This window comes from Arthrobacter sp. JUb119 (assembly GCF_024807995.1).
Taxonomy (GTDB): domain Bacteria; phylum Actinomycetota; class Actinomycetes; order Actinomycetales; family Micrococcaceae; genus Glutamicibacter.
In genome coordinates this window covers 745,493-976,178 of record NZ_JANUFE010000001.1, presented here as the reverse complement: position 1 = coordinate 976,178, position 230,686 = coordinate 745,493, and the positions used below count along the sequence as shown (strand labels likewise).

Genomic DNA, 230,686 nt, shown 5'->3' with positions numbered 1-230,686 from the left:
ATTGAGCTTGACCTTGCCTGCTTCTTCGTAGAGCAAGCGGTCAAGCATGGCACTGGGCATGTCCCTGAGCTTCATGTCCAGATCTGCTTGCGTGCCGGCAGTCAGCGTCTGCCACAGCCAGGAATCCGGGGCAAAGTTCGGCGCCTTGATGGCCCCCTCGTTCAGCGACTTGTCCCAATCCAGCAGCTCATCAAGGTCGATGCTCGCCTCGGTGCCGAAACCCTCGCAGACAGGGCACGCGCCCTGGCCGAGATTAAACGAGTACGCGCCAGCGCCGCCGGCGCTCGGAGTGGAATAACGCGAAAACAGAACGCGCAAGAGCGAGTAGGCGTCGGTCGCCGTGCCCACGGTAGAACGCGAATTAGCGCCCATGCGTTCCTGGTCGACCACGATGGCCGTGGAGAGATTTTCCAGCACTTCTACATCAGGCCGGGGCATCGAGGGCATGAAGCTCTGGATGAAGGTCGTATACGTTTCATTGATCAGGCGCTGGGACTCTGCAGCAATCGTGCCGAACACCAGGGAGGACTTGCCCGAACCGGAAACACCGGTAAACGCGGTAATGCGCCGTTTTGGAATATCGACGTCAACACCTCGCAAGTTGTTTTCCCGGGCTTGGCGTACTCGAATGGTGTCATGGCTATCGGCAGGGTGCTGGCTCATGCCCCAAGCCTACTGAGAAATGCTCCAACCGACACCTGCCGTAGGATAGCGGACTTGCAAACGCTGCCGATTCCGGTGGAGTATCGAACCCACAAGGAATCAGCGACCCCCTGCGAGAGCGGAGAAATCCATGCCGGACGCACCTAGGAAACTACTCAAGCTCAGTTCGGTGGCGGCGCTGGCCGGGTGCCTTGCGCTCGCCGGTTGCGGCGGCACTGCAGGTGGCACCGCAAGCCAGGAGCCGTCAACTACTGAAGCCACCCCAACGCAGTCCGCATCGCCAACGGCATCCTCTCCCGGGGATGCCGGGGAGTCGGAGCAATCCGGAACTGTCGGAGGCCAAGAGCTGGGCAAGCTCCCATCGAGCGCTACCGAGTACGCAGATGCCCTGGTCGTCGCTTGGGGCAATGGAAATGAAGCGCAGATGAAACAGCTGGCCACCGATCAGGTGGTCGCCTTGCTCACCGGGCATTCGGCGGCGGGCGGACCGAACTGGTCGCAAACTGGCAGCGATGCCGGAGCCGGTTCGGTCTTCGTGAGCTATGAAAATGCCGATGACGGATCCGTGCTCAACCTGCGCGTGCAAAGCCAGGTGGTTGGCCAGGGCCACGAACAAGGCGTGGTTGAAGCGAACTTCGAATAATCAATGAATCCAAGGTGAGGCGGGACTGCTTAATGGGGCAGATCCGCCTTGCTGCCGTTTAATCGACGAATATTCAGCTCCCGAACCCCCTCCGCACCAGGGATCGAACCTGATTGAGCGTGTTGCGATTTACGGTAGAGAATATTCGGCAGAAGGGCGTATTCTCGTAACACTCAATCCATTCACAGGATTTCGGTGTAACAAAAATTACGTCTATCATGATTGAGGCGTGCGCCACGACACACTTGTGGCCCGTCCAACAGTGCGCTCCGAGCCCGAACCGTTTAAAGGACATTCATGAAGCTGCTGAAATCTATCCCACTGCTTGGCTGGGTGGTCGTCGCCATTCTGCTGGGTATTCTGCTTGGCCCGGTCATGCCGGTCTGGTTGGGAAGCGTATTCCTGACCTACAACTCGATCTTCTCCGGATTCCTTGGCTTCGTCGTGCCTTTGATCATCTTCGGTTTGGTGGCACCGGCTATCGCTGAGCTCGGCAAAGGCGCCGGCAAGTGGTTGGGCATCACCGCAGCCATCGCCTACGCCTCCACCCTGTGCGCGGGCCTGCTCGCATACTTCGTGAGCCGTTGGCTATTCACCAAGTCGCTTTCCGGCGGTGGCGTCGAGGAAGTTGGCGGAGGCGAAGGATCCGGCTTTGAGCCGTACTTCTCCCTGGTCGGCAGCGCAGGCGAATCGGCAACAGAGATCGTGCTGGAACCGCTGATGGGCGTCATGACCGCACTGGTCCTGGCATTCATGCTGGGCTTGGGCCTGACCGCCTTCCGTTCCACCGTCATCTTCCGCGGGGCAGTGGAGTTCCGCAACATCATCGAGATGGTTATCCGCCGTGTGGTTGTTCCCGCATTGCCGCTGTTCATCTTCGGCATCTTCCTGGATCTGTCCGCTGCCGGTGACGCCGTCACCGTAGTGCAGAAGTTCCTCTTCGTTGCCGTGGTCTCCTTCGTGCTCACCCTGGTTGTCCTGCTGGTGCAGTACTCCATCGCTGGCGCGATGAACAAGCGCAACCCGCTGGCCGCCCTGTGGGGCATGCGCAATGCCTACTTCACCGCATTGGGTACCTCCTCCTCGGCCGCAACCATTCCAGTGACCTTGGAATCTGCGAAGAAGAACGGTGTTTCCGATGCGGTCGCCGGTTTCGTCATCCCGCTGTGCGCCACCATCCACCTGTCGGGCTCGATGGTCAAGATCACCTGCTTCTCCATCGCCGTGCTCCTGCTGACCGGTGGCGACGTTTCCTTCGGCGCCTACTTCCCGTTCATCCTGATGCTCGGCGTCATGATGGTTGCAGCTCCCGGCGTGCCTGGTGGCGCTATTGCGGCCGCTGCTGGCCTGCTCGCCCAGATGCTGGGCTTCGGCGAGGTCGAAGTCGGCCTGATGTTCGCAGCCTACATTGCCCTGGATAGCTTCGGCACCGCAACCAACGTGACCGGTGACGGCGCGCTGGCCATGATCATGCACAAGCTGACCCGTGGCAAGCTCGGCGCCCAGCCCCAGGATCCTGAGGACGAGGTCGTAGAGCTGGCCGATGGCACCGAAGCTGCGGACCACAAGCTGGCCTAAACGGCTTCCATCACTCGCATAGGCATCGATGCCCGGTACCAGACTCGCAGTGGTACCGGGCATCGATGTTTTGCTTTGCCCGCAAGGATCGGGGCGAAAGCGAAAACCCGCCCAGCAGGCGGACCGTGGCCGGTCCGTGTGCTGGGCGGGTTTGCTTTGCCGCAGTGGCAGCAGCGGTAGTACTAGATCCACATGGCCGGGTCGATGTACTCGGCCGGGTCTACAGCAGGCTTGCGTTCTTCAGGCCTGCGCGGACGGTTCTGTGCGGGGATTCCGGTGACGATCGAGCCTTCCGGAGCATCCTTGACGACCACGGCGTTCGCACCGATGGCGGAATCCGCGCCGATGACGATCGGGCCGAGCACCTTGGCTCCGGCACCGATGACCACGCGGTCACCGATGGTCGGGTGGCGCTTGACCTTGGCCAGTGAACGGCCGCCGAGGGTCACCCCGTGGTACAGCATGACGTCATCGCCGATTTCGGCAGTCTCGCCAATGACGATGCCCATGCCGTGGTCGATGAAGAAGCGGCGCCCAATGGTCGCGCCGGGATGGATCTCGATCCCGGTCAGGGCGCGGTTCGCCTGGGATAGCAAACGCGCTGGCCACTTCAGCGAGGGGTTCTGCCACATCTTGTGGGCCAACCGGTGCAGCCAGATCGCGTGCAGTCCGGAATACACGAAGAAGTTTTCCGGATCGCTTCGCGCTGCCGGATCGTGCTGGCGTGCGTTGGCCAAATCCTCACGCAGGCGGGAGAAAAAACTCATGAATACTACCTTAGGGGTTGCGGTTCGCTCGGGGACAATCCGCAGATGTCACACAGCAAATCGGCGCGAGTTGCACCGATACAGGTCTCTCTATAGACCCAACAGTGGCTCGCGCCGATTTATTCTGCTTCTGCAAATTGACTTAGCCGCGGATGTCGTCGAAGAGCAGGGTGGAGATGTAGCGCTCACCGAAGTCCGGGATGATCGCAACGATCTGCTTGCCGGCGTTCTCTTCACGCGCGGCGATCTGTACCGCACCCCAAACGGCTGCGCCAGCGGAGATGCCGCCGAGGATGCCTTCCTTGACGCCCAGCGCGCGAGCGGTCGATACCGAATCCTCGATGCTGGCATCCAGGACTTCGTCGTACAGCTCGGTGTCGAGCACCTCGGGGATGAAGTTCGCTCCCAGTCCCTGGATCTTGTGCGGGCCGGGCTTTCCGCCGTTGAGGATCGGGGAATCCTTGGGCTCAACGGCCACGATCTTCAGGTTTGGGTTCTTTTCCTTCAGGTAGCGGCCTGCACCGGTGATAGTGCCACCGGTACCGATGCCGGCAACCAGGACATCGATCTTGCCTTCGGTATCGGACCAGATCTCCGGACCGGTGGTCTCTGCGTGGACCTGCGGGTTGGCGGTGTTGGCGAACTGCTGCGCCCAGATAGCGTTCTCGGAAGTCGCAACAATCTCCTTGGCCTTTTCCACAGCCCCGCGCATGCCGTCGGCGCCCGGGGTCAGCACGATCTCGGCGCCGAAAGCGCGCAGCATCACACGGCGCTCGGTGGACATGGTTTCAGGCATGGTCAAGATGACCTTGTAGCCGCGGGCTGCACCGACCATCGCCAGTGCAATGCCGGTGTTGCCCGAAGTGCCCTCAACGATGGTGCCGCCTGGCTTCAATGCACCAGAGGCTTCGGCTGCATCAACGATGGCCACGCCGATGCGGTCCTTGACGGAGTTCGCCGGGTTGTAGAATTCCAGCTTCACAGCGATGTTCCCTGGCAGGCCCTCGCCGACGCGGTTCAGCTTCACCAGCGGGGTGTTGCCGACGACTTCGGTGACGTTGTTGTAGATCTTGCCCATCTTGTATGCAATCCTTACGTGACTCTATGCAGCCGCAGTTAGTTGCGGCGAAATAATTGCCGGAATCTGGCGTAACCGCCGGACACCTATGAGGTTCACAACTAACCCTAGTAGGCCAAAAGCGCGACTAGGCTTCGTTTAGCCATTGAGCGTAATATTTCCTGACTTTCGCGATCTTTGGATCGATAATCACGCGGCAATAGCCGACTTCCTGGTTTTCGGAGTAATAATCCTGATGGATTTGCTCGGCAGGATAGAAATCTTTGGACTCTTCGAGCGTAGTGACGATCGGATTGGGGTATACGCGCGAGAACTTCTCGATGGCGTCCTGGAAGAGATCGCGCTGCTGGTCATCGAGCGGGAACATCGCCGAGCGGTACTGCGTGCCCACATCGTAGCCCTGGCGGTTCAGCGTCGTCGGGTCGTGCACGGTAAAGAACATGTCCAAGATGACTTCGGCCGGAACCACTTGCGGGTCAAAGATCACGGCGACACCTTCGGCATGGCCAGTGGTGCCGCTGCAGACTTCGCGGTAGGCCGGATCCTTGGTGTGGCCACCGATGTATCCGGAAATCACGGCGTGGACGCCACGCGTTCGCTGGTACACGGCATCCAAGCACCAGAAGCAACCGCCGGCTAGTACGAAGGTGCTCAACTTGGTGTCCTGGACTTCCAGGAACGGGCTGAATTGATGAGGGGACTGAAGGCTGGGAATACTCACACAGTTCACAACGTTGCGGCGTTGCATTCTGTTCCATCCCCATACCCACCGCGTAGGGTGGTGGGTATGCAGAGCAAGGCAGATAACTCGCAAGACCTGGGGAAGAGCAGCGATTCCCTGGATGCCTCGACGCTCAAGCCCGTTACCGGAGAAACGCCTGAGCAACCGGTGGAAGACACCTCGGTTCCGCAGACCACCTTGGGTAACGTCCTTGAAGCAGCTGAGGAACTTTGGCCAAAATCATTGGCCGAAGATTGGGATGCCGTTGGCTTGGTGACCGGACGTACCAGCCAGCAGATTTCCAAGATCGTGATGGCTGTTGATCCAACGCTGGAGGTGATCGAGGATGCAATCGAGCGTGGGGCCGATCTGCTGATCACTCACCACCCATTGCTCCTGCGCGGAGTCACCCAGGTTGCCGCCACCAATTTCAAGGGCGAAGCCATTCACCGCCTGATCGAATCCGGAACCGCATTGCTTACGGCGCACACCAATGCCGACAGCGCCATCGGGGGAGTCAACGACGCCCTCGCCGATGCCTTCGGGCTGAAGGACTGCGTGCCGTTGATCGAGTCCAAGGATGGACTGCCAGAAGAAGGCTTGGGGCGGGTGGGCTTCTTGGAGAAGCCGATGAAGCTCGAGGATTTCGCTGAACGCGTTTACACCGTGCTCCCAGCGGTGGCTGGCGGTGTTCGTGTCGCCGGAGACCGTACAGGCATCATCCGGAAGGTCGCCCTTTGCGGCGGTGCCGGCGATTCCCTGTTTGACGCGGTGCGCTCGCACCAGGCCGATGTCTACGTGACTGCTGATCTGCGTCACCACCCGGCAAGCGAAGCACGCGAAGCTGCCAACGGCGGGTTCCCTTACCTGATCGATGTCTCCCACTTCGCTTCGGAATGGGTCTGGCTGTCGGCTGGTGCCCGCGCCCTGGGCAATGTGCTCAACGATCTTGGCCACACCGTGGAGATCGAGGTTTCCCAAGTGAATTCCGATCCATGGGACTTCGTGCTGACTCCGTAGTCAGTGAGTTCCATGCTGCATCATCTGGAAATATGGGTTGAGGATTTGGCAGCCAGTACAGCTTCCCTGGGCTGGCTGCTCACTCGCCTTGGCTATGTGGTGGATTCCCAATGGGCTGATGGCATCAGCTATGCCCGCGATGGATTCTATATAGTCCTGGAATCCGGACCGGATGCCAAAAGGCAGCGGCATGACCGCCTGGCTCCCGGGCTGAACCATTTGGCTTTCCATGCTGGAACCAGGCAGGCGGTGGAAACGTTGGCTGCCCAGGCGCTGGATCACGGGTTCACCCTGATGTTCCCGGAGCTGCACCCGTACGCCGGGGGACCAAAGCACTACGCGGCGTATTTGGAAGATGCTGCCGGTTTCGAGATTGAGCTAGTAGCGGCCCTGACACAAGCTGAAGCGTGAACCAGCAACCGGTGCGATCCAGGAAATACCCAATCCCGGATCGCACCGGTTGCTTTCTTCAGGGTGCTGGCAGCAGCCGGATAGATCTGCCGCGGCCTCCTCGCGCACTTTTGCGAGGTCCTAGCGCTCCGCCAGCTTCACCTCGGCCAGCGAATACTCGGCTTCAACTTCTCTGTGCCCGTTGCTGGCAGTTGCAAGCAACGAACCCTTGGTCAGTTTTCCTTCCGAGATTTCCAGGCTGGTTAGCAATCTGCTGATGGTTGCAGTCCTTGACTGCCCGGCCGCCAATTCGACGACGCTGAACCCCGGTCCTTCTAGATCGGTCAATCGCACGTTGCCTGTGTTGGTGACAGTCACCTCGAAGTTGACCCAAGCGCCGGCCCTCGAAGAGGAGTTCCCCGTACGGTCCGCTACTGCCGGCTCGGATACTTCAACGCTGAAGGCCGGTTGGCGATCCAGCAGATCTACTTCCTCGCCGGTAACGGTGTATTCATCCACAACGCTGGTGTATTCGCCGATGCGGCCTGAAGTCCAGCGGGTCTGCGGAACGAAATAACCGTCCGCTAGTTCCTGATCCGTCACCTCGTGGCGCGGGGTTGCGCAGGTGTAGGCCTTGTCAGCACCGAGGTTTGAGTAGCGGCAATTCCCTGCTGGACTGGATTCGCCTACCGGCTTGGCGGTAAACGGTGAGAAATTGCCTTCTGCGGGAACTACCCATTGATTGATATTGCCGATGTTGCTCACGCGGAAACTGTATGGCACCTTTTCACCCACCGCGTAGGGATCTGCTGCCAGGTCGCGGCTCGCATCGCCGCGCTGGCCGACTACCTCGATGCCGGTGACTTCTTGGCCGGCCACCTGAGCTGCGATGGTGGCCTGCGAAGTGCTTCCGGACGCACTCGTGAACTGCAGCTGCAATGATTGGGCGCCGAGCGCTGTCGCCGCAATGGTTATGGGCACGTTAACGGTGGTGCTCTGGCCCGGTGCAAGATCGGTGACCTGGGTAGCTGCCGCATTGAACAGGTTCGATGCACCGACGTCTATGGTTCCCGAAATGGTTTGGGCTTCCTGGTTGGTGATGGTGACCGGCACATCCACGGTCGTTCCAGCATCGGCTTTGAATGTGCTGGCTTGCATTGGGGCGCAAACGTAATTCAGCCACTCTTCATCAAAGGATGCGAATTGCATGCTGTCGGTATAGCCGGCCTCGTAGAACACACCGAACTTGCCCCCATCGAGCGCACCTGCCACCGAATAGGCAGACAACCCTCGGCGGATCGTGCGAAGCCCCGGCCAGGTCTTGCCGTCATCGCAGGAGATCCTCGCCGAGACGTTGGAGCGGGAGGCCTGCGAGTTGGCTCCGGTGTATAGCAGCTTCTTGGCCTGGCTGCTGTTGATTTCGGCATCGGGGAACATCTGCGTGATGTGGGCATTATTGGTGGGGTCAGGCAGGTTCCTGTCCTGAGTGACCGATGAATAGCTGTGGCCGCCATCGGACGAAATTGCGACCTTGCGGTAGCCGCCGCCGCTGTTATCGCGGGAGTTGAGCAGCAAGCGGCCATCAGAAAGCTCAACGACCTTGTTCTCGTCCATGGCTTTCCCGGTGAATTCGCCACGCTGCCAGGTAGCCCCGTGGTCATCCGAGTACACCGAATAGGCTTGGATAGCCCGCGATCCATCGGCTTGCATGACATCACCGGCATATTGCTGTACCAAGCGGCCGGCGTATTCACCGCGAGTGAGCTGGATTCCTTGGCCAGAGGTGGCAAAGGTGGAGCGGACCGCTCCGGGTACTGCGTGGTCGCCGGGCTTGACCACATCGGTGATCAACCGTGGCTTGCTCCAGGTAGCACCGTCATCAGTGGACTCGACCACCGCGGCGCTGATGACCTGGCGGTTCCCGTCATCGTGACCCCAGGTGCTGCCATGGAAACCTTGATCCTTTGAATAGACGAAGAAGGCGAATACCTTCCCCACCTCTTCATCCACCACGTAGCTTGGGTCGGAATAGCCGTATTTTCCTTCGTCAGCGGAGCCGGGGAAGCCGGCGGCGATGGTGGTCATCGCGCCCCATGTGGCACCGTTGTCGGTGCTCTTGCGTTGCACGATGCTGTTTGGATTCGGAGCGTCGGCGGCGCTGCCGGGGCGGGCATCCCAGGCAGCGATGATAACGCCATTGCCCAGATGGGCCATCGCCGGAATGCGGTAGAAGAAGTTCTGGGCAGTGCGGTCGGAACCCAGATTGATCTCGGAGAAGTTTCCGGGAGGTGCACCGGGATCAGCTTCGTCCAACGTGCTTGCCGCCAGCGCCCCGTGGGCGCTGATGACCGGGATGGCTAGGGAGATGGCGATGGCAGCCGCCAGGGTTTTTCCATGATGAAGCCTAGAGCGAATTCGCATGGGCTAGTTCCTCGCAGGTGAGTGGGATCCTGTAATCAGGAAGGACGTATGACGTAGGATGTCATACGTGAAGCCTAAGTGAACTGCATCACATTTGGAAGGGGTCTGCATGGAATAACGAAGCCCGGGGTGCTGCGAGGCCGGCGGTTGCAGTCAGGATTCTTCGCGTGGCAACGCCGGAGGGGTAGTGGACTGCAAATCCTGATTGGGCTATTTGGCGGTGGTGAACTGGTGGTCTTCCGGCAGCAGGATGTTCAGCGCCAAGCCCTTCTTGTCTTGGACGAGGGACGCTTCCCACTTGGTCTGGACCAGTTCGAGCAATTCTCCAGGGTGTTCCGGTGCGACCGGTTGCTGGACCAGGAAACCGGCGACCTCTCCGCGGGTGTGCTTGGCAAAGTGCGAGACCACCTTCGGGATCCCATTGCGCATCTGGAAGACGTTGACCGCAACGGTGTTGCCATTGGCCGGCTTGTAGGCGGCCGCATAGGTGCTCGATCGCGCGTCAACGATCAGCTGGTCGCCGGCCACCGCATCCAGCACCGGAGCCAGGCGTTTCTTCCACCAGGTGGCCAGCTTGCCCAGCGGCTCGAGCTTGACCGACATGGATAAGCGGTAGGGCGGAATGCGATCGCCGAAACGCACGGCACCCCACAGGGCGGAGACCACGATGATGGATTCATCGGCGCGCCGCTGCGCTGCTTCATCCAGGCTTGCGTAGTCCAGGGCCTCGAAGAGCACGCCCGAGTAGATATCGTGCGCCTTGGCTGCGGGCTCGGTGTGCAGATTGATATTCCGCGCTACTTCCTCGGCCAGCGAGGCTCCGACTCCCAGCAGGTCCATGGCATCTTCGCGTGCTGAGACTTCAGCAAGGGCGTCAAGCACCAGGCGGCGTTCCCCGGAAAGCTCCGGAAAAGACAGGTCCTCGATTTCGAACGGAGAACCTTCGGCGTGGGCGGTCTTGCCTTCGGAAGGCGGCAACAGAATAAGCACGCGTTCCAGCTTATCGGAGTTCACCTGATCTTCTGCCCAGGGCATGTACCCGCAGAGCAGATCTGGCTAGGCTGAACCCACTACCCAGCAGCGCTTCACGCAGAGCAAGGACAGAGCATGCCCCAGCAGAACTCAAGAGCTAGCCAAACTGCCTCCGGGCAGCACTGCGACTTCGATGTGATCGTGATCGGCGCCGGGCCGGCCGGGGAGAACGCCGCCGACTATGCCACCCGGCAGGGCCTGAAGGCGGCCATCGTCGAATCCGAGCTGGTGGGCGGGGAATGCTCGTATTGGGCATGCATGCCTTCCAAGGCCCTGTTGCGCAGCGGCGATGCGCTGCGCGCGGCACGCCGGGTTCCCGGGGCCCGCGAAGCGGTGACTGGTGCGATGGATCCCGAGGCGGTGCTCGCGCGGAGGGACGCCTTCACCAGCAACTGGGATGATGCCGGGCAGGAACGGTGGCTGCGCTCGGCGGGCATCGAGTTGATCCGCGGCCGGGCGCGGCTTTCCGGGCGCGGCCTGGTGCAGGTGGCGGATCGCGAGTACTCGGCCCGGGCCGTAGTCCTGGCCACCGGATCCACTCCAGTTCTGCCTGGGATCGAGGGATTGGCTGAAGCCAGGCCGTGGGGCACCCGGGAGGCCACTGCGGCCAAGGCGATCCCGCCAAGGCTGGCCATCATCGGTGGCGGAGTTGCCGGGGTGGAGCTGGCATTCGCCTTCGCCTCCCTCGGATCCAAGGTCACCATCCTTGCCCGCGGGTCGCTGCTGGGCCGCGAAGAGCCGTTCGCCGGCGAGCTGGTGGCCCAGTCGCTGGCCGAGGCCGGGGTAGTGGTGCACCAGGACACCACTCCGTTGCAGGTCCACCGCGATGAGCACGGGATAGCCGGCCTCCAGCTGCCCGGAGGATCCCTCGTGGAAGCCGAGGAAGTGCTCGTCTCCACCGGGCGGCGGCCGGACATCGGGAACCTGGGACTCGAAGCACTCGGGGTGGACCCGTCCCGGCGGTTGCAGGTCGATGACACGATGCTCGTGGCGGGCGCCGACTGGCTCTACGCCGTGGGAGATGCCAGCGGGCGCAGTCCGCTGACCCACCAGGGCAAGTACCAGGCCAGGGCCGCGGGCGAGGCCATTGCCGCGAGGATCAATGGAACCGGGGTTCTCGATGCGCCCTGGGGCAGGCATGCGGCCACGGCGGACCACCATGCGGTGCCGCGCGTGGTCTTCAGCGATCCGCAGATCGCCGCGGTCGGACTCACCGAACGCCAGGCCCGCGACGCCGGTCTGCAGATTTCGGTTATCGAGCACGATCTGGGTGCGGTGGCCGGGGCGAGCCTGCACGCCGACGGGTATTCCGGGCTGGCCAAGCTGGTGATAGACCAGGCGCGTTCGGTGATCGTCGGCGCCACTTTCGCTGGCCAGGATGCCGCGGAACTGCTGCATGCGGCCACCATTGCGATCGTCGGCGAGGTCAGCCTGGACCGGCTGTGGCATGCGGTCCCCGCCTATCCGACGATCAGCGAAATCTGGTTGCGGTTGCTTGAGGCGCTGCGGTTCGGGTGAACCTGGCTGTGACCGAATCAGCGTTCGGAAGTGGTCTGCAGGCCGCGCCCAACGCATTAGACTGGTAGTGAATGGGATGGCCAGACGGTCGCGTGGCAAGCAATTGCCCCGAGGAACGTCCGGGCTCCGCAGAACAGGGTGGTGGGTAACGCCCACTCGGGGTAACCCGCAGGCTAGTGCCACAGAAAATAGACCGCCAGGTTTTCCTGGTAAGGGTGAAACGGTGGTGTAAGAGACCACCAGCACCCCAAGTGATTGGGGTGGCTAGGTAAACCCCACTCGGAGCAAGGTCAGACAGACTGCGTTATGAGGGCTGTTCGCCCCATGCAGTCGGGTGGACCGCTAGAGGCTGCCGGCAACGGCAGTCGTAGATAGATGACCGTCCCGCTTCGGCGCGACAAAACCCGGCGTATCGGCCATCCCATTCACACTCTTCCTTCCTGCGATTGCGCCGGCATCAGCCCTTAGTGCGCTGGTGAGATGATTCACAGTCCCCGATCCTCAGTTTTTCTGCGCACGGTCTAGAATGGATCATGTACTTACGAGGATGATCCTGTTACCTCGTGCCACCGCAAAAGCAATGGTGCTTCCCACGGTGCCAACCGACTTTATGGATCTGCGAGTCGGCTGAATTGGAAGGATTTTCTGTGACCCAGCAGTCTGTCGTTGCCCAGCAAGAATGGAGCGGGCGCGAAGAGCTCGCCGAGGCCATGATCCCACTGATCGGACGTCTGTACCGCAAGAACAATGTGGTGACCTCCGTCTACGGCCGCAAGCTGATCAACCAGTCCGCCATCGACATCATCAAGGCCCACCGCGTAGTGCGCCGCATCGATGGCGAAGAGCTCGACCTGAACGACACCAAGGCCATCCTGGATGCCATCGAGGCCCTGAACGTCGGTTCGGTAGCAGTTGACCTCGGCCGCGTGAACAAGAAGTTCAAGGAATCCGGTTCCGCTGATCTGAACGCTTTCCTGGCCGATGAATTGGGCGAGAAGGTTGGCCAGGCCGGCGCAACCGACGCTGAACCCCAGGACGTTGTCCTCTACGGCTTCGGCCGCATCGGACGCCTGCTGGCCCGCATCCTGATCGAGCGTGGCGGCTACGGCCTGCGCCTGCGCGCCATCGTGGTCCGCAAGGGCTCGGATGACGACATCGTCAAGCGCGCTTCGCTGCTGCGCCGCGACTCGGTGCACGGCCGCTTCGAAGGCTCGATCACGGTCGACGAGGAAAACAGCACGATCCTCGCCAACGGCACCCTGATCAAGGTCATCTACTCGAATGATCCGACCACCGTCGACTACACCGAGCACGGCATCGACAACGCCATCGTGGTGGACAACACCGGCCGCTGGCGCGATGAGGCCGGACTGTCCCAGCACCTGGCCGCCAAGGGCGTTTCCCGCGTGCTGCTGACCGCACCGGGCAAGGGCGATCTGAAGAACATCGTCCACGGCATCAACGATTCGTGGATCACCGCAGAAGACAAGATCGTCACCGCTGCCTCGTGCACCACCAATGCCATCACCCCAGTGCTCAAGGCCCTGAACGACAAGTTCGGTGTCACCCACGGGCACGTCGAGACCGTTCACTCGTTCACCAACGACCAGAACCTGATCGACAACTTCCACAAGGGCGAGCGCCGCGGCCGTTCGGCAGCGCTGAACATGGTGATCACCGAAACCGGTGCCGCCAAGGCAGTGGCCAAGGCCCTGCCGGAGTTCGAAGGCAAGCTGACCGGCAACGCGATCCGTGTACCGACCCCGGATGTCTCCATGGCGATCTTGAACTTGAACCTGGAGAACGGGACCACCAAGGAAGAGCTCAATGCCTACCTGCGTGAAACCTCGCTGACCTCCAGCCTGCACAAGCAGATCGACTACATCGATTCGCCTGAGGTTGTCTCCACCGACTTCGTCGGCTCGCGCCGCGCCGGCATCGTTGACGGCCTGGCCACTATCGTGTCCGGCAAGAACGCTGTCGTCTACGTTTGGTACGACAACGAGTTCGGCTACTCCTGCCAGGTTGTGCGCGTCATCGAATCGATGGCCGGCACCCACCCGGCTGCAGTGCCTGCAGTGAAGGCTGAAGCCGTCACCGCCTAGGACCTCGCTGCTTGCAGCTGAAGGGACCATCCCAACGCATTGCGCGCTGGGATGGTCCCTTTTGCTATTCCATCCGGGTGGCACGAAGCCCTCCAAAGGACCTTCCGGGTCCAGGGGGCCAACGAGAACCAGTACCTGGCCAGCACCTCTCCAGCAAAGTCCAGGCAGGTCTCGACCTTTGCGCGCATCCGGGCGTGGAGGTCCGCTTGAGCCTGCGCCGTCCCTGCGTCAACGGCGGCTGCAGGTGCGCCGCTTCGCGGGCATCTCTGGACCCCCGCACTGCTAGGCTTTAGGCCATCAAGCATTGGATCGAGGTTGGTTAATGGACAGTACCCGGACGCTGGCGGCGCGCATGGCGAGCCAGCTGCTACTGGAGCCGGCAGAATCCGTACTGCAGGCCGCAGAACACATGCTCGCGTTCCAGTCCCAGGACTTCGCTGCAGGACGCTACGCGCTGGCTCAGCGCTCCGCAGCGCAAGAATCCCGCCAGCAAGTCGATGCGCTCTTCAGCGAAGGCCGGCTCGTGCGGTCATGGACCATGCGGGGCACGCTGCATATCTGCTTGGCCGAAGATGCGCGCTGGATGACTCGCGCAACACTTGAACGCACCTTGCGCTCCTCGGCCACACGGATGCGGGGACTGCAGATCGGCACCCAGGACATTGACCAGGCAGCTGGCATCATCAGCGCGCATCTGCAGGAGCACGGGCAAGCCAGCCGCTCCGCGCTCTTCAAGGCACTGAACCAGAATGGAATGGAGACCGGCCAGCAGCGAGGACTGGTTATCCTGCAGGTCCTCGTCCTGGACGGGTTGATCTGCCAGGGGCCCATTCCACAAGACGCGAAACTCATCGCGCAGGACTTCGTGCTCGTGGATGAATGGATTGCAAGTCACCGGGAACCAGGAGATCCGTTGGCGCAACTCTTGCGCCGGTACCTGCACTCGCATGGGCCAGCTACCCTTCGCGACGCAGCCTGGTACACGGGACAGACGCTGACCACCATGAGAACCGCCGCAGAAGCACTCGGCGGCTTGCTGTCCAGCGCAGGAAGCGATGAGCGCGGGGAGGGCTACTGGGTCATCGCCGGCAGCCGCGCCCACCGGGAGCTTGAAGCGATGGAGCCCACCGGGCTGCCACTGCGCCTGCTCGGTCCCTTTGACGAGTACTACCTGGGCTACGCGAATCGCACGCTGGTAGCCGACGAGCAGATGGCTGCGCAGATCCTGCCCGGCAAGAACGGCATGTTCCTGCCCTTCTGGCTAGAACAAGGCAGGGCTTCGAAGCTCTGGAACGCAGAAACAGCGCCCACCGGCAAAATCGGTGCGGCGCTGCATCAGCGGTATCTGGACTTCAAGACTGCCCGGTAGGCGGCGGGAGGCCTAGTGGCCGAATGGATCCTCATCGGTACCCGGCAACCAGGTGTTGCCAGGCACGCCCCAACCCAGAGCCTTCTTGGCCTTCTTCCACTTCTTCTCCCAGCGTGGCTGCAACTTGTCCACGTAGAGGTAGCCGTCAAGGTGGTCGTACTCGTGCTGCATGATGCGCGCGAACCAGCCGTGCGCTTCGAAAGAGATCGGATTGCCGAACTCGTCGAAACCCTCCACCTTCGCATAGTCGGCACGCTGCAGCGGGTAGTTCAGCCCGGGCACGGACAAGCAGCCCTCGGAGTCGTCATCAGCATCCGCAGGAGCCTGCGACACCTTTGAAAGCGTCAGCTTGGGGTTGATCACTACGCCCCGCTCGGGAGCATCGTCCTGGTCCGCGAAGACGTAGGTGAACATGCGCAGGCCCAAACCGATCTGCGGAGCCGCCAGGCCCACGCCATGCGCTTCATCCATGGTGAGGTGCATATCGGCAACGAGCTCGCGCAAGGCGCCATCAAACTCGGTGACCTCCACCGCACGCTTGTGAAGTACAGGTTCTCCGTAAACAGTGATCTGCCGAATAGGCACGTGGTCGGTTCCTTTCAAAAGTGCTTAGAGTGCTCGTCCAATAGTTTCACGCATGATCTCGCTTGTGCCACCAAAGATGGTCAGCAAGCGGGAGGCAGTGAAGGACTGGGCAATCGGGTACTCCATGATGTAGCCATAGCCGCCATGCAGCTGCAATGCCTGATCGGAAAGCTTTTTAGCGCTCTCACTAGCCCAAAGCTTGACCTCGGCAGCCTCGGAAGGATCCAGCTCGCCGTCGTTGAATGCCAGGACGGCCCGGTCCACGAAGCTCTGGGTGACATGCGCCTCAGTCTTCAGGTTAGCCAGTTCGAAACGGGTGTTCTGGTACTCGGTCAGCGCCTGGCCAAAGGTAGAGCGGTTCTTCGCATGCTCCAGCGCCTGCTCGAAGGACGCGGTGCAGATCGCCGAGGCAGCCACGGCAATAGCCAGACGGGCCTGGGGAAGCTGCGCCTTGACATAGGCCAGGCCCTGTCCAGCCTCGCCAACAAGATCTGCAGCTGAGACGCGGACATCGTCGAAGAACAGCTCAGCGGTATCAGAAGCCCGCAGCCCAATCTTGTCGAAGGGGCTGCCGTTGGTGTACCCCTCGGAACGCTCGACCATGAACAGCGAGAATGACTGCTCGCCCGCACGTCCGCTCTCGCCATCGGTGCGCGCAAGCACCAGAGCGGCATCGCCAAACGCAGCATTGCCGATGAAAGTCTTCTGGCCGCTAATCAGCCAGTCATCCCCATCGCGGACCGCCTTGGTGCGCACCGCGCGCAGGTCAGACCCAGCGCCAGGCTCGGTAAACGCGCAGGAGGTAATGGTGGAGCCATCGACCATGCGTGGAAGCCACTTGGCCTTGAGCTCGGCAGAGCCGTAGGAGAGCAGGTACGGCAGCACCAGGTCGTCGTGCAGGTGGAAGGCCAAGGCTACGGACAGATGCCCCGAACGCACGAGCTGCTCATCAAGCACTACACGGAAGCGGTAATCATCGATGCCCATGCCACCGAACTGCTCAGGCACTGCAAGACCCAGCAGGCCGTTTTCACCGGCAGACTGCCACACCTCGCGGGGGATCTGATGATCCTTTTCCCACTGAGCGTATTTACCGGAAATCTCCCGGGCGTTGAATTCCGTAGCCAGTTCACGGAACTGCTCGTGGTCCTCTTCAAAGAGCGCGCGTTTCACAGGGGGAGTACCTTTCGGTGGATGGAACGAAGGCATAAAGCTCACTGGCTTGCCGAAGTACATCATCCATTATGGTTGCTCAGGCCAATTCGTGCCTATTCGCCAGGGCAAACAACGATTCAAGTCACTAGATAACGCAAAAAGTCTCGAAAAACACGGGGGTAGACCCCAAAACACAACGCATTCGAACATAGTTTCGAATCCGTGTTCCTAGCCACCGAAATATGACTTAACACCGCATCCGGGCAGCACTGCGCTCGCCGGTAGGTTCGAACTGCCTGTTCAATCGGTCCTGTCGGCGACGAATCTGCAATCGGCATCCGTGCGTGATGGCGTTGGCTTCACCGGAGACAGTGATACTTCGAATAGGGGCCTAGGGGAGGCAAGTGGCTCGTTATGCAGGGGCGGGCAGTGCCAATGATGCAGCACTGGACTGTCCCGCAGGTTGTGCGCATTCCTCAACGTGGAATCGACCCGGTTGTGACTGCTGGCAGGGTTGCGTGCGATCGCGTCGAGGCGCTCGTCGTGTGCCATGGAAGCGATCTTTTCAGCTTCGGCAGGGTCCTGGGCATCTGATGGTTCCATGCGATGGCCATGGCCGGCGGTGAATGCGGGTTGGCAGCTAGCGGCGCGATGCTGAACGCCGTGTCGGATTCGCTGGCGGGGACTGGCGGTGTGTGCCTCTGGATTCCAGGTGTTCGGTCTGGAATCAACGAGACCCGGTGCCTTGCCGATTGCGCTTCGAGGCGTCGGAAACGAGAAAAGACCTGGTTCGGAATTTTCATTCCGAACCAGGTCTTTCGATCTGGGGTGAGTAACGGGGTTTGAACCCGCGACCTTCTGGACCACAACCAGACGCTCTGCCGACTGAGCTATACCCACCATGTCTACTTCGTTACTAGTCAGAAGCTGTAGTGCTCATGATTTCGTACCGGGCAACGAGAAATACTATACACGTATCCAGGCCGGAAATACCAATTCGCATGGCGCCATCTCCGGGATTGTGACGGGATGCTCATTATTCATGGCCGTGGGGCTACTGCTCGCCGCTGAACTGCCTTATGAGATGAATCCCGTGCTGTGATCACGCCTTTGCCAGCAGTACCTGCGGAAATGCTTTGCTGCAGGTGCAGGGCCCGACGATGCTAGGCATCGAGGGTCGAAGCCGATATAGTTCGAGCCACCGTGAAGAATTGATGATGGGGGAATTCTTGGGCATTGACGATCTTCTGGAAGCCTTGAATGCTGGCCAGAGAATTACCGCCGGTTCGCCGCTGCATGCGCTCATGCATAGCACAAGCCAGGACGCGCTGCGCATTTGCGCGGAGCTGAACGACGGCTACCGCAGCCCAGGGCAAGTGCGGGATTTGCTGCGGCAGCTGACCGGAACGAACGTTGACGACTCGGTGGTGCTATTCCCGCCGTTCAACTCGGAGTTTGGCCGCAATATCGAACTGGGGAAAAACGTCTTCATCAATGCTGGCTGCAAATTCCAGGACCAAGGCGGCATCAGTATCGGGGATGAGTGCTTGATTGGGCACAACGTCGTTGTGGCAACACTTAATCACGATCTTGAACCTGCTCGGCGGGCGGATATGATTCCGGCTCCAGTGATCATTGGGCGCAACGTCTGGATTGGCGCGAACGCGACCATACTTTCCGGTGTCACGATCGGCGAGAACGCAGTTGTCGCTGCCGCCGCGGTCGTAACGAAAGACGTACCTGCCGGCGCTGTTGTGGTTGGCTCGCCAGCCAGGGTGGTGCGCACGGTCTAATTCTGCGGCTCGTCAGCTGAGCGGCGGCGTTGCCAGGCGTGCGGGTAAAGCAAAAGACTCGATCCGGAACTTTCGTTCTGGATCGAGTCTTTGTCCCTGGGGTGAGTAACGGGGTTTGAACCCGCGACCTTCTGGACCACAACCAGACGCTCTACCGACTGAGCTATACCCACCATGTTTGCTTCGTTACTAGTCAGAACGCTTTTGCGAACCAATTCCGTATCTGGCAACGAGAAATACTATACACACAATTCCGCGCTTGATGCCAATCGGAAGGCCCCTGGGGCACTGTGCAGTGCATCACCAATGCGCCGGGGCCTTCGTTTAGCGGTTAGCCGGCGCTTTCGGTGATCCCGGCGGCGATCTTCCTGGCCTCATCGGAGGTTGGTCCCGGCGCCGGCACCATGATGGCGTCGCGGTAGTAGCGAAGCTCGTTGATCGAATCCTGGATGTCGCCCAGTGCGCGATGGTTGCCGGTCTTGGCTGGAGCGCCGTAGTGCGCCTTCGGGAACCAGCGGCGGCTCAGCTCCTTCAAGGTCGACACGTCGATAATGCGGTAGTGCAGGTGCTCAATGACCTCGGGCATATCGCGTGCCAAGAAGTTCTTGTCGGTGCCCACCGAGTTGCCGCCCAGCAACGCCTTGTTCGGCTCCGGAACGTGCTTCTTGATGTAGTTGATCACCAGGCGCTGGGCTTCCTCCATGGAAATGCCGTTCTCCAGCTCGGGCAGCAGGCCGCTAACCACATGCATATTGCGAACGAAATCATCCATCTGCGCCAGAGCTGCCGGCTCGGGCTTGATGACTACCTGGATGCCCTCGTCGACGATCTCCAGATCGGAGTCGGTAATGAGCACTGCTACTTCGATCAATGCGTCGTTAACCAGATCCAAGCCGGTCATTTCGCAATCGATCCATACAATTTTTTCTGAGTTACTAGCCACGTAACCAATCTACACTTCAAGCAGCGCTGTGGGGGAGCGCACCCTCGTCGCACGGCGGAAGGACAGTGTTTCAACCGGCCTGGACGCGTGCTCGATGCTAAAATCGTCTGAGATTTCCGGCTGTTGAATTGCCTGCTTGCAAGGGCGCGGCACATGCGACGCTGGCTTAATTACTCTCGAACTCATGTCCGTTACAGCCCGAGGTGTCAGTGTGTCAGCCAGCAAGCCAGCAGCAGTGAGCTCCCCGCCCTACGCTGGAGTGAATAGGACCCTTCTCAGCGGCGTCATCGGTTCCTCCCTGATCCTTTTCGGATCCTTCGGTACCGGGTGGCTGGCCAGCGTATCCCCGCTGAACCGCGACCCGTTCTTCATCATGCTGCGCACCGAACCCGCCGGCGTGATCACCTGCGTGATCCTGCTGGCCCTGGGTTGCTGGGTCCTCTTCCGTTCCTGGTGGCGCCTGGGCCAGAAGCTCAAGGGCTGGGGCGAGGGTTCGCTGAAGGTGGTCCGCCGTGCGGTCTGGCTGTGGAGCATCCCGATGTTCGTCACGTTGCCGATCATGAGCCGGGACGTGTTCGCCTACATCGGCCAAGGCCGGCTGGTGGATGCCGGGCAGGATCCTTATGTTGACGGAATATCCTCGCTGAATAACTGGTTCCAGCTCGGTGCCGACACCATGTGGGCGCAGGACGGCACCCCCTACGGCCCGCTCTACCTGAGCATCGAATTCCTCGTGGTCAAGCTGACCGGCCCTTCGACCGACGCGGCGGTCCTGGCCTTCCGCGCCATTGCATTCATCGGCGTGCTGCTCTGCCTGCGCTACGTGCCCAAGCTTGCCGAACTGCACGGTGCCTCCGGGGCCAAAGCCGCCTGGATGACCGTGGCGAACCCGCTGTTCCTGGTGAACTTCGTGGCCAGTGCGCACAACGATGCCCTGATGACCGGCCTGTCGGTCTGGGCTGTCTACCTGGCATGCAAGCGCTACGGCTTCTGGGCCATCGTGGTGCTGGCGGCCTCGGTGGGGGTCAAACCGATTACCCTGGTACTGCTGCCGTTTATCGGCCTGCTCTGGGCAGGGCCTAATGCTGCCTGGCCGCGCCGCATCCTCTACTGGTTCTACACCGGCATGATCTTCCTGGCCCTGATGACCGTGGTTGGATGGCTCAATGGCTACTGGTTCGGTTGGCTGAAGGTCATGCTCTTCACCGGTACCGGATACTCCATCTTCTCCCCGGTAGGCATTGCGGTCATCGCGCTGAGCGGGCTGGTCTCCGCCATCGGGCTGTCCACCGAGTGGATCCTGCCCGCGGCCAAGCTCTTCGGCCGCCTGGTCGGCGTAGCCATCGCCTTTGTCTTGATCTTCCGCGGAAAGCACTCGCACCTGGTGCAGCGCATGGCCATCGCCTTCGCGGCGATTGTCGTGCTCTCCCCGGTGATCCAGCCGTGGTACCTCCTGTGGCTGCTGCCGTTCTTCGCCGCGACCGGCCTGCGCGATGACTGGCAGATGCTCTGGCTGCACCTGACCACCATCTTCTTCCTGGCCTACCAGGCCGCTGACCAGATCTTCGTCTGGCAGTTCCTGCAGGACTCCCTGGTGCCACGCGTCCAATTGATTTCCTGGGGCATCTCCATCGCCTGCGCCTTGTACCTTGTCTTCTTCGATCCGAAGACCAAGAACATCTGCGCTGATCTGCTCAGCTCGTCCAACTGGCTGAAGAAGAGCAAGAAAGCCTAGTGGCAGTGGAGGAGCCGAAGCTGGCACCGCAGCGCGCAAGCCTGCGGTCACTATCATGGCAAGGGCTCGCCGCCTCGGCCATGATCACCGTCGCCTCCTGGGGGATCGGCTGGTTCCCGCGCAACCAGCTGTCCCCGCTGGCACGCAGCGGCTTCTTCATAGAATTCCGAACCGAAGTGCCAGGTGTCATCAGCTGCATCGTGCTGATGGCCGTGGGAATTGTCTGGTTGACCCGAACCTGGATCCTGGCCCGGCCATGGGTCCAGGCTGCCGGCGAGATCACCGGGCGGGAACTGGCCCGCGTGCTGGCCATGTGGTCTGCTCCGCTGATGCTCAGCTTCCCGATCCTGAGCCGCGACGTCTACTCCTACCTGGCCCAGGGCCGCATGCTGCACGCCGGCAAATCCCCGTATGCCGAAGGCGTGTCCGCCCTTCCGGGCTGGTTCGATGGCGGATCCGACAGCCTGTGGGCGCAATCGCCCTCGCCCTATGGCCCGTTCTTCCTCGTGCTCGCCCGCATCATCTACTTCGCCTCCAACGGCATTCCCGAAATCGGCGTGGGCCTGCTGCGCGTCATTGCCGTGCTCGGTGTCTGGGGCTGCTATCACTTCACTGCGAAGCTGGCGCAGAAAATGGGGCAGAGCGCCAACTGGGCCAACTGGGCCATCGTGGGCAATCCGCTGTTCCTGCTGACCATGATCGGCGGCGTCCACAACGACGCGCTGATGATCGCAGGTGTCTTCAGCGCCTTCGCCTATGCCTACGACCGCCGTCCCATGGCCGCCACGATGGCGCTGGCCATAGCCGTGTCGGTCAAGCCGATCGTGCTGCTGGCGCTGCCTTTTATCGGCTTGGTCCTGCTGGGCAGGAGCCCGTCGATGCGCGAGAGGTGGAAAATCTGGGCCAAGGTCTCAGCACTCTCCCTGACCTGGCTGCTTTTGATCGGTGCGGTCACCAACCTCTGGTTCGGCTGGCTGCTTGCCATGTTCACCGCGGGAGATGCGGCGTTCCCGTACGCTCCCGTGGGACTGATCGGCTGGTCCCTGAGCAATCTCGCTGGCATATTCGGCGCCGATATCTCCTTGGTGAATGCCATCGTGGTGGGCGTCTTCCAGGTCATCGCGCTGGCCATTGTGGCGCGCCTGGCGCTGGCCAAGGACACCTCCAGCCCGGTGCGCCTAGCGGCGTGGGCGCTCTCGGCGGTGGTGCTGCTGGCTCCGATTATCCAGCCGTGGTACATCCTGTGGCTGATGGCGCTGTTCGCCATTTCGCACAAGGTGTCCTGGGGATCGGAAAAGCTGATGATCTATGCATCCAGCCTGATCCTGGTGGCGGTTTTCGTCGACCAGCTCTCCATCGAGCAGTGGCACTCGGCCTGGCTGATGAAGACCCTGGCTGGCGTGCTCGTAGCGGGCTTGTTCATCGGCCTCTTCACTGCCGATGCCAGAACCAGGCAAGTGCTGCGCGGGCCGAAAGCATAGCCAAGGTCACATTCTGCAGCCCAGCTTTCTCCCGGAAAATTCCGCTTAGATAGAAATATGCAAACAATGTTCTGGCCAGCGGCAATCGCCATTCTCGGCGGCGCCCTCTTCTTGGCGTCCGCCGGCGTTTTCCTGCTGGCCGTGCAATACCGCCGGCATGGACGGTTGTCCTGGCGCCGCACCATTACCACCGCAACCGCAGCCGTCTACGGATTCGGCCTGTTCAGCTACACCATGCTTCCGCTGCCGGCCACGCGCGACGAATTCTGCCGTCCCGGAGTGGCCATCCCGCAACTGGTGCCCGGCCGTTTCGTCGACGACTTCAGGCTGGCCATCGTGGAGCGCGGGCTGAGCGGCTTCGCCACCAGCTTCACCCTGTGGCAGGTGCTGTTCAACATCATCTTGTTCATGCCCCTGGGCATCTTGGCCGTGCGCTGGCTGCGCGGCAACATTTTCACCGGTGTCCTGCTCGGCTTCGCGGCCTCGCTGGCCATCGAGCTGACCCAGTACACCGCTATTTGGGGGTTGTACACCTGCGCCTACCGCGTGGCCGACGTCGATGACCTGATCACCAACACTGCCGGCGCGCTGCTGGGCGCGATGATCGCCTACCTGCCGATGTTCCGCTTCCTGTCCGGCCCGGTGGAAGCGGACGCGGCCAACGCGCCGGCCCTGCCGGTCACCCGCGCCCGCCGCGCACTGGCCAACATCTTCGATGCAGGCTTCACCTCGGCCGTGCTCTTCGTCATCGGCGCTGCCCTGGAACTGCTGGAGCGCTTGGGCGCTCCGGAGTTCGGCCAACAGTGGATGAACTTCTGGCTTCCGCTGCTCGTGGTCTTCTGCGTCTTCTGGCTGCCGAGCCTGGCGCCGGGACGGGCTACCCTCGGCCAGCGCTGCGCCTGGCTGATGCTCACCGACGGGCAGGGGCAACCGGCTCCGGCCGGCCGGGCCTTGCTGCGCAGCCTGCTCGGATTTGGCGGGATTAACTTCCTCTTCCAGATTTCCACCAGCATGGTCGACTTCACGCCCTACCCGCTGCTGAACATGCTCGTTGTGATCTATATCGCGATCAGCGCCTTCTACTTCATCTTCGAAGCAAAACACCGGGGACTGGCCGGAAAAATCAGCGGTACCGGTTTCATCGACCGTCGCGCCCTTTGAGCCAAGGCACCCCAGGACCGCAAGGCGCACGCTAAAATGGAACGCGGTGGCCTGCGCCTGGGGTGCGGTCCAGCAAACTCGCGTTTGAAGACATACCGATAATTCCCAAAAGTTAGGTCTGCTCAGCAGCATGGAAGATAACAAACCAGAGGTCCCGGCCGAACCGCACCGCGCCGTCCTAGGCACGGCCGTAGGCGCGACGGTCCTCATTGCCATCGGCGCATTCGTGCTCTCGTTCGCTGCATTGACCGACCTGGCCGAACGCTCGGGCATCAGCCCGCGGCTGGCCTGGATCTGGCCAATCATCATCGACGGCATGATCGTGGCCGCCACCGTGGCCATCGTGGCCCTGAACGGCTTCCATCGCAAGGCCATGATCTACCCGTGGTCGCTGCTGTTCTTCGGTGCGATCGTTTCCACCGCGGCGAACTCCACCCACGCAATCCTGACCGTGGACTCGATCGAAAACGGAGTGCCGCCGCTGGTTTCCGCGCTGGTTGCCGCGATGCCGCCAATCGTCTTGCTGGCCATCACCCACCTGACCGTGCACATGTACCAGAAGAAGTCCGAAGCCGCGAAGCTGCGCGCTGAGCTGGAATACAACGAAGAGCAGGAAAACGCCGAGAAGTACGGCGTCGCTTATGATGATGGCTACAACGCTGCGCTGACCGACACCAAGACCGCCGAGGAAGAACGCCTATCGGTCCTGGAACAGGATCACCAGGACGCGCTGGCCCGAGCCCGCGCCGAAGGCATCGCGGCAGGCCGATCGGACTCGAAGGTCACCCCGATCAAGCAGAACGCGCAGCCAGCCAAGGAAACCAAGCCTGCAGCGCAGAAGAAGACCGAGGACAAGGCGCCATTGTTCGACGACATGGCTAAGCGCCTTTCCCGCCCATAAGGGCCGTCGCCGCACCCGGCTGGCGCCAGGGCATGAGCATGAGGACAGCATTTTCAGGAACGCTTTAGCATCCAGGAGGCATCAATGATGGATCCGGCGCAGGGCCAGGCGAACGACGAGTTCTCCGAACAGATTGCGGCCGCCGTTGAGCAGTACAAGTCTGTGACCGGCGAACTCAATACCGTCATGTCGGCCATGAAGGCGAAGATCCGCCGGTTGTTCGCGAATTCCGAGGTGCAACCGCTGTTCATTACCGGCCGGGTGAAATCGCCGCAGTCCTTCGCGGCCAAGGCCTCGCGCCGGCTGCAGGAAAGTTCCGAGACCGCCCCGGTGCTGGAATTCCCCAACCCGCTGCGCGAAATCCACGACATGGTGGGCATCCGCATCATCGTGATGCTGCCCCATGAAATCCAGCAGGTGGCCAGCCTGATCAAGTCGCACCGCGACTCCTTCGACTGCCGCAGCGACCGGGAGAAGGACATCGGCTCGGTGGAGTCCGGCACCTACGGCTACTCCTCGCGCCACCTGCTGCTCAAGACCCGCAGCGAGCCGATCGTGCGCAAATTCCAGGAGGCCTTGGGCAAGCCGGTGGTAGCCAGCGGCAACTTCGTCTTCGAAGTGCAGATCCGCACCGTGCTGCAGCATGCCTGGTCCGAAATGGAGCACGACATCCGCTTCAAGCATCCCGGCGAGGCCGCCTGGAATCCGCAGATCGACCGCCACTTCACCGCCACCGCGGCGATGCTGGAAACCGTGGAGGACTACTTCACGGACATCGACGAGCTGTACCACCGCCTGAACGGCTACCACGACCAGCAGGGCGCCGGATCCGAGCCGTTGACCGGCGAGAAGATCGGCGAAATATGGCAGACGCTGTTGCCGCACGTGGACCGCAAGCGCGATGACGATTGGTCCTGGGCCGCCGAGCTGCTCGGCTCCCACGGCATCGACCAGACCTGGCAGCTGGCGCAGCTGCTGGATGCGAATGTGGTCACCGATGTGCGTGCGGCGCTGGACCACCGGTACTCGCCGGGCCCGGACCGCTTGCTGGACGACGTGCTGCTCTGGCGCTTCGGCAAGGACCACATCGACAAGACCAGCGGCGGGGACCTGCGCCGCGAAGCCTCCTTGCGCCGCCGCCTGATCCAGATGATGGATTACCGATCGCAACCCAGCGACAAGGAATAATTTCGATTCGAAGACCGGATTTCCACTGCGGTGGAAGTGCGGGCTTCGATTCTTTAGCCAGCTCAACCCCAAACTGTTAGTTTGTGCACGTTCCGCAGGCCACGGCGTGGTTGGCCGGTAGAATAGTCAAGTTGCCCAATTTGTGGGCCGCACAATTCTTGTACCCGCATGAAAGGGCCACACCATATGATTTCCGTAGCCAACCTTGAGCTACGCGTCGGCGCCCGCTTGCTGATGGACGAAGTGAACTTCCGCATCGACAAGGGCGACAAGATCGGACTGGTGGGACGCAACGGTGCCGGCAAGACGACGATGACCAAGGTCCTCGCCGGCGAGACCCAGCCAGCCTCGGGTGAGGTCACCTTCAAGGGCTCCATCGGCTACCTGCCGCAGGACCCCAAGACCCCTGACATGGAGCAGCTGGCGCGCAATCGCATCCTTGGCGCCCGCGGCCTGGACGTGGTGGTCACCAAGCTGGCCCAGAACCGCGAGGACATGGCCAGCGAGGACGCTGCCGTCTCCGCCAAGGCCATGCGCCAGTACGACCGGTTGGAAGCAGAATTCATCGCTGCCGGTGGCTACGCTGCCGAATCCGAAGCGGCCGCCATCTGCGCCAACCTGGATTTGCCGGACCGCATCCTGGACCAGCCGCTGCGCACCCTGTCCGGTGGACAGCGCCGCCGCGTCGAGCTGGCACGCATCCTCTACTCGGACGCCGAGACCCTGCTGCTCGATGAGCCGACCAACCACCTGGACGTCGACTCGATCATGTGGCTGCGCGACTTCATCAAGAACTACCCCGGCGGCGTGCTGATGATCAGCCACGATACCGGCCTGATGGAATCCACCGTGAACAAGGTGCTGAATCTCGACGCGAACCGCGGCGTGGTGGATGTCTACAACATGAACTGGAAGCGCTACAAGATCCAGCGCGAAACCGATGAGCGTGCCCGCAAGCGCGAGCGCGCCAACATCGAGAAGAAGGCTTCGGTCCTGCTGACCCAGGCGAACAAGATGAAGGCCCGCGCCTCCGGCGCCTCGGCGGCGCAGTCCATGCTCAAGCGCGTGGATCGCATGCTTTCCGGGCTGCAGGAAGAGCGTGCCTCCGACAAGGTCGCAGCCCTGCGCTTCCCGGATCCGGCTCCCTGCGGCAAGACCCCGCTCATGGCCGAAGGCCTGTCCAAGGCCTATGGCTCGCTGGAGATCTTCAACGATGTCTCGCTGGCCATCGACCGCGGCTCGAAGGTTGTCATCCTGGGCCTGAACGGTGCCGGCAAGACCACCTTGCTGCGCATGCTCGCCGGTGTCTCCGAACCCGATACCGGAAAGATCATTCCGGGCCACGGCCTGAAGATCGGCTACTTCGCCCAGGAGCATGACACCTTGGATCCGGAAGCCAGCGTGCTGGAGAACATGCGCCGCAACGCGCCTGACCACCTGAACGATGCCGACGTCCGCTCGATCCTCGGCTCGTTCCTGTTCGTCGGCGACGACGTGACCAAGCCGGCCGGCGTGCTCTCCGGCGGCGAGAAGACCCGTCTGGCCCTGGCCACCATCGTGGCTTCCAGCGCCAATGTGCTGCTGCTTGATGAGCCGACCAACAACCTCGACCCTGCCTCGCGCGCCGAGGTGCTGGGCGCGCTGTCCACCTTCCCGGGTGCCGTGGTCATGGTGTCCCACGATGAGGGCGCAGTGATGTCGTTGCAGCCTGAGCGCGTGGTCATCCTGCCTGATGGCGATGAGGACCTCTTCAACGAGGATTACCTGGAATTGGTTTCGCTGACTTAAATCCTGACAACGCGCAATAGCTCTCGTAGGCTTGGCAGATCACCATCTTCAAAGGGAGCTGCCAAGCCATGAGTGTTTTTGGACGCAAATTACCGCGGATCGCAGGCGCTGGGCTGCTGCTTGCCAGCGCGCTGGCCGGCTGCGCCGCACAGGTTTCCGATGAGATCAACGCCCAGTGGACGCTGCTGGACCCTGCCGGGGTGAATGCGTCGAGCACCAGCCTCGACCTCGGGGTCATGCGGCTTGCCTGTTCCTCCGGGGTGACCGGCGAGGTGACCTCCACCCAGGTGGAGCTGTCCAATGGCCAGATTGCCATCGGGATCGTGGTTGAACCGCTGGAAGGCGAAGCGCATGCCTGCCAGGGCAACGAGACCGCGCCCTACACGCTGGAACTGCAGGAGCCGGTGGGGGACCGCACCCTCATCGATGCCTCCTGCCTCGAAGGCGAGTGGCACAAGACTCCTGGGTGCAGCGACAGCGGGATCCGCTGGACGCCGCCGGCCAACGGCAGCTGAAAGAAAACTGCATTAAGCAGAGAACCGCGCGGCAACTGGAATATTCCAGCTGCCGCGCGGTTCCCTTGTTTCCCGCAGCTACTTCGGGAGGCCCCCTGGCGTGTGGTCGGCCTGGTCGAGCAGCGCATCCTCGATGGCTTCATCGGTCGGCGTGCCGTCACGGCGGAACTTCTTATCCGGCTTGGCGCGAATCTTGCGCACCTTGTGCAGCGGCTCGTCCAGGCCCAGCGCCTCGGCTTCGGCTTGCTCGGCGGCATCCTCGGCGTTCAGCTTCTTCTGCTGGCGAGCGGCATACCAGAAGCCGATGAAGGCCAGCACGCCAAAGATGTACCACTGGATCTCGTAGGAAAGATGCGGACCTTCATCCATATCCGGAGCGTCCAGCTGCAGTGGCGCAGTGGCCGGGGCCGGATCCTCTTCATACATCAGGCCGTAGGCGCCCTGGGCGATCTCGTAGTCCAGGAGCTTGGCGTAGTCTTCGAGCTGGATCGAAGCCAATTGGCCCTCCGGGGCGCCGCGGTCCAAGCGGATTTCCGATGGTTTCAAGCGCACATCCACAGTGACTTCTCCGGCAGGTGGCGCTGGAACAGCATCCGGGTGGCCGTCTTCCTGGTTGCCGATCGGCAGGTAGCCGCGGTTCACGACGACAGTTCCGCCCTCGTTGGTCCTGAACGGCACCAGCACCTCGTAGCCGGGGCTGCCGGCCTTGATGCGGTTGCGCACGATCATGGTATCCGCGGGCAGATATTGGCCTCTGAGCTGCGCGGTCATCCAGGTCTTGTCCTCGTCCAGGTCCTGGAAATTCTCCAGGGCCTGCGTGCCGGTGACCGGCTCTGCGAAGTAGTTGCGGTTGACCCGTTCGATGCCCTCGAGGACTTCGGCACGGCGGTCGGCTTGCCAATTGCCCAAGCCAATGCAGGCGGCGGCGAAGATCGCCACCAGAATGAGCCAGCCGACCCACCGGGTACTGGCCAGAAAACGATACATCTACTTGCTTTCTCCTTCATTGCCCGGCATCGGCAGCGTTTCCTTGTAGAGCAGGCGTTCCTTCAGATACGTTTCGAGCCAGTCGCGGTGCTCTTCGCAGGCCAGCCAGATTTTGCGCCGGTCCGGGGTGTGGATCTTCGGGTTATTCCACAGCAGCTGGTGGCTGGCGGCGTTGCGGCAGCCCTTTCGCGAGCACTGGATTTCGGCGGCGGCAGGGGAGCCGCCGAGCGAACCTAGCAGATCCACTAGTCCTCCTTGGGAGCAGTTGTTGGCTGTTGCACCGGTTCAGCTTCTTCGGCGAAGCTTCCGTCGATCACTTCTGGTTCCGGTGCCTGCTGCGCGGCCGGCGCGGTTTCGTCCGGTGCGGCGATAGCCTGGGCGCCGGGAGCCTTGTAGAACTCGGCGGGCGGTTCGCGTTTGGTCAGATCCGCACCGCCGTTGGCGATCACCACTGCGATATAGGGAAGGATAATTGCGCCCGCGAGCAAGACCCAGCGCAGCCAGCCATCGAAGAAGAAAGCGAGAACGAAGCAGATCAGGCGCACGGTCATGGAAATCGTGTATTTGCGCACACGTGAATCGCGCTCGGTGGTATGGGACTCGCGCGCTTCGGTAATGCGGTGAACTTCCGGTTGGCTGGAACCGTGATTCGTGGGCTGTGGGGACATGTAAAAGACTTCGCTTCGCAGTACGGGATCTGCTCCCATTGTCTCACCTGCGGCACGAAGAGTGTAATTTCTACGCGCTGTCGAAGCGGTAAAACTGGGTAGTAACTAATAGGATTGTTCACGGAGTAGCTACTTAACTAGGCAAAGTGCGCTTTTCGGCTGGCCCTTGGAGAGATTTACCATGCCAGGACAGCGAGCGCATGAACGGAGAAATACATTGACTACGGAACCAACCACTGGCCGCAGTGTCCTCGTGACCGGCGGCAACCGCGGCATCGGACTTGCTATTGCGCGCGCATTCGAAGCCAACGGCGACAAAGTGGCCATTACCTACCGCAGCGGCGAGGTTCCCGCCGGACTGCTCGGCGTCAAGGCCGATGTCACCGACGGCGAATCGATCGACGCGGCCTTCAAGGAAGTTGAAGCGGCCCACGGTCCGGTAGAAGTCCTCGTCGCCAATGCGGGGGTCACCAAGGACACCCTGCTGCTGCGCATGAGCGAAGACGACTTCACCTCGGTGATCGACACCAACCTCACCGGCGCCTTCCGCGTGATCAAGCGCGCGTCCAAGGGCATGATCCGGCTCAAGCGCGGCCGTGTCGTGCTGATTTCCTCGGTCGTCGGCCTTTACGGCTCGCCAGGGCAGATCAACTACGCGGCGTCCAAGGCCGGCCTGGTGGGCATCGCCCGCTCGCTGACCCGTGAACTGGGCTCACGCGGCATCACCGCCAACGTTGTGGCTCCGGGCTTCATCAACACCGAGATGACCGCTGTGCTGCCAGAGGACACCCAGAAGGAATACCTCTCCAGCATCCCGGCCAACCGGTTTGCTGAGCCTGAAGAGGTTGCCAACGTGGTCCGCTGGATCGCCAGCGACGAAGCAGGCTACATCTCCGGTGCCGTGATCCCGGTTGATGGCGGCCTGGGCATGGGCCACTAGAAGATTTAAGCAAGAAATCCAAAGGAGTACCACCATGAGTGAATTCAAAGGTGCCGTTGTAACCGGTTCCTCGCGCGGCATCGGTGCGGTGACCGCGCAGCTGCTGGCCGAGCAGGGCGTTGGCGTAGTGGTCAACTACCGCGCCAAGGCCCCGCGCGCCAACAAGATTGTTGCCGCTATTGAAGAAAAGGGCGGCAAGGCCGTTGCCGTGGGCGCCGACCTGACCACCGTTGAGGGTCCGCAGGCTCTGGTTGACGCGGCTGTTGAGAACTTCGGCTCGCTGGATGTCGTCGTGCTCAACGCTTCGGGCGGCATGGAAACCTCCATGGGCGAAAACTATGCGCTGCGCCTGAACCGCGACGCGCAGGTGGCCATGCTGGAAGCCGCGCTGCCCCAGCTGAGCGAGGGCGGCCGCGTGGTCTTCGTTACCAGCCACCAGGCGCACTTCATCAACGAAGTAACCACCATGGATGCCTACGACGCTGTGGCCAAGTCCAAGCGCGCCGGCGAAGATGCACTGCGCGAAATGATCCCGAAGCTGGCCGTGAAGAACATCACCTTCGTGGTGGTCTCCGGTGACATGATCGAAGGGACCATCACCGCAACCCTGCTCAACCGCATGGAGCCAGGTGCTATCGACGCCCGCCGCGAAGCTGCCGGCAAGCTGTACTCCGTCGAGGAGTTCGGCGCCGAGGTAGCCAAGATGGTCTTCGCCGACGTCGAGACCGGCCACACCGAGCTGGTTGGCGGCGCAGGCGACTTCCTGGAGCAGTCGGGCAAGTAAGCCCCCGCAGCAGCGCGCATCAGCTGGCGGCAGTTACCCCGTGCAGGGGTTCCGACCGCCAGCTTTTCCGTGCCTGGGGCAAAATGCGCAGGGTTAAGCGAAATCGCCGGGCACCTCCGAAAGGGAGGCGCCCGGCGATTTCGCTTGGATCAGTCCTTGGGCTTGTCGCCGCAGACGATCTTGTGCCATGGGCTGTAGGTCCAGCTCTTGGTTTCAGCTGGCAGCTTCTTGGATCCATCGAAGGCTTCCCGGTAGCGGGTGATATCGATGCTGAAGCCCTTCTTGCCACCAGATTCCGAGACGCACTTTTCGGCCGGGTTGTACTTGGTCTCGGGGTTGGTCTGGTTGTACTTGCCCGAGCTCTTCTGCGAGACATCCCAGTACTTGGTGGACCACAGGCGGGTATTGACCTTGTCGCCCGAAACCCAGGCCTGGATCATCACGCCGTAGGGGGTGTTGTTCTCCCAGATCATGTCGATCTGGCCTTCCCACAAGGTGGCTTCGCGTCCCGCGGGGTAGCGCTCGAACCAGCGCGAATGCGGCTTGTGGGTGATGTCGTCGTATCCGGCCAGGAAGCCGACGTTGTACATCTGGGTGGAGATCTGCGAGAGTCCGCCGCCTACGGCTTCGGTGCTGAAGCCGCTTTCCACGACCCCGGAGCTGTAATAGCCGTTGGCCACGGTGATCGGGCCCAAGGCCTGCAGCAGCGAGAAGCGTTCGCCGGGCTTGATGATATCGCCATTGACGCGCGCCGAACCGGCATGCAGGTTCTTGGTGCGTACGGTATCGGAAGCCGGGTAGGGAGTGGAGAAGGTGACGATCGGTTCCTTGATGCCGAGCTTCTTCGCATCTGCGGTGGTGAAGTCGGCTTCCTTCTCGGTCATCTCAACTTCGGCAGTGCGGTTCTTGGCAGCGGTGGCGGCCAGGACCTTGGCGCCCAGGCCCTTGGTCTCCAGCGAGATGCCCTTGGAGGACTTGATGATGGACGGCTTGCCGTCCTTCAAGACGATCTGCGCATCCTTGGCAGTGCTGGAAAGATCGGAATTCTTCGTCGCAGCCTTGTAGAGCTTCTCGTCATCCAATGCGATCGCTGGGGCGCCATCCTTGGGCGCGTACTTTGCCGCCGCGGCAATAGACGCGGCCGAGATGGACGCTTTCTTGTCATCCGATGCCAGGATGACCTCGTCCTTCAGCAGCGCCTTGACGTCCTTGTCGTAGAACGCCTGCAGGGCGTCGGCAGAGATTGCCGGCTTGCTGACCTCGGCAGGCAGGTCGATCGCCGCGCCGGCAATTTCCCATTCCTCGCTGATCAGTGTGGCGGCTTCTTCGGTCTTCAGCGCTACGCCGTCAACGGGCTTGGTCAGCTTCGAGGTGCCATCCTTGAAATCGATGGTTCCTTCGGCGACCTCGGCATTGGCCTTCTTGGCCAGCGCTTCAAGCTGCGCGCCCAGTTTTTCCTGATCTACGTCGACCGCTGGGGTGACGTGGAATTCGCCGGTGAGCCGCTCGTAGAGCTTGGCCGGGTTGATTTCGTAGGAAGTCAGTTCGTTGATGGTTTCATCAACGTTCAGTTCCAGGCCGGCCTTGGCCGGATCCAGGGTGTACTTTTCACCGTTGACGGTGACATCCATTGGCTTTTCAGCCAGGGGGAGTACCTCGCGTTCCAATTCGGCGCGAGCCTGGTCCTTGTTCATGGATCCGATGTTCACGCCCGCAATTGACGCGTTGGCTGGAACCTGGGAACTGACATAGGCGGCTCCGCCGAAATATGCTGCGGCTACGGCTGCAACACAAGAACCGGTAATGATCCAAGGCTTGGCCTTGCTCTTCGGCTTCTTCTTGTCTTGTGCGGAGTGCGTAGGCGTAGTTGAGGAACTGTCCGGGGAGGGGGTCTGCACTGGTCTGGTAGCTCTTTCGAAAGCGATAGGGGCTACGCGCGCGGCTAGGACTTATGCCGCCAGCCGTTAAACGCGTCAATAGAAATACTAACCGCTGGAACAACCGATCAAGTTACCGAAAGCCGCTATCGGCAGAATTGTTATGCAGTTGTTGGATTCCGCTAAGCCAAATCATTGAGTACTAGGTCGGCGATGACGTCCAGGCGCGAGAAGTCCAGGCGCACGTCCGCCTCATCGCGCAGGGCAGGCTTCGCATTGAAAGCGACGCCCAAACCCGCGGCAGCAACCATGGCCAGGTCATTGGCGCCATCACCGGCGGCGACGGTTGCCGTCATCGGGATCTGATGTTCCTCGGCCCAGGCGCGCAGCATCGTTTCCTTCATGCCGCGATCGACGATCTGGCCGTGAACGGTTCCGTCAAGAATTCCCTCGGAAATGCCCAAGGTGTTAGCCAGCGCATGGTCCAGGCCCAGATGGGCAGCCAACGGATCCAGGATCTGCTGGAACCCGCCGGAAACTACGCCGACCTTGTGCCCAGCAGCGTGGAACCGCTTGACCAGGGCTTCGGCGCCGTCCGAGAGGACAATGCGCTGGCCTACCTCGGCAAGGACAGTATCTGGCAGATCCTTCAAGGTAGCTACGCGCTGGATCAAGGACTGGGCGAAATCCAGTTCACCGCGCATCGCGGCTTCGGTCACCGCAGCCACTTCTTCTTCCCGTCCAGCGTGAGCGGCGAGCAGTTCGATGACTTCCTGCTTGATCAAGGTGGAATCGACATCCATCAGCAAGAGCAGCTGCGGAGCATCGACGAGTTCGGCCGGTACCACCGCTACGCACATGTCCGCGTATTCCAGTGCGCCGTCGGCGACCTGCGCATCGACGAATGCCGCAGCAGCCTGCTGCAGCTTCGCCTGATCGGCCTGTTCAAGGCGGAACTTGGCGACCAGCCGCTCTTCGCTGGCTTTGATCTGGCTCTCGTCCGCGGCGGGAATGAGCCCGGCGGCGGCCGCTTGCTGCAATACAGCGTTGAAGTCGGTGCGGGAGAAAGCGGGGCGGGATGCGAAAACCAATGATGAAGCCATGCAACCATTTTTCATTGCTTCGGTGTTTACGACCAAACATGACGTGTTGGCGCAAAGTCGCTGACCAGGCCTGGGGGAGCGAACTAGTATTGCCGTTGGACGCAATACAGGTCAATCCGGCGATCTCAGGCCCCGTTCGGCATTTCCAATTAGTGAAACAGGGGCGAAAAGTCTAATCTTGAATACCATGAGCGAAGTGCTAACTTTCAAAGATGTCAGCGTTGTACGCGGGCGAAAAGACCTGCTCAAGGACGTGTCCTGGGAAGTCAAAGAAGGACAGCGGTGGATTGTGATCGGCCCCAATGGCGCCGGCAAGTCGACCTTGATGAACATTGCGGCCACCCGGCTGCACCCAACCCGCGGTACCGCGGATATCCTTGGCGAACGTTTGGGCAAGGTGTCGGTCTTCGATCTGCGTCCGTTGATCGGCCTGAGCTCAGCCCTGGTTGCCAACTCCATTCCAGCCAACGAAACCGCGCTGAACGTAGTACTCACCGCGGCTTACGGCATGACCGGTCGCTGGCGCGAGAAGTACGAGAAGCTCGATGAGCGCCGTGCTTTCCATCTGCTGCACAACTGGGGCATGTCCACCTTCATGAACCAGCCTTTCGGCAAGCTTTCCGAAGGCGAGCGCAAGCGCGTGCTGATCGCCCGTGCCTTGATGACCGATCCCGAACTGCTGATCCTCGATGAGCCTGCAGCAGGCTTGGACCTTGCCGGGCGCGAAGACCTGGTTGGCAAGCTGGCGGAACTGGCAGCCGACGAGGATGCCCCGGCGCTGGTTCTGGTAACCCACCACCTTGAAGAGGTGCCAGCGGGATTCACCCACATCCTGATGATGCGCGACGGCGAAGTTGTCGCTGCCGGCGAGATCGAATCCACGCTGAACGAAGCGAACCTGGAAGCAACCTACGGCATGCCGCTGAGCCTGCGCCGTGAAGGTGGACGCTACTCTGCTTTCGCACGCAGCTAACAGCAATAACTAAAGGGGAAAATTCCACGTGATCGAATTTTGGCGCGAAGCCCTGGTCTTCATTGGTGGACTGTGGGCCGGAACTATCAACACCGTCGTCGGTTCGGGCACGTTGGTCACTTTCCCCATTCTCGTGGCGTTGGGCATGGCTCCGGTGAATGCCGTCGTCTCCAACGCCATGGGTCTGGTTGCTGGTGGCTTCTCCGGTGCCTGGGGGTACCGTCGAGAAGCTGCCAGCGTCAAGAAGACGCTGCTCAAACTCGTGCCGGTTTCACTGATCGGCGGGTTGATCGGTTCCTTGCTCCTCCTGAACCTGCCGGAGTCCGTCTTCGGCATCGTTGCGCCGGTGCTGCTGGTTTGCGCGCTGGTGCTGGTGATCTTCCAGCCCCGTCTTGCCAAGTGGGCGAAGACCCGGCAGGCCGCTTCCGGCGGCACCGACCCGGATGATGCCGATCGCGCCCAGATTCCAATGGTCCTCTACATCCTGGTGTTCATCATCGGTGTCTACGGCGGCTACTTCACCGCCGCGCAGGGAGTCCTGCTGATGGCGGTATTCGGCGTGTTCTTGCAAGCATCCCTGCAGCAGTCCAATGCAATCAAGGTCATCCTCTCCCTGATCGTGAATCTCGTGGCGGCCGCGATGTACCTGATCATTGCGCCGGAACGCATCAATTGGCTCGTCGTCCTGCTTATCGCTGTCGGCTCGCTGATCGGCGGATTTGCCGGCGCCAAGATTGGCCGCAAGCTCTCGCCTGGGCTGCTGCGCCTGGTCATCGTCATCCTGGGCCTGGTCGCCCTGGGCAACATGCTCTACAAGTTGGTGTAGCTTCGTGGCTGAAATTCTCAACCCTGAACGGATCCTGCCGGTCGCGGATCTGGCCGATTCCCGCCTCGACGAGTACCTCCGGCTCTCCGAAGCGAACCTGCGTATGCGCACTGACGTGGAAAACGGGCTCTACATTGCCGAGAGCACCAAAGTGGTGCAGCGTGCGATCAACGCGGGCCACGTGCCGCGCAGCTTCTTGCTCGCCGAAAAGCATCTGGACCAGCTAACCGAGGAGTTCAACCGTTTCCCAGACGCGCCGATTTTCATTGGGGATGATCGGCAGCTCCAGGATCTGGTCGGCTTCCACTTGCACCGCGGCGCCATGGCAGCGATGAATCGTCCCGAACCGCTGGATCTGGACGAAGTGCTTGAAGCCAGTTCGCGCGTCGCCATCTTGGAAGACATCGCCGACCATACTAACCTCGGCGCAATTATCCGTTCGGCTTCAGGGCTCGGCGTTGACGCCGTGCTGCTCACCCCCAAATGCGTGGACCCCTGGTACCGTCGCAGCGCCCGCGTCTCAATGGGGACGGTCTTCGACCTTCCTTGGGTACGCATGCTGTCGTGGCCAGAGGACATCCAGACCTTGAAGAGGCATGGCTACGAGATGCTCGCCATGGAACTGACCGAGGACGCGATCCCGCTAAACGAAGTAGAGATCAAGTCTGGCCAGAAGGTCGCCATGATCTTGGGCAACGAAGGCAGGGGAGTTACCGATGAAGCTCTGGCCGCCGTTGACCGGACCGTGATCATCTCTATGTACCGCGAAGTGGATTCCCTGAATGTTGGTGCCGCTAGCGCAATTGCATTCTGGCATTTGTGCTCCGCGCCACGCTAAGAAGGTTTCTGCCGCCGCCGCTTTTGCGATAGGATGGACTGTCTGTGCATTGAGGTCTCTTCATGGAGCCCTGAATGCGGGACACAATTTCCGAGTAAGTAGCTACTGGCAAAATCCAGTGGCCATAAACAAAAAAGGTGTATAGCTATGAAGGCTGATATCCATCCACAGTACGGCCCAGTTGTCTTCAACGACCTGGCATCCGGCGAGAAGATCCTGACCCGTTCGACCGCTAAGTCGGACAAGACCATCGAATGGGAAGATGGCAACACCTACCCAGTAATCGACGTCGAAATCTCGGCAGCTTCGCACCCGTTCTACACCGGCAAGCAGCGCATCATGGACACCGCTGGTCGTGTCGAGCGCTTCAACGCCCGCTTCAAGGGCTTCGGCGGCAAGAAGTAATACTTCGCCCCTAGCAAGCTTTCGCGGCGTGTTTCCAGTATTTGGAAACACGCCGCTGCTGCTTTAACAGCACACCTGTCCATCAGTGACTGAAAAATGTTTTCACGGAACCGTCTAAGAGGATTCGTTTTTCGCGCCACGATACGCATCGCGGCATCTTGGCAGTTTCCTGGATGCGCCAGTGACTGAAAAATATTGTCAGCAGCGTCCGCCCCAGCGTCTTCCGGCTCAATAGCCGTCGGGGCGGCAGGAGATGACTGAAAAATGCTCTCACTTAACTGACTAGGAGGATTCCTTTTTCGCGCCGTGATGCGCTAGTGGCATTTTGGTAGTCGTCTCGATGCGCCAGTGACTGAAAAATATTGTCAGCAGCGTTCGCCCCAGAGTCGTTCGGCGCAATAGCCGTCGGGGCAGCCGGGGATGACTGAAAAATATTTTCACGGAACTGTCGTAGAGGTCCCGTTTTTGGCACAGCGGTGCGCATCGGGCATTTTGGCAGTTGCCTGGAGGCGCCAGTGACTGAAAAATATTGTCAGGAGCGTTTGCCCAGAGCTTTTCGGTGCTATAGCCGTCGGGGTTTCCAGTGGCGGCTGAATAAGGATTCGCTGACTCGTCGAAGCAGACGTCTTGGCCGCACTGCTCCGAGCAACTGGCTCCATCGCCGTTGCGTGAATGGTGTTATTGGTGGTGTGGAGGTGCTGGTGACTGAAAAATTCTGTCACCCAAAAACCGGTCAATCGGGATAGCGTCCTCAGCCTGTTTCCTTCTGGCCGTCATCTGGCGGCGATTCAGGACCGGGATCCTCGTCTGGAATGTCGACGCGAGGCTTGAGCCCAAGTACCCTGCGTACTTCTGCCGTGAGTCGAATATGCGGCAAAGGAATGACCTTAGGGCGCTCTGGGCAATGATCATTTACATGATCGAATTGGTCCACACGCTTGACGCTTTCCGGAATAATGAGTGCGCTCAGCCCGTGTGGAGTCACCCACATCTTGGATCCGTCAGGACGCGGAACGACTTTCCAACCCAATGCATGCTTGAACATTTGATGCTGCTTGCACAGCAGATGCGTATTGTCCCTGGTCGTATGCCCTCCGTGAGCCCAGCCATTTATATGGTCAATCTCGGAGCGGTCAGCTGGACGGCGACAGCCGGGGAAGCAGCAATGCTCATCGCGGTGCCGTAACAGATCCTTGAGGCTCTGCGAGGGCCGGTAGCGCCTTCGCTCGACATCTATCGCGGCGCCAGTCCATGGGTCGGTCAGCACGCGCTGGAACGAAGGCGCATCCTTTGCCAACACCAATGCGACCCCCAGTGGGATGGGGCCGTAGCCTTCCAGGTCAGCCACGGTCCTTGTAGGATCCGCCAGCATTTCCACCGCGGGAATCGTGATGGATACCCGTGGCTTGAGGGGCGTGCCTTCCCGGTCCGGCCAGCCGTTGAGGATGATGTCTGCAAAGGCGTCCGCTTCTATTTGCTCCCGGGTGCGGGGATCCTGCGGATCGTTATGCTGATCAGCTAGCCACTTCACGGAGTTCTTGATGGAATGAATCACTGCGGCACTGTTGTAGTACTTGAGGGTGGACATGCCATTTTCGTTATCCCATAGCGTGAGCTTGCGATTCTTTTCAGACTTCTTGTGCCTTTGTTCGGCGGCCTCCGGGCACATCCTGTCATGGAACCGGCGTGCGCGTTGGTATATCGCGTCATCAGACGCAGTCTTCGCCATGGGCAACAGCACGCGTTGCATCTGCATGATTTGTTCGGGGAGCAAGTCCTGCGAATACTTCACGATGTCATGCGCTGCCTTGGGCGTGATCTCTCCTGCAGCCAAAGCCGTGAGGGTTTCCTTGCAGGCGTAGCGAAGACCCTTGGCATAGAACATCCGCTTGCCTACCATGCGAGGGGTCTCACGCAGCGCGACAGCCGCTTCTGCGATGAAGTTGGAGTTGATGACCTGGTCACTGCCGCGGTCAACGCCATAGTATTGCGCACTTTTCCGAGCCTCGCGTTCCTCCTCCTCGGTAGTGGTCCCCGCGGTGGCGATCATATCGGCAAATGATTCACTGACTTGTTCTACTGAATCGGCCAGCAGCACAGATGTCATTGCATCGAGGGTGCTCTGAATGCGTTGGATCTTCTTCAGCCGTTCGAGGGCGTCGTCGGGGCCATTGAGCGGGCCCGCGTCGTAGAGCTCATCTGCCAATTGCTTCAGCGGACCATGGAACAGGTGATGTTCGAGATGGTCGCTGAATAACGAATCCTTGTGGGATTCTGTGCGAGTGCCAGCTGGGGGCAACGGTAGACGATGTTCATCATCGTCGTCATGGATGAAATCGGGTATAGCCATAGTTAATTATCCTGCCGGCAACAGACAGTTTGGCCCGGAAATCCGCGGAATGTGGAAGTATTCTCGAATATTTATTCGATTGTTATCCGGCGTCGAATGTTGCCACTGCGAACCACCGAATCCGGGGGCGCGTGGATTCGACTAGTGGGCAGCCGGGGATAGAATGAAACCATGAAGCATCATGGTGAATACAAGGTAGTCGGTGGCAAATTAGTCGTTGTAGATCTGGATACTTCCGATGGCGTGATCACCGAAGTGTCATTGAATGGCGACTTCTTCCTGGAACCAGATGATGCACTCGATGACTTGAATGATGCGCTACGCGGTTTGCCAGCGGACGCCAGCCACAGCACCATACGCAATGCGGTAACCGACAATCTGCGTGAAGGCGCAGTGATGTTCGGTTTTGACGAAGACGCCATCGCGCGCGTCGTCCGCCGCGCGCTGGGACACGCCACCAAGTGGGAAGACCACGAGTGGGAAGTCCTGAGCCCGGAGATCATTCCAATCACCGAGCAAGTGGCGCTGGATGAGGTGCTGACCCGGCAAATCGCCAAGGGGACCCGCAAGCCGACCATCCGTTTCTGGGACTGGAGCGAAGGTGCCGTCGTGATCGGATCCTTCCAGTCGCTGAAGAACGAAGTGGACATGGAGCAAGCCGAAAAGCACGGCATCCAGGTGGTTCGCCGCATTTCCGGAGGCGGCGCGATGTTCATGGAAGCTGGCAACTGCATTACCTACTCGCTCTACGCTCCTGAATCCCTGGTGGACGGCATGAGCTTTGCCGATTCCTACCCGTACCTGGACGCCTGGGTCATGGAAGCGCTGGAAAGCATCGGCCTGGAAGCGTACTACAAGCCGCTGAACGACATCGCGACCCCTGCCGGCAAGATCGGCGGCGCAGCGCAAAAGCGCCTGGCCAACGGTGCGATGCTGCACCACGTCACGATGAGCTACGACATCGACGCGGAGAAGATGACCCAGGTGCTGCGCATTGGCCGGGAGAAGATCTCCGACAAGGGCATCACCTCAGCGGTCAAGCGTGTGGATCCGCTGAAGTCGCAGACAAAGCTGGATCGCATGGAGATCATCAACGTCATGATGGACACCTTCGCCAAGCGCACCGGGGCCAAGCCGGCGCAGCTGGATGCCGAATCCCGTCTGGCGGCGAAGGAATTGGCCGAGGCCAAATTCGCTACCGCGCAGTGGACCGCGCGGGTTCCGTAGCGAGCCAAGATCCAAGGGCCTGTTCTCGATCAAGTTCGAGGCCAGGCCCTTGTTTTGCTTGAGGCCATGGTTGCTGTGGCCCTGCCATCTCCGCTGGGCCGGCCGGGTTCGGCCGCAGGGCAGACCCGCACTGGAACCAGTTGCGCCACCGGCAACGGCCTGCGGCTCTTGGCCGGCCCGCTGCGTGGATGAGCAGCGGGCCGGCTTCGGAGGGCCAGCGCCTAGCGGCTGGTGCGGCTGTAGGCCTGGGCCTTCAGCGAGCGTTCCAGTTCTGCGCGTTCCTCAAGCAGGATGCGCTTGAGGGCGGCCGGTGCGCTCTCATGGCGTTCCAGCCAGCTGGTCGCGGTAGCCAGTGCATGGTTCTGCTCGATGGCGCCCTGGAGATCCTGGTGCCCTGGATACAGCCCCTCGATCACGCGCGTGGCGAATTCCATGCCCATGGTCTCGAAGACCGGCAGGATCGCGGCCCAGTAGCGTTCCTCGAACGATGCCAGCAGGGCGGAGGAACCCATGGTGAAGCCAAGTGCGGTGGCCGAGAGGGCATCGTTGGACAGCTCTCCGTGTTCATCGCGCGCCATCAGCACGGTGTCGAAAGCGGTGTCCTTGGCCTGCGGGTCCGGGCGCGCCGCCAGCGCGGTGCGAACCGAATTCTGCGCCACGCTGGTGGGGTTGGCCTTGGCCGCTTCGTGCATGGACGCCTCGGCGGCCTCGTCGAGCCGGCCGGAAGCGGCCAGCGCGATGTAGGAACCCCACAGCAGCTGCTCATCGACGGTGACCTGGTAGGCATTGGGCTGCTCGCCCAGGAAGGCGTCGAGCACCTCCGGAGCCACGCCGGCACGGGCCAGGCGAACCAGGGTGCGCGCGGTGGTGGTCTGCTGGTCTCCGCCGGCCTCGAACCGGGTGAGCCACCCGGTGAGGGTTGCGGCGGCCTTCTGGCGCAGCTCCGCGCGCAGCTCGGGGGCAACGTACTTGGAAATCGAGGTGGCCAACTGGTCGGTAAGCACCCCGAAGACGCCCGCGTCGGTGACGGCGTGCGCGTGATCGAGGATCGCCTGCACGTAGCTTTGCGCATCCAAGGTGGCCGAACGCACCGCATCCCACAGCGACGCCCAGCAGGTGGCGCGGGGCAGCGAGTCGCCCAGGCCCGAGAGGTGGCCGAGCAAGGTGGCACGCGAAACCGGGTCGAATTCGATCAGCGCATAGGTCTCATCGCCGTCGTTGGGCAGCAGCAGATCCGGGATCCGGCGTCCGACCAGGAAGTCCAGGGCCGCCGATTCGCCGGAGAGCTCCACGTCCACCGAGTCGGTGCGCACCAGCTGGCTCCCGTCCAGCTGGTAGGCGCCGACCGAAAGCACATGCGGGCGGGCGATCTTCTGCCCGGTGACCGGATCGGTGCCCGACTGGATCAGCGATGCCGCGGTGATGGTGCCGTCGGCATCGGTGGTGTACTCGACGTGCAGCTTCGGCACGCCGCTGGTCTTCAGCCAGGCATCCGCCCACTGGCCCATATCGCGGCCGCTGGCCGCTTCGAGCGCTTCGAGGAAGTCATCCAGCGAGGTATTGCCGTAGGCGTGCTTGCGGAAGTAGGCGCGGGCGGCGTCGCGGAAGGCCTCGGCGCCGACAAAGGCGGCCAGCTGCTTGAGCACGCTGGCGCCCTTGGCGTAGGTGATGCCATCGAAATTCTGGTCCGCGGCCAGCAGGTCAGGGATGTCGGCCACGATGGGGTGGGTGGTGGGCATCTGGTCGGCCACGTAGGCCCAGGCCTTGCGGCGCGCCGCGAAGGTGGTCCACGCGGTGGTGAAGTCGGTGGCTTCGTCGTTGGCCAGGGTGCCGATGTAGTCGGCGAAGGATTCCTTGAGCCACAGGTCATCCCACCACTTCATGGTGACCAGGTCGCCGAACCACATGTGCGCCATTTCGTGCATCAGGGTGTTGCCGCGCTGCTCGTACTGGCCTTCGGTGGCATGCGAGGTGAAGACGTAGCGTTCGGTGAAGGTAACCAGGCCCGGGTTTTCCATGGCGCCGAGGTTGTACTCCGGCACGAACGCCGAGTCGTACTTGCCCCACGGGTAGGGGTAGTCGAACAGCTGGTGGTAGTAGTCCAGGCCCTGGCTGGTCAGCTTGATGATCTCGTCGCCGTCGAAGTGCCCGGCCAGCGAGGCGCGGCAGGTGGCGGCCATCTCGATGCTCAGCTCTTCGCCGTCATCCAGCCGCTGGAGGTGCTCGCCGCGCACCACGTGGTACGGTCCGGCCAGCACCGCGGTGATGTAGCTGGAGATCGGGGGAGTCGGGGCGCAGGCCACGGTCTTGGTGCCGTCATCGTGCAGTACCTCATCGACGATCGGCTGGTTGCTGGCCAGATGCCAGGTTGCCGGGCCGGTGAGGGTGAAGCGGTAGCTGGTCTTCAGGTCGGGCTGCTCGAAGCAGGCGAAGACCCGGCGCGCCTCGGAAGGCTCGAACTGGGTGTAGAGGTAGGTTTGCCCATCCTGCGGATCCACGAAGCGGTGCAGCCCCTCGCCGGAGCGCGAGTAGATCGCCCGCCCGGTGATCTTCACGGTGTTCGGCACGTCGGTGCGCAGCTGGTCGAGGTAGATGCGTGCATCGAGCACTGCGGATTCCAGGTCGATCGCGGTGCCGTTGACCAGTACCTCGTCCACGGATTCGTGGATGAAGTCGATGAAGGCCGCCGAATCCTTGGAGCTGAAGTTCAGCGTGGTGATCGAGCTGAAGCTGGTGGCTGTGCGATCGGTGGCATTGGAAAGATCGAGCTGGACCTCGGCGAAGTGCCATTCGATATTCCGTGCGCGCCAGGCCGCTTCGTCGCGCCTGAGGTTTTCATTGGGTGCATAGCGTTGAAGTGTGTCCACCACCCCAGCTTAGCTGTGAAAGGAATGCTTTAGGGTTCTTTTTGCTAAACTTCCCGGCTCGCCAGCAGGGCGCGAATGCCGTGGAAGTGCTCGGAGATCAGCTGCCGGGCGGTTTCCACGTCCTTGGCGCGTACCGCGTCGAGGATATCGCGGTGGTCCTGGGCGGTCTTGGCCGGCTGGGTGATTTCCAGATCGGAGTCGATCGCATCGTAGATGGTGCGGTAGACATCCCAGAACACTCCGAGCAGGTTGGTCAGCAGCTGGTTGCCCAGCGGCTCGAAGAGGATGCGGTGGAAGGCCTTGTCCTGCTCGACGAAGGTCTCCTCGCGCGCCGCGTGCTGCTCCATCTGGCTTACGCACTGCTCCAAGGCCTCCAGGTGCTCGTCGGTGACCGCGCGGATGGCCAGGCCGATCAGGCCGGTTTCCAGTGCCTGGCGGACATCGACCAGCTCACTGGCCTCATGACCATGGTGGCGCAGCGACATCTGCCCGCGGAAGGCGAGGGAGTCATGCAGGGCGTTGAGGTTTTCCTGGGCCACGAACATGCCGAAACCGTGGCGGGTGTCGATGATGCCCAGGGCCTGGAGCACCTTGATCGCCTCGCGCAGGGAGTTGCGCCCCACACCCAGCTCGGCCATGAGTTCCTGCTCGGTGGGCAGCGGGTCCCCGGGCAGCAATCCGCGTTCCAGGATCAGCGCGGTGATGTCATTGGTCAGCGCGCGCAGGCGGGCACGGGCATCTGATCGGCGGGCTGGCATCGTGCTCAACGGATCCTGCTTTCCTCGGCGGGCGGAGAAGTTCATGTGACGCAGTTGACCATGCGGCGTGACGTCCACTACAGTCTAGACCATAGATCGGACATCCTACGTCCTACAACACTCACTCATTTTCCTGGAGGTGGCAAGAATGGCTTTGAACGAAGTAGCCAACAAGCCCTTTGCACGACGAGATTTCCTGAAGATCACCGGCATGGTTGGCGCTGCTGCGGCATTCTCGGCCAGCCTGGCCGCCTGCTCCCCAGGAGCCAGCGGTGGCGCGGGCAGCACCGCAGCTGCCGGCACGGGCACCATCGAGGCAGGCATTTCCTACGCCCTGTCCACCGGTTTCGACCCGATGACCTCCTCCGGCGCGACCCCGTTCGCCGCCAACATGCACATCTTCGAAGGCCTGGTGGACCTGCACCCGGCCACCCGCGAACCCTACCTGGCGCTGGCAGCGGCAGAACCGAAGCAGATTGACGACACCAGCTGGGAAATCACCCTGCGCGACGGGGCCACCTTCCACAACGGGGAAGCGGTCACCATCCAGGACGTCGTCTACTCCTTCGAGCGGGTGCTGGACACCGGCAACGCCTCGCTGTTCGCCCAGTTCATCCCCTTCATCAAGTCGGTGAAGGCCAAGGACGAGAAGACCGTGGCGTTCACGCTGAACTACGCCTTCCCGCTGTTCCCGACCCGCATCTCGGTGGTCAAGATCGTGCCGAAGGCCGTGGCTTCCAAGGACCAGGCCGCCTTCGACGCCGCACCGATCGGCACCGGCCCGTACAAGCTGGTCTCGGCCACCAAGGACGACAAGATCGTCTTCGAGAAGTTCGAGGACTACAACGGCAAGTACCCGGCGACCGCCAGCGGCATGACCTGGTTCCTGCTCTCCGACGCGGCCGCCCGCGTGACCGCCATGGAATCGGGCCGCGTGCAGGCCATCGAGGACGTTCCGTACCTCGACATGGACCGCCTGGCCTCGAAGGCCACGGTGAAGAGCGCCGATTCCTTCGGCCTGCTGTTCCTGATGTTCAACTGCGCCAAGAAGCCATTCGACAACGCCCTGGTCCGCCAGGCACTGCACTACGGCCTGGACACCGAGTCGATCATCAGCACCGCGTTGCTGGGCAACGCCAAGGCTGCCAGCTCCTATGTGCAAGAAAGCCACCCGCAGTACATCAAGGCGGACACGGTCTACGGCTACGACGAGGCGAAGGCCGCGGCGCTGCTGGCCGAAGCCGGCGTGGACAAGCTGGAATTCGAGCTGCTGACCACCGACACCTCGTGGGTCAAGGACATCGCCCCGCTGATCCTCGAATCCTGGAACAAGATCCCGGGCGTGAAGGTCACCATGAAGAACCTGCAGTCCGGCGCGCTGTACACCGACAACGTGGACAGCGGCACCTTCTCGGTGGTGGCCGCCCCGGGCGACCCATCGGTCTTCGGCAACGACCTGGACCTGCTGATGAGCTGGTTCTACCGAGGCGATGTCTGGCCGAAGAACCGCTTCCGCTGGAACGATACGTCCGAATACAAGGAGCTGCAGAAGCAGCTGGACGCGGCCATCCAGACCGATGATTCGAACAAGGCCATGGCGGCGTGGGGCAAGGCGATCAACATCGTCGCCGACCAGGCCCCGCTCTACCCGGTGCTGCATCGCCAGCTGCCATCGGCCTGGGACGAAAACGCGCTGGAAGGCTTCGCGCCGCTGCCAACCACCGGCATCTCCTTTGTCGGCGTGAACCGCAAGGCCTAGCCGGCCCCGGCCCCGCGCAGCAGGCCGGGAGGCACGGCACCCACGCCGTGCCTCCCGGCCCGCACAGCGCAATGACCTGCACACTTCGATACTCGACGGAGCTACTCCATGGGGAATTTCCTCAACCTGCTCTTACGCCGCCTGGCCGCGCTGCCGGTGATGGTCCTTGGCATCTCCGCCATGGTCTTCATCATCATGAAGCTGGCCCCGGGCGATGAAGCCACCTCCGCGCTGGGCGAGGGCGCCTCCGAGGCCGCCAAAGAGGCCTACCGCGAGGAACGCGGCCTGAACGACGCGCTGGTGGTCCAGTACATCAGCTTCATCGGCCGGCTCATCCGCCTGGACTTCGGCCTGACCACCCCGCCAGCCCAATCGGTCTCCCAGATGATCGCCGGCGCATTCCCGCTGACCTTGCAGCTGACCTTCCTGGGCGTGGTCATCGCCGTGGTCATCTCGCTGGCCTTCGGCCTGCTCGGTGCACTGTACCGCGATGGCTGGCCGGACCAGCTGGTCCGCATCTTCTCCATCGCGGCGATCGCCACCCCGTCCTTCTGGCTGGGCATCCTGCTCATCCAGTGGTTCGCCCTGGGTTCCAGCCCGCTGTTCCCCTCCGGAGGAGCGGCCCCCGAAGGATCGGGCCCGGGCACCTGGCTGCTGCATATGGCACTGCCGGCCCTGGCCCTGGCCATCCCGGTCTCCGCCTCGCTCACCCGCGTGGTGCGCACCTCGATGGTCGAGGAACTGGACCGCGACTACGTGCGCACCGCCATCGGCAACGGCGTGCCGCGCGGCGAAGTGATCTCCAAGAACGTGCTGCGCAACGCCCTGGTCACCCCGGTGACCGTGCTCGGGCTGCGCATCGGCTACCTGCTGGGCGGTGCGGTGGTCATCGAGATGATCTTCTCCCTGCCCGGCATGGGACAGCTGATCATGAACGGCATTACCAACAAGGACACCAACCTGGTCCAGGGCGTCACGCTGACCATCGCGATTACCTTCGTGCTCGTGAACATCATCGTCGACTTGCTCTACCTGCTGATCAACCCACGAATTAGGACGGTGTAGGGATGAGCATCATGGCCCCACGCAACAACCTCGTGAACCGCCTTTCCGATTCCGGTGCCCGCTTCAAGGCGCTGCCGGCAGGCTCCAAAATCGCCTTGGCCTTCCTGCTGGCCATTGCCGCGGTGGCCCTCTTCGCCCCGCTGATCGCCCCGCACGACCCGCTGGCTACCGGAATCCCGGCGCAGAAGCCGAGCGCCGAGCACTTCTTCGGCACCGACCGGCTGGGCCGCGACATCTACTCGCGCCTGCTCTTCGGCGCCCAAGCCTCGCTGCTGGTCGGTCTGGGGTCGGTAGCGCTGGCACTGGTCATGGGCGGGCTGCTCGGCGCGCTGGCCGCCACCAGCGCCAAATGGGCCAATGAGACGATCATGCGCATCATGGACATGGTGATGGCTTTCCCGGGCATTGCCCTGGCCGCCGCGCTGCTGGCTTCGCTGGGCAACACCTTGCCGGTGATCATCTTGTCCATCGCGATCATCTACACCCCGCAGATCGCCCGGGTGGTCCGTGCCAACGTGCTGGCCCAATGGGGCGAGGACTATGTGCGCGCCGAACGCGTGATCGGCGCCGGGCGCTTCTACATCCTGGGCACCCACGTGCTGCGCAACTGCGCGGCCCCGGTGATGGTCTTCGCCACCGTGATGGTGGCCGACGCGATCATCCTCGAAGCATCCCTGTCCTTCCTCGGTGCAGGCATCCAGGACCCGGCCCCGAGCTGGGGCAACGTGATCTCCTACGGCCGCACCCTGGTGCTCAACGGCGCGTGGTGGGCGACCACCTTCGCCGGCCTGGTGATCCTGCTGACCGTGCTGGCGCTGAACATGCTGGCCGAAGGCATGACCGATGCGCTGGTGAACACCAAGGGCTCGGCCAGGAAGCAGGCGAAGAAGAACGGCGAACCTGCGCTGGCCAAGGCCAAGGCGGCCGCGGACCCGCAGGCCGCCGAGCGGCTGCGCGGGGAACTGGACCTGCTGGCAGCGGCCGAGGCCCAGCGCACCGACCGCCTGGTGCTCGATACCTCCCAGGGCGCGCCGCGCACCATCCTGGAGGTCAAGAACCTGTCCATCCGCTTCCCGGAGCGCTACGGGGACACCCCGATCGTGCAGGATGTCTCCTTCGCGGTGCGCGAGGGCGAAACCATGGCGCTGGTGGGCGAATCCGGCTGCGGCAAGTCCATCACCTCGCTGGCCATCATGGGGCTGCTGCCGGGGAGCGCCCAGCTCTCCGGTTCCATCACCTTCGAGGGCCGGGAACTGCTGCCGGCCACCTCCGATGGCGGCACCCGGGCCGGGGACGACAAGGTCTACAAGGGCCTGCGCGGCGAGCAGATCGCGATGGTCTACCAGGACGCGCTGTCCAGCCTGAACCCCTCGATGCTCATCGGCGACCAGTTGCGCCAGCTCACCCGCCGCGGCGGACGCAAGACCCCCGAGGAATTGCTCGCCCTGGTCAAGCTGGACGCCAAGCGCACCCTGCGCTCCTACCCGCATGAGCTCTCCGGCGGCCAGCGCCAGCGCGTGCTGATCGCCATGGCCCTCTCGCGCAGCCCCAAGCTGGTGGTCTGCGACGAGCCGACCACCGCGCTGGATGTCACCGTGCAGAAGCAGGTGGTCGACCTGCTCAACGAGCTGCGCGAGCAGCTGGGCTTCGCGATGGTCTTCGTCTCCCACGACCTGGCACTGGTGGCCTCGCTGGCCCACCGGGTCACCGTGATGTACGCCGGCCAGGTGGTGGAGTCCGGTCCGATCAGCGAGGTGCTCTCTGACCCGCATCACGAATACACCCAGGGCCTGCTCGGCGCGGTGCTCTCCATCGAGTCGAAGGCGCAACGCCTGCACCAGATCCCGGGCACCGTCCCCAGCCCGTACGATTTCGCCGCCGGCGACCGCTTCGCCGAGCGTTCGCAGCGTGCCGGCGCCGACCCGGACCAGCACCTGTCCTTCGTCCCGGTGGACGCCGGCAGCGAGCACCGCTGGGCCAGCCACCAGGGCAATGGCAGCCACCTTCAAGGAGCCAGCAAATGAGCAACGCGATCATCGAGCTGCAGGATATCCACGTGCACCACAAGATCCGCGGCGGCAAGCTGTTCTCCCCGCGCCTGATCAAGGCCGTCAACGGGGTGGACTTCGCGGTGCGCCGCGGGCAGACCGTGGGCATCGTGGGCGAATCCGGTTGCGGCAAGTCCACCCTGGCCTCGGTGCTGGTGGGACTGCAGGAACCCACCAGCGGGCAGGTGCTGTTCAACGGCAAGCCGGTGGGCAAGCGCAACGCCGCAGGCCGCAAGGAGTTCGGGCGCAGCGTGGGCGTGGTCTTCCAGGACCCGGGCACCGCGCTGAATCCGCGCATGTCGATCATGGACACGCTCACCGACCCGCTGCGCGTGCATGGCATCGGCAGCGATGCTTCGCGCAAGGCCAAGGCGCTGGAACTGCTTGAGGTGGTGGGCCTGCCGGCTTCGGCGGCCTCGGCCCTGCCCAGCCAGGTCTCCGGCGGCCAGCGCCAGCGCGTGGCCATCGCCAGGGCGCTGGCCCTGGAACCTGCGGTGATCGTGGCCGATGAGCCCACCAGCGCGCTGGATGTCTCGGTGCGGGCGCAGGTGCTGAACCTGCTCACCGACCTGAAATCCGAGCTGAACCTGGGCATGGTGTTCATCTCCCACGATATCCAGACCGTGCGCTATGTTTCGGACACCATCTGCGTGATGAACTCCGGGCAAATCGTCGAGCGAGGCGATGCCGCACAGGTATTCGACGCGCCCACCAATGACTACACCCGCACCCTGTTGGGTGCTGCCCCGGCACTGCTGGAGCACTAACCAATCGCCGCAATTGCGGCACCTAGAGAAAGACCGAATCCCCGTGGCTTACACGAACAACCCGAAGTACTCCGGCGTCATCCCGCCGGTCATCACCCCGCGCACCGCCGATGGCGCCATTGACGCCGCCGGCCTGGACGCCGTGGTGGAACACCTGATCGACGGGGGAGTGGCCGGCCTGTTCGTGCTCGGTTCCTCCGGCGAGGTGCCTTACCTGGCCAATGCCGAACGCGACGCGGTACTCGCCCGGATCGTGGCCGCCAACGCTGGCCGCGTGCCGGTGCTGGTCGGTGCCAGCGAGCAGACCACCGCCCGCGTCATCGACGAGGGCCAGCGCCTGATCGCCCTGGGCGCCGACGCGCTGGTGGTCACCACCCCGTTCTATGCCATCTCCAACGGCCCGGAGATCGAAGCGCACTTCACCGCCATCCACGACACCCTGCAGGTCGACATCTTCGCCTACGACGTGCCGGTGCGCACCCACCACAAGCTGCCGCTGGATGTGGCCATCCGGCTGGCGCAGTCCGGCGCCATCGTGGGCGTGAAGGACTCCTCGGGCGACGACGTGTCCTTCCGCCAGCTGCTGCTGGCCACCAAGGACATCGAGGGCTTCTCGGTGTTCACCGGCCATGAGGTCGTCGTCGACGGGGCACTGCTGGGCGGAGCCCACGGCGTGGTCCCGGGCCTGGGCAACGTGGACCCAGCCGGCTACCGCCGCCTGTTCGAGAAGGCAGTGGCCGGCGACTGGGCCGGCGCCGCGGCCGAGCAGGACCGCCTGGCCCGCGTCTTCGACATCGTCTACACCCCCGATGCTTCCCGGGTGTCGCCAGGGGCTGCGGGCCTGGGCGCCTTCAAGACCGCCCTGGTGGAACTGGGCATCATCTCCAATAACGCCATGAGCGCCCCGATGGCGTCGCTGGATGCCTCCGAGGCCGCCTCGATCCGCGGGATCCTGGCCGAAACCGGCCTGCTGCCGGTGGCCGCCAAGTAGGCCCTGGCCCAGTGCAAGAACAACTAGCAGGCGCCGGCGAGGTGCTCGCCCTGGATCTGGGCGGCACCAAGATCGCCGGCGCCGTAGTGCGCCGCGATGGCACCATCACCGCGCGCAGCCAAGCACCCACACCGGCCCGCGAAGGCTCCGCCGCGATCATCGCGGCCATGGCCGGCGTGGTGCAGCAGCTGCGCGGTGCATGCTCGGCGCAGCCGGCCGGGTTGGGTATCGGCGCCGCCGGGGTCATCGACCCGGAAACCGCGAAGGTGGTATCGGCCACCGATACCCTGGCGGGCTGGGCCGGCACCGACATGGCAGCCGAACTGGGATGGCTCACCGGTTTAGCGGTGCGCGCGGTCAATGACGTGCACGCCCACGGTTTGGGCGAGGCCCGCTTCGGCGCAGGCCGGGGAACCGGCCAGATGATGCTGTTGGCCATCGGCACCGGAATCGGCGGAGCCTACCTGCACGGCGGCCAGCTGGTCACCGGCTTCCACCACGTGGCCGGGCATATGGGGCACATCGATTCGGCCTACGCCACCGGGCTGGAATGCTCCTGCGGACGCACCGGGCATGTGGAGGCGATCGCCGCCGGGCCCGCGATCCACCGGCACTACCAGCGCTTGGCCGGCAACCCGCAAGTGCGCGACACCCAGGCGGTGACCGCGCTGGCCGAAGCCGGCGACGCATTGGCCTATCGGGCATTGCATACCGGAGGCCTGGCCGCAGGCGCCGCCGCCGGATCGCTGGCCAACGTGCTGGACCCGCAGAAAATCGTCATTGCCGGCGGGATGGCCGGGGCGGGGAAGATCTGGTGGGAGGGTCTGCGCGAGGGCTTCGCCGCCAGCGCCATCGACCTGGTGCGGGGCACCGCGCTGGAACCTGCCCGTTTGGGAACCGATGCCGCCCTGATCGGGGCGGCCAGCCTATTCTGGCCACAAGACTAAGAGGAGAAAGACATGTTGCTTTCGGCAGCAGCACTGCAAGCCCTGCGCGGACGGCTGATCGTTTCGGCGCAAGCCTATCCGGGGGAGCCGATGCGCCACCCGCAGACCATGGCGCAGGTGGCTGCCTCGGCGGTGATCGGAGGCGCCGGCGCGGTGCGCGTGCAGGGCATCGCGGATATCCAATTCACTCGTTCGGCCGTCGAGGTGCCGGTCATCGGGCTGTTCAAGGACGGCCATGAGGGCGTGTTCATCACCCCCACCATCCACCACGCCTTGGCGGTGGCCAACGCCGGGGCGCACATCGTGGCCCTGGACGGCACCCGCCGCGAACGGCCCGACGGCAAGAGCCTGGAACAAACCATTAGCGCGGTCCACGAACGGTCTGCCGCCTTGGTAATGGCCGACTGCGGGTCGCTGGACGACGCGCTGGCTGCCGCGCAGGCCGGGGCCGATCTGATCGGCACCACGCTGGCCGGCTACACCGGGGAACGGGACAAGACCGAGGGGCCGGACCTTGAGCTGCTGGGGCAGATCGCAGCAGCGGGCCTGGAGCCGCCATTGATTGCCGAGGGCCGGATCCACACCCCGGCGCAGGCCAAAGCCGCGCTGGATGCCGGCGCGTTCGCCGTGGTGGTGGGCACCGCGATCACCCATCCGGCGAGCATTACCGGATGGTTCGACGCCGCCCTGCGAGGCTAGGCGTTTTCTTCGTGGCTGGTAACTGGCCTACGCTTAAGCGCAGAACCTAATTCCTGCAGATTCGGAGAATCACCCCGTGGACGTCTTTATCAAGGGCCCTTCCAAGCGCGATGTAGCCGGCATGAAAGCGGCCTTCGGCGAGGTGGAAGCCGGGGACGTGATCTCGGTGCTCTACAAGACCGCCCGCTTCGGCAACTTCCTGATCACCGGTGCCGCGCACGCCACGGTGCTCGACGACGTCATGGTCGGCGGGCTGAACGCGGCCGCTGCCAAGAAGAAAGCCAAAGACGCCGACGGCGGCGAAACCATGGCCCGCCAGCCTGATAAGGACGTGCGCTCATTCCCCGCAGTCTTCGAAGGCGAGTTCGCCCCGGAAGACGTTGAAGTTTCCGAGCTGTCCCACGGCGATTTGGTTGCCGCATCCTTCAGCCAGGAACCCTACGGTGATTTCGTGATTACCGGCGTGGTCACCGAGGCCGAAAATGATCGCGGCTACCTGATGGTCGGTCCGTGGATCCTGCAAACCGCCGACGGCGCGCCGCCGCGGTTGCTGTCGGTTCAGCGCGTGGCGGCCAACGGCACGCACGTGGCCCCGGTGCCTACGCGCCGCGGCCTGGTCGAGGTAGACGGACTGTAGCCAGCAAAGAGTTCAACAGGCCCCGGTGGATGAAATTATTTTTCATTCACCGGGGCCTGTGCCCTTATTTGGGTCGTTGGGGTGCAGCGAACTGATTATTGCTTTCAAAACCTACGAGGCGCGCGCATGATTATGACTAACTTAGCCAAGTGAATCGGCCCGTGTTTCGTGCCGCTTGTATCTTGGGCTGTCCAGACGGACTCAGGATGTGTCTTATTTGTCCTTCCTCATCGCTACGATCCGAATATGGATAAGTTTATGGACTCAATCGGGCAGCTGCGTTTGAGCCGGAAGTTCAACTGGTTTAACGCCACCGAGCTTGATGCCTTCTTGGAGGATGAAGTGGCTCCGGAGGAAATCTGGTGGGGCACCAGCCGGCATGACGAGCTGCATAAGCTCGAATCGGTGGCCCAGATCCCCTCAATATTGCGCATGGTGCGTGAATGGGGAGAAAACTATTCCTTTGAAAACAATCCGATGACCAAGTATGCCCAAGGCACCAAGCTTTCTGATGGGAACTACACTTTGGAGCTCGCTGTCGTTGGCCATCAGGCATGCAACATCAGGGTCGGCTACGGTGCCGACCCGGACTCTCTGTCGAGCCATCCTGATACGGACATGGAATTCGAAGGCCCACAATCCTTGAACATCGCCCAGGTCACCGAAGTGCTCGGCCAGTGGTTGCTAGGCCGAGGTCTTCCCGCCGGGTATGGCGGCAGCATCCATATCTACGGGTAGCCCACAACGCTGAAAACGGTACTGGGAAGCCTTCTGGCATCCTGAGTACGAGGACCATGCCGCGACGCTGGCAAATGCCTTGCCGGTCGAAAAGGAGTTGATGATCGCAGGCACTGTCCTCGACCAACGGACCTCGCAGCCCTACGAAGACCAGGTATGTTGGTTAGCTCTTCGCATTGGACCTAGCCGCGCAGCACCTGGCCGATGATCTCCACTCCCTGGCTGAAGGCTCCGGGATTCGGGCCGGCAAAGTTCAACCGCAAAAAGCGTCCGGTCGGCTCGGCAGGGAACCAGCTGTCGCCGGCCGCGATCGCTACACCGCGCAGCTCGCAGTCGCGCACCAGCTGTGCCGGATTAGCTGTATCGGGCAGCCGTACCCAGAGGTTCAGCCCGCCTCGGGGGATCTGTTCAACCTGGGCTTCGGGCAGATGCTGCGCCAAAGCATCCAGGACCAGGTCCCTGCGGGTTGCCAGCTGCTGGCGCACGGAGCGCAAATGGGTGCGCCACCCGGGTTGCGTGACCACATCCAATGCGACCGCTTGCAGCGGGCCGCTGACATACATCGATTGCGCTTGGTTGTCGGCCAGGATCCGTTCACGTGCCGGGCCCCTGGCAATTACCCCGGCCACGCGCACTGCAGGGGAAACGCTCTTGGTCAGGGATCGCAGATACACCACATGGCCGCTGTCATCACGGGCGGCGACCGGTGAAGAATCCACGTCGATCCCGAAATCCTTGGCCCAGTCATCTTCCACCAGGAACGCGCCGCGATGCTTCAGGATCTCCAGTACCCGCAGCGAAACCTCGGGCGACCAGCGGGCGCCGGTGGGGTTGGCGAAATTCGGGTGCGCGTAGAAAGCGCGAGCCCCGGTTTGCTCGAAAGCACGGTCCAATACCTCGGTGTCCGGACCGTGCGGCCCAGCGGGAATGGGGATGAGCTGCACGCCGACCTGCGCGGCAGCCAGGATGGCGCCCCAGTAGGTGGGGGATTCGATGAGCATCGGCTTTCCGGACCCAACCAGCGAGCGGAAGATCGACCCCAGTCCGCTTTGGCTGCCCGGGAGCACGACAACATCGCTGGCCGCCGGGGCGCTCAGTCCCGGCGCGGTGATCGCCCCGAGTTCGCTGGCGAACCAGCTTTGCAGCTCCGGCAATCCCGCGGCTTCGGTGCGCTGGAGCACGGCGTCGCTGCGTGCAACTCGGGCGAAGGCGCTGCGCACCAGGCGTTCAGGCAGCAGCTCGCGATCCGGGTATCCAGAATGCAAGGAGATGACGTCATTGGGTGTCGCCCGCTGGGCGGCGGCCAACTCCGGCAACGGGCGATGGACGACCCCCAGCGCGGCGGTTTGCCAGGCGTAGTCGTGCGCCCGGGCTACCGGTTGCTTGCGGATGAAGGTGCCGATACCGGGGCGTGACTCAACGACGCCTTGGCCGATGAGCGTGCGCAAAGCCTTTTGCACCGTGACCGGGCTGACTTCGTGTTCCGCCACCAGAGCACGCGTGGAGGGCAACTGGCTCCCGGCAGGGGCTGCCGCAATCCACTCTTGGAGTTTCGCAACCACACGCTCACTGCTACTGTTAAACATGAAGCTACATAGTACCGCTACTGTCAATAATCGACAACCGCTATCCACCCCGGGTGCCGGACTGCTCTGGGGGCTACTGGGCGTTCTCGCTTTCTCCTTCACCGTGCCCTTCACCCGCATCGCCGTAGAGCACGGCCACCTGCATCCGCTGTTTGCCGGTGCAGGGCGATCGGTGATCGCCGCAGCGCTAGCCATCGCCGCACTCTGGTTGACCGGCCAGAAATTTCCTACGCGGCCGCAATGCTGGCGGCTGCTTGTCGTCGCCGGGGGAGTCGTCGCCGGGTTTCCGCTGCTGACCTCTTTTGCAATGACCTCGGCTCCGGCCAGCCACGGTGCGGTAGTCATCGCCATCTTGCCTGCGGCGACGGCAGTTGCCGCAGTGCTGCGCACCAAGGAACGCCCGAGCACCAGGTTCTGGATTGCGGCAGCTGCCGGGGCACTGGCCGCCCTGGCTTTTGCGGCTGTGCAAGGTGGCGGGCTGGGCGGGCTGCACGGAGCAGACCTGCTGCTTTTCGGCGCCGTACTGGCTTGCGCTATCGGCTACGCGGAAGGCGGCCTGCTCTCGCGCGAGCTCGGCTCGTGGCAAACCATCTCCTGGGCGCTGGTTCTCGCATCTCCGGTGATGCTGACGCTCGCCACCGTCTCAGCGGTCCAGCACCCGCCCACGGCGACACCCGGCGAGTGGGCCGCCTTCGCCTATCTCGGTGTCGTGAGCATGTTCTTGGGCTTCATCGCGTGGTACCGGGGATTGGCCATCGGGCCGATGGCGCAGGTGAGCCAGGTGCAATTGGCGCAACCGGTGATGACCATCTGCTGGGCGGGCTTGCTGCTGCACGAATCCATCGGTTGGCCCACCGTTGTGGGCGGATGCGCGGTCATCCTCTGCGCACTGCTCGCCGTAAGATCGAGGAACCAGCGCATCATTAAGGAGAACGGATCATGAGCTTGGCAGCGAAGAATAACGCGGCGCTGGCAACTGCGTGGACCGGGCTCAGCGCCTTCCCGCTCACGCCCTTGCGCGATGACCGGCTCGACGAGCCGGCATTCATTGGCCTGGTGCAGCGGCTAGTGCGGGCCGAGGTGGATTCGATCACCGTGCTGGGCTCAACTGGCTCGTATATGTACCTGGATCGCGCCGAGCGCCGGCGCGTCATCGAGCTGGCCGTGCAGCATGCGGACCGGATCCCGGTGCTTGCTGGCGTGGGTGCGCTGCGCACTTCCCGCGTCCTGGAACATATTGGCGATGCCCGGGACGCCGGTGCCGTCGGCGTGCTGCTGGCCCCGGTGGGCTATCAGCAGCTGAATGACGATGAGGTCTTCGCTTTGTTCAAGGCGGCCAGTGAACACAGCGAGTTGCCGGTCATTGTCTACGACAATCCCCGGACCACCCACTTCGCCTTCAGCAACCGGCTCTACGGGCGTATCGCGCAGCTGCCCGGGATCGTGTCAATCAAGATTCCCGGGGTTCCGGCCGATCCGGTGCAGGCCAAGGAGCATGTGGCCGCAATTCGTGCGGTGCTGCCCGAACACGTGGGTATCGGCGTATCGGGCGACGCTTTAGGGGCAGCTGGCCTGATCGCAGGATGCAACGCGTGGTTTACCGCGGTGGGCGGAACCGTTCCGGCTCCGATGGTGGCAATAACCCGTGTCGTGCAGGCAGGAGACCCGCAAAAGGCGTTGGCGATCTCAGCGAGACTGGAGCCGCTGTGGGAGCTGATGGCACACTGCGGCGGGAGCCTTAGGGTCAGTGCCGCCATCGCCGAGCATTTCGGCTGGGTAGCTGAAGATTGTTTGCCGCTGCCGGTTCAGGCGGTGAGCCCGAAAGAGCGGGAGCTGGTAGCCAAGGTGGTGGACGAGCTTTCACTGGGGGCTGGCTAGTTTGCCGGTGCCAAAAGGCAGCGGCGATCTGGTTCGCCGCCGTCCCTCGGGGTAGGCTGTGGCGTACCTTCGAGCGAAAGCGAACCGATTCCCATGCCGCGACCCATTCGATTCGACCATGTAGGCATCACCGTTGCCGACCTCGAGATGGTGACCGGCTTCTTTGTCAGCCTGGGGCTGGAAGTGGAAGGCCGGGCGAACGGGCTTGAAGGCGAGTTCCTGGAGACCGTCTGCGCTGTGCCCGACTCGCGCACGAATATCGTGATGCTCAAGGCTCCCGGATCCAATGTGGGAATCGAGCTGTCGAGTTTCGAAAGACCAGCGCACCTGCCGGGAAACCGTGCGGCGATGGCCAATGAATTGGGACTGCGTTCGATCGCTTTCGAGCTCGATGACCTGCAGGCCACGGTGGATGACTTGAACCAGCACGGCTATCCGCTGATCGGCGGCATCGGACACTATGAAGGCGTGTGGAAAATGGCATACATTCGCGGACCTGAGGGGATCATTGTGGCGCTGGCCCAGCGCTTGAACGGTTAACCACCCGATGCCCGCACCCAGAATGCTTTGGGATACGGGCATCGGCGTGGCTACGGGTTAGCCCTTGGCTTTCTGCAGCGACTTTTCGCTGACCGGCGCGTCATCGCTGGCGCGCAGCTTGCGGAAGTACTCCATGGCCTCGTCCTGGCGCTCGGCTTCGACGCCCGAGGAGATGTCCGCGCGCAGGTGGTCCTGGGTGTAGGCGAAGGCCTCGACCAGGTCCTGTGCGTGCGGGCGCAGGCGGGCGAGCAGGCGGTTGAGGTAGCCGGGCAGGGTGCGGGCACGCTGCATGGAGAGCAAGCCGTGGGACAGGTACCAGCCCAGGTCGTCTTCGACCAGGCTCAGGGCGAAGACATCGCGCAGCCAGGTCAGCACCTCCTTGGTGGCAGCATCGCCGGTCTGCTCCAACGCGGCGGTGAACGCTTCCCAGCGCAAGAGCTGGCCGTGGTCGCGTGCCGCGGAGATCAGCAGGTCCTGGTTCTCGTTGAATGCCGCGGCGCCCTTGGCCTTGTCCTTGCCGGCAGCACGCAGGGCGCCGGCAACTTCGGCCACCTTGGTGTTGATGCGGTCGGTGAGCAGGGCACGCTGGTTCTCCGGGTCCTTGAAGAAGTTGGCGCTCTTGCGCTCATCGGAGATATCGGCGAAAGCCTGGCCGACGCTGCGCAGGCCCGAACGGTGCAGCGCAGTGGTGCCCACCTGCTTGGCCACGTACAGAGCCATCGCGCCGGTGTCCAGCTTGCGGAATTCGGCGGCGTAGTCGGTGAGCAGGCGCTTGCCCACCAGCTGCAGCAGCACGTTGTTATCGCCCTCGAAAGTCACGTAGACATCGAGGTCAGCGTAGAGCTGGGTGAAGCGATTCTTGGCGATGTACCCGGCGCCACCGCAGGCCTCGCGGGCCTCCTGCAAGGTGTCCAGCGCATCCCAGGTGCTCAGCGGCTTCAATGCAGCGGCCAGGGTTTCCAAATCCTGGCGGTCCGTGTCGGTGTCTTCGCGGCCGGAGAAGACCGCGTCGAACTTCTCCAGCAGCCCATCGTGGGCGAAGGAGGCAGCGTAGGTGCGGGCCAGGCGGGTGAGCAGCCGGCGCTGGTGGCGCTGGTAGTCCAGCAAGGTGGTTTCCTCGGTGTCCGAGGTGGAGTTGAACTGGCGGCGCTGGTTGCCGTAGGTGATCGCGATCTGCAGGGCGATCTTCGAGGCGTTGGTGGCGGCGCCGTCCAGCGAGACGCGGCCCTGGACCAGGGTGCCGAGCATGGTGAAGAAGCGGCGTCCCGGGGAGGGAATCGGCGAGGAATAGGTGCCGGTTTCATCCACGTTGCCGTAGCGGTTGAGCAGGTTGGTGCGCGGCACGCGGACGTTGGTGAAGTGCAGCCGGCCGTTATCGATGCCGTTCAGCCCGCCCTTCAGCCCGTCATCTTCGCCTCCGATGCCTTCAAGGAAGTTGCCTGCTTCATCGCGGATCGGCACGTAGAAGCAGTGCACGCCGTGGTTCACGCCCTTGGTGATCAGCTGCGCGAAGACGGTGGCGGCCTTGCCGTGCAGGGCGGCGTTGCCCAGGAATTCCTTCCAGGCGGCCTTGAACGGAGTATGGATGACGAACTCATCGGTGGCTTCGTCGTAGGTAGCGGTGGTGCCCACCGCGGCCACGTCGGAGCCGTGGCCGATTTCGGTCATGGCGAAGGCGCCGGGGGTGTCCAGGTTCATCGCGCCGGGCAGCCAGGCCTTGTGGTGCTCTTCGGTACCCAGGTGCAGGATCGCCCCGGCGAACAGGCCCCACTGCACACCGGCCTTGATCTGCAGCGACGGGTCGGCGGCGACCAGTTCCTCGAAGGCGGCGATGGAGCCGCCGTGGTCATTCTGTCCACCGAATTCAGTGGGAAAGGCGCGCTGGACGGCTTCCTGCTGCACCAGGATGCCCAGCTGGCCCAGAACGCGTTCGCGGTGCTCATCCATGCCCAGCAGCGGGTCGCGCTGCAGCTGCGGGTCCGCGGCGCGGGCGCGAGAGGCCTTGCGGATTTCGGCATAGGGGCCGAAGAGCTGTTCGGACAGGGCGTTGACGTTGATGCGGTTCTCGCTCATGACGTACCTTTCATTTCGGTGGTGAGTCGGGTTGGGAGTGCACCTGGGTGCTTTAGTTGGTTTTCGGGGTCCGGGTGGAGGCGATGCCATAGGCCAGCCAATTGGTCAGTTCCGCGGCCAGCGACGGCAATGCCGGCTTGTTGGCGGAATCCGGTTGGCGCAGCCACTGTTCGCCGGCCGCGCGGACCATGCCCAGCGCCGCGCGCGGCCACAACTCCAGGGTCGCGGAAGTGGCGCGCTGGTCATAGAGCTTGAGCAGGCGTTCGCTCATCAAGCTGGATGCCTCTTCGAAGAAGGTGCTCAGGGCGCCAGCGGATTCATCGTCGGCGCAGCGCGGGGCCGATGTCACGAAGAAGTACAGGTTCGGGCTGTTGGCTGCCAGCTCCAGGTAGGAGGAAACCATGGCGTGCAGGGCGCTGATTTCGTCTTCCTTGGCCAGGCCTGCGGCGATGACGCGTTCGCGGAAGTCGTTGATCACCATGGCGCTCAGTGCCTGGCGCAGGCCCTCCTTGTCGCCGAAGTACCGGTAGTACACCGGTTTGGAAGTTTTCGCGTGACTGGCGATGTCTTCCATGGAGACCTGCGGGCCGAGCTTGTGCACGGCCTTGCGCGCCAGCTTGAGCAGTTCTTCGTGGCGCGCGGTGCGATGCGCTTGCCAGCGAGCTGCCCGGCCGTCGGTCTCGCGGTCGATTTCCCCAGTGATCTTGTTCACGTAACTCACAGTATCATGTACTCTTGGTTACAGTAATACTTGTCACACCAGAATATTTGTAGGAGTTCAACGAACATGAGCCAGCCCTCTGTGCGCAATGCCGTGATCATCGGTGGCAACCGCATTCCCTTCGCCCGTTCCAATACCGCCTACGTCAATGCGTCCAACCAGGACATGTTCACTGCAGCACTCGAGGGCCTGGTCGCCCGCTTCGGCCTGCAGGGACAGCGCATCGGCGCCGTCGCCGGCGGCGCGGTGCTCAAGCATTCCAAGAACTTCAACCTGATCCGCGAATCGGTGCTCGGCTCCTCGCTGGATCACGCCACCCCTGCCTATGACGTGCAGATGGCTTGCGCCACCGGCATGGAAGCCATCGGCTCGCTGGCCAACAAGATCAAGCTGGGACAGCTCGATTCCGCCATCGGCGGCGGCGTGGACACCACCTCCGACGCGCCGATCGCCGTCTCGGATGCGCTGCGCGGCATCCTGATGGAGCTTTCCCGCGCCCGCAGCACCAAGGCCAAGCTCGCCGCGCTGGCCAAGCTGCGCCCAGGCCATCTGGCCCCCGCAGCCCCCGGCACCGGCGAACCGCGCACCGGCCTGTCCATGGGCGACCACCAGGCAATCACCACCAAGAAGTGGGGCATCACTCGCGAGGCCCAGGATGAACTGGCCCTGGCCAGCCACCAGAACCTGGCCGCCGCCTACGACCGCGGTTTCTTCAACGACCTGGTCACCCCGTTCAACGGCCTGTCCAAGGACAACAACCTGCGCGCCGACTCCACCATGGAAAAGCTGGGCAAGCTCAAGCCCGCCTTCGGCAAGAACCTGGGCGATGCGGCGACCATGACCGCCGGAAACTCCACCCCGCTGACCGACGGCGCCTCGGCCGTGCTGCTGGGCAGCGAAGACTACGCGCAAGCCAACGACCTGCCGATGCTGGCCAATTTCGTGGACTTCGAAGCGGCGGCAGTGGACTTCGTGCACGGTGCCGAGGGCCTGCTGATGGCTCCGGCCTACGCCACCGCCCGGATGCTGGAGCGCAACAACCTCACCTTGCAGGACTTCGATTTCTACGAGATCCACGAGGCCTTCGCGGGCACCGTGCTCTCGACGCTCAAGGCGTGGGAGGACGAGGAATTCTGCCGCGAGAAGCTGGGGCTGGATGCCCCGCTGGGCGCCATCGACCGGTCGAAGCTGAACGTGAACGGCTCCTCGCTGGCCGCAGGGCACCCCTTCGCCGCCACCGGCGGGCGCATCATTGCCAGCACCGCGAAAATGCTGCATGAAAAGGGCTCGGGCCGCGCGCTGATTTCGGTCTGCGCCGCAGGTGGCCAGGGCGTCGTCGCAATTCTGGAGGCTCGCAGCTAATGGCGGACAAGTACATGGAACTGGTTAATTCCGGGATCACCAAGAAGCTGGCCACCCTGCTGGGCTTGCCGCGTCCTCCGCGCTTGCGCCGCTACAGCCCCGATGCGCCACTGCTGCCCGGCCCGGTGCTGGTGCTCGGTGCCTCGTCCAAGGCCCAGGACCTGAGCGACACCCTGGTCGACTGGGGGCTGGATGTGCGCCGGCACGACGCCGGCGATGCCAAGCTCGGCGGGCTGGTGCTGCTGCTCGATGAACTCGAGCACCCAACCGAGCTGTCGCCGCTGATGCTGGCGGCCGGCCAGGCATTGCGCAAGCTGCTGCCAGGCGGCCGCGTGGTGGCCTTCTCCCGTCCCGCCAGCGATGACGATGCGCCGGAGCTTTCCGCCGTGCGCCAGGGCATCGACGGCATCGTGCGCTCGATGGGCCGCGAAATGCGCGGGGGAGCCACCGCCAACGGCATCGTGCTTGCCCAAGGCACCAGCGTTGCCAGCCCTAGTGCGCTGGCCGCGCTGCGCTTCTTCTTCTCCGGGCGCAGCGCCTACGTGGACGGCCAGTTCCTTTCCGTGCGCACCAATGATGGCGTGCTGCCTGCCGACTTCGCCAAGCCGCTGGCCGGCAAGGTCGCGGTGGTGACCGGTGCCGCTCGCGGCATCGGCGCGGCCATCGCCAAGACGCTGTCCCGCGACGGCGCGCAGGTGGTTGTGGTGGATATGCCTGCTGCCGGCGAATCGCTAGCCAAGGTCGCCAACTCCATCGGCGCCACCGCCTTGCAGCTGGATGTCACCGCCCAGGATGCCGCCCAGCAGATCATGGACCATGCGATCGGCCGCCATGGCTCGCTGGATCTGGTGATCCACAATGCCGGCATCACCCGGGACAAGCTGCTGGCCAATATGGATGCCGGCCGCTGGGACTCGGTGATTGCCGTGAACATCGCTTCGCAGCTGCGCATGAATGAAGCCTTCCTGGCAGCCAAGCTGCCCGGTTTGCGCATCGTTTCGCTGGCTTCCACCTCCGGCATTGCCGGCAACCGCGGCCAGACCAACTATGCAGCCTCCAAGGGCGGGGTGATCGGCATGGTGCACGCCAGCGCCAAGCTGTTTGCAGAAAATGGCGGCTCCATCGCCGCTGTGGCTCCCGGGTTCATCGAGACCGAGATGACCGCGAAGATCCCGCTGGGTACCCGCACCGTTGCCCGCATGGTTCTGCCTTCGCTGATGCAAGGCGGTCTGCCGGTAGACGTTGCCGAGGCGATTAGCTTCCTCGGGTCCGATGCCGCAGCCGGGTTGAACGGCCAGGTGCTGCGGGTCTGTGGCCAATCGCTGGTAGGTGCCTAGATGGGTGCGCAGATCGTCACCGGGATTCCCTCGATGGCCTCGGTCTATGCCAAGGCCGTGAAAACCCTGAAGCGGAAGCCGAAGAACCCGGTGCTGCCCGAAACCGTCCTGGTCTTCCAGGGCGCCAAGGCCGATCCGGTGAAACTCGCCGAGTTCCGCCAGGCCGTAGGCGCGCCGATGAACGGCGTGCTGCCCAGCCTCTACCTGCACTCGCTGGCTTTCCCGCTGGCTATGTCCTTGATGGTGCAAGATGATTTCCCCATGCCGCTGCTGGGCATGATCCACCTGTCCAACCAGGTCGACGTGGACCAGCCGCTGGGGGAGCACGAAGCATTCGATATCGAGGTGCACAGCGAGAACCTTTCGGCCCATCCCCATGGGGCCACCTCCGACTTGGTGATGCGCCTCGTCGTGGACGGGCAGGACCGGGTGCTGCTGCGCAGCACGTTCTTGGCCAAGGGCGTGCGGCTCGAGGGCCGCACACCGGAGAAGAGCGCGCATCCGGCCTTTGCCGCACCGCAGCGTACCGCGAGCTGGAAACTGGATCAGGGAACGGGACGTCGTTGGGCCGCAGTAGCCGGCGACTACAACCCGATTCACCTGTCCGCGCTCAGCGCCAAGGCGTTGGGCATGCCAGCGGCTATTGCCCACGGCATCTACCTGGCAGCCCGGGCATTGGCGGGGATCGAACCAGCCAACGGAACGTACCACTGGAGCATCGAGTTCAAGACCCCGGTAGTGCTTCCGGCATCGGTTGACCTGGCCTTCCAGCCGCAAGCCGATGGGTACAAGGTCCACGCGTGGAATGCACGCAAGTCCAAGCCCCACTTCGAGCTGGATCTGGTGCGGAGCTAGGCTCCACCGCTAGTGCCTTGGCCTTCAATGGATTTCCAATGAAGGCCAAGGCACTATTGCATTCAACGTACTTGGCGCTCGGACTGGGCGACACGGTAGCTGGCCAGGGTGGCCACGGCCGCGCGTTCCCAGGTGAAGAGGGCCGAATGTTCCAGCGCCCCATGTCCGGCAGCGGTAATCTGTTCAGGATCCCGGGCCAGTTCAAGCAGCTTAGCGGCCCAAAGCTGGGCATCAGGCTCGGTCATGAGCCAACCGGATTCGCCGTCATTGACGGCGTAGGCCAACCCTCCCACCGCATTGGCCAACACCGGCGTGCCGCAGGCCTGCGCTTCGGCCGCCACCAACCCGAAAGTCTCGGAGAGCGACGGTACCGCAACGACGTCGGCATTGGCGAAGACGAGCGCCAGCTTCTCGGGGGAGAGCGGATCGAAGAACCGGACGACGTCCTCCAAGCCGTGGCGTTGGGCTTGCGCTGGCAGGTCGTAGTCCGTTGCCCCGGACAGCGCGCCGAACAGCGATGCGGTAATGCGCAGGGCTGGATCCTCGCGACGCGCGATGCCCATGGCTTCGAGCAGAAGATGGGCTCCCTTCAGCGGTTGCATGCGCCCGGCGTAGACCAGGTACAAGTCATCGTCGCCCAGAGGCCGGCGCAGCTTGTCCTGATCCGGGTGGAAGATGCGGTGGTTGACGCCCGGCAGGACGATGTCGAGCTTGTTCGAGTCCACGGCGTAGAAGCGCTGCAGCTGTTTCGCCTCGACGGGCGTGTTCGCGATGATGCGCGCGCAGGCGGCGAGCAGCTGCTTCTCTGCTTCCTTTCGCTTCCCCGGCTCGGGGAGACCTGATTCGTGTTCCTTGGCCGCAGCCGAGGTATGCATCGAGACCAGCAAGGGAGCGGACCAGCGCTGCGCCAGTTGCAGCCCCACCATTCCGGAGAGCCAATAGTGCCCGTGGACGACATCGAACTTCACTCCGTGCAAGTGCGTTGCGATTTCCTCCGCGGCCTCGTCGATGATCGCCGGGAGCTGTTCCTTGGCAAGGTTCCGATGGGCAGCGATCTGCACCTGATGCATCCACACGCCCTCGCTGACCTGGAGCGACTCGGATTCGTTGGCGGTGCGCGTGAGCATGTGGACTTCGTGGCCCAGGGCGCCCAGCGCATAGGAAAGGTTCTGGATGTACACGTTCATGCCACCTGCATCGCCGGAGCCCGGCTGCTGCATCGGTGAGGTATGCAGGGAAAGCATGGCTATGCGCATGTTCAGTACTCCAGTAGTGCTGTGCTGGTGACGGAATTTTTCGTTCAAAACTCCGCCTCTGATGCTATCAAGAAGCCAGGTCCAGCATGTTCGCGTTCGCCGATGTCCAGTGATCGACCATCTCCGCTCCGCCGTGGCCATCGGTCTCGCAGATAACCAGTGAGGAAGCTGGCCAGAGCTGGTGAAGTTTCCATGCCGTCATTGACGGTCCGGAAACATCGGCTCGTCCGTGGATCAAAACGGCCGGCAGGTGCCGGATCCCAGCCATATTCTCGATGATCGGCGGCTGGCAGAAACCATCATGGGCCCAGAAATGAGTGGTCAGCCGTGCCATCGAATGCCGGAAGCGGCGGTCACGCCAGCGCGGATCGCGGATGACCTGCTCCGATCCGAGGGAAATGTGGGTATCCTCCCATAGCGCCCATTCGCGGGACGCCGCATCGCGAAGTTCCAGATCGGTGGAGCCGAGCAGTTGCGCGTAGGCCTCGACCAGTCGCAGTTCACCCGCCGCGTAGGCCGGCATGTGGCTGCTGGCGAATCGCGAGAAGCGGTCCCATGCTTCCGGGAAGAGCGCTCCAACAGTTTCGGTGATCCATTGGACTTCTTCACGGCTCGTTGTCGTGACGGCGAAAAGCACCATGCCGACGACGCGTTCGGGATGGGCCTGTGCGTAGGCGAGAGCCAAGGTCGAGCCCCAGGACACGCCATTGATAATCCATTTCTCGATACCCAGCCCGACACGCAGCGTTTCGATATCGGCTATCAGCCGCTGGGTAGTGAATTCTCCCATGTCCGTATCCGCAGCGGCTGCCGAGGGGAGAGAACGACCGCAACCGCGCTGTTCAAAACCAATGAGGCGAGTACGGGACAGATCCCAGCGGTTCCGGTAGCCGCTCGCGCCGAGTGTTCCTCCTGGTCCACCGTGCAGGTGCAGTGCCGGGATTCCCTCGGGACTGCCGAACTCTTCCCAGTACAGCTGGTGGCCGTCATCAGTTGGCATGAGCCCCTGCTGGGCGGGGATGTTGCCCGGGGAAGATTCAGTCATATAAGCACTTTACGACAGCGCACGTGCAAGCGCGGGGGAGGCATGCGCCGCATCCTCAATCGAGGGCGGGGAGTCGTTCGGATTAAATAAAGAAATCCCCGGTTGACCGAAGTCAACCGGGGATTCTACCTGTGCGCGAAAGGGGACTTGAACCCCTACCCTCTTGCGAGGACTAGCACCTCAAGCTAGCGCGTCTACCTATTCCGCCACCCGCGCAGGTTGTCTGTTGTTCGCGTTGTTATCGCTGGCAACGAAGTAAAACTTTACCACCCCCAGCAGGGGATTTCCAATCGGGAAACTCCTCGCAACTGGAGGGTGAAAACCCCGGAATTCCGCGGGAAAACCGGGATTGAGTAGAGGTTTAAGGTAAAAATTCAGAAAATCAGTGTCGAGCGTCACAGGAATGTCATGCGATCTGCCTAGTGAAACCCGGGTTTAGCGGCTCTACTGCGCAGGTGGGCCGAGCCTGGCGGACAGCGTTGCCGCATCGATTACTTCGTTGAAGATCGCGCCACCAGGTTCCAAGCCGCGGCCCGCGGCCAAGTTGGGCAGGAGGACCGGAGAGAAGCCCAAGGCGAGGGTAAGTTCCGAAACCGTCTGGGCATCCTGCTTGTTATCCGATGCGACGCCCAGGGCGCGTTGCGCGGATTGCTTGGTTGCCCGATCCGCGTCCATGTCCCAGTGGCTGATGTGATTGAGCGCTTTGACCACGCGAGAGCTCTTGAAGTGGGTTGCAATGCCTTCGGAGCTGGACAAGCCGGCCTCAAGTGATGTTTCCAGCCAGTCGGGAAGCGGCTCGTCTTCCCAGCGATTGGTTGCATCCACCAGCAAGATGCCCGCCAGGGATGGGACATCAATGTCGTCGAGTTCCTCTTGCGGCACCATGAGCACCACCAAATCGACATCCTCGGCGATGTCTTCGGCCAGTACGGCGGTGGCATGCGATGCGTACTGCGCCAGGTGGTACTTCATCATCCGTGGAGGCCTGGAACCTGCGATGCGTACGTCGATTCTGGCCGATGCTGCTGCGCGGGCGAGGGCTGTGCCGGCTCGTCCCGCTCCAAGGATTCCAATCCGCTTGATGCTCATAACCTCCAGCCTAAACGCGAAAGCCATGGTGGCATGCAATTCATTGCATGCCACCATGGCTTCTGGACCTAGTGAAAGGCCATCAGCTCCAGAGCGGAGCCAGGGACTTGTACAGCTGCTGTACACCCAAGATGATGAACAGTACTGCGGTAATCGCCAACGCGGTGTTGGTATGCCAGCGGTTGGCCCATTCCTTGGGGATGCGCTTGCCATTGAGCAGGCCCAGGAGGGTGACCGCCAGGAATGGCATGAACAGCGCACCGAGGACGCCATAGGCCAGGATCAGGGCAATTGGCTTGTCCAGCAAGAAGAGCACCATTGGCGGGAAGGTCAGCCACAGCACATAGAACTTGAAGTACTTGCCACCGGTCAGCGTATCCGGGTGGTTTGCCGGCTTCTTGCGCATATGGCCCCAGAAGTCGGCGAACATCAGCGAAACGCCATTCCATACGCCGATGATCGACGAGAAGGACGCGGCCCAGAAGCCAATGAGGAAGCCGTTGCCTACGACATCGCCGTATTCGGCTTTCAGCACGTCGCCCAGTTCCAGCAGGCCCTTGTCGCCACCGGAGATGGTCACGCCGGCGGCGCGAACAACTTCCGCGCCAACGATCAGCATGGCCAACACGAAGATGCCGGTCATGACGTAAGCCATGGAGTTGTCGATGCGCATGACCCGCATCCACTTAGGGGTGTACCAGCCTTTCTCGCGCAGCCAGTAGCCGTAAGCGGCCAAGGTGATGGTACCGCCGACGCCGCCAGCCAACGCCAGGGTGTAGACCACGCCGCCTTCCGGGATCATCGGGATCAGGCCCTTGAGCATTTCCGGAATATTTGGCACAGCGATGAAAGCCAAGCCCACCACGGTCACGAACATGATGCCCACCAGTACAGCGGTGATCTTCTCGAAGAAGCTGTACTTTCCGAACCAGACCATCACGAAGCCCAGCAGGCCCATGAGCACTGCCCAGATCTTCAGATCCACTGCCGGCATCAAGGCGGCCAGCGGCAATGCAGCGGAACTCATCGCTGTAGCGCCGTAAACGAAGCCCCAGATGATGATGTAGGGACCGAAGTACCAGGTGGTCCACTTGCCCAGGGTCTTCCAGCCCTCGAAAATGGTTTTGCCAGTTGCCAGGGTGTAGCGGCCGGCGCCTTCAACCAGAACAATCTTCAGGATCACGCCGACAATCACTGCCCAGAGCAGCGCATAGCCGTACTGGCTGCCTGCTACTAGTGTGGCAACCATGTCAGCTGCGCCAACGCCGGTCGCCGCAACGACCAGTCCCGGGCCAATGACTTTCCAGCGCGGCGGGCCGCCACCGTCTAGGTCGGCGCGTTGCGCCTGGATGTTCTCGCTCATTTGATTTTCCTTTTGACACAGTGCGATGCCGCCGCAGAGTCGCATCGGCAGTGACGCGGACCACGGGGGTGTGAGATCGTATTCAATCTTGGTAGTGATCTTTCTTACTGGCAAACTCTCAGTCAAGTACTAACACTTTCTTAGGAATGCAGTGATGTGGAGAACACTGCGTGTTCCGAATTGCTAGAATTGATCAGTTACCCATGGGCGCCGAGCCCGGATCTGAACGTCGAGGATGATGCCGTGCAGCTGTTGATCGCCGAAGACGACCACGCCGTCGCCCGCGCCCTGATCGATGCCGTGAGCGCCGCAGGCCATCAGGCCGAGCATGTCAGCCGCGGTGCTGACGCGCTGTTGAAGCACCACAATGCACAGATGATCCTGCTGGATCTGGGCCTGCCGGATATGGATGGACTGGAAGTCCTGCGCAAACTGCGCCAAATCAGTGAAGTCCCCGTGGTCATCCTCTCGGCGCGCAATGACGAGCGGAGCGTTGTCCGGGGACTGCGCCAGGGCGCCGACGATTTCCTGGTCAAGCCCATCGGGCTGGCGGTCCTTCTGGCCCGCATCGATGCGGTGGCCCGCCGCGCCAAGGTCCAATCCAATGACAATGGCGGTGTGCTCATCGCCGGCGGACTGCGTGTGGACACCGGGAAGCACGAAGCAATTCTGAATGGACGGCACCTCCAGCTGACCGCCAAGGAATTCGAGCTGCTGGCATTGCTGGCCCAGCATGACGGAGCGGTGGTAACCCGGGAGCAGATTCTTGATCGCTTGTGGGGCGACGCGTTCGTGGCGGTGTCGCGCTCCTTGGATGTGCACCTCACCGGTTTGCGCTCCAAGCTTGCTGCGCCCGGGATGATCGTGAACGTTCGCGGAGTCGGCTACCGGCTAGAGACGCCAAGCCCGTGAGGCTGCGCGTACTGGGGATCCTGGGCACGCTGCTGCTTGCAATCGTCGCCATCGTCAGCGCGATGCTGTTGCAGAGCGTCAGCCGTGATGCCACCGCTGAAGTCCAGTTGAACCGGTTATCGGCATTGAACCGCTTTGTCCAGCTTGCCGCCCATGCTGATCTGGCAAATGACATGTCGCTGCTCCAGCTGGAGATGGACACCTATAGCGACCTCTATGGCGAAGGGCTGCTGATCAATCTGGGCCAGCGGCAACTGGTCTCGGGCAGTATCGATCCTGCGGATCCCGAGGTCGCTGGCACCGTGCGCAATTCAGAGCTGAATCTGGGACTGGTCCAGATCCCGCCGATCGATCCTCTCTCGGATGCCACCGCCTTCCTCTCGCAGCCGTTCGGCAATTCTGCTCAAGTGCTCGGCTCTGTCACGATGCAAGTGAACTTGGAAACTGCACGCGCGAAGGTGCTGGAAAAGTCCAGCCTGCTGTGGCTTGTTGTCATTTCCATTGGCGCTGGACTCCTGCTCTTGGCCGACCGCCTGACCTTCTGGGTGCTCCGTCCGGTGCACCGGCTCAATGATGCCGTCAATGACATTGCGCGGCATCAGGCACCAGTTCTCCTCGAAGAGCAAGGCCCACCGGAACTGCGCCGGCTATCGCGGTCGCTGGGCAGCATGGCCCGAACTATGGCCGAGAGCCTGAAGCAGCAGCAGGAGCTCATTGCTGAAACATCCCATCAGCTTCGGAACCCCGTTGCCGCCTTGCGGTTGCGCGTGGATCTTTTGAAGATGCGCATGGGCGACCAAGCGGATCCCGTCGGAGTGCACGCGGTGGAAAACGAACTGCATCGGGTGGAAACCCTGCTGGACGGCGTCATGCGCTTGGCCAGCGCCGAGCATCGGCTAGCCGAGCAAAATGCGGGGGAGTCCTTGCCCGAGACAGCCGTGCACGGCCAACAAGTCGACGTCGGGCAGATGCTCGCCGAGGAAGTCGAACGCCAATCCGAGGTTGCCCGGCAACGGGGAAACCAGCTGGTGCTCGATGGCAGCGCCACCTCGGGGCAGACCGCCATGGTGTGGTGCAACGGATTCGATTTGCAGCAGATGCTCGCGGAACTACTGGAAAACGCCTTCAAGTACGCCCCTGGCAGCAAGATCGTCCTGGGCCTGCGGCTCAACCCGGGAACTGCCAGCATCCAAATACAGGATCACGGAGCCGGCATGAACGCTGCTGAACTCGCGAATGCAGGCGAGCGGTTCTGGCGTGCAGAACGTGTGCGGCACAGTCCGGGAACAGGTTTGGGACTGGCTATCGTGGATCGCTTGGCGCGCGCGAATGCCGGTGAGCTCACGCTTGAATCGGCTCCGGGCGAAGGGCTCAAAGCAACGATCAGCCTGCCCCTGCATGGCAGCAAGCCCGAGGTGCCCGATGAATCCTGAGCCCATGCCGTCCCGGCGGAACTTGCTTCGATATCTCCTGGCAGCCCCACTCGCCGCCGGACTGCCAGCACTGAGTTCCTGCAGCTCGTTGCCCGCTGCGCATCGATTGGATATCGCCTCCGGTGAAGACGGGGGCATGTACTTCCAATTTGCCTCCTTGCTCTCCAACGCCTTGGTGGACCACGGCGTCGCCGAGCATTCCACAGCCCTCAATACCCAGGCCAGCGCCCAGAATCTGGCGATGCTCGCAGAAAACAAGGCCGGGCTGGCTCTTGCCCTGGCCGATACGGTGGACCAGTACCGGAAGGACAGTGCTCCACAAGCGCAGCCGCTGGCCCTGGGCCGCGTCTACCAGAACTATTTCCATTGCATCATCCGCACAGCAGCCGGGATTAGCTCGCTGCAGGATCTGGCAGGACGCACCATCGGCACCGGCGCGCCAGGGTCAGGTACGTGGGTGACCGGCCAGCGCATATTGCGGGCAGCGAAGCTGAAGAATCGCGGGATCGCGCCCAAGGAGCTGCAGTACGGGTACGTGGCAGGGCTGGAGGCGCTGGGCAAGGGAAGCATTGACGCGTTGTTCCTTTTCGGCGGCCTGCCGGTTGCTTCGCTGAGCCGGCTCGCTTCAACCATGGACTTGGGCCTGCTCGATGTTTCAGCGGTGCTGCCGCAGCTGCGCGAGCGGTACCCGGATCTCTACGACGGGGTAGTCATCCCGGAGGGAACCTACCGCGGAATCAAGGCCGTGGAGACGATCGGGGTTGGCAACCTGTTGATGGCGCGCGCGGACATGCCCGAGGAGCTGGCCGGAGCCGTCGTCAAGCTCCTGGTCGCCCACGCTGATCGGCTGGTGCCAGAATCCAGCGCCGGCATCCAGTTCTTGACCCCCGAAACCTTGGTCAGCACCGGAGGCCAGCCCCTGCACCCGGGCGCGAGGAAGGCCTACCAGGAACTTCACGGCTAGAAATTGCGCACGTGCGCACACGACGGTGAGGGCTTTGCCCACTAGTGTGTATTGCAAAGCACTGCTACGAGAGGATCATTGGCGATGTCCACTGCTGGCGACATTCCACTCATGGAAAATGAAGCCGTAGAGATCTGCAGGAAACTGATTCAGATCGACACGACGAACTATGGAGGCAACAAGGGCGCGGGGGAGCTTGACGCCGCCCGCTATGTCGCTGGGCTGCTCGAGGACGTCGGCCTGGAAGCCACAATCTATGAATCCGCTCCCGGGCGGGCCAACGTGGTCACCCGCATCCCGGGGGGCCGATCCGTCATTGCCGGCCCTGGTCGTGCACGGCCACCTGGATGTCGTGCCGGCCATCGCCGAAGACTGGAGCGTGGATCCTTTCGGGGCCCGGATCATCGATGGGATGATCTGGGGACGCGGAGCGGTGGACATGAAGAACATGGACGCGATGATTATCGCCGCCATCCGCCACCTGCAACGCGAGAACATCACCCCGCGGCGCGATCTGGTCATCGCCTTCTTCGCCGATGAGGAAGCTGGCGGGGACTATGGTTCCGGCTGGATGGTGCAGAACCATCCCGAACTCTTCGCCGGGGCGGCCGAGGCCATTAGCGAAGTCGGCGGGTTCTCGGTCGAAATCAACGGCCGCCGGGCCTACATGCTGCAGACTGCGGAAAAGGGCATCGCCTGGCTGAAGCTGGAATCCAAGGGCATGGCCGGCCACGGCTCGCAGCTCAACACCGATAATGCGGTCACCCATCTGGCAGGAGCCGTCCATCGCATCGGTGAGCATCAATGGCCGCTGTCCTACACCAAAACCACCCGCGCATTGCTTGAGCAGGTGGCCGAGCTGTCCGGACTGGACTTCGATGAAGCCGATCCGGCCCCGCTGCTCTCGGCCATGGGCAATGTCTCGCGCTTCGTCGGGGCTACCTTGCAGAACACCGCGAATCCCTCCGCCCTGGAGGCAGGCTACAAGCACAACGTCATTCCCGGGCAGGCCCAAGCGCTGATCGACTGCCGCACCCTGCCCGAGCAGCACGAAGCCACCTTGGAGACCCTGCGTGAACTGGCCGGGGAACACGTTGAGCTGTCCATGGTGCATGAGCAGGAATCCCTGGAGGTGCCCTTCGCCGGTGCGCTGGTGGATTCCATGATCGCGTCGTTGCTGGCTGAAGACCCGGATGCCGTGGTTCTGCCCTATATGCTCTCTGGCGGAACCGATAACAAATGGCTGGCCAAACTGGGGATCACCGGCTACGGATTCGCGCCGCTGCAACTTCCTGCCGAGCTGGATTTCACCGGAATGTTCCATGGCGTCGACGAACGCGTGCCGGTGGACTCCATCAAGTTCGGCGTGCGGGTGCTGCAAAACCTCTTGCAGGAATACTAGAACCAGCGTTGGCCCAGCCAGCACAACAGAATCCAGGAGCAGAATCCTTGACCATCGAATCCATACTGAGCGACGAGCTGCTTGAGCGTTTCCGGGACCGGGCCGCCGGCTATGACGAGTCGAACTCGTTCGCCATCGAAGACTTCAACGAACTGGTGGAACTGGGCTACCTCAAGGCGCTGGTGCCGGCAGTGCGCGGGGGACTGGGGTGGAACTTCCAGACCCTGGCCCTGGCCCAGCGCCGCCTGGCCACCGCGGCACCCGGCACGGCCCTGGCGATCAACATGCACCAGGTATGGGCGGGCGTCGCGTATTTGCTGCAGGCCCGCGGGGACCGGCGCCTGGATATGGTGGCCGATTGGATTGCCGAGGGCGAAGTGATGGCGTTCGGGATTTCGCAGCCCGGCAACGACGCAGTGGTCTTCGACTCGAAAACCAGGGCGAGAACCGCTGCCGATGGCTCGGTGGAGTTCAATGGCGTGAAGATCTTCACCTCGCTGGCACCGGCGTTCACCCGATTGGGGGTGTTCGGCAAGGATGAGGAATCCGGGGAACTGGTTCATGGCTTCGTAGCCAGGGGCGAGGGCGTGCATTCCCTGGACGACTGGAACACCCTGGGCATGCGGGCCAGCCAGTCGCACACCACGAAGCTGGAAAATGCGGTGGCCCCGCGCGAATGGGTGCATAGCCGGCTGCCGGCCGGCCCTAACCAGGACCCGCTGGTTTTCGGCATCTTCGCATCCTTCCTGACCCTGACCGCAAGCGTCTACGTGGGCATCGCAGATCGCGCGGTGACCCTGGCCCAGGAGGCCCTGGGCCAGCGGGTGCACCAGGACGGGACCCGGTATGCGCAGGATGTGCGGGCCCGCGGGCTCTTGGCCGAAGCGGCGATGCGCTTGCTGGCCCTGGATGCCTTGCAACGCTCGGTGGCCGGTGACCTGGAGGCCAAGGCGGATCACCAGGGCGCGTGGTTCCCCAAGCTGGTGACGCTGCGCACACTGGCAGGGGACACTGCACGGGAGAACATCCAGGTGGCCGGACAGCTGCTGGGCGGTGGCGGATATTTCCGGGGATCGGAGTTCGAACGGCTCTACCGCGACGTGCAGGCCAGCTGGTACCACCCGTCCAATGCCGCCTCGGCAGCCAATACGGTGGCCTCGTGGCTGGTAGGCCCGCTCGACAGCTGAGGCAAGGACCCGCGATGGCCGTGAGGGCCAATCGCGGGCATGGTGCCATGTGCCCAGTTGCCGGTTCAGGGAGCCAGGGTGCTGCGAATGCGCATCACCCGGCGGCGCAGCCAGTACTTTTGGGCGCCGCCTTCATAGCGGCAGGTGCGCATGAGCTCCCATTTGCCGTTATCGGCGTGCTCCCGCAGGGCGGCGCGGGCGACATGCTTTGGTTCGCCCGGGAAAGAAGTTATGACCAGGTATTCAAAGCGCTGGTCATCGGGATGATGCAGCGGTGGCTTAATTCTTTCTTCGAGCATCCTGCCCCCTATCTAAAGAACGCCGTGCGTTGTAGCCTCATGCTATGAGTACTGAACCGAGTTTTGCACTGCAAGCATTTATTGCACGCCTGGAGCAGCACCTGGCAATTGTGTCGCAGAGCCGCGGTGCTGGCGAGGCATCCGTCGACGCGGCTTTCGGCGCGCTGGCCGATGCCTTCGAAGACTATGAAGACGCCCTCTACGATCAGTATTCCGAGTTATTGCCCTTCACCATACCCTCGGATGATGCGTGAGTACGACCACGGAGTGAATTTTTCCTATTCCGTGTTTCTGAGTCCGGATAGTCGCAATCGGTGAAGTAATGTCGAGGGGTGAATTGGTTTGAAGCAGCTTTCCTAGGATTGATCCAGGGCCTGACCGAGTTCCTCCCGATCTCGTCCTCAGCCCACTTGCGTATCGTTGGCGAACTCCTGCCCAACGCCCAAGACCCCGGAGCGGCATTTACCGCCATTACCCAGCTGGGTACCGAAACCGCAGTGATCGTCTTCTTCTGGCGTGACATCGTGCGGATCATCGGCGCCTGGTGCAAGGCACTGGCCGGCAAGATCCCGCATTCGGATCCGGATGCCAAGATGGGCTGGCTGATCATTATCGGCTCCCTGCCGATCGCGATCCTGGGCCTGCTGCTGGAAGACTACATCGACACGAACTTCCGTTCGCTGTGGATTGTTGCGACCATGCTGGTGGTCTTCGGCCTGATCCTGGCCATCGCCGACCACTTCGGCAAGCAGCAGCGCACCTTGGACAAGCTGACCGTCAAGCACGGCATCTTCTACGGTTTCGCCCAGGCCATGGCCTTGATTCCGGGCGTCTCGCGTTCGGGCGGCACCATCACCGCGGGTTTGCTCATGGGCTACACCCGTGAAGCCGCAGCCCGCTACTCGTTCCTGCTGGCGATCCCGGCGGTGTTCGCCTCAGGCCTGTACAAGCTGGTGAAGTCCTTCGACGAACCTGGTGTCTACACCCTGGCGCAGACCGGTGTCGCTACCGTCGTGGCCTTCGTCGTCGGCTTCCTGATTGTGGGATGGTTCCTGAAGTTCGTTTCCACCCACTCCTACCGCTTCTTCGTCTGGTACCGCATCCTGCTGGGCCTGGCGCTGTTCGTCGCTCTGGGATTGGGCTGGATGGCCGCCTGATCCAGGTTTTCCAAGATGTCCGTGGACTGCTTCACGGGCATCTTGCAGTTAACGGGAATAAACCTCGCCTTGCTTCACTTGGAGTTAAAGGAAGAAATACGTCGCATCTGCGAAAGGATGTCCATAAGTGCACGCGTGGAATAACCCTGAGGTACCTCAGGTGGCTGGTTCAGCACCAACACTGGAACTTTTCAATACCGCCACCGGAGCCCGACAGGCCACTGCGCCAGCGGATGAAGCTATTGCGCCGGCCAGCATGTACGTTTGCGGTATCACCCCCTATGACGCCACCCATATGGGCCACGCCGCCACATATGTCACCTTCGACCTGGTGCAGCGCACCTGGCGCGATGCCGGTCGCACCGTGGCCTACACCCAGAACATCACCGACGTGGACGACCCGCTGCTCGAACGCGCCGCAGCCACCAACGTCGATTGGCGCGAACTGGCCGAGTCGCAGATCCAGCTCTTCCGCGACGACATGGAAGCCCTGAACGTCATTCCGCCGCAGAACTACATCGGCGCGGTGGAATCCATCCACTGGCTGGTCCCGGTGGTCGAGCAGCTGCTCGATGCGGATCTGGCCTACCGTGTGCCGGCTGGTGCCGATGGGGTGGAAGGCGACGTGTACTTCGACACCCTGGCCGCCCAGAACGATGCCTGGAAACTGGGTGCCGTTTCGAACTACGACCGCCAGACCATGCTCGGCTTCTTCGCCGAACGCGGCGGGGATCCGGATCGTGCCGGCAAGCGCGATGCGCTGGACCCGCTGCTGTGGCGTGCCGCCCGCGAGGGCGAGCCGTCATGGGATGGCGGCAAGCTCGGTTCCGGCCGCCCGGGCTGGCACATCGAATGCTCGGTGATTGCCCGCAAGACCCTGCCGGCCCCCTTCACCGTCCAGGGTGGCGGCTCGGACCTGATCTTCCCGCACCACGAATTCTCCGCGGCCCACGCAGCTGCTGGCGATAACGCGGAACTCGCGCAGACCTACGTGCACACCGGCATGGTGGGCCTGGACGGCGAAAAGATGAGCAAGTCCCTGGGCAACCTGGTGCTGGTTTCCAAACTGCGCGAAGCCGGCGTCGAGCCGGTAGCGATCCGCGCCGTACTGCTCTCCCAGCACTACCGCAGCGACTGGTTCTGGACCGAGCAATTGCTGGCCGCAGCCCAGCAGCGGGTGGCTGCCTGGCGCCAGGCCTTGGCCACCACCAGCACCGAGGACGCAGCCAAGGTAGTGGAAAGCATCCGCAAGCACATGGCCGATGACATCGATGCGCCCTCCGCGCTGGAGGCACTCGACCGGTGGGCGGCGCAGCCGGCCGGCTCGAATGGCGACGGCGCCGAAGCGTTGCGCCACGGCATCGACGCGCTGCTGGGGCTCAAGCTCTAGGCAGCACCGCGCCAAGCATCCCGGGGTCCGGCTTCAGATATCGAAGTCGGACCCCGGGCTGTCTTTGCGGTACTTTCCCCGGCGGCGCAGATAGCGCTCGAATTCCCGGGCAATGGACTCGCCGCTGGCCTCGGGAAGCTCGCTGGTGTCCGTTGCCTGCTCCAGCTGTTCAACGTACTTGGCCACATCCGGATCCGCTGCCGCGAGCTCATCGACCCCATGCTTCCAGGCCAGCGCATCCTCGCGCAGTTTCTGGTCCGGCACGGAGACCGGGATGACTTCCTCCAGCAGCTCGATGATGGCCAGTTGCACCCGCGGGCTGGGGGACTGCGCAACATAGTGGGAGAGCTGCGCCCACAGCGACAGGCTCGGGATCCCGTACCGTTCGAACTCCACGCCGAGCACCGAGGGGATTCCGGTGGGCCCCTCGTAGGTGGAGGCGCTGATCCTCAGGTGCTCCTGGAATCGCGGATCGTCGCTGGCCAGCGAGGTCGGCACCGGCCGGGTATGCGGCACATCGGCCAGCAAGGCGCCCAGGGTGAGCACGGCATGGGCATTGTGTGATTGGGCCACCTTGATGATCCGCGAGCAGAAGGTCTGCCATTTGAATGTCGGCTCGACACCCAGCACCACCAGCAGGTCGGCGGCCGCCTGGGGCAAATGGATCTTGAAGATCTCGGTGCACGGCCAGTCCACTACGCGCCCGGTCCCGGTGCGCCGGGTCTTGGGCCGGGTGAACTGGTAGTCGTAGAAATCGTCCTCGCCCACGGTGGCCACATGCTCATGGGCGTTGGACTCGAGCAGCAGGCGGACGGCGTCCGTGGCCGCCGAACCGGCGTCGTTCCACCCCTCGAAGGCAGCCAAGACGATGGTGGGGCGAATCTCATGCTGGGTCTTGGCAATATAGCTATTCAGCGTCGGGGCGTGGTATTCCTCGTTCATTGAAGACTCCTTGGCAGCACTCGATGCTCTCGGCGTGGCTCGCCGAAGCGGCTTAGCCCCACTCTTCCATCTAGAATGGACTCATGCCAAGCACCAGTTTTGACTTTGCCGCCGGAACCGAGCCCGCAACCCCGCAAGCTGTCCTGTGGGATATGGACGGTACGCTGATCGACACCGAACCCTATTGGCTGGCTGCCGAAGCTGAGCTGGTGGCTTCCCATGGCGGCTCGTGGAGCCATGAACAAGGCCTGGCCCTGGTGGGCAACGCCTTGCCAGATGGAGCCCGGGCCCTGCAGCAGGCCGGGGTCAAGCTGGAGATCCGCGAGATCATCGACTGGCTCTCTGCCCGGGTGGTTGCCGGCATCCGCCGCGAGATCCCCTGGCGGCCAGGAGCCCGCGAATTGCTCGCGGCGTGCAAGCAGGCAGGCATCCCGCAGGCTTTGGTGACCATGTCCGAGCGCAGCATCGTCGATGAACTGATGATCAGCATCCCCGAAGGCACCTTCCAGGCCAGCGTTACCGGTGAAGAGGTCGCCAACGGCAAGCCGCACCCGGAACCTTATCTGGCTGGACTGCAGCTGCTGGGACAGTGCACCGGGAAAGAACTGGAAGCAGCCAGGTGCATTGGTTTCGAGGATTCCGTGCCGGGCATCGCCTCGGCGTCCGCGGCCGGGCTGCATGCGGTGCTGGTCCCCAACGCCACCGACCCGGGAGAAGGCAATTGGCGCCGGATCGACAGCTTGGCATCCGTGGATGTACATGAAATGACTCGATGGTTGGTGCAGGTTAGCGCGTGAGCGACACTCAGGAAAAGTCCCCTGGAATCAAGCTGGGGCGTATCGGGGGCGTCCCGGTCTACCTCTCCAGCTCGTGGTTCATCATCACCGCGGTCATCACCTTCAGCGTTGGCATCCAGCTTTCGCGCGGCGGAATCATCCCGCCGCTGAACGCCTACCTGATGGGCCTGGCCTGCGCGGTGGCTATTGCCGTGGCCGTGCTGATCCATGAGGTCGCGCACGCGATGACCGCGCGCGCCTTCAAGTGGCCCGATGCGCACATCGTGTTGACGCTGATGGGCGGGCACACCCAGTTCGGTTCCTTCAAGGCCAAGCCCGGCGCCTCGCTCTGGGTGGCACTCTCCGGACCGCTGTCGAACTTCCTGCTGGCCGGAATCGGCTGGCTGGTGATCGAGAACGCGGCCATGGGCGTGTACCCGAACCTGCTGCTGGACTTCTTCGTCTATGCCAACCTGCTGCTCGGCGCCTTCAACGCGCTGCCCGGGCTTCCGCTCGATGGCGGGCGGCTGGTCGAATCGATCGTCTGGAAGGCCACCGGATCCCAGTTCAAGGGCACCATCGCCTCGAGCTGGGTGGGCCGGGCAATCGCCGTGGGCCTGGTCTTCTACTTCGTGATCTATCCTCTGGTACGCGGCGAGCAGCCCGAGATCATCACGGTGGTGGTCGGCATCATGGTGGCGATGTTCATGTGGCAAGCCACCACGCAGCTGATTGCGCACTCCAAGATGATGCTGAACCTGCCCACCGTGATCGCCACCGACTTGATGCGCCCGGCTTCGGCCATGGTTTCGCACGCAACCGTAGCCGACGTGCTCTCCCGCCAGAACGCTCGCGGGGGAGAGATCATCCTGGTCGACCCGAAAGGGATGCCGGTCGGGGTCATCGATGCGCAGGCACTGTCCCGGGTGGACCCGAACCAGGCGGCCCAGGTTCCGGCCTTGGCCGTGTCCCGTGCCCTGGGCCAGGGCGCGATCGTGGCCGAGGATTCCGATGGCCGCGCACTGATCGACTACCTGGCCAGCGTGGACAGCGCCGAATATGCGGTGATCAGCGCCACCGGGCAGGTGGTGGGCCTGCTGCACCAGCGGCAGATCGTCAACGCCGTCACCGGACGCCGCAAGTAAACTCTATACAGACTGAAAAGCACCAAGAAAAGGATCACATCAGTGAGCGAAGCTAAGAGCCAGGCGCCGCACGGCGCGGCAGCCCGTCGCGGCCCCTTCCGTGTCGGCGACCGCGTGCAGCTGACCGACGAGAAACGCCGGATCAACACCATCACCCTGCAGCACGGTGGAGAGTTCCACACGCACAAGGGCGTGCTGCCGCACGAGGCCATCATCGGCCTGCCCGAAGGCTCGGTCATCGAGAATATCGACGGCTTCCGCTACCAAGCCCTGCGCCCGCTGGCCAAGGATTTCGTGCTCTCCATGCCGCGCGGCGCCACCGTGGTCTACCCGAAGGATGCCGCGCAGATCGTGCAGTTCGGCGACATCTTCCCGGGCGCACGCGTCGTCGAAGCCGGTGTCGGTTCCGGCGCGCTGTCCATCTCGCTGCTGCGCGCGGTCGGCGATGAGGGCTTCCTGCACTCCTTCGAGCGACGCGAGGAATTCGCCGATATCGCCCGCGGCAACATCTCCACCGTCTTCGGTGGCGAGCACCCCTCGTGGCAGATCTCCATCGGCGACTTCCAGGACAAGGTCGTCGAGCTGGAAGAACCGGGCAGCATCGACCGCGTGGTCCTGGACATGCTCAGCCCCTGGGAATGCCTGGATGCGGTAGCTACCGTGCTGGCGCCGGGCGGCGTGTGGACCAACTACGTGTCCTCGGTGACCCAGATGTCCCGCGTGGTCGAGGCCATCCGTGCTTCGGGCCAGTTCACCGAGCCAGAGTGCTTCGAAACCCTGGTGCGCGGCTGGCACGTCGACGGCCTGGCTGTCCGCCCGGATCACCGGATGGTGGCGCACACCGCATTCCTGATCACCTGCCGCCGACTGGCCGATTCCGCCGATGGCATCCCGAAGGCCAAGCGCATCAAGGAGCACTCGTACTCCGATGAGGACCTGAGCGCATGGACGCGCGATCACGCCGAGGGCGAGTGGACCGCTGAAGCACTGGGCGAGCGCGGCTTGTCGGATAAGAAGCTGCGCCGGGCCGCCCGCGATGCCAACCAGTCCGTGCGCGTGCGTGCCGCTGAAGAAGGCGCCGAAGGCGCTGGCGGCGAAGCCTGAGTTGCAACCATATATTGAGACATTGCGTCTCATTATGTGACATTGGGCCCCGAGTGTTCTGCACTCGGGGCCTTCAGTTCCTAGGATGGAAGCAAGACGGTGCGCCAAGCACCGGAAAAAACCTCATCAGGGCGCACGAACCGCCCCGGTGACGTTGGATGTTGGAGGTTGGAACGTGAACGATAATCGCGAGGCAGAACAATTGGCCGAGCGGCTGCAGATGACCGAACGCCAGGTCAACGTGCTGCGCGACAAGAATCGCAACCTCGACAAGCAACTCGCCGGGATCAGCGGCAATAACAAGCGCCTGGTGGCCCTGCTGGAAACCACCCGCGAGCAGATCATCAACCTGAAGTCGGCGCTGGAAAAAGACGGGGACACTCCCTTCAGCCACGGCACCATCGTGGCCAAGCACCCGCGCAAGCACCCCGAACCCGGGCTCGGCATCGAATCCACCGGCGCCCAGTCCGCAGATGTCATCTACTCCGGGCGCAAGATGCGCGTGGCCGTCAGCCCGCTGATGGATTTCGACAAGCTGGTCATCGGCCAGCAGGTGCTGCTCAATGAAGCACTGGTGATCGTCGCGGCCCTGGGATTCGAAGAGACCGGTGAACTGGTCACGGTCAAGGAACTGCTGGAAAATCACCACGCCGTAGTCATGGCCCGTGCCGATGACCAGCGCGTCGTTGAACTCGCTGGCCCGCTGCGCGAGATGCACCTGCGCGTGGGCGACCAGCTGGCCATCGATTCGCGTTCGGGCATGGCGGTATCCCGCGTCCAGCTCACCGACATGCAGTCACTGGTGCTCGAGGAAGTCCCGGACATTGCCTACTCGGACATTGGCGGGCTGAACTCGCAGATCGAAGCCATCAAGGACTCGGTGGAGCTGCCCTTCACCCACCCTGAGCTGTACCGCGAACACGGGTTGAGCGCGCCAAAGGGGATCCTGCTCTACGGCCCTCCGGGCTGCGGCAAGACCCTGATCGCCAAGGCGGTGGCGCACTCCCTGGCCCAGCGCGTCGTCGAGCGCAAGGAAGGGGCCAGCAACCGCAGCTACTTCCTGAACATCAAGGGTCCGGAGCTGCTGGACAAGTACGTGGGCGAAACCGAGCGGCACATCCGCCTGATCTTCGCCCGCGCCCGGGAGAAGGCGCTGCATGGAGATCCGGTGGTGGTGTTCTTCGACGAGATGGAAGCGCTGTTCCGTACCCGCGGCACCGGTGTCTCCTCGGATGTGGAAACCACCATCGTGCCGCAGCTGCTGGCCGAAATTGACGGCGTCGAGCGCCTGGATAACGTGATTGTCATCGGCGCGTCCAACCGCGAAGACATGATCGACCCGGCGATCCTGCGTCCGGGACGCCTGGATGTCAAGATCAAGATCCGCCGTCCCGATGCCGAGGGCGCCACAGAAATCTTCAGCAAGTACCTGACGACCGAACTGCCGCTGCACGCCGATGAGCTCGATGCCGATGCCGGGGATGCCGGCGCCACCATAGCGCGCATGATCCGCGGAGCCGTCCAGGCAATGTACTCCACCGAGCGGATCAACGAATTCCTCGAAGTCACCTATGTTACCGGTGCCACCGAAGTGCTCTATTTCAAGGACTTCGCCTCGGGCGCGGTCATCCACAACATCGTGGACCGCGCCAAGAAGCATGCCATCAAGGCGCTGATTACGCAGAACGAGCGCGGACTGAAAATGAAGTACCTGCTGCGTGCGGTGCGCGAAGAGTTCGCCGAGCACGAAGACATGCCCAACACCACCAACCCCGATGATTGGGCCCGGATTTCCGGCCGCAAGGGCGAGCGGATCAGCAACATCCGTTCCCTGGTCCAGCAGCAGGCCGGCAAATGAGCGCACGTCGGCTGGTCGGCCTGGAAACCGAATACGGAATTATCCGCCCGAACATGCCCAAGGCCAACGCCACGGTGCTTTCGGCGCAGATCGTTGACGCCTACGCGCAATTGGTCGCCGAGCAGGATTCGGCGGCCAAGGCAGCACGCTGGGACTACAGCGACGAATCCCCGCTGCAAGATGCGCGCGGATTCGCCATGGACCGGGCCCAAGCGCATCCGAGCCAGCTGACCGACCTGGAGCCGGGGCTGGACGACGAGGGCATCTGGACCGCCGAATCCATTGCGCTGGATGGCAACGACGCGCATTTGGGTTCAACGCTCTACCAGGAGAAGGAATCCACGGATGTCGTGATGAACATGGTCCTGGGCAACGGCGCACGCCTGTACGTCGACCACGCCCACCCGGAATACTCCAGCCCCGAATCGATGACCCCGCGTGATGCGGTGCTCTGGGACCAAGCCGGCGATGAAGTGATGCGCCGCGCCGCGGCCGCCGCCCAGCGCCTGGGCAGCGGGGAACTGCTGCTGTACAAGAACAACACCGATAACAAGTCGGTCTCCTACGGCTCGCATGAGAACTACCTGATGCCGCGCGGCATCGAGTTCTCTTCGATTGTCCGCGGGCTCACCCCGTTCTTTGCCAGCAGGCAGATCTTCTGCGGTGCCGGCCGGGTGGGCCAGGGCATGCTCAACGAGCGCGCCGCCTTCCAGGTCTCCCAGCGTGCCGACTTCTTCGAGGCGGAAGTGGGCCTGGAAACCACGATCAACCGCCCGATCATCAACACCCGCGATGAACCGCACGCGAACTGGGACAAGTACCGCCGCCTGCACGTGATCATCGGGGATGCGAACCTCGGGCAGATCTCCACCCTGCTGCGCGTGGGCACCACCAACTTGGTGCTCTCGCTGATCGAAGCGGGGATGGCCCCGCAGCTGGAACTGGTCGAGCCGGTCCTGGCCTTGCAGCAAATCAGCCACGACCCCACCCTGAAGGCCAAGGTGCGGTTGCGCGGAGGGGTCCAGCTCACCGCCATTGAAATCCAGCGCCATTACCTGCATGCGGCAGAAAACTACTGTGCGGCACGCGGTATTGATGATCCGGACACCACCGAGATCCTCAGCCGTTGGGCGCAGATCCTGGAGTTGCTCGAGCGCGACCCGATGGACGCGGCAGACCAGATTGACTGGATCGCCAAATACCAGCTGGTCAACGGCTTCGCCCAGCGCCACCAGCTTGAGCTGTCCGATCCACGCGTGGCGATGCTGGACCTGCAATGGGCTGATTTGCGGACCGATAAGGGCTTGTACTACCGCATGGCCGAACGCGGGGCCATCCAGAGGATCTTCAGCCAGCAGGAGATCAACCAAGCCGTGGCCAGCCCGCCGGAAGATACCCGGGCCTACCTGCGCGGCATGACCCTGCAGCGCTATGCGCCCTACGTGGTCGCAGCGAACTGGGATGCGTTGTCCTTCGCCGTCCCCGGGGCGCGCAAGATCAGCCGCTTCCACATGCCCGAACCGCTGGGCGGAACCCGTGCGCAGGTTGGCGAGCTGTTCGACACGCAGCTGGAGATTGCGGAATTTATCGACGAATTGGCCAGGCGTCGCTAATCGGCGCAGAATAGGTATGAGTCTCGGCGCGTAATTCCGGGATTCACGACGACTTAGGAGAAAACGATGACTCAGGAAAGCTTCTCGGCCCGCCGCAGCACCCAGAACCAGCAGGCCGAAACGGAACAGGTCCAGGTGAATACCACCGGCCAGTCCGCCGGCGTGGATGACCTGCTGGACGAGATCGACTCGGTGCTGGAATCCAACGCTGAAGAGTTCGTCCGCGGATTCGTGCAAAAGGGCGGCCAGTAAGCCCCAACGGGCACACAGCTTTGGAAGTCGTGTTCTGGCCAATGTGGCGGAACCGCAGTTGAGGGGAAGTAGCTTCGCGTGGATCGCAGAATCTTTGGTCTGGAAACCGAATTCGGGCTGAATTATGTCCCGTCGGATGGGCGCCGGCTCACCCCGGAGGATGCCGCACGGCACCTGTTCAAGCCGGTAGTCAGCTGGGGGCGCAGTTCGAATGTGTTCCTGGAGAACGGCTCGCGCCTCTACCTGGATGTGGGCTCGCACCCGGAGTACGCCACCGCGGAATGCGACCAGCTCAAGCAGCTGATCGCCCACGACCGCGCAGGGGAGGCGTTCATGCTGGACCTCGTTGACCAGGCAGAGGACCAGCTGGCCGAGGAAGGCCACGAAGGCCGGATCTACATGTTCAAGAACAATGTGGACTCCGCCGGGAACTCCTATGGCTGCCACGAGAACTACCTGATTCCACGCAAAATCGAGTTCAAGCGCCTCGCTGACATGCTCATCCCTTTCCTCGTCACCCGCCAGCTATTGTGCGGTGCCGGGCATCTGATCACCGATGAAGAGCAGACCAAGTACGTCTTCTCCCAGCGCGCCGATCACATGTGGGAGGGGGTCTCCTCGGCCACAACGCGCTCGCGTCCGATCATCAATACCCGCGATGAGCCGCACGCCGATGCCGAGTACCACCGCCGGCTGCATGTCATAGTGGGCGACTCGTCGATGAGCGAAACCACCCAGCTGCTGAAGATCGGCGCCACCGACTTGGTGCTGCGCCTGATCGAATCCGGCGAAATCTACCACGATCTGCGACTGGAAAACCCGATTCGCTCCATCCGCCAGATCTCCCACGATTTCACTGGCCAGACCGTAGTGCGGCTCATGGGCGGCGACGAACCGACCGCACTGCAGATCCAGTGGATCCTCTTCGAATCCGTCAAGGAATTCATCGCCCGCCACGGCGCGCACCACGACCAGGTGGATACCGTCCTGGAATTGTGGGAACGCACGCTGAACGCAGTGGAAAGCCAGGACTTCTCGCTGATCGACCGGGACATCGACTGGGCGATCAAGCACAAGCTGCTCACGGGCTATGCCCAGAAGAACTCCCTGGAGCTCTCGGCGCCACGGATCGCGCAGCTGAACCTGACCTACCATGACATCGACCCGCAGCGCGGCCTGTTCCACCTGCTCAAGCGCCGCGGCCTGGCCAGCGCAGTCGTCTCCGACGCTGAAATCAATCAGGCTGTGAACAACCCGCCAGCCACGACACGCGCGGCACTGCGAAGCAAATTCATTCGCGCCGCCCGCGCCAATGGGCGACGCTATAGCGCCGATTGGGTCCACATGAAGTATGAGGATGGCCCGGGCGGAATTGTGCTGTGCAAGGACCCGTTCGCAACCACCAATTCACAGATTGACGAGCTCATTGAGCTGATGGGCCAGCAGCTTTAGCTAGCTGGAAACAAGTATTTACACAGCAAAAACCTCTAAGCTGGACGCAGGTCATTACGGCCCTTGCCATGTGCAAGCCCGCAATGCATGACCAGCTAGTCCAACCGGAAAGAAGATTCGTGCGAAAAGTTTTGGCAGTATGCGCCACCGCGTCCATCCTTGCCCTGGCGTCCTGCGGTTCGGGTTCGTCATCCCTGAGCGGCATCGACGTCAAGCCAGCAGAAGATAGCAAGACCGCACCTGAGGTTAAATTCGATGCGCCGCTCCTGACCGAAAAGTCAGAAGCAGTCACCGTGGTGGAGGGCGAGGGTTCCGACATCAAGGAAGGCGACACCATCCAGATCCAGTCGGGCCTGTACAAGACCATCGACGGCCTGCTGACCAATGAGAACTTCACTGCTGATCCGGCTCCCATGAAGGTTGACGAGACGCTCAAGGAGCAGATGCCCGAGCTCTACGAAACCCTGCTGAAGTCCCAGATTGGCGACTGGATCGCTTACGCAGCCATCGAAGGCGTTCAGCAGCCGGACGGGTCCATCGCCGAACCGGCCGAAGGCTCGCGTGCCGAACGGCTGATCGTGATCAAGATTGCGGACTCCAAGAGCCCTAGCCAGACGATGGGCAAGGAAGAAGTCCAGCAGCTCAAGGACGACGGCAAGCTCCCCACCGTGAAGACCGGCAAGGGCGATCCGCAGATCACCATCCCCAAGGACACCGAAGCCCCGGCAGGCCTGGCAGTGGACGTCCTTGAAGAAGGCGACGGCCCAGCGGTTGGCCAAACGTCCAAGGTCACTGCCCACTACCACGGCGTGCGCTGGGAAGATGGCAAGAAGTTCGACGGCAACTTCGGCAACGAAGAAGGCTTCGAAGCCGATATGGCCGGCGGAGTCATCCAGGGCTGGCTGCAGGGCTTCCAGGGTCTGAAGGAAGGCAGCAAGGTCTTGCTGACTGTCCCAACGGACTTGGCCTACGGCGAAACAGCTGAAGCCCAGGGGCGTCCTGCAGGACCACTGGTCTTCTACGTAGAATTAGACAAGGTAAGCGAAAGCAAGTAACAGAAAGGCCGTGACTATGTCGTTCGGAGAACGCAACTACGACCGCACCAAGCCGGAGATCGATTTCCCGGGCACCGACGCTCCTGAAGAACTGGTCATCACCGACCTGGTCGAGGGAACCGGCGCCGAGGTCACCCCAGGCACCACCGTTGAAGCGCACTATGTAGGCGTTGCCTGGTCCACCGGCGAAGAGTTCGACTCTTCCTGGGGCCGCGGGCAGACCCTCGACTTCCCAGTGGGTGTCGGAATGGTTATCCAGGGCTGGGACCAGGGCCTGCTGGGCATGAAGGTCGGCGGCCGTCGCCGACTGGATATCCCATCGCACCTGGCCTACGGCGAGCGTGGCGCCCCAGGCGCCATTGCGCCTAACGAAGCACTGATTTTCGTTGTGGATCTGATGGGCACCAAGTAATTCCAAGTGCTGGCAATGGCCTCGATTAAATAATCGGGGCCATTGCTGTCCCAGAAGTCATCCTTATCGGCGAAAGTTGGTTAGTCTAGGCACGTGAGCATAAAGCAATCCCCGGGACCCAGCAAGGCAGAACGCCTGACCAGCCTCATCTATGCGCTGGCAACTAAATCACGGAAGTTCAACGCCGACCGCATTGGATCCTATTTGGTGCCAGGCGGTACCAAGGAGACCCGAGAGAAGGCGATGGATCGCCTCAAGGACGATATCCGCAATGACTTCGGGTTGCAGCTGGACAAAGAAGTAATCGACGATGTTACGTACTACAGCATCGACACGACCGAGTGGTTCTTGCCGCCGGTGGAATTCAGCCCCGCAGAAGCCGGCCTGGTCGCATTGGCCGCGAGCCTTTGGAAAGACACCAAGCTCCAGTCATTGGGGCTCAATGCCGCGGCCCGAGTCACCGGCCATGATGGCGTGGCCTCGCCGGTCGCTCCGTTGGCCGGCTCATTGGTCCCACGCCTTTCCATGGATGAACCGAACTTCCGCGAATGCGCCCTGGCGGTCTTCAACCGCAACACGCTCAAGTTCGCCTATACGTCCTCTGGCGGCGCACAGAGCGAACGAATTGTTGATGTGTGGGGGATCGGGCAGCGCTACGGCAACTGGTACTTCACCGGCTATGACCACACGCGGAAAGATACCCGTGTCTTCCGCCTCTCGCGGGTTCAGGGCAAGTTCACGAATTACCGGCATGGCGGCGCTAACGCCGACGGGCAGTACCACGCCCGCCCCCAGGATTTCGACATGACCCAGGTCTTGCAGGATTTCGACCTGCAGAATCCGGGACTGGTGGCAACGGTGCGGCTCTTGGGCGATGAAGCAATCCCGCTGCGCGCCCAGGCAGTAAATGGCCGCAGCGATCAGGATGAGCTGCAGATCGGCTATGCGGATCCGCATTCATTTGCCCAGCAGCTGGCAGCTTATGGTCCGGCCGTGAAAGTCCTGGGACCCTCCGAACTGGTGGCCCAGGTGCGCTGGATTCTGCGCGACGCGCGCAGCTCCCAGACCAGCCAGGGCAACCAGGATGCCTACGCAGAGGTGAAGTTCCGTCCGCATCGCGCCACCGGCCGTGGCACCACCACAACTCAGGTCATGCGAAATATCGACATGATCCAGTATGTGCACGCCCATGGTGCCGTAGAAATCGAAGCGCTGGCAGAACGCTACTCCATGAGCGTTGCCAAGGTTCGTGAAGAGCTGGCCATGATCATGATGTGCGGTGTCCCGTACGGCCAGCATGACGAACTGATCAACGTCAATGACGGCGACGTTGAATCCGATACCGTTACGATCTCCAATGCAGCCCTGCTGGCCGAGCCGCAGAAGCTGGCGCCGCTGGAAGCAGTAGCCGTGCTCGGCGGGCTCAACGCCCTGGCAAGCATTCCCGAGTTCGAGCACCAGCAGGTGCTCGACGCGGCACTGGCCAAGGTGAATTCCGCGGTGGCCCGTTTTGACGGCTGGAGCGGGGCGCTGGGCTTCGCACTGTCCAAGGCGCGCGAGAACGATATTCCGCAGCAGCTGATTCAGGCGATTCGTTCCCAAGACGTCGTGCGCATCGACTACTACTCGGCCCGTTCGCGAACTCACCAGGTTCGCGATGTGGAACCGATCCGGCTCATTGAAGACGGAGCGGTGCAGTACCTGCGGGCTTGGTGCCGAAAGCGCCAGAGCCTATTAACTTTCCGGGTGGACCGGATGTTAAGTGTGGAAACTGCCGGTGAACAATTCGAGCTGGCGGCTCGGCATGAAGACCAGCAAGATGTCCAGATCCGGTATGCCTCCAACGACGATGACTTAGAGGTCATGGTCTATGTAGACGCCGAGATCTTACCGGTTATCGAAGCTTTCCATCCTCTTTCCTGGTCCACGGGAAAGGTCGGTACGGGGTATCTGGCCAACGTCCGGTTCTCGGATCACCAGGTAGCTGCGCCGCTCGTGGCTCGCCATAGCGGTAAACTGACTGTGGTCTCTCCTGACGCTACGCGCGAACAGGTAGTGAACTGGTTGGACGAGGCTATCGCAATGTATGAGGATTAATAGATGCTTCCTTGGTGGTTTTGGGTACTTTTGTGGACTGTGCTCGTTTTGGCGACAATACTTGTTGCGGCACTTGCCGGCTTCCGTTTGTTCAAACGGGGAATGGCGGTCGTCGAGGGCCTGGGCGACGCTGCGGATCACATCAGCGCCGGTTTAAGCCAGGAGGGCACCGTCGTCGAGTACGCTGCGAACCCTCGTCGCTACCCGCACGGAACCGATGCCACGCACGCGGATCCGGAGAAGATCAAAAAGCTTCGCGATAAGGGCAAAGCTGAAAGAATCGAGGCGCGTCGAGTTCGCCGCGTCGCACGTCGCGCACAGCGCGGCCAAGCTCAGAACATGCGCGATCTTGGCTTGTTCTGACGTAGACTTTAGATAGAGAGAAGGGAATCCACATGGGTGGCTTACAGGGATGGCATTTGGTCATCATTATCGTGCTTGCACTGCTGCTTTTCGGCGCTCCAAAGCTTCCAGGCTTGGCTCGCTCGATGGGCCAGTCGCTGCGCATTTTCAAGTCCGAGGTTCGCCAGATGAAGGATGATGATCCTAAATCTGAAACCGTTGATGGCACCATCAATGATCCGAACCCCAACGAAAAGAACAACTCGTAGACCTCTTCAGTGGCAACAAATAAAGACAAGAACCCGCGCAGCAAGAAGAAGCGGGCCAAGGACGCAGAAGGTCGGATGGCTCTCAAAGAGCATCTGATTGAAGCACGGAACCGGTTATTCAAGTCGCTCATCGCGCTGACCTTGGGCACGGTAGCCGGTTTCTTCGTATACGACTGGCTGCTTGCCTTGCTGATCGCGCCTGTGAAAGCTGCCGGCGGCTCGGTAGTGTTCACCGCGGTGATGTCACCCTTCGACATCATGATCAAGGTGGCGCTGTTCGTCGGCCTGATCGTTTCCTCGCCGGTGTGGCTCTACCAGCTGTGGGCATTCATCGTGCCGGGACTGAAAAAGAACGAGCGCCGTTTGAGCTACAGCTTCGTAGCAGCCGCGGTTCCGCTGTTCCTTGGCGGCGTGGCGATGGCCTACTTCGTTCTTCCGTTTGCGCTGGAATTCTTCATTAGCCTGTCGCCGGAGAACTCGGATAACCTGCTGAACATTTCCGAGTACCTGCCGTTTATCTTCCGCCTGCTCCTGGCATTCGGCTTGGCCATGCTGGTACCGGTACTGATGGTTGGCCTGAACATGGTTGGCGTCCTGCCAGCCAAGCTCATCTTGAAGAACTGGCGTATCACCGTCTTCCTCATCGCCCTGGTTGCCGCTATGGCAGCACCAGGCGGCGATGCAATCACCATGTTCGCGTTGGCTGGACCGTTGTTCCTCACCTTCGCCGTTGCCACCTTGATCTGCCACTTCAACGACAAGAAGCGCGCAAAGAAGCTGGCGGCACGGGAAGCCGAGAATGAACGCCTAGCAGCTGGTGAAACTTCTGGCATTGAAACCCCTAGCTCGATTGACGAACCTAAATCCCAGCTCTGAACCAGGGCAAGAAAGTGAACGACCACAAGTGACTTCACCCGCGGAACGCTACGCGAATTCCAAGGCACGGCAGGTCGAAAACGGCACTGCACTTCCTGGATTCCGGGCAAGCATCTCCTTCGACCTGGATCCATTCCAGGCCGAAGCTTGCCAGAAGGTCGCAGAAGGGCACAGCGTACTGGTCGCTGCGCCCACCGGCGCCGGAAAAACTGTTGTTGGCGAATACGCCATCTACCAGGCTCTAGGCGAGAACCGCAAGGCTTTCTACACCACGCCCATCAAGGCGCTGAGCAACCAGAAGTATTCGGAACTGGTCAATCGCTATGGAGCGCAGAAGGTCGGGTTGCTGACCGGCGACACCTCCATCAACTCCGAAGCGCAGATCGTCGTCATGACCACCGAAGTGCTGCGCAATATGCTGTACGCGGATTCCCAAACCCTCGACGGCTTGGGCTACGTGATCATGGATGAGGTCCACTACCTCGCCGATAAGTTCCGTGGTGCCGTATGGGAAGAAGTCATCATCCATCTGCCGTCCAACGTGCAGATCATTTCACTCTCGGCAACCGTGTCCAACGCCGAGGAATTCGGTGGCTGGCTGGATACCGTCCGGGGCCAGACCGATGTCATCGTCTCCGAGCATCGCCCGGTGCCGCTCTTCCAGCACGTCATGGTCGGCCCTAACGTGGTGGACCTGTTTGCCGAAGACGTAGCCTTCGACAAGGTGGCTGAAGACGATTCAAAGGCCTCGGTCAACCCCGAACTGCGAAAACTCGTACGCTCCCACAGCCCTGGCGGCCGAGTGCAGCGCGGCCGGGGTCGCGGCGGCCGCGGCCCCCAGCGCAGTTCAGGCATGGGGCACCGCATCAACCGTCCAGCGGTTATCGGGAAGCTTGACCGGGCTGCTCTGCTGCCAGCTATCTTCTTCATTTTCTCCCGCAAGGGCTGCGATATGGCCGTGCAGCAGTGCGCCATGGCTGACCTGCGCCTGACGACCAATGAAGAAGCCGCCGAGATCGCGCAAGCGCTGGATGAAGTCGCCTACCGGATCCCCAGCGAAGACCTGGACGTTCTGGAATTCTGGTCCTGGCGCGATGGTCTGGTTCGCGGCTTCGCTTCCCACCACGCCGGCCTGCTCCCGATCTTCAAGGAAATCGTTGAAGACCTCTTTGCACGCAACCTGATCAAGGTGGTGTTCGCAACCGAGACCCTGGCACTGGGCGTGAACATGCCAGCACGCTCGGTCGTGCTGGAAAAACTGGTCAAGTTCAACGGCGAATCCCACGTGCAGATCTCTTCGGGGGAGTACACCCAGCTCACCGGCCGTGCCGGGCGCCGCGGCATTGACGTCGAAGGCCATTCGATTGTTGTCTGGAACCCCGACCTGGAACCGGAATCCTTGGCAGGACTCGCTTCGAAGCGAACCTATCCGCTGAATTCCTCGTTCCGTCCGACCTACAACATGTCCACCAACTTGCTGGCGCAGTTTGGCCGTGAACAGACTCGTCAAATCCTCGAAACCTCCTTTGCCCAGTACCAGGCGGACCGTTCCGTGGTGGGCATGGCGCGCCAGGTGCGTTCCAAGGAAGAATCCCTGGCCGGCTACGCCAAGTCGATGGAATGCCATCTCGGAGATTTCACCGAGTACCTGAAACTCCAACGAAACCTGGCCCAGGTCGAGAAGAACGCTGCGAAGGACCGCCGCCACGAGCGCCGTTCGGCAGCTGAGCAGTCCCTGCAGGCCGTGATCCGCGGCGACGTGGTGGACCTGCCAGGTGGCCGCCGCTTCGGCCGCGCCGTGGTCGTCGAGCTTGATAAGGCCATGTACAACCCGCGACACACCGTGCTGACCGAAGAGGCGCAGCTTCGCCGGCTCTCGGTGGAAGACCTCAACGGACCAGTGCAGATCATTTCGCGGATCAAGACTCCCAAGGGGTTCAACGGGCGCACACCGAAGGAGCGCCGGGACCTTGCTTCATCCTTGCGCAACGCGATCTACGAGTCGCGTCCTCCACGCCAGGACGCCCAGAGCTTTGATTTCGAAGGCTCGGATTCCTTCGAGCGTGAAATCAACGCACTGCGCCTGGAGCTCAAGGACCATCCTTGCCACGCCTGCTCGGAGAAGGACCAGCACATGCGCTGGGCCGACAGGTACTGGAAGCTGAAGAAGGACACGGACAAGGCCCGTCGCGCCATCCGCGGGCGAACCAATACCATTGCCACGCAGTTCGACAAGGTCTGCAAAGTGCTCGAGCAGTTCGAATACCTCGTGCCTTCCGAGGGCGGCGAAGATTTCGCGCTGACCGACTCGGGCCGCCGCCTGCGCCGCATCTATGGCGACCGAGATCTGCTCACCAGCCAAATCCTGGAGACCGGCAAGCTCACGCAGCTCAATGCGGAAGAACTCTGCGCGGTTGTCGCCAGCCTGGTCTACCAGGCACGCCGCGACGGGGACCGTGCCGATCCGAAAATGCCAACGGGCAAGATCGATGACATCTGGAATAGCACCATCAGGATTTGGGGCGAGCTATCGGACGCTGAAGAGGCCTTGGGCCTTGACCCGACCGCTCCACCGGAATCCGGTTTGATCTGGCCAATGTACAAGTGGGCCCGCGGTTCGAGCCTGAACAGCGCGCTGCGCGGTACCGATCTGGCACCGGGTGACTTCGTGCGCTGGGCCAAACAGGTCATCGACACATTGGACCAGTTCGCAAAGAATAGCGACCTTCCGCCATTGCTGGTTCGCAATGCCTACAAGGCAGTAGACCAGATCAAGCGCGGTGTAGTGGCCTACTCGAACGTGCTGGACTAGCCAGCAGGTCCAGCCGAAAAACTTATTAGCCAGTGCACGAGAAAAGGGAGACGCTGATGGCAAAAACACTCTACCGAAACGGGTCCATCTACTCAGCGGCCGATCCATTTGCTACCGCAATGGTGGTGGACGGCGACACCATTTCATGGTTGGGCGGCGAGGACGCAGCCGAGCGCCACGCGTCTGCCGTCGACGAAGTGGTCGACCTCAATGGTGGTTTGATTACCCCGGCGTTCGTCGAATCCCACACGCACCTTGCCGCCTTGGGCCGCACCCTTTCGGGAGCCGATTTGGGTGCAGCAACCTCGGCTTCTTCGCTGCTTTCGCTCGTCGCCGAGCAGGCGCAGAAGTCGACCAAGCTGGTCCTGGCTCAGGGGTGGGACAACTCGAACTGGGCTGACCAGCAGCTGCCCGCGGAAACCGACCTGACCAGTGCCGCGGAAGGCCGCGGCTATTACCTGGCGCGTCGCGATGTGCACAGTGCCCTGGTCAATCGGGAACTGCTGGATCTGCTGGACCTGGGCCACCTCGCCGCTGGCATCATTTCTGGTGCGGATCACGACGCCGTGCGTGAAGCACTCACCAATACGCAGAAGGCCGAACAGGAATACCAGCGCCTGGCACTGGAGCACTACGCCTCGCGTGGTTTCGCCAGCGTTGTGGAGATGGCGGCCCCGCATATTGAGGGCCGAGAGGCGCTGGAGCAGTTGCTGGCCATCGACAACCCTGAACTGCCGCAAGTCCATGCCTACTGGGGCGAACTGGTTAGCGATGCAGACATCGCCCAGGAGCTGGTCGCATCCTTCCCAACGGGAAAGGTGCTGGGCTTGGGTGGCGATCTTCGCGTGGATGGTTCGCTAGGCAGCCACACGGCGTACCTGCGCGAAGACTACAGCGATCAGCCGGGCGAACGCGGCACCCTGTATCTGAAGCGTGACGAAATTGCGGCCCACCTGGTCGCTTGCAGTTCCCGGGAGATCCAGGCCTCGTTCCATGTGATCGGAGACGGCGCCCTGGATGAGGTGTTGGCAGGTTTTGACCTGGCTGCTGAGCAGATTGGGGCAGCTAAGCTGCAGATGTGCCGGCACCGTCTGGAGCATGTCGAGATGGTTGATGAAGACTCGCGGGCCCGTTTGCTGCAGTACGCCATCATGGTTTCGATGCAGCCGGTCTTCGACCAGGCGTGGGGCGGCTCGAACGGCATGTACGCGCAGCGCCTGGGGGAGCGCGCAGCATCGATGAACAACCTCTCCGCTATGCTTTCGGCTGGTGTGCCAATGGTGCTTGGCTCTGATGCTCCGGTAACGGAGGTTGATGGCTGGCAGGTTGTTCGCGCCGGCATGAACATGACGAATGCTGAGGCTCGCATTTCGGCTCGTGCGGCCTTCTTGGCTCAAACCCGATCCACCTACCGCGCCATGGGCGAGATGAACCCGTTCGCCGGGCAGCTCGTGATCGGCGCGCCGGCGACTTTTGCAGTGTGGACTGCCTCTGAACTTGCTGTGCAAACTCCGGACGTCCGAATCAGTTCTTGGAGTACCGATGCACGAGCTGGAACTCCGATGCTTCCGGTCGTTGATGAGGAAATTCCGCAGTGCCTGCGTACAGTACGCGCTGGAATCACGCTTTTCAATACCCTTGAGCCAAGCGAATCGGCTTAAAGCGAAACAGATGCTCAATAAGCAGAATGAATTCGCAAAATTTGCCCTGACTAGTGGTGTCTAGGTAAAGAGTGAAGTCATTTGATGGTTGACAGCCTAGGTGGGGTACCCACTAGGCTGGTCTAAGCGCCTCTTCGAGATGCACATGCATTGCGTTGGAAACTACGCAATTTAAACAACGATCCTCAGTGACCTTAGATAACATTCTCTGTGCCTTTCGGCGTGGAGAATAGGGCCGAAGTCACTGAGGATCGTTCGTTAATGCGGTGTCTCCAGCGCGCTGATTGGCAAATGATGACTATACTTTGAGTTTGGATTAACTCTTTTCGACCCGGTGTCCTGCATAAGCCATGCAGTCGACGCCGAGCAGGCAAGAGGCTTTGTGTTGTATACCCAGAAAGGTGCCGCCGCGTGCGCGTCATTACAATCATTCCGACTTACAACGAACTGGAGTCGCTCCCGCTGACCGTAGGACGCTTGCGTACCGCAGTTCCTGACTCGGATGTATTGATCGTTGATGATAACTCGCCTGACGGCACCGGAGAACTTGCAGACAAGATGGCTGCTGAGGACTCGAATATCCACGTATTGCACCGTACCGGCAAGGATGGCCTGGGAGCCGCCTACATTGCAGGTTTCGAATGGGCGTTGGCTCGCGACTACGACGTACTGGTAGAGATGGATGCCGATGGCTCGCATATGCCAGAGCAGCTTCCACGCCTTTTGGAAGCCAGTGCCGCGGGCGCAGATCTCGTAATCGGTTCGCGTTGGGTCAAGGGCGGCGAAGTCGTGAACTGGCCAATGCTGCGCAAGATCATCTCGCGCGGCGGCAGCTTCTACTCGCGCACCATGCTGGGCTTGCCTCTGCGCGACATCACCGCAGGCTACCGCGCCTTCAAGCGCGAAACCCTGGAAGCAATCGATTTTGACGCCGTTGAGTCGCGCGGCTACGGCTTCCAGGTGGACATGACCTTCCGCGTGGCCATGCTGCGCAAGACGATCGTTGAAGTTCCCGTGACCTTCGTAGAGCGCGAACTGGGCGCGTCGAAGATGAGCGGCAACATTGTGTTCGAAGCAATGTGGAATGTCACCCGCTGGGGCTTGGGCGCCCGGTGGAAGAAGCTGACTTCCAAGAAGTAATACCCGTGGTTAAGCGAACTGGCGTGCAACGATGGATCGTTGCACGCCAGTTCGTTTAACCAGGAATCATCATCAGGTCTCGGGCAGGCAGTGAAATACAAACCAGCCCACCGCCCCAAAGGCGGACTGTGCAGGATGAAAATAGCTTCTACGAAGCTGCTTAGGCCGGCGGCGCTGGCCGCGCAATTTCATGCAGGCTCTTTGACGCAGTTGAAAATACTGGGCGTGGTCTTTGAGCCCCATAGCAGACAGGCAAAAGAGTGAGGGCTGGGTTTGATAACCATCGGTCATCAAACCCAGCCCTCAACCAAGCCCCTACGGCCATGCTAAGGCAGCATGGAACCGTGCGTGGGGGAGATTAGGCAGTTTCCCCGCGAGCAGCGCGCAGCTGCTGGAGGCGGTCTGCCAGAGTCTTTTCCAGTTCTTCTTCGGAACGGCGCTCAAGAAGCATGTCCCAGTGGGTACGGACAGGCTTTTCATTGCCCGGTTCTTCGGCCTTGGCTTCGCCGTGGACGAGCTTGGCTTCCTTACCGGTCTTGGTGTGCCAGGTTGCTGGAATTTCAGCTTCGGCAGCAAAGACGACGAAGACGGTCTCGCCCTCTTCGGTACGGTATTCCACACGCTGACGGGCAGCCGGCTCCACACCTGCCTCAGATTCCATGCTCTGTGCACCCAGGCGCATGCCTCGTAGGCTGCGATCGCTCATGTTTTCCCTCCGCGATGATTGAAGAATTCGCTACACGTACCAACGTTTGGCACTCGGAAATAATTCCCTCCGACTAGAGGTGAAGATAATTCTTGGTGCCAAAACATCCATTATACGCGTCTGCGGCGAGGTGCATTGTATGCACCTCGCCGCAGACGGCTAATCGGTTCTAAACCAGCTGTTGCTACAGGTTGCTACCTGGGGCCGATGGCGATTCCGGAGTGGCAGGCTTGCTGCCCGATCCGTTGCCGCCCAGCGCTCCGCCGATGCCCTTGAGTGCTTCGGTCAGTTCGCTTGGAATCACCCACAGGGTATTCGAAGTGCCTTCGGCAAGCTTCGGCAGAGTCTGCAGGTACTGGTAGGCGAGCAACTCATGGTCCGGCTTGCCGGCGTGAATTGCATCGAAGACCTTCTGGATGGCCTGGGACTCGCCGTCAGCGCGCAAGATTGCGGCCTGTGCATCGCCCTCGGCTTCGAGGATGGAAGCCTGGCGTGCGCCTTCGGCAGTAAGGATGGAGGACTGCTTGGTGCCCTCAGCGGTCAGGATGGCAGCACGGCGGTCACGCTCGGCGCGCATCTGCTTCTCCATCGAGTCCTGGATGGACAGCGGTGGATCGATAGCCTTCAGCTCGACACGGGAAACACGGATGCCCCACTTGCCGGTTGCCTCGTCAAGGACACCACGCAGCTGGCCGTTGATCTGGTCGCGGCTAGTCAGGGCCTCTTCCAGATTCAGGCCACCGACGACATTACGAAGCGTAGTGGTGGTCAGCTGTTCTACGGCCTGGATGTAGTTAGCGATTTCATACGTCGCGGCACGCGGCTCGGTGATCTGGAAGTAGACCACGGTATCAATCGAAACTACCAAGTTGTCCTCGGTAATAACTGGCTGCGGCGGGAAGGAAACAACTTGTTCACGCAGGTCCAGCAGCGGCAGCAAGCGATCCACAAAGGGGATCAGGATTGTCAGACCGGGATTTAGGGTTCGGTTGTACTTGCCGAGGCGCTCAACGATGCCAGCACGTGCCTGCGGCACGATGCGCACGCTGCGCAGTAGGACGACAATCACGAAGATTGCCAGAACGACAAGCACAATAGTCAAGCCAAAACCATCTGAATTCATGGTTCGTACTCTCTTTCCTTGTGCAGTAGTGATGAATTTGGGGGCGTCAGGCTAGCTAGCCGTTAGCAGGGTCAGGGGACTTCGCGGTGAGGTATGCAGTTGCCCCGTCGATACGTGAAACCACGGCATAGGTGCCGGGATTCATGGTCGGAACGCTGGATTCAGCACGGGCGGTCCAGATCTCTCCACGGATCTTGGCCGAACCCGACATGCGCGAGGTCGGCTCGAGAATAAGTGCATCCGCACCGATTAATCGCTCGATATTGGTGCGGAAGCCCTCGGGTGATTTCCGTAAATGTTTGACGGCAATAGGTCGAACCAGGAAGATCATCAACAATGAAATGACGCAGAATACAAGGACCTGCAACCACATGGGTCCACTGAGCAGTGCGACCGCTACACCACCAAGGGCACCTACGCCGAGCATGATGAAGTAGAGATCAAGAGAAAGCATCTCGATGATCGCCAGCAGCAAGAACAGTGCCAGCCAGATCACCCAAGCGTTGCTGATGATCCATTCGGCTGTTGTCATGGCATTCACCTAAATTCTGTTAGGACATTGACCAGTCGTAACTGGTCTTTCCTACATTCTGCCGTAGAAGGCAGATAAAAGGTGTAGTCATTTTGGGGTATCTTCTAGCCCTGCGTGACGAATGCGTGTACTCCAAAGGAAGCTGTTACAGGCTGGGAACCCAACGCCAGCGTCTGCTGATGAAGAATTTCAGGGGAGAGGTGGTGCCCGGACGGACCCATGAATGCAAGGTTATAGAGATCGTCCGCATTCAGGTTCATCCGATATGTCAGATTCTTGGATCCGCGATGATTAAGGCCTTCAGCCGCAAATTTTTCCACCAAGGCGGCTTGCTTGCCCTGTCCTACGGTGAGCATGCCCAGCGGGTCGACGACTTCGTTGAGATGATCTGGTTCGCCGGTCACGACAATGCATAATCCACCAGTACGCAGTACACGTTGGAACTCTGCCGGGTTATGCGGTGCGAAGCAGTTGATCACCACATCGCGTGATCGGTCGGCAGTAGGCAATTTGCGCCAGACATCCCAGACCACAGCGAGCGTGCTTGGAACCTTCGCGGCACGACGCATGGCAAAGCGGGAGATGTCCAGAGCCAAAGCATCAAGTTCAGCAGCAGGAGAGTTCTCTAGAATCTTCCCCAGGTAGTAGCCGGTACCTGCGCCCGCATCCAGCACGTCAAGCGAATGTCCGTCGTGATGATCATTGATCAGCTCGGACAGCGCGCGCGCCAGAGGCTCATAATGTCCCTTTGACTGGAAAGCATCGCGGGCTTGGACCATGGCCGAGGTGTCTTCGAGGAAGTTCGTTCCTTTGCCAGTAAGGAAGTTGAAGTAACCCTGTTTGGCAGCATCAAAACGATGCCCGGCTTCGCAACTCAGGGTTCTATCCCGAGATTCCTCGAAGCCAAGGGGTTGCTCGCAGACCGGGCAAGTAACGTTCGTGGTGCCGGAGAACATTAGAATTTCAGAACCTCTTGTGCCGTTGCAACGTCCATGCTTTCATGGCGCCACAGTTCGGATTCGTTAATCAAGGAGCGGGTAAGTGCTTTGTCGATATAGACAGTGCCCGACAGATGATCAGTTTCGTGCTGGACAATGCGGGCCTGCCAACCGGAGAAGCTTCGAGTTATTTCCTGGCCGTCCCGATCTTTATAAGTGGCGGTGATATCGGCGGCCCGGCTCACTACGCCTTGGAATCCTTCGAAAGACAGGCAACCTTCGTAGAAGACTGCCGCGCGCTCTGTTGATGCCGTATATACGGGGTTGAAGATCTCGAAGTACTCCAGCGGCTCACGCTCTCTGTGCGAGGCAGCTTCCTCCGGAATGGGATAGAGATCTTCGAGCACGGCAATCTGCAGGGGGATACCCACCTGAGGAGCGGCGAGTCCTACGCCAGGGGCGTCGTACATGGTCTGGCGCATTGCTTCAAGGAGTTCTTCGAGCAGTTCCTGCGGAAGCTGCTGCTCGTAGGCCACCGCCTGCTGGCGGAGAACGGGATGTCCCAGCTGGACAATAGGCAGTATGAGGTTCTCATCTGCAGTCTCCAGGACTTCTCGAACTATATTCTCGATGTCCTGTGCGGTGTACTCGGTGTTCATCGGCAAGCGCTAGTCCGTTCGTATTCGTTGAGCTGAAGTTGAGCCAGGCGCGAGGTGAGTCGGGCCTTTTCAGTGTCATGCAGCATGTGTCCAAGATTGCCCAGATTGTCTGCGGCGTACAGATGGACTTCCACGTTCTTGTCGTAGAAGATATCGATAAGATTCGCCAGTCGGCGTTCCTCATCCATTGGCATGGTGGCACTAGCTGGGATGCAGGTTACATGCCAGCGCGAATACCGGCTTGCCAAATCCAGATAGTCGGCAGTGTTGCGGCGGGTTCGGCAGATCTGATCGAAGCTGATCCAGATCTCATCCGCATTCACGTGGACTGGCCCGATTTCGTCGTAGCCGATCTGGATCATCGTATCGTGGACCGGCAGTTCTCCTGGTGCTTCGAAGAGATTTAGCGTGCCTCTCCGATACCCGTCCAAGACCTGCTCGGGATCGGCGGCGAGCTGTCGGTAGTCCACCGAATGATCCAGCGAGAATACAGTGAAGTCCCGTTGGATCCGGTCAATAATTGGCTGAACCAGGTGATGGAAAGTGTCATCGTCAAGCAGCTTCTCCGGCCCGTAGTTCGACGTAGTGACCAGCTGGATCTCGTGTTCCGTGCAATGCCGAATGAGCTTGGCCATGAACATCGCGTCGCCAGGTTCGGTGCAATGGAACTCATCGAAGACCAGCAACTGCAGTCCAGCGAGCTCGCGCTCAAGCCCTTGCGAGAAAATCGCGCCCAGCGGCTGGCCCGGGACACGGTTGACCGGGGAATTTACGCGCTGGAAGAACTCGTGGAAATGGAAGCGCGCTGTCGTGGTTTCAGGCAGCACCGAGACCAAGGTATTGATGATGAGGGTTTTGCCTCGACCAGGAGGGCCATAAATGTAGACGCCAGGGTGCTTTGCCGTCATCGTCGTACGCAAAGTACGTCCTAGAAGGTCGATCAGATCACTCTGAACCGGGTCAACTTCGATACCTTGCAGCTTGAGAGCTTCGCGGATCTGAAGAGCGTACTTATTCCCGTGGGGAATGCGTAGCAACGGATTAGCCATATCTAAATTTTGCCACTGAGCGCAGACGCGGCCAATCTTCTGTGATGCAATCGCCACCATTCCAGCTTGCAGGGATGCCTTGCGGTGCCGAGGCGACGTTAAAGTGCCTAGTCAAGAAGCCTTCGATTTATTTCGAAACGGATGATTTAAATAGGGGGAGTGCTCCCAAGGATGGCTACGACCCTGTTTAGTCTTGTGAATTTTGAGCATACCTATCGCTTTATCTTGATCCGTGGCCATAATGGACACACCCACAGAGCTGGGTTGAAGCAGTTGAATCGAACCAGGGCGGGCGAAATGCGGAGAGGGAGCGCGTGAGATGACCAGCGAGTTCATTGTCCCAACGGCTGAAGACGAGATCGTCTCCAGCGATCTTTTGGACATGTCGGCAACGGTACTCAAAACCTTGTCGGATCCGGCAAGGCTCCAGATGCTCTGGGCGCTGTCCATGGACGATCTTTCCCTGTCCGATTTGGCTCAGTTGATCGGCGTTAGTCCAACGGTTGCCGGCCAATTGCTATCCAAGCTGCGAGCAGCTGGTGTATTGCAAACGAGGAAGTCCGGCCGCCATGTCATCTACTCGATGCATGATGAGCGATCGCGCGAGTTCATTCGGCAGACCCTGGAGTTCGCGAGGCACCGGCTGGATTTGCAGGATCAGCGTCAACAAGCTGAGCAGTAAGCGGCCTTCGAAATCCGTGGCGTAAATGGACGAATATGGCTACTTCCAGCGGCATTGCAAATAAGCCGATAATCTACATTATGTAAAGTACTGGAAATCCACGACTCCCCACGCAGGGTCTCACTGCAGCCATTTGTGCTGGCTGCCCCGTATATCGAAGCAGGCTCCTTTCATGCCCATCATTCGAAAGTTCGCGGACGCTTCGGCGGGATCTGTGGATCTCAGGTGGTCCTTCGGCTTATCGACCGACAGGCTTTGGCACGCAATGATTGATCGTCAGGCATTGCCACTCTGGCTGGGAACTCACGTCGCTGGAAGCCTTGGCGTGGGTTCTACTGTGCAGATCGAGCATGCGGAAAACTACATCTGCGAAAGCCGGATTGAACAGGTCGAGCCAGCATCCGCCCTCGTGATGTCCTGGAAGTTTCCGGAAGAATCTGTGTCGGAGGTTAGTTTGACTCTGCAGTCGAGCCTCTTCGGAGCTGAACTTGCGCTGAGCCACTCCAAACTCAGCGTTGGCGTCTCGAATTACCTGGCGGGATGGGAAACGCATCTCATGTATCTGGAGGCCGTCCTGCTTGGGGCTCCGCGCTCGATGGATCAATTCTGGGACGTTTATCAGGAGGTATTCGAGAACTAGGGCGCTTTCCTCTTGCCACTCCCCTCGATGTTATTCCAAACGATGATCGATCCGGCTAGAGTACACCGCGCCGGGTCAATGCCGACCTCAAATCCGCAGCGGAAGCAAAGTGATGTGTGTGGATCCCGAGATCGGTCGCCCCGACAAGTTTCCCGGCGGAATCGTCGGTAAAGAGGATCTGGTTTGCACACAGGTGCAGAGCGTTGATTACGTGAAGAAATGCTCGTCGGTCTGGCTTCGGATAACCGATTTTTGCTGAATTGAATACTCGGGCGACGTGGGTGGCGATTCCTTGCCGCTTAAGTTCGATGTCAATGGTGTCGCTGCCGTTCGTGAGAATGGCGGTGGTGATACCTGCACGTTGTAGATCGTCGAGTAACTGCAGCACATCGCGATCTACAACGGGCTCTATGCGACCCCATGCGTTGGCGGCTTCCGTGGATCCAATGCTCTTCCCAATCTCCTTGATCCATGTCAAACGAGATATTTTACCTGTAGTGAGTCCTTCCAGGCGAGCAGGGTCGAAAGCCGCCGCGTTCAAAGTGCCCGATGGCAACCCATATTCCATTTCAACGTCAGCAGTGGCGGCCTCGGGAAAGTTGCGGATCACTCCGTCCAAATCGAAAACTACTGCGTGGATCATGGGGCAATCCTGCCAGATGCAGGCGCATTGGGGCATCTGGGGCCAAGTGCATGCGGTGCCTTTCCTGCAGCGAGGGCCTGCCTAGAAATCTAGCAGGTGCTGCGTCAACCGGGAACTCCATGTCCCAGGGCAGGATGTCGGCGGTATCCCGGGAGCCAGATAGGCTAGTACTTGACCGAGTTCCCGGACTACTCCCCTATCTACCTTCAAGGACAGAAAACACCCTATGTCTCCAAGCGCCCTGTACCGTCTAGTTGCCCGCGCTGAAGCTGTCACATGGACGATGCTGATCATCGCATTGATTTTGAAGTACGTCGTCAAGGTTGGTGATTGGCCTGTTTCCATTGCCGGCTTCATCCACGGCTTTGTCTTCCTGACTTATGCAACGATGGCTGTGCTCATTGGCATGAATCAGCGCTGGAGGAAGTCGCTGATCATTGGAGCTGCCGCGACCGCCGTCGTCCCATATCTGACCATTCCTTACGACAAGTGGCTGGAACGCAAGGGAAAGCTGGAAGGTACCTGGCGTACCGAAGCAACCGATCATCCAGATGATCGCAAGTGGACCGACGCGACGATGCGTTGGCTTGTTGCCCGCCCGGCGCTGACCACGGTCCTGCTATTCGTCGTTATTGCCGGTATCTTCTCGGCCATGCTTTTCATTGGCCCTCCAGGTGGCGAGCACTAATCATGGATTCTATGAGGAGCAGGCTGCTTTCGCCTGGGCATCACTGAATGCACTGACTCCTCAATCCAATTTGCCTGGCCCGGTCACTTCCATGTGTTCTTGGCCAGGCAAATTCTGTTTAATCCGGACATAGCAGGGTAAGGCTCGAACTACTTGGTGGTGCGTTGCTTCGGTGCGTAGTGAACCATCACCAACATTGCAATTAGCTCTACCAGGGTCTGGCTAACGACCACGGCAGAGGCTAATTCCAGCTCCGCAGGCAAAGCCAGGGCCAGGGGAAGCACCACCAGAGAATTGCGTGTGACGCCGCTGAAAGTAACTGCCCGCCGCGAGGCGGTGGGCAGCTTGAAGAGTTTCCCCGCGGAGTACCCAAGGACATTCATGATGCAGATAAACAGGGCGAAAACCATAATGGCCAGCCCTAATTGACCCAGGCCTGCGCTCACCGTGAAGATCTGCGAGCCGACCACGCTAAATAGCGTTCCCATCAACAACGGAACCATTAGATAGTCGGCCCAATCCCCGACGGGCTCTGCCCAGGAAAATCGTTTGGCGAGTGCCTGGGTGAATGCTGCTGCCAGCAGTGGGAGCACGATCAGTCCTAGCAGTGCCCCCAGGAAAGGAGCTGGCACGATCACGTCGATCGCCGAGGGAGCAGCAAATATATAGAGGTATGCCGGCACGAGCAGCATCTGCAAGATCAACAAGAGCGGTGTGGCCGCCAGCAGCCGTTGGCTGTCTCCCCCGGCTAAGCCGGTAAAGACGATAACGTAGTCGATGCAGGGCGCTAGCAAGACCAGCAGCACGCCGAAGAGCAGCGCCTGGTCCTCCGCCACTATTCGCGATAGCCCGAAGGCCACGAGCGGCACCACGGCAAAGTTGACCGCGCACAGTGCACCCATGAAGCGAGTGTCCCGAAAGGCCTCCGGAAAACGGGTCAGCGGCATGCCCAGGAAAGTAGCGTAGAGCAGTAACCCAAGGAACGGGTTAACCGAGTTCTCGAGACCCTTGCTTGCGGCAGGCAAGGCCAGGCCGAGAACGCAACCGGCAGTGATCGCGGATAAATACAGGGCGATTTGGTGCCCTTGCATCCATGCATTGCCAGGCCAGATCTTCATAGGACTAATGCTAGAACAATAGCTGCGGCCACCATGGCCGTGAGCTCATACGGGCGAGCCCCGACGGCGACCTTCTGTGTCTGAACCGACAACGATCCAGCCAACGCCGAATTACTCACGAACACCGGGGTAAACCTATGATGAGTACATGAAGGATTCTATTCGTAAGTGGCCGCTGTGGATGGCTGTCGACATTGTTCTCATTGTTCTATTCGCCCTGCTCGGTCGACGTGAACACGAACATGGCTTGAGCATTGGCGGCATCCTGATGACCGCCCTGCCGTTCTTGGTTGCCTACGTCGTCGTGACCTTGCTGTCCAAGCCTTGGACCACGATCAACAAGCTCTTCCCTGTTGGCGTACTGGTCTGGGTGGTGACCGTAGCAGCGGGCCTTGCGCTTCGCGTTGCCATGGATTCCACTGCGGCACTCCCCTTCATCATTGTCGCGACATTGGTTCTGGGCGCATTCTTGATGGGGCGTCGGCTGGTTACCTCAATGGTGGCTAAGCGGCTAGGTAAATAGCAGGCCGAGCCCGTAGGAACCGGCAGCGACGAGACCGCTGGCGAAAGTCCCTAGAATAAACTGTTCGGCGGCGCGATGGTTTTTCAGTTCAGAGAACCGGCCAAGACCCTTGACCGCCAAGACGACGGCAATGCCTTCTGGCCAACCGGCCCAGAGGCTTCCAACGATGGCCGTGCGCTCCAGGAGTCCGATCCACAGCCCGCCTCGAAGCGGTGAAGGGTCGGACTCCTCCTTTTGGAGCTCGACATCATTCTTCGCAGCAAGCCGGAAAACAAGTTCCGTAAACGGACCGCCGAAACTAATGGCAAAGATGGAACTAAGGACGATCGCGTACACCGGCGAAAGCCCGTTCTGCTCCAACGAAGTTTGAGAAGCAACTGCCAGCAGGGCCGAGAGAATGGCGAACAGGGCAGAGCCCACAACTAGCCAGTCGCGGACACGAGCTCGTTTGCCCATGGCATAGCCAAGGTAGGCAGCTATGCAAGAGACAAACGCCGCCAGGCTCAGACTCCCCCAAGCGATCCAAAGCATTTACTGCTCCTTTAGCATCTTCAGCTGTCGGTTCAGCGATTTGGCAGCTTCATCCATCATTCGGTTCGCCTCAAACCATAGCGCGGCCGACAGACGAGAAGAGACAGCCTGCTGGGTGATTCCTAATTCTTGGGCAATCTGCTGCTGGGTCAGGCCTTCATCGGCCAGAGTGCCAGCTTCCCATGCCGTGGCCCGTCGCTTTGAAACTATGCAGGCAGTCAGCTGGAGCTCGGCTTCCAGGCGGGTGGCTTCATGCGACGGTCCATGAACAGCTAGATGCGCATTGGTGTTCTTTGCCCGCTCAACTGCGACACGAGCATATTCAAAGGCAGGCCCCCGTCCGGCACGGGTTTCTTCGGGCAGTGGCGTTTCAACTTGCCCGAAGCCGATGCCGACACTCCAGTCCCCTGAAGCTGCCATCATCACTGCCAAGCGAATTGCTTCGTTGGCGTTATCCAAGACAGCTTGGACTTCATCGCCGGCGGTTCGCTGGAAGGGGCGAACCACTGGAACGGTAGCATTAGCTTGCTTGACTAGAGCCTCCACCTTGTCTTCGGTGGAACGTGAACGCCGCTGGTCAATGGTCAACACAATCATGAAACAATTGTAAAACTTTGTATCCGAATCTACAAATTAAAATCATTGTACTATGCGAAGCGGGGCGATGCGCCCATGCCTCTCATTCGCTGCTTTTCGACTAGAGTTGATTCCAGATCAGCCGCCTCCTGGCAGGCGACAAGTTAGAACCGAAAGGCACAGTGATGGTCACCGCATTCGTCATGATCCAGACTGCAACGGACAGTATCCCTGAATGCGCTAAGCAGATCTCCGCAATCTCGGGCATCAGCGAAGTCTATTCCGTAGCAGGCGACTGGGACTTGATTGCAATTGCACGAGTCAACAAGCACGAGGACCTTGCCGAAGTCATTGCCAATAAGCTTTCCAAGATTCCAGGCATCCGCGGCACCCAGACCCACATTGCATTCCGCGCATATTCGGAACATGATCTTGAAGCAGCTTTTTCCCTAGGCCTAGGCGACTAAGGACTTTTCAAGAACAAAGCCGGCCTTCGGTTCAGCGATTGTAAAATCGCGAACCAAAGACCGGCTCTGTTGGCATCTGACGGTGCTACGCGCCTACGATCGCCTGGGTCGTTGAGGACCAGGCTTCCAAGGTCGCCTTCGCCGCACCGGAATCGATGGAATGCGCTGCTTTCCCAATCGCCGCCCGCATGCGGTCTTCGAAACTGCCTTCAGCAGTATCGCTGTAAGCCACCATTCCGGCAGCCGCGTTCAGGAGGACCGCATCTCGAACGGGACCGGGACTCCCCGAGATGACATCTCGTACAACCCCTGCGTTATGTAGTGCATCTCCACCGCGCAGATCATTAAGCGTCGCACGGGCAAATCCCACGTCCCGGGCATCGAACGTGAACTCGGAGACCGTGCCGTTGCGCACTTCCCAGACGCGGTTAGCTGCAGTGGTGGTTAGTTCATCCAGTCCGTCATCCCCGCGGAAGACCAGCCCACGCACGCCACGGCTTGCAAGAACGCCCGCCATGATTGGTGCCATAACCATGTCGGAGCAGCCGATGGCGGATGCGCTGGGCAATGCGGGATTGGTCAAGGGGCCCATGAAGTTGAAAGCGGTTGGTATGCGTAATTGACGGCGTGCTCCGGCAACGTGGCGCATCGAGGGATGGAAGACGTTGGCGAAGCAGAACGCAATCCCAACCTTGTCGTACACCTCTACAAGGCGCTCGATTGGTACCTCCAGGCGGACGCCCAATGCTTCAAGCACGTCGGCGGAACCCGAGGACGAAGAGGATGCGCGGTTGCCGTGTTTAACTATGCTCACGCCCGCGCCAGCGCACACCAGTGTGGCCATCGTTGAGATGTTGACGGTGTTCTGGCGATCGCCACCGGTCCCAACAATGTCCAAAGTTTGTGCATCGATGGTCAAGGGGCGCGCATTGGCGACCATGGAGTCCACCAAGCCGGTCAATTCGGCCACGGTTTCACCCTTGGATCGCAGTGCAACCAGGAACCCGGCAATCTGAACGTCGCTCGCCTCGCCGGACATGATCTCATTCATTGCCCAAGCGGCCTGTTCGCGGCTGAGATCGCCACCGTTGATCAGGGTGGCCAATAGATCTGGCCACGTCGGGAACTTTTCGTTTACAAGGCTCGTTGACACATGGGAAAGCCTATCCAGACACCGGGGCGCTACCCAATTCATGTCGTTAGATGATGTGGCTCAGGTCGCTAAAAATGCCTAGTTTCTGGGGTTAAATACGAAACACTTTCGTTGCATAAATGATTGTTTCGTGAGACTCGCCGGATGAAGCTCTACGAATTGTAGAAAGAGTTTTCTCTGTACTTCCGCATGTTTCCGCGGATGTTGCCAAGATGTGGCGCAACAAACCTCTGCCAACCCGCTTTTGCATTGGTATCTGAGGGGCATTTAGAGACATAATGTCAGTGTGACAACTGCGACTCATGCCCCAAATACGACGGCGCCACATGCGCCGAACCGCCCAAACATGGTGTCGGTGGGAACGATGGTGTGGCTCTCCAGCGAGCTCATGTTCTTCGCCGCCCTCTTCGCCATGTACTTCAGCCTCCGGGCTGCCGCGCCCGAACTATGGGCGACTGAAACTGCCAAGCTCAACGTACCGTTCGCGCTGGTTAACACCATCATCCTGGTGTCCAGCTCGTTCTCGTGCCAGCTAGGCGTGTTCCGTGCCGAAGAATTCAAGCCTCGCCGTTCCGGTGGGCTTTTCAACTTCAAGGAATGGGGAATGATTGAATGGTTCATTCTTACCTTCATCCTTGGCGCGATCTTCGTTTCGGTTCAGGCCTACGAATACGCTGTCCTCGTTAGCGAGGGCGTGGCATTCGACTCGAACTCCTACGCTTCGGCCTTCTACATTACGACCGGCTTCCACGGCATTCACGTCGCTGGTGGTCTGATTGCATTCTTGCTGATCATTGGTCGTGCGATGCTGGCTAAGAAGTTTGGTCACTTCGAAGCAACCGGCTCCATCGTCGTGTCCTACTACTGGCACTTCGTTGACGTTGTTTGGATCGCCCTGTTCGCGATCATCTACTTCTTGAAGTAGCAACTTAAATTCATTAGTTGCCTCAACAAGAAGTACGGCAACACCACACCAAAGAAACTAAGTGAGGAACCAGCAAGTGAAGGCTCTTTCGAAAAAGCGCCGCCACCCGCTCGCCGCTGTGGCCCTGCTTCTGTTCGGATTGCTGATTACCGGCAGTCTTTACACTGCAGCCGGTAACATCAGCGAAGCGAAGGCAGCTGAGACCACTTCTGCATCGCAGGCCGATGTAGAAGAAGGTCAGAAGCTTTTCGTCGCCAACTGCGCTACTTGCCACGGCATGAATGCCGAAGGCTCTGACTCCGGTCCATCGCTGATCGGCGTTGGCGCGGCTTCTGTTGACTTCCAGGTCGGCACCGGCCGTATGCCGATGCAGATGCAGGGCCCGCAGGCCCAGGTCAAGCCAGTACAGTTCGACGACGAGCAGATCTCCCAGCTGGCAGCGTATGTTGCAAGCCTGGGTGCAGGCCCAGCGATCCCTGATGAGGAATACTTGGATACCACCCAGGGCGACGCCGCCCACGGTGGCACCGTCTTCCGTGTGAACTGCGCAATGTGCCACAACGCGGCTGCTGCCGGTGGCGCGTTGACCCGCGGCAAGTTCGCACCAACCCTGACCGGTGTATCCGAGAAGCACATCTACGAAGCGATGGCTACCGGCCCACAGAACATGCCAGTGTTCAACGACTCGAACATCACCCCAGAAGAGAAGCGTGACGTTATCACCTTCCTGAAGACCATTGAAGCAAATGGTTCCGCTGGCGGTGCAGCCCTGGGCTCCCTGGGTCCAGTTGCTGAAGGCCTGTTCACCTGGACCGCAGGTCTGGGTATCATCATTGCCTTCACCATTTGGTTGACCTCGCGTCCTTCCTAAGGCAAACCCGCGGCCTCGGCCGTAACCATCACTACGTACATAAATTCCTAACAGAAGGATGAGAGAGAAACATGGGCGACCATAGTCACGGCAGTCCCGAAAACTCGGGCACCGTTGCTAAGGCTGACGATGTAGCTCAGGATCGATTCCCAGATCCGGGCTTACCACCCCATCGTCCGCGTCTCGCAGACCGCGATCCGCGCGCAGCCAAGCGACATGAGCGTCAAGTAGCGCTCCTATTTACCATCTCCATCATCGGCACGCTCTTCTTCTTCGTGGCCTACTTCGTCCTGGGCCACCTGGGCGAGATGACCTTCGCTGAACTGCGTGTGCAGAACGCTGCACTGGGACTGGGCACCGCTTTCGCGATGCTCGGTATCGGTGTGGGTATTGTTCACTGGGCCAAGACCCTGATGCCGGATCACGAGCTCATGGAAATGCGCCACGAGATCCGCTCGGAAGAAGATCGCCAGGATGCCGTCGAAATCATCGATACCGTGCTCGAAGAGTCCGGCATCAAGCGTCGTCCGCTGATCCGCAATACCCTGATCGGTGCCATCGCCTTGGCGCCAATCCCAGCAATCTTCATGTTCCGCGACCTGGATCGCACCGGTAACACCGCGAACGAGATGATCGATTCCCTGCGCCACACCATGTGGGACAAGGGCATCCGTCTGACCCGCGACCCATCTGGTACCCCGATCAAGGCTTCGGATGTGCAGATCGGTTCCGCATTCCACGTGATCCCAGAAGGCCTCAACGAGACCGAGCACCCGCTGAACGAAAAGGCCAAGGCCGTCGTTCTGCTGATGCGCATGGATCCAGCAGAAATGCAGATCTCCGAGGGACGCGAAACCTGGAACGTCGACGGCATCGTCGCATACTCCAAGATTTGCACCCACGTGGGTTGCCCGATTGCTCTGTACGAGCAGCACACCCACCACTTGCTGTGCCCTTGCCACCAGTCGACCTTCGACCTGACGCAGGAATGCAAGGTCATCTTCGGCCCAGCTGGCCACGCACTGCCACAGCTGCCAATTACCGTGGACTCCGAGGGCTACCTGGTAGCTCAGAGTGACTTCCACGAACCAGTTGGCCCGTCCTACTGGGAGCGTGGTTAATCATGACGACGACTAACGAATACCAGGCATCGACCGCTACCGGTCGCATCGCCAACTTCGTGGATTCCCGCGTCGGCGCTTCGGGCATGGTCAAGGAATTCGGTCGCAAGATCTTCCCGGACCACTGGTCGTTCATGTTCGGCGAAGTGGCAATGTACACCTTCGTACTGCTGCTGCTCTCGGGCACCTTCCTGACCTTCTTCTTCGATCCGTCCATGGCTCACGTCGTCTACGACGGCTCGTACGTACCGATGAAGGGTATCGGCATGTCGACGGCTATGGCCTCGACCATGGATATCTCCTTCGACGTGCGCGGCGGCCTGTTCATGCGACAGGTACACCACTGGTCGGCACTGCTGTTCGTCGCTTCCCTGTCCGTGCACATGCTGCGCGTATTCTTCACCGGCGCATTCCGTCGCCCACGTGAACTGAACTGGGTTGTCGGCGGCGTGCTGCTGATCATGGGTCTTGCTGCCGGCTTCACCGGCTACTCCCTGCCAGATGATCTGCTGTCCGGTAACGGCCTGCGCATTATCGATGGCGTCATGAAGGCACTGCCGATCGTCGGCACCTACCTGTCGATGTTCTTCTTCGGCGGCGAGTTCCCTGGCGATACCGTGATTCCGCGACTGTACTCGTTGCACATCATGATTGTTCCTGCGGTCATTATCTTGCTGATCGTTGTGCACCTGTTCATGGTCGTGACCCACAAGCACACCCAGTACCCTGGCCCAGGCCGCACCAACGACAACGTTGTTGGCTTCCCTGTTGGTCCGGTATACGCAGCCAAGGCCGGTGGATTCTTCTTCATCGTCTTCGGCATCGTGGCATTCATTGCTGGCCTGTTCCAGATCAACCCGGTATGGAACTACGGTCCATATGACCCATCCCCTGTTTCGGCTGGTACCCAGCCGGACTGGTACATCGGTTTCGTCGATGGCGCGCTGCGCTTGATGCCAGGTTACCTGGGCAACTTCAGCTTCGAATGGATCATTCCATTCCCATGGGGCGATAACACCCTGGTGATGTCGGTACTGCTGCCAGCACTGGTTCCTGCAGGCGCACTGTTCGCAGTGATGTTCGCATGGCCGTGGATCGAACGCTGGATCACCAAGGACAACCGCGAGCACCACCTGCTCGACCGTCCACGCAACGCTCCATTCCGAACCGCAGTGGGCGCTGCCGGCGTAGTCTTCTACTGCGTCATGTGGGCTGCTGCTTCCTCGGACTTGATCGCGACCCACTTCCACGTGTCGCTGAACGATGTCACCTACTGGCTGCGTACGCTGTTCTTCCTGGGCCCAATCTTCGCCTTCTGGTTGACTCGCCGTATCTGCCTGTCGCTGCAGCGCAAGGATCGCGAGATCGTCCTGCACGGCCGCGAAGCTGGCATCATCCAGATGTCGCCTGAGGGCGGCTTCTCGGAGAAGCACGAGGAAGTTGACGTCTACAAGCGTTACCTGCTGACCAACTACGTTGATCGCCAGTACATCCCGGCTCAGCCTGACGCAGCAGGACACGTCTCCGGTTCGGAGAAGCGTCGTGCAGCAATCTCGAAGTTCTTCTTCGAAGATCGCGTCGCCCCGGTAACCCCATCGGAGCTGGAAGCTGCTCATGCAGCCCACGGCCACCATGAGGTTGAGGGTGACACGCAGGACTCGATCGCCAAGTAATAGCGACCTGAGTTAGTCACAAAAGGAGGGACACACCTTGCGGTGTGTCCCTCCTTTCGTTAACCCGGCTTTCCCAGGGGTCCCAGTGAGCCTAGCGCCGGTGAGCGCTCCGAAGACGCATGGTGGACGCCCATCGAAATTCCAGTAGCTTAGAACGCCATCTGGCACTGCCGGGTGCTCAGGGTGGAAGGTCCGTTCCTGCTCCCCTAGCCGCGTATCGAGCTGCGCTCCCCAGTGCGGAGAAGAATTGGCCATCCTGTTTGGCACTTCAGTCAGAAATGCCGTTCGGGGCTGAGTGCTACTGCCGGCCTGCAGTGCAGCCATTCTGGATTGGCTGGAATCGAATGCTGCACGCCAATGCCAGTTGCGACTGGCGCAGCTGCCCGGTGTCGTCCCGGGCCGAACCGGAGCGGAGAGCTGCTCAGTGCATTCGTCTTTCCAGCGAAGGCCCTCCAGACTGGGGACGAGCTCAGTTCCGCAATCACGTTCGCCAAGACTTCGAATGCAGCAGTTCAGACTCCCGTTTTGGCGCTCGGCATGGCCGAGCCGATATCCAGAGCGCTCTTCCAAAGGCTGCTCCCCTGCCAGAAAGAATGCCCGGCAGGCACCATGACCTCCAGTCCTGCTTCAGAATCGTTTGAATTGGATGACGGAATAACTCTGGACGCATCGACCGGATGGCAGAATCACGCTGCAAACAAGACTGTGTGATCTAGGGATATATTGGATCTTCGCTACGGCCTATCGCACCAGTGTGGCTGGTTTCCCACTGGACAGGGCGGCTGGAGTGTCCACTTTTCAACTTCCGTCGACATTCCATGTCCTGCTGCCTTGAAGCGGCTTTGAGCTTGCGCCGCGATCTTCTTCCGTGTGCGGGAAACCTGCTTGCTCCTGCTATAGCTCCAAACCGGCGGACCAGGCTGCGGGAGTGCTTATTCAGTAGTTGATGCCCGGAACCATTTTGAACGGCAGATATGGCATCCTTGGGCATGGTTGACGGGTTTGCCTGGTACTTGCCCGTTGAAATCGAAGCAGCCGGCCGCCTGGCCAGGCCAGGCCTAGAAAGTATCGGTGTAGCGAGGCGTGCGTGTGCCCACTCGCTGCAACGGCACGAAGAGCTTGTAGCGGTCTGAGCGGTAGAGCGAAACCGAGTAGTCGGCTAGCCGATCGCCGATGTAGGCATACCGGGTGATCTGCAGGAGCGGGAAGCCTGGTTCTACGCCCAGGAGCACGGCTTGCCGCTTGCTCGCCGCAGTGCTTTCCACCTGGTCCTCACCCCATTCGAGCAAGATGCCATAGCGCTCGTGCAATGCCTGATAGAGCTTTGACGGCGGCTCGCCATCCACAAAGCCAGGCACGAGATCGGCAGGCATATAGTTCTCGTCCAGGCTCATGGGGGTGCCATCGGCCAGCAGCAGGCGCTTGAACTGGACTACGGCAGTACCCTCCTCCACCATCAGCTGCGAAGCCAAGGTGGCGCTGGCTTTGATCTCCGCGAATTCGAGTACATGGGCATCGGGAACCATGCCGCGGCGCATCATATCTTCGGAGTAGGAATGCAGGCGGACACGAAGGTCCAATTTTTCGGGCACGACGAACGTGCCGATTCCCACTACGCGTTTGAGCACTTGTTCATCCACCAAGGCATCGATGGCTTGGCGGATGGTCTTGCGGGCCACGCCGAAGTGCTCTGCCAGCACGCGTTCGGGCGGAAGCTTGTAGCCGGGTTTGCAGGCCTCGCGCGCATGGGTCTTGAGAATCTCTCGGATTTGCCGGTATTTGCTTTGCCGGCTGGCCGGATCAAGGTGCGCCTGGACATGTGGCTGCGGTGCGTGGCGCATGCTGCTTCTCCTTGATCCAAATATCCTGACGGCCTATCGCCATCGAGGAACCCCTATTAAAAGACTAACGGGACGACAAGCAAAATTGCTTGTCGTCCCGTTAGGGTTACTGCCTAGTGAGCGTGATCGCCACGGCTGTATTCGTAAACCCAGCCGGTCACGCCAACGACGGCCAAACCGGCGCCGATGAAGAAGACCCACCAGCCCACAGCGAGGCCAAGGAAGCCAATCGCTGCAGCCGAAGCCAGGACCAGTGGCCACCAGCTCCATGGGGAGAACATTCCGATATCGCCGGCGTTCTCGTGGATTTCGCCATCCACGCGGTCCTCGGGCCTGTTGCCAACGCGCTTAGCGGTGAATAGCAAGTAGCCACCTACCATCGCGGACAATGCGACCAGCATCAGCAATGCCAGGAATCCGACCCATTCGCTCCAGTTGGTCATGTAACCGTAGACAATCGCTACTGGGGTGAAGAAGAAGACGCCACCCAGGAAAATCCAGGATTCAACTTTCATCGTTACACGTCCTTCTGGTCAGCCGAGCCGAAGATCTTCGCAACCGGAGTTTCGGGGGTTACCCGTCCACTCAGTTCCGGGTGGTGCAGATCCAGTGCCGGACGCTCGGAACGGATGCGAGGGATCGAGTGGAAGTTGTGGCGTGGTGGAGGGCAAGAAGTTGCCCATTCCAGCGATGCGCCGAAGCCCCATGGATCATCTACTTCGACCTTCTTGGCGTTTCGGTGGGTTACCCACACGTTCCAGAAGAATGGAATCATCGACGCACCCAGAATGAATGCGAAGACGGTCGAAACCTGGTTCATGGTGGTGAAGCCATCTTCAGGCATGTAGTCGGCGTAGCGACGTGGCATGCCCATAACGCCCAGCCAGTGCTGGATCAGGAAGGTGCCGTGGAAGCCGATGAACAGCAACCAGAAGTGGATCTTGCCAAGACGCTCGTTGAGCATCTTGCCGGTCCACTTCGGCCACCAGAAGTAGAAGCCAGCGAACATCGCGAACACAACGGTACCGAAGACTACGTAGTGGAAGTGAGCCACAACGAAGTAGGTATCCGATACGTGGAAGTCCAGCGACGGAGCCGACAGGATAATACCGGTCAGACCGCCGAACAGGAAGGTGATCATGAAGCCCATGCTCCAGAGCATTGGGGTTTCGAAGGTGATCGAGCCGCGCCACAGGGTTCCGATCCAGTTGAAGAACTTCACACCGGTTGGAACTGCGATCAGCATGGTCATGAAGCCGAAGAACGGCAGCATTACCGAGCCAGTGACGTACATGTGGTGTGCCCACACGGAAACCGACAGTGCAGCAATCGAGATGGTCGCGAAGACCAGGCCCTTGTAGCCGAAGATCGGCTTGCGGGAGAACACTGGGAAGATCTCGGAGACGATGCCGAAGAACGGCAAAGCAATGATGTAGACCTCAGGGTGCCCGAAGAACCAGAACAGGTGCTGCCATAGTACGGCACCGCCATTCTCTGGGTCGAAGATGTGGGCACCGAAGCGGCGGTCTGCACCCAGTGCGAACAGCGCAGCTGCCAGTGGCGGGAAAGCCATCAGGACCAGCAACGAGGTGATCAAGGTGTTCCACGAGAAGATCGACATGCGCCACATGGTCATGCCAGGTGCACGCAGGCAGATGATCGTGGTGATGAAGTTGACGGCGCCAAGGATGGTACCGAAGCCCGACAGTGCAAGGCCGAAGACCCAGAGGTCTCCGCCGATTCCTGGCGAGAAGGTGGTGTTCGACAGCGGAGCGTAAGCGAACCAACCGAAGCTAGCTGCACCCTGGGGGGTGAGGTAGCCGGCCAGAGCGATCAGCGAGCCCAGCGAGAAGAACCAGAAAGCCAATGCATTCAGACGTGGGAAGGCCACATCCGGGGAACCGATCTGCAGGGGCATCATGACGTTGGCGAAACCTGCGAACAGCGGGGTTGCGAACATCAAGAGCATGACAGTGCCGTGCATGGTGAACAGCTGGTTGTACTGTTCCTTGGTCTGCAGGATCTGCATGCCTGGTTCGAACAGCTCTGCACGAATCAGCAGCGCCATAACGCCACCGACACAGAACAGGATGAACGAGCTGATCAGGTACATGTACCCGATCTTCTTGTGGTCGGTCGAAGTAATGTAGTCGACGAACAGACGACCCTTGGACTTCGGCACTACGGCTGGAGCAATCGACTTCACGTCGTCAGTTGCATATTCAAACGTTGTCATGATTACTCTCCTTCCCCGTGCTCTACTACGACGCCGTTAACAACATCTGGCTTACGGTCGTACTCTTCACCAATGTGTCCATCTTCCATCTTTGCCAGCTGAGCCTTGAACTCGGACTCATTGACAACCTCGACGTTGAAGAGCATCTCGGAGTGGTACTCGCCGCAAAGCTCGGCGCACTTTCCGTCGTAGCTGCCTTCAACCTGTGGAGTCAGGTAGATGTAGTTGGTCTTGCCTGGGATCATGTCCAGCTTCTGCAAGAAGGCTGGTACCCAGAAGGAGTGGATGACATCGCGGCTATTCAGCTCAAGGGTTACCGACTTGCCCGCTGGCAGGTACAAGGTTGGCAGTTCTTCGCGAACGCCTTCCGAGCCATCGGTGTTCAGGTGAGCCTGTTCGCCGGCGTAATACTTCTCGGTGCCCTGGTAGCTGTAGTTGAAGTCCCACGACCATTGCTTGGCTCGGACGTCGACTACGACCTCAGAATCAACAGGGGCGTTGATCTGCTTTTCCAGGGTGTTGTTGAAGCTAAAGAAGACTAGAACAAGGACCAAAGGAATGGCCGTGTAGAAGATCTCCAATGGCAGGTTGTAGCTCAGCTGACGCGGGTAACCCGTATCGTTCTTGCGGCGGCGGTAGGCGATGACGCACCAGAGCATCAATCCCCAGGTCAATACGCCGACGACAATAACAGCGATCCACGAGTTAACCCAGAAATCCTGGATTGCCCCGGTGTGGTTGGTGGTGTCGCGCTCCACGTTTGGGAGCCAACCGCGTTTTGCCTCCGCTGTACATCCCGTCAACAGCAATGCGCCAGTGCCGACTAAAGCCAGTACTTTGGCTTTAGCGGACCCGCGACTGCCGGTTCGGTCTTGCGAACTCACAGACGGCCCTTCCTCTTTGTTGGTGCAGAATGTGGTCTTCATAAGTCACCTCGTGGTTTAAACGAGTTGCACGGTGAGGTGGCTCACGAAGGGAAACATAGTTTTACTACTTAATGTAGAGCTTACCCTCTTTGGGGTCAGAATGCCGAAAAACGCCGCTGTGCTAACGAGAAATTTCTTCAACGTTTGAACAGCGGCGTTTGTTCCCTACGGCCTAGTGGAAGGAATCTCCACAGGCGCAGGAACCCGATGCGGCCGGGTTGTCGATGGTGAAGCCCTGCTTCGAGATGGTGTCCTCGAAATCAATGGACGCGCCAGCGAGGTACGGGACGCTCATCTTGTCAACGATGACCTCAACGCCATCGAAGTTGCGTACCGCGTCGCCGTCGAGCATGCGCTCATCGAAGTAAAGCTGGTAGATAAGGCCCGAGCAGCCACCTGGCTGCACGGCGATGCGGAGACGAAGATCATCCCGGCCTTCCTGTTCCAGAAGCGAGCGAACCTTGTCCGCCGCCACGTCGGAAATCTCTACCTCATGGGTTGGCACCTCAGTTGGATCGCCCTTGGTCTGGTCAACAGATGCAGTCATGATTTTCCTCCCATACTGCTCGATGCGGCACCAAGCTCCAGATTTGTTACTGGAACCGGCACCTCTGTTCTTGCTTCTATCCTACGTCGCTACGCTGAAGAATTCTTCCCCTGCGTCTCTCCGTATGACACGGTTCATAGTCCCTTGGCGTTGATCCTCGCCAGCATGAGGGCTTCAGCCTCAATTGCGTGCTGGAAGTCGCCTAGATGCAGCGACTCGTTGGCCGAGTGCGCACGCGAATCGGGATCCTCGACACCGGTCACCAGGATCTGCGCCTTCGGGAAAACTTCCAGCAAATCTGCGATGAATGGAATTGATCCACCCAGGCCCATATTCACTGGTACAACGCCCCAAGCTTGTTCAAGCGCCCAGCGCGCAGTGTCATTTGCCGAAGCGTCCAGGTTCGCCTTGTAGGCGTTGCCTGCTTCGGTGGCGACAAATTCAACCTCGGCGCCGCGAAGGTCAACGCTTTTGACGTGTGCCTCAAGGGCCTTGAGCGCATCTGCAGGATTCTGCCCTGGGGCCAGGCGCATCGATACCTTGAAACGCGTTGCCGGCAGCAAGGTATTCGACGAGTGGTCGACACTCGGGATATCCATTCCAATCACGCTCAGTGCTGGTTTATTCCACAAGCGGTCGGTGATCTTGCCGGTGCCGGCAAGCTGGAAGGATTCCAGAACGCCGGAGTCCCTGCGGAATTCGGCTTCGTCGAAGTCGACTTCAGCGATGTCGTTGGCAACCAGGCCGGCAACGGCAACAGAACCGTCTTCGTTGTGGAAGCTGGAGATCAACTTGGCGGCGAGGATCGGGCCATCGAGAACTGGTCCGCCAAACATGCCCGAGTGAACTGCATGGTTCAACGAGCGAACGGTGATCTCCGCTGCGCACATGCCGCGCAGCGAGCTGGTCAGTGCTGGGGTTCCAACCGACCAGTTGGACGAGTCGGCAACTACGATCACATCTGCTGCCAACTTGTCCTGATGGGCTTCGAGGAAGTTGCGGAATGATGGGGATCCTGCTTCTTCCTCCCCCTCGAAGAAGTAGGTTACGCCGACGCCGAAATCGCCAATGAGGTCCAGCACGGCGCGCATCGCCGCGATGTGGACCATGATGCCGGCCTTGTCGTCAGCGGCACCGCGGCCGAACAGCCGGTCCCCTACCTTCGTGGCTTCGAATACCGGGGTGTTCCAGTCCGCCGCGTTGCCAGGAGGCTGGACGTCGTGGTGTGCGTACAGGAGCACGGTTGGCTTTCCGGGTGCCGCCTTGCGCTGGGCTACCACGGCAGGCGCGCCCATAGCGCCGTTCTGCGCAGGCTCGCGCAGGATTTCCACGGTCTCCATCCCGGCCGACTTGGCCAATTCGGCCACTGCCGCAGCCGATTTTTCCAGGTTCTGCGGGTCGAAGGATTCCCATGCGATGCTCGGGATCGCGACCAGGGAAGTGAGCTCTTCGAGGATCTTCTCGAAGTTCGTGTCGATGTGGCTTTTTAGCGCGGCAATATCGACGCCGCTTGAAACAGCGTCGAAGGTAGTATTTTCGGTCATGCCTTCAGCCTAGCAATTCCTCGCGTATCGAATGTCACGCCGCTAACTATTTCCGGCTAGAATAGAGGGGTGTTTGGACGTAAGAAGGATGAACCTCAATCCCCCGTAAATGTGGAGTCTGCCCAGCAGGCCCCGGAAACAACCGACGGCCGCAAGACTGGTCCAACGCCCAAGCGCAATGCGCAGCAGGCGAACCGTCAGCGCCCGTTGGTTCCTACCGATCGCAAGGCCGCTAAGGAAGCCCAGCGTCAACAGCGTGTTGAAGCGCAGAATCGTTTGCGCTTAGCCAACGAAACTGGCGATGAACGCTACCTGATGCCACGCGACAAGGGTGAGCAGAAGCGCTACACCCGTAACTTCATTGACTCTCGCTGGATGTTCGGCGAGTTCATGATGTTCATCATCCTGGCCTTCTTGGTTGTCTCGCTGGTGTTCCAGCGCAACCTGCAGATCCAGATGTTTGTGCAGGCAGCCCTCTGGGTTGTTATCGCACTGATCATCATCGAAGCAATTGTGACGACCATCCTCTTGAAGAAGCGCCTGGTCGCCAAGTTCGGCCACATGGAAAAGGGCGTACGCATGTACGCGGCAATGCGTGGAATGCAGTTCCGCAAATTGCGCCTGCCAAAGCCACAGGTCAAGCGCGGCGCAAATATCGACTAGTCGATACCGCTAGACCGCAAAGGGGCAAGCTCGCTGAGCTTGCCCCTTTCTAGTTAATTGCTTGGTTGAATAACAATGTTCAAATTTTGTGGAGCCAACTACAAGGTGATGCAAATTCTGCGATAGGAATATCGTTGCCGCGACGCATTTCTGCCAATCCTGTCCGTGCTCGCAGCATGCGGCCTTGTTGGCTCCGATACAAGGATTCATCCCGGTCGGCAACCGTTATTGCCACCTTCTCCCCTAGCGCGGCTGCCCTTGCCTAGTCTTCTGATCCAAGTTGCGTTCAAAGCTGTTGCAGGCAGGACGTACGCAGAAGATGGGCCCGGTTAACGCGGAATGGCTCCGATTCTTCGCGAATCGGAACCATTCCGGAGCATTTGGGAAATTCCACTCCAAAGAACTAGAGCATGCGCTCCAGGTCCTTATTGATCGAACGTGCCCAGAACGGACCCTCGTAGAGGAATGCGGTGTAACCCTGTACCAGGTCCGCGCCGGCGTCCAGGCGTTCCTTCACATCCGCGGCATTTTCCACGCCGCCGACGGCGATCAGAGCCATCTCGGCCGGAACAAGTGCACGCAACTGGCGAAGAACTTCAAGCGATCGCTGCTTGAGCGGAGCGCCAGATAGCCCGCCGGCGCCAATCTCTTCAACCTTGGACGCATCGCTGGTCAAGTTCTCGCGACCGATGGTCGTATTGGTGGCAATAATGCCGTCGAGTTCAAGTTCCATGGCCAAGCGTGCAACGTCAGCGACATCCTCATCGCTAAGATCGGGAGCAATCTTGACCAGCAAGGGAATATGGCGGCCGGCAACCTTGTCAGCCAACTGGCCGACTTCCGAAAGCAGCGGACGAAGAGAGTCAACGCTCTGGAGCAGGCGCAGACCCGGGGTGTTGGGGCTCGAAACATTGACGACCAGGTAATCTGCGTGGATCGCCAGCTGGCGGGTGGACGCCAGGTAATCCCCTACCGCGTCTTCCAGCTCTACAACCTTGGTCTTGCCGATATTCACGCCGATGACCGGGCGGGTTCCAGCGTAACCAGTCTTGAGCTCTTGGCGAGAACTGGCGACACGGGCAGCGACAGTTTCGGCGCCTTCGTTGTTGAAGCCCATCCGGTTGATTACCGCGCGGTCCTCAACCAAGCGGAAGAGCCGCGGTTGCGGGTTGCCGGACTGGGCCTGTCCGGTGACGGTTCCGATTTCAACATGGCCGAAACCGATATCGCTCAACGCCAGGATTCCGGTGGCGCCCTTGTCGAAGCCAGCAGCCAATCCGAATGGGGACGGGAAGTCGATGCCCATAACGGTGCGCTTCAGCTTGGGTGCCGGAGCGAAGAACTTGCGAGCTGCCTTAGTGAGCCCTGCGCGTTGCGCAATCTTGATCGCGTTGAATGCAAAATGGTGAGCCTGTTCAGGATCCATCTTGGTGAACACGTGCTTGAAGACCAGTGGGTATATGCGCATGGAACCATTTTCCCGTGAAGAACCCGAAACAGACAACTTGAGATGGGTAGTATTCAAGATATGAAGCACTTCGTTGTTCCAGAAAGCAGCAGTTGGCCAGACTTTATGTCTTCAACTAGGCCGGGGCAATGGGTCGAAGATCCCCTCGGGCCTGATTTTGAGCACCAAACCTTGGATTTCGGCGTCGATGCGGAAGGACCGGCCGTCGCGACCTTGGTCCGCTATTGCCCGGCTGGATTCAGGAATCGGCTCGGACGACGAGCCCAGGGAATTGTTCTGAGCGTGCATGGCTGGAGCGATTATTTTTACAACCGCGAACTGGCAGCTTTCTGGCATCACCATGGATACCACTTCTACGCACTTGATCTACGCAGGCATGGACGCAGTCTGAGAGCCGAACATGCATTGCCTGGTTATGTCGATGACTTGGCGGACTTCGATGAGGAGCTCAATGCGAGCTTGGAACTGCTGCGTAATGAGCATCCTCAATTACCGGTGGTTGCCCAAGGGCACTCGACGGGCGGCTTGATCCTCAGCTTGTGGCTTGCGCGCCAAGCGCCGGGCATTAAAGCTCTGGTCCTGAATGCTCCATGGCTTGAGTTTCAGGGAACGGCCTTCCTGCGCATTCCTTTTCACGGCCTAATGGAAGCGATCACTCGCACGAATCCGCGCAGGAAGCTCAACGGACCAGAATTCGATCATTACTGGCAATCGCTAAGTACTGATAGCCATGGCCAGTGGGACGTTCATCGGCTATGGCGACCACGGATCGCTTTTCCGAACACCGCGGGATGGCTGAAAACGATATTCGATGGCCATGCCCTAGTTGCGAAGGGGCTGAAACTTCAACAGCCGATCTTCGTCCTCACCTCGGATCGCACCCATATCGGCACGAGCTACTCCCCTGACATGCAGCACTGCGATTCGGTACTCGACGTTCAGCAAACGCGCCTGCGGGCGTTGAAACTAGGCAGTTTCGTTACTTTGTCCGAAATTCCGGGCGCAATGCACGATGTGTTCACCTCCGCTGAGCCCGCCAGATCCGCAGCATATCGAGACCTAAGCCTCTGGTTGCGATTGGTGGGAACAGCGCTGAAAACGTCCTAGGCCTGTGGCTTGTCGATAGCTCCGCCGTAACGGCGATCGCGTTTGGCATATTCTTCTACGGCGGTAAAGAGCGTTCGCCGGTCGACATCCGGCCAAAGCTGGTCGAGGAAGACCATCTCTGCGTATGCCGACTGCCACAGCAGGAAGTTGCTTGTGCGTTGCTCGCCACTGGTTCGGAGGAAAAGATCCACATCAGGCAGTTCCGGAGCATGCAGGTATTTGGCGATAGTCTTTTCGCCAACCGAGCTAGCGCGAAGCCTGCCGGCTGCAACATCCTGGGCAATCGCGCTGACAGCGTCGCCTAGTTCTGCGCGCCCGCCGTAGTTCACGCACATGGTCAGCTGGCAACCCAAGTTGTCTTTGGTGAGTTCTTCGGCTTCCTTGAGTTCATTGATAACCGATTTCCAGAGCTTGGGTTCTCGACCCGACCAGCGTATGCGGACGCCCCATGAGTTCAACGTATCGCGTTGGCGGCGCAGAACATCACGTGAGAAGCCCATCAGGAAGCGCACTTCCTCAGGGCTGCGCTTCCAGTTCTCGGTTGAGAACGCGTAGACAGAGACGTACTTGACGCCCAGCTCCACGGCTCCGGCCACCACATCAAGCAAAGCTGCTTCGCCTGCACGGTGCCCCTCGGTACGAGGCAATCCCCGCTGGTTCGCCCAACGTCCATTGCCATCCATGACGATAGCTACGTGTTCAGGGATGAGTTCCTGCGGAATGGCGGGCATCTGCGGATGATCCGGATGCGCATAAGGAGCAACTGGGCCTCGGCGGCCGGTGATCTTAGGAAGCTTCTTCAATTTCTCTCCACAAGACGTAGGGAATTCACGGCACGCTCAAGGTGCCACTGCAAGTAGTTGGCCACGATATCTGCAGCTTGCTTGCGCGCTCGAGGTCCTGCTTCTGCCACGGTGGACCAGTCCCCTTCCAGCAGCGCCTGCAGATATTCAATGGTGACGGGATGCGGCGATAACGATCCAGAGGGACGGCATTCGGGGCAGACGACGCCGCCAAGCTGGACGTGGAGCGCTTGATGCGGGCCAGGCTTGCCGCAGCGCACGCAGTCGGTAAAGGACGGCGCCCAACCAGCAACCGAGAGGGCCCGCAAGATGTAGGAGTCCAGCACGGCTCCGGAATCGACTCGCTGCTTGGATAACAGGGCGATCGCACCGTGGAAGAGCTGATACTGCTGGAGGGATGAATCGCTTTCTGTTTCCAGCAGTTTTTCAGCGATCTCCGACATGGCGTTGGCCACCGTGTAGCTCGGGTAATCCATGACCAGCAATTGGCCGTATGGATTTCGAAGCTGTGCCTGCGAGACGATATCGAGATTGCGGCCCATCACCAGAAGCGCGTCGACTTCCATGAACGGTTCCAGCGTGGCGCCCATCCGCGACGACGTCCGGCGTACGCCCTTAGCCACCGCACGGACAATCCCATTGGGTGTCAGCAGGGTGATGATGCGATCGGCTTCTCCCAGCTTGTGGGTACGCAAAACCAAACCACGGGTGTGGTAGCTCTTGGAAGCGAAACCTGATCTGGACACGGACAATATTCTCCCACTTCAACTCCCAAAGTTCTGAATCCAACGATTCCTATGGGTGTCGATTCGTCCCTGGGCGCGGTAGCTGCAGGAGCAACCCGGCATCTACCGGGCCCGAGGAAAAGGGGTTCAAGGTGTCTCTCGACTTGAATTGAGCGGGAACACCGACAGCGACGCAGTTATCAGGCAGGTCAGTAGCGACCACGACATTCGCTCCTATATTGCACCGGCTACCTACTTGCACGCCACGCAATACCGTGGCACCGGATCCAATCATGCAGTCGCTGCCGATGACGGTTGTAGCTGGACCGGCAGACCCGGCTGCCGCGATAGTGGCCCCCTGGTAAATCAATGTTCTGGATCCAATTACCGTATTAGGCCCGATAACGACACCAGTGCCGTGATCGATGAGAACGGGACTGCCAATAACAGCAGAGGGATGGATGTCGATTTGCGTCAATGATCGGGCAATGAGCCTGATGATTTTCGACAGACCCCTGGTTGTCTTGCGCTGCCACAGCTGGTGAGTAACCCGATGCATCCAGATCGCGTGCAAGCCCGTTGAAGTAGTTGCCGTGGCCAATAGTCCTTGTGCTGCCGGATCGCCCGCAATGACCGCGCGGATTTCATCCATGAAACGGGGCAAAGCTCTTCCCTTTCCTCGTCGGCGCTTGCTTGCCAGCCGCCCTGGCAGTATATGGAAGGCAAAACGCCACGGCCAGCGTGGTGAGGCTGGCCGTGGCGTTGAGCTGGCAACAAGGTGGTGCCGCAGACCTACTTGCTGTCGCGGATCGCGCGGTTGACGGCCGAAACTACGGCCTTCAGTGCTGCAATGTTGGTATTGGTGTCCAGGCCAATGCCCCACAGGATGCGATCGCCCACGGCGCATTCGACGAATGCGGCTGCGCGGGCGTTGCCGCCTTCGCTCATGGCGTGCTCGGAGTAGTCCAGCACGCGCAGATCCACGCCATCATCGTTGAGCAGCTTGACCAGCGCGGAGACCGGACCGTTGCCCTGGGCGCTGCGCTCATGGGCCACGCCGTCGATGATCAGCTTGGTATCCAGGCGGAAGCTTCCGTCCTCCGCCGAAGCCGCGGTCGCCGAAGCAATCTGGTAGTAGCCCCAGGGACTCATGCCCGAATCTTCGCTGACCGGCAGGTACTCATCCTGGAAAACGTCCCAGATGCGCTGCGAGGAGATCTCGCCGCCCTCGGTATCGGTCTTGCGCTGGATGACGCCGGAGAACTCGATCTGCGCGCGGCGCGGCAGGTCCAAGTTGTAGTCGTTCTTCAGCAGGTAAGCAACCCCGCCCTTGCCGGACTGCGAGTTCACGCGGATCACGGCCTCGTAGGAACGGCCGATGTCCTTCGGGTCGATCGGCAGGTACGGAACAGCCCAGACCAGGTCGTTGATGTCCTTGCCTTCAGCCGAAGCCTTGGCTTCCATCGCTTCCAGGCCCTTCTTGATCGCGTCCTGGTGCGAACCGGAGAAGGCGGTGAAGACCAGATCTCCGCCGTACGGGCTGCGTTCAGCCACTGGCAGCTGGTTGCAGTACTCGACGGTGCGGCGGATGTGGTCCATGTCCGAGAAATCGATCTGCGGGTCGATGCCCTGGCCGAACATGTTCATGCCCAAGGTCACCAGGTCGACGTTGCCGGTGCGTTCGCCGTTGCCGAACAGGCAGCCTTCGATGCGGTCGGCGCCGGCCAGGTAGCCCAGTTCTGCCGCGGCCACTCCGGTGCCGCGGTCGTTGTGCGGGTGCAGCGAGAGGATGATCGAGTCGCGGTTGGCCAGGTTGCGGTGCATCCACTCGATGGAGTCGGCGTACACGTTCGGGGTAGCCATTTCCACCGTGGCCGGCAGGTTCAGGATCATCTTGTTTTCCGGGGTCGCTTCCAGCACCTCGGCTACGGCCTCGGAAATGCGCTTGGCGAAGGCCAGCTCGGTCCCGGTGTAGGACTCTGGCGAGTACTCGTAGGTGATCTTGGTGCCGGTCAGCTGCTCTTCGTACTTCTTGCACAACCGGGCGCCCTGGACGGCGATGTCCACGATGCCGTCTTCGTCCTGGCGGAAGACGACTTCGCGCTGCAGGATCGAGGTGGAGTTGTACAGGTGGACGATGGCCTGTTTGGCGCCCTCCAGCGCTTCGTAGGTGCGCTCGATCAGGTGCTCGCGGGACTGGGTGAGCACCTGGATGGTCACGTCATCGGGAATGCCGCGCTCGATCAGCTGGCGGACAAAGTCGAAGTCGGTCTGCGAAGCCGACGGGAAGCCGACCTCGATTTCCTTGAAGCCCATTTCGACCAGCAGGTCGAACATCTTGTGCTTGCGCTCCGGGCTCATCGGATCGATCAGCGCCTGGTTGCCATCTCGCAGGTCGACCGCGCACCAGCGCGGGGCCTTGGTGATGTACTTGTCGGGCCACGTGCGATCGGGCAGATTGACCTCGATCTGATCCTGGAATGGAACATACTTGTGGATTGGCATGTTCGAAGATTTCTGCATGTTCTGCATTTCTGTGGGTCCCCTAGACAAAATTAGTGCTTAGTTTGTGGGGCCAGACAAGAGCTACTCCGCGACGAGGGGTCGGCCTGTAGACCACTAGCGGTCCTTTGGATCCTCGCAGCGGCTAAGTAGTAGTAGAAGCTCGAAATGCACGAAATGAGCATAGCACCGCTCTTTGTAGGCAAGTGAAACTTATGTCACTTGCGTGTCACATAGTGGACGTTCGCCTTGCGCAAGGCGGCGGACAGGATGCCCAAGCAGGCGAACAATGGGGCTCATGGAGCTAAGCACCAGGGAGGTCCATGGATGGAGGCGATCAGCATCGGCGCTGGAATCCATGGGCTGCGTACCGGTGCTTCTCCCGCGGAAAGGCTGGCCCGGGAGATCCAGAGTGCGGGCCAAGCAGCCGGTTAACCAGCTCGTCCCCCAAAACCGGTCTGGTCTTGAGGGACGAACAGCGCATTTTCCAGCGCTGAAGTGCGCAGCCTAGAAGCCGAGGCGTCCAAGCTGCTTCGGGTCGCGCTGCCAATCCTTGGCAACCTTCACATGCAGGTCCAGGTAGACCTTGGTGCCCAGCAGCTTCTCGATGCCCTGGCGGGCGTTGGTGCCGACCTCGCGCAGGCGCGAACCGCCACGGCCAATGATGATGGCCTTCTGGCTGGAGCGCTCAACGAAGAGCGAGACGTGGATGTCGATCAGCGGATTGCTTTCGCTGCGTCCTTCGCGGGGAACCATCTCTTCGACGACGACGGCCAGCGAGTGCGGCAGTTCGTCGCGCACGCCTTCAAGGGCGGCTTCGCGAATCAGCTCGGAAACCATCTTGGCTTCCGGCTCGTCGGTCAGCTCGCCGTCCGGGTACAGCGGCGGGCCCACTGGCAGGTGCTCTGCCAGCACGTTGGCCACCTCTTCGACCTGGAATTCCTTGACAGCCGAGACCGGAACGATTGCGGCGAAGCCGTTCTCGCCGAAGTTCTGGGTGCCCATCTCGGCCACCGCAACCAGCTGCTGCGCGAGCTGTTCGCGGTCCACCAGGTCAGCCTTGGTGACCAGGGCGATGATCGGCTTGCGCTGCAGCTGAGCCAGCTGCGTGGCGATGTAGCGGTCGCCCGGGCCGATCTTCTCATTGGCCGGGATGCAGAAGCCGATCGCGTCCACCTCGGAGAGGGTGTCGGCGACCAGGTCATTCAGGCGCTGGCCGAGCAAGGTGCGCGGACGGTGCAGGCCCGGGGTATCGACCAGGATCAACTGCGCATCCTCGCGGTGCACGATACCGCGGATGGTGTGGCGGGTAGTCTGCGGCTTGGCCGAGGTGATGGCCACCTTCTGGCCCACCAGCGCATTGGTCAGGGTGGACTTGCCGGCATTCGGGCGGCCTACGAAAGAGGTGAAGCCGGAGCGGAAGCCCTCAGGCCATCCGCTGGATGCAAGCAGGTTGTGGTTTTCACTCATGTGAGGAATCCTCGTCGTTCTCAATATGGTCGGATGCATCTGTTTCCAGACGCTCTACATGGATTTTGCCGATACGGTTGCGGCGGCCCGCGAGGGCTACCACGGTCAGGCGCAGGCCGTGCACTTCAGCGGTGGAACCGAGTACCGGCACCGATTCCAAGGCCTTGGAGAGCAGGCCGCCGACGGTGTCGACGTCCTCTTCCTCGATGTGCATGTCGAAGTGGTCGGCAATATCGTCAATGGATGCCGCCGCCACGGCGAAAATCGACCCGTCAGGGTTCTGGATCAATTCGGCCCTCGAACGATCATACTCGTCATCGATTTCGCCAACGATTTCCTCAAGCAGGTCTTCCAGGGTCACCAGGCCCGCGGTGCCGCCGTACTCGTCGATGACGATGGCCAGGTGGATGGATTCCTGCTGCAGTTCCTGCATCAGCTCTGCTGCCGACTTCGATTCGGGAACAAAGCGGACCTTTCGCGCCAATTCGGCCAGGGTCCGGGCCTGCTGCAGACCGTGGATCTCGCGGATCAGGTCCTTGAGGTAGATGATGCCCTGGATATCATCGGTGTCCTCGCCGATCAGCGGGATGCGGGAGAAGCCCGAGGCGATGAACAGGTCCATGGCGCTGTGGAAGGAATGATCCGCATCCAGCACCACCATGTCGGTGCGCGGCACCATCACCGAACGAACGCTGGTCTCCTCCAAGTCGATCACCGAGGAAATCAGTTCGGCCGATTCCTCATCCAGGTCCTCGCCTTCGGAGGCGCGATCCACCAGATCACGCAGTCGTTCCTTGCCCAGGTAGCCGTCGCCATCCACGCCGCCGGGGCTCAGCGCCTTGGCGATGGATGCCAACCACGTGGTGATGGGTCCGAGCACCAGGCGCAGGAAGCGGACCAGGGTGGCGGTGGACTGCACGACGTTCTGGGCGTTGGAACGCCCGTAGCGACGTGGCGACACGCTGACCAGGACGAATCCCAAGGCGGCCATCGCAATAGTGGAGATCATGCCGATCAGCCACACATTCTCGATCCACTGCGAAACGAGCAGGGCTACAGCGACAGCGGAAGCGGTCTCGAACCAGATCCGCCAGAACTTCACTGCCTGGGCGTGGGTTTCTGTTTCATCCAGAATTGCGGACAGCGATTTGGAATTGGACTCGGCGCGCAGGCGTTCAGCAGCGTGCCGGGATAATGCGTAGAAGGCTGAGTCTGCGGCAGTCAGCACGGCCGAGAAGGCCATGAAAACAAGGGCGAGAATCAGCAAAATTATTTCCACGGGGTTATTCCACCGTTTCCTTTGGCGCGGGGCGGCCGGTGTAGCTCTCTAGCAGCTGGCGCTGCAGCGCAAACATCTCTTCCTTTTCTGCTGGCTCCATGTGGTCGAAACCCATGAGGTGCAGCAGGCCGTGGGTGGTCAGCAACAGGATTTCATCGTGGGTGCTGTGGCCCCCGGCCTTGGCCTGCGCTTCGGCGACGGCAGGGCAGATGACGATGTCGCCAAGGATGCCGCTCTCCCCCGGCGCACCGGCAGTTCCTGGGCGCAGCTCATCCATCGGGAAGCTCATCACATCGGTGGGGCCTTCGAGGTCCATCCACTCGACGTGCAGGGCGCTCATGGCATCCTCGTCGATGAAAACGATCGATACTTCGGTTTCCGGATGCAGGAACATTGCCCGCATCACCGATTCTGCCAAGGCGTTGACATCCTTGAGATCGACGTCGTATTCGGTTTCGTTATTTACTTCAATGCTCATTTGCTGCGGCGTCCCCGGTTGTGGTCTTTGCGTCGGGTGTCATCCCAACGGTCGTAAGCAGTAACGATGTCGGCAATCAGACGGTGGCGAACCACATCCGAAGAGTCGAGTCGGCAGATGCTGATGTCGTCGATGCCGTCAAGGACATCGCTGGCCATGCGCAACCCGGAGGTCGCATTGTTGGGCAGATCCACCTGGGTGACATCCCCCGTCACTACCATCTTGGAACCGAATCCCAGGCGGGTCAGGAACATCTTCATCTGTTCACTGGTGGTGTTCTGCGCTTCATCCAGGATCACGAAGGCGTCATTGAGGGTGCGTCCACGCATATAGGCCAGCGGAGCGACCTCAATGGTTCCGGCTTCGAGCAATTGCGGAATGGTTTCCGGATTGATCATGTCGTGCAAGGCATCGTAGAGCGGGCGCAGGTACGGGTCGATCTTCTCGGTCAACGAGCCCGGCAGGAAGCCCAGCTTCTCCCCTGCCTCAACGGCAGGCCGGGTCAGGATGATGCGGTTGACCTGCTTGTCCTGCAAGGCGGCGACGGCCATGGCCATGGCCAGGAAGGTCTTGCCGGTACCGGCTGGGCCAATGCCGAAAGTAATTGTCGAATCCTCTATGGCGTCGACATAGCTCTTCTGGTTCACGGTCTTGGGGCGGATGGAACGTCCGCGCCCCGAGAGGATCTTCAGGCCCAGGACGTCGGTGGGTGCATCCGGATTGCCGGCGCTGAGCATCTTGATGATCTGCTCGATCGTTTCGGCGCTCATGCGCGAGCCGCGAGTGGCCAGCGAACGGGCTTCTTCGGTGACGCGCTGGGCCTTGCGGACTTGCTGCGGTTCACCTACCAGAGCCAGGGATTGGCCGTTGGGGCGGAAGCTCACCTGCGGGTAGGCGCCGGAGAGAATACGCAAGAGCTCGTCATTGGGACCGAGGGTGGCAATCATGAGCTCAGCTGTATCGAAACTGATGGTGAGCGATGCGGATCCGTTCTCCGCTGTCGCCTTATTCTGTTCAACCTGCATGCAGTGCGCGGCGCCCCTTTGCGAGCTTGGTGGTAATCGTGATTTGTCCTGCTTGCCATTCTATCGAGTCGCAGGCCAATCCGGAGAAAATTCAGGTCTCAGCGTAAGCAGTAGAACCTGAAAGTAGTCTTGAATGATGCTAATCGGGGCAAGTGGCGAACATATAGATTTGGTTACGGATTAGTAAGTTGGGCCATTTTTCTGCAGTTAGCCGCTTCTGATATGGCAAGCTTGAGAGCGGTTCCAATACGGCCAGGAGCCACAACAGCTAAAATCACCACGGATTGGTACGCAGTGCAATCAAGGATCTTGCGGAAGATTCCACGCCGATTCGGCGTTTTGGGAATCACTGCCGCTCTCGTCGTCGCCGCAGGATGCGGTCTGACGAATCGCGAGAGCTCCTATGAGATGCCATCGACCGCCGTGGCTGAATCGCTGAACCTGCCGAACGCCACCGACGCTGGCGAGGATGTCGGCATCGCGGCTAGCCTGCCCATCTACTGGCTGGAAAACACCGATACCGGCGTGTTCCTGTACCGCGAGTACATCGAGGACACCCGCCATCAGGAACCCATCGGCGATGCGATCTGGACGCTGCTCTCAGCCGACCCGATGAAGCCGAAACGCTATACCCATTTGAAGCCCACCGATGAAATCGGGGTTTCAATCAATAATGCGAATGTCATCACCTTGGATCTGCCGGCCAAGGTCTTCAGCGCCAATCTCGACCAGGGCCTGTCGGAGCGCGCCATCCAGCAATTGGTCTTCACCGCTACGGCAGCTGCCGCCAGCGCTGGACTGGTCGTGGGCGAGCTTCCCGCAACGGTCCGCATCCTGGTTGACGGCCAGGCAAATGCCACAGTCTTCGACGGTTTCCGGCTCAAGGATGTCTACGAGCGCGATGCGGCGTTCATTGCACCGATCTGGATCATCGATCCGCAGTTCAACAAGACCTTGGCGGATGGCTCGATCAAGATTAACGGCCGAACCACCCAGTTCGACATCGGCACCTTCTACTCCTTGCAGCGCAAGGACGCCGACGGCAAGCTCACGGTGATGACCGCTCAGAAGCAGGTCAACCCCGGGCAGATCAATGCCGACGGTTCATTCACCCTGACCACCGATCTGCGTGCCGGCTCATACCGCCTGACTTTCTGGGGCGTTGAGACCGAATCGGACCATCTGGTCGGCAAGGTCACCAGCGACTTCCGCGTCGAGTAACGCAGCATCCAGCGCTGCAGCCCCCGCCGGAAGCCCTGGACATGAACCTGGGCGCCCGTTGTCCGGGCCAGCTCCTGAACTGGTGGCGGCTGAGCATTCTTGGCCTGCTGGCAGGATTTCCAGTGCCGTTGCCTTGGACAGCGTCGTGATCCGATCGGCTGCCGGATTCGCGTATCCGGCCCGCAGCGACTTCGCGTTCCCCGTCCCGAGGCCTTTTCTCGGCTCGAACCCGTTGCGCCGGCCGGAGACGAAATTGCTCCGCCGATCCCGGCAGGCACATGCCTGCCGGGATCTGCGGAGCAATTCACCTGCTAACCGGAATTCTGGAACCTAGATTTCGCCGATCAAATGGCGGATCAAGACCAGGGCCGCGGGGCCCGCGGTCGAGGCACGCAGCACATGCTGGCCCAGCAGGGCTGGTTGGGCGCCGGCATCGACGAAGGACTGCAGCTCCGTTTCGGAGATGCCTCCTTCTGGCCCGACGATCATGATGATCTCCTGGCCGGTCCGCGCATCGGCGAGCCACGACTGCACACGCCGGGCCACCGATTCCGCGGCCTGCTCGTGCAGAACCAGAACCAGTGCGCCATTCGCGGTATCGGCCGCGATGGCCTTGGCCAGTTCCTTGGAACCCAGCGGGTCCAGCACCTCCGGCTCATAGGCGCGGCGCGACTGCTTCTGCGCCGAGCGCACCTGGGCGCGCCACTTGGCCATGGCCTTGTCGACCTTGGCCGCGTTCCAGCGCACGATCGAGCGGTCAGCCTGCCAGGGGCGTACCGACAGCACGCCCAGTTCCACGCCGGACTCGACAGCTTGCAGGTCGCGATCCCCCTTGGACAGCGCCTGGACCAGGGTGACCGGGTGATCGCTGACCGCTTCCTCGGCACGGCGCAGGACCTTCACGCTCAGCAGGTCCTTGGCGGTGCCGATGACCTCCACAGTCAGGCGCAGCCCCTTGCCATCCAGCAGGTCCAGGTGCTCGCCCGCGGAGACCCGTTTAACGGTGACCGCGTGGTGCGCTTCGGAGCCATCCAGTTCAAGAATGTCCCCGACCGTTGCGTCCCGGCCCTGCTGGGCGTCGATGACGAAGCTGTGGTTGCTCATGCCTAGCGCTGGTTCAGCTTGTCGCGCAGGCGGGAGAACATGCCGCCGCTGTGCTCCACACGGCCGGCCGAGAGTTCTTCGCCACGCAGCTTGGCCAGTTGCTTGAGCAGATCGCGCTGGGCAGCGTCGAGCTTGGTCGGCGTCTCCACCTGCAGGTGCACGATGATGTCCCCGCGCTTGCCTCCGCGCAGGCGCGGCACACCGAGGCCCGGCAGGGTGACGGTGTCGCCATCCTGGGCGCCTGGCTCCACATTGATGGACTGGCCGCCGTCGAAGGTTTCCAGCTTCAGCTCGCAACCCAGTGCGGCGGCGGTCATTGGCAGGCTCATCTTGGCGTGCAGGTCGGTGCCGGCGCGCTCGAAGACCTTATGGCGGCGCACGTCGATCTCGACGAACAGGTTGCCGTTAGGCCCGCCGCCCGGGCCGGCTTCGCCCTGTCCGCGCAGCTGGATGCGGGTGCCGGAGTCGACACCTGCAGGAACGTTCAGCGACTTGGACACATGCTCGCGCACCCGGCCTTCGCCGTTGCACTCCAGGCAGGGGTCCGGGATGGTGGTGCCGAAACCGCGGCAGGCCGCACAGGTTTCCACGGTCATCATCTGGCCCAGGAATGAACGCACTGGACGCTGCACCTGGCCTGCGCCATGGCAGATGTCGCAGGTGACCGGGCTGGTGCCTTCGCGCGTGCACGAACCGTTGCACGTCTTGCAGCTGACAGCGGTTTCCATCTCCAGCGGGTAGACCGTGCCCTTGACCGCGTCTTCCAGGTCGATGGTGATGGTGATCAGCGCGTCGCGGCCCGGCTGGGTGCGTGATGCCGGGCCCTGGGCCTGGCCGCCACCGAAGAACTGCTCGAAGATGTCGCCGAAGCCGCCAAAGCCCTGGCCGCCACCGCCGAAGCCCGGGTGGCCGTTGCCGTTCTCATCGCCGGTGGCGTCGTAGTTGGAGCGCTTGGTCTGGTCGGAAAGGACTTCGTAGGCTCGGGTGACCAGCTTGAACTGTTCTGCAGCGTCATCGCTAGGGTTTACATCCGGGTGCAGCTTACGCGCCAACTTGCGGTAGGCACTCTTGATTTCCTGCGGGGTCGCGTCCTTGGCGACGCCTAGGGTCTCGTAATGCGAGCTCACGTTATTCGCCGTGTCCTTTCCTGAGAATCTTGAAATTCGGTAGTGCCGGGCGGTGCCCAGCGAGGCTAGTTAGCCAAAATCTTCGACAGGTACCGTGCCACCGCACGAACCGAGGCCATGGAGGTTGGATAGTTCATCCGGGTGGGGCCCAGGACCCCGAGCTTGTTGCGCACATCGGTGCCGTAGGTGGTGGCGACCACGGCGGCTTCCGACAGCTGCCCGTAGTGGTGCTCGGTGCCGATGGCCACGGCCACGCCGCGCGAATCGGCTTCCAGCTCGGAGAAGAGCTTGAGCAGCACTACCTGCTCCTCGAGCGCCTCGAGCACCGGGGTTATGCTCAGCGGGAAGTCCCCTTCCACGCGGGCGAGGTTCGCGGTGCCTGCCATGATGATGCGTTGCGCGTTGGCCGCCTGGGCCATTTCTTCCAGCGCACCGATCACCTGGTCCACCAGGGGGTCGGCCTGCTGCGTCGAACTGCGCTCGATGCGGGTGAGCCGGCCGGCAAGTTCGGCAAGCTTCACTCCCCCGAAATTGTTGAGCAGCCACAGCTTCAAGTCATCCAGCTCATCATCGCTGTAGGAACGCTGGACCGGCATCATGCGCTGATCCACCGTGCCATTGGAAGCGATCATCACCATCAGCACCTGGGCCGAGCCCAGTCCGACCAGATCGAGGTTCTTCAACGAAGCGGTGTCGTAGTGCGGCACCTGGATCATTGCTACCTGGTTGGTCAACCGCGCCAGGAGGCGAACGGTGCTTTTGAGCATCTCGTCCAGGTCCGTGGAGCTGTCCAGGATCTTGTTGATGGCGTCGCGTTCAGCCCGCGACAGCGGCTTGAGCTCGCCGATCTCATCGACGAAGCGGCGGTATCCCTTTTCGGTGGGGATCCGTCCGGAGGAAGTATGCGGAGCGACTATGAGCCCCTCTTCTTCCAGCATAGCCATGTCATTGCGGATCGTCGCGGCGCTGACACCGAGGTTGTGCCGGTCAAGGAGCGCTTTGGAACCCACTGGCTCACGGGATTGGACGTAGTCCTCCACGATGGCACGCAGAACGTCTAGGCGTCGCGGCTCTGTCACAACAGCACCTCCTTGGATTCCCTGTGCCCGGCTTTGGCACTCTAACCTGTCAAGTGCCAAGTCTAATACGTTCAGCAGTTGCTAGCATTGGATTTCGAGCGTATTCGATCACAGCGAAAGGCAGTACGTGACTAATTACTCCTGGGGACCACGGGATCTGAGTGCACCGGCACCGAAAAAACTCCGCCAGGTCCCTGTTGAACGTGGCATGATTCTGGAAGATGCCACCTCAGGATGGGTAGGAGAAGTCATCCGTACCGAGAAATCCGGTGGCATGCGCGTGATCGTGCTCGAGGACCGCCACGGCAAGACCCGCTCCTTCCAGGCGGGCTTCGGGTTCTTCCTCGAAGGCGAAGCGGTGGAGATCATTGATCCCGTTGCCAAGGCCGCACCGCCCCATAAGCTGGTCTCGGCTTCGGGTTCGCGTGCCGTTGCCGGACTGAAGGCCCGGGAGGCCAGGGCAAGCCGCATCTGGGTAGAAGGCCAGCACGACGCTGAGCTGGTTGAAAAAGTTTGGGGCCACGACCTGCGTGTTGAAGGCATCGTCGTTGAACCGCTGCATGGCGTGGACGATCTTGCCGGGGCTATCCGCGACTTCGCCCCCTCCGCGCAGCGCCGCCTGGGAATCCTGGTTGACCACCTGGTTGCCGGAAGCAAGGAATCGCGCATCGTTGCCGAGGCGATGAAGGTCCCCGGTGCAGCGCAAAACGTGCTGATCCTCGGCCACCCGTACGTGGATGTATGGCAGGCGATCAAGCCTGCGACACTGGGCATCAAGGCTTGGCCGGTGATCCCCAAGGGCACCGATTGGAAAACCGGTGTGCTCCGGGCCTTTGGCTGGCCGCACTCCACCGCGGAAGACATCGGCATCGGATGGCAGCGGCTCTTGTCCACGGTGCAGCATTACGGGCAGCTTGAACCGCAGCTCTTGGGCCGGATTGAAGAATTGATCGATTTTCTCACGACCGAAGATTACGGTTTCCTAACGATTGACTAATAGTTGGAGATTAGTCTGCGAATCTCCCCGTGCGCCCAGCCGCGGTCGCTATGATAAGAGGAACCACACTTAGCAAGACAAGGAAAAATAGTGACATCACGCCAGACGAAGCCATCGGAGAATTCCCGCTTCGAAGGTTCCAGGACCTCTGCGCTGCCGCTGACTCCTTCAGAAGATCGCCAGTGGGCAATGATGGCCCACTTCGGTGCCATCTTGGGTTGCGTTCCTTCGGCAATCGTCTTTGCCGTATTCCGGGACCGTGGCCCGTTCACTGCACAGGAATCGAAGGAAGCGTTCAATTTCACGTTCCCGCTGACCATTCTCGCCATCGTATTCAATGTGCTCATGGTCTTGCCGGTGATCGGCTGGCTTTTCGCAGTACTCGCCGTGGCCCTCTGGGTCTTCATGACGGTCTCGGGCGCCCTTGCTGCCATCCAGGCCAACAAGGGACGCCCTTACCGCTACCAATTCAATCTGCGGCTGATGAAGTAGCAGCGGTTTCCCAGTCTTAGAAATCGAGCAGTTCACGCACCACGAGGTCGGCCAGGAGCCGGCCTCGCTGCGTTAACATCAATGTGCCGGCGAACGCGGCCTTGGCATCAATCAGCTCGTCGGCGATCAAGCCGGCGACTTTCTTGCGTCCGGTTTCATCGAGCTCGCTAATCGTCATGCCCGAACCCAGCCGGGTCAACAGCATCGTGCGCTCAAGCTGCACGGCCTCGGCATCCGGGTATTCGCGGCCGTGGCCCGGGGAGATTCCAGCATCGATCCGTTGCTGATACGCGGCTGGATGCTTCACATTCCACCAGCGCAGCCCGCCAACATGGGAATGCGCGCCGGGGCCTGCGCCCCACCAGTCGCCGCCCTGCCAGTAAGCGATGTTGTGCTGGCAGGCATTCGCCGGGGTCTTCGCCCAGTTGCTGACCTCGTACCAGGAGAAACCGGCCGCGGCAAACATGTCGTCGGCCAACTGGTACTTTTCGGCATGGTCGTCATCATCGATGTTCGGTACCTCGCCACGGCGAATCTGGGCCGCCAGCTTGGTGCCTTCCTCGATGATCAGCGCATACGCCGAAATGTGATCAGGTTCGTAGCTCAACGCGGCTTCGATGCTGGTGCGCCAGTCTGCCAGGCTCTCCCCCGGAGTGCCATAAATCAGATCGACACTGACATCCAGGCCGGCCTCGCGCGCCCACGCAACGGCTTGCGGAACGCGCTTCGGATCATGGGTGCGCTCAAGCACCTTGAGCACGTGGGGCACCGCGGACTGCATGCCGAAGGACACGCGGGTGAACCCGCCGTCGGCCAGCTCCTGCAGGCTTTCGCGGGTCACCGAATCCGGGTTGGCCTCCGTGGTGATTTCCGCACCCGGCTTCAGGCCGAAGTCGTCGCGGATCCGGCCGAGCACCGAGACCAGGTCTCCGGCGGGCAGCAGCGTGGGAGTTCCGCCGCCGAAGAAGACAGTTTCAATTTCGCGGTGCGGTTGGCCCGAACGGTCCATCACCTCGCGGGCGAAGCTGATTTCCTTGCTGACGGTGGCAGCGTAGGTTGCTTGGCTGGAACCGGAGCCCAGCTCCGTGGCGGTGTACGTGTTGAAATCGCAGTAGCCGCAACGGACGGTGCAGAACGGAATATGCACATAAAAGGACATGGTCCGCCCCTGTGCCTCATGCGCGCATGAGGCAGGGAGCAGACCATCGGCCGGAGCCGGATCGCCGTCAGGCAGTACTGAAGGCATTTACTTCTTTTTCGGCTCGTCGGTGGACAGTGCGGCAATGAAGGCTTCCTGCGGAACCTCCACGCGGCCGACCATCTTCATGCGCTTCTTGCCTTCCTTCTGCTTTTCCAGCAGCTTGCGCTTGCGGCTGATATCGCCGCCGTAGCACTTGGCAAGAACGTCCTTGCGGATTGCGCGGATGTTCTCGCGGGCAATGATGCGCGAACCGATCGCGGCCTGGATTGGAACTTCGAACTGCTGGCGAGGAATCAGCTCACGCAGCTTCGAGGTCATCATGGTCCCGTAGTTGTAGGCCTTGTCGCGGTGCGTAATGGCGCTGAAGGCATCCACTTGCTCGCCCTGGAGCAGGATGTCGACCTTGACCAGATCTGCAACCTGCTCGCCGTCGGCCTTCCAGTCCAGCGAAGCATAGCCGCGGGTCTTGGACTTGAGGTGGTCGAAGAAGTCGAACACGATCTCAGCCAGCGGAAGGTGGTAGCGCATTTCGACACGGTCCTCGGAGAGGTAGTCCATGCCGCGCATGGTGCCGCGGCGGGTCTGGCACAGTTCCATGACCGAGCCGATGAATTCGCTGGGCGCCAGGATGGTGGCGGCAACCATTGGCTCGTGGACTTCCAGGATCTTGCCATCCGGGAATTCCGAGGGGTTGGTGACCGTAATCATCTGCTTGTCTTCGCCCATGACCTCGTACACCACGTTCGGCGCCGTGGAAATCAGGTCCAGATTGAATTCGGATTCCAGTCGCTGGCGGGTGATTTCCAGGTGCAGCAGGCCCAGGAAGCCCACGCGGAAGCCGAAGCCCAGGGCCACGGAGGTTTCCGGTTCGTAGGTCAGCGCAGCATCGTTGAGCTGCAGCTTATCCAGCGCATCACGCAGTACCGGGTAGTCGGTGCCGTCCATCGGGTACAGGCCGGAGAAGACCATTGGCTTGGCCTCTTCGTACCCGCCCAGGGACTCGGTGGCCGGCTTGTGGAAGTTGGTGACGGTATCGCCGACCTTGGACTGGCGCACGTCCTTGACACCGGTGATCAGGTAGCCCACTTCGCCAACGCCCAGGCCCTTGGTGGGCTCGGGGTTCGGCGAGGATACGCCGATTTCCAGCAGTTCGTGGGTGGTGCCGGTGGACATCATCTGGATCTTCTCGCGAGGAGACAGATTGCCATCGACAACTCGAACGTAGGTCACCACGCCACGGTAGGTGTCGTATACGGAGTCGAAGATCATTGCGCGAGCCGGAGCCTTGGCATCGCCGACAGGCGGCGGGAGCTGCTTGATGACCTCATCGAGCAGTGCTTCAACACCTTCACCGGTCTTGCCCGAAACCTTCAGCACGTCTTCTGGCTCGCAACCGATCAGGTTGGCCAGCTCGGCAGCGTACTTTTCCGGCTGCGCGTTGGGCAGGTCGATCTTATTGAGCACAGGGATGATCGTCAGATCGCCCTCGATAGCCAAATAGAGGTTGGCCAGGGTCTGCGCCTCGATGCCCTGGGCGGCGTCAACTAGCAGGATCGCGCCTTCGCAGGCGGCCAGCGAACGCGAGACTTCGTAGGTGAAGTCGACGTGCCCGGGGGTATCGATCATGTTCAGTGCATAGGGGGTGCCATCTTCGGCTCCCCACGGCATGCGCACAGCCTGGGACTTGATGGTGATGCCGCGTTCGCGCTCGATGTCCATGCGGTCGAGGTACTGTGCCTTCATGTCGCGGGCAGCGACAACGCCGGTCAGTTGCAACATCCGGTCGGCCAGGGTCGACTTACCGTGGTCGATATGGGCAATGATGCAGAAGTTACGGATGAGCGACGGATCGGTCGCGGCAGGCACCGGAGCGGTGCGGGCCAATGGAGACACCTAAACAGACCTCACTAGCTGACTAAAAGACATAGTTGGATTAGCTTCCATTCTGTCATGATTTCCGCGTCTTCTCATATTTCGACAGCCTGAAACTGATAGTTTGTCGTCCATGGCACTGAATCCAGAGAAGATATTTAGCATCGTCATGCGCGCGCTGAAGGAAATCAGCAAGGTCCGCGCAAATTCGGCAAGCAAGCGCCCGGCCAGCAACCGCGGGGCCAGCGGGTCCCCGAGCACTGCCGGAAGCCGCTCTCGTGCCAACTCCATGCAGGATTCTCCAGCGGGTGCTGGCTACCCGGGTGATTACCGTGGCAAGATTCACTACGAGTACAACCCGGCGAAGGACGGCAACGCCGATCCGGGAGAAATTGTCTGGACTTGGGTTCCCTATGAAGAGGATTATTCGCAGGGCAAGGATCGCCCGGTGCTGATCGTCGGCCGTGATAGTGGCTGGCTGCTGGGGTTGATGCTCACCAGCAAGGACAAGAACAACTCGGATCACCGCGACCGCAACTACATGGACATCGGTACCGGGGACTGGGACCGCGAGCGGCGTCCGAGCGAGGTCAAGCTCGATCGCATTATCCGAGTCGGCGAGCAAGCCGTCCGCCGCGAAGGCGCCATCCTGGATCGCGAACGCTTCTCAAATGTGGTGAACGCCCTAAACGAACGCGCATAAGCACTCGTTGTCAGGCTCCCTATCTGATAAAGTTAATCTTTGTGTGTTGCGCAGGTTGGGCAACACGCCCCCTTCGGGTCGCCATAGGTGCCCCACACCGCTCAGTCGATGGCCTGAAGGATGAACCCTCTACCGACCGTATAAAACGATAAACGAGAGAGTTTATTAAAGTGGCTAACATCAAGTCCCAGAAGAAGCGTATCCTGACCAACGAGAAGGCACGTCTGCGTAACGTAGCTGTCCGTTCCGAGGTCAAGACCGTGATCCGTAACGTCAACGAGGCAGTAGTCTCCGGTGACAAGGAAAAGGCAACCGAGGCACTGCGCCTGGCTGGCAAGAAGATCGACAAGGCTGTAAGCAAGGGTGTTCTGCACAAGAACAACGCTGCTAACCGCAAGTCGGCTATCGCCAAGAAGGTTAACGCCCTCTAAGCCGAGCTTAGACTTCATCAACTCCCCCGCACTCATCGAGTGCGGGGGTTTTGTTTTGCCCGGAACTGCTCATCGAAGCTTCCAGGCAGGCACGCGCTGATGGCTAGCCTTCATTAAAGAGCAGTGGGAGCGCGCAGGAGTGCATCGTGCCCGCCCCACCTGGAACCTCAGCGGCTAGCGTCCCGGAGCCTTGCCTGCAATGAACATGATGGCGTGTTCCAGCGCGTAGCCCGGTGAACGGCTGCCGCCCTTGACCATGCGGTCGGTATTCGCTATTTCTTCGACGCACAGGGCAAGATCGCTGCGTTTCCAGCCGCGAGCCTGCTGCTGCGCCTGCTGAACTTGCCACGGCGCCATCCCCAACTCGGATGCCAATGAAGCTGCGGGTTCATTCACGCCGGCGACCTTGGCGATCTGGCGGACCTTCATCGCCAAGGTGGCCACAATGGGAATCGGGTCGGTTCCAGTACCCAGCGCATGGCGCAAAGTGCGAAGCGCCATCTGGGCGTTGCCGGAAATTGCGGCATCGGCCACCTTGAACGCAGTTGCTTCAACCCGGCCGCCGTAGTACCTGTCGACCGTATCCTGGTCAATGGTTCCCGTGGTGTCGGCAATCAGCTGGGAGCAGCTCGATCCAAGCTCTGCCAGCGAGTTGCCTACCGCCGCTACGAGGGCTTTGACCGCGTCATTGGTAATCCGGCGCTTGGCGGCCTTGAATTCGGACTGGACGAAGTCGATCTTCTCGGAGTCCTTTTTCACCGGTTGGCAATTGACGATCAGGGCACCGGCAGCTTTGATTGCGTCAATCAGCTTCTTGCCGCGCGTACCACCCGAGTAATGCATGATGAGCACATTCTCGGGAGCCTGGTCTTTCAGGTAGGCCAGGGCGTCCTTGAGGAAGTACTCGTTCATGTGGGCCAGTTCGTGGACCTCGACCAGATTGGCGCTGGAAAACAGCGAAGAGCTGGTGGCCATGAGCAGCTCTCCAGGCTCGTACTTTGCCGCGTCAAGACGCGTGTGCTGGATATCGTCCCGCTGGGATGCCTGGGAACGCAGCAATTCGAAGGCGCGCGAAGCGAGGTAATCCTCTGAACCGGTCAACAGGATCAGTGGTTGCGGGCGCAGTTCCCGCCATGAGATACCCGGATTTGCTTGGGCGCGTGCCATCGAACTCCTTAGTGCATCGGTCGATATAACGATCCTACCGAACTGGCGTACCCAGGGCGGTACCCAGAACGCCCTGGCTGGTAAATGTGAGCAGTACGGTACCCGATTGGTCGGTGCGAATCACCGTCGCGCCGACCTGCTGCGCCATCTCCAGGGTTTCGGGGTGCGGATGGCCATAGGAATTATCCTTCCCCGCGGAGACCAGCAGGATCTGCGGAAGGATCTGCTCGATGATTTCGGTACCGCCGTTGCGTGCCCCATGGTGCGAGGCTTTCAGGATCGCTGCATGCCCTTGCGGATGCAGGCGCAGCAGGCGATCCATGGCTTCGGTTTCCATGTCCCCGGCTGTGAAGAGATCGATGGTTCCGGACCCGGTGGAAAAGCTGAACCGGATGACCAGCGATGTATCGTTGGGTTCGGCGTATTTCGCGAAGCGCGCCTCGGGGCCCACGACTTCGAAGCCCACCTCCCCTGCAGCCTGCCGCGTACCGGGCTCCAAGGCGCGTGCACCGGGCCATAGTTCAAGGTCGAACCCAGTCGAGACCAGGCGTTCACCAATCTTTACGTGCGAATTCTCCAGCTCGCCCACGGCCCCGAAATGGTCGCTGTGGGTATGCGTGATGAAGACCTTGCTCAAGGTGCTGATGCCCAGCCGCTCCAGGCACAGCAGCAACCCGCTCTCCGGTGGTCCGGTATCGATCAGCCAGCCCTCTGAATCCCCCAGATTGATGACGAAGGCGTCGCCCTGGCCCACATCGCACATGGCAATGCTCCAATGCGGCGCGATATCTTCCCGGTAGAACAGCGTCGCAGGCAGAACGAGCGCTACGGCGAATACCAGGATCGCTCCCAGCACGCTTAGGGACACCTGCCTGACCCGGAGCCTCTCGGTTTCCCGGCCCAGCACCAGCAGGGTGCAAAGCACCAGGGAGAGCATCACTGCCAAGACGATTCCGGGTAGGCCTTCGGGCCACGGCCGGGCGGCACCGGGGAGCCCGGAAACGAAATGGGCCACCTGGCCAATGGCTTCTGCCGGCAGCCCCGGAACCCAGATCAGCACCGATTCCAGCGCTGGCCACGGCGTGCACAGCAGCAGGCAGGCCATGCCGAGCGCAGTAATCAAGGGCAGCAACGGCGCGACCACGAGGTTCGCGGGCAGCGAGTACAGGCTGAAATCCGAATTCAACGCGATGACCACCGGCAGGCAGGTGAACTGTGCCGCGCAGCAAATGGCCGTCAGCTGCGCGAACCAGGCCGGGAATATGCGGAGAAGAATTTCGGTCAGGGCCGGGGCGAGCATGATGATTCCCAGGGTCGCCAGCATCGACAGGGCGAAGGCCGGTTCGGCACCCAGCGAGCGATCGATAGCCAGCAAGGCGGTTCCGCTCAGGCACAGTATTCCCAGAGAGCCTTGGCCACGACCCAGCAGCACCGAGATGACCGCAATGCTGCCCATCAGGCTGGCGCGCAGGACACTGGGATCCGGCCCGGCAAACCAGGCGAAGAGCCCGACCACGCCAATCATCAAGATCGCGCTGGGTGCCCGTGGCACCGAAAACAGCCGGAGCAGCACCAGCACAATGGCCCCGATCAGGGCAATGTTCGATCCGCTCACCGCGGTCAGGTGGCTCAACCCGCTGGATCTCATCGCCTCGCTCAACGCTTCGTCCTGTCCGGAACGATCGCCATAGAGCATGCCAGGCAGCAGCGCCTGGGCATTGTCCGGCAGGCCGCGCAGGCCCTGGGTGAACCGTTCCTTGAGGTAATCCGCGGCGGTAGGCTCAACCCAGGAGCTCACCTGCGGTTCACTGGCGGCATGCGCCCACCAATCGAAGGCGCCGGCAGCTGCTGCTTCCAAGTCGAGGATGGTCTCGAACTCGCCCGCATTGGCCGGCACCCCGAAATCAATGGTGAGGAAGACCGGCACCCGGCATGGCACCCATTGGCCGTTGGCCCAGTACCGCTGGATTTCCGCCCGGCCGGCGGCAGCCCCCTGGCCCTGCGCGGTAGCCGGGTCCTCGAAGCGGGCCACGGCACGGCGCTGTTGCTCGCCGGCGCCCGGCAGCTGGCACTGGGGGTCGGTGAAGGCCAGGCTGCTGACGGCCACCACCCCCAGGAGCAGGATAATGGGACCGGTAAACCATGGCGCCGCGTAGGCGCGGTCGTGCCGGGGCCGCAATAGCAGGAACAACAGGATAGCCATCAGCGCGGAAAGTGCCCAGAGCAACCAGACCGGGAGGGTGAAGTAGGCGGCGGTCCACGCGCCGCCCAGCAGCCACAGGCCGCGGAAATCGGTGTTCACGGGATCACCAGTTCGCTCAGCTGGCCCAGCAGCGCCGGACCGATGCCCGGTACCGCATCCAGCTCTTCCACGGAGCTGAACGGACCGTTCTCGGTGCGGAAGTCGATGATCCGGGCTGCCAATGCCGGCCCGATCCCCGGAAGCTCCTGCAGGGTCTGGGAATCGGCACTGTTGAGCGAAATCTTCCCGCCCGCCGTCGCGCTCGGTGCCGCGGCTAGTTCCGTGGCCGTATCGGCGCCCGGAAGGACCACCTGCTGGCCGTCGACCAGTTTGGCCGCCAGGTTCACCATCTGCGCACGTGCGCCTTTGGCCAGCCCGCCGGCGGCGTCCACCGCGTCGGCAATCCGCGAATCCACGGGCAGCTGGTAGACGCCGGGCTTCTTCACCGCGCCGACCACGTGGACCGTGACCTCGGGTGCGGCCGGGCTCGGGGACTGGTGGTCCGCCGGCGCCGAAGCGGACGGGTCGGATACCAGCGGAACTGTTTCAAGCTCCTGGGCGACCGGCGGTGGCGCGAGCAGGATGGAGATCGCAATCCAGGCGAGCACCACGATGACCAGCACCAGCACGGCCACGCGCGAGATCGCGAATCTCAGGCGACCGGGACGTGGCGCGTACTTGCTGAAGAAGTCGTGGCGGCCCATGGGCCACAGTCTGGGCTATGGTGCCGGCGGCCGATCCAGGATGGACGCCGACTGTGGATAGCTGGGGGCGACGCACACGGCGATCACGCCCAGGCCGGTATGCGCGGCCAGCACCGCCGGAAGGGACTCGACCACGACCGGCATGGCGCTGAACGGCGCCAGTTCGGTGGCGATTTCCTCGGCCAGTTCCTCGGCGCCGAAATGCATCACCCCCAGCCGCACCTCGCCACTGGCGTCGCGGCCGTCGCGCAGGGCCAGGGCGACCAGCCGTGCGGTGGCGCGCGCGAAGGAGCGGGGCTTTTCCAGGGCGACGATCGAGCCCTCGGCAATCCCGAGGATCGGCTTGAAATTCAGCAAGCTGCCGACCACGGAGGACAGCGCGCTGATCCGGCCGCCGCGGCGCAGCTGCTCAAGGCTTGGCACCGCGAAGTACACGGTGTTGGCGGTGGCCGTGCCGGCGATCTGCTCGAGCATCTCCAGCGGGGCGCCGGCGGCGCGGGCAGCCAGCACATCGGCCACGGCAAATCCCTGGGGCAGGCACACGGTGCGCGAATCGACCACGGTGATTGGTGCGTCAAAGCTGCGGGCCGCCAAGCGGGCCGCCTCCACGGTGCCCGACAGCGCCCCGGACATGTGGATCGAGATGATCGACTCGCAGCCGGCGTCGAGCAGCTGCCGGTAGGCGCGTTCGAACTCGCCTGGCGCCGGGCGCGAGGTTTTCACCGCCTTGCCCATGGCCAGGCCCATCATCAGCGCCTGCAGGTCTTCGCCGTGCACATGGTTGTCCACGATGATCGGGATCGGCACTTCGATGAAGTCCGGATGCGGCCCGAAATGCCCGGGCAGGCAGGACGCCGAATCGGAGACGACCCCGATGCGGGTACGCGAAAGCCCGCGCGGGGCCAGCCACTTGGGCAGCCAGCCCGCGCGCGAGCTTTTCTGGCGTTCAGTCATGAGCCGAGCTTACGGGGCGGGAACCACGTTCACGAGCTTCGGCGCACGCACGATGACCTTCAGCGGCTCCTTGCCATCGAGCATGCGGATCACCGACTCGTGGGCCAGGGCCTGGGCGCGCAGCTGCTCCTCGGTGATGTCCACCGGAACCTCCAGGCGGGCACGGACCTTGCCCTTGATCTGCACGACCGCGGTGATGGTGTCATCGACCAGCAGCGACTCGTCCACTTCAGGCCAGGCGCTGGTGACCACGGAGGGCGCATAGCCCAGCGCTTCCCACATGTCCTCTGCGGTGTACGGGGCGAACATGCTCAGCAGCTGGGCGGTCACCGTGGCGGCCTCGCGCACTGCCGGGTCCGCTGCCCCGGCACCGGAGTCGATGGTCTTGCGGGTCGCGTTGACCAGCTCCATGGTCTTGGCGATGACCACGTTGAACTTGCCCGAATCCAGCAGTGCGGCGGATTCATGCACGGTGCGGTGGGTGACCTGGCGCAGCGCCTTGTCCCCTGCCGCGTAGTCCACGCCGGCCTCGCTGGTGGTGTCCTGGGCGATGCGCCAGGCGCGGGCCAGGAACTTCTGCGAGCCCGATGGGGAGACATCGGCCCAGTCCACGTCGTCCTCCGGCGGGGAGGCGAAGACCATGGTCAGGCGTACCGCGTCGACGCCGAACTTGTCCAGCTGCTCGCCCAAATCCACGCCGTTGCCCAGCGACTTGCTCATCGCCTTGCCGCCGTTCAGGACCTGGCCCTGGTTCAGCAGCGCGGAGAACGGCTCGGTCGCGTCGATCAGGCCCAGGTCGTGGATGACCTTGGTGAAGAAGCGCGAGTACAGCAGGTGCAGGATCGCGTGCTCGACCCCGCCGACGTACTGGCCTACCGGCATCCAGTCGCGCACGGCCTTCGGGTCGAAAGGGCCCTGCGTGTACTGCGGGGAGACGAAGCGCAGGAAGTACCAGGAGGAATCCACGAAGGTGTCCATGGTGTCGGTGTCGCGCTTGGCGGCGCCGCCGCACTGCGGGCAGGCCACGTTGACCCATTCCTCGGCGGCGGCCAGCGGGGAGGTGCCCTTCGGGGCCAGTTGCTCGCCGCGCAGGTTATCGGGCAGGCGCACCGGCAGCTGGTCGTCGGGAACCGGGACCTCGCCGCAATCGGCGCAGTGGATGATCGGGATCGGGGTGCCCCAGAAGCGCTGGCGGGACAGCAGCCAGTCGCGCAGGCGGAAGTTGATGGTGTGCTTGCCGGTGCCGGCAGCTTCCACGATCTCAATGGCCTTGGCGATCGCCTCGGTCTTCTCCAAACCGGACAGCTGCCCCGAATTGACCAGCTGGCCTTCGCCCGCGGTGGCGGTGCCGGTTTCGTTCGGGTCTTCCAGACCGGTTTCGACGACCACGCGTACTGGCAGGTCAAAGGCCTTGGCGAAGTCCAGGTCGCGCTGGTCGTGCGCAGGCACGGCCATGATGGCTCCGGTGCCGTAGTCGGCCAGCACGTAGTCCGCCGCCCAGACCGGCAGCTTCTCCCCGGAGAGCGGGTTGATCGCGTAGCGGCCGGTGAATACGCCGGTCTTCTCGCGTTCGCTGGACTGGCGCTCGATCTCGGACAGGGCCTTGACCTGCTCCTGGTATTCCTCCAAGGCGGCGCGGTGCTCATCGGTGACCAGTTCGCCAGCCAGCTGCGCGTCGGCGGCGACCACCATGAAGGTAGCACCGTACAGGGTGTCCGGGCGGGTGGTGAAGACCGGGATCTGCAGCGCAGGCTTGTCCTCGTGCGCTTCGATCCCGAAGGTGACCTCGGCGCCTTCGGAACGGCCGATCCAGTTCTTCTGCATCAGCAGCACGCGCTCAGGCCAATGGCCCTTGAGCTGCTCCATGTCCTCAAGCAGGCGGTCAGCGTATTCGGTGATCTTGAAGTACCACTGGTTCAGCGACTTCTTGGTCACCGCAGTGCCGCAACGCTCGCAAGCGCCATTGACGACCTGCTCGTTGGCCAGCACGGTCTGGTCCTTCGGGCACCAGTTCACCGGGTGGTCCTTGCGGTAGGCCAGGCCCTTCTCGTAGAACTTGTTGAACAGCCACTGGGTCCAGCGGTAGTACTCCGGATCCGAGGTGTGCAAGCGGCGATCCCAATCGGCGGAGATCGCGTAGCGCTTGAAGCTGGCGGCCTGGGTATCGATGTTCTTGTAGGTCCACTCGGCAGGGTGGGCATTGCGCTTGATCGCGGCATTCTCTGCGGGCAGGCCGAAGGAGTCCCAGCCGATCGGGTGCATCACGTCATAGCCGCGCAAGCGCCAGTAGCGCGCGACCACATCGCCCATGGCGAAGGCCTCGGCGTGGCCCATGTGCAGATCGCCCGATGGGTAGGGGAACATGTCCAGCACATAGCGGCGTTCGCGGCTGCCATCATCGGCGGGCTTGAACACCTGTAGTTCGTCCCACACCGGAAGCCACTTGGACTCGATGTCCTTGAAGTCGTAGGTCCTGGATTCGTTCGTCGATGATGTCACGCTGCTCTTCTCACACGCTTTGCGGAAAATTTCCGATAGGAAAAACTTGTTCTTGGTTCCAGACACAACAAAAGCCCCCAAATTTCCACTCGGGGGTACGGCCAACGGGCCGTGCTCAGGCTAGGTTGCGCTTCGGATTCATATCGCGATTCTATCGCATATCCCCTGCCCACGCGCGCATCGATGAAGCGCAAGATTGCACACAGCGGCAAACGCGGCGCCACCGCAGTTATCCACATCCCGCAGCTGCCCGCAGGGGCAGGAGCTTCCAGCGCCCGATCATGGAGCCATGAACGCGCCAGCCCTGATCGCCGCATTGCGCACCGCATGCCAGGCCCCGATGCACCTCGGACCGGCCTTGTCCGGTGCCATGGTGCTGCGCCTTGGCTACCTGTGCCTGGCCCTGTATGCCGCGCTGGGCAAGCTGGTGCGCGATGCGGGCGACCCGCGCCTGGTCCTGGCGCATCTGCAGCTCACCGAAAGGTTTGCCCAGCAAGTCCATTGCGAGCAACACGCCGGCGCACTGCATGCCGAGGCCACCGGCGCCCGGGCGCTGGCACTGGACAGCTACGCGGCCCTGCGTTTGCCTGCGGATGACCCCGACGCCATCAGCGACGGGCTCTTTGCCGGGGAACCGGACCTTGCCCCGGGGCGCTGCTGCTACAAGGACACCGCCCAGCTGCTGGCCGCATGGCTGGGCATCAGCTACTTCGAAGCCCAACGGCGCATTGCCGACGCGCACCTGCTCATTGGCCGGCGCACCCCCGATGGCGGCATCTGCGCGCCGCGTTTCAAGCATCTGGCCGAACTCTACGGGCAGGGCGCTGCCAACCGCCGGGCCATCGCTTCCGCCGCGCGGCGCCTTGAACGGCTCGAACCGCAGGACACCATCTTTGACGGCGTGCCCGTGCCGCTGCTGGCGCATGGCACCGATGGCCGCAGCCTGGACCAAGCCGCGGCCCACTCCCTGCGGGAGCTGGGCCCCGCCGCCGCGCAGAAGCAGATCAGCACCTCAATCAGGACCTACAAAGAACTGCACGGCAAGCAGCTGCCTCCCAAGCTCGGCATGTTCATCGGCCCGGTGAAAAACGGCGTGCATTTCTTCTCGCTGCGCACCAATGCCACCGATGCGCAGCTGGTTCATTCGGTGCTCACGCAGGCCGGCAACCCACGAACCAAGGCCGGCCGGGCCGATCGCGATCCCCAGCAGCAGCGCCCGGCGGGTTCGGGATCCAGCGCCAGCGGCGGCCCGCGAGAGGGCCAGGACTCCCAAGCGGACCAGGAGTCCACGGCAGGCCAGAACGCTGGCAACGGAAGTGGAGCCGCACCCGAGCCGCCGTCGTGGCTGCGCAGCGATCAGCCCATGCCGCCGTGGGCCGAAGAGGAACCAGAAGCTCACGATGGCCAGAATCCCGATGGCGGACGCACCGCAAAGCAGGCAGAGGCCCCAGACGAGGCTCAAGACGAGGCGCAAGACGAGCCGCACCAGCAGGACTCCCCCGCCGGGCAGCCCGATCTGCATCGTCGCCGGCTCAACGCGTTCATGGCGCTGTTGCGCGCACCATTTGCTGGCGGCGAGCGAAAAGTCGTCATCCCGAAGTTCGTGGTCTACCTGTGGCTCGCGGATCTGCAGAACCTGGCGGACGCGCACGGCATGACCGCAAATGGCATCGACATCCCGCCCGGAGAACTCCGGCAGCTGCTCGCCAGGGCGAACATCATCCCGATGGTCCTCGGCGGCAACAGCCAAGTGCTGGATATGGGGCGCAAGATGCGCTACCACAAAGGCCGGATCCGCGAAGCGATCATGGCCCGGGATCGCGGCTGCATCGTGCCCGACTGCACCGCGCCGCCGGATCATGTCGAAACCGACCACTACCAGAAGCCCTGGTCCGAAGGCGGCGAAACCAGTGTCTGGTCCGGGGCGGGAATGTGCACGTCCGATCACCACAAGCGCCATGCCGGACAGCTCGAGGTCGTCGATGTCGATGGGCTGCCGCACGTGGTCATGCCTGCACATGTCGATCCGGAGCAAAAGCCCCGCCGCAATACCTATTGGGACGCCCGGCAAGCCGGCGAGTCCCCCGCGCGCCGCAGACCCGCCGCGCAGGAAACCGCGCGTCCAGGCCAGGAAGACACCCCTGAGGCCGCATCGGGCGATTGAGGCGATTGAGCTGCCCCGCGGGTTAAACCGGCAACGCCCGAACCACCCATCCGGGTGATTCGGGCGTTGCCGGTTGCGGCCGGCTCGGAACCGGCCAAGCCACGGTTGCGCTTAGGCCTTGGTATCTTCGTCGACCCAGTCGAAGGTGCGGGTGACAGCCTTTTTCCACAGGCGCAAGCTGCGCTCACGCGTAGCCTCATCCATGGTTGGCTCCCAGCGCTTGTCCTCGGCCCAATTGTCTTCCAGTTCGCCCAGGTCCTTCCAGAAGCCAACGGCCAGGCCAGCAGCGTAGGCTGCACCCAGTGCGGTGGTCTCGGTGACCTTCGGGCGAACCACTGGCACGCCGAGGATGTCAGCCTGGAACTGCATCAGGGCTTCGTTGGCCACCATGCCGCCGTCGACCTTCAGTTCGGTGAGCGGAACCTCTGCGTCGGCGTTGACCGCATCCAGGACTTCGCGAGTCTGGAATGCGGTGGACTCCAGGGCCGCACGGGCGATGTGGTTCTTGTTCGCATAGCGGGTCAAGCCCACGATCGCGCCACGGGCATCCGAGCGCCAATATGGTGCGAACAACCCGGAGAAGGCCGGAACGATGTACACGCCGCCGTTGTCCTCCACCTTTGCTGCCAGTTCCTCGATCTCCGGAGCGGTAGCGATCATGCCGATATTGTCGCGCAGCCACTGGATCAGCGACCCGGCCACGGCAATGGAACCTTCCAAGGCGTACACCGGTGCGTTTTCGCCCAGCTTGTAGGCCATGGTGGTCAGCAGGCCGTTGGTCGAATTCACGATCTCTGTGCCGGTGTTGAAGATCAGGAAGCAACCGGTACCGTAGGTGTTCTTCGCGGTACCTGCGGTGAAGGCCGCCTGGCCGAAGGTCGCCGCCTGCTGGTCGCCCAGGATGCCTGCAACGGGCACCTCGCGCAGCAGCTGGTTGGTGTGCACGGAGCCGTAGACCTCCGAAGAAGAGCGGATCTGCGGCATCATCGAGCGCGGCACGCCGAAGTCAGCCAGGATCTTCTCGTCCCAGTCCAGGGTCTTGAGGTCCATGAACAGGGTACGTGATGCGTTGGTCACGTCGGTGACGTGCACGCCGCCGTCCACGCCGCCGGTCAGGTTCCACAGCACCCAGCTGTCGGTGGTGCCGAAGAGCAGGTCGCCTGCTTCGGCACGCTCCCGGGCACCTTCGACATTGTCCAGGATCCACTTGATCTTGGTGCCGGAGAAGTAGGTCGCCAGGGGCAGGCCAACGGTCTGCTTGTAGCGTTCCAGGCCGCCATCGGCTGCCAGTTCGTCGACGATGTCCTGGGTACGGGTGTCCTGCCAGACGATCGCGTTGTAGACGGCTTCGCCGGTGTTCTTATCCCACACCACCGCGGTTTCACGCTGGTTGGTGATGCCGACGACCTCGATGTCGTGGCGGGTCAGGTTGGCCTTGGACAGGGCCTGGCCAATCACTTCGCGCACGTTGCTCCAGATTTCGGCTGGATCGTGCTCGACCCATCCGGCAGCCGGGAAGATCTGCTCGTGTTCCTTCTGGCCTACCGAATGCACCTCACCGGCGTGCGTGAAGACAATTGCGCGGGAGCTGGTCGTGCCTTGGTCAATGGCGATGACGAATTTTTCACTCATGATTCACTGCTCTCTTTCTAGAACATTGGCGCGGCGGCAAGTCCGCCAAGGATACCGCCGATGGCTGGACCAGCCAACGGAACCCACGAGTAGGACCAGTCGGAGGAGCCCTTGCCCTTGATCGGCAGGATGGCGTGGGCAATTCGTGGACCGAGGTCGCGGAACGGGTTGATGGCGTAGCCGGTGGCTCCACCCAGGGACAGGCCGATGGCAACAACCAGCAGGCCGACAGCCAGCGGGCCAAGCTCGTGAGGAGTGTGCCCCAGTCCGGCGATCACGAACACCAGGACGAAGGTGCCGAAGATTTCCGAGACCAGGTTCCAGCCGTAGGAGCGGATGGCCGGTCCGGTGGCGAAGACGCCCAGCTGCGTGCCCGCGTTCTGCGGATCATCCAGGTGCTTCTTGTAGGACAGCCAGGTGCCCACGGCACCCAGGAAGGCGCCAATGAACTGCGCCGCGAAGTAGAGCAGCGTATTGGCCATGGTCTTGGCGACGCCGGGGGCGTACTCGGCAACGTCCGGGTTGACCAGCAGGCCCAGGGTGACTGCCGGGTTCAGGTGGGCTCCGGAGATCCCAGCTATCCAGACGCCGCAATAGACGCCCAGGCCCCAGCCGAAGCTGATGGCTACCCAGCCCGCGGCGCTGCCGAGAGTGCCTTTCAGGGCGACGTTCGCGCAGACGCCGCCGCCCATCAGCAGGAGAATGAAAGTGCCGGCTAATTCGGCGAGAAACACGTGAGTGGACAACGTTGACCTCTTAGTGGTTTCGAGTGCCAGCGGCGCCTTGCCGCCGGCCTGGATGCAGGTTAGACCAGGGTGACTCCGTGGGCTTCTGCGAGTACTGAGAGCGAATGGTCGATCTCGGCTTGGGTCTGGGACTGGTCCCAACCCATCGGCTCTGCAAGGCAATTAGCTGCCTCGATTACCAAATCCTTCGTGACCAGGCCGCGGAAGGCCAGGTTGGTGCGGCGGATGAAGACATCGATCAACCGGCCCACCTGCTCTTGGTTCGCCATGTAGGCCAACTCCTGGCAGGACAGCTCGTTGGTGTGCTCTAGCATGGTTTCGTTGCCGCCGATGATTTCCAGCAGGGCATCGGCTCCGGTGCCATAGCGTTCGAGCAGCACGCGCAAGCGTTCGCGGCCGGCCTTGGACTCGCGCGCGGCATACCAAGCGGCGAGTTCGCCCTCGTTGGCCGGGAAGTTCTTTCCGCCACCGATGGCTACGCCGGCGGTGGACTTCACTTCACGGGCGCCGAGGAATTCCAGGGCCTTTCCGCCGAGGTTCTCGCTCAGTGCGCGGAAGGTGGTCCACTTGCCGCCGATCAGCGAGAGCATGGTGGTCGCGTCGGTCAGGCGGGTTTCCTTGATCTGGTAATCGCGGGATACGAAGCCTGGCGCGGTGTCGTCATGGCTGGGCAGGGGGCGCACGCCGGAGAACTTGTAGACGATCTGTTCCCTGGTGGCCTTGATGCCCGGGAAAACATGGTGGACCAGCTCGAAGAAGTAGTCGACTTCCTCGTCGGTGCATACCGCTGGCTCGTTCATGTCGTGCTCGAGGTCGGTGGTGCCGACCAGCACGCGGCCGAGCATCGGGTAGATGAGCACGATTCGGCCGTCTTCATGCTCGAAGAAGATTTCGCGGCCTCCGGTAGCGGCGAGCAGTTCCGGGTGATCCAGCACGATGTGCGAACCCTTGGTGCCGCCGGTCCACTTGGTATCGCGGCCCAGGTCCTTGTTGGTCAGATCCACCCACGCGCCGGTGGCGTTGATGATGACATCGGCGTCGAAGTCGAATTCTTCGCCGGAGAGCATATCGCGCAGCTTCGCGGTGCCGCCGTCGACGCCGGCCAGCTCAACGTAGTTGCTGGCGCGGGCCTCGTCGTTGGCGTTCAGGCCTTCACGCAGCACATCCAGGGTCAGCCGCTCGGGGTTGTGCACCGAGGCGTCGAAATAGGTGGCGGTGTACTTGACGTCTTCGCGCAGTGCTGGAAGATCCTGGCGGGCAGCCTTGCCGGCCTTGAAGTTATGCCAAGGGGTGTTGCGTCCGCCGATCCCTGCGAACACGTCGTACATGATCAGCCCGGCCTTGATCAACGCCGCCCCGCGTTCGGTTGGCTTGCCCGACTTGTGGGACAGGAAGCGCATCGGTGCGCTGAGGATGCCGGAGAAGGTGGAGAAGATGGGAATGGTGGTCTGCAGCGGCTTCACGTAGTGCGGAGCGATCTCCAGCAGCGAGTTGCGCTCCTGCACCGACTCGTGAACCAGGCGGAACTCGCCGTTCTCCAGATAGCGGATTCCGCCATGGATCATGTGCGAGCTGGCACCCGAAGCGCCCTGGCAGTAATCGCCGCGCTCGATCAGGGCTACATCAATCCCCTGCATGGCCAGGTAGCGGAAGGTCGCTACGCCGTTGATGCCACCGCCAACAACCAGAACCTGCGCCTGCGGACGTTCGCGCAGTTTGGCTAGCTGTTCCCGAATCACGATTTGTGCCCCTTATGTAAATATTGAATGAGTCTGAAGCTAGTCTTGTTACTGAACGGCAAAGCGGTCAAACAAAATGCACAAACGTGCAGAAGTGGTCTGAATCATGATGAAATCCTCGTCCGGGGGCACCTACAAGCGGGCAACGACTGGCACATCTGTGCACAGCACCCCCAAGGCGAAGGATGCGCTGCGCGCCGCCCAGCTGTATTACCTTCAGGATATGAAGATGGAAGTGATCGCCAAGGAGCTGGGCACCTCGCGGTCCACGGTCTCCCGGTTGCTCACCCACGCCAAGCGCACCGGCATGGTTTCGATCAGCATCTCCCCCAGCGCCAACATGTCGGCGCTGCTGGGAAACCAGCTCTCCGAGCACTACGGGATCAGCTTCAACGTCGTACCCACCGACGGCAACATGGATGACTCCGAGCTGCTGGCCCGGGTCTCTGCGCACGCGGCCTACCTGCTCGGCGGCATGGTTTCCTCCTCGATGACGGTGGGTGTTGCCTGGGGATCGACCATGCAGTCGGTGTCCACGGCGCTGGGCTCCCACCCGACCCATGACACGAAGATCGTGCAGCTCAATGGAGCAGCTAATCCGGTGACCAGCGGCGTGCGCTATGCCAGCGACATCCTCACGCGTTTCGGCCAAGCCTTCACCGCCCGCACCGAGCAGTTCCCGGTCCCGGCCTTCTTCGACCGGGCCTCCACCCGCGACGCAATGTGGGAGGAAACATCGGTCCGCCGGGTACTGCAGGTGCAGAAGGAGATGAGTCTCGCGGTATTCTCCCTGGGCTCGGCCGGCTCCGCCGTGGCTTCGCAGGTCTACCGCGGCGGCTACCTGACCAAGGCGGAAACCCAAGAGCTCAACGAGATCGGCGTGGTCGGCGACGTGGCCACGGTGTTCTTCGACAAGGACGGGAACAGCTCGAACATTTCGCTTAATGCCCGCTCCACCGGCCCGAACCTCGATGCCCTTCGCAAGGTGCCGACCCGTTTCTGCGTGGTCGCCGGCCGCGGCAAGCTCCAGGCCGTGCGCGGTGCGCTCAAAGGCGGGCTGATCACCGATCTGGTGATCGACGAAGGCACCGCCCTGGCGCTGCTGGACGGGTAGGGTTAAAGCCATGGCCCCACGACAGCAGCTAGTGACCACCCATCATTTGAACGGTGCAGAAATCCGGGTCTACACCCACCCGGCCCAGCAGCCCTCCCGCGGGGTGATCTACGCCGTGCATGGTTTCCGCGGAGACCACCACGGGCTGGCGCGCATCGTCTCGCACCTGGAGCACTACACGGTGATCGTTCCCGATCTTCCCGGCTTTGGCACTTCGACCTCGATGGCGGATCTGCCCCATGACGTCGAGGGGTACGCTGCGGTGCTCAATCAGCTGGCCGAAGAGCTGCAGCTGGAATCCTCCGTGCACCTGCTGGGGCATTCCTTCGGCTCGATCGTGGCCGCCAAGCTGGCCACCGTCCGCGGCTTTGCCTCGCTGGTATTGCTCAACCCGATCTCCGAGCCGGCGTTGGAGTCCGACCAGGCGCTGCTGGCCAAGCTCACCAGCGGCTACTACGAGGTGTGCGCCAAGCTTCCGGCCCGCATCGGCGAACCGCTGCTGCGTTCCAAGCTGTTCAGCGATGCCATGAGCCTGGTGATGACCAAGAGCAGGGACCCGGAAATCCGCCGCTACGTGCGCGAGCAGCACCGCGCCTACTTCGGCGGCTTCCACTCGCGGGCCACCTTGGCCCAGTCGTACCGCGCCTCGGTCAGCGCAACGGTCGGGGACTACTCCCCTGCGCTGAGCTTGCCGACGCTGATGGTCGGCGGCCTGCAAGACGAACTGGGCACCGCGCAGACGCAGGAGGCGCTGCGGGCCAGCTTCGCCAACGCCCAACTGGTCATGCTCGAGAACGTCGGGCATCTGATCCACTACGAGAAGGCTCCCGAAACCGCCGCCGCCATCGATGGCTTCCTGCAGCTGCTGGCAACCGGCCAGGCCGAGGATCCCGCGGCGGGCTCCTAGAGCGCGTCGTCCGGGTCGATAGCGATATTCACGACCGGGTCCTTGGCCGCGGACATGCTCGCGCGCAGCTGGCGCAGGGCCTTGGTCACCGCCGGCCCGTCGGCGTAGGAGAAGAAGAGCACGTAGCGGTGCTGGGCCGGGGGCCCGTCTATCACCGTCGGGCCGTGGATTTGCACGCACTGCCGGGTCTGCGGATCCAGGTTCGCGACCAGCCGTTCGGCGCCCAGGCCCGAAATCACTGCGCTGCGCACTGCCGGAGGCAACCCCACCTCGCGGCGCTCGGCCAATTCGCGTTCGGCAAAGCTCGCCGGGTCATAGCGCACCAGCGCGGCCCCGGCGGGGCTCGGATTGCCGGTGAGCACCACTACCCCGTCGGCACGCGCCATGGAAGCAGCGGTGAACCAGCGGGAGATGACTTCTTCGGGGTTGCGCAGCGAATCGTGGGCCATCATCTTGTCGGCATCGAGCAGCAGGACGGCAGCGTAGCCGGATTCGGCAAATGGTTCGACCCCTGGCGTAGCGACCACCAGCGCCGGTTTGCCGGGAATCTTGTCCACGGGTTTTGCTCCGGTGGAAGAAATAACGCTGACCTTGGGGAAGGCCAGCCCGAGTTCTTCGGCGGTGCGGTCTGCGCCGATGCTGGCGGCCCGGATCCTCGGTGAGGCGCAGTGCACGCACCGGTAGTCGTGGTACTGCTCGCCGCACCAGCGGCAAGCCACATGCGAGCCCTTGCCGGCGATGTGCAGCGGTCCTTGGCAGGCAGTGCAGCGCGCCGGGGTCCGGCAGTCCTGGCAGGCCAGCGCCGGCATGAATCCGGTGCGCGCCACTTGCACCAGCACCGGGCCGGATTCCAGCGCCCTGGTAGCTTCCCGCCAGGCCAGCGAAGGGATGCGCGCCCGGGCGAGCACCGGGTCGCGCTCGAGCTCGAAATCATTAGTGGTGGCCACAATGCGGGCGGTCTGCGCACGCAGCAGGTCGCGGGGAACCTTCAGCTCGGTGGCCCAGCCGGTCGCCACCAGGCGCTGGGCCTCGACCGAGCGCGATGGCGATGCGATCAGCAGGGAGATGCCGGCCTGCTGGCTGCGCAGCAACGCCACCTCGCGGCTGTGCTGGTAGGGTGCGCGCTGTTCGCGGTGCGATTGGTCCGCGTCCTGCCACACGATCATCAGTTCCAGCCCGGGCACGTGGCATAGCGCCGCCGAACGGGTGCCGATGACGATCTGCACATGCCCTCCGATGGCACGCAGGAAGTTGCGGTAGCGCGGAGTCGGCCCGTCGTCGGCCTGCAGCCGCGCATAGGATTCGGCGCCGAAGTGCTCATCGAGATAGTTGCCCAGCAGCCGCAGGTCGCGCGCGTCGGGCACGATCAGCAGCACGCGCTTGCCGCGCTCCAGTACCGGGCGGGCCGCATCCATCAAGAACCCTGGCCAGGCACCGTGGAAATTCGGCACCCAGGTGGCAACGGCGCGCAGGGTTTCGCCGCTTCCCCAGGCGTCAAGCGCTTGGGCGCCGTGCTCGTAGCGGGAGAGCTGGTTCGGGGCGTCGGGCAGCAACGGCGCGACGGTGGCCAATTCCTCTTTTTCGACCTTGGCCGCGCGGGCGGGCACCGCAAGACGCACCACATCCCACAGGGTTCCGGCATAGCGGGTCGCGATCTCCTGCGCGGCGGCCACAATTTCCGGGTACAGCGCCACCTGGGTGCTGACCAGCTTGGCCAGCGGCCGCAGTTTCATCTCCGGGGCGTGGTCCTCGAGCACCGCGACGATGAATCCGGAGAGCAGCTGCGGCCCGAAGGGCACCTTCACGCGCACCCCCGCCACGGCATCCTGGGCCATCGAGGGAGGAATCTCGTAATCGAAGAAGCGGTCCAGGTGCGGGACGGAAGAATCAATCAGCACCCGGGCAACCCGCTTGAGGCGGGCCGGCTCGGGTGCTGAGATGAGGGCGTCTTGCTGCACGCTCAGGTCCTAGGCGTTGAACCAGCTGCGCAGGGCGTCGACGCGGTCCAGCTTCTCCCAGGTGAAGTCGTTGTCCTCGCGGCCGAAGTGGCCGTGGGCAGCGGTCTTGCGGTAGATCGGGCGCTTCAAGTCCAGGTCTTCGATGATGCCCAGCGGGCGCAGGTCGAATACCTCGTTGATGGCCTTGGTGATCTTGGCCGGATCAACGGTTTCAGTGCCGAAGGTCTCCACGTACAGGCCCACCGGACGGGCCACGCCGATCGCGTAGGCCACCTGGACCTCGGCACGGCGTGCCAGGCCGGCGGCGACCACGTTCTTGGCCACCCAGCGCATCGCGTAGGCGGCCGAGCGGTCGACCTTCGAAGGGTCCTTGCCCGAGAAGGCGCCTCCGCCGTGGCGGGCGAAGCCGCCGTAGGTGTCCACGATGATCTTGCGGCCGGTCAGCCCGGCATCGCCGACCGGGCCGCCGATGATGAACGGGCCCGATGGGTTCAGGATGATCTTGGTGTTCGAGATGTCCAGTCCCGAACGCTCCAGGATCGGGGTGACAACCTCTTCGTGCAGGTCGGCCTTCAGGGTCGCCAGCTCGTATTCGGCGGCGTGCTGGCTGGAGACGACCACGGTGTCCACGGAGACCGGCTTGTCGCCGTCGTAGCCGATGGTGACCTGGGTCTTGCCATCCGGGCGCAGCAGCGGCATGCGGCCGTTCTTGCGGACCTGGGTCAGGCGCTCGGACAGGCGGTGCGCCAGGAAAATCGGGGTCGGCATCAGCGAGTCGGTCTCATCCGAGGCGTAGCCGAACATCAGGCCCTGGTCGCCGGCGCCCTGCATGTCGCGGGGATCCTTGGCCGTTCCTTCGCGCGACTCCAGCGAGTTGAAGACGCCATCGTGGATCTCCTGGGACTGCTGGCCGATCGACACGGACACGCCGCAGCGCGCACCGTCGAAGCCGTTGGCCGAGGAGTCGTAGCCGATGTCCAGGATGGTCTTGCGGACGATCTCCGGGATCTCCACGTAGCCATTGGTGGTCACCTCGCCGGCAACGTGCACCAGCCCGGTGGTGGTCAGGGTCTCGACGGCGACCTTCGAGTCCGGATCCTGCGCCAGCATGGCGTCGAGGATCGCGTCGGAAATCTGGTCGCAAATCTTGTCCGGGTGGCCCTCGGTCACGGATTCCGAGGTGAAAAGACGAAGTTCAGGGGTTGTTGAAGTCACCGTATAACTCTATCTGGTCTCTGGGACCGGTAAGCAGATCTGGTACGTTTCGTGAACAAGCACCGTATGGCGCCACTCACTTTGTTACAGCTGCATGACTTTTTGTTGCATTCGAAATCTGTTCGATGACCACGCGGGCCACCTCGAGCTTGCTGCCCGAGGCCTGCACCGGGTCGGCGCCATCGGCGAAAAGAACCTGGATGCTATTGGTTTCCTGCCCGAAGGTCAGGGATGCGCCCACCTCGTTGACCACGAGCATTTCGCAACCCTTGCGATTCAGCTTGGCCTGGCCGTACTCCAGCACGGTCCCCTGCTCGTCGCCGGTCTCGGCGGCAAAACCGACAATGAACGGCGGCAAGTGCGGATTCTGTCCACGCGCGGCGACCAGCTCGGCGAGGATGTCCGGGTTGCGTACCAGTTCGATGACCGGCGCCGAATGCTCATCGCGCTTCTTGATCTTCGAGTTCTCGATTCTTGCCGGGCGGAAATCGGCGACCGCGGCATTCATGATCAGCACATCTTGGCCCTCGGCGCAGTCGAAGACCGCCTCGCGCAGCTCCAGTGCGCTGGAGGCGTGCACCAGCCGCACGCCATGCGTCGCGGGCACTTCCAGATGGGTGGCGATCAGCGTGACCTCGGCCCCGGCATCACGGGCGGCCTGTGCCAGCGCGACACCCTGGCGGCCCGAGGAGCGGTTACCCAGGAAGCGCACCGGGTCCAGCGGTTCACGGGTGCCGCCAGCGGTGATCAGCACCTTGGCTCCGGCCAGCACCGGTTCGGTGAGCAGGTCCTGGATTGCGGCGAAAATTTCATCGGGTTCTGGAAGCCGGCCCGGTCCCGAGTCCTTGCCGGTCAGCCGCCCGGAGGCGGGTTCGATCACCCGCACGCCGCGATCCCGCAGGGTTTGCACATTCGCGGCAGTGGCCGGATGCTGCCACATTTCGGTGTGCATGGCCGGGGCCATCACCACCGGCGCCCGCGTGGCCAGCAGGGTTCCGGTGAGCAGGTCGTCAGCCAATCCCGCAGCGGCCTTAGCTAAGACGTCCGCGGTGGCCGGCACGACCATCACCAGATCGGCCTGCTGGCCCAGGCGCACGTGATTGACCGAATCCACCGCGTCGAACACGTTCGAGGTGACAGGATTTCCGGACAGGGCCTCCCAGGTGGCGTTGCCCACGAAGTTGGCGACGTTCCGGGTGGGGATCACGTCGACGTGGTGTCCGGCTTCACGCAGCAAGCGCAGCAGGAGTACGGACTTGTAGGCGGCGATACCAGCGGAAACGCCTAGGACAATTCGCTTCACGAAGTACTTCCTCGAGGATTCGGTGCGGCAATGAGGTGGGTGCGGGAGAAAAGGAGCTTAACGAAAAAGAAGGCGCCCGCTCAGGGGCGCCGACTTTTCGATTAGTCTTCGATGACCTCGGCTGCGGTTACCTTCAGCAGGTTATCGTCCAGCTCGCGCAAGGCGATGGTCAGCGGCTTCTCGTTCAGCTTGGTTTCCACCAGTGGGCCTACGTACTCGAACAGGCCTTCGTTCAGCTGCGCGTAGTAGGCGTTGATCTGGCGTGCACGCTTGGCCGAGTTCAGCACAATGGCGTACTTCGAGTCGTTGGTCTCAAGCAACGAGTCGATCGATGGGTTAATGATTCCCTCTGGGTTGGACACAGGACTCCCTATTTGTCGTTCTTTAGCCCCATGAGGGCTACAAGCTCTTCGGCGGCGCGTGCGACATCGTCGTTGACGATGGTCACGTCGAATTCAGATTCCGCTGCAAGTTCTAGTTTAGCGGTTTCTAGGCGGCGCTGCTGTTCCTCGGCCGTTTCAGTGCCGCGTCCCACAAGGCGGCGCACCAATTCCTCCCATGATGGCGGTGCCAAGAAGACGAATTTTGCCTCGGGCATCGACTCCTTGACCTGGCGCGCACCTTGCAGATCGATTTCCAGCAGAACCTTCTTGCCATCTGCCACTGCATCTTCAACCGTCGATCGAATCGTGCCGTAGCTGTTCTGGCCATGGACAACAGCCCATTCCAGCATCTGGCCTTCCTCGACCAGGGATTGGAAGCGTTCGGGGCCCACGAAGAAGTAGTGGACTCCATCCTGCTCCCCTGGCCGGGCGTTGCGGGTCGTTGCGGACACCGAAAGCCAGACATCTGGATAGTTATCGCGGATGTAGGTAGAGACGGTGCCCTTGCCTACTGCCGTGGGGCCGGCTAGAACAGTTACCGACGCAGCGGTCATTGACTACACTTTCGTTTTTGGCGGGCTTTGCTTGAAGTGCTCGGTGATTGCGGTGCGCTGCTTGCGTCCCAGTCCGCGCAGACGGCGGGAAGGGGAAATGCCAAGTCGCTCGAGCAAATTTGCCGCGCGTACTTCACCTACGCCCGGTACCGATTCCAGAAGGTCCATGACACGCATGCGTCCCACGGCTTCATCTTCGTATACCAAGTCTAGTACCTCGGTGATGGAAATTTTGCCGGCACTGAACTCGGCCTTGATTTCTGCACGACGAGTGCGTGCGGCGAGTGCCTTGGCGCGGGCGCGGATACGATCTTCGTCAGAGAGTTCTCGCAGTACCATCGTTCAGCCATCCTTCAGTTGTAGTGGACTAAGGCTTATGTTGAGAAACATAGCGAGCTAACGCTGCTTTTGCAAGACTAAACGCGTTGTGGCTACTAGAAACTCTAATAGCCACAACGCGCCTATGTCACTTATTCGAATTTTTTGCTAGCGAGCTGCCAGCAATTCGTCCCTAACCCGCAGGGCTTTTTCCCTGAGAGCGGCCTTATTCGGCCCCTCTTTGAGGATGTCCCTGCTGCTCGTGCCCAGTACCTGGCCGTAGCTTGAGGCGAATGACTTGGCAATATCCGCTGCCGTGGCACCCTGGGCGCCGAGCCCTGGTGTGAGCAGCGGAGCCTTGGAAGCTGCCAGATCGATTCCGAGCTTGGACGGTGCATCCCCGATGGTCGCACCGACAACCAGCCCGACATGTCCTAAATCTCCTGCGTATGCATTATCCGCAGTGACTTGGTCAATAATTGATTTAGCAACCGAGTTTTCCCCGCCTACGTGCTGTACCGATGGCCCCTCGGGGTTGGAAGTCAGTCCGAGAACGAACACTCCCCTGCCGGTTCCAGCAGCCAAATCCAATGCCGGACGCAGCGATTCATAACCCAGGTACGGGCTCAAAGTCACAGCATCTGCAGCCAGCGGAGAAGCATCATCGAGCCATGCGCTCGCATACGCTGCCATGGTCGAACCGATATCCCCGCGCTTGGCGTCGGCCAGCGTGAGCAGTCCAGCGGACTTCGCAGCACTCAAGGTTTCTTCCAATGCGGCAAATCCCTTGGACCCGAAACGCTCGTACAGAGCCACCTGGGGCTTGAGGATTGCCGCCGCACCGGCCATCGCTTCCACGACGGTCAGTGAGAAAGATCGCACGCCCTCGGCCGTATTCTCCAGCCCCCAGGCTTCCAGCAGCGCCGGGTGGGGATCGATCCCCACGCACAGCGGGCCGGAAGCCTGCATGGCTGAACGAAGCCGCTGACCGAATGGGATCGGCTCAGGCATTGCGCGCTGCGTTCAGGTTGGCGTCGTGCACCTGCAAGCTGGTGACATCCCACTCGTACTCGCGCAGGGCATCGATCGCCTGGACCGAAGCGTTGAACTCCGCCACGGTGGTGATGACCGGGGTGCCGACAGACGTCGCGGCGGCGCGGATTTCGTAGCCATCGCCACGTGCATCCGAGCCCGACGGGGTGTTCAGGATCAGGCCGATCTGGCCGGCTACGATCAAATCGACAATGGACTCCCCGCCTTCGTGCAGCTTGCCGACCACCTGGGTCGGGATGCCGTTGCGGCGCAGCACTTCCGCGGTGCCGCCGGTGGAGATGATCTCGAAGCCCTGGTCAGCAAGGTGCTTGACCGGCAGGACGATCGAGCGCTTGTCGCGGTTGGTGACCGAGACGAAGACCTTGCCGCCGGTTGGCAGCGGGTTGTTCGCTGCGGCCTGCGACTTGGCGAAAGCGGTGTCGAAGTACTTGTCGATGCCCATGACTTCGCCGGTGGAACGCATTTCTGGGCCGAGCAGCGAGTCGACGACCTTGCCCTCCGGGGTGCGGAAGCGGGCGAACGGCATGACTGCTTCCTTGACGGCGATCGCCGCCGATTCAGGCAGGTGCGCGCCATCGCCGGATGCTGGCAGGTAGCTGCCGCGCATTTCGGCCAGGGTACGGCCCACGCCGATCAGCGCGGCGACCTTGGACAGCTGCACGCCGGTAGCCTTCGAGGTGAATGGCACGGTGCGCGATGCACGCGGATTCGCTTCGATGACGTACAGGATGTCGCTGGCCAGGGCGAACTGGATGTTGATCAGGCCACGCACGCCCACGCCTTCGGCGATCGCACGGGTTGCCGCGGCAACGCGGTCGCGCACGTCGGCGCCCAGGGTGATCGGAGGCAGGGTGCAGGCCGAGTCGCCGGAGTGGATGCCGGCTTCCTCGATGTGCTCCATGATGCCGCCGACGTACAGGTCGGTGCCGTCGAACAGGGCGTCGACATCGATCTCGATGGCGTCTTCCAGGAAGCGGTCCACCAGTACCGGGTGGTCCACGGTGATTTCGGTCGCGTTGGTGATGTAGCGCTCGAGGTTGGCCTCGTCGTACACGATCTCCATGCCGCGTCCGCCCAGCACGTAGGAAGGGCGAACCAGTACCGGGTAGCCGATGGAGTCGGCGATGGTCTTGGCATCGGCGAAGGACACCGCGGTGCCGTTCTTCGGCGCTACCAGCCCGGCGTTATCCAGTACCTGCTGGAAGGCGCCGCGGTGCTCGGCCAGGTCGATGGCCTCGGGCGAGGTGCCCAGGATCGGCACGCCGGCAGCCTTCAGCTCGGCGGCGAGTTTCAGCGGGGTCTGCCCGCCAAGCTGGACGAACACGCCCAGCACGCCGCCGGTTTCCTCTTCAGCGTGGATGACCTCCAGGACATCTTCCAAGGTCAGCGGCTCGAAGTAGAGGCGGTCGGAGATGTCGTAATCGGTGGAGACGGTCTCGGGGTTGCAGTTGACCATGACGGTCTCGTAGCCCTCGGCGCGCAGCGCCATCACCGCGTGGACGCAGGAGTAGTCGAACTCGATGCCCTGGCCGATGCGGTTCGGGCCCGAGCCCAGGATGATGACCGACTTCTTCTCGTGGCGCGCCAGCTCGGTCTCTTCGTCGTACGAGGAGTACATGTACGGGGTGAAGGCCTCGAATTCGGCGGCGCAGGTGTCCACGGTCTTGTAGACCGGGCGCACGCCCAGGGCATGGCGGATGCCGCGGATGACCGATTCGGCCTTGCCGGTGAGCTGGGCGAGCTGGACATCGGAGAAGCCGTGGCGCTTGGCTTCGCGCAGCACGTGCTCCGGCAGGTGCTTGTTCGCGGCCACCAGCTGCGCGACCTCGTTGATCAGCTGCAGCTGGTCCAGGTACCAAGGGTCGATCGCAGTGGTCTCGAACAGCTTCTCGATGGACACGCCGGAGAACAGCAGGCGCTGGACCAGCGACAGGCGCTCGGTCGAGCCCTTGACGATCGAGGCCAGCACGGCCTCGTGCTCGGATTCCGGGATCGGCTCGAAGGACAGCTCGGAGCCCTTCTGCTCCAGGGAGCGCAGCGCCTTTTGCAGCGCTTCGGTGAAGTTGCGGCCCAGGGCCATCGCTTCGCCGACCGACTTCATGGTGGTGGTCAGGGTCTTGTCCGCTGCCGGGAACTTCTCGAAGGCGAAGCGCGGGACCTTCACGACCACGTAGTCCAGGGCCGGTTCGAAGGAAGCCGGGGTCTTCTGGGTGATGTCGTTCGGGATCTCATCCAGGGTGTAGCCCACGGCCAGCTTGGTGGCGATCTTCGCGATCGCGAAGCCGGTGGCCTTGGAGGCCAGTGCCGAGGAGCGCGAGACGCGCGGGTTCATCTCGATGACCACGACGCGGCCGGTGTCAGGCTCGATGGCGAACTGGATGTTGCAGCCGCCAGTGTCCACGCCGACTTCGCGGATGACCGCGATCGAGATGTCGCGCAGCTTCTGGTATTCGCGGTCGGTCAGGGTCATGGCCGGGGCCACGGTGATCGAGTCGCCGGTGTGCACGCCGACCGGATCGAAGTTCTCGATGGAGCAGACGACCACGACGTTGTCGTTCTTGTCGCGCATCATCTCCAGCTCGTATTCCTTCCAGCCCAGGATGGACTCCTCCAGGAGCACCTCGGTGGTTGGCGAGTACTGCAGGCCGGCGCCCGCGATGCGGCGCAGGTCCTCCGGGTTGTAGGCCATGCCCGAGCCCAGGCCGCCCATGGTGAACGACGGGCGCACGACTACCGGGTAGTTCAGCTCCTCGACGGCGGCGAAGGCCTCGTCCAGGGTGTGCACGATGACCGAGCGGGCCGATTCGGCGCCGCAGCGCTCGACGACGCCCTTGAACTTCTCGCGGTCCTCGCCCAGCTCGATGGCTTCGATGTTCGCGCCGATCAGCTCGACGTCGTACTTCTCCAAGGCACCGGACTTGTCCAGGGCGATGGCGGTGTTCAGCGCGGTCTGCCCGCCCAGGGTCGGCAGGATCGCATCCGGGCGTTCCTTGGCGATGATCTTCTCGACGACCTCGGGGGTGATCGGCTCAACGTAGGTGGCGTCGGCGAATTCCGGGTCGGTCATGATGGTGGCCGGGTTGGAGTTGACCAGGATGACCCGCAGGCCTTCCTCCTTGAGCACACGCAGTGCCTGGGTGCCGGAGTAGTCGAACTCAGCGGCCTGGCCGATGACGATCGGACCCGAACCGATAACGAGAACTGATTTCAGATCGGTGCGCTTAGGCATTACTTGCTGTCCTTTTCTGCGGCGGAATCCAACGCGGTCATGAAGCGGTCAAAGAGGTAGGCGGCATCGTGGGGGCCGGATGCTGCCTCTGGGTGGTACTGCACGGAGAAGGCCGGGATGTCCAGGCAGCTCAGGCCTTCGACCACGTGGTCGTTCAGCGAGTAGTGCGAGACTTCGACCTTGCCGAAGCGTTCGACCGGAGCGGTGACGGCGCCCTCGATGGGCGCGTCGACGGCGAAGCCGTGGTTCTGGCTGGTGATTTCCACGCGGCCGGTGGCCTTGTCCATCACCGGCTGGTTGATTCCGCGGTGGCCGAAGCGCAGCTTGTAGGTGTCGAAGCCCAGCGCGCGGCCCAGGATCTGGTTGCCGAAGCAGATGCCGAAGTACGGGATGCCGGCATCGAGCACCGAACGGACCAGTTCCACCTGGGCGGTGGCGGTGGCAGGGTCACCGGGGCCGTTGGAGAAGAACACGCCGTTAGCACCGGTGGCCTTGATATCTTCCAGGGTGGCGTTGTACGGCAGCACGTGCACGCGCAGGCCGCGCTCGGCCAGGCGGTGCGGGGTCATCGACTTCATGCCCAGGTCGATCGCGGCCACGGTGTGCTTGGCCTCGCCGTCGTAGCCGTGGTCCGCTGGCTCGACGATGTAGGCGGCGTCCACCGAAACCTCGGCGGAGATGTTGCGGCCGGCCATCGACGGCTGCGCCTTGACCAGGGCCACCAGCTCGGCGTCGGTCTTCGCGGCGTCATCGCCGGAGAAGATGCCGGACTTCATCGCGCCGGCGTCGCGCAGGTGGCGGGTCAGCGCGCGGGTGTCCACGCCCTGGATGCCCACGATGCCGTACTCGACCAGATCAGCATCAAGGGTGCGCTCGCTGCGCCAGTTGCTTGGCCGGCGGGCGGCGTCGCGCACCACGTAGCCGGCAGCCCACATGCGGGTGGATTCCGGATCTTGCGAGTTCACGCCGGTGTTGCCGATGTGCGGGAAGGTCTGCACGATGATCTGGTGCGCGTAGGACGGGTCAGTCAGGGTTTCCTGGTAGCCGGTCATGCCGGTGGTGAACACTGCTTCACCCAGGGTGGTGCCCACGGCGCCATAGCTGCGCCCGCGGAAGATGCGGCCATCTTCAAGTACCAACACGGCTGGTAGGTTGCTCAGGGAATTCACTTATTTGTCTCCTGCTCGGCTTACGTCGTTGTGCGACGCCAGCAACTGATAGATCTTTGGGGTGTCCTCGTGGTAGCGGGGACGGAATCCGGTGTCGAAGGTGAAGCCGTCCTTGTTCCAGGTGATGACGATCAGGCCGTTCTTCTCCACGACCTTGCCGATCATCCCGTTGCTGCGCTTCACGTCCTCGTAGTGCTCCCACGGGATGTGCACGTCGCGCGCTCCGGAACGGATCAGGTGCAGCCCTTCGCGTCCCAGTTCCAAGGTGGCGTTGGTGCGCACCCCGAGCTCATGGACCGCGATGCGCGCCAGCCAGTCGTCGAACCGGGTGGTGACCACATACATGCCTGCGAAATGGTGCTCCACCTCATCGGCGAAGTCCTCGAAGGGCTCGGGAATCGCTGACTGCCGGGCCTTGAGGTTCCGCCAGCCGAAAAGGATCAGGCCCACGCCTGCGACGATCGCGACAATCGTCCAGATCAACGGGGTCAGGGCTCCCTCAGGCATTGGCCGTCCTAGGGGTAGCCAGCTGGCCATCGAGCACGGTGGCATGGCCGTGGAAGAAGGTCGCGCGCACCGATCCGGGCAGCTCCATGCCGGCGAACGGCGAGTTGCGCCCCTTGGTGGCCATGGCAGCCGGGTCGACGATCCAGCGGGCTGCCGGATCGACCAGCACCAGGTTGGCAGGCTCGCCGATGGCGATCGGTCGGCCCTGGTCGGCAACGCGGCCGATCTGCGCGGGCACCTGCGAGGTAATGCGGGCCACGGCCTCCCAGCCCATCAGCCCGGTGTCCACCAGCGTGTGCTGCACGATGGACAGCGCGGTCTCCAGGCCGGTCATGCCCATGGCGGCCGCGCCCCACTCGCAGTCCTTGGCCTCGGAGGGGTGCGGGGCGTGGTCGGTGCCGATCACGTCGATGGTGCCGTCGGCAACGCCCGCGCGCAGCGCCATCACGTCTTCTTCGCGGCGCAGCGGCGGGTTGACCTTGAAGACCGGGTCGTAGGTGCGGACCTTCTCATCGGTGAGCAGCAGGTGGTGCGGGGTGACCTCCGCGGTGACCTGGATGCCGCGGGCCTTGGCCCAGCGGATGATCTCCACCGAGCCGGCCGTGGACACGTGGCACACGTGCAGGCGGGCGCCGACGTGCTCGGCCAAGAGCACATCGCGGGCGATGATCGATTCCTCGGCGACCGCTGGCCAGCCGGGCATGCCCAGGATGGCGGAGACTTCGCCCTCGTTCATCTGGGCGCCTTCGGTCAGGCGCGGTTCCTGGGCGTGCTGGGCGATGACCCCGTCGAAGGCCTTCACGTATTCCAGGGCGCGGCGCATCAGCAGCGGGTCCCAGACGCAGATGCCGTCATCGGAGAACATCTTCACCTGGGCGCGCGAGTCGGCCATTGCGCCGATTTCGCTCAGCTGCTTGCCGGCCAAACCGACGGTCACCGCGCCGACCGGGCGGACATCCACCCAGCCTGCCTTGCGGCCCAATTCGTAGACCTGCTCGACGACGCCGGCGGTATCGGCTACCGGGGTGGAGTTGGCCATGGCATGCACGGCGGTGTAGCCGCCGCGGGCCGCTGCCTGCGAACCGGTTTCCACGGTTTCGGCGTCTTCGCGGCCTGGTTCGCGCAGGTGCGTGTGGGTGTCGACGAGCCCGGGCAGGAGCACGAGATTCCGCGCGTCGATGACCTGGGCATCGCCGGCGGCAGCAATGCTGCCCAGCTGGGCGATCTTGCCGTCGTCGATCAGCACGTCGACCGGTTCGCCGCCGAGGATGGAGGCCTGCTGGATCAAGTAGTTCATGGGTTCTTCCTTCAGATCAGGTCGCCGGAGAGGAGCATGTAGAGGCTGGCCATGCGCACGGCCACGCCATTGGTGACCTGGTCGAGCACGGTGGAGCGCGGCGAATCCGCGGCGGCCGAGGAGATTTCCAGGCCGCGGTTCATCGGGCCCGGGTGCATGATCAGGGTTTCGGCGCCCGAGGCGTCCAACTGTGCCAGGCGTGCATCGTCCAGTCCCCAGTAGCGCGAGTATTCGCGGGGGTTCGGGAAGTACGCGGCGTTCATGCGCTCGCCCTGCACGCGCAGCATCATCAGCGCGTCAACGCCCGAGGCGATCACTGCATCCAGGTCGTAGCTGATGGCGCAGGGCCAGGAGCCGGCGCCGAAAGGCAGCAGGGTCGGAGGGGCCACCATCGTCACTTCGGCACCGAGGGTGTTCAGCAGCCACAGGTTGGAGCGGGCCACGCGCGAATGCAGGATATCCCCGACGATCGCGACCTTCAGTCCGTCCAGGCCGCGGCCTGCCGGGCTGGTGCCATCGCGCAATGCCACCTGGCGGCGCAGGGTGAATGCGTCCAGCAGCGCCTGGGTGGGGTGTTCGTGGGTGCCATCCCCGGCGTTGACGATCGGCAGGCCGATCCAGTCGGTGGCTGCCAGGCGTGCAGGTGCGCCGGAGTCCGGGTGGCGGATGACTACTGCGTCGGCACCAATGGCCAACAGGGTCTGGGCGGTATCCTTCAGGGACTCGCCCTTGGAAACGCTCGAGCCCTTGGCCGAGAAATTGATGACGTCCGCGCTCAATCGCTTGGCGGCGGCTTCGAAGGAAATCCGGGTGCGGGTGGAGTCCTCGAAGAAGAGGTTCACCACGGTGCGACCGCGCAGGGCCGGAAGCTTCTTGATGGCACGGGTCGAGGACTCGCGCATCTCTTCGGCAATATCAAGGATGGCGATGGCTTCTTCGCGGGTCAGGTCCGCGGTGGATAGCAGGTGTTTCACGCGGCGCCCTCGATCACGACTTCGTTTTTCCCATCGATTTCCGCCAAGTGCACGCGCACCTTTTCGCTCTTGGCTGTCGGCAGGTTCTTGCCCACATGATCGGCGCGGATCGGCAGTTCCCGATGCCCGCGGTCAACCAGGACGGCCAGCCGCACGATGCGGGGGCGGCCCCAGTCTGCCAGGGCATCCAGGGCGGCGCGGATGGTGCGTCCGGAGTACAGGACGTCGTCAACCAGGACCACGACCTTGCCTTCGATGCCGCCTGCTGGCAGGCGCGTCGGCGACGGGGTGCGGGTGGTGGAGTGGCGCAGATCATCACGGTACATGGTGATGTCGAGCTGGCCTACCAGGGATGCCGGGTCCAGGTTGCCCGGGGCGGTGGCCGCGATTCGCGCTGCCAGCCGCTGTGCCAGCGGGAAACCCCGGCTGGGAATGCCCAGGAGCACCAGGTCGTCGGTGCCCTTGTTGGCCTCGATGATCTCGAAGGCTACGCGAGTGAGTACACGTTCGATGTCGTCGCCGGTTAATACCGTGCGGGCAGCATCTGGCACTGAATTTTCATTCATGCTGTGCACCTCTCCCTTCTCCGCCTCACGGGACGGGATTTAAAGGAATATTGCTAACTCAAATTATCACGAGCGGGAGCTGATTCCCTAGCGGAAACCTATGCATGACACTGAATAGGGCATGGGATCGGTCACAGCGATCGGCCGGCGGCTTCGTGCGACCGGCAGAACCACGCAGATCCCTGCGCTTGGCCTTGGCCCCGCGCGCAGATGTGTTGCGATCGACACACCCGCGAAGTGGCGTGGGCCCGGGATTCCTGGTGCATGATCGGCCCGCGCGTCCGGGCAAGGCATTCGCGCAGCAGATCCGCAGGCCCGCTATGCCGCGCGTACTGCTCATCCAGGATTTGCGCCGCTCCGTCGAACTCGGGTCCCGGCGGACCCGAGTTCCTGCCCGCCGGATCAGCCCGGGAGATCCAGGTACGCCAGACCCGCTCCCTTCACCCGGATGGTGCGGCAGGACAAGCAGTCCGAGCGTGGATGGCAGGACCGAGCGCCTGGACAGCAGCAAAGCATCCAGCCCCCGGCATTCGAGCCCGTGGCCAGCAGGTCGCCGTGCAGGTAGCCCGCTCCGCCTGCTTCGCCGTGATCCTGCCCGGGGCCGAGCCGCGACAGGCAACGGCTTAACGCAAAAAAGCCCGGGCCGGAACCCCGTGAAAGGGGTTCCGGCCCGGGCTCGGAATGATGAGGATCGAATTAGTCGACCAGGGTGTCCTTGACGCTCTGGATGCGACCCAAAACGCCATTGACGAACTCCGGCGATTCATCGGTGGACAATTCCCGGACGTTCACCACGGCTTCAGCCACGGCTACTGCATCGGGAACGTCATCGTTGTAAAGCAGCTCCCACACGCCGATGCGCAGTGCGCTGCGGTCAACCGCTGGCATGCGCTCGATGGTCCAGTCCTTGACGTAGCTCTCGAGAACTTCGTCAATGCGGTCCAGGTGTGCGGTAACGCCTTCGATGATCGTCAGCGAGTACTCGTTGAGTACGATATCCGAGTTTTCCCGTCGTGCGATGGCTACGGCCAGCGGATTGACATCGCGGGCTTCGGCTTCGAACAGGAACTCAAGAGCTCGGCGACGGGCTTTGGCGCGGGCTCTCACTAGTTGACACGACCCAGGTAGTCGCCGGTGCGGGTGTCGACCTTGACCTTGGTGTTCTGCTCAACGAACAGCGGAACCTGGATTTCCTTGCCGGTTTCCAGGGTTGCCGGCTTGGTGCCAGCCGACGAGCGGTCGCCCTGCAGGCCTGGCTCGGTGTAGGTGATTTCCAGGATGACCGAAGCTGGCAGTTCCAGGTACAGTGGGCTGCCATCGTACATGGCGATGGTCAGTTCCTGGTTCTCCAGCAGGAAGCCTGCTGCATCACCAACGGTGGTGCCGGACACGGTGATCTGGTCGTAATCTTCCAGGTTCATGAAGACGTAGTCTTCGCCATCCTGGTAGAGGTACTGGTAGTCGCGGCGGTCAACGGTGGCCAGCTCGATCTTGGTGCCAGCGTTGTAGGTCTTGTCCAAGACCTTCCCGGACATGACGTTGCGCATCTTGGTGCGAACGAATGCGCCGCCCTTGCCTGGCTTGACGTGCTGGAAGTCAATGATGGTCCAAAGCTGGCCATCGATCTTGATGACCTGTCCATTCTTGATGTCAGTTGTATCCGCCACGGTTCCTCAATCCTCTATTTTCGCCAGCTAGCGCCGGCATTATCAAAAATCCATCTCCAAGTTTACCCTACGCACCATGCGGTACAAAGGGTTTCACACGGTGGCGCGCATTACTGCGCGGCGCGCTCCTCGGCAATTTGCATGCAGGTGCTTGCGGCGTTGACCAGGTACGCGTCGTCGTCCAGCGCGATGCGCAGATCCAGGGCCTTGCGGAAACGGGTTGCCGCCGCCTTGAAATCGCCCTTCGCGAAGAAGGACAGGCCAGCGTGGTGGTGGATCAGCGGCTCGTATGCGGTGCCGGCGAATTCCTCGGCCAGCTTGCGCAGTCGGTTGATCGCGCGATCGAAGTCGCCCTGCATGCGGGTCAGCTCGGTGTCCAGCACACGCAGGTGGGCGTTGGTTGGATCCACGAAACGCGATTCAGCGATCAGCTCGCCGGCTTTCACCAGCTCCCCACGCGCCAGCAGTACCATGACCTGGTCGGTAGGGGAACCGACCAGCAGCTGCTGCTCGGCCGCGGCCTCGTCGGCGATGTAGGGCTTCAGCGTTTGGGGGTCGATCAGCACGCCCTCTACGGCGGTGCCGACACCTTCGCGGTTTACCGATGCGACGTCAATGGCGTATGCGGTGTAGTCGACCATGTAGTTACTCCCCGATTTCCTGGTAGGCGGCGAAGAGCAGCGAGTTATCGGGGACTTCGTAGATGCGCGGCTTGCCGATTTCTTCCAGCACGACGAAGCGCAGCTGGCTGCCGCGGGCCTTCTTGTCGCGCTTCATGCCATCGAGCAGTGCAGCCCAGCGGTCATTGCGGTAGGTGGTCGGCAGGCCAAGGGACTTGAGGATCGCGACGTGGCGATCGGCCACCGCGTCGGAGGTGTACCCTACCGAGCGGCCCAATTCGGCGGCGAAGGCCAGCCCGATGGACACGGCGGCACCATGGCGCATCTGGTAGCGTTCGGACAGCTCGATGGCGTGGGCCAGGGTGTGGCCGTAGTTCAGGAATTCACGGTCGCCGGCTTCCTTCAGGTCGCGGGAAACCACGTCGACCTTCACCGCGATGGTGCGCTCGACCAGTTCGCGCAAGCGGTCGCTGGCCGGGTCGATGGCATCGGCCGGATCTTCTTCGATCAGTTCCAGGATGCGCTCGTCGGCGATGAATCCGCACTTGACGATCTCGGCCATGCCGGTCACCAGCTCGTTCTTCGGCAAGGTGGCCAGCGCGTCCAGATCGGCGAGCACGCCTGCTGGCGGGTGGAAGGCGCCAACCAGGTTCTTGCCTTCGGCGGTGTTGATCCCGGTCTTGCCGCCTACGGCAGCGTCGACCATGGCCAGCAGCGAGGTAGGGATATGGATGACCTTCACGCCGCGCAGCCAGGTGGCTGCGACAAAACCAGCGACGTCGGTGACGGCGCCGCCGCCCACGGAGATCACGGCATCGGAACGGGTGAAATCGTTCTTGCCCAGCACTTCCCAGCAGAAGGAGGCGACTTGGATGTGCTTGCCCTCTTCGGCGTCCGGAATCTCTGCGGTCAATGCTTCCAGGCCGGACTTCGCCAGCTCGTCGCGCACGACGTCGCCGGTGGCGCGCAGGGCCCGCGGGTGGATGACCAGGACCTTCTTGACCGCGGGGCCAAGCAGTTCGGGCAAGTGGCCCAGCAGGCCGTTGCCGACCATGACAGGGTATGACTCCCCTGGGGTGCTTCCGGTGACCTTCAGAGTGGTCGGTGCGATAGGCATCAGTCTAGTTCCTCCTGATGGTGGTGATTTTTCCAGCGTACGCGTGCGTTCGGCCAGAAGTTGCATCTCGTGAGGCTAATCACAGCGCTTCCAGCTGCGGCAAAAGCTCGTCGATAATTTGCGGAACGGACTTTCCATCCACCAGAACGTGCACGTCAGCGAGCATTTCGTAGATGGGGCGGCGTTTTTCGTAAACGGAGATCCAGCTGTTGAGGGCTTGGTCACCAGCCAGCAGCGGGCGGTGCCCGTCGCCCTTGATGCGCTCGGCGGCGGCCTGTTCACCCAGCGCCAGGTAGATCACCGTCCCGCGCGAAAGCAGCTGCTGGTTCTCTTCGCGCAGCACTGCGCCTCCCCCGGTGGCGACCACGCCGGTACGCAGCCGGCACAGCGCCTGGACTTCCAGGTCGCGGAAATGCGCCTCGCCGTGCTCGGCGAAGATCTGTGCGATGGTTCCATGGTGGGCGACGATGGCCGCGTCCGAATCCGCAAAGCTCGTAGAAAGGGCCGTGGCCAGTGACCTGCCCACGGTGGACTTGCCACTGGCCATCGGACCAATGAGGTAGATCATTGAAGCGCGCTTCCTAGACGCCGGTCGAACCCAGGTTGCCCGGGATGTTCGCCAGGTAGGACTCGATATTGCGCTTGGTTTCGGCCACCGAGTCGCCGCCGAACTTCTCCAGCAGGGACTGGGCGAGCACCAGGGCGACCATTGCTTCTGCCACGACGCCGGCTGCCGGCACCGCACAGACATCCGAACGCTGGTGGTGCGCGGTGGTGTCCTCGCCGGTGGCGGTGTCCACGGTGCGCAGGGCCCGGGGCACGGTGGCGATCGGCTTCATGCCGGCGCGCACGCGCAGCACCTCGCCGATGCTCATGCCGCCCTCGATGCCGCCGGCGCGGTTCGAGTTGCGCTTGATGCTGCCGTCTTCGGCGTGCACGATCTCGTCGTGGGCGGCCGAGCCGCGTCGGGCGGCCGTGGCGAAGCCGTCGCCGACCTCCACGCCCTTGATGGCCTGGATGCCCATCAGGGCCGCGGCCAGGCGTGCGTCCAGGCGGCGGTCCCAGTGCACGTAGGAGCCGATGCCCGGAGGCAGGTTGTAGGCCAGGACCTCGACGACGCCGCCCAGGGTCTCCCCTGCCTTGTGCGCGTCATCGACTTCGGCGACCATCGCCTCGCTGGTTTCCTGGTGGAAGCAGCGCAGCGGGTCGTTATCCAGCGCCGCAACGTCGGCGGCCGTGGGAAGCGGCGCATCGGCTGGGGCAGCCACGGAGCCGACGGCGGTGGTGTGCGAAACGAGCTGGATGCCCAAGTCGTTCAGGAAACGGGAAGCCACGGTGCCCAAGGCGACACGGGCCGCGGTCTCGCGGGCGCTGGCGCGCTCCAGGATCGGGCGGGCGTCCTCGAAGCCGTACTTCTGCATGCCGGTGAAATCGGCGTGCCCCGGACGCGGCCGGGTCAGTGGCGCATTGCGCGCCATCGAGGCCAGTTCATCCAGGTCCACCGGATCAGCGTTCATCACGCGTTCCCACTTGGGCCATTCGGTGTTGCCGATTTCAATGGCTACCGGGCCGCCCTGGGTCTTGCCATGGCGGACACCTCCAAGGAAGGTGACCTGGTCCTTTTCAAACTTCATGCGCGCGCCGCGGCCATAGCCGAGGCGTCGGCGCGCCAGTGCCTCTCGCACTGCTTCGCTATCCACCGATACTCCGGCGGGTAGTCCTTCGAGAATTCCAACAAGTGCCGGGCCATGCGATTCGCCCGCGGTCAACCAACGCAACATGTCATCTATTTTGCCATGGCACGAACTGATTACTGGTGTCGGGCCAGACCCAAAGAGTCATACATCGCATTTGTGACGTCCATGCGACGCGATTCCTCCCATGCGCCGGCGCTGAAGAGCCGCACTTGTTCCACCGCCTGGTGCACCAGCATATGCAGCCCGCTGATCACGGTTCCCTGCCAGGCCCGGGCCAAGGCCGAAGGCCACGGATCGTAGGCGACATCCAGCAGGATTCCGGTGCCTGCGCCGATCGCCGGCACCCAGTCATCGGCCGCGTGCGGCGGCAGGGTGGAGAAGACCAGCGGAATCTCGTTGAGCGTGGCGGCCAGCTCCTGGCCGATGCCCGAAATCTCGTGGACGGACGTTTCCATCCCGAGCTCGCGGGCCAATTCGACAGCGCGGGTGGCACGGGAGGCTGCGCGCACCACCAGCGTCAGCTGCCGGGCGCCGATTTCTGCGGCGGCCTCGATGGCGGCCAGCGCGGTGTTGCCCGAACCCAGGACCATCGCTTGCGCGCTGCGGGCGAGCCCGAAATCCGCCAGGGCCTGGACCAGGCCCTCGATGTCGGTGTTTTCCCCGTAGAGGGTGCCGTCTTCGCGGACCACCACGGTGTTCAGCGCACCAAGGCGTTGCACGCGGGCGGACAGCTCATCCATCTGCGGCACGAACGCATCCTTCAGCGGCATGGTGACCGAGCAGCCCGCCCAGTTTCCTGCGCGCAGCTCGGCCGCGTGCCCGGCAGCATCCCCCGGTTCCAGATCGATCGCGCTGTAGCTGATCGGCACGCCGAGCAGCTGGTAGGCGGCGCGGTGCAGCACCGGCGACTTGGAGTGGCTGATGGGGTGGCCGAGAACGGCTGCCTGCTTCATGGCTTCATGGACTTTCTGCTTGTGGCTGCCCGCACAGCGGCAGCAGTGCGGCTGGCAAGCACGGGAATCCGCGCTAGCAGACTCCTGGATTCTGGTTGCACCAGGCGCGGAATTCTGCCTGGTTCTGCCGGTGCTCAGCGTAGGTCGAGGCGAATTTGGTTTCACCGGTTTCGATGTTGACCGTCACCCAGTAGTAGTAGCCGTTGCTTTCCGGATGGGCAGCAGCCTCGATCGCAGAATTCGCCGGCGAGCCCAAGGGGGTTGGCGGCAGGCCGGTGTGCACATAGGTGTTGTACTTGTTCGACGCGTCCTGCTTCTCCTGGGCGCTGAACTGCAGCGAGTAGCGGTCCAGCCCGTAGATCACCGAGGAGTCGACCTGCAGCAGCCCGTGGGTTTCGCGGTTGCCCGGGTCCAGGCGGTTCTCGATCGCGCCGGCGACCGTGGCGTAGTCCGGGGTGCGTGCCTCGGCCTGCAGGATCGAGGCGACCTTCAGGGTGCGGTAGCCCTCTTCGAGGTCGGTGATGCCGGCCTGCTCCAGGGAAGCCTTGGTGGCCTTGACCAGTTCGCCCAGGACTTCTTCGGCGTCGGCGTTCAGCGGGAAGCGGTACTCCCCCGGGTGCAGCCAGCCTTCGAGGCTCGGCACCGAGGCAGGCAGGCCGAATTGCTGCGGCTTCTTGGCCAGCGCCTGCAGATCCTTTTCCGCCAGTCCCGAGCCCTTGGCAATCTCCTTGATCGCCGCGTCCAGGCGCATATTGGCCTTCAGCCCGATGTAGAAGACCTTGTCCGGACGCTGGTTCACGAGGATATCTGCCGCGTCGGCCGCTGGCATCTGCTTCTTGAGCAGGTAGGTGCCGGGGTGGATCAGCTTGCTCTGCGCTTCGGAGTCCGCGACGGCGTCGGTGAACAGGCCGTCGCTGGAGACGACATCGAGCTCCTCGAGCTTGCGCGAAATGATCTTCAAGCCCCAGCCATCTTCCACGGTGAATTCCACCGCGGCGCCGCCTGGGCCTGGATAGTCGTCCGGGTTGAACTGCTTGAGCACGGACTTGACGAAGTAGACCGAGCCGGCGACCACCAGTGCGAAGATCAGCACGGTGGCCAGCATGACCAGGTTGCGCTTGCGCTTGGTGCGCTTGCGCCGCTGGGCCTTGCCGGCGGCGGCGGCCTGGGCAGCTTGGTCATCGTGGGGATCGCCGCTGAGCACCGCGGACTGCTGCGCGGCTTCGGGCTCTTCCGGGTAGTGCTCCTGGGCGGCATCTTCGTGCCCGGCAAATGCTGGCGCATCGGAGGAGGCGGCTGCCTGGGCGGGGAGGAACCTGGTGTCGGTTCCTTCCCCGTCCGGGGCTTCCTGGTCTGCGGGCTCCTGCCAGCTGTCCTCGGCCGCCGCCAGCGATTGGCGGTAATCCCCGGTGCCGGTCAGTTCCGGTTCTGAGGGTTGTTCGATCGGCAAGCCAGTGCCGGCGGCAAAGCGTTCGTATAGCGCGCGATGCGTTTCGCGTTGCCGTTCATGGCGGGCTTCTTCTCGCATCAACTCTCATCTCTCGGGTCTTTGTGGTGCCCTAGCTGTTGTGGGCTAGCGCAGCACAATCCGGCTGGCTTGTACGCGCACATTGTTGCGTCGCATTTCCAGCACTTGCTGCAAGATCTCAGTGGCCGCGACCTGGTCGACCACCTTGCGGTGATCTTCCATCTTCTTGCCCGAGGCGTGCAACGAGCGATGCGCGTTCACGGTGCTCAGGCGTTCGTCGACCATGAAAACCTCAAGCTCGATATTAGCGCTTGCAGCTTCCTGGGCCAAGGCAATCGCGTAGTCACGTGCCATTTTAGTGGATTCGGTCGCGTTGCCAGCCAGTGATTTCGGCTCCCCGATGAATACCTCGGTGACGCCGCGATCGGCAATGATGCGCAGAAGCATCCGCAGATCCGAGTTCTTCTTCGCATCCCGGCGCAGGGTCATCACCGGAGTGGCGAGGATTCCGGAGGGATCAGATGCGGCGACGCCGACGCGGGCCAGGCCCACGTCGACGCCGAGAGCGGCATTAGCCATTGGCCAGTGCCGCCTGGATTGCAGCCAGTGCGTCATCGATCTTCGATGCGTCCTGGCCACCGCCCTGTGCCATATCGTCCTTGCCGCCGCCTCCGCCGCCGAGCACGCCGGTAGCGGTGCGCACCAGCGCGCCGGCCTTGAAGCCGTTGGCGCGGGCCTCGTCGTTGGTCACAGCCAGCACCAGCGGGCGGCCGTTGGCCACGCCGATCAGCACGATGACTGCGGCTTCGGAACCCAGCTTGGCGCGCAGGTCCAGTGCCATGGTGCGCAGGGCGTCAGCCGAGTCGATCTGCCCGGCGTTGTGGGCCAGCAGTCGGGTGCTGCCGATGGTGGCGACCTTCTGCAGCAGCGCTGCGGACTGGGCCAGCATTGCCTGGCTCTTGAGCTCGGCGATCTGCTTCTCGGCGGCCTTCAGCTTGGCAACGGTGTCGTTGACGCGCTCGGACACCTGGCTGGATGGAACGCGGAACAGGCCCGAGAGCTCGGAAACCAGGGCGCGCTCGGCGGCTCCGTGGCGGAAGGCTTCCATGCCGACCAGGGCCTCGACGCGGCGATTGCCCGAACCGACCGAAGCCTCCGAGAGCAAGGTCAGCTGGCCGATGCGCGCGGTGGTGTCCACGTGGGTACCGCCGCACAGCTCGCGCGACCAGTCGCCGTTCATCTCGACCACGCGCACGTCGTTGGAGTACTTCTCCCCGAACAGGCTCATGGCGCCCAGCTTCTTCGCCTCGGACAGCGCCATCTCATTGGTGACGACCTGGTAGTTCGAGGCGATGGCCAGGTTCACTACCTCCTCGACTTCGCTGCGTGCCGCGGCGGAGAGCGCCTCGGCCCAGGAGAAGTCGAAGCGCAGGTAGCCGGCCTTGTTGAAGGAACCGGCCTGGGTGGCCGTTGGGCCAAGCAGCTCGCGCAGCGCGGCGTGCACCAGGTGGGTGGCGGAGTGCGCCTGCTCGCCGGAGCGGCGGCGCACCGCGTCGACCTGGGTGCGAACCAGTGCTTCGGCTGGCAATTCGCCTTCGCGCACGATGACCTTGTGCACGTTCAGGCCCTTGACCGGGGCCTGCACGTCGGTGACTTCCAGCACGAAGCCGTCGCCGGTGATCAGGCCGCTGTCGCCTGCCTGGCCGCCGGACTCGGCATAGAACGGGGTTTCGTTGAGCACCAGGTCGATTTCCTGGCCCTGCTCGGCGAATGGCACAACCTGGCCATCGCGGATGATGCCGCGGATGGAGGATTCGCCTTCGAGGGTGTCATAGCCGGTGAAGTGCACGTTGCCGGCCTCGGCCAGCTGGGTGTACACCGACAGGTCGGCGTGGCCGGCCTTCTTGGCCTTGGCGTCCTTCTGGGCGCGGGTGCGCTGCTCGTTCATCAGTTCGCGGAAACGCGACTCGTCCACGGACAGGCCTGCTTCGGCGGCGATCTCCAAGGTGAGGTCGATCGGGAAGCCGAAGGTGTCGTGCAGGGTGAAGGCGTCATCGCCGGAGAGGTTCTTGCCTTCCTCCTTGGCGTGGCCCAGTGCCTCGTCCAGGCGCGTGGTGCCCGAAGCGATGGTGCGGCGGAAAGCGCGCTCCTCGGCGTAGGCGATGCGGGCAATGCGCTCGAAATCGGCCTCCACCTCGGGGTAGACGCCCTTCATGGCGTCGCGCGATACCGGGAGCAGCTCGGGGAGCACCTCGGTGTCCACGCCCATCAGGCGCATTGCGCGCACGGCGCGGCGGATCAGCCGGCGCAGCACATAGCCGCGACCTTCATTGCCCGGGGTGACCTGGTCGGAGATCAGCATCAGCGAGGAGCGGATGTGGTCCGCGATCATGCGCAGGCGCACGTCGGTGGCGTGGTTCGGGTCGGCTGGATCCTCTGTGGAGGTGTAGGTGACGCCGGCAAGCTCGGCGGCCTTGTCGAGCACCGGACGGACCTGGTCGGTCTCGTACATGTTCTCGACGCCCTGCAGGATCATGGCTAGTCGTTCCAGGCCCAGGCCGGTATCGATGTTGCGCTTGGGCAGTTCGCCGGCCACATCGAAGTCGGTCTTGGAACGTACCGCGGAGAGTCGGTACTGCATGAACACGAGGTTCCAGATTTCCACGTAGCGGGTCTCGTCGACCGCTGGGCCGCCCTCGACACCGTAGGCGGGGCCGCGGTCGTAGTAGATCTCGGAGCATGGACCGCCGGGGCCGGGCTGGCCGGTATTCCAGTAGTTGTCTTCCTTGCCGGTGCCTACAACGCGCTCGGTAGGCATGCCGATCTCTTCTTCCCAGATGCGGCGGGCTTCAAGGTCCTTCTCGTCTCCGTCTTCGTAGACGGTGACCCACAGGCGTTCCTTGTCCAGGCCGTAGCCGCCGTCTTCGACGGAGCTGGTCAGCAGCTCCCAGGCGAAGTGGATGGCTTCGTTCTTGAAGTAGTCGCCGAAGGAGAAGTTGCCGCACATCTGGAAGAAGGTGCCGTGACGCGCGGTCTTGCCCACTTCTTCGATATCGCCGGTGCGGATGCACTTCTGCACGGAGGTCGCACGGGAGTACGGGGGCTCTTCGCGCGCGGTGAGGTAAGGGATGAACGGGACCATGCCGGCCACCGTGAACAACAGCGAAGGGTCGGCCGAGACCAGCGAGGCACTAGGTACCGCCGTATGGCCCTTCGAGACGAAAAAGTCGACCCAACGACGGGCAATTTCCTGCGTTTTCATCGTGTTACGGATGATCCCTTCACTTAGCGGCGTCCACGCCCAAGGCGGAACGTAATTCTTCTTCGCGGGAGCTCATTCCTTGGCGGAAGGCTTCCCAATATTCCGAGGCGCGGTCGGTGTACTTGCCGACCTGGCGGTTTAGCGCCGCCCCGGATGAAACTTCAGCGTATTTCTTGGACGCGAGCACGCCAACGCCCACTCCAATCGAAACCCACAAGAGCTTTTTCATTCTAGTCTCCTTGGCGGCCACCAGTTGGCCGTATCCTATTCAGCGCGCCGATACGTGTTCGATCAAACAGCGTTGCTTGCTTAGCGGCTGCGGCGAGCCTTGCCGCTTGGCTTGGTGTTCATCGCGACCTTCACGCCTTCGGTGAACGCGGCAACCTTGATCAGCGGTTTGCCAACGGTGGCTGCTACCAGCGAGGACAGCGCGGACACATTGGCGGTGGTGTCAGAAACGTTGCTGGTGATGGCATCGACCTTCTTGAGCTGGTCGTTGGTGGTCGCCACGGTGTTGGCGACTTCGCCGATCAGCGGAGTGGTTCCGTCGGCCAGGTCCTTGATCGATTTGCGCAGCTCGTCGAACACCTTGCCCAACTTCATGATCGGCACTGCCAGCAGCACAACTAGTACAACAAACGCGCCGGCGGCGATGAGCCCTGCAATATCCGAACCCGACATGTGCTTCCTCTTCTGCTTTGGGTTTTTGGTGCCAGTCCACCTTATCGAAGTCAGAGCCCAGATAGGTAGTTAAGCGACAAGCCCGCAACCGTTTCCGGTTGCGGGCTTGGAACTAGCGCACGGATTTAGCGTGCGTAGTACTCGACCACGAGGTTCTCTTCGCAGGTCACTGGGATTTCGGTGCGCTCTGGGGTGCGCACGAAGGTAGCCTGGAGGGCTTCCAGCTTTACGTCCAGGTAAGCAGGAGCGGCTGGCAGCACCTTCGAGTGCTCACCTGCTGCAGCCATCTGGAATGGAACCATCTTCTCGCTCTTCTCGTGTACGTGGATCAGCTGACCCGGCTGTACCTTGAAGGACGGACGGTCTACACGCTGGCCGTTGACCAGGATGTGGCGGTGAACAACCATCTGGCGGGCCTGCTGGATGGTGCGGGCGAAGCCTGCACGCAGAACCAGGGCATCCAGACGGGACTCGAGCAGAGCCAGCAGGTTACCGCCGGTTTCGCCGCCGAGGCGCTTAGCTTCCTTGAAGGCGCTCAGCATCTGAGCTTCGCGGATGCCGTACTGGGCACGCAAACGCTGCTTTTCGCGCAGACGTACTGCGTAGTCGCTGTCCTGCTTCTTACGGGCGCGGCCGTGCTGGCCTGGACCGTATGGACGGCGCTCCATGTACTTTTCAGCTTTTGGAGTCAATGCAAGGCCGAGCGCACGCGAAAGGCGTACGGTGCGGCGGGCACGGGCGTTAGCCATAATGTGTCCCTTTCGATTAGCGACGGTATCTACTGGCCTCCAGGTGGGAGAGTGTGTGGGCGTCGCGTCCCTGCTTCACTTCAACCCTGCCTCCACGCTCGATGACTCGAATGCGGGACAAGGCTTGCCAGCCAAAGATCAAGTTTACACGAAACGGCAGCAGCTTTCGCTGAGGCTTAGCGCACAATCAGCGCTTGCCCTTGGAGCGCTGCGGATCCTTGCCCCGGATGATTTCACGCAAACGGGACAGGCGGGACCCTATGGTTTTTTCCGCACCGTTATTGGTCGGCGTGTAGTAGTCGGTGCCCACCAGATCATCGGGCAGGTACTGCTGGGTTGCGATGGAGTGCGGAGCATCATGGGCGTAGATGTAGCCCACGCCATGGCCCAGCTGCTTGGCGCCGGGATAGTGCGCGTCACGCAGGTGGTCGGGAACCAGCGAACCCTTGCCTTCGGATACGTCGGCCAGGGCGGCGTTGATCGCATTGTATGAAGCGTTGGACTTCGGGGCCGTAGCCAGATGAACCGTTGCCTGCCCGAGCATGATCCGTGCTTCCGGCATGCCGGTGAGCTGCACCGATTGAGCGGCTGCTACGGCAACGGGAAGTGCGGTGGGATCGGCCATGCCGATATCCTCCGAGGCCGAGATCATCAGGCGGCGGGCAATGAAGCGGGGGTCCTCCCCCGCAGAGAGCATGCGCGCCAGGTAATGCAGGGCCGCGTCCACATCAGAGCCACGAATGGACTTGATGAACGCGGAGATGATGTCGTAGTGCTGGTCGCCATCCTTGTCGTAGCGCTGGACCGCCTGGTCCATGGCCAGCTGCACATGGTCGTCCGTAATCAGCACCGGCGGATCGATGCCGGCGCCCGCGGCGTTCCAAGCCACCGCGCCGGCTGCTTCCAGCACGGTCAGCGAGCGTCGGGCATCGCCCTGGGCCAGGCGGACAATGGCGTCGCGCTGCTCCTCCTTGAGGAGCACCTGGCCGTCGAAACCCCGCTCGTCGGCCACAGCGCGCTCGAGCAAGGTGGACAGGTCGCCGTCGGTCAGCGGACGCAAGGTCAGCAGCAAAGAGCGCGAAAGCAGCGGCGAGATCACCGAGAAGGAGGGATTCTCCGTCGTCGCAGCTACCAGGACGACGACACGGTTTTCCACGCCGGGCAGCAGTGCGTCCTGCTGGGCCTTGTTGAAGCGGTGGATCTCGTCGAGGAAGAGCACGGTGGTAATCCCGCGCAGATCGCGGTCATCCTTGGCCTGTTCGATGACTCGCCGGACATCTTTGACACCGGCGGTGATGGCCGAAAGTTCCACGAATTTACGGTCGGTGGCGCGGGCGATCACGTGCGCGATGGTGGTTTTGCCAATTCCCGGAGGGCCATAGAGGATCACACTGGCAGGTCCAGCCAACCCGGTTTCAGGGTTTTCGGCCAGCTGTCGCAAGGGTGACCCCGGGCCTAGCAGGTGTTGTTGGCCGACGAGCTCATCCAAGGTCTTCGGGCGCATGCGCACCGCCAGTGGCGGACGGGGCCGGTTGACTTGGGGCTCACGCGCATCGCGTGGCTCATCGGACAGGGAATCGAACAAATCGCTCACCCCCTAAGCCTACCGATATTCTGGAAGCCCCACCGTCTTTTGAAAGGTCCGCCATATGCGCGCTGTCGTCCAGGTCGCTGCCACCGCCCATGTTGAGGTTGAAGGGCAGATTACCGGCCAGCTCGACTCCCCCGGTTTGGTGATCCTACTTGGGGTGACCCATGAGGATGATCAGGCGACCGCACGCAAGGTGGCCGAAAAGATCTGGCAGCTGCGGATCATGGAGGATGAAACCTCCGCCGCCGGGGTGAATGCACCACTGCTAGTGATCAGCCAGTTCACCCTGTACGGTTCGGTGCGCAAGGGCCGTCGCCCATCCTGGTCCAATGCGGCGCCCGGTCCTATCAGCGAACCGTTGTACGACTACTTCGTGGAGCACCTGCGCGAATTGGGTGCGAGCGTTCAGACCGGTGTATTTGGCGCGATGATGAATGTCTCGCTAACGAATACCGGACCGTTCACGATGATCGTAGACTCGGCAGACCTACCCTAGCGGCCGGTGCTCTGTACCAGTTGGGTCAGTTGGTCGAAGCTGGCTCGTTGCTCGGCTAGTTCCACCCGTCCGGTGGCGGAGAGTTCGTAGACCTTTCGCCCCGGGCCACCTTGGCCTTCTTCCCAGCGGGTTTCAACAAAACCCGAGGCCTCGAGTTTGGCCAATGCGGGGTAGAGCGTGGCTCCCTTGATCGGCCCGAAACCGCGTTCCTGCAGGGATTTCGCCAGTGCATAACCGTGGGCCTGGCCAGCCGAGAGTTCGGCGAGTAAGAGCATCGGCAACATGGCGCGTTGCCAGCTACCCGGAAAGCCTTCGGGCTTAGTCATCGTCGCGCTCCTGCAGTGCCCGGGCATTGGCTGCTCGTTCCTTGAGCTTCTCTTGGACGTAGGCCTTGCGGTCAGCCGGACGCAGCTCGTAAACGCTCACCGCGGCAAACACCAGCACTGCGACCCCAAAGAAAATATCCCCGCCATTTCGCGCTGGATCCATCAGGCCAGCGACCGCGCCGACCGCGAATAAAGCGACTACGGTCAAGGTGGCCATGCGGCGTAGAAGCCAACGACGCTTGAGCGCCTTTTCGGTGTTCACTGCCAGCCCAATCACGAATTCATTGGGCGTTCCGAATTCAAGGTTTGGGTCAGCTTTTTCGCCTCGGGTCGCCGCATCATCGAGATGTTCTCGCGCAGTACTCAGCGACTCATTGGCTTCCTTGTGACTCATGCCGTAGCGTCCGCGCAGCAGTCTGGTGGTTTCCGCGAACCACTCGTCGGTGCCGAGAAGGATTTGTTGCCCGCCAGCGGCTTTCTGCGCTTTATAGGCAGGCATCAGATAGAAGCAAGCAACCACCAGCCCTGCGCCAAGAATTGGAGCTAACCAATTTGGCAGGGGCAGCAGATTATTGCTTCCTCCTATCTGCACGATTAGAGCGGCAGCTCCAACCGACACGAGGATACCTACCGGTCCCAGTATCCAGGACAGGCCGAATTTCCCCTTCAATCGGTTAAACCACCACAGGTATCCCGATAGTGCGATCCCTGCCCCGGCAGTTAGAGCAGAAAGCTGCCAGTAGTGCCACGAACTCGAGGTCCACCCATCGCGGAACCCGATCCAGATTCCAAATCCAGTGCACAGCAGGCCAACAAGCATCCCAACAACCGCCAATAGCGCAGTACTTGATTCGACGGGAAGTTCCGCGTCCGCGCGCTGCTCTGGCGTCAATAGACATTGAGCCCGCGTCGCACCATATTCGCCCGAATGGCCAAAGAGTTCCTCGGCCCGCTGCCCGCTATCGCGAACCATGCTCAGGGTGCGGTCCAGTTCGAGCACCACCTGCGCATTGGTGAGGTCGTTCCACACCATTGAAGCGAAAAAGGTTTTAGCCCATTCCTGGTCCGCTTCTGGGTAACGTTCGATGATATCGTGTGGTTCTTCTGCTGGCACGTATCGCTCCAAAGTGGTCGTGAGAACTGGTTCTGCAAACTAAGTCAAAAACAAACCTAGTATTAGAAATACTCATAGTCCACCAAAAGAGCTAATTCCAGGTTAAAAAGAAGCCGGATGGAACGCATTCAAGCGTTCCATCCGGCGTTACGAAGCTGCGTGAACCTACTTGGCTTCGGCCTTGGCTTCGGTCTCTTCGGCCTTCTTCTTCTCAGGCTTGAAGTCGATGCCGGCTTCCTTGCGCTGCTGCGGGGTGATTGGCGCAGGAGCCGCGGTCAGCGGATCGAAACCGCCACCGGTCTTCGGGAAGGCGATCACGTCGCGGATGGACTCCGAGTTGGTCAGCAGCTGCAGCACGCGGTCCCAACCCAGGGCGATGCCGCCATGCGGTGGGGCGCCGTACTTGAAGCCCTCGAGCAGGAAGCCGAACTGGGTGTCAGCCTGCTCCTGGGTTACGCCCATGAGCTTGAAGACGCGTTCCTGGACGTCGCGCTGGTGGATACGGATCGAACCGCCGCCGATTTCGTTGCCGTTGCAGACAATGTCATAGGCGTAGGACAGGGCCGATGCAGGATCAGTGTCGAAGGTGTCCATGAACTCCGGCTTGGGGCTGGTGAACGCGTGGTGCACAGCGGTCCAAGCGCCAGCGCCCACGGCCACGTCACCCGAGGCGACAGCGTCGGAGGCAGCTTCGAACATCGGTGCGTCGACGATCCAGACGAAGGCCCAGTCGCCTTCCTTGATCAGGCCGGTGCGGTGGCCGATCTCGACACGGACCGAACCGAGCAGTGCACGGGATTCGTTCTTCTTGCCGGCGGAGAAGAAGATGCAGTCTCCGGCGGCTGCGCCGGTAGCTGCGGCCAGTCCGGCCTTCTCTTCCTCGGACAGGTTCTTGGCCACTGGGCCAGCCAGCTCGCCATCTTCCTTGATCAGCACGTAGGCAAGTCCCTTGGCACCGCGCTGCTTGGCGAATTCCTGCCAGGCATCCAGGGTGCGGCGCGGTTGCGATGCGCCGCCAGGCATGACCACGGCGCCGACGTACTCGGACTGGAAGACCTTGAAGGAGGTGTTCGCGAAGTACTCGGTCATTTCGGTCAGTTCCAGGCCGAAGCGCAGATCCGGCTTGTCCGAACCGTACTTGGCCATGGCCTCCGAGTACGCCATGCGGCGGATCGGGGTCGGGACCTGCACGTCGATCAGGTTCCACAGTTCGGTGACCAGCTTTTCGCCGAGCTCGATGATGTCATCTTCCTCGACGAACGATGCTTCGATGTCCAGCTGGGTGAACTCCGGCTGGCGGTCCGCGCGGAAGTCCTCATCGCGGTAGCAGCGGGCGATCTGGTAGTACTTCTCGAAGCCGCCGACCTGCAGCAGCTGCTTGAACAGCTGCGGGGACTGGGGCAAGGCGTACCAGCTGCCCGGGGTCAGGCGGGCCGGCACGACGAAGTCGCGGGCGCCTTCCGGGGTGGAGCGGGTCAGCGTCGGGGTTTCGATCTCGATGTAGCCCTGGTCGTGCAGCAGGTTGCGTGCCACGCGGTTGGCCTCGGAGCGCAGGCGGATGTTGCGGGCCGGGGTCGGGCGGCGCAGGTCCAGGTAGCGGTGGCGCAGGCGCGCTTCCTCGCCGACCTCGACGTGCTCGTCGACCTGGAATGGCAGCGGGGCCGCGGTGTTCAGCACGGTCACGGTCTCAGCGATGACCTCGATCTGCCCGGTAGGCAGATTCGGGTTCTCGTTGCCCTCCGGGCGGCGCTCGACGGTGCCGAGAATCTGCAGCACGAACTCATTGCGCAGCGGATGGAAGTCCTCTTCATCGCGCACGACGACCTGGGCCACGCCCGAAGCATCACGCAAATCCAGGAAGGCGACACCACCGTGGTCGCGGCGACGCGCGACCCAACCGGTGAGTGTGACCTGCTGTCCAATGTGCTCGGCGTTCAAGACGCCCAGCTGATGAGTGCGTAGCACTACGATCCTTTCGGTCGGTTGGGAAAGTTTCTTCCCATGAAGTTTAGTGCACCGTGATTGGTGCGCGGGCGGGCGATCATGCCCGAGAACTAGCTGATGGCGATCTTCAGGTCCGCTTCGGCCGGCATCCAGGTGGACGGATCCGCGGCGACCTGCTCGCCGGAACGGATGTCCTTGACCTCGTGGGCGCCATCGGCATGGGTGAACCAGACGAACGGAATCCCGCGTCGATCAGCGAATTTGATCTGCTTGCCGAACTTCTCCGCGCTGGCTGCTACCTCGCAGGCGATGCCGCGCTCGCGCAGCTGCGAGGCTACATCCTGCGCTTCGTGCCAGGACTCGTCGTTGGCCAAGGTGACATATACCACCGAAGGCACCGAACGGCTTGCGGTCACGGACTCTTCTGCAAGGATGCGCGAGACCAGGCGGGTGACGCCGATGGACAAGCCCACACCTGGGTAGTTCTTCTTGCCCTTGGAAGCCAGCGATTCGTAGCGCCCGCCCGAGCAGATCGAACCCAGGGATTCGTGGCCCACCAGCACGGTTTCGTACACGGTGCCGGTGTAGTAGTCCAGCCCGCGGGCGATGGACAAATCGGCCATGACCTTGCCCGGTGCGCGCTTGGATGCGGCATCGATGACCTGCGAGAGCTCATCCAAGCCGGTATCCAGCAGTTCGTGGCTGACGCCCAGTGCGCGAACCTGCTCCACGAAGGACGTGTCCATGGTGCGGATCTTGGCCAGGGCCAGGGCGGCGGCGGCCTGCTGCGCGGTGGCGCCGACTTCTTCGACCAGGATCTTGGCGACGGCATCATCGCCGATCTTTTCCAGCTTGTCGATGGCGCGCAGGACTGCATCCGGATCTTCCAGGCCCAGGCCGCGGTAGAAGCCCTCGGCCAGCTTGCGGTTATTCACCCGCAGGCGGAAATCACCGATCGGCAGGGCGGAGAGCGCGTCGGCAATGGTCAGCGCCAGCTCCACGTCGTAGCTGAAGGGCAAGGTGCCATCGCCCACGACATCGATGTCGGCCTGGGTGAATTCGCGGAAGCGGCCATCCTGCGGGCGTTCGCCACGCCAGACCTTCTGCATCTGGTAGCGGCGGAAGGGGAAGGCCAGGTGGCCTGCGTTCTCCACCACGTAGCGTGCGAAAGGCACGGTGAGGTCGAAGTGCAGGGCCAACGCGTTGGGATCGTTCTTCTCATCCTCCGCGGCCAGCCGTGACAGTCCGTAGACTTCCTTGTCGATTTCGCCCTTGCGCAGAAGTTGCGCTCGGGTTTCCACCGCACGGGTCTCGATGTTGGCGAATCCATGCAGTTCGAAGACGTGGCGCAAGGTATCGAGCACATGCTGTTCAACTGCCCGTTCGGCGGGAAGCCATTCCGGGAAACCTGATAGTGAGGCCTTGCGTGCCATGAAACTCCTTAGTGCAAATTGGGCTACCTACCCATCTTATAGCCCGAAACCCGAGAAACCTGTGCACGTCGGCTTACTAAGAAGCGGAGGTCACAGGTAGAGTTGGCTAAAGCAAGTGCTCGTAAAGTGAAAGAGTTTCAGCGGTGACCACCAGTCAGCAATCCGACGACAGCCAGAAGACCCCATTGCCACAGGCCCAGAAGCCTGCCGCAAAGCCGGTTGTAGCGCCAAGCGTCGCACATACCACTCCCCTCGACGAAGCGGCAAAGTTCGCCCGTGTGACCGAGGACGGCCACGTCTTCGTGATCATTGACGGCGCCGAATTCCCAGTGGGCCAATACCCCGACGCAACCCAGGACGAAGCCCTGGGCTACTTCGTGCGCAAATACGACGACGCGCTCTCGCAGCTGATGCTCCTGGAGCAGCGCGTCGTTGCCAAGGCCCCGGCCGGCGAGCTCAGCAAGGCTGTGCAGGCGCTCTCGGCCACCGTTGCCGAACGCCATATGGTCGGCGACATCCCGGCGCTTGAAACGCGCCTCGAGAATGCCCGCGTAGCCGTCGAGGCATTGACCAGCGAACAGCGCAAGGCCAACGATGAAGCTCGCGCGGAACAGCTCGCTGCCCGCGAAGTCATCGTCGAACAGGCTGAAGAGCTGGCCGGCAAGCGCCCGGAGCAGATCCAGTGGAAGACCGCTTCGGCGGCGATGAACGAGCTGTTCGACGCCTGGAAGGGTTCGCAGCGGTCCTCGGTGCGCCTGCCACGGTCCACGGAAGACGCGCTGTGGAAGCGATTCCGCTCCGCCCGCACCACCTTCGACCGCCATCGCCGGGCCTACTTCTCGCAGCTGGATTCGACCAACGCGGCCGCCAAGGAAGTGAAGGAAGAGCTGATCGCTCGCGCCGAGGTGCTGCAGGGATCCACCGACTGGACCGCTACCGCCGCCGAATACCGCAAGCTCATGGACGAGTGGAAGAAGTCGCGCCGTGCCTCGCGCAAGGACGACGACCAGCTCTGGAGCCGCTTCCGTGCCGCCCAGGATGTCTTCTTCCAGGCCCGCGCCGCGGCCAACGCCAAGATCGATGAAGAGTACTCCCAGAACCTCGTGGTGAAGGAAGCCCTGCTGGAAGAAGCGCGCGCGCTGCTTCCCATCAAGGATCTGGCTGTTGCCAAGAACAAGCTGGATTCGATCCGCACCCGTTGGGAAGCTGCCGGCAAGGTGCCGCGCAACGACCTGCAGCGCATTGAATCGGCCCTGCGCCAGGTCGAGGACGCGGTCAAGGGTGCCGAGGACGAGCAGTGGCGCCGTTCCAACCCGGAGACCAAGGCCCGCTCCAACTCGATGCTCTCGCAGCTGCAGGACACCATCTCCGCCTTGGAAGATGATCTGGCAGCAGCACAGGCCAAGGGCAACGCCAAGCAGATCGCGACAGCCCAGGAAGCCCTGGATGCACGCCGCATGTGGCTGAGCACCTTGGAGAAGTCGGCTGCCGACTTCCAGTAAGTAATCCACAGATCGCTTGCACACCGCCAACGCGGCGGCGCGAACTGGTTCAGTAGCTCTATGGAAACGAGAAATTCCCCAGCTACCGGACCTCGCGCCGCCGCGTTGCGCATTCCCGGGGACCTGTGGATCGCTGGTGAGATGTTCACCCGCAACGAGCTGCACGCCATGGCCCACAACGGCCTGCTGATCGAGGTCCTCGGTGATTATTTTTTGCCCAGCAGCATCCGAGTCAACGCGTCGGTGCGGGCACGGATTGCAGGTTTCGCCTGTGGCCGCGAGCTGGCCCGCGATGCGGTGCTAGCTCGCCAAACTGCAGCCTGGATCCATGGGCTCTTGCCGTCAGTGTCCACATTGTGCATCTACACCAAGAGCTACCATCGGCCGTTCTACCCCGGGCACGGGCTGAGGGCGGAATTCGCCCAAATGCAGGTGCCGGATACGGACATGGTGTTCCGCAGCCGCATCAGGGTGACCACCGCATTGCGCAGCGCCTGCGACTGCGCGAAATACGATCCATTGCCCATTGCCAGCCGCGTTCTGGGCACAGTCGCGGCGCTGGCAGATCCCTACCTGACTTTGGACGCCATCAAACAAGCCCTGGCATCTGAGGTTCCCTCACCCGAGCGCTCCCGAGCCCTGCGCCTGGTCCAGTCCTTCTCCGATACGGCGCAAGCGGCCTAGGTTGCCGCCGCGGGGTGCACCGCGCTATTAGCGGCGGGACCCTGCGGTGGTGCGGTAGACATCGTAGACGCCATCGATGCGGCGTACTTGGTTCAGCACGTGGCTCAGGAACTTGGGATCGCCCATTTCGAAGGAGAAACGGGAGATTGCCACACGGTCCTTGCTTGTCTGCACACTGGCCGAAAGGATGTTCAAGTGGCTTTCGGAGAGTATCCGGGTGACGTCGGAGAGCAGCGACTTGCGGTCCAATGCTTCGACCTGGATCTCCACCAGGAACACGCCATGGTGCTTGGTGGCCCACGTGACATTGACCAGTCGATCCGGCTGCTCGGCGAGCTGCGTCAGATTCAGGCAGTCGGTGCGGTGCACCGAGACTCCGGCGCCACGGGTTACGAAACCCTGGATTTCATCTGGCGGCACCGGGGTGCAGCAACGCGCCAGCTTCACCAGCACATCCCCCAGGCCCTCGACGATCACGCCGGCGTCGTTGCCCGTAGCCGGGCTGGGAGCCATTGGGCGGACTACCGCTTCCTCATCGACCTGTTCGGCTTCTGGAGGGCCAATCAGGGCCGTTAAATGCTCAATGACGTTCTGTGCACTGGTATGGCCGTCGCCCACGGACTGGTACAGGGCCGAAATGTCCGTGTGGTGCAGTTCGTTGGCTACCGCCGTGAGCAGGTCGTGAGTCATCAATTTCTGCAATGGCAGCTGGTTGCGACGCAGTTCCTTGGTCAGCAGCTCCTTGCCCTTTTCGATGGCCTCCTCGCGGCGTTCCTTGGAGAAGTAACCGCGGATCTTTGCCTTGGCACGAGGCGAGCGGACAAAGTTCTGCCAATCCTGGGATGGGCCAGCGCCTTCGGCCTTCGAGGTGAAGACCTCCACCACATCGCCCTGCTTGAGCTCGGTATGCAGTGGGACGAGCTTGCCATTGACGCGGGAGCCGATGGTGCGGTGGCCGACGTCGGTGTGGATCGAGTAGGCGAAATCCACCGGTGTGGCACCAACCGGCAAAGACATGATGTCGCCCTTGGGGGTGAACACATAGACTTCAGCGGAGCTGATCGTGTAGCGAAGGCCGTCCAGGAACTCTTCGGAGTCGGCGGTATCCGCCTGCCACTCCATCAAGGAACGCAGCCAATCCATATTCTGTTCCGGCGAAAGCATGGAGTTATCGGTCTGCCCATGCTTGTACTGGAAGTGCGCTGCTACACCGTATTCGGCGCGTACGTGCATATCGTGGGTGCGGATCTGGATCTCTACCGGCTTGCCTTCAGGACCCATCACCGTGGTGTGCAGCGACTGGTAGAGGTTCAGCTTCGGGATCGCAATATAGTCCTTGAAGCGGTTAGGCAGTGGATTCCACTCCGCATGCACGACGCCCAGGGCGCCGTAGCAGTCCTTGACGGTATCCACCAGGATGCGCACGCCCATGAGGTCATGGATATCGTCGAAGTCCTTGCCTCGCACGATCATCTTCTGGTAGATCGAGTAGTAGTGCTTGGGCCGGCCGGACACCGAGGCATGGATGGCGACATCGCCGAGATCGCCCGAAAGGGTCTGGCGGATCGAGGAGAGGTACTTTTCACGTTCCGGAGTGCGATCGCCCACCATGCGGACGATCTCCTGGTAGACCTTCGGGTGCAAGGCAGCGAAGGACAGGTCCTCCAGCTCCCACTTGACGGTGTTCATGCCCAGACGGTGTGCCAACGGTGCGAAGATCTCCAGGGTTTCCTTCGCCTTGCGCGAGGAAGATTCCGGGGATACGTAGCGCCAGGTACGGGCATTGTGCAGGCGGTCGGCCAGCTTGATCAGCAGCACGCGGATGTCGCGGGACATGGCCACGACCATTTTGCGCACGGTCTCTGCCGGGGCCGCATCGCCATAGGTGACCTTGTCCAGCTTGGTCACGCCATCGACCAGCATGGCGATTTCCTCGGAGAATTCCTTCTTAACCGACTCCAGGGAGTAATCGGTGTCTTCAACGGTGTCGTGCAGCAAGGCGGCGGCAAGAATCGAGCCGGTCATCCCCATCTCCGCCAGGATCGTGGCGACGGCGACCGGGTGCGTTATGTACGGGTCGCCGCTCTTGCGCTTCTGGCCTTCATGGTACTTTTCGGCGACCTCGTAGGCGTGTACCAGCAGGTCCAGATCCGCCTTCGGATGCTTGGACTTGACCGTGCGCAATAGCGGTTCAAGGGTCGGCGATGTGCTCGGGGTGCTCCCCCGGCCAGCAAAGCGCACCAAACGAGAGATAGAGCGTCGTTTCGAATTGTTCAGGTTAGGCGTATTCGCCATGCCCCGCTCCTTCCCGTTGCCGTTGGATTCTTTCCCGAGCCTGCGTGAAGCCCGACGGAATCCAACGGTAGTTCCGGGCCACCAGATCACTGGTAGCCGTGCACTGAAAAAACACCTTCTTTAGTTCAAACGTTATAGCACGTTCGGGCGGTGACAACTAATTACGCATCTTCCCGCTTAAGCGAATTGGTGCCCCCAGCAAATGCTGGGAGCACCAAATTCAGATCTTCGGATCGGTTTAGGCAGCAGCCATCTTCTTATCGTGCGCTACCACGTCGTCGTCCTTGTGGCGGAGCCAATGGAACATTGGCGCCTGCACGAACAAGGTCGACAGGGCCGAGACGATGATACCGACGAACAGCGCCAAGGACAGGTCCTTGAGCGTACCGGCACCCAGCAGGTAGGAACCGATGAATAGGATCGCGGCCACTGGAAGCACGGCAACGACCGAGGTGTTGATCGAGCGAACCAGGGTCTGGTTCACAGCGAGGTTCACCAGCTGCTCGAAGGTGCGCTTGGACTGCTGGGTGTAGTCCTTGGTGTTTTCGCGGACCTTGTCGAAAACCACCACGGTGTCATACAGCGAGTAGCTCAGAATGGTCAGGAAGCCGATGATCGCGCTGGGCGTGATTTCGAAACCGGACAGCGAGTAGATGCCCGCAGTCACGATCACCACGGTAATCAGTCCGACGATCGCTGCCAGCGACATCTTCCAGGTTCGGAAGTAGGCAGCCATCAGCAAGCCAACCAGGACCACGAAGACTACCAAGCCAACCAGTGCCTGGCGCGAAACGTCTTCACCCCAGGTTGGGCCGATGAAGTTACTGGTAACTTCATCGCTGGAGACGCCGTAGTTCTCGGCGAGCTGGCCGGCGATGGCCAAGGTCTGGTCATCGCTCAAACGCTCAGTCTGCACGCGCATGGTGCCCGGAGCAATGTTAGTGACCGTTGCCTCGGAACCCGAAGCCACCGAGCTAACAGTTTTTTCACCAATCGAGATATCAGTGTTCTGCACATCCGAAACGGTGAATTCAGAACCACCGCGGAAGTCGATGCCCAGGTTGAAGCCGCCCTTGACCACTGGAAGCAGGATCGACAGCATCACCAGAATACCGGCGATCAGGAACCACAACCGGTACTTGGAGGTGAACGGGTAGGAACGCTTGCCGGTGTAGAGCTCGTTGCCCCAAGTGACTAGCTTATTCATTGTTCTCCTCCTGGGCCTTGGCCTGCGTGCTGGCTGGCTGTTCGGCCTGTGCACGGCGACGCTCGGCAATCGTCATGCGCTTGGCGGCCTCAGCCGAGGCCTTCGCATTCTTCTTGCCGCGGTTTGCCACAACGTTTTCATCGAAGCGGCGAACCTTGCCTGCACCTTGGTACAGCGGCTTGACGCCAAGCAACGATGGATCCATGCCCGAGAGCGGGTGGCCGTTGGCGAAGAACTTGGTGCGTGCCAGCAGGACCAAGGTTGGATGGGTCAGTCCGTACACGACCACGAGGTCAACGATTGCGGTCAGGCCCAAGGTGAAGGCGAAGCCTCGCACGTTGCCCACGGCAACGATGTAGAGCACTACTGCAGCCAACACGTTCACGGCCTTGGAAGCCAGAATGGTGCGCTTGGCACGCTTCCAGCCGATATCCACGGCGCTTGCCAATGGCCGGCCTTCGCGCAGCTCATCTCGAACACGCTCGAAGTACACGATGAACGAGTCCGCGATCAGGCCGATCGCCACGATCAAGCCAGCCACGCCCGCCAGCGACAGGCGGTAGTTCATGCCCCAGCCAAGCAGGACCAGGCAGAGGTAGGTCAGCACACCGGCGACGAGCAGCGAAGCGATGGTCACCAAGCCCAGGGCGCGGTACTGGAACAGCGAGTAGACGAATACCAGGACCAGGCCGATAACACCGGCAATGAGGCCCGCGGTCAGCTGGTCAGCACCCAGCGTTGCAGAAACCTGGCGCTCTGACTGGATGTCGAAGCTGATTGGCAGTGCGCCGTACTTCAGCTGCTCGGCCAGCGCCTGCGAGGTGTCCTGGGTGAAGCCACCGGAAATCTGCGGACGGCCATCGGAGATCACCGCATTGGTGGTTGGCGCCGAAATGGTTTCGCCATCAAGCACGATGGAGAACTGGTTCTGCGAACCCTGCAGGGCAATCAGACGCTGCGTGGTATCGGCGAAGATCTTGGTGCCCTCGGCATCGAATTCGATGACGACGACCCATTCGCCGGTGACCGAACCATTGACGCCGCGAGCGAGCTGCGCATATGCGTCCTTGATCTTGTCGCCGGAGATTTCCTGTGGGCCAAGGATGTACTTGACGCCCATGTCGGTATCGCAGGAGATCATTGGCTTGGCCGGGTCCGCAGCGTCGCCGCCACGGTCCTTGAGCTCGGTTTCGCAGTCGTAGCCTTCAAACTCCTGGAAGAGCTCTGCGGTGATCCAGTTGGTGTCCGATGGGTTCTCTGGCTTGCCCTCGGGCTTTGGCAGGTCTTCCTTGGGAGTGCGATCTTCCTCAGGAGTGGCTGCGTAGCTGCCGGTGATCAGCACCGGGCGGAACTCCATGTTGGCCGAGGCCTGGATCAAATCGCGAGTGGTCTGGTCCGGGGTGCCGGGCATCGAGACCACAACGTTGCGACCGGACTGGGTGGTGATTTCCGATTCGGTAACACCGGAACCGTCCACACGCTGGCGGATGATCTCCACAGCTTGGTCCAGTTGTTCTTGGTTGATTGCTTCGTCGCCCTGGACCCGAGGGGCCAGGATCATCTCGGTACCGCCTTCGAGGTCGAGGGCGAGCTTCGGTCCCCATCCGGTTTTACCGTTCGCTGCACCGGCTACCAACACGCCGGTTGCGATGATGAAGACGATCAGCAACCATAGCAACGCTTTGCGCGCCTGCTTAACAGGTCTGATTGATGACATCTATTGTGCTTTCTGGTTTGGGTGGCTTAGCCTTCAGGCCACCGCTATGCTGCCCGGGACTTAGGCGTTGCGCTCGTCCTTGCCCTCATCGTTCAGGCGACGCAGGGACTCTTCCGGGGTTTCGGTGGTGCTGGTGGATTCTGCAGCGCCGTCGGCCACGGCCGGGGTTGCTGCATCCTTGTCCAGGAAGGTGGCAATGGCCTGGCGGTGCAGGTTCAGCACTACGCCCGGTGCGACCTCGACCTGGACGCGATCCTCTGCGTCAACGCCGACGACGGTGCCGAAGATACCCGAGTTGGTCATCACCTTGGCGCCTGGCACGGTGTTGTTCTTCAGCTTCTCCTGCTGGGCGGACTGCTTCTTGCGGCCACGGAACATCATGAAGATCAGCACTGCGAACAGCGCGACCATCAGGATCAGCGAAGGGTTGAAGCCGCCACCAGCGGCCTGAGCGATTACGAGGGGATTCACGTATTTACCTGCTAACGAATTGTTGCGATTTGATCTGAAGTTCTGGGATGCTGTTGCGGCTATTTCTGGCGTAATACAGCAAAGACGCCCCACCTCGCCCCGAAACGGGCATAGGTCGGGCGTCTTTAGTCTAATGCGTCACGGTGAACCGGCAGACCATTTACGCGGGCAGTGAAGTAATGCTTGCCTAATCCTCATCGTTTTCATAGCTTTGCGCACTGGCGAAGATGGCATCCTTTGGCATCGCCAAGCCCAAATGCGCCCAGGCTCCGGGCATGGCAATACGACCGCGCGGGGTCCGGCCCATCAGCCCTTCACGCACCAGGTATGGCTCTGCGACAGTTTCGACGGTTTCGGTTTCTTCACCCACGGCGATGGCCAGGGTCGATAGCCCCACCGGTCCCCCGCCGAATTTGGTGCACAAGGCTTCGAGCACACCCCGGTCCAGGCGATCAAGGCCACGTGCATCGACCTCGTACATGTCCAAGGCGGCCTCGGCCGCTTGGGCATCGATCTCTTCGAGCTTATGCACCAGCGCCCAGTCACGCACGCGGCGCAGCAGGCGGTTGGCGATACGGGGCGTACCGCGGGAGCGTCCGGCGATCTCGGTGAACGCGGCCGAAGTGACGCTCAGATCAAGCATCATGGCCGAACGGCGCAAAACCAGTTCAAGCTCCTTGACCGCGTAGAACTCCAGATGGCCAGTGAAGCCGAAGCGGTCACGCAACGGGCCGGGCAATAGTCCGGCGCGCGTGGTTGCGCCAACGAGAGTGAAGGGCGGAAGCTCCAGTGGAATGGCCGTGGCGCCGGCGCCCTTTCCGACGATGATATCTACGCGGAAGTCTTCCATGGCCATGTAGAGCATTTCCTCGGCCGGCCGGGACATGCGGTGGATTTCATCGAGGAACAGCACCTCGCCTTCGGTCAGCGAGGAGAGGATCGCGGCCAAGTCACCGGCGTGCTGGATCGCTGGGCCGGAGGAAATGCGCAATGGCGCGTTCATCTCGGCGGCGATAATCATCGACAAGGTGGTCTTGCCCAGGCCCGGCGGGCCAGAAAGCAGAACGTGGTCCGCGGTGCGTTCGCGGATTTTCGCTGCTTCAAGTACCAGCGAGAGCTGCTGGCGCACTCGGGACTGGCCCACGAAGTCGTCGAGGTTCCGCGGGCGCAGGGCCGCTTCGATTACCCGTTCCTCGGGTTCGCTGCCGGCGTTCGTGAGCCCGGTGGAGTCATTCATGATCAGTTGATCCTCTCGCAGACCGCTTAGGCGCGGGTTCCGCTGGACATGCTGCGCAGTGCAGCACGCAAGATTTCTGCGACGTTGCCGGTGGCAACGACATCTGGATCAGCCTTGGACAGCGATTTCAGGGTGCTGGTTGCATCCTTTTCGCTCCAGCCCAGGCCGGTCAGCGCCTCGATCACCTGCGGTTCCCAGACGCTCGCGTTGCCGCCGCCGGAAACCGGAGCCACTGGCGCGCCAGTCGGGATCAGCTTGCCGTTCAGTTCCAGCACGATGCGGCTCGCGCCCTTGGGGCCAATGCCCGATACCTTGGTGAAAGCGGCGGTGTCCTTGGTGTTCGCCGCGATGCGGACTTCCTCCGGAGAGTGCACCGCCAAGATGGCCAAGCCGGTGCGCGGTCCGATGCCCGATACGGAAACCAGGACCTCGAAGACATCGCGTTCCTCAGCGGTGGCGAAGCCGAAGAGGGTCATCGAATCCTCGCGGACCACCATGGAGGTGAATACCGTAGCCTCGCGTCCTGCCTGCAGGGTGGACAGCGTCCCGGGGGTGGCATTGACCAGCATCCCGAAGCCGTTAACGTCAATTACCGCGGTATTCAGGGCTACCGCCTGCACGGTGCCGGTCAATGAGCTGATCATGCCACTCCTTGGGATATATGTTCGATCGAACCCAGTTTATCGAAGATACCTACGAATATCGATCCGCCGCGTTCCCCGGTGGGTCGAGGCCGCTGCCGTGCTGGCCGGCTAGCGGCGCACTGCACGGCGCTTGGCCGACGCCTCAGCGGCAATCCACGCCTGCTGCGCACCGGTCAGCTGCGACGAACCACCGGCATTAGCCGCGGAGGCCGAGGCATTCGAGCCGGTGGCCGCACCGCGCCAGCCGTGGGTAATCGCCAAGGCCACCGCATCAGCGGCGTCGGCAGGCTTAGGCGGTTCATCGAGCCGGCAGATCTTGGCAACCATCTTGCCGATCGCCGCCTTGGTGGCCTGTCCCGAACCGGTAACCGCCGCCTTGACCTCGGTCGGCGTGTGCAGGGCCACGGGTATTCCGCGTCGCGCTGCCGCGGTGATGACAACGCCGGTGACCTGCGCGGTGCCGATGACCGTGGAGACGTTCGCCGATGCGAACACGCGTTCCAAGGCGAGCACATCGGGCTGATGCAGATCCAGCCATTCGTCGATGGCGTTGGCGATCTTCAAGAGCCGGGCATCGAGCGGAGTGCCCGGAGGGGTGCCGGCGACGGTGACGTCGACCAGCGAAACTTGCCTGTTTGCGGCGACGTCGACCACGGCAAGACCGCAACGGGTCAGGCCGGGATCGACGCCAACAACACGTAAGGCCAAGCCTTACTGCTCTTCGTCCAGCGCGGCGCGAACCTCGTCGGACAGATCAGCGTTGGTGTAGATGCCCTGGACATCATCCAGTTCTTCCAGCGCGTCGTAGAGCTTGAGGAACTTGCGAGCTCCTTCAACGTCCAGGTCGACCTTCATCGATGGAATGAATTCCATTTCGTCGGACTCGTAGGCGATGTCCGCTTCATCCAGCGCAGCGGCCACAGCGCGCAGGTCCGAAGGGTCGCAGACGATGGCGAAGTTCTCGTCCTCGTCCATGATCTCGTCGGCACCGGCGTCCAGCACGACCATCAGCAGGTCGTCTTCGGTCAGCTCGCCCTTGGGCAGGCGGACAACGCCCTGGCGGTTGAACAGGTAGGCGACCGAACCCGGGTCGGCGATGGTGCCGCCGTTGCGGGTGATGCCCACGCGCACCTCGGAGGCTGCACGGTTCTTGTTGTCGGTCAGGCACTCGATCAGCAGGGCCGAGCCCTGCGGGCCGCGTGCTTCATAGATGATCTCGGTGTAGTCGACGACCTCGCCGGTCAGGCCTGCGCCGCGCTTGACGGCGCGGTCGATGTTGTTGATCGGCACGGAGTTCTTCTTGGCCTTGCTGACAGCAAGTTCCAGTGCCGGGTTGCCGGCCATGTCGGCGCCGCCGGCACGGGCGGCAACTTCAATGCCCTTGATGAATTTTGCGAAGGCCTTGGCGCGCTTGGCGTCGATCGCGGCCTTCTTGTGCTTGGTAGTTGCCCATTTGGAGTGGCCTGACATGCTTTAAGCGTCTCCTCGCGTGAGATTGATGAAAAATTGGTGGATAGCGGTGCTGCCGGTGACTTCCGGGTGAAAGCTGGTTGCCAACAATTTTCCCTGGCGTACTGCAACAATTCTACCCTGTTCGTGATCCGTCCCCGCTTGAACGGTGCTGATCACTTGCACGTCCGGGCCAATTTGCACGGCTTCCGGTGCGCGGATGAACACCGCTTCGAGATTTTGCCCGTTGAAGTCCAGCTGGTGCTCGAATGAGTCGATCTGGCGCCCGAACGCGTTGCGCTTGACCGTCATGTCGATGCCGCCGAAGCTTTGCTGTACCGCGCCATCTCGCGAGATTGCAGGGTTCTCGATGCGATCGGCCAGCATGATCATTCCGGCGCAGGAGCCGTAGGCTGGCATGCCTGCTGCGATGCGCTCCTTGATGGGACCAGCTAGCCCGTAGTTGCGGGACAGCCGGTCAATCACCGAGGACTCGCCGCCGGGAATCACCAGCGCGTCAACCTGCTCCAAATCGACGACGGTGCGCACCATGTGCGTGCGCTGCCCGAGCCGTTCCAAAGAGGCCAGATGTTCGCGGAAATCCCCTTGCAGAGCGAGGACGCCTATTTTCGGCATGGTTCTAACCTTCATGGTGTTCAGTGGTTGGCAGCACGAAAAATGCGCCGAAATAACGTTAAACCCAGAGACGCCGTGCGCCTGTTTTGTTTCCCGGTGTGTCGCGGATTCTTCGACGCCGCCTCCCGGCAAGTGGTGGAACTTGGTAGGTTCAAGGACATGATTGCTGATATTTCTTCCCTCGAACTTGCCGGTGGCGTGAGCATGCCCTCGATCGGTTTGGGCACGTGGCCCATGCGTGGATACGAGGCGGCCGCAGCGGTGCTGTCCGCCCTCGACGTGGGCTACCGCCGCATTGATACAGCGGAGAACTACGAGAATGAGGACGCCGTGGGCAAGGCCCTGGCACAGAGCCGGCTTCATCGCGATGAAATTTTCGTAACCACCAAATTCAACAAGCAATGGCATTCGACCCAAGGCGTGCGCCAGGCGTTGGAGAACTCCCTGGACCGCTTGGGTCTTGAGTATGTGGATCTGTTCTTGATCCACTGGCCCAACCCCCCGCAGAACACCTATGTCGAAGCCTTCACTGAGCTGGGCAAACTAGTAGACGAGGGCAAGATCCGGGCTGCGGGAGTCTCGAACTTCAAGCCCTACCAGCTGCAGAACGTCCTGGATTCGGGGCTCGTGCCGGCGCTGAACCAGATCCAGGTTGATCCTGAACGGCAAAGCGTCGATTGGCAAGGTTTCAACACCGAGCATGGCGTTCGGACCGAATCCTATTCCCCGCTGGGACGCAAGAAATCTGGACTCCTTTCACATCCTGCCCTGGTCCGGATCGCCCAAGCGCATGGGAAGAGCAGCGCGCAGGTGACCTTGCGCTGGCATGTCCAGTCCGGGCGGGCAGCGGCACCGAAATCGGCAGACCAGCGGCGGCAGAGCGAGAACCTGGACATTTTCGACTTCCAGCTCACCCAGGCGGAAATGGCCGCCATCAATGCCATGGATACCGGTGCTGGCCCCTTCACCGATTCGGATGAGTTCGGGCACTGAATTCCCGCAATACCTGCATGCGGCAGAAACGGAGAACCCGAACATGCTTCACGGCTACCAGCGCCCAGATATCGAAGTGGCGGATTACTTCGACGAGCACGGTGCGCTGATCCCCTATGGCCAGCGCTGGGATGAGCAGCCTCCAGCGGAGAGCTATTCGCTGACCTCCCATGTGCAACGCTTTGCCCCGGTGCCGCAGGTAGCCCAGGCGTTGCTGGATTGCCTGCGCGAGCAGTTCGAGGTGCGTTGCTTCGAAGATCCCGGGCTGGCCAGGCAAATGCGGATTCAACCGGGCCATGTGGTGCGCTCTGTTCGCGTATTTCCGATGGATTCGCGCTGCGCGCCACTGGGCATGGTCTTCACCACGTTTCCCGCGGTGCACCTGGAGCTCGGCGCGTTGTACCGCGCGACATTTCCGCCGTGCGGCTGCGATGGATGCGACGAAGTTGTCCCAGAAATCCTTGAGGAACTCGAGATCCAGGTGAGTGCCGCCGCGTCCGGAGGATTCGGCGAGTTCCTGGATCGAGGCATGGACCGCCTCGTGCACTGTTTCGACGTTGACCGGACAGGATTCGGCGAGCAGTCCCGCGGCCTCGAAGACATATCGCCGGCACGGCTAGCCAGAGCACGCGCAATTCTTCCCTCAAGCCGCGTGTGGGCACCTTGGCCATTGCGCTAGGTCAGTCCAGCGTCCACTCTCGAAGTCCGTCGTCGAATGCGCCATAGGCATTCACTGTGGCCTCGCTGCGCTTCAAGGAGGCTTTTGCTTCATCTTCCCGTATGCATCCAGCAGCATCGAAGACTTGGCACCAGGCCACAGGTTCATTTGAGAGCTGGTGCGGTACCCACCGCAATTCGCTGACATCCCATTCGCCGGGCGCTCCCTGGGTAAACGTTGCCTTTACGCTGATGCCTTCGCGGTTGAGAATGGTTGGTGTGGCGTGTTTTGCCACGGAATTGCCCAAACCGTAGACGATCCAGGTTCCGTCGTGCTTCTCAATGGGCAATACCGAGTGGGTGTGGTGCATGTAGATGAAATCGAAGACACCGGACTCTGCCAAGGCTCGACCGAGCCTTTTCTGGGACGCTGTCGGTTCGGTGCTGTATTCAGCCCCATCGTGCACGGCAGCCACGACGATGTCCGCTCCCGCCTTGCGCGTTGCCTTGCCCCTGGCGATCAGTTGCTGCGCATCCACCCCGGTATCGACTTGCCAGTCAGCTTCTTCCGGCAAGCCATTGAGCGAATAGGTGCTGGTTACTACACCGAGCTTCACGCCTTCCATGTCCAGGATCGATGGCTTCTCGGATTCTTTTTCACTGCGGTAGGAGCCGGTCGCGAAAAGCCCATTCGCTTCCAGAGCGTCCAGCGTTCGCTCTACTCCGGCCGTCCCGGCATCTACCGTGTGATTGGTGGCAGTGGTGCATCCGTCGTAGCCAATAGCGCCGAGGTCGGCCAGGATTCGATCTGGGACCGTGAACCGCGGATACCCCGAATACGGAGGGACACCAATCGGTGTTTCCAGATTGCATAGCGCCACATCTGCGTCCTGGACATAGGGTGCCAGGCCCGCAAGCAAGGGGCTGAAATCGTAGTCGCCGCCGTTGCCCGTTTCCGCTCCAGCCGCTTGCTTCGCTTCATCCAATAGCTGCGGATGCAGCAGTACATCGCCGGTAACCATCAGCGATAGCTCTTCGGGTGCCGAAGGTGCGGCCGAGGCATCCGCTATGGCTGAACTCGGAGCCGGTTCCGGCGAGGCAGGAACGCTGGCCTGGACGGAAGGCTGCGGGGTTGCTGGTTCTGCGTGATCGCTTGGGACTGCAGAGCAACCGCCAATCAGCAATGCGGCCAGCAGCGTTGAGCTCAGCGGAAGAAATGCAGGCAGTGCACGTTGGGGCATGCATCGAGCCTAGCTCAGCTGGGCATCTGGGGTGTAAATGCAAGCTAAATCACGTTTTCCATGAAAACCTAGGCCTATGCAAAACCCGCTTCTGACTCCCAGTACCAGGCCCTACCAATGGCCAGCCTTCGACCAGCTCACCGCTGAGCATTACCTGGAGGCAGTCCGGCTCGGCGCAGCCGAACAGCGTGAGGAGCTGCAGCGCATCATCGACGATGCCCAGGCTCCCACTTTTGAGAACACTTTCTTGGCGCTGGAAGCCAGCGGGCAGACCCTGCGCCGTGCGCTCATGACGTATTTCTCGGTGATTTCCGCCCACGGCACCGAAGATCTGCGGGCGATTCAGTCGGAGATTTCTTCGATCTGGACTAGGCAAGAAGATGAGATTTACCTAAACCAAACCTTGTACTTGCGTCTACAAGCTTTGAATTATGAGGGTCTCCAGGGTGAAGATGCCCGTCTAGCCGAGCAAACACTGAAGAATTTCCAGTTGGCCGGCGCAGGCTTGGGCGACGCCGAAAAGGACCAGTTGAAGGCACTGAACGCCAAACTCGCTGAGCTTTCCACGCAGTTCGCTGACCTCGTCCTGGAAAATCAGAATGCCCACGCTGTGCACTTCGACGATGCTGAGGAACTCGCAGGTCTTTCCAGCCAAGCGATCGAGTCCGCTGCGCAAGCCGCCAAGCAAGCAGGCCACGCATCGGGATACTTGCTGACGCTGGTTTCGCCTACCCAGCAACCGGTCCTGGAGTCGCTCGCGTCAAGCCAGTCCCGCCGCAAGGTGTTCAATGCCTCGATCAGCCGTGGCACCGAGGAAAACGCGACCATCCATGTGGCCGCCGAAATGGCACAGCTTCGCGCTGAACGCGCCGCTCTGCTCGGATTCGCCAACCATGCAGAAACCGTGCTCGACCAGGCCACTGCACCTTCCACCGCTGCGGTGGAAGAACGGCTGGCCGAGCTAACCAAGGCCGCCACCGCAAATGCCCGCCAGGAAGCCCAGGTGCTGGGCAAGATCGCCGGTGCCGAAATCAACGCGTGGGATTGGAAATACTTCTCCAACCAGGTCTTGCGTGAGGAGTACTCGGTGGATTCCGAGGCACTGCGCAACTACTTCGAATTAGACCGGGTCCTGGTCGATGGGGTCTTCGCGACCGCTACCAAGCTGTTTGGCATTACCTTCAGCGAGCGGTTCGACCTTCCCGCCTACCACCAGGATGTTCGCGTCTTCGAAGTTTTCGACGCCGATGGCAAGCCGCTGGCGCTCTACACCGGCGACTACCTGACCAGGAATACCAAGAAGGGCGGTGCATGGATGACCAGCCTGCGCGATGCCGCTTCGTTCCTGGACGAGCGGCCAATCGTCACCAACACCTTGAACATCACCCCGTCTGCGCCGGGTGATCCGGTTCTGCTGTCCATGGATGAGGCAAATACGCTGTTTCACGAGTTCGGCCATGCGCTGCACGGGATGTTCTCCAGCGGAAAGTACGCTTCGCTTTCTGGCACCTCGGTCCCCCGCGATTTCGTGGAGTTCCCATCGCAGGTCAACGAGATGTGGATGCTCCACGAGGATGTCGTATCCGGTTATGCTATCCACCACCAGAGCGGCGAAGTATTGGACGATGCGCTGATCGAGAAGATCCGCGCGGCTTCGCTATGGGGCCAGGGTTTTGCAACCACTGAGTACCTTGCCGCCAGTGTCCTTGATTGGGCCTGGCACACCATCAGCGCCGGGACTGTTATCGAGGATCCGCTGCAGTTCGAACAGGACGTGCTTCAGGGCGCCGGCTTCGACTCCGCAATGATTCCGCCTCGCTACCGCACCGGTTATTTCCAGCACATTTTCGCCAATGGATACTCCGCTGGCTACTACTCCTACATCTGGAGTGAGGTGCTCGATGCCGACACTGTGCAGTGGTTCGAGGAAAATGGGGGCTTAATGCGCGAAAATGGTAATCGGTTCCGTGAGGAACTGCTTTCGCGCGGAAATACGCGCGATCCCCTTGAGTCCTACGAATTATTCCGCGGCCGCACCGCATTGGTTGAACCGTTGTTGCGCCGTCGAGGATTGGTGAACGCAGAATAATGACCACTATTGCCTCCGCACAGGAAGCACTAAGCCACTGGCATCAGGCACTTGCAGTCGCCACCGGCGGCAAGATCTTTACCACCCACGGATGCTCATGGGCATGGCAGCCAGTACGCAAGCGGCTGATCCTGCTGTTCCCCGAACAGCCAGAACAGGCGGGCCTGCGTCCGGCGCTAGCCGAAGGCCATCGGCTCGGCGCCCGGCGTGTGGAAGCTTGGGTTAACTCAGGCGCCCACGCGGATGAGCTGAGGGCGACCGGTTTCTCCGATAATGCCCAGGTTTCCTGGCATGCTGGCCCATTGGCCATTCCAATGGATCGTTGGACCGGCAAGATCCGTTTGGGCAATAACGTGCCTGAGGCCACGGGAGCTGATGCGGCCGAGCTGAATGTGACGAACCTTTGGCGCGAGACCAGCACCCAGCTCTCCAGCGGGCATCCGGCATTGCGCCGCGTCGAGCATGCCTTGGCTCGTACCGACGAGGGAGAGATCGTGGGCCGGGGCTTTGCCCAGCAGGGCCCGAACGGCCAGCTCATGGTGCATTCCTTGGCCGTAGGCAAGGAACATCGCCGCCATGGCGTTGGCACTGCCTTGCTTCATGGCCTGTCGCGATCAATGATCAATCCGCTGTCGCCGCCAGACGATGAGGTACCGCAGGAGCTGCTCGCTGCCGCCACGCCGTCGAGCGCCGACTTCTTCAGCGCCAATGGGCTCAAGCTCCTTGGTCGTGGACGCCACATGATCTTGCGCTCCTGGAAGCAGTAGGGATCATCTAATACGGCAGGACCCCAACCGGCCCCGGGATTTCCCGTGGCCGGTTGAGTTCATTAAGGCTTGCTCACCGGTTTGGAAGAACTCGGTAGACAAGTCGAGCGAACGGCCCGGCCTGCCTTGCTTCAGCCAGTTCCAATCGATCGCTGCCAATTCTTCGCGGCAGCAAGGCGGCACCCGCTGGCAGCGCTGCTGGAGCAATGGTCAATGCCAAGGAATCGAGCGCATCGATGTCCAGGAATTGCCCAAGAAGCTCCCCTCCGCCGAGCACCCAGATGTTCTTCTCCCCCGCGGTCTCGCGGATTTCGGGCAAGAACTCATTGACCGGGCCATTGACCAGGCGCACGTCTGCACCATCAGGAATCGGCAAGTCCCGCGAGGTAAAGACGTAGGTGGTGATCCCCTGATAGTATTCCTGCCACTTCTGCGGGTTCTCGATGAACTGCTCATTCTCGATCAGCCACTTATAGGTATTCGCGCCTTCGATATGAACGCCGACGTTCTTGGGCAGCAGGTCCGGGTCGGGTTCGTGGGCCCCGGGCACGTCAAAGAGCCACTGCAGGCTGTGGTTCTCATCTGCCAGATAGCCGTTGAGGGTTACTGCCGCGTCGAAAATAATCTGGCTCATGGCATTTAGTTTGCCACAGGAATGCACCTACATACCAAGGTCCACGGGTGCGAATACCGGGTCTCTTCCGGTACGCATGACCCCGATGGTTCCCGGAGGAACTTCATGCCAGGTATTGCGGCTCCAGTGCAGTTCCAATGGCTCGGACACCACTAGTTGGGCGTTTTCCGGCAATCGGTCTTCCTGCCCGTCTTCGGTAAGCAGCATGGTCGGCCCGTCGGCGTGGTAGAGCGAGGGCGCGATTGAGTCTTCGGCGTCCGGACTAACCCAGGGCAACACGACCAGCTGATGGCCATCCGAGGCGCAGATGGTCGCGCGGAAGGGTTCTGCTATCGCATGCTCAGCGCGCGCCTGCTCCACCCGGGCTACCATGCGCGACAGGCCAGCTATCGGATCATCGGCAAGCCCGTAGCTCAATGCCGAATAGAAGCACACTTCGGTATCGGCGTTGCCCAGTATTCCCGGATAGCGCACCGGGTCCACGTCGAAGGTCGGTTCGCGCTTGAGCCTGTCGAAGTCCGGAATTGACCCGTTGTGCTGGAAAATCCAGCCCTTATCGACGAAAGGTTGGCAGTTCTGCTCGGTGATGGTCCCGCCCGGCGCCGCGCACACATGGGCCCGGATGCATTCTAAGGCGATCTGCGCCGCCAGGTGCCGCAGATTCTGGCTGTCCGAGGCCGGTCCGATCTGCCGGTACTGTCCGAGCATTCCCGAGTACCCTGCCCAGGCCATGCCGAGCCCGTCGCCGTTGGTCGGGAAGGCATGGTCCGCGAAGCCGGAGTCGAGCTCATCCAGGGGAAGGTAGAGCTGGCGGGCATGCAGCCTCTGGTCGATCAGCGAATGCGTGGGACGCACGAGAATATCGGCGATGGCGATCGGGGAACCCCGATAGGAAGCCAGCGGCACATGTCAGCTTCTTGTGGTCGGCGCGAATTCCGGGTTCCACCAACCTACGCCCGGCGGCATCCACCGACAATTCCGGCCTGGGCCGTTTGCATCGTGCCAGATTCCGCCGTTGCCAGACTCGATGGACATTGGCCGGTGTTCGGTACGTTCGCCGTGCATCCTGGCCTGGGCCGCCACAGCAGAATGGCCACTCGAAGGCCCATGCTGGCACTGGAGCACGGGTGGGCTGCGGACACGCTGAACTCAGACCCGGCCATCCTGTTCACGAAATAGTTCGCAGAGAATTAGCCGAACTGGATGCTTCCAGGAGTCCAATCGACAACCTTCGCCGTTGTGACCGAGTCATCCGCTCCGGGCACGAGCCGGAACGTGTCCCCCGATTTTAGCCTTGCAAGGTCAACACCTTGTTCGAGCTGAACTGAATGCACACTACTCGCGAGGGGATGATCAACGGTGTAAGTCCGGTTCCCGAGAGCGAAGACGGGCGCTTCCACCTGCACGATGGTGCCACGGCCGGCGATAGCGTTGGTTACTACGTTCTTAATGGATGCTACCTCTAAACCGCCCTCGGGAACTTGGAACGTAAGTTCCGTCCAATTCCAGCGATGAGGAATGCCCCCGTACGTAGTGGCAAGGAGCGAGAGATGCCGGAATTGACGGTCGGTGATCTCAACGACCGAAGGCATGACAAGTGCAGGAGACGTATGTGTTTGAAGCAGGGTCAGGTGACGGGCGACGGGAAGATAGATCGCCTCCAGTGCAGAGGGGAGGACAGCACCATGCGCTCTGAGAAGTGCGCTCCCTGCCTCAGTTTCCACGGACATGACGTCGCTCTCGCGAATGCCAAATAACTCCTCGAGCTCATCACAGACCGACTCCGGATTACGCCCATCGACGTTTCCCATTTGAACTTTCGCTTCTGCGTTATCTCCCGGTTTGAAACGCAGCTCTAAGTTCAGCGACCGCTCTGGCGTATCGAGAACCAGACGCAGCCAGCCCGTTTGTGAACCGACAGTTTGGGAGGTAACTTCCAGTGGCATCCTGAACCGGCGTTGCCCGTTGCTCTCTGTACACCGCAGATATAGCAAGGGGATGTTGGCATGACTTCTTTCGAAAATGGAGACTGTGGACTCCACCGCTTCCTCATGAGCGAATGGACCACCTGTGGTTGTTATCCGGACCCGCACGTCTTTGAACGCAGTACCCCACGCTTCCCAAGCCTGGACTGCGGCATGCTCGGGTGTCCCGGGAATCGTCAGGAACTCAACGTCCATGACGATCGGGTCAATTTTCGAGGCCTCGGGCGTGCGAGGCACAACGGATTCGTATTTCCAGCGGCAATCTCCAAGGTAAGTCATCCTGTGAAAGACCGCTGGATCGCCTTCGTGAGGCAGTGGTATTTCCTGATTGCTGGATACGGTGCGGGTGCCGTGCTCCATCCGATAGTTGTCGTGGATAGTGTTGCGGAGGGCATCGAGTGCGTCCTGTCGGGTCTCTATGGCATCAAGCATCTTCAACGGCTCTCCCCTTTCAACTGGCGAGGCAGCGAGCATGGCTTTCTGGCTAATGAACTGTTCCAACACCGCCTCACCGTAAGTAAACCGCTGCATAGTCTCGGGAAAGCGGTCTGCCAACCCCGAAATGAAGGCATCACCGGCCCACTGACAGGGGAATGCAACGCCCGCAGTGAGCTTGTCGAAGTCCGCGACTCGTTCCTCAGTAGGGGTCCACGGCGTGACCAGGTGATAGCGGATAATTGGCTTCCCACCGGGTCTGCCATGCTCCTCAAGGAATCGTTTCCAAGAGTTCTTGACCTGGCCGAATTGATTACTGGAAATCGACGTCGTGAAGCCTTTGACCTGCCAAATCTCAACTCCGTCGGGTAATGTGCGGAGGATGTCGATCCCGCCATCCCCCTGCGAAGGATTAATCTGCCGCGCGTCGACGAATTCGCGGCGCAGGAGGGTTGCAATAAGGGACTCGATCGAGTCGCCACTTCGCTGCTGAATCAGCGGCCAGTCATAGGTTGGCATGATCCAATACTACGAATTAATTCGAGCATCTGGCGATCCGCTCTCCAATTGATTTCCCTGGTCAAACTTCGGCGGCAGGCCACGGTACGCTTCTGGGTGGGAAGCGAAAGGCTACAAGCGACCAACGATCTAGGCAGATTCTTAGGTCGTGTAGGGGCCAGGCAAACCGATAGCGGGAGGTTGAACTCGAAGAATTCGTAGACTCACTCCATTCGCTGCCGAGCGGCCCCGTGAGACTAACAGGCCTAGCTGTTCCCACAGCAGCAATGTAGGCACCGACTAATCGAGGGGCCCATTCGGTTGCCGTGGCGCTGATCGGTTCAATGAACAGATCTTCAGCGGTTCCCAGCGATCCAATCGTAACTAGACAGATTGGTCTGGTGCCTTACCCAAATCTTTTGATGCCTTTCCCGACATGCGGTTATGGTTCAACAGGCATGTAAACAATCTTCAAAATCCAATCTATTCATGCGCATTTCGAGATTCACAAATCAATTTCGAGATTACATAAATGACTTCCATAATTATTGTGATCATTTCCCATAGACTTGATCCATGTCATCGACAATCACCGAAGCGAACTTTCCCGTGGAAGACCAACGGGCCCTATGGCGTAGACAGTCTGCGAGCTTACCTTCGCTCCATGGTGGGAAGCGCGCATGGCTAAAGCTTATTTTCGAGCTGGTATCACAAGTGCAAGCAGCGGGTGCGGATATCATGATGAATGCCCGTCCGAATATACCTGACACAGTATTCAAGGATTCCGAATCACGATCAGGAGCATCAGCCGTACGAGAGCCATTGACGTGGGGCGAGTACAGCAGATTCCTCAAGGCTGCAGGCCTCGTTCGAGCGGAAGACGCCAAACTAGTGCTCACCGGTGTCGGCCATGAGTATCTAATCACCGGTTCACCATCCGTTCTGGGTACGTCACTAGCAAGATGTTTCCGGCTACTCTCAGAATCACTGAATTTTATTGCAAGTTCACCAGAAACCGTGGAGGAAGTTGATGAATTCCTCAAAGCTGCTTACCACACCGACTGGAAAAGCCTTGGTGGCGTTCGTGCGCGCCTAGATTGGCTCGATGCCCTCGGTGCAATTGAGGCGACCGCGGGTCGACGGTGGATGATCACTTCTATTGGCCAAGAGATGTTGATGGCTTGTCGCTTGGTCACCCCGGAAGCACTTGAAATCGAAGCAGCTCCAGTTGAAACAATAGAGCCCGCGCCAATACAGATTAAAAACTTGCTGGCTGAACTGAGCGATGGAACTCGTTTGCAGTCGTCTCGGAGCACTTACAATATCTGGGTGCCGAGCCCGGCTACTCATTCAAACAAGGTGGAAAATCTACGTGTCATCGTGAATGCGTTGATCGATCCACTCAGTCGTTCCGAACTCCTCGGATTCATCGCCAACACATTCAGTCTTCGACGTTCCAGCGTGGACTCAATGTTGCCCTTCCTACGAGCTTCGGGACTCATCGTCGAGGTGGGTCTAGGTATATATCAAGCATCCCCTACGGCTCGTGCATGGCTCCAGTCAGGCAGCAACATTAACTTCATCCGGATTCTTCACGCCAATATGCGTTTCGTCGGTGAGATGATCCTTGCGGCGGAGGGCGGCGCGACTCGAGCCGATGTCTATGCTGAAGCAAAACGCCATGGTCTAAATGTGGATAAGTCCCGCTGGATCGCGGCATTCCTTATGGACACGGGGCTCATAGTGCCACCGAAATATGGCAGCCTGCGGACGACTCCCACAGGGGTAGCTCTTCTCGAAGAGCTACCCCTGGCAGAACCAGAAGTTCAGCCCGATTCTGATCCAGAAAATATCCCTGCATCAGACAACAAGTCAGCTTTCTGTTCTTCGAGCCTATCCGAGTCATTAGACGAACTTTCCCGCACGCCTATGGCGAAAGAACGAGGGGCTGGGAAGGCCTTTGAACGGGCAATCAGTGACGCCTTCACTCTCATGGGATTCGATGCCCGCGTACTTAGTGGTTCAGGCACCACAGACGTACTCGTAAAATGGCGAGACCACAAGGGTGCAAAACGTACCTCAATTGTCGAAGCCAAATCGCGTTCCAGCGGTAGCATCTCGCACACGGATGTCAGTGATGTTGCACTTGAATCACATAAAGTTCAACATCATGCTGATCACGTTGCGGTAATTGCCCCAGCGTTTGTCGGCGACACGATCAAGAATATGGCGCGGGCACGTAACTGGACTCTCATCGACGCATCAATGCTTGGAGCCATCGCGGACAAGGCGCTAGCGCTAGGTATCGGACCTGAATTATCGGGAGCGTTATTTGAGTCCAACGGCGGTGTCGACGCAACTATGAAGGCGATTGCCGACAAACAACGTGAGCTCGCAGTCCTCACATACGTGGTCGGGCAGCTTGCCGAAGAGGCAAAGGAATCAGGTGACCCGATCACGCCTCGCGACATATCTAGAGATGGCCGCCGAAGTGAAGTCAAGCCTTCGGTTAGTGAAGTTCTCTCGGCCCTTAGTACCTTGCAAGAACTCGCACCGGGTGCGGTCCGGAAGACAAACGAGAACAACGATCCCAAATTTTCTAGTTTCGAGCTTGGTAGCCCTCGCTCCTCGGCATTAGGTCTACGAGCAATCGCGGAAGCAATCGAAGCGCCACTTTGAGTAACGGTGCCATGGAAAACATATACGACAGATGAAGCGAACCCATCAGTTGGACTGTCCAAGTGACACCTCAGACATACCAGACGAAGGCTGGTCCATTCATAGAAACAGCAATTGGATGTCTCTCCGAGATGACTCGCAAAGTGTGGAACAAACGCCCACTCATTTTTGGATCGACACAGATCAAGACAGTGGACCTTGGTTGGCCTGAGGTTCCACGACACAGCGATGAATCTCGGACAATACACCTTGTTTCAGTCCAAAATGCGGAATGACCCACTCGATCTGCTCACATGAGATGGATGTTCAGCAGACGTTTATTGGCTCGGTGGGAGCGTTAGTATGTGACTGCTTGTCAAGATGCAACTGTAGACAACTTTATCGACGGATACGCCGTTTAGACTACGGTTTCCACCCGACTCACTGCTCTGGGAACGTCAAGCCCACGCCACCGGGAATTCGGTGGCGTGGGCCTGCAATGCTGGGAACGTCGGCGCTTACCAGCCGCGCTCCGAGAGGCGGTGCGGTACCGGCACATCGGCGACGTTGATGCCGACCATAGCTTCGCCCAGACCACGGGAGATCTTGGCCAGCTCGTCCGGGTTGTCGAAGAAGGTGGTTGCCTTCACGATGGCCTCGGCACGCTGGACCGGGTTGCCGGACTTGAAGATGCCCGAGCCGACGAAGACGCCGTCGGCGCCCAGCTGCATCATCATTGCAGCGTCGGCCGGGGTGGCGATGCCGCCAGCGGTGAACAGCACCACCGGCAGCTTTCCGGTCTGCGCGATTTCCTTGACCAGCTCATACGGTGCCTGCAGCTCCTTGGCAGCCACGTACAGTTCGTCTTCTGGCAATGCGGCCAGCTTCGCGATCTCAGCACGGATCTTGCGCATGTGCCCGGTGGCGTTCGAAACATCGCCGGTGCCGGCTTCGCCCTTCGAGCGGATCATCGCGGCACCTTCGTTGATGCGGCGCAGTGCTTCGCCCAAGTTGGTGGCACCGCAGACGAATGGCACGGTGAACGGCCACTTATCGATGTGGTTCTCGTAATCTGCTGGCGAAAGGACCTCGGACTCATCAATGTAGTCGACGCCGAGGGACTGCAGGATCTGCGCCTCGACAAAGTGGCCGATGCGCGCCTTGGCCATTACCGGGATGGAGACCTCGGCGATGATGCCGTCGATCATGTCCGGGTCGCTCATGCGCGAGACGCCACCCTGGGCACGGATGTCCGCAGGAACGCGCTCCAGAGCCATGACGGCCACGGCACCTGCATCTTCAGCGATGCGTGCCTGTTCTGGGGTGACTACATCCATGATGACGCCGCCCTTGAGCATTTCGGCCATGCCGCGCTTGACGCGGTCCGAACCGACGACGGAGTTCTGGTTGTTCGTAGACATGGTGAGGAGGGGTTCCTTTCGACACTGCGGTGACTCGTTTTTGCCCCAGAATTTCGGGGATATAAGCGAGGTGGTACGCCAGTAATCGTAGGATCGCTTTGCTTTATTACCTCGCGTGTTGCGTCATAATTGGCAGATAGTAGATTTATCCATCAGTTACGAGTTAGTGCGTAACATTGGCAATCTCTACTAAACAACTAGTCAGAGTGCTTTTTGCCGGTGAATATTTGGCGTGACGCTATTGCATCCGACACTTGATATTTTGCTGGCTGACCGTAGCCTTCAGGATTAGCTGCTTCAATGCGCGCCACTTCCTCAGACATAAATTGCACCAGCGGAACGTCGCCGTTGATATCTTCGGCTACGGAGCGCAATTGCTGCGCATATGCCAGCAATCGCGGAGTGAAGTGTTTGGTGTAGGAGGGGTCCGGGTCGCTGGCACGCTGATGGACGGATTCAAAATTTTTGGCAAGGTCCTCGATTGCCGGTTTAACTGACTCCATCACCTGCACCAATGCCCGGTCCGCCGCTTGCGAGATCGCAACTAGGCTCAATTGGTAGTGGTGCTCGGTGGCCACAGCCGCCGCGAGCCGTTCCAGCGGATCCAGGGTATCGAGCCAACCGCGCAGGAACCTGTCGCAGTTGGCATCATGCTCGTAGCTCAGGTCTTCGAGCAGCTGATCAATCATGCCGATTGAGTAGCGGGCTGCACCTTGGATGGCGAAACGCATTTCATGCTCGGATCCACTAATAATCCAGTCGCGGATTTCTTCGATGGTGCCGATTGGTTCAGGGGACCTGGGAATATTCAACGATGCTCATTTCAGGAAGAAGTTGCTCCAACATGCCGCAACAGTCTATTTGATCTTGCATTGCAGCAGGCCAACATCGTGGCTTTTGCATTAAATGACGTTGGGCCCGACAGAACATTTCCATTTTCTCTCGGGCCCAAGTACCAGCTATTGCCTAGTTCGGGGTTTCGCTGTCCCACGCTTCGGCAATGGCACTGCGAACCTCGGACAAGGTCTGCGGGATCGCCTTGGTCTGCGCGATGATCGGGAAGAAGTTCCCATCCCCGTTCCAGCGCGGCACGATGTGCTGATGCAGGTGCGCGGCGATGCCTGCTCCCCCGGCTTCGCCCTGGTTCATGCCCAGGTTGAAACCGGCGGGGTTGGAGACCTTGCGCAGCACGCGCATTGACTGCTGCGCCAGCGCTGCCATTTCTGCCGTTTCCTCCACCGTGATATCGGTGTAGTTGGGCACATGGCGGTACGGGCACACGAGCAGGTGGCCCGGGTTGTACGGGAACAGATTCAGGATCACGTAGCAGGTTTTGCCACGGTGCACGATCAGCGCTTCTTCGTCGGTACGCCCAGGACCGGCGCAGAATGGGCAACTGGCCTCATCCTTGACCTGGTCCTGCCCGCCCTTGATATAAGCCATCCGGTAGGGAGTCCACAGGCGCTGGAACGAATCCGGCACTCCGGCGAGTTCAAAGTCGTCGGTGACGGACCGGTCTGCTTGTTCCTGCATGCTTGGTGGACTCCCTATCCGAACTAGTTGTTGTTGTCGCGGCTCTTGATGGCTTCAACGATGCGGGCTACCGCATCGTCGACTGGAACCTGGTTCTCCTGGCTGCCATCGCGGAAGCGGAAGGACACGGCGTTTGCATCGGCATCTTCGCCGCCGGCGATGAGCACGAATGGAACCTTGTCCTTGGACGCGTTGCGGATCTTCTTCGGGAAGCGATCCGTCGAGTCATCCAGTTCCACGCGGACACCCTGCGCCTTGAGCTTGGCAACAACTTCACCGAGGTAGTCGTTGAAAGCCTCGGCCACTGGGATCGCGCGAACCTGTACCGGCGAGAGCCATGCGGGGAAGGCACCTGCGTAGTGCTCGGTGAGCACGCCCAGGAAGCGCTCGATGGAACCGAACTTCGCAGCGTGGATCATCACTGGTTCCTGGCGGGAACCGTCGGCAGCCTGGTACTCCAAACCGAAGCGCGCTGGCTGGTTGAAGTCGTACTGCACGGTGCCCATCTGCCAGGTACGGCCGATGGCATCCTTGGCCTGGACCGAGATCTTCGGACCGTAGAATGCGGCTCCGCCTGGGTCGGCAACCAGTTCGACGCCGGATTCGGTGGCGACGCGCTCCAGCACGGCGGTAGCTTCATCCCACTGCTCATCCGAGCCGATGAACTTGTCCGACTCCGGATCACGGGTGGACAGCTCCAGGTAGAAGTCGTCCATGCCGAAGTCGCGCAACAGCGAGAGCATGAAGTTCAGCAGGTGCTCAACCTCGGCCGGTGCCTGCTCCTTGGTGACGTAGGAGTGGCTGTCATCCTGGGAGAAACCTCGCACGCGGGTCAGGCCGTGGACCACGCCGGACTTCTCGTAGCGGTAGACGTGGCCGAATTCGAATAGGCGCAGCGGCAATTCACGGTATGAACGTCCGCGGCCGCGGAAGATCAGGTTGTGCATCGGGCAGTTCATGGCCTTCAGGCGGTATTCCTGGCCCTGCTTGGTGATGTTGCCATCTTCATCGCGCTCTTCATCGATGTGCAGCGCCGGGAACATGGTGTCCGCGTAGTACGGCAGGTGGCCCGAGGTGTGGAACAGCCCATCCTTGGAGATGTGCGGGGTGCCCACGTACTGGAAGCCTTCTTCGACGTGGCGGTCGCGCACGTAGTCTTCCATCTCGCGCTTGATGATGCCGCCCTTGGGGTGGAACACCGGCAGGCCCGAGCCCAGCTCATCGGGGAACGAGAACAGGTCCAGTTCGGCACCGAGCTTGCGGTGGTCGCGGCGCTCGGCTTCGGCCAGGCGCTCCTGGTAGGCCTTCAGGTCGTCCTTGGTTGGCCATGCGGTGCCGTAGATGCGCTGCAGCTGCTTGTTCTTCTCGCTGCCCAGCCAGTAGGCGGCAGCCGAGCGGGTCAGCGCGTAGGCGTTCTTGATCAGCTTGGTGTTCGGCAGGTGCGGGCCGCGGCACAGGTCCTTCCAGACGGTGTCGCCGGACTTGCGGTCCACGTTGTCGTAGATGGTGGTTTCGCCAGCGGCCACCTCAACGGTGACGCCTTCGCCGGAAGTGTCGGCGGAGTCGGCCTTGGCCAACAGCTCGCACTTGTATGGCTCGTTGGCCATTTCAGCCTTGGCTTCCTCCGGGGAAACTTCGCGGCGGACAAAGAGCTGGTTCTGGTTGATGATCTTCTGCATCATCTTTTCCAGCTGCTTCAAGTCTTCTGGGGTGAATGGGTCCTCGACATCGAAGTCGAAGTAGAAACCGTCGGTGATGTAGGGGCCGATTCCCAGCTTGGAGTCCGGGCGCAGCTGCTGCACTGCCTGGGCCATCACGTGGGCGGTCGAGTGGCGCAACACCTCCAATCCTTCTGGATCATTGATGGTTACGCGGGTGACAGTGGTTCCGGCTTCCAGTTCGCGGGCCAGGTCGCGCAATACGCCATCGACGTGCATGACAACCACGTCTTTATCGTTGGCAAAATGCTGCAGACCGGTCGTTCCCGCGTCCACCTGTACCTGCTCGCCGTCAATGGTGAGAGTCAGCTGCTCGCTCATGAGATCGGGTTCTACCTTTCAATCTGTGATGGCTTCATAGCTTGTGGCATACCTTGGCCACAGCCAGCCAGAATCCAGTTTAGTTCAGGACCCCACCTCAGCGTGCGTTTACCTCGGGTTTTACGAAGATTGATCGCCCTCTTGTGACTCGTTCAACAGCGAATCTGCGTTGAACAGGCTCATGACATGCCAGATTTCACGATCGCCCGCGGGCTGCGAACTGGTGACTTTGCCGTTTTTCAGATCCGCGCGGAAAGCCGGAATCACTTCTTCCATGCGGCGCATGAGTTCGTCGCATTCATCTTGGGTAAGCATCAGGTTGCTCGTTTGCATCTGCGCTTTAATCTCCCCGGACTCTTCGCCGCGATAGTGCCTTTCTGCATGCCGAAGCGTCGCTTGCAGGCGGCGTTGCTCGTCATGGACCACCTGGCTGAGGTAGGCATCCATAGCCGTCCCGGTCTGGTCCTCCGGGCGCTCTCCCACTTTGCCGGTCGTATAGCCGCGAGCCGCAGGTTTCCATACGCGGTCACGCCTATCGCGCGCCAGTTCCGGAACTTCAACGATCATGTCGGCTTTGGCCAGCTCACGCAGATGGAAACTGACCTTGTTCGCGGGTACGCCAAGAGCCTGCGCGAGGTCTGCCGCGCGTGCGGTTTCCATTGCCGAAAGCGCGTCAAGGATTTGCCGACGCAAGGGGTTTGCGATGGCCTTGAGCATGGGGGTGGTGAATGTGACCGGTGGCTCATGGTTGCTCATAAGCACAGCATAGCAATCCCACAAATAAAGTTGCGCAAATTCTATTGCGCAACTTTATTTGCGAATCTATAGTTGGTGCCATGACCAGCATCCAGGCCAACGATCCATCAGGCACCACAGCAATTATCACGGAGCCTTTGCCGCCTTTGCGCGTGCAGCGCAACTACCGGATGTGGCTGCTGGCGGACTCAACGGCTTTGCTGTCGGGCAGTATTTACGGGTTCATCTTTCCTTTGATCTTGCTGTCCGCTACGGGGTCCCCGGTTTTGGCCGGAACCCTGGCCGCAATGGGAATGGCAGCACGGGCGAGCGTAATTTTGGCCGGCGGAGCCATGGCGGATCGTACCGACAAGGCTCGGATGATTCTCATAGGAAGTTTCGCCGGTGCTGCAATCACGGCAGCCATGGCCCTGGGCAGCAGCGTCGGTTCACTGCCGGTTGCCTCCTTATGCCTTGCCCACATCCTTATGGAACTGCGCGGCGGGTACTTTGGGTCGACAACTAATGCCGCCCTAAAGGATCTTGTACACCCCAAACTGCTCGGCCGCGCGATGGCGGCGAATCAAGGCCGCGACTCGGTGCTGATGCTCGGCTCCGCTCCCCTGGGCGGCGTGCTTCTGGGATTAGGCGGTGGCATTGCCCTGCTCATCGTCAGTGTCCTGAATCTGATCGCTGCGGCCAGTGGATTTGCACTGCGTCGTCCATTGCGGGCAGCCAAGCTATCTGGGCAAGATTCCAATGGCACCAGCAATGATTCCGAAGAGGAAGTGGCCCACGGAATTCTGGCAGGCATGCACTGGTGCTTTTCCCGGCCACAGCTGCGCGCTCTGCTGATTTTGATTACGGTCGTCAACATCGGCGTCAACGGGCTGATGACAACGCTGATCTACGGACTTCAACAGCGTTCCGAAGAACCCTGGGTTATCGGGTTAACTTCTACCTTCATGGGCGCTGGAATGCTGCTCGGATCGTTGGTCGCAACGAAGCTCATCGATAAATTCCGCAGTGGTTTACTGACCTGCACCTGTCTCACCATTTTGGGTGTAGCCATGCTGCTCATCGGGTTTAATACGAACCTGCTCTGGATGGGGACCATGCTGATGATCAGCTTCCTCAGCGTTCCAGCTCTCAACGCTGCGGTGGGTGGATACTTCATGGCCTCCATTCCGAAGCAAATGTCTGGGCGCGCTAATTCCCTAATCACCTTTATGGCACTGGCCGCTTTGCCCTTATCTCCGCTGCTTACCGGATTTGGTCTGGAATCGGTCGGCATGGGACCAACGCTGATATTTTTCGGGGCATTCGTTTCCTTAGCAGCAGTCTTGGCCTGGCTCTCACCGCAGGTACGGCGCATACCCCGTCCTGAGCATTGGATGGCGGCATCGCCCGAACTCACCAGCGCATCCGCCCCTCAACAATCCCCCGCCCCAGCGGCCTCCACCGAATAGGAGTATCCAAAGTGAATTCCGATCCCACGTCGCCCAGCGATTTCCGGCTCAAGCGATCAGCCCGGAAGCGAATCTTCAGCAGCGAAAAAAGATACCGCCATGCTTCTGCATTGACGCACCAAGCCGACGATGCAATTGCCCAGGCGAGGTATCAAGCGCTGCGCAACGAGCAATGGATCTATCTATAAGGAGGCAGGAAAAGTCTTGGAAGATCCGCAAACCCATGGCTTTCATTTTCAACCCCTCCTACCCTAGTAATATGAACAAACCGGCCCCACCTGTCATCAGTGCCATTACCCTCGGAGTGCGCGATGTCGGTGCTTCCACGAAGTTCTACACCGAGGGCCTGGGGTTTGAGCTGGTCCAGCCAGCTCACCCGGAAATCGCTTTTGTCCGTGCCGGCTATGGCTTGATGCTCGCCCTCTGGGATGTGAAGCAGATGCCCAGCGAGTACGGCGACGTCGGGCACAGCCAGCTGGCGCCACCGATCTCACTGGGACACAACGTGCACTCTGACGCAGAAGTGGACCGACACTACCGGCGAGCGCTGGATGCGGGAGCGACTTCTGTCACCGAACCGACGGTGCAGCCGTGGGGCGGCAAGAGTGCCTGTGTGGCTGATCCGGATGGCTTCCGCTGGGATTTTGTGCACAACCCGTCATTTGTCGTCGACGCCGATGGGCATGTTTCCTCGGTTTGAGAATTATCAGTTTTCAGTGATCTTCCTTGATGGTTCCCGTTCAGGCCAGGGTTCATAGGTACTAATTTGCCCAGGCTCATCACTAGTGCCTGCAAAGCAGCAGGTCTTCGCTGCGAAATGGTCGATGGCGTCCTTAACGCTGAGGAATGGAATAGCCGGCGCCCCAAAGGGCTCTTCGTACCAAAGTTGGACGCATGCTCCGTTGCGTACTTCGATTTCTGCGTCCATGCCCTTGAAGAGGACTTTGGCTCCACGAATGAGCGCATCTTCGGCCTCCCAGGACGTATCTTCATCGAAGTAGATGAAGTCGTAGTCACGAATTCCTCTTTGCGGATCTTTGCCTTCGAGCACGTTCCAAACTGTTTGGGATAGTGCACCTGCAGTGAGCCACCAATCATCTGCGCTTACGCCCGTTCTCCCCTCACATCAGGTATCTCTCCTATTGGACCCGATGTATCTGTTAGGTAAACCCTGTCAGCGAACTAGCTCATCAGGCCCCTCTCTGGTCCAGGCCTTCAGCTTCCATCCGTTTGGCAAGTTCCCCGACACTTTCGATCTTGCGTGCTCCCTCGCCGAGGTTTGGCCGATAGCTTGGTTGCGGCCGGGTGAGCTCCGCGAGGTAGCCTGCAGCAGGCAGGGTCTCCGGCTGATGCAGGTCCCAGGCGTTCAGCGCTTGGAGGGAGATGCCGCGCGGTCCGGTACGGCGTGTGACCCCGTGGATGAGCAGCATGCGTGTGGAGAAGAGCAAGGGCGCTGTGCGCTGCTGCGTGTCATCGAAGAAGGTGGCGTCGATGCAGCCAGTCCCATCATCCACGGAAATGAAGACCACACGCTTGCCTCCGCGCATGGGAGGAGTCTGAGTGGCCACCCGTACCCCGGCGACCAGAACTTCGGTTCCGTTGCGCAGGTGCAGCAGCTCGGCTGCCTGCGTAATGGGCAGGTGCGCCAGCCGTTGGCGGTACGAGGTGATCAGATGCTCGCTGGCGTCCAGATGCATGAGGTCCAATTCGGTACGTACTACTTCCGCGGGATCCAGTGCTTTGCCGGTCTGGTCGATATATTCGATCTGCCCCAGATCCAGGGCAAGTTGTCCGGGTCCCGGCCGGTATTTGGCCGGAAGGGAGCTGTGCGCCATGGATTGCGTGTGGGCGATCGTGTCGGCACGGGAGGTCCCGGACAATAGGGAATCGAACACTCCGAGCGCTGCAAGGTTCTGGTAGGTGCGTCGCGAGAGTCCTGCGCGGGCGCGGACATCGGCGAGGTGCTCATAGGGCTGGCCTGCGACCAGGCGTTGCACTTCGCGTTCGCTCATCTGGTGGATGTCGCGGAAGGCCAGGCGGATTCCATAGCGCCCAGGGCGCAGCGAGCTGGGTGCGCGGGGCACCACAGGAACCTTCGCTGGAGCGGATTCGAATATTCGTTCGACTCGGTAGTGCCCGGTGGATCGGTTGATATCCAGCGGGAGGATGGGAACGCCCATTCTGCGTGCTTCGGAGACCAGCAGCCGCTTGGGGTACATGCCCGGGTCGTGCTCCCAGATCCCGGCAAGGAAAGCTTCGGGGTGGTGCGCCTTGAGCCAGGCCGAGTGGTAGGTAGGTACGGCAAAGGCAGCCCCGTGGGCCTTGCAGAAGCCGAAGGAGCCGAAGCCGGAGAGCACCTCCCAGACTTGGTCAATGGTTTCCTGGCTATAACCGCGTTTGGCCGCCTCGGCGCGCACATACTTCTCTACGGCTGGTTCCTTCTCCGGGTTGCCCAGCAGGCGCCGGTAGACATCGGCCATGCCCAATCCGCATCCGGTGAGCACATCAAGCATGCGCAGCACCTGTTCATGGAAGACGGTCACCCCGTGGGTTTCGGCGAGCGCCGGAATCAGATCCTCGTGCAGGTATTGGGCAGGGGCGAATCCGTGGCGGTGCTCCAGGTAGGGCTTGACCATATTCGACTGCATGGGACCCGGGCGGAACAGGGAAATATCGATGATCAGGTCGTTGAATTCGCGGGGCGCGAGCTTGCCGATCAGTTCGCGCTGCCCCGGGGATTCGATCTGGAAGCAGCCCAGCGTATGGGTGGAGCGGATCAATTCGAAAGTGGGTTCGTCATCCAGTGGCACCCTGGACAGGTCTATCGCTCCGGTAGCGGAGATATAGCTGTCGTCGGCGTGCCCTCCGGCGCGGGCGGCCGCTTGCTTATCCGGGTGCATGCGGGCGATCTCCTCGAGCGTGTAGGCGATGGCCGATTGCATGCGCACACCGAGCACGTCGAGCTTGATCAAGCCCATCAGGTCCATGTCGTGCTTGTCGAACTGGCTCATCTGCAGTCCGATGCCCGAGGGCTGGACCGGGGTGCGGTCCAGCAGGCTCGCGTCGGAGAGGATCACCCCGCAGGGGTGCATGGAGATATGGCGAGGCAGCCGGTCGAGGCGCTCGGTAGCGTCGATGAGGATATCGAGCTGGGTGTCATCGGTAATGCGTTCTGCCAATGCGGCCAGCTCCGGCTTCTCGGTGAGCGCTTCGCGGAAAGAGGATGCGGAGAAGCGCCAGAGTTGCTTCGCGATCTCATCTACCTGTTCCTGCTCTACCCCGAGGGCGGCTCCTGCATCACGGACCGCGCCGCGCGCACGGTAGGCGTTCTGCATGCTCATCAGGCTGACGCGCTCTTCCCCGAAGCTGGAGAAGATCTCGCGGTAGATCTCGTGGCGGCGTGCGGATTCCACGTCGATGTCGATATCCGGCAGGGTGGTGCGGGTATCGGAGAGGAAGCGTTCGAACACCAGGTCGTGGGCCAGCGGGTTCACCTGGCTGATGCCCAGCAGGTAGTTCACCAGCGAGGAAGCACCGGAGCCGCGGGCTGCCACGCGGATTCCCATGCCGGTGATCAGCTTGACGGTTTCGGCGACGGTCAGGAAATACCCGGCGAAGTCCAGCCGGTCGATCACCCCAAGTTCCAGAGCCAGCTGTCTTTCAATGAGGCTGGGATTGGCGTGCGGCAAGAGCCCAGGCACCGCTGCATGGACTCGCTCGGTGAGTTCTTGCATGGCCGGACGGTGCAGGCCGATGATCTTCGCTTCGGGGATCACCGGCTGCTTCCATCCAAGATCGGCTACCGGGTCCGCCGCTGCCCATTCGGCGAGCGCTTCAGTTTCCCGCAAAAGCTGCTGCGCCCAGCTCCTTTCTGTGGCTTGGCCGATCTCCTTGGCCAGCTGGCGCATCTGGGGCGGGGTTTTCAGCCACCCTTGGCCATTGGGTTGGCAGGAGTCCAGGTTCTTCAGGCTATGCAGGGCGCGCGCCGAGTCCAGGATGTCTGCGGTAACCGCTCCATCGGGGTCCACGTAGCGCACGGCGTTGGTGAGCACGGCCCTGATCCCCCGCTCCTGGGCGTAGCGCAGCAAGCGGGCTGCTTCACCGAGGCTGTAGCGCGATCCAGGGCTGGAGAGGTGCGTGGTGATTTCCACTCGCAGCATCTTTCCCAGCCGCTTCTTCCAGCTGGCAAGCAGTGCCCGGGCTTGGGCGTAGCTTCCCTTGAGGATTGCGCGGGCCACGTCTGATTCGCCGCCGAGCAGGATCATCAGGTTCCCGGCAGCACCCAGGTGTGCCAGCTGCTCGGTTTTCAGCCCCGGAACCCCGTGCGCAGTGCTGTGGGCGAGGGTGATGGCTCGGCACAGCGCCGCATACCCTGCGCCATTGCAGCGCCCACGGGCCAGCAGGACAATCCGCCCTTGGGTTTCTCCGTGGTTATCGAGCACGGCAAGGTTCACCCCGAGAATCGGGTGCAGCCCTTCTGCCATGCAGGCCGCCACATGCTTGACCGTTCCATAGAGCCCATCCCGGTCAGTCAGCGCGAGCATCTGGGCACCCTGCGCTTTGGCCGCTTGGGCCAGCCGCTTTGGGTGCGAGACTCCGTAGTGGGCGCTATAGGAAGAACTGACGTTCAGGTGGGTGAAGCTCATGGAGGTCCTTCGAATATATGTTCCCCTGCAGGGGAATTAGGCGCTGCGGGCCAGCGACTCATGCACACGCACCAGACGCCACCGTTCGGTTTGCGCATCAAAACTCACATCAACGCTGTGCACTTGCCGGGATCCGCGCACCGCGACCAGTTGCAGGCGCCACATCTCATAGTCGGCAATCCCCGCACCGGCTCCGCGAGGAATCCGCAGGTTTTCATCCCACCATTTGCGGCGTTCGAACCAGCGCTGAGGCTCGGCCACCAAGCGATAGTCCTGCCCTTGCCAGCTCACGCGCAACGGCATTCCATCAGCTGCACGAGTAACCTCGATCGACTCGGTGAACATCCCCACGTGTGCACTCCTTACTTAGTAGAACCATTCTATTCGAACACGTGTTCGAATGACAGTTACACTAGTCAGCGCGACCGACAGTTTGGGTTAGCCAAGTGCAGCGGATCTCAGCGCCGACGGACTGGTTGAATAAGCCCTGCGAAAGGCAGCGCTGAGCGCAAAGGGTGAAGAATATCCGACATCCCGGGCAATCTGCGACAGCGGTGCATCGCTGGCGAGCAGCGCATCATGAGCCAATCCCAGACGCAATTTGGTGAGGTACCCCATGGGTGCGGTGCCCATGGCCTGGCGGAAGGCTGGCGAAAAAGCCGAACGGGACATCGCAGCTGTTCTGGCCAGCCCCTCCACGCTCCACGCTCGAGCTGGTTGCGCCCACATCGCCCCCACCGCCACCCCAATGCCTGGCGCCGCCGAGCGAAGCGCCCTGGTTCCCGGCAAGTGCTGCAAGGCGCAGATCGCCAGAATGTCCAGCAGCCGGTCCAATACCACCTGCTGGGCGGGACCCGCACTTTCGGCTTCGGTCGCCAGCAGTTCAGCCCATCGCCACGCCGCGTCGTCATCGATAACTGCCAGATCGGTACCCTCGCAGACAAGATCAGCGACAGCGCTGGTCGTAGTGAAGGTGCCAACCAGTAGCTGGTCGGGGCCATTAGGCGAATTGCCCCATGCACGCACCCCATGGCGCAACTCTTGGACCATGGCTCGGCCCGATGGCCCCAGGCATTGCTGGCCCGGGGCAATGGCATAGTTGCCAGGCGCCGCGGCCTGAAGGGTCTGGGCGCTGGCCGAGCGAACCTTATAGGAGGCTGATCCGCAAATGACGACCAGTTCGCCTTGCTGCGCCACCACGGACTTTTGTCCTCGTTGCACCCTGCAGGATCCCGAGCGCACCGCCAAAATCGTCAGCGGGCAAAGATCGCGAACAGCAACACTCCACTGGCCCTCCATGCACATGCGGAGAATGAAGGCTTCACGAGCCCGTGGGCCAGAAGGGAAAAATGCATCGGGTCTCACGCCACCACTCTGGACGATTGCGTATGCATTGTCGAGCCTTGAGCATTCAAAATCCTGCCCAACGTCTGTTGAATGAAATCATGAACCTGCCGTTGCTTACTATTTTCCTGCCACTGCTGACAATTGCCACCGGCTTGATCATTGCCGGATTCTACGTTTCCTTCACCCTCGTGGTCTTCCCTGCGCTAGCGCGAATGGATGATCGCTCCGCAAGCACGTTCATGGTCCACGTGAACAGATACGCCCAAC

General features: G+C 61.6%; 208 protein-coding genes, 3 tRNA genes, 1 other RNA gene and 3 pseudogenes (2 of these 215 cut by a window edge). 94 read left to right on the top strand and 121 right to left on the bottom strand.

Annotation, left to right across the window (positions count from 1 at the left end):
- Positions 1 to 663, bottom strand: partial view of an ATP-binding cassette domain-containing protein gene (locus M2368_RS04655; RefSeq protein ID WP_498724066.1) — the 5' end (the start) only. The gene continues 1,599 nt to the left of window position 1, outside the view; only the first 663 of its 2,262 coding nucleotides appear in the window; it begins with the start codon at positions 661 to 663; its stop codon lies off the left edge, out of view.
- Positions 664 to 793: 130 nt separating this feature from the next.
- Between M2368_RS04655 and M2368_RS04650 the strand changes: the two genes are divergently transcribed.
- Together M2368_RS04650 and M2368_RS04645 are read left to right on the top strand one after the other, a co-directional pair.
- A complete protein-coding gene (locus M2368_RS04650) occupies positions 794 to 1,306 on the top strand; it encodes a hypothetical protein (RefSeq protein ID WP_498724065.1) in 513 nt (170 codons plus the stop codon).
- A 297-nt stretch (positions 1,307 to 1,603) separates the two neighbouring features.
- Positions 1,604 to 2,884 carry a dicarboxylate/amino acid:cation symporter gene (locus M2368_RS04645; RefSeq protein ID WP_332731444.1) on the top strand — a complete coding sequence of 427 codons (1,281 nt, stop codon included), beginning with the start codon at positions 1,604 to 1,606 and terminating at the stop codon, positions 2,882 to 2,884.
- 182 nt (positions 2,885 to 3,066) lie between these two features.
- Here M2368_RS04645 and epsC read toward each other — a convergent pair whose 3' ends face one another.
- From epsC to msrA, 3 genes are all read right to left on the bottom strand, one after another.
- Positions 3,067 to 3,651, bottom strand: a complete 585-nt coding sequence (gene epsC, locus M2368_RS04640; protein ID WP_105657773.1) for a serine O-acetyltransferase EpsC — start codon at positions 3,649 to 3,651, stop codon at positions 3,067 to 3,069.
- 142 nt (positions 3,652 to 3,793) lie between these two features.
- Positions 3,794 to 4,729 (bottom strand): cysteine synthase A, encoded by a 936-nt coding sequence (gene cysK / locus M2368_RS04635; RefSeq protein WP_105661227.1) that lies wholly within the window; start codon positions 4,727 to 4,729, stop codon positions 3,794 to 3,796.
- A 127-nt stretch (positions 4,730 to 4,856) separates the two neighbouring features.
- Positions 4,857 to 5,384: a peptide-methionine (S)-S-oxide reductase MsrA gene (msrA, locus tag M2368_RS04630; protein ID WP_105657859.1), complete on the bottom strand. Its 528-nt coding sequence runs from the start codon at positions 5,382 to 5,384 to the stop codon at positions 4,857 to 4,859.
- A gap of 132 nt (positions 5,385 to 5,516) precedes the next feature.
- On the opposite strand from msrA, the gene M2368_RS04625 reads away from it, so the two are divergent.
- Positions 5,517 to 6,470 carry a Nif3-like dinuclear metal center hexameric protein gene (locus tag M2368_RS04625; RefSeq protein ID WP_105657775.1) on the top strand — a complete coding sequence of 318 codons (954 nt, stop codon included), beginning with the start codon at positions 5,517 to 5,519 and terminating at the stop codon, positions 6,468 to 6,470.
- 12 nt (positions 6,471 to 6,482) lie between these two features.
- Positions 6,483 to 6,881 (top strand): VOC family protein, encoded by a 399-nt coding sequence (locus M2368_RS04620; RefSeq protein ID WP_498724190.1) that lies wholly within the window; start codon positions 6,483 to 6,485, stop codon positions 6,879 to 6,881.
- A 120-nt stretch (positions 6,882 to 7,001) separates the two neighbouring features.
- On the opposite strand, the gene M2368_RS04615 is transcribed toward M2368_RS04620, so the two are convergent.
- Positions 7,002 to 9,281 (bottom strand): exo-alpha-sialidase, encoded by a 2,280-nt coding sequence (locus M2368_RS04615; protein ID WP_498724064.1) that lies wholly within the window; start codon positions 9,279 to 9,281, stop codon positions 7,002 to 7,004.
- Positions 9,282 to 9,491: 210 nt separating this feature from the next.
- Complete coding sequence (locus M2368_RS04610) at positions 9,492 to 10,271, bottom strand: YaaA family protein (RefSeq protein WP_498724189.1); 780 nt, start codon at positions 10,269 to 10,271, stop codon at positions 9,492 to 9,494.
- Positions 10,272 to 10,388: 117 nt separating this feature from the next.
- Here M2368_RS04610 and M2368_RS04605 point away from each other — a divergent pair, with 117 nt between their 5' ends.
- The 4 genes from M2368_RS04605 to M2368_RS04590 all read left to right on the top strand — a co-directional run bounded on the left by M2368_RS04605 (position 10,389) and on the right by M2368_RS04590 (position 15,305).
- Positions 10,389 to 11,831: a dihydrolipoyl dehydrogenase family protein gene (locus M2368_RS04605; RefSeq protein ID WP_498724063.1), complete on the top strand. Its 1,443-nt coding sequence runs from the start codon at positions 10,389 to 10,391 to the stop codon at positions 11,829 to 11,831.
- 72 nt (positions 11,832 to 11,903) lie between these two features.
- Positions 11,904 to 12,259, top strand: an RNA gene (rnpB, locus tag M2368_RS04600) — RNase P RNA component class A.
- Between the two features lie 219 nt (positions 12,260 to 12,478).
- Positions 12,479 to 13,936 (top strand): glyceraldehyde-3-phosphate dehydrogenase, encoded by a 1,458-nt coding sequence (locus tag M2368_RS04595; protein WP_105657779.1) that lies wholly within the window; start codon positions 12,479 to 12,481, stop codon positions 13,934 to 13,936.
- A 322-nt stretch (positions 13,937 to 14,258) separates the two neighbouring features.
- Positions 14,259 to 15,305, top strand: a complete 1,047-nt coding sequence (locus M2368_RS04590) for a winged helix DNA-binding domain-containing protein (RefSeq protein WP_498724062.1) — start codon at positions 14,259 to 14,261, stop codon at positions 15,303 to 15,305.
- Positions 15,306 to 15,317: 12 nt separating this feature from the next.
- Here M2368_RS04590 and def (M2368_RS04585) read toward each other — a convergent pair whose 3' ends face one another.
- The 3 genes from def (M2368_RS04585) to M2368_RS04575 form a co-directional block, all read right to left on the bottom strand.
- Complete coding sequence (gene def, locus M2368_RS04585; protein WP_105657783.1) at positions 15,318 to 15,890, bottom strand: peptide deformylase; 573 nt, start codon at positions 15,888 to 15,890, stop codon at positions 15,318 to 15,320.
- Between the two features lie 24 nt (positions 15,891 to 15,914).
- Positions 15,915 to 17,063 (bottom strand): acyl-CoA dehydrogenase family protein, encoded by a 1,149-nt coding sequence (locus M2368_RS04580; RefSeq protein WP_332595396.1) that lies wholly within the window; start codon positions 17,061 to 17,063, stop codon positions 15,915 to 15,917.
- Positions 17,064 to 17,869: 806 nt separating this feature from the next.
- Positions 17,870 to 17,945 (bottom strand) — tRNA-His (locus M2368_RS04575).
- A 314-nt stretch (positions 17,946 to 18,259) separates the two neighbouring features.
- Here M2368_RS04575 and M2368_RS04570 point away from each other — a divergent pair.
- The gene (locus tag M2368_RS04570) at positions 18,260 to 18,838 is read left to right on the top strand and encodes a DapH/DapD/GlmU-related protein (protein WP_498724061.1); all 579 of its coding nucleotides are present in this window, start codon (positions 18,260 to 18,262) and stop codon (positions 18,836 to 18,838) included.
- A 97-nt stretch (positions 18,839 to 18,935) separates the two neighbouring features.
- Here M2368_RS04570 and M2368_RS04565 read toward each other — a convergent pair.
- Positions 18,936 to 19,011: transfer RNA gene (locus M2368_RS04565), tRNA-His, on the bottom strand.
- Between the two features lie 158 nt (positions 19,012 to 19,169).
- Complete coding sequence (gene orn / locus M2368_RS04560) at positions 19,170 to 19,781, bottom strand: oligoribonuclease (protein WP_498724060.1); 612 nt, start codon at positions 19,779 to 19,781, stop codon at positions 19,170 to 19,172.
- A gap of 184 nt (positions 19,782 to 19,965) precedes the next feature.
- Between orn and mptB (M2368_RS04555) the strand changes: the two genes are divergently transcribed.
- The 7 genes from mptB (M2368_RS04555) (at position 19,966) to M2368_RS04525 (ending at position 28,550) form a co-directional block, all read left to right on the top strand.
- Complete coding sequence (gene mptB / locus M2368_RS04555) at positions 19,966 to 21,516, top strand: polyprenol phosphomannose-dependent alpha 1,6 mannosyltransferase MptB (RefSeq protein ID WP_498724059.1); 1,551 nt, start codon at positions 19,966 to 19,968, stop codon at positions 21,514 to 21,516.
- Between the two features lie 5 nt (positions 21,517 to 21,521).
- Positions 21,522 to 22,997, top strand: coding sequence for a polyprenol phosphomannose-dependent alpha 1,6 mannosyltransferase MptB (gene mptB / locus M2368_RS04550; protein ID WP_498724058.1), 1,476 nt, complete (start codon positions 21,522 to 21,524; stop codon positions 22,995 to 22,997).
- A 57-nt stretch (positions 22,998 to 23,054) separates the two neighbouring features.
- The gene (locus M2368_RS04545; RefSeq protein ID WP_498724057.1) at positions 23,055 to 24,158 is read left to right on the top strand and encodes a VanZ family protein; all 1,104 of its coding nucleotides are present in this window, start codon (positions 23,055 to 23,057) and stop codon (positions 24,156 to 24,158) included.
- Positions 24,159 to 24,288: 130 nt separating this feature from the next.
- Complete coding sequence (locus M2368_RS04540; protein ID WP_105657789.1) at positions 24,289 to 25,059, top strand: DUF2637 domain-containing protein; 771 nt, start codon at positions 24,289 to 24,291, stop codon at positions 25,057 to 25,059.
- A gap of 84 nt (positions 25,060 to 25,143) precedes the next feature.
- Positions 25,144 to 26,247: a GTP pyrophosphokinase gene (locus M2368_RS04535; protein WP_105657790.1), complete on the top strand. Its 1,104-nt coding sequence runs from the start codon at positions 25,144 to 25,146 to the stop codon at positions 26,245 to 26,247.
- Between the two features lie 186 nt (positions 26,248 to 26,433).
- The gene (locus M2368_RS04530) at positions 26,434 to 28,035 is read left to right on the top strand and encodes an ABC-F family ATP-binding cassette domain-containing protein (RefSeq protein WP_105657791.1); all 1,602 of its coding nucleotides are present in this window, start codon (positions 26,434 to 26,436) and stop codon (positions 28,033 to 28,035) included.
- A 68-nt stretch (positions 28,036 to 28,103) separates the two neighbouring features.
- Positions 28,104 to 28,550 (top strand): hypothetical protein, encoded by a 447-nt coding sequence (locus M2368_RS04525; RefSeq protein ID WP_332488923.1) that lies wholly within the window; start codon positions 28,104 to 28,106, stop codon positions 28,548 to 28,550.
- Between the two features lie 78 nt (positions 28,551 to 28,628).
- Here M2368_RS04525 and M2368_RS04520 read toward each other — a convergent pair whose 3' ends face one another.
- From M2368_RS04520 to M2368_RS04510, 3 genes are read right to left on the bottom strand one after another with little or no spacing between them, the layout of a single operon-like run.
- On the bottom strand, positions 28,629 to 29,537 hold the full coding sequence (locus M2368_RS04520) for an SURF1 family cytochrome oxidase biogenesis protein (protein WP_332498810.1): 909 nt from the start codon (positions 29,535 to 29,537) through the stop codon (positions 28,629 to 28,631).
- Positions 29,538 to 29,783, bottom strand: a complete 246-nt coding sequence (locus M2368_RS04515; RefSeq protein ID WP_105657794.1) for an acetone carboxylase — start codon at positions 29,781 to 29,783, stop codon at positions 29,538 to 29,540.
- Positions 29,783 to 30,205 carry a DUF3099 domain-containing protein gene (locus tag M2368_RS04510; protein ID WP_133833403.1) on the bottom strand — a complete coding sequence of 141 codons (423 nt, stop codon included), beginning with the start codon at positions 30,203 to 30,205 and terminating at the stop codon, positions 29,783 to 29,785. The genes M2368_RS04515 and M2368_RS04510 overlap by 1 nt, the downstream gene beginning before the upstream one ends.
- 217 nt (positions 30,206 to 30,422) lie before the next feature.
- On the opposite strand from M2368_RS04510, the gene M2368_RS04505 reads away from it, so the two are divergent.
- Together M2368_RS04505 and M2368_RS04500 are read left to right on the top strand one after the other, a co-directional pair.
- A complete protein-coding gene (locus M2368_RS04505) occupies positions 30,423 to 31,145 on the top strand; it encodes a beta-ketoacyl-ACP reductase (RefSeq protein WP_105657795.1) in 723 nt (240 codons plus the stop codon).
- Between the two features lie 34 nt (positions 31,146 to 31,179).
- Complete coding sequence (locus M2368_RS04500) at positions 31,180 to 31,929, top strand: SDR family oxidoreductase (protein ID WP_498724056.1); 750 nt, start codon at positions 31,180 to 31,182, stop codon at positions 31,927 to 31,929.
- Positions 31,930 to 32,078: 149 nt separating this feature from the next.
- Here M2368_RS04500 and M2368_RS04495 read toward each other — a convergent pair whose 3' ends face one another.
- Positions 32,079 to 33,827: a VanW family protein gene (locus M2368_RS04495; RefSeq protein WP_105657797.1), complete on the bottom strand. Its 1,749-nt coding sequence runs from the start codon at positions 33,825 to 33,827 to the stop codon at positions 32,079 to 32,081.
- Positions 33,828 to 33,988: 161 nt separating this feature from the next.
- Entirely contained in the window at positions 33,989 to 34,909 is a 921-nt protein-coding gene (serB, locus tag M2368_RS04490) for a phosphoserine phosphatase SerB (protein WP_332488915.1), read from the bottom strand.
- 187 nt (positions 34,910 to 35,096) lie between these two features.
- On the opposite strand from serB, the gene M2368_RS04485 reads away from it, so the two are divergent.
- The 4 genes from M2368_RS04485 (at position 35,097) to M2368_RS04470 (ending at position 37,951) form a co-directional block, all read left to right on the top strand.
- Complete coding sequence (locus tag M2368_RS04485; protein ID WP_105657799.1) at positions 35,097 to 35,882, top strand: ABC transporter ATP-binding protein; 786 nt, start codon at positions 35,097 to 35,099, stop codon at positions 35,880 to 35,882.
- A 28-nt stretch (positions 35,883 to 35,910) separates the two neighbouring features.
- Positions 35,911 to 36,708, top strand: coding sequence for a sulfite exporter TauE/SafE family protein (locus M2368_RS04480; RefSeq protein WP_105657800.1), 798 nt, complete (start codon positions 35,911 to 35,913; stop codon positions 36,706 to 36,708).
- 4 nt (positions 36,709 to 36,712) lie between these two features.
- A complete protein-coding gene (locus M2368_RS04475) occupies positions 36,713 to 37,546 on the top strand; it encodes a TrmH family RNA methyltransferase (protein ID WP_498724055.1) in 834 nt (277 codons plus the stop codon).
- A 147-nt stretch (positions 37,547 to 37,693) separates the two neighbouring features.
- Positions 37,694 to 37,951: a type B 50S ribosomal protein L31 gene (locus tag M2368_RS04470; protein WP_013348950.1), complete on the top strand. Its 258-nt coding sequence runs from the start codon at positions 37,694 to 37,696 to the stop codon at positions 37,949 to 37,951.
- 751 nt (positions 37,952 to 38,702) lie between these two features.
- On the opposite strand, the gene M2368_RS04465 is transcribed toward M2368_RS04470, so the two are convergent.
- The gene (locus M2368_RS04465) at positions 38,703 to 40,301 is read right to left on the bottom strand and encodes an HNH endonuclease (RefSeq protein ID WP_498724054.1); all 1,599 of its coding nucleotides are present in this window, start codon (positions 40,299 to 40,301) and stop codon (positions 38,703 to 38,705) included.
- A gap of 171 nt (positions 40,302 to 40,472) precedes the next feature.
- Here M2368_RS04465 and lplAB point away from each other — a divergent pair, with 171 nt between their 5' ends.
- Together lplAB and M2368_RS04455 are read left to right on the top strand one after the other, a co-directional pair.
- Entirely contained in the window at positions 40,473 to 41,528 is a 1,056-nt protein-coding gene (gene lplAB / locus M2368_RS04460) for a lipoate-protein ligase LplAB (protein ID WP_105661245.1), read from the top strand.
- Positions 41,529 to 41,594: 66 nt separating this feature from the next.
- The gene (locus tag M2368_RS04455; protein ID WP_286172100.1) at positions 41,595 to 41,720 is read left to right on the top strand and encodes a hypothetical protein; all 126 of its coding nucleotides are present in this window, start codon (positions 41,595 to 41,597) and stop codon (positions 41,718 to 41,720) included.
- 29 nt (positions 41,721 to 41,749) lie between these two features.
- Here the strand turns inward: M2368_RS04455 and pepN are convergent, their stop codons facing one another.
- Together pepN and M2368_RS04445 are read right to left on the bottom strand one after the other, a co-directional pair.
- Positions 41,750 to 44,395 (bottom strand): aminopeptidase N, encoded by a 2,646-nt coding sequence (pepN, locus tag M2368_RS04450; RefSeq protein WP_498724053.1) that lies wholly within the window; start codon positions 44,393 to 44,395, stop codon positions 41,750 to 41,752.
- Between the two features lie 44 nt (positions 44,396 to 44,439).
- On the bottom strand, positions 44,440 to 45,198 hold the full coding sequence (locus tag M2368_RS04445; RefSeq protein WP_286172099.1) for a FadR/GntR family transcriptional regulator: 759 nt from the start codon (positions 45,196 to 45,198) through the stop codon (positions 44,440 to 44,442).
- A 103-nt stretch (positions 45,199 to 45,301) separates the two neighbouring features.
- Between M2368_RS04445 and M2368_RS04440 the strand changes: the two genes are divergently transcribed.
- The 9 genes from M2368_RS04440 to M2368_RS04400 all read left to right on the top strand — a co-directional run bounded on the left by M2368_RS04440 (position 45,302) and on the right by M2368_RS04400 (position 54,804).
- On the top strand, positions 45,302 to 46,912 hold the full coding sequence (locus M2368_RS04440) for an ABC transporter substrate-binding protein (protein ID WP_332488903.1): 1,611 nt from the start codon (positions 45,302 to 45,304) through the stop codon (positions 46,910 to 46,912).
- 108 nt (positions 46,913 to 47,020) lie between these two features.
- Positions 47,021 to 47,977 (top strand): ABC transporter permease, encoded by a 957-nt coding sequence (locus tag M2368_RS04435; RefSeq protein ID WP_332488901.1) that lies wholly within the window; start codon positions 47,021 to 47,023, stop codon positions 47,975 to 47,977.
- Between the two features lie 11 nt (positions 47,978 to 47,988).
- The gene (locus tag M2368_RS04430; protein WP_332731074.1) at positions 47,989 to 50,001 is read left to right on the top strand and encodes a dipeptide/oligopeptide/nickel ABC transporter permease/ATP-binding protein; all 2,013 of its coding nucleotides are present in this window, start codon (positions 47,989 to 47,991) and stop codon (positions 49,999 to 50,001) included.
- Positions 49,998 to 50,792 carry an ABC transporter ATP-binding protein gene (locus M2368_RS04425; RefSeq protein ID WP_498724052.1) on the top strand — a complete coding sequence of 265 codons (795 nt, stop codon included), beginning with the start codon at positions 49,998 to 50,000 and terminating at the stop codon, positions 50,790 to 50,792. Before M2368_RS04430 ends, M2368_RS04425 begins: the two co-directional genes overlap by 4 nt.
- Before the next feature lie 43 nt (positions 50,793 to 50,835).
- Complete coding sequence (locus M2368_RS04420; RefSeq protein WP_498724051.1) at positions 50,836 to 51,783, top strand: dihydrodipicolinate synthase family protein; 948 nt, start codon at positions 50,836 to 50,838, stop codon at positions 51,781 to 51,783.
- A gap of 11 nt (positions 51,784 to 51,794) precedes the next feature.
- Entirely contained in the window at positions 51,795 to 52,730 is a 936-nt protein-coding gene (locus M2368_RS04415) for an ROK family protein (protein ID WP_498724050.1), read from the top strand.
- A gap of 12 nt (positions 52,731 to 52,742) precedes the next feature.
- Positions 52,743 to 53,429, top strand: a complete 687-nt coding sequence (locus tag M2368_RS04410; protein WP_332727435.1) for an N-acetylmannosamine-6-phosphate 2-epimerase — start codon at positions 52,743 to 52,745, stop codon at positions 53,427 to 53,429.
- A 76-nt stretch (positions 53,430 to 53,505) separates the two neighbouring features.
- A complete protein-coding gene (locus M2368_RS04405) occupies positions 53,506 to 54,066 on the top strand; it encodes a hypothetical protein (RefSeq protein WP_332727436.1) in 561 nt (186 codons plus the stop codon).
- Positions 54,067 to 54,312: 246 nt separating this feature from the next.
- Positions 54,313 to 54,804 carry a hypothetical protein gene (locus M2368_RS04400; RefSeq protein WP_498724049.1) on the top strand — a complete coding sequence of 164 codons (492 nt, stop codon included), beginning with the start codon at positions 54,313 to 54,315 and terminating at the stop codon, positions 54,802 to 54,804.
- 182 nt (positions 54,805 to 54,986) lie between these two features.
- Here M2368_RS04400 and M2368_RS04395 read toward each other — a convergent pair whose 3' ends face one another.
- Positions 54,987 to 56,390 carry an aminotransferase-like domain-containing protein gene (locus M2368_RS04395; RefSeq protein WP_332727439.1) on the bottom strand — a complete coding sequence of 468 codons (1,404 nt, stop codon included), beginning with the start codon at positions 56,388 to 56,390 and terminating at the stop codon, positions 54,987 to 54,989.
- Between M2368_RS04395 and M2368_RS04390 the strand changes: the two genes are divergently transcribed.
- From M2368_RS04390 to M2368_RS04380, 3 genes are all read left to right on the top strand, one after another.
- Positions 56,389 to 57,333 (top strand): DMT family transporter, encoded by a 945-nt coding sequence (locus M2368_RS04390; RefSeq protein WP_332727440.1) that lies wholly within the window; start codon positions 56,389 to 56,391, stop codon positions 57,331 to 57,333. The genes M2368_RS04395 and M2368_RS04390 overlap by 2 nt on opposite strands.
- On the top strand, positions 57,330 to 58,268 hold the full coding sequence (locus M2368_RS04385) for a dihydrodipicolinate synthase family protein (protein ID WP_498724048.1): 939 nt from the start codon (positions 57,330 to 57,332) through the stop codon (positions 58,266 to 58,268). The genes M2368_RS04390 and M2368_RS04385 overlap by 4 nt, the downstream gene beginning before the upstream one ends.
- 93 nt (positions 58,269 to 58,361) lie before the next feature.
- The gene (locus M2368_RS04380) at positions 58,362 to 58,808 is read left to right on the top strand and encodes a VOC family protein (protein WP_105657817.1); all 447 of its coding nucleotides are present in this window, start codon (positions 58,362 to 58,364) and stop codon (positions 58,806 to 58,808) included.
- A gap of 57 nt (positions 58,809 to 58,865) precedes the next feature.
- Here M2368_RS04380 and M2368_RS04375 read toward each other — a convergent pair whose 3' ends face one another.
- Positions 58,866 to 60,881 carry an acyl-CoA dehydrogenase family protein gene (locus tag M2368_RS04375; RefSeq protein WP_498724047.1) on the bottom strand — a complete coding sequence of 672 codons (2,016 nt, stop codon included), beginning with the start codon at positions 60,879 to 60,881 and terminating at the stop codon, positions 58,866 to 58,868.
- A 52-nt stretch (positions 60,882 to 60,933) separates the two neighbouring features.
- Positions 60,934 to 61,593 carry a TetR/AcrR family transcriptional regulator gene (locus tag M2368_RS04370; RefSeq protein WP_498724046.1) on the bottom strand — a complete coding sequence of 220 codons (660 nt, stop codon included), beginning with the start codon at positions 61,591 to 61,593 and terminating at the stop codon, positions 60,934 to 60,936.
- Positions 61,594 to 61,668: 75 nt separating this feature from the next.
- Here M2368_RS04370 and M2368_RS04365 point away from each other — a divergent pair, with 75 nt between their 5' ends.
- Genes M2368_RS04365 through M2368_RS04355 form a run of 3 tightly spaced genes read left to right on the top strand, consistent with a single transcriptional unit; the run spans position 61,669 to position 65,156 of the window.
- Positions 61,669 to 62,964, top strand: a complete 1,296-nt coding sequence (locus tag M2368_RS04365) for an acetyl-CoA C-acetyltransferase (protein ID WP_105657820.1) — start codon at positions 61,669 to 61,671, stop codon at positions 62,962 to 62,964.
- Positions 62,964 to 64,301 (top strand): 3-oxoacyl-ACP reductase, encoded by a 1,338-nt coding sequence (locus M2368_RS04360; protein ID WP_498724045.1) that lies wholly within the window; start codon positions 62,964 to 62,966, stop codon positions 64,299 to 64,301. Before M2368_RS04365 ends, M2368_RS04360 begins: the two co-directional genes overlap by 1 nt.
- Positions 64,302 to 65,156: a MaoC family dehydratase gene (locus M2368_RS04355; protein WP_105657822.1), complete on the top strand. Its 855-nt coding sequence runs from the start codon at positions 64,302 to 64,304 to the stop codon at positions 65,154 to 65,156.
- A 62-nt stretch (positions 65,157 to 65,218) separates the two neighbouring features.
- Here M2368_RS04355 and M2368_RS04350 read toward each other — a convergent pair whose 3' ends face one another.
- From M2368_RS04350 to M2368_RS04330, 5 genes are all read right to left on the bottom strand, one after another.
- Positions 65,219 to 66,460, bottom strand: coding sequence for a glycosyltransferase (locus tag M2368_RS04350; protein WP_498724044.1), 1,242 nt, complete (start codon positions 66,458 to 66,460; stop codon positions 65,219 to 65,221).
- 19 nt (positions 66,461 to 66,479) lie between these two features.
- The gene (locus tag M2368_RS04345; RefSeq protein ID WP_498724043.1) at positions 66,480 to 67,457 is read right to left on the bottom strand and encodes an alpha/beta fold hydrolase; all 978 of its coding nucleotides are present in this window, start codon (positions 67,455 to 67,457) and stop codon (positions 66,480 to 66,482) included.
- A 132-nt stretch (positions 67,458 to 67,589) separates the two neighbouring features.
- A tRNA-Leu gene (locus M2368_RS04340) sits at positions 67,590 to 67,673 on the bottom strand.
- A 228-nt stretch (positions 67,674 to 67,901) separates the two neighbouring features.
- Positions 67,902 to 68,546, bottom strand: coding sequence for an NADPH-dependent F420 reductase (locus tag M2368_RS04335; RefSeq protein WP_332595141.1), 645 nt, complete (start codon positions 68,544 to 68,546; stop codon positions 67,902 to 67,904).
- An 82-nt stretch (positions 68,547 to 68,628) separates the two neighbouring features.
- On the bottom strand, positions 68,629 to 69,909 hold the full coding sequence (locus M2368_RS04330) for an Nramp family divalent metal transporter (RefSeq protein ID WP_105661266.1): 1,281 nt from the start codon (positions 69,907 to 69,909) through the stop codon (positions 68,629 to 68,631).
- A 243-nt stretch (positions 69,910 to 70,152) separates the two neighbouring features.
- On the opposite strand from M2368_RS04330, the gene M2368_RS04325 reads away from it, so the two are divergent.
- From M2368_RS04325 to M2368_RS04305, 5 genes and pseudogenes are all read left to right on the top strand, one after another.
- Positions 70,153 to 70,821, top strand: coding sequence for a response regulator transcription factor (locus M2368_RS04325; RefSeq protein WP_105661563.1), 669 nt, complete (start codon positions 70,153 to 70,155; stop codon positions 70,819 to 70,821).
- Positions 70,818 to 72,254, top strand: a complete 1,437-nt coding sequence (locus M2368_RS04320) for a sensor histidine kinase (protein WP_402696185.1) — start codon at positions 70,818 to 70,820, stop codon at positions 72,252 to 72,254. The genes M2368_RS04325 and M2368_RS04320 overlap by 4 nt, the downstream gene beginning before the upstream one ends.
- On the top strand, positions 72,151 to 73,218 hold the full coding sequence (locus M2368_RS04315; RefSeq protein ID WP_498724042.1) for a TAXI family TRAP transporter solute-binding subunit: 1,068 nt from the start codon (positions 72,151 to 72,153) through the stop codon (positions 73,216 to 73,218). Before M2368_RS04320 ends, M2368_RS04315 begins: the two co-directional genes overlap by 104 nt.
- Positions 73,219 to 73,302: 84 nt before the next feature.
- Positions 73,303 to 74,620: pseudogene (locus M2368_RS04310) on the top strand (M20/M25/M40 family metallo-hydrolase).
- Positions 74,621 to 74,667: 47 nt separating this feature from the next.
- Entirely contained in the window at positions 74,668 to 75,807 is a 1,140-nt protein-coding gene (locus tag M2368_RS04305) for an acyl-CoA dehydrogenase family protein (RefSeq protein ID WP_498724041.1), read from the top strand.
- A 65-nt stretch (positions 75,808 to 75,872) separates the two neighbouring features.
- On the opposite strand, the gene M2368_RS04300 is transcribed toward M2368_RS04305, so the two are convergent.
- Positions 75,873 to 76,106: a DUF5703 family protein gene (locus tag M2368_RS04300; RefSeq protein WP_105657828.1), complete on the bottom strand. Its 234-nt coding sequence runs from the start codon at positions 76,104 to 76,106 to the stop codon at positions 75,873 to 75,875.
- Positions 76,107 to 76,150: 44 nt separating this feature from the next.
- On the opposite strand from M2368_RS04300, the gene M2368_RS04295 reads away from it, so the two are divergent.
- The 3 genes from M2368_RS04295 to mshC all read left to right on the top strand — a co-directional run bounded on the left by M2368_RS04295 (position 76,151) and on the right by mshC (position 78,653).
- Positions 76,151 to 76,360: a hypothetical protein gene (locus M2368_RS04295; RefSeq protein ID WP_105657829.1), complete on the top strand. Its 210-nt coding sequence runs from the start codon at positions 76,151 to 76,153 to the stop codon at positions 76,358 to 76,360.
- A 78-nt stretch (positions 76,361 to 76,438) separates the two neighbouring features.
- Positions 76,439 to 77,263, top strand: coding sequence for an undecaprenyl-diphosphate phosphatase (locus M2368_RS04290; protein ID WP_332595136.1), 825 nt, complete (start codon positions 76,439 to 76,441; stop codon positions 77,261 to 77,263).
- Positions 77,264 to 77,390: 127 nt separating this feature from the next.
- Entirely contained in the window at positions 77,391 to 78,653 is a 1,263-nt protein-coding gene (mshC, locus tag M2368_RS04285) for a cysteine--1-D-myo-inosityl 2-amino-2-deoxy-alpha-D-glucopyranoside ligase (RefSeq protein WP_133833382.1), read from the top strand.
- 33 nt (positions 78,654 to 78,686) lie between these two features.
- Here mshC and M2368_RS04280 read toward each other — a convergent pair whose 3' ends face one another.
- Positions 78,687 to 79,595 carry a PAC2 family protein gene (locus tag M2368_RS04280; protein WP_332498551.1) on the bottom strand — a complete coding sequence of 303 codons (909 nt, stop codon included), beginning with the start codon at positions 79,593 to 79,595 and terminating at the stop codon, positions 78,687 to 78,689.
- 83 nt (positions 79,596 to 79,678) lie between these two features.
- On the opposite strand from M2368_RS04280, the gene M2368_RS04275 reads away from it, so the two are divergent.
- The 16 genes from M2368_RS04275 to M2368_RS04200 all read left to right on the top strand — a co-directional run bounded on the left by M2368_RS04275 (position 79,679) and on the right by M2368_RS04200 (position 98,459).
- The gene (locus M2368_RS04275) at positions 79,679 to 80,392 is read left to right on the top strand and encodes an HAD family hydrolase (protein WP_332486260.1); all 714 of its coding nucleotides are present in this window, start codon (positions 79,679 to 79,681) and stop codon (positions 80,390 to 80,392) included.
- Complete coding sequence (locus tag M2368_RS04270) at positions 80,389 to 81,516, top strand: site-2 protease family protein (RefSeq protein ID WP_332498550.1); 1,128 nt, start codon at positions 80,389 to 80,391, stop codon at positions 81,514 to 81,516. Before M2368_RS04275 ends, M2368_RS04270 begins: the two co-directional genes overlap by 4 nt.
- A 42-nt stretch (positions 81,517 to 81,558) precedes the next feature.
- Positions 81,559 to 82,620 carry a tRNA (adenine-N1)-methyltransferase gene (locus M2368_RS04265; protein ID WP_332503009.1) on the top strand — a complete coding sequence of 354 codons (1,062 nt, stop codon included), beginning with the start codon at positions 81,559 to 81,561 and terminating at the stop codon, positions 82,618 to 82,620.
- A gap of 220 nt (positions 82,621 to 82,840) precedes the next feature.
- Positions 82,841 to 84,478 carry a proteasome ATPase gene (arc, locus tag M2368_RS04260; RefSeq protein WP_332486297.1) on the top strand — a complete coding sequence of 546 codons (1,638 nt, stop codon included), beginning with the start codon at positions 82,841 to 82,843 and terminating at the stop codon, positions 84,476 to 84,478.
- On the top strand, positions 84,475 to 86,091 hold the full coding sequence (dop, locus tag M2368_RS04255; protein WP_133833377.1) for a depupylase/deamidase Dop: 1,617 nt from the start codon (positions 84,475 to 84,477) through the stop codon (positions 86,089 to 86,091). Before arc ends, dop begins: the two co-directional genes overlap by 4 nt.
- Before the next feature lie 66 nt (positions 86,092 to 86,157).
- Positions 86,158 to 86,343 (top strand): ubiquitin-like protein Pup, encoded by a 186-nt coding sequence (locus tag M2368_RS04250; RefSeq protein WP_105657838.1) that lies wholly within the window; start codon positions 86,158 to 86,160, stop codon positions 86,341 to 86,343.
- A 78-nt stretch (positions 86,344 to 86,421) separates the two neighbouring features.
- The gene (gene pafA / locus M2368_RS04245) at positions 86,422 to 87,795 is read left to right on the top strand and encodes a Pup--protein ligase (RefSeq protein ID WP_105657839.1); all 1,374 of its coding nucleotides are present in this window, start codon (positions 86,422 to 86,424) and stop codon (positions 87,793 to 87,795) included.
- A gap of 119 nt (positions 87,796 to 87,914) precedes the next feature.
- Positions 87,915 to 88,850 carry an FKBP-type peptidyl-prolyl cis-trans isomerase gene (locus M2368_RS04240; RefSeq protein WP_332486254.1) on the top strand — a complete coding sequence of 312 codons (936 nt, stop codon included), beginning with the start codon at positions 87,915 to 87,917 and terminating at the stop codon, positions 88,848 to 88,850.
- 16 nt (positions 88,851 to 88,866) lie between these two features.
- The gene (locus M2368_RS04235; protein WP_013348985.1) at positions 88,867 to 89,262 is read left to right on the top strand and encodes an FKBP-type peptidyl-prolyl cis-trans isomerase; all 396 of its coding nucleotides are present in this window, start codon (positions 88,867 to 88,869) and stop codon (positions 89,260 to 89,262) included.
- 93 nt (positions 89,263 to 89,355) lie between these two features.
- Positions 89,356 to 91,359, top strand: coding sequence for a helix-turn-helix transcriptional regulator (locus M2368_RS04230; protein WP_498724040.1), 2,004 nt, complete (start codon positions 89,356 to 89,358; stop codon positions 91,357 to 91,359).
- 102 nt (positions 91,360 to 91,461) lie between these two features.
- Positions 91,462 to 91,722: a hypothetical protein gene (locus M2368_RS04225; protein WP_133833372.1), complete on the top strand. Its 261-nt coding sequence runs from the start codon at positions 91,462 to 91,464 to the stop codon at positions 91,720 to 91,722.
- A gap of 32 nt (positions 91,723 to 91,754) precedes the next feature.
- Positions 91,755 to 91,970 carry a Sec-independent protein translocase subunit TatA gene (gene tatA / locus M2368_RS04220; RefSeq protein ID WP_105657843.1) on the top strand — a complete coding sequence of 72 codons (216 nt, stop codon included), beginning with the start codon at positions 91,755 to 91,757 and terminating at the stop codon, positions 91,968 to 91,970.
- 9 nt (positions 91,971 to 91,979) lie between these two features.
- A complete protein-coding gene (gene tatC / locus M2368_RS04215; RefSeq protein WP_105657844.1) occupies positions 91,980 to 92,846 on the top strand; it encodes a twin-arginine translocase subunit TatC in 867 nt (288 codons plus the stop codon).
- Positions 92,847 to 92,874: 28 nt separating this feature from the next.
- Complete coding sequence (locus tag M2368_RS04210) at positions 92,875 to 95,658, top strand: DEAD/DEAH box helicase (protein WP_498724039.1); 2,784 nt, start codon at positions 92,875 to 92,877, stop codon at positions 95,656 to 95,658.
- A 56-nt stretch (positions 95,659 to 95,714) separates the two neighbouring features.
- Entirely contained in the window at positions 95,715 to 97,319 is a 1,605-nt protein-coding gene (locus M2368_RS04205) for an amidohydrolase (protein WP_332594754.1), read from the top strand.
- A 411-nt stretch (positions 97,320 to 97,730) separates the two neighbouring features.
- Positions 97,731 to 98,459, top strand: coding sequence for a polyprenol monophosphomannose synthase (locus tag M2368_RS04200; RefSeq protein WP_105657847.1), 729 nt, complete (start codon positions 97,731 to 97,733; stop codon positions 98,457 to 98,459).
- 358 nt (positions 98,460 to 98,817) lie between these two features.
- On the opposite strand, the gene M2368_RS04195 is transcribed toward M2368_RS04200, so the two are convergent.
- From M2368_RS04195 to zapE, 6 genes are all read right to left on the bottom strand, one after another.
- Positions 98,818 to 99,165 (bottom strand): RNA polymerase-binding protein RbpA, encoded by a 348-nt coding sequence (locus tag M2368_RS04195; protein WP_105657848.1) that lies wholly within the window; start codon positions 99,163 to 99,165, stop codon positions 98,818 to 98,820.
- 184 nt (positions 99,166 to 99,349) lie between these two features.
- Positions 99,350 to 100,288, bottom strand: coding sequence for an SPFH domain-containing protein (locus M2368_RS04190; protein ID WP_105657849.1), 939 nt, complete (start codon positions 100,286 to 100,288; stop codon positions 99,350 to 99,352).
- Between the two features lie 55 nt (positions 100,289 to 100,343).
- Complete coding sequence (locus M2368_RS04185) at positions 100,344 to 100,820, bottom strand: NfeD family protein (protein ID WP_105657869.1); 477 nt, start codon at positions 100,818 to 100,820, stop codon at positions 100,344 to 100,346.
- A gap of 104 nt (positions 100,821 to 100,924) precedes the next feature.
- On the bottom strand, positions 100,925 to 101,776 hold the full coding sequence (locus M2368_RS04180) for a putative RNA methyltransferase (protein WP_133833368.1): 852 nt from the start codon (positions 101,774 to 101,776) through the stop codon (positions 100,925 to 100,927).
- A complete protein-coding gene (gene def, locus M2368_RS04175; protein ID WP_105657851.1) occupies positions 101,776 to 102,417 on the bottom strand; it encodes a peptide deformylase in 642 nt (213 codons plus the stop codon). Before def (M2368_RS04175) ends, M2368_RS04180 begins: the two co-directional genes overlap by 1 nt.
- Complete coding sequence (gene zapE / locus M2368_RS04170; protein WP_181148991.1) at positions 102,414 to 103,466, bottom strand: AFG1/ZapE family ATPase; 1,053 nt, start codon at positions 103,464 to 103,466, stop codon at positions 102,414 to 102,416. The genes def (M2368_RS04175) and zapE overlap by 4 nt, the downstream gene beginning before the upstream one ends.
- 319 nt (positions 103,467 to 103,785) lie before the next feature.
- Between zapE and M2368_RS04165 the strand changes: the two genes are divergently transcribed.
- Together M2368_RS04165 and M2368_RS04160 are read left to right on the top strand one after the other, a co-directional pair.
- On the top strand, positions 103,786 to 104,148 hold the full coding sequence (locus M2368_RS04165) for an ArsR/SmtB family transcription factor (protein WP_388022035.1): 363 nt from the start codon (positions 103,786 to 103,788) through the stop codon (positions 104,146 to 104,148).
- A 172-nt stretch (positions 104,149 to 104,320) separates the two neighbouring features.
- On the top strand, positions 104,321 to 104,788 hold the full coding sequence (locus tag M2368_RS04160; RefSeq protein WP_498724038.1) for an SRPBCC domain-containing protein: 468 nt from the start codon (positions 104,321 to 104,323) through the stop codon (positions 104,786 to 104,788).
- A 55-nt stretch (positions 104,789 to 104,843) separates the two neighbouring features.
- Here M2368_RS04160 and M2368_RS04155 read toward each other — a convergent pair whose 3' ends face one another.
- Positions 104,844 to 105,431 (bottom strand): HAD-IA family hydrolase, encoded by a 588-nt coding sequence (locus M2368_RS04155; protein WP_448940230.1) that lies wholly within the window; start codon positions 105,429 to 105,431, stop codon positions 104,844 to 104,846.
- 226 nt (positions 105,432 to 105,657) lie between these two features.
- Between M2368_RS04155 and M2368_RS04150 the strand changes: the two genes are divergently transcribed.
- A complete protein-coding gene (locus M2368_RS04150) occupies positions 105,658 to 106,119 on the top strand; it encodes a DUF3817 domain-containing protein (protein ID WP_105661272.1) in 462 nt (153 codons plus the stop codon).
- A 149-nt stretch (positions 106,120 to 106,268) separates the two neighbouring features.
- On the opposite strand, the gene M2368_RS04145 is transcribed toward M2368_RS04150, so the two are convergent.
- Positions 106,269 to 107,237, bottom strand: coding sequence for an arsenic resistance protein (locus tag M2368_RS04145; protein ID WP_498724037.1), 969 nt, complete (start codon positions 107,235 to 107,237; stop codon positions 106,269 to 106,271).
- A gap of 148 nt (positions 107,238 to 107,385) precedes the next feature.
- Here M2368_RS04145 and M2368_RS04140 point away from each other — a divergent pair, with 148 nt between their 5' ends.
- Entirely contained in the window at positions 107,386 to 107,760 is a 375-nt protein-coding gene (locus M2368_RS04140) for a DUF3054 domain-containing protein (protein ID WP_498724036.1), read from the top strand.
- Here M2368_RS04140 and M2368_RS04135 read toward each other — a convergent pair.
- On the bottom strand, positions 107,749 to 108,291 hold the full coding sequence (locus tag M2368_RS04135) for a hypothetical protein (protein ID WP_208294227.1): 543 nt from the start codon (positions 108,289 to 108,291) through the stop codon (positions 107,749 to 107,751). The genes M2368_RS04140 and M2368_RS04135 overlap by 12 nt on opposite strands.
- Positions 108,292 to 108,888, bottom strand: a complete 597-nt coding sequence (locus M2368_RS04130; protein ID WP_105661274.1) for a sigma factor-like helix-turn-helix DNA-binding protein — start codon at positions 108,886 to 108,888, stop codon at positions 108,292 to 108,294. It lies immediately after the preceding gene.
- Between the two features lie 164 nt (positions 108,889 to 109,052).
- On the opposite strand from M2368_RS04130, the gene M2368_RS04125 reads away from it, so the two are divergent.
- Positions 109,053 to 109,334: an Lrp/AsnC family transcriptional regulator gene (locus M2368_RS04125; RefSeq protein WP_105658354.1), complete on the top strand. Its 282-nt coding sequence runs from the start codon at positions 109,053 to 109,055 to the stop codon at positions 109,332 to 109,334.
- An 85-nt stretch (positions 109,335 to 109,419) separates the two neighbouring features.
- Here the strand turns inward: M2368_RS04125 and trpD are convergent, their stop codons facing one another.
- Positions 109,420 to 110,487 carry an anthranilate phosphoribosyltransferase gene (trpD, locus tag M2368_RS04120; RefSeq protein ID WP_498724035.1) on the bottom strand — a complete coding sequence of 356 codons (1,068 nt, stop codon included), beginning with the start codon at positions 110,485 to 110,487 and terminating at the stop codon, positions 109,420 to 109,422.
- Positions 110,488 to 110,773: 286 nt separating this feature from the next.
- Here trpD and ctaE point away from each other — a divergent pair, with 286 nt between their 5' ends.
- From ctaE to qcrB, 4 genes are all read left to right on the top strand, one after another.
- Positions 110,774 to 111,412: an aa3-type cytochrome oxidase subunit III gene (gene ctaE / locus M2368_RS04115; protein WP_105658353.1), complete on the top strand. Its 639-nt coding sequence runs from the start codon at positions 110,774 to 110,776 to the stop codon at positions 111,410 to 111,412.
- 76 nt (positions 111,413 to 111,488) lie between these two features.
- Entirely contained in the window at positions 111,489 to 112,283 is a 795-nt protein-coding gene (qcrC, locus tag M2368_RS04110; protein WP_105658352.1) for a cytochrome bc1 complex diheme cytochrome c subunit, read from the top strand.
- Between the two features lie 71 nt (positions 112,284 to 112,354).
- Positions 112,355 to 113,404: a cytochrome bc1 complex Rieske iron-sulfur subunit gene (gene qcrA, locus M2368_RS04105; protein WP_105658351.1), complete on the top strand. Its 1,050-nt coding sequence runs from the start codon at positions 112,355 to 112,357 to the stop codon at positions 113,402 to 113,404.
- A 2-nt stretch (positions 113,405 to 113,406) separates the two neighbouring features.
- Positions 113,407 to 115,077, top strand: coding sequence for a cytochrome bc1 complex cytochrome b subunit (gene qcrB / locus M2368_RS04100; RefSeq protein WP_105658350.1), 1,671 nt, complete (start codon positions 113,407 to 113,409; stop codon positions 115,075 to 115,077).
- Positions 115,078 to 116,135: 1,058 nt separating this feature from the next.
- Here qcrB and M2368_RS04095 read toward each other — a convergent pair.
- The 6 genes from M2368_RS04095 to M2368_RS04070 all read right to left on the bottom strand — a co-directional run bounded on the left by M2368_RS04095 (position 116,136) and on the right by M2368_RS04070 (position 122,171).
- A complete protein-coding gene (locus tag M2368_RS04095) occupies positions 116,136 to 116,918 on the bottom strand; it encodes a GntR family transcriptional regulator (protein ID WP_105658348.1) in 783 nt (260 codons plus the stop codon).
- A 113-nt stretch (positions 116,919 to 117,031) separates the two neighbouring features.
- Positions 117,032 to 117,433 carry a cytochrome c oxidase subunit 4 gene (locus tag M2368_RS04090; RefSeq protein ID WP_105658347.1) on the bottom strand — a complete coding sequence of 134 codons (402 nt, stop codon included), beginning with the start codon at positions 117,431 to 117,433 and terminating at the stop codon, positions 117,032 to 117,034.
- A gap of 2 nt (positions 117,434 to 117,435) precedes the next feature.
- Complete coding sequence (gene ctaD / locus M2368_RS04085; protein ID WP_105658346.1) at positions 117,436 to 119,154, bottom strand: aa3-type cytochrome oxidase subunit I; 1,719 nt, start codon at positions 119,152 to 119,154, stop codon at positions 117,436 to 117,438.
- A gap of 2 nt (positions 119,155 to 119,156) precedes the next feature.
- A complete protein-coding gene (gene ctaC / locus M2368_RS04080) occupies positions 119,157 to 120,038 on the bottom strand; it encodes an aa3-type cytochrome oxidase subunit II (RefSeq protein WP_105658345.1) in 882 nt (293 codons plus the stop codon).
- 214 nt (positions 120,039 to 120,252) lie between these two features.
- The gene (locus tag M2368_RS04075) at positions 120,253 to 120,627 is read right to left on the bottom strand and encodes a HesB/IscA family protein (protein ID WP_105658344.1); all 375 of its coding nucleotides are present in this window, start codon (positions 120,625 to 120,627) and stop codon (positions 120,253 to 120,255) included.
- A gap of 134 nt (positions 120,628 to 120,761) precedes the next feature.
- The gene (locus tag M2368_RS04070) at positions 120,762 to 122,171 is read right to left on the bottom strand and encodes a dipeptidase (RefSeq protein WP_402734827.1); all 1,410 of its coding nucleotides are present in this window, start codon (positions 122,169 to 122,171) and stop codon (positions 120,762 to 120,764) included.
- 69 nt (positions 122,172 to 122,240) lie between these two features.
- Here M2368_RS04070 and M2368_RS04065 point away from each other — a divergent pair, with 69 nt between their 5' ends.
- Complete coding sequence (locus tag M2368_RS04065) at positions 122,241 to 122,834, top strand: DUF3043 domain-containing protein (RefSeq protein ID WP_105658342.1); 594 nt, start codon at positions 122,241 to 122,243, stop codon at positions 122,832 to 122,834.
- Positions 122,835 to 123,237: 403 nt separating this feature from the next.
- Here M2368_RS04065 and M2368_RS04060 read toward each other — a convergent pair whose 3' ends face one another.
- Positions 123,238 to 124,302 carry a quinone-dependent dihydroorotate dehydrogenase gene (locus M2368_RS04060; RefSeq protein ID WP_332498532.1) on the bottom strand — a complete coding sequence of 355 codons (1,065 nt, stop codon included), beginning with the start codon at positions 124,300 to 124,302 and terminating at the stop codon, positions 123,238 to 123,240.
- Between the two features lie 60 nt (positions 124,303 to 124,362).
- Between M2368_RS04060 and M2368_RS04055 the strand changes: the two genes are divergently transcribed.
- On the top strand, positions 124,363 to 125,409 hold the full coding sequence (locus M2368_RS04055) for an alpha/beta hydrolase (protein ID WP_181148993.1): 1,047 nt from the start codon (positions 124,363 to 124,365) through the stop codon (positions 125,407 to 125,409).
- Here the strand turns inward: M2368_RS04055 and M2368_RS04050 are convergent.
- The 8 genes from M2368_RS04050 to M2368_RS04015 all read right to left on the bottom strand — a co-directional run bounded on the left by M2368_RS04050 (position 125,406) and on the right by M2368_RS04015 (position 133,691).
- Positions 125,406 to 126,212, bottom strand: a complete 807-nt coding sequence (locus tag M2368_RS04050) for an isoprenyl transferase (protein ID WP_133833358.1) — start codon at positions 126,210 to 126,212, stop codon at positions 125,406 to 125,408. The two genes, M2368_RS04055 and M2368_RS04050, sit on opposite strands and share 4 nt — an antisense overlap.
- The gene (gene recO, locus M2368_RS04045; protein ID WP_498724034.1) at positions 126,209 to 126,958 is read right to left on the bottom strand and encodes a DNA repair protein RecO; all 750 of its coding nucleotides are present in this window, start codon (positions 126,956 to 126,958) and stop codon (positions 126,209 to 126,211) included. The genes M2368_RS04050 and recO overlap by 4 nt, the downstream gene beginning before the upstream one ends.
- A 49-nt stretch (positions 126,959 to 127,007) precedes the next feature.
- A complete protein-coding gene (locus M2368_RS04040) occupies positions 127,008 to 127,496 on the bottom strand; it encodes a serine O-acetyltransferase (RefSeq protein WP_498724188.1) in 489 nt (162 codons plus the stop codon).
- Between the two features lie 233 nt (positions 127,497 to 127,729).
- A complete protein-coding gene (gene leuA / locus M2368_RS04035; RefSeq protein WP_105661283.1) occupies positions 127,730 to 129,469 on the bottom strand; it encodes a 2-isopropylmalate synthase in 1,740 nt (579 codons plus the stop codon).
- Between the two features lie 477 nt (positions 129,470 to 129,946).
- The gene (gene era, locus M2368_RS04030; RefSeq protein ID WP_105658337.1) at positions 129,947 to 130,909 is read right to left on the bottom strand and encodes a GTPase Era; all 963 of its coding nucleotides are present in this window, start codon (positions 130,907 to 130,909) and stop codon (positions 129,947 to 129,949) included.
- Positions 130,902 to 132,188, bottom strand: coding sequence for a hemolysin family protein (locus tag M2368_RS04025; RefSeq protein WP_105658336.1), 1,287 nt, complete (start codon positions 132,186 to 132,188; stop codon positions 130,902 to 130,904). Before M2368_RS04025 ends, era begins: the two co-directional genes overlap by 8 nt.
- A 4-nt stretch (positions 132,189 to 132,192) precedes the next feature.
- Complete coding sequence (gene ybeY / locus M2368_RS04020; protein ID WP_105658335.1) at positions 132,193 to 132,666, bottom strand: rRNA maturation RNase YbeY; 474 nt, start codon at positions 132,664 to 132,666, stop codon at positions 132,193 to 132,195.
- Positions 132,663 to 133,691: a PhoH family protein gene (locus tag M2368_RS04015; protein ID WP_332486201.1), complete on the bottom strand. Its 1,029-nt coding sequence runs from the start codon at positions 133,689 to 133,691 to the stop codon at positions 132,663 to 132,665. Before M2368_RS04015 ends, ybeY begins: the two co-directional genes overlap by 4 nt.
- 309 nt (positions 133,692 to 134,000) lie before the next feature.
- Between M2368_RS04015 and M2368_RS04010 the strand changes: the two genes are divergently transcribed.
- Complete coding sequence (locus M2368_RS04010) at positions 134,001 to 134,912, top strand: GerMN domain-containing protein (protein ID WP_332728102.1); 912 nt, start codon at positions 134,001 to 134,003, stop codon at positions 134,910 to 134,912.
- Between the two features lie 330 nt (positions 134,913 to 135,242).
- Here M2368_RS04010 and M2368_RS04005 read toward each other — a convergent pair whose 3' ends face one another.
- The 3 genes from M2368_RS04005 to hrcA all read right to left on the bottom strand — a co-directional run bounded on the left by M2368_RS04005 (position 135,243) and on the right by hrcA (position 138,222).
- Positions 135,243 to 136,016, bottom strand: coding sequence for a 16S rRNA (uracil(1498)-N(3))-methyltransferase (locus M2368_RS04005; protein WP_332731228.1), 774 nt, complete (start codon positions 136,014 to 136,016; stop codon positions 135,243 to 135,245).
- A gap of 2 nt (positions 136,017 to 136,018) precedes the next feature.
- Positions 136,019 to 137,143, bottom strand: a complete 1,125-nt coding sequence (gene dnaJ / locus M2368_RS04000) for a molecular chaperone DnaJ (protein WP_498724033.1) — start codon at positions 137,141 to 137,143, stop codon at positions 136,019 to 136,021.
- Positions 137,144 to 137,208: 65 nt separating this feature from the next.
- The gene (gene hrcA, locus M2368_RS03995; RefSeq protein WP_105658330.1) at positions 137,209 to 138,222 is read right to left on the bottom strand and encodes a heat-inducible transcriptional repressor HrcA; all 1,014 of its coding nucleotides are present in this window, start codon (positions 138,220 to 138,222) and stop codon (positions 137,209 to 137,211) included.
- A 127-nt stretch (positions 138,223 to 138,349) separates the two neighbouring features.
- Between hrcA and M2368_RS03990 the strand changes: the two genes are divergently transcribed.
- Both M2368_RS03990 and M2368_RS03985 read left to right on the top strand, forming a co-directional pair.
- Entirely contained in the window at positions 138,350 to 139,219 is an 870-nt protein-coding gene (locus M2368_RS03990) for a DUF3097 domain-containing protein (RefSeq protein WP_498724032.1), read from the top strand.
- Between the two features lie 90 nt (positions 139,220 to 139,309).
- A complete protein-coding gene (locus M2368_RS03985) occupies positions 139,310 to 139,711 on the top strand; it encodes a DUF4870 domain-containing protein (protein ID WP_105658328.1) in 402 nt (133 codons plus the stop codon).
- Positions 139,712 to 139,727: 16 nt separating this feature from the next.
- On the opposite strand, the gene hemW is transcribed toward M2368_RS03985, so the two are convergent.
- Positions 139,728 to 140,957, bottom strand: a complete 1,230-nt coding sequence (gene hemW / locus M2368_RS03980; protein ID WP_498724031.1) for a radical SAM family heme chaperone HemW — start codon at positions 140,955 to 140,957, stop codon at positions 139,728 to 139,730.
- Positions 140,958 to 142,805, bottom strand: coding sequence for a translation elongation factor 4 (gene lepA, locus M2368_RS03975; RefSeq protein ID WP_105658326.1), 1,848 nt, complete (start codon positions 142,803 to 142,805; stop codon positions 140,958 to 140,960).
- A gap of 112 nt (positions 142,806 to 142,917) precedes the next feature.
- Here lepA and M2368_RS03970 point away from each other — a divergent pair, with 112 nt between their 5' ends.
- Both M2368_RS03970 and rpsT read left to right on the top strand, forming a co-directional pair.
- Positions 142,918 to 143,487, top strand: a complete 570-nt coding sequence (locus M2368_RS03970; RefSeq protein WP_105658325.1) for a type II toxin-antitoxin system PemK/MazF family toxin — start codon at positions 142,918 to 142,920, stop codon at positions 143,485 to 143,487.
- Positions 143,488 to 143,657: 170 nt separating this feature from the next.
- Complete coding sequence (gene rpsT / locus M2368_RS03965) at positions 143,658 to 143,918, top strand: 30S ribosomal protein S20 (RefSeq protein WP_105658324.1); 261 nt, start codon at positions 143,658 to 143,660, stop codon at positions 143,916 to 143,918.
- Positions 143,919 to 144,092: 174 nt separating this feature from the next.
- Here the strand turns inward: rpsT and holA are convergent, their stop codons facing one another.
- Genes holA through leuS form a run of 5 tightly spaced genes read right to left on the bottom strand, consistent with a single transcriptional unit; the run spans position 144,093 to position 151,484 of the window.
- Positions 144,093 to 145,085 carry a DNA polymerase III subunit delta gene (gene holA / locus M2368_RS03960; protein ID WP_105658323.1) on the bottom strand — a complete coding sequence of 331 codons (993 nt, stop codon included), beginning with the start codon at positions 145,083 to 145,085 and terminating at the stop codon, positions 144,093 to 144,095.
- Positions 145,086 to 145,119: 34 nt separating this feature from the next.
- The gene (locus tag M2368_RS03955; RefSeq protein WP_498724030.1) at positions 145,120 to 147,387 is read right to left on the bottom strand and encodes a ComEC/Rec2 family competence protein; all 2,268 of its coding nucleotides are present in this window, start codon (positions 147,385 to 147,387) and stop codon (positions 145,120 to 145,122) included.
- Positions 147,384 to 148,031 (bottom strand): ComEA family DNA-binding protein, encoded by a 648-nt coding sequence (locus tag M2368_RS03950; protein WP_498724029.1) that lies wholly within the window; start codon positions 148,029 to 148,031, stop codon positions 147,384 to 147,386. The genes M2368_RS03955 and M2368_RS03950 overlap by 4 nt, the downstream gene beginning before the upstream one ends.
- Before the next feature lie 15 nt (positions 148,032 to 148,046).
- Positions 148,047 to 148,985, bottom strand: coding sequence for a DegV family protein (locus tag M2368_RS03945; protein WP_498724028.1), 939 nt, complete (start codon positions 148,983 to 148,985; stop codon positions 148,047 to 148,049).
- A 9-nt stretch (positions 148,986 to 148,994) separates the two neighbouring features.
- Positions 148,995 to 151,484, bottom strand: coding sequence for a leucine--tRNA ligase (gene leuS / locus M2368_RS03940; RefSeq protein ID WP_402696160.1), 2,490 nt, complete (start codon positions 151,482 to 151,484; stop codon positions 148,995 to 148,997).
- A 289-nt stretch (positions 151,485 to 151,773) separates the two neighbouring features.
- Between leuS and M2368_RS03935 the strand changes: the two genes are divergently transcribed.
- On the top strand, positions 151,774 to 153,648 hold the full coding sequence (locus M2368_RS03935) for a hypothetical protein (protein ID WP_498724027.1): 1,875 nt from the start codon (positions 151,774 to 151,776) through the stop codon (positions 153,646 to 153,648).
- Between the two features lie 111 nt (positions 153,649 to 153,759).
- On the opposite strand, the gene glpK is transcribed toward M2368_RS03935, so the two are convergent.
- The 3 genes from glpK to M2368_RS03920 are packed head-to-tail and all read right to left on the bottom strand — an operon-like array spanning position 153,760 to position 157,765.
- Positions 153,760 to 155,280, bottom strand: coding sequence for a glycerol kinase GlpK (gene glpK / locus M2368_RS03930; RefSeq protein ID WP_105658318.1), 1,521 nt, complete (start codon positions 155,278 to 155,280; stop codon positions 153,760 to 153,762).
- Positions 155,281 to 155,297: 17 nt separating this feature from the next.
- Positions 155,298 to 156,026: an MIP/aquaporin family protein gene (locus tag M2368_RS03925; RefSeq protein WP_105658317.1), complete on the bottom strand. Its 729-nt coding sequence runs from the start codon at positions 156,024 to 156,026 to the stop codon at positions 155,298 to 155,300.
- A 59-nt stretch (positions 156,027 to 156,085) separates the two neighbouring features.
- Positions 156,086 to 157,765, bottom strand: coding sequence for a glycerol-3-phosphate dehydrogenase/oxidase (locus M2368_RS03920; protein ID WP_498724026.1), 1,680 nt, complete (start codon positions 157,763 to 157,765; stop codon positions 156,086 to 156,088).
- A 106-nt stretch (positions 157,766 to 157,871) separates the two neighbouring features.
- Between M2368_RS03920 and M2368_RS03915 the strand changes: the two genes are divergently transcribed.
- Positions 157,872 to 158,879: a sugar-binding transcriptional regulator gene (locus M2368_RS03915; RefSeq protein ID WP_498724025.1), complete on the top strand. Its 1,008-nt coding sequence runs from the start codon at positions 157,872 to 157,874 to the stop codon at positions 158,877 to 158,879.
- Between the two features lie 10 nt (positions 158,880 to 158,889).
- Positions 158,890 to 159,786, top strand: a complete 897-nt coding sequence (locus tag M2368_RS03910) for an alpha/beta fold hydrolase (protein ID WP_105658314.1) — start codon at positions 158,890 to 158,892, stop codon at positions 159,784 to 159,786.
- On the opposite strand, the gene M2368_RS03905 is transcribed toward M2368_RS03910, so the two are convergent.
- From M2368_RS03905 to pyrR, 13 genes and pseudogenes are all read right to left on the bottom strand, one after another.
- Entirely contained in the window at positions 159,783 to 161,744 is a 1,962-nt protein-coding gene (locus tag M2368_RS03905; protein ID WP_498724024.1) for a primosomal protein N' family DNA-binding protein, read from the bottom strand. The two genes, M2368_RS03910 and M2368_RS03905, sit on opposite strands and share 4 nt — an antisense overlap.
- Positions 161,745 to 161,753: 9 nt before the next feature.
- Positions 161,754 to 162,959, bottom strand: a complete 1,206-nt coding sequence (gene metK / locus M2368_RS03900) for a methionine adenosyltransferase (RefSeq protein WP_332486171.1) — start codon at positions 162,957 to 162,959, stop codon at positions 161,754 to 161,756.
- A gap of 76 nt (positions 162,960 to 163,035) precedes the next feature.
- Positions 163,036 to 164,271 (bottom strand): annotated as a pseudogene (gene coaBC / locus M2368_RS03895) (bifunctional phosphopantothenoylcysteine decarboxylase/phosphopantothenate--cysteine ligase CoaBC); the annotation flags it as partial.
- 92 nt (positions 164,272 to 164,363) lie between these two features.
- Positions 164,364 to 164,624: a DNA-directed RNA polymerase subunit omega gene (gene rpoZ, locus M2368_RS03890; RefSeq protein ID WP_286134300.1), complete on the bottom strand. Its 261-nt coding sequence runs from the start codon at positions 164,622 to 164,624 to the stop codon at positions 164,364 to 164,366.
- An 8-nt stretch (positions 164,625 to 164,632) separates the two neighbouring features.
- Complete coding sequence (gene gmk, locus M2368_RS03885) at positions 164,633 to 165,199, bottom strand: guanylate kinase (protein ID WP_105658309.1); 567 nt, start codon at positions 165,197 to 165,199, stop codon at positions 164,633 to 164,635.
- 3 nt (positions 165,200 to 165,202) lie between these two features.
- Positions 165,203 to 165,538 (bottom strand): integration host factor, actinobacterial type, encoded by a 336-nt coding sequence (gene mihF / locus M2368_RS03880; RefSeq protein ID WP_013349055.1) that lies wholly within the window; start codon positions 165,536 to 165,538, stop codon positions 165,203 to 165,205.
- A 147-nt stretch (positions 165,539 to 165,685) separates the two neighbouring features.
- Positions 165,686 to 166,528: an orotidine-5'-phosphate decarboxylase gene (gene pyrF / locus M2368_RS03875; RefSeq protein ID WP_332486151.1), complete on the bottom strand. Its 843-nt coding sequence runs from the start codon at positions 166,526 to 166,528 to the stop codon at positions 165,686 to 165,688.
- Positions 166,521 to 169,799, bottom strand: a complete 3,279-nt coding sequence (gene carB / locus M2368_RS03870; protein WP_332486149.1) for a carbamoyl-phosphate synthase large subunit — start codon at positions 169,797 to 169,799, stop codon at positions 166,521 to 166,523. Before carB ends, pyrF begins: the two co-directional genes overlap by 8 nt.
- Positions 169,799 to 170,968, bottom strand: a complete 1,170-nt coding sequence (gene carA / locus M2368_RS03865; RefSeq protein WP_105658306.1) for a glutamine-hydrolyzing carbamoyl-phosphate synthase small subunit — start codon at positions 170,966 to 170,968, stop codon at positions 169,799 to 169,801. The genes carB and carA overlap by 1 nt, the downstream gene beginning before the upstream one ends.
- Positions 170,969 to 171,475, bottom strand: coding sequence for a PH-like domain-containing protein (locus M2368_RS03860; protein WP_105658305.1), 507 nt, complete (start codon positions 171,473 to 171,475; stop codon positions 170,969 to 170,971).
- Positions 171,468 to 172,772, bottom strand: coding sequence for a dihydroorotase (locus M2368_RS03855; protein ID WP_498724023.1), 1,305 nt, complete (start codon positions 172,770 to 172,772; stop codon positions 171,468 to 171,470). Before M2368_RS03855 ends, M2368_RS03860 begins: the two co-directional genes overlap by 8 nt.
- 11 nt (positions 172,773 to 172,783) lie before the next feature.
- A complete protein-coding gene (locus M2368_RS03850; RefSeq protein WP_105658303.1) occupies positions 172,784 to 173,746 on the bottom strand; it encodes an aspartate carbamoyltransferase catalytic subunit in 963 nt (320 codons plus the stop codon).
- Positions 173,743 to 174,312 (bottom strand): bifunctional pyr operon transcriptional regulator/uracil phosphoribosyltransferase PyrR, encoded by a 570-nt coding sequence (pyrR, locus tag M2368_RS03845; RefSeq protein WP_105658359.1) that lies wholly within the window; start codon positions 174,310 to 174,312, stop codon positions 173,743 to 173,745. Before pyrR ends, M2368_RS03850 begins: the two co-directional genes overlap by 4 nt.
- 480 nt (positions 174,313 to 174,792) lie before the next feature.
- On the opposite strand from pyrR, the gene M2368_RS03840 reads away from it, so the two are divergent.
- Positions 174,793 to 174,939, top strand: a complete 147-nt coding sequence (locus M2368_RS03840; protein WP_181148996.1) for a hypothetical protein — start codon at positions 174,793 to 174,795, stop codon at positions 174,937 to 174,939.
- Between the two features lie 69 nt (positions 174,940 to 175,008).
- Here M2368_RS03840 and nusB read toward each other — a convergent pair whose 3' ends face one another.
- The 14 genes from nusB to M2368_RS03770 all read right to left on the bottom strand — a co-directional run bounded on the left by nusB (position 175,009) and on the right by M2368_RS03770 (position 188,120).
- The gene (gene nusB / locus M2368_RS03835; RefSeq protein WP_105658302.1) at positions 175,009 to 175,419 is read right to left on the bottom strand and encodes a transcription antitermination factor NusB; all 411 of its coding nucleotides are present in this window, start codon (positions 175,417 to 175,419) and stop codon (positions 175,009 to 175,011) included.
- The gene (gene efp / locus M2368_RS03830) at positions 175,419 to 175,979 is read right to left on the bottom strand and encodes an elongation factor P (RefSeq protein WP_013349066.1); all 561 of its coding nucleotides are present in this window, start codon (positions 175,977 to 175,979) and stop codon (positions 175,419 to 175,421) included. Before efp ends, nusB begins: the two co-directional genes overlap by 1 nt.
- 110 nt (positions 175,980 to 176,089) lie before the next feature.
- The gene (locus M2368_RS03825) at positions 176,090 to 176,620 is read right to left on the bottom strand and encodes a tetratricopeptide repeat protein (RefSeq protein WP_105658301.1); all 531 of its coding nucleotides are present in this window, start codon (positions 176,618 to 176,620) and stop codon (positions 176,090 to 176,092) included.
- A gap of 4 nt (positions 176,621 to 176,624) precedes the next feature.
- A complete protein-coding gene (gene aroB / locus M2368_RS03820; protein WP_105661293.1) occupies positions 176,625 to 177,716 on the bottom strand; it encodes a 3-dehydroquinate synthase in 1,092 nt (363 codons plus the stop codon).
- 79 nt (positions 177,717 to 177,795) lie between these two features.
- On the bottom strand, positions 177,796 to 178,284 hold the full coding sequence (locus M2368_RS03815) for a shikimate kinase (protein ID WP_402696150.1): 489 nt from the start codon (positions 178,282 to 178,284) through the stop codon (positions 177,796 to 177,798).
- Positions 178,285 to 178,297: 13 nt separating this feature from the next.
- Complete coding sequence (gene aroC, locus M2368_RS03810; RefSeq protein WP_133833335.1) at positions 178,298 to 179,497, bottom strand: chorismate synthase; 1,200 nt, start codon at positions 179,495 to 179,497, stop codon at positions 178,298 to 178,300.
- A gap of 29 nt (positions 179,498 to 179,526) precedes the next feature.
- Positions 179,527 to 180,366, bottom strand: coding sequence for a shikimate dehydrogenase family protein (locus M2368_RS03805; RefSeq protein WP_133833334.1), 840 nt, complete (start codon positions 180,364 to 180,366; stop codon positions 179,527 to 179,529).
- Between the two features lie 73 nt (positions 180,367 to 180,439).
- On the bottom strand, positions 180,440 to 181,894 hold the full coding sequence (mltG, locus tag M2368_RS03800; protein WP_448940207.1) for an endolytic transglycosylase MltG: 1,455 nt from the start codon (positions 181,892 to 181,894) through the stop codon (positions 180,440 to 180,442).
- Positions 181,895 to 181,939: 45 nt separating this feature from the next.
- Positions 181,940 to 182,413 (bottom strand): Holliday junction resolvase RuvX, encoded by a 474-nt coding sequence (gene ruvX / locus M2368_RS03795; protein ID WP_219844133.1) that lies wholly within the window; start codon positions 182,411 to 182,413, stop codon positions 181,940 to 181,942.
- Positions 182,406 to 185,096 carry an alanine--tRNA ligase gene (alaS, locus tag M2368_RS03790; protein ID WP_388022102.1) on the bottom strand — a complete coding sequence of 897 codons (2,691 nt, stop codon included), beginning with the start codon at positions 185,094 to 185,096 and terminating at the stop codon, positions 182,406 to 182,408. The genes ruvX and alaS overlap by 8 nt, the downstream gene beginning before the upstream one ends.
- Positions 185,097 to 185,115: 19 nt before the next feature.
- Complete coding sequence (locus M2368_RS03785) at positions 185,116 to 185,325, bottom strand: hypothetical protein (protein ID WP_105658293.1); 210 nt, start codon at positions 185,323 to 185,325, stop codon at positions 185,116 to 185,118.
- An 80-nt stretch (positions 185,326 to 185,405) separates the two neighbouring features.
- On the bottom strand, positions 185,406 to 185,777 hold the full coding sequence (locus M2368_RS03780) for a DUF948 domain-containing protein (protein ID WP_105658292.1): 372 nt from the start codon (positions 185,775 to 185,777) through the stop codon (positions 185,406 to 185,408).
- 125 nt (positions 185,778 to 185,902) lie between these two features.
- Entirely contained in the window at positions 185,903 to 186,529 is a 627-nt protein-coding gene (gene rpsD / locus M2368_RS03775; protein ID WP_105658291.1) for a 30S ribosomal protein S4, read from the bottom strand.
- Positions 186,530 to 186,713: 184 nt separating this feature from the next.
- Complete coding sequence (locus M2368_RS03770; protein WP_105661360.1) at positions 186,714 to 188,120, bottom strand: replication-associated recombination protein A; 1,407 nt, start codon at positions 188,118 to 188,120, stop codon at positions 186,714 to 186,716.
- A 55-nt stretch (positions 188,121 to 188,175) separates the two neighbouring features.
- Between M2368_RS03770 and dtd the strand changes: the two genes are divergently transcribed.
- Entirely contained in the window at positions 188,176 to 188,613 is a 438-nt protein-coding gene (dtd, locus tag M2368_RS03765) for a D-aminoacyl-tRNA deacylase (RefSeq protein ID WP_402696144.1), read from the top strand.
- Here the strand turns inward: dtd and M2368_RS03760 are convergent.
- From M2368_RS03760 to hisS, 4 genes are all read right to left on the bottom strand, one after another.
- Positions 188,610 to 188,939, bottom strand: coding sequence for a PadR family transcriptional regulator (locus M2368_RS03760; protein WP_105661361.1), 330 nt, complete (start codon positions 188,937 to 188,939; stop codon positions 188,610 to 188,612). The genes dtd and M2368_RS03760 overlap by 4 nt on opposite strands.
- Positions 188,932 to 190,053, bottom strand: a complete 1,122-nt coding sequence (locus M2368_RS03755; RefSeq protein WP_402696143.1) for a hypothetical protein — start codon at positions 190,051 to 190,053, stop codon at positions 188,932 to 188,934. Before M2368_RS03755 ends, M2368_RS03760 begins: the two co-directional genes overlap by 8 nt.
- Positions 190,054 to 190,218: 165 nt before the next feature.
- The gene (aspS, locus tag M2368_RS03750) at positions 190,219 to 192,018 is read right to left on the bottom strand and encodes an aspartate--tRNA ligase (RefSeq protein ID WP_105661363.1); all 1,800 of its coding nucleotides are present in this window, start codon (positions 192,016 to 192,018) and stop codon (positions 190,219 to 190,221) included.
- An 89-nt stretch (positions 192,019 to 192,107) separates the two neighbouring features.
- Positions 192,108 to 193,430, bottom strand: a complete 1,323-nt coding sequence (hisS, locus tag M2368_RS03745) for a histidine--tRNA ligase (RefSeq protein ID WP_133833328.1) — start codon at positions 193,428 to 193,430, stop codon at positions 192,108 to 192,110.
- A gap of 143 nt (positions 193,431 to 193,573) precedes the next feature.
- Here hisS and M2368_RS03740 point away from each other — a divergent pair, with 143 nt between their 5' ends.
- Both M2368_RS03740 and M2368_RS03735 read left to right on the top strand, forming a co-directional pair.
- Entirely contained in the window at positions 193,574 to 194,932 is a 1,359-nt protein-coding gene (locus M2368_RS03740) for a DUF349 domain-containing protein (protein ID WP_498724022.1), read from the top strand.
- 60 nt (positions 194,933 to 194,992) lie between these two features.
- The gene (locus M2368_RS03735) at positions 194,993 to 195,616 is read left to right on the top strand and encodes a hypothetical protein (RefSeq protein ID WP_146112900.1); all 624 of its coding nucleotides are present in this window, start codon (positions 194,993 to 194,995) and stop codon (positions 195,614 to 195,616) included.
- A gap of 27 nt (positions 195,617 to 195,643) precedes the next feature.
- Here M2368_RS03735 and M2368_RS03730 read toward each other — a convergent pair whose 3' ends face one another.
- The 9 genes from M2368_RS03730 to pdxT all read right to left on the bottom strand — a co-directional run bounded on the left by M2368_RS03730 (position 195,644) and on the right by pdxT (position 205,272).
- On the bottom strand, positions 195,644 to 197,911 hold the full coding sequence (locus tag M2368_RS03730; RefSeq protein WP_105658282.1) for a RelA/SpoT family protein: 2,268 nt from the start codon (positions 197,909 to 197,911) through the stop codon (positions 195,644 to 195,646).
- Between the two features lie 238 nt (positions 197,912 to 198,149).
- The gene (gene secF, locus M2368_RS03725) at positions 198,150 to 199,118 is read right to left on the bottom strand and encodes a protein translocase subunit SecF (RefSeq protein WP_105658281.1); all 969 of its coding nucleotides are present in this window, start codon (positions 199,116 to 199,118) and stop codon (positions 198,150 to 198,152) included.
- Positions 199,111 to 200,835, bottom strand: a complete 1,725-nt coding sequence (secD, locus tag M2368_RS03720) for a protein translocase subunit SecD (protein WP_105661368.1) — start codon at positions 200,833 to 200,835, stop codon at positions 199,111 to 199,113. The genes secF and secD overlap by 8 nt, the downstream gene beginning before the upstream one ends.
- Before the next feature lie 60 nt (positions 200,836 to 200,895).
- Entirely contained in the window at positions 200,896 to 201,306 is a 411-nt protein-coding gene (gene yajC, locus M2368_RS03715) for a preprotein translocase subunit YajC (protein ID WP_105661369.1), read from the bottom strand.
- Positions 201,307 to 201,493: 187 nt separating this feature from the next.
- Positions 201,494 to 202,543: a Holliday junction branch migration DNA helicase RuvB gene (gene ruvB / locus M2368_RS03710; RefSeq protein ID WP_105661370.1), complete on the bottom strand. Its 1,050-nt coding sequence runs from the start codon at positions 202,541 to 202,543 to the stop codon at positions 201,494 to 201,496.
- 26 nt (positions 202,544 to 202,569) lie between these two features.
- Positions 202,570 to 203,187: a Holliday junction branch migration protein RuvA gene (ruvA, locus tag M2368_RS03705; RefSeq protein WP_105661371.1), complete on the bottom strand. Its 618-nt coding sequence runs from the start codon at positions 203,185 to 203,187 to the stop codon at positions 202,570 to 202,572.
- 108 nt (positions 203,188 to 203,295) lie between these two features.
- The gene (ruvC, locus tag M2368_RS03700; RefSeq protein WP_105658276.1) at positions 203,296 to 203,895 is read right to left on the bottom strand and encodes a crossover junction endodeoxyribonuclease RuvC; all 600 of its coding nucleotides are present in this window, start codon (positions 203,893 to 203,895) and stop codon (positions 203,296 to 203,298) included.
- Between the two features lie 3 nt (positions 203,896 to 203,898).
- Positions 203,899 to 204,657 (bottom strand): YebC/PmpR family DNA-binding transcriptional regulator, encoded by a 759-nt coding sequence (locus tag M2368_RS03695; protein WP_105658275.1) that lies wholly within the window; start codon positions 204,655 to 204,657, stop codon positions 203,899 to 203,901.
- Positions 204,658 to 204,660: 3 nt separating this feature from the next.
- Complete coding sequence (gene pdxT / locus M2368_RS03690; protein WP_105661372.1) at positions 204,661 to 205,272, bottom strand: pyridoxal 5'-phosphate synthase glutaminase subunit PdxT; 612 nt, start codon at positions 205,270 to 205,272, stop codon at positions 204,661 to 204,663.
- Positions 205,273 to 205,431: 159 nt separating this feature from the next.
- Here pdxT and M2368_RS03685 point away from each other — a divergent pair, with 159 nt between their 5' ends.
- Positions 205,432 to 206,265: an aldo/keto reductase gene (locus M2368_RS03685; RefSeq protein ID WP_332486101.1), complete on the top strand. Its 834-nt coding sequence runs from the start codon at positions 205,432 to 205,434 to the stop codon at positions 206,263 to 206,265.
- Positions 206,249 to 206,944, top strand: a complete 696-nt coding sequence (locus tag M2368_RS03680) for a DUF6226 family protein (protein ID WP_105658272.1) — start codon at positions 206,249 to 206,251, stop codon at positions 206,942 to 206,944. Before M2368_RS03685 ends, M2368_RS03680 begins: the two co-directional genes overlap by 17 nt.
- Position 206,945: 1 nt before the next feature.
- Here M2368_RS03680 and M2368_RS03675 read toward each other — a convergent pair whose 3' ends face one another.
- Positions 206,946 to 208,163, bottom strand: coding sequence for a CapA family protein (locus M2368_RS03675; protein ID WP_332727545.1), 1,218 nt, complete (start codon positions 208,161 to 208,163; stop codon positions 206,946 to 206,948).
- Positions 208,164 to 208,239: 76 nt separating this feature from the next.
- On the opposite strand from M2368_RS03675, the gene M2368_RS03670 reads away from it, so the two are divergent.
- Both M2368_RS03670 and M2368_RS03665 read left to right on the top strand, forming a co-directional pair.
- Positions 208,240 to 210,252, top strand: a complete 2,013-nt coding sequence (locus tag M2368_RS03670) for a M3 family metallopeptidase (RefSeq protein WP_498724021.1) — start codon at positions 208,240 to 208,242, stop codon at positions 210,250 to 210,252.
- The gene (locus tag M2368_RS03665; RefSeq protein ID WP_498724020.1) at positions 210,252 to 211,019 is read left to right on the top strand and encodes a GNAT family N-acetyltransferase; all 768 of its coding nucleotides are present in this window, start codon (positions 210,252 to 210,254) and stop codon (positions 211,017 to 211,019) included. The genes M2368_RS03670 and M2368_RS03665 overlap by 1 nt, the downstream gene beginning before the upstream one ends.
- Before the next feature lie 73 nt (positions 211,020 to 211,092).
- On the opposite strand, the gene M2368_RS03660 is transcribed toward M2368_RS03665, so the two are convergent.
- The 3 genes from M2368_RS03660 to M2368_RS03650 all read right to left on the bottom strand — a co-directional run bounded on the left by M2368_RS03660 (position 211,093) and on the right by M2368_RS03650 (position 214,592).
- A complete protein-coding gene (locus tag M2368_RS03660; protein WP_388022122.1) occupies positions 211,093 to 211,653 on the bottom strand; it encodes a dihydrofolate reductase family protein in 561 nt (186 codons plus the stop codon).
- 27 nt (positions 211,654 to 211,680) lie between these two features.
- On the bottom strand, positions 211,681 to 212,559 hold the full coding sequence (locus M2368_RS03655) for a class II glutamine amidotransferase (protein WP_498724019.1): 879 nt from the start codon (positions 212,557 to 212,559) through the stop codon (positions 211,681 to 211,683).
- A gap of 284 nt (positions 212,560 to 212,843) precedes the next feature.
- Positions 212,844 to 214,592 (bottom strand): hypothetical protein, encoded by a 1,749-nt coding sequence (locus tag M2368_RS03650; protein ID WP_498724018.1) that lies wholly within the window; start codon positions 214,590 to 214,592, stop codon positions 212,844 to 212,846.
- Positions 214,593 to 215,147: 555 nt separating this feature from the next.
- On the opposite strand from M2368_RS03650, the gene M2368_RS03645 reads away from it, so the two are divergent.
- On the top strand, positions 215,148 to 217,250 hold the full coding sequence (locus M2368_RS03645) for a restriction endonuclease (protein WP_388022128.1): 2,103 nt from the start codon (positions 215,148 to 215,150) through the stop codon (positions 217,248 to 217,250).
- Positions 217,251 to 217,747: 497 nt separating this feature from the next.
- Here the strand turns inward: M2368_RS03645 and pdxS are convergent, their stop codons facing one another.
- The 5 genes from pdxS to M2368_RS03620 form a co-directional block, all read right to left on the bottom strand.
- A complete protein-coding gene (gene pdxS, locus M2368_RS03640) occupies positions 217,748 to 218,650 on the bottom strand; it encodes a pyridoxal 5'-phosphate synthase lyase subunit PdxS (protein WP_105658267.1) in 903 nt (300 codons plus the stop codon).
- A gap of 197 nt (positions 218,651 to 218,847) precedes the next feature.
- A complete protein-coding gene (locus tag M2368_RS03635) occupies positions 218,848 to 219,462 on the bottom strand; it encodes a hypothetical protein (protein WP_105658266.1) in 615 nt (204 codons plus the stop codon).
- Between the two features lie 154 nt (positions 219,463 to 219,616).
- The gene (locus tag M2368_RS03630; protein WP_105661379.1) at positions 219,617 to 220,183 is read right to left on the bottom strand and encodes an HIT family protein; all 567 of its coding nucleotides are present in this window, start codon (positions 220,181 to 220,183) and stop codon (positions 219,617 to 219,619) included.
- A 23-nt stretch (positions 220,184 to 220,206) separates the two neighbouring features.
- Positions 220,207 to 222,222 carry a threonine--tRNA ligase gene (thrS, locus tag M2368_RS03625; RefSeq protein ID WP_105658264.1) on the bottom strand — a complete coding sequence of 672 codons (2,016 nt, stop codon included), beginning with the start codon at positions 222,220 to 222,222 and terminating at the stop codon, positions 220,207 to 220,209.
- A 120-nt stretch (positions 222,223 to 222,342) separates the two neighbouring features.
- The gene (locus M2368_RS03620; RefSeq protein ID WP_498724017.1) at positions 222,343 to 222,978 is read right to left on the bottom strand and encodes a winged helix-turn-helix domain-containing protein; all 636 of its coding nucleotides are present in this window, start codon (positions 222,976 to 222,978) and stop codon (positions 222,343 to 222,345) included.
- Between the two features lie 80 nt (positions 222,979 to 223,058).
- Here M2368_RS03620 and M2368_RS03615 point away from each other — a divergent pair, with 80 nt between their 5' ends.
- Positions 223,059 to 224,426 (top strand): MFS transporter, encoded by a 1,368-nt coding sequence (locus tag M2368_RS03615; protein ID WP_498724016.1) that lies wholly within the window; start codon positions 223,059 to 223,061, stop codon positions 224,424 to 224,426.
- Between the two features lie 259 nt (positions 224,427 to 224,685).
- Positions 224,686 to 225,126, top strand: coding sequence for a VOC family protein (locus tag M2368_RS03610; protein WP_105658261.1), 441 nt, complete (start codon positions 224,686 to 224,688; stop codon positions 225,124 to 225,126).
- A 6-nt stretch (positions 225,127 to 225,132) separates the two neighbouring features.
- Here M2368_RS03610 and M2368_RS03605 read toward each other — a convergent pair.
- The 4 genes and pseudogenes from M2368_RS03605 to M2368_RS03590 all read right to left on the bottom strand — a co-directional run.
- A pseudogene (locus M2368_RS03605) lies at positions 225,133 to 225,513 on the bottom strand (nucleotidyltransferase family protein); the annotation flags it as partial.
- 103 nt (positions 225,514 to 225,616) lie between these two features.
- Positions 225,617 to 229,072 carry a DNA polymerase III subunit alpha gene (locus M2368_RS03600; protein ID WP_498724015.1) on the bottom strand — a complete coding sequence of 1,152 codons (3,456 nt, stop codon included), beginning with the start codon at positions 229,070 to 229,072 and terminating at the stop codon, positions 225,617 to 225,619.
- A 36-nt stretch (positions 229,073 to 229,108) separates the two neighbouring features.
- Positions 229,109 to 229,417, bottom strand: coding sequence for a DUF6504 family protein (locus M2368_RS03595; RefSeq protein WP_286172116.1), 309 nt, complete (start codon positions 229,415 to 229,417; stop codon positions 229,109 to 229,111).
- A gap of 93 nt (positions 229,418 to 229,510) precedes the next feature.
- Complete coding sequence (locus M2368_RS03590; protein ID WP_498724014.1) at positions 229,511 to 230,437, bottom strand: AraC family transcriptional regulator; 927 nt, start codon at positions 230,435 to 230,437, stop codon at positions 229,511 to 229,513.
- An 80-nt stretch (positions 230,438 to 230,517) separates the two neighbouring features.
- Here M2368_RS03590 and M2368_RS03585 point away from each other — a divergent pair, with 80 nt between their 5' ends.
- Positions 230,518 to 230,686 carry the 5' end (the start) of an anthrone oxygenase family protein gene (locus M2368_RS03585; RefSeq protein WP_400289268.1) on the top strand. Its footprint extends 275 nt past the window's final position, so the window shows 169 of its 444 coding nt (coding positions 1-169); it begins with the start codon at positions 230,518 to 230,520; its stop codon lies beyond the right edge, outside the window.

Coding starts and splice junctions, on each gene's coding strand:
- M2368_RS04090 (WP_105658347.1), bottom strand. CDS start 117,433: ATGAAAGTTGAATCCTGGATTTTCCTGGGTGGCGTCTTCTTCTTCACC.
- def (WP_105657851.1), bottom strand. CDS start 102,417: ATGAACACCGAGTACACCGCACAGGACATCGAGAATATAGTTCGAGAA.
- M2368_RS04075 (WP_105658344.1), bottom strand. CDS start 120,627: ATGACTGCATCTGTTGACCAGACCAAGGGCGATCCAACTGAGGTGCCA.
- M2368_RS04605 (WP_498724063.1), top strand. CDS start 10,389: ATGCCCCAGCAGAACTCAAGAGCTAGCCAAACTGCCTCCGGGCAGCAC.
- M2368_RS03675 (WP_332727545.1), bottom strand. CDS start 208,163: ATGCCCCAACGTGCACTGCCTGCATTTCTTCCGCTGAGCTCAACGCTG.
- mltG (WP_448940207.1), bottom strand. CDS start 181,894: ATGCGAGAAGAAGCCCGCCATGAACGGCAACGCGAAACGCATCGCGCG.
- M2368_RS04205 (WP_332594754.1), top strand. CDS start 95,715: ATGGCAAAAACACTCTACCGAAACGGGTCCATCTACTCAGCGGCCGAT.
- serB (WP_332488915.1), bottom strand. CDS start 34,909: ATGGCTTCATCATTGGTTTTCGCATCCCGCCCCGCTTTCTCCCGCACC.
- M2368_RS04235 (WP_013348985.1), top strand. CDS start 88,867: ATGTCGTTCGGAGAACGCAACTACGACCGCACCAAGCCGGAGATCGAT.
- M2368_RS04195 (WP_105657848.1), bottom strand. CDS start 99,165: ATGAGCGATCGCAGCCTACGAGGCATGCGCCTGGGTGCACAGAGCATG.
- M2368_RS04145 (WP_498724037.1), bottom strand. CDS start 107,237: ATGAAGATCTGGCCTGGCAATGCATGGATGCAAGGGCACCAAATCGCC.
- M2368_RS04430 (WP_332731074.1), top strand. CDS start 47,989: ATGGCCCCACGCAACAACCTCGTGAACCGCCTTTCCGATTCCGGTGCC.
- pyrF (WP_332486151.1), bottom strand. CDS start 166,528: ATGCCTGAGCCGATCCCATTCGGTCAGCGGCTTCGTTCAGCCATGCAG.
- M2368_RS03695 (WP_105658275.1), bottom strand. CDS start 204,657: ATGTCAGGCCACTCCAAATGGGCAACTACCAAGCACAAGAAGGCCGCG.
- M2368_RS04650 (WP_498724065.1), top strand. CDS start 794: ATGCCGGACGCACCTAGGAAACTACTCAAGCTCAGTTCGGTGGCGGCG.
- M2368_RS04125 (WP_105658354.1), top strand. CDS start 109,053: ATGGTCACCGCATTCGTCATGATCCAGACTGCAACGGACAGTATCCCT.
- ruvX (WP_219844133.1), bottom strand. CDS start 182,413: ATGGCTAATGCCGCTCTCGGCGTCGACGTGGGCCTGGCCCGCGTCGGC.
- M2368_RS03950 (WP_498724029.1), bottom strand. CDS start 148,031: ATGGGCCGCCACGACTTCTTCAGCAAGTACGCGCCACGTCCCGGTCGC.
- M2368_RS04360 (WP_498724045.1), top strand. CDS start 62,964: ATGGCGGACAAGTACATGGAACTGGTTAATTCCGGGATCACCAAGAAG.
- M2368_RS04015 (WP_332486201.1), bottom strand. CDS start 133,691: ATGCAGGTTGAACAGAATAAGGCGACAGCGGAGAACGGATCCGCATCG.
- aroB (WP_105661293.1), bottom strand. CDS start 177,716: ATGCCTATCGCACCGACCACTCTGAAGGTCACCGGAAGCACCCCAGGG.
- M2368_RS04465 (WP_498724054.1), bottom strand. CDS start 40,301: ATGGCTATACCCGATTTCATCCATGACGACGATGATGAACATCGTCTA.
- M2368_RS03595 (WP_286172116.1), bottom strand. CDS start 229,417: ATGTTCACCGAGTCGATCGAGGTTACTCGTGCAGCTGATGGAATGCCG.
- M2368_RS03825 (WP_105658301.1), bottom strand. CDS start 176,620: ATGGTCGACTACACCGCATACGCCATTGACGTCGCATCGGTAAACCGC.
- M2368_RS04315 (WP_498724042.1), top strand. CDS start 72,151: ATGCCGGTGAGCTCACGCTTGAATCGGCTCCGGGCGAAGGGCTCAAAG.
- M2368_RS04500 (WP_498724056.1), top strand. CDS start 31,180: ATGAGTGAATTCAAAGGTGCCGTTGTAACCGGTTCCTCGCGCGGCATC.
- M2368_RS04400 (WP_498724049.1), top strand. CDS start 54,313: ATGGATAAGTTTATGGACTCAATCGGGCAGCTGCGTTTGAGCCGGAAG.
- alaS (WP_388022102.1), bottom strand. CDS start 185,096: ATGAAAACGCAGGAAATTGCCCGTCGTTGGGTCGACTTTTTCGTCTCG.
- leuA (WP_105661283.1), bottom strand. CDS start 129,469: ATGCAGAACATGCAGAAATCTTCGAACATGCCAATCCACAAGTATGTT.
- M2368_RS03685 (WP_332486101.1), top strand. CDS start 205,432: ATGATTGCTGATATTTCTTCCCTCGAACTTGCCGGTGGCGTGAGCATG.
- M2368_RS03860 (WP_105658305.1), bottom strand. CDS start 171,475: ATGCCTGAGGGAGCCCTGACCCCGTTGATCTGGACGATTGTCGCGATC.
- carB (WP_332486149.1), bottom strand. CDS start 169,799: ATGCCTAAGCGCACCGATCTGAAATCAGTTCTCGTTATCGGTTCGGGT.
- M2368_RS04535 (WP_105657790.1), top strand. CDS start 25,144: ATGATGGATCCGGCGCAGGGCCAGGCGAACGACGAGTTCTCCGAACAG.
- M2368_RS04330 (WP_105661266.1), bottom strand. CDS start 69,909: ATGAGCGAGAACATCCAGGCGCAACGCGCCGACCTAGACGGTGGCGGC.
- M2368_RS04380 (WP_105657817.1), top strand. CDS start 58,362: ATGCCGCGACCCATTCGATTCGACCATGTAGGCATCACCGTTGCCGAC.
- M2368_RS04280 (WP_332498551.1), bottom strand. CDS start 79,595: ATGAACGAGGAATACCACGCCCCGACGCTGAATAGCTATATTGCCAAG.
- M2368_RS03680 (WP_105658272.1), top strand. CDS start 206,249: ATGAGTTCGGGCACTGAATTCCCGCAATACCTGCATGCGGCAGAAACG.
- qcrA (WP_105658351.1), top strand. CDS start 112,355: ATGGGCGACCATAGTCACGGCAGTCCCGAAAACTCGGGCACCGTTGCT.
- M2368_RS04190 (WP_105657849.1), bottom strand. CDS start 100,288: ATGAATTCAGATGGTTTTGGCTTGACTATTGTGCTTGTCGTTCTGGCA.
- pdxT (WP_105661372.1), bottom strand. CDS start 205,272: ATGCCGAAAATAGGCGTCCTCGCTCTGCAAGGGGATTTCCGCGAACAT.
- M2368_RS04390 (WP_332727440.1), top strand. CDS start 56,389: ATGAAGCTACATAGTACCGCTACTGTCAATAATCGACAACCGCTATCC.
- M2368_RS04365 (WP_105657820.1), top strand. CDS start 61,669: ATGAGCCAGCCCTCTGTGCGCAATGCCGTGATCATCGGTGGCAACCGC.
- M2368_RS04525 (WP_332488923.1), top strand. CDS start 28,104: ATGAGTGTTTTTGGACGCAAATTACCGCGGATCGCAGGCGCTGGGCTG.
- M2368_RS04275 (WP_332486260.1), top strand. CDS start 79,679: ATGCCAAGCACCAGTTTTGACTTTGCCGCCGGAACCGAGCCCGCAACC.
- epsC (WP_105657773.1), bottom strand. CDS start 3,651: ATGAGTTTTTTCTCCCGCCTGCGTGAGGATTTGGCCAACGCACGCCAG.
- M2368_RS04135 (WP_208294227.1), bottom strand. CDS start 108,291: ATGCTTTGGATCGCTTGGGGGAGTCTGAGCCTGGCGGCGTTTGTCTCT.
- M2368_RS04180 (WP_133833368.1), bottom strand. CDS start 101,776: ATGTTCTCCGGCACCACGAACGTTACTTGCCCGGTCTGCGAGCAACCC.
- M2368_RS03785 (WP_105658293.1), bottom strand. CDS start 185,325: ATGAAAAAGCTCTTGTGGGTTTCGATTGGAGTGGGCGTTGGCGTGCTC.
- M2368_RS04620 (WP_498724190.1), top strand. CDS start 6,483: ATGCTGCATCATCTGGAAATATGGGTTGAGGATTTGGCAGCCAGTACA.
- M2368_RS03915 (WP_498724025.1), top strand. CDS start 157,872: ATGATGAAATCCTCGTCCGGGGGCACCTACAAGCGGGCAACGACTGGC.
- dop (WP_133833377.1), top strand. CDS start 84,475: ATGAGCGCACGTCGGCTGGTCGGCCTGGAAACCGAATACGGAATTATC.
- M2368_RS04055 (WP_181148993.1), top strand. CDS start 124,363: ATGAAGCACTTCGTTGTTCCAGAAAGCAGCAGTTGGCCAGACTTTATG.
- thrS (WP_105658264.1), bottom strand. CDS start 222,222: ATGAGCGAGCAGCTGACTCTCACCATTGACGGCGAGCAGGTACAGGTG.
- dtd (WP_402696144.1), top strand. CDS start 188,176: ATGCGCGCTGTCGTCCAGGTCGCTGCCACCGCCCATGTTGAGGTTGAA.
- M2368_RS03670 (WP_498724021.1), top strand. CDS start 208,240: ATGCAAAACCCGCTTCTGACTCCCAGTACCAGGCCCTACCAATGGCCA.
- M2368_RS04300 (WP_105657828.1), bottom strand. CDS start 76,106: ATGCTCGAAGAAAGAATTAAGCCACCGCTGCATCATCCCGATGACCAG.
- pyrR (WP_105658359.1), bottom strand. CDS start 174,312: ATGAATGAAAATTCAGTGCCAGATGCTGCCCGCACGGTATTAACCGGC.
- M2368_RS03630 (WP_105661379.1), bottom strand. CDS start 220,183: ATGCAGGAACAAGCAGACCGGTCCGTCACCGACGACTTTGAACTCGCC.
- M2368_RS03610 (WP_105658261.1), top strand. CDS start 224,686: ATGAACAAACCGGCCCCACCTGTCATCAGTGCCATTACCCTCGGAGTG.
- qcrB (WP_105658350.1), top strand. CDS start 113,407: ATGACGACGACTAACGAATACCAGGCATCGACCGCTACCGGTCGCATC.
- M2368_RS04395 (WP_332727439.1), bottom strand. CDS start 56,390: ATGTTTAACAGTAGCAGTGAGCGTGTGGTTGCGAAACTCCAAGAGTGG.
- M2368_RS03730 (WP_105658282.1), bottom strand. CDS start 197,911: ATGGCGAATACGCCTAACCTGAACAATTCGAAACGACGCTCTATCTCT.
- M2368_RS04385 (WP_498724048.1), top strand. CDS start 57,330: ATGAGCTTGGCAGCGAAGAATAACGCGGCGCTGGCAACTGCGTGGACC.
- M2368_RS03620 (WP_498724017.1), bottom strand. CDS start 222,978: ATGAGCAACCATGAGCCACCGGTCACATTCACCACCCCCATGCTCAAG.
- M2368_RS04095 (WP_105658348.1), bottom strand. CDS start 116,918: ATGCGCCACGCACCGCAGCCACATGTCCAGGCGCACCTTGATCCGGCC.
- M2368_RS04160 (WP_498724038.1), top strand. CDS start 104,321: ATGCCCATCATTCGAAAGTTCGCGGACGCTTCGGCGGGATCTGTGGAT.
- M2368_RS03855 (WP_498724023.1), bottom strand. CDS start 172,772: ATGAACTACTTGATCCAGCAGGCCTCCATCCTCGGCGGCGAACCGGTC.
- M2368_RS03615 (WP_498724016.1), top strand. CDS start 223,059: ATGACCAGCATCCAGGCCAACGATCCATCAGGCACCACAGCAATTATC.
- M2368_RS04485 (WP_105657799.1), top strand. CDS start 35,097: ATGAGCGAAGTGCTAACTTTCAAAGATGTCAGCGTTGTACGCGGGCGA.
- M2368_RS04005 (WP_332731228.1), bottom strand. CDS start 136,016: ATGAGCAACCACAGCTTCGTCATCGACGCCCAGCAGGGCCGGGACGCA.
- M2368_RS03970 (WP_105658325.1), top strand. CDS start 142,918: ATGGCACTGAATCCAGAGAAGATATTTAGCATCGTCATGCGCGCGCTG.
- M2368_RS04440 (WP_332488903.1), top strand. CDS start 45,302: ATGGCTTTGAACGAAGTAGCCAACAAGCCCTTTGCACGACGAGATTTC.
- M2368_RS04250 (WP_105657838.1), top strand. CDS start 86,158: ATGACTCAGGAAAGCTTCTCGGCCCGCCGCAGCACCCAGAACCAGCAG.
- M2368_RS04530 (WP_105657791.1), top strand. CDS start 26,434: ATGATTTCCGTAGCCAACCTTGAGCTACGCGTCGGCGCCCGCTTGCTG.
- secF (WP_105658281.1), bottom strand. CDS start 199,118: ATGAATAAGCTAGTCACTTGGGGCAACGAGCTCTACACCGGCAAGCGT.
- M2368_RS04540 (WP_105657789.1), top strand. CDS start 24,289: ATGGAAGATAACAAACCAGAGGTCCCGGCCGAACCGCACCGCGCCGTC.
- M2368_RS03645 (WP_388022128.1), top strand. CDS start 215,148: ATGTCATCGACAATCACCGAAGCGAACTTTCCCGTGGAAGACCAACGG.
- M2368_RS04645 (WP_332731444.1), top strand. CDS start 1,604: ATGAAGCTGCTGAAATCTATCCCACTGCTTGGCTGGGTGGTCGTCGCC.
- M2368_RS04510 (WP_133833403.1), bottom strand. CDS start 30,205: ATGTCCCCACAGCCCACGAATCACGGTTCCAGCCAACCGGAAGTTCAC.
- M2368_RS03910 (WP_105658314.1), top strand. CDS start 158,890: ATGGCCCCACGACAGCAGCTAGTGACCACCCATCATTTGAACGGTGCA.
- M2368_RS03780 (WP_105658292.1), bottom strand. CDS start 185,777: ATGTCGGGTTCGGATATTGCAGGGCTCATCGCCGCCGGCGCGTTTGTT.
- M2368_RS03935 (WP_498724027.1), top strand. CDS start 151,774: ATGAACGCGCCAGCCCTGATCGCCGCATTGCGCACCGCATGCCAGGCC.
- M2368_RS03735 (WP_146112900.1), top strand. CDS start 194,993: ATGGAAACGAGAAATTCCCCAGCTACCGGACCTCGCGCCGCCGCGTTG.
- ybeY (WP_105658335.1), bottom strand. CDS start 132,666: ATGAGCATTGAAGTAAATAACGAAACCGAATACGACGTCGATCTCAAG.
- M2368_RS04470 (WP_013348950.1), top strand. CDS start 37,694: ATGAAGGCTGATATCCATCCACAGTACGGCCCAGTTGTCTTCAACGAC.
- pdxS (WP_105658267.1), bottom strand. CDS start 218,650: ATGTCTACGAACAACCAGAACTCCGTCGTCGGTTCGGACCGCGTCAAG.
- M2368_RS04155 (WP_448940230.1), bottom strand. CDS start 105,431: ATGATCCACGCAGTAGTTTTCGATTTGGACGGAGTGATCCGCAACTTT.
- hemW (WP_498724031.1), bottom strand. CDS start 140,957: ATGCCTTCAGTACTGCCTGACGGCGATCCGGCTCCGGCCGATGGTCTG.
- M2368_RS04625 (WP_105657775.1), top strand. CDS start 5,517: ATGCAGAGCAAGGCAGATAACTCGCAAGACCTGGGGAAGAGCAGCGAT.
- gmk (WP_105658309.1), bottom strand. CDS start 165,199: ATGACCGCTGCGTCGGTAACTGTTCTAGCCGGCCCCACGGCAGTAGGC.
- M2368_RS04335 (WP_332595141.1), bottom strand. CDS start 68,546: ATGAGCATCAAGCGGATTGGAATCCTTGGAGCGGGACGAGCCGGCACA.
- M2368_RS04225 (WP_133833372.1), top strand. CDS start 91,462: ATGGCGGTCGTCGAGGGCCTGGGCGACGCTGCGGATCACATCAGCGCC.
- M2368_RS04615 (WP_498724064.1), bottom strand. CDS start 9,281: ATGCGAATTCGCTCTAGGCTTCATCATGGAAAAACCCTGGCGGCTGCC.
- M2368_RS04590 (WP_498724062.1), top strand. CDS start 14,259: ATGGACAGTACCCGGACGCTGGCGGCGCGCATGGCGAGCCAGCTGCTA.
- M2368_RS04150 (WP_105661272.1), top strand. CDS start 105,658: ATGTCTCCAAGCGCCCTGTACCGTCTAGTTGCCCGCGCTGAAGCTGTC.
- glpK (WP_105658318.1), bottom strand. CDS start 155,280: ATGAGTGAAAAATTCGTCATCGCCATTGACCAAGGCACGACCAGCTCC.
- cysK (WP_105661227.1), bottom strand. CDS start 4,729: ATGGGCAAGATCTACAACAACGTCACCGAAGTCGTCGGCAACACCCCG.
- tatA (WP_105657843.1), top strand. CDS start 91,755: ATGGGTGGCTTACAGGGATGGCATTTGGTCATCATTATCGTGCTTGCA.
- M2368_RS04070 (WP_402734827.1), bottom strand. CDS start 122,171: ATGACCGAAAATACTACCTTCGACGCTGTTTCAAGCGGCGTCGATATT.
- M2368_RS03840 (WP_181148996.1), top strand. CDS start 174,793: ATGGCAGGACCGAGCGCCTGGACAGCAGCAAAGCATCCAGCCCCCGGC.
- M2368_RS03945 (WP_498724028.1), bottom strand. CDS start 148,985: ATGACTGAACGCCAGAAAAGCTCGCGCGCGGGCTGGCTGCCCAAGTGG.
- lplAB (WP_105661245.1), top strand. CDS start 40,473: ATGAAGCATCATGGTGAATACAAGGTAGTCGGTGGCAAATTAGTCGTT.
- M2368_RS04165 (WP_388022035.1), top strand. CDS start 103,786: ATGACCAGCGAGTTCATTGTCCCAACGGCTGAAGACGAGATCGTCTCC.
- mptB (WP_498724059.1), top strand. CDS start 19,966: ATGTCCGTTACAGCCCGAGGTGTCAGTGTGTCAGCCAGCAAGCCAGCA.
- M2368_RS04445 (WP_286172099.1), bottom strand. CDS start 45,198: ATGAACTTCTCCGCCCGCCGAGGAAAGCAGGATCCGTTGAGCACGATG.
- ruvB (WP_105661370.1), bottom strand. CDS start 202,543: ATGAATGACTCCACCGGGCTCACGAACGCCGGCAGCGAACCCGAGGAA.
- M2368_RS04375 (WP_498724047.1), bottom strand. CDS start 60,881: ATGAGCGAGAACCGCATCAACGTCAACGCCCTGTCCGAACAGCTCTTC.
- M2368_RS04140 (WP_498724036.1), top strand. CDS start 107,386: ATGAAGGATTCTATTCGTAAGTGGCCGCTGTGGATGGCTGTCGACATT.
- M2368_RS04185 (WP_105657869.1), bottom strand. CDS start 100,820: ATGACAACAGCCGAATGGATCATCAGCAACGCTTGGGTGATCTGGCTG.
- M2368_RS04425 (WP_498724052.1), top strand. CDS start 49,998: ATGAGCAACGCGATCATCGAGCTGCAGGATATCCACGTGCACCACAAG.
- M2368_RS04435 (WP_332488901.1), top strand. CDS start 47,021: ATGGGGAATTTCCTCAACCTGCTCTTACGCCGCCTGGCCGCGCTGCCG.
- M2368_RS04355 (WP_105657822.1), top strand. CDS start 64,302: ATGGGTGCGCAGATCGTCACCGGGATTCCCTCGATGGCCTCGGTCTAT.
- M2368_RS04545 (WP_498724057.1), top strand. CDS start 23,055: ATGCAAACAATGTTCTGGCCAGCGGCAATCGCCATTCTCGGCGGCGCC.
- mihF (WP_013349055.1), bottom strand. CDS start 165,538: ATGGTACTGCGAGAACTCTCTGACGAAGATCGTATCCGCGCCCGCGCC.
- arc (WP_332486297.1), top strand. CDS start 82,841: ATGACCGAACGCCAGGTCAACGTGCTGCGCGACAAGAATCGCAACCTC.
- aroC (WP_133833335.1), bottom strand. CDS start 179,497: ATGTTGCGTTGGTTGACCGCGGGCGAATCGCATGGCCCGGCACTTGTT.
- M2368_RS03600 (WP_498724015.1), bottom strand. CDS start 229,072: ATGAGCTTCACCCACCTGAACGTCAGTTCTTCCTATAGCGCCCACTAC.
- M2368_RS03760 (WP_105661361.1), bottom strand. CDS start 188,939: ATGACTAAGCCCGAAGGCTTTCCGGGTAGCTGGCAACGCGCCATGTTG.
- holA (WP_105658323.1), bottom strand. CDS start 145,085: ATGGCACGCGCCCAAGCAAATCCGGGTATCTCATGGCGGGAACTGCGC.
- M2368_RS04345 (WP_498724043.1), bottom strand. CDS start 67,457: ATGACTGAATCTTCCCCGGGCAACATCCCCGCCCAGCAGGGGCTCATG.
- M2368_RS04520 (WP_332498810.1), bottom strand. CDS start 29,537: ATGTATCGTTTTCTGGCCAGTACCCGGTGGGTCGGCTGGCTCATTCTG.
- ctaD (WP_105658346.1), bottom strand. CDS start 119,154: ATGACAACGTTTGAATATGCAACTGACGACGTGAAGTCGATTGCTCCA.
- M2368_RS03650 (WP_498724018.1), bottom strand. CDS start 214,592: ATGCCAACCTATGACTGGCCGCTGATTCAGCAGCGAAGTGGCGACTCG.
- secD (WP_105661368.1), bottom strand. CDS start 200,835: ATGTCATCAATCAGACCTGTTAAGCAGGCGCGCAAAGCGTTGCTATGG.
- M2368_RS04295 (WP_105657829.1), top strand. CDS start 76,151: ATGAGTACTGAACCGAGTTTTGCACTGCAAGCATTTATTGCACGCCTG.
- M2368_RS03815 (WP_402696150.1), bottom strand. CDS start 178,284: ATGATCTACCTCATTGGTCCGATGGCCAGTGGCAAGTCCACCGTGGGC.
- era (WP_105658337.1), bottom strand. CDS start 130,909: ATGAGTGAAAACCACAACCTGCTTGCATCCAGCGGATGGCCTGAGGGC.
- M2368_RS03660 (WP_388022122.1), bottom strand. CDS start 211,653: ATGAGCCAGATTATTTTCGACGCGGCAGTAACCCTCAACGGCTATCTG.
- zapE (WP_181148991.1), bottom strand. CDS start 103,466: ATGGCTAATCCGTTGCTACGCATTCCCCACGGGAATAAGTACGCTCTT.
- M2368_RS03805 (WP_133833334.1), bottom strand. CDS start 180,366: ATGAAGCAGGCAGCCGTTCTCGGCCACCCCATCAGCCACTCCAAGTCG.
- ruvA (WP_105661371.1), bottom strand. CDS start 203,187: ATGATCAGCTCATTGACCGGCACCGTGCAGGCGGTAGCCCTGAATACC.
- M2368_RS04040 (WP_498724188.1), bottom strand. CDS start 127,496: ATGCATCGGGTTACTCACCAGCTGTGGCAGCGCAAGACAACCAGGGGT.
- M2368_RS04455 (WP_286172100.1), top strand. CDS start 41,595: ATGGTTGCTGTGGCCCTGCCATCTCCGCTGGGCCGGCCGGGTTCGGCC.
- M2368_RS04570 (WP_498724061.1), top strand. CDS start 18,260: ATGATGGGGGAATTCTTGGGCATTGACGATCTTCTGGAAGCCTTGAAT.
- hisS (WP_133833328.1), bottom strand. CDS start 193,430: ATGGCACGCAAGGCCTCACTATCAGGTTTCCCGGAATGGCTTCCCGCC.
- M2368_RS03665 (WP_498724020.1), top strand. CDS start 210,252: ATGACCACTATTGCCTCCGCACAGGAAGCACTAAGCCACTGGCATCAG.
- M2368_RS04410 (WP_332727435.1), top strand. CDS start 52,743: ATGTTGCTTTCGGCAGCAGCACTGCAAGCCCTGCGCGGACGGCTGATC.
- M2368_RS04130 (WP_105661274.1), bottom strand. CDS start 108,888: ATGATTGTGTTGACCATTGACCAGCGGCGTTCACGTTCCACCGAAGAC.
- M2368_RS04060 (WP_332498532.1), bottom strand. CDS start 124,302: ATGCGCATATACCCACTGGTCTTCAAGCACGTGTTCACCAAGATGGAT.